The 229928-nt window shown below is 73.5% G+C and carries 190 protein-coding genes, 1 tRNA gene and 14 pseudogenes (1 of these 205 cut by a window edge); 82 read left to right on the top strand and 123 right to left on the bottom strand.

The annotated features are described in order from the left end of the window. Nucleotides 1-910 carry the 3' portion of a serine/threonine-protein kinase gene (locus E4N63_RS27260; protein ID WP_125624157.1) on the top strand. Its footprint begins 437 nt before the window's first position, so the window shows 910 of its 1347 coding nt (coding positions 438-1347); its start codon lies beyond the left edge, outside the window; its stop codon occupies nt 908-910. Between the two features lie 289 nt (nt 911-1199). Here the strand turns inward: E4N63_RS27260 and E4N63_RS27255 are convergent, their stop codons facing one another. The 9 genes and pseudogenes from E4N63_RS27255 to E4N63_RS27215 all read right to left on the bottom strand — a co-directional run bounded on the left by E4N63_RS27255 (nt 1200) and on the right by E4N63_RS27215 (nt 13969). Further along, nucleotides 1200-2018: an RNA methyltransferase gene (locus E4N63_RS27255; protein WP_230241903.1), complete on the bottom strand. Its 819-nt coding sequence runs from the start codon at nt 2016-2018 to the stop codon at nt 1200-1202. Between the two features lie 108 nt (nt 2019-2126). Next, nucleotides 2127-3404, bottom strand: a complete 1278-nt coding sequence (cobA, locus tag E4N63_RS27250; protein WP_228429694.1) for a uroporphyrinogen-III C-methyltransferase — start codon at nt 3402-3404, stop codon at nt 2127-2129. Nucleotides 3405-4015: 611 nt separating this feature from the next. Beyond that, nucleotides 4016-5752 (bottom strand): annotated as a pseudogene (gene cobT, locus E4N63_RS31305) (nicotinate-nucleotide--dimethylbenzimidazole phosphoribosyltransferase); the annotation flags it as partial. 1432 nt (nt 5753-7184) lie between these two features. Then, the gene (locus E4N63_RS27240; protein ID WP_230241902.1) at nt 7185-8750 is read right to left on the bottom strand and encodes a hypothetical protein; all 1566 of its coding nucleotides are present in this window, start codon (nt 8748-8750) and stop codon (nt 7185-7187) included. 257 nt (nt 8751-9007) lie between these two features. Next, a complete protein-coding gene (gene cbiE, locus E4N63_RS27235) occupies nt 9008-10237 on the bottom strand; it encodes a precorrin-6y C5,15-methyltransferase (decarboxylating) subunit CbiE (protein WP_125624154.1) in 1230 nt (409 codons plus the stop codon). 137 nt (nt 10238-10374) lie between these two features. Continuing rightward, a pseudogene (locus tag E4N63_RS27230) lies at nt 10375-11009 on the bottom strand (GNAT family N-acetyltransferase). A 172-nt stretch (nt 11010-11181) separates the two neighbouring features. Further along, nucleotides 11182-12057: a MetQ/NlpA family ABC transporter substrate-binding protein gene (locus E4N63_RS27225; protein WP_228429695.1), complete on the bottom strand. Its 876-nt coding sequence runs from the start codon at nt 12055-12057 to the stop codon at nt 11182-11184. A 131-nt stretch (nt 12058-12188) separates the two neighbouring features. After that, entirely contained in the window at nt 12189-12896 is a 708-nt protein-coding gene (locus E4N63_RS27220) for a methionine ABC transporter permease (protein ID WP_125624153.1), read from the bottom strand. After that, nucleotides 12893-13969, bottom strand: a complete 1077-nt coding sequence (locus E4N63_RS27215) for a methionine ABC transporter ATP-binding protein (RefSeq protein WP_230241901.1) — start codon at nt 13967-13969, stop codon at nt 12893-12895. The genes E4N63_RS27220 and E4N63_RS27215 overlap by 4 nt, the downstream gene beginning before the upstream one ends. Nucleotides 13970-14610: 641 nt before the next feature. On the opposite strand from E4N63_RS27215, the gene E4N63_RS27210 reads away from it, so the two are divergent. Continuing rightward, entirely contained in the window at nt 14611-14982 is a 372-nt protein-coding gene (locus E4N63_RS27210) for a hypothetical protein (protein WP_125624151.1), read from the top strand. Next, complete coding sequence (locus E4N63_RS27205; protein ID WP_374112841.1) at nt 14975-15475, top strand: hypothetical protein; 501 nt, start codon at nt 14975-14977, stop codon at nt 15473-15475. The genes E4N63_RS27210 and E4N63_RS27205 overlap by 8 nt, the downstream gene beginning before the upstream one ends. Before the next feature lie 143 nt (nt 15476-15618). On the opposite strand, the gene E4N63_RS27200 is transcribed toward E4N63_RS27205, so the two are convergent. From E4N63_RS27200 to E4N63_RS27190, 3 genes are all read right to left on the bottom strand, one after another. Continuing rightward, nucleotides 15619-16146 carry a GNAT family N-acetyltransferase gene (locus E4N63_RS27200; RefSeq protein WP_308188789.1) on the bottom strand — a complete coding sequence of 176 codons (528 nt, stop codon included), beginning with the start codon at nt 16144-16146 and terminating at the stop codon, nt 15619-15621. Between the two features lie 89 nt (nt 16147-16235). Then, nucleotides 16236-16790: an RNA polymerase sigma factor gene (locus E4N63_RS27195; RefSeq protein ID WP_230241899.1), complete on the bottom strand. Its 555-nt coding sequence runs from the start codon at nt 16788-16790 to the stop codon at nt 16236-16238. 163 nt (nt 16791-16953) lie between these two features. Continuing rightward, nucleotides 16954-18132, bottom strand: a complete 1179-nt coding sequence (locus E4N63_RS27190) for a glycerophosphodiester phosphodiesterase (RefSeq protein ID WP_125624148.1) — start codon at nt 18130-18132, stop codon at nt 16954-16956. 248 nt (nt 18133-18380) lie between these two features. Here E4N63_RS27190 and E4N63_RS27185 point away from each other — a divergent pair, with 248 nt between their 5' ends. Continuing rightward, nucleotides 18381-19049 (top strand): 1-acyl-sn-glycerol-3-phosphate acyltransferase, encoded by a 669-nt coding sequence (locus E4N63_RS27185; protein WP_043468547.1) that lies wholly within the window; start codon nt 18381-18383, stop codon nt 19047-19049. Between the two features lie 575 nt (nt 19050-19624). Next, nucleotides 19625-20044 carry a hypothetical protein gene (locus E4N63_RS27180; protein WP_230241897.1) on the top strand — a complete coding sequence of 140 codons (420 nt, stop codon included), beginning with the start codon at nt 19625-19627 and terminating at the stop codon, nt 20042-20044. Between the two features lie 73 nt (nt 20045-20117). On the opposite strand, the gene argH is transcribed toward E4N63_RS27180, so the two are convergent. The 3 genes from argH to E4N63_RS27165 all read right to left on the bottom strand — a co-directional run bounded on the left by argH (nt 20118) and on the right by E4N63_RS27165 (nt 23458). Next, complete coding sequence (gene argH / locus E4N63_RS27175) at nt 20118-21605, bottom strand: argininosuccinate lyase (RefSeq protein WP_125624146.1); 1488 nt, start codon at nt 21603-21605, stop codon at nt 20118-20120. Between the two features lie 166 nt (nt 21606-21771). After that, nucleotides 21772-22968 carry an argininosuccinate synthase gene (locus tag E4N63_RS27170; protein ID WP_125624145.1) on the bottom strand — a complete coding sequence of 399 codons (1197 nt, stop codon included), beginning with the start codon at nt 22966-22968 and terminating at the stop codon, nt 21772-21774. A 118-nt stretch (nt 22969-23086) separates the two neighbouring features. After that, complete coding sequence (locus E4N63_RS27165; RefSeq protein ID WP_125624144.1) at nt 23087-23458, bottom strand: DUF488 domain-containing protein; 372 nt, start codon at nt 23456-23458, stop codon at nt 23087-23089. 534 nt (nt 23459-23992) lie between these two features. Here E4N63_RS27165 and E4N63_RS27160 point away from each other — a divergent pair. The 3 genes from E4N63_RS27160 to E4N63_RS27150 all read left to right on the top strand — a co-directional run bounded on the left by E4N63_RS27160 (nt 23993) and on the right by E4N63_RS27150 (nt 26764). Beyond that, entirely contained in the window at nt 23993-25393 is a 1401-nt protein-coding gene (locus E4N63_RS27160; RefSeq protein ID WP_374112895.1) for a ferric reductase-like transmembrane domain-containing protein, read from the top strand. A gap of 203 nt (nt 25394-25596) precedes the next feature. Beyond that, complete coding sequence (locus tag E4N63_RS31300; RefSeq protein ID WP_230241896.1) at nt 25597-26001, top strand: FMN-binding protein; 405 nt, start codon at nt 25597-25599, stop codon at nt 25999-26001. A 31-nt stretch (nt 26002-26032) separates the two neighbouring features. Next, nucleotides 26033-26764: an FAD:protein FMN transferase gene (locus tag E4N63_RS27150; RefSeq protein WP_125624484.1), complete on the top strand. Its 732-nt coding sequence runs from the start codon at nt 26033-26035 to the stop codon at nt 26762-26764. 107 nt (nt 26765-26871) lie between these two features. On the opposite strand, the gene E4N63_RS27145 is transcribed toward E4N63_RS27150, so the two are convergent. From E4N63_RS27145 to E4N63_RS27135, 3 genes are read right to left on the bottom strand one after another with little or no spacing between them, the layout of a single operon-like run. Continuing rightward, entirely contained in the window at nt 26872-27201 is a 330-nt protein-coding gene (locus tag E4N63_RS27145) for a PIN domain-containing protein (RefSeq protein ID WP_221772638.1), read from the bottom strand. Then, a complete protein-coding gene (locus E4N63_RS27140; protein WP_228429696.1) occupies nt 27198-27344 on the bottom strand; it encodes a hypothetical protein in 147 nt (48 codons plus the stop codon). Before E4N63_RS27140 ends, E4N63_RS27145 begins: the two co-directional genes overlap by 4 nt. A gap of 9 nt (nt 27345-27353) precedes the next feature. Then, complete coding sequence (locus E4N63_RS27135; protein WP_230241895.1) at nt 27354-27551, bottom strand: hypothetical protein; 198 nt, start codon at nt 27549-27551, stop codon at nt 27354-27356. A gap of 326 nt (nt 27552-27877) precedes the next feature. On the opposite strand from E4N63_RS27135, the gene E4N63_RS27130 reads away from it, so the two are divergent. Next, nucleotides 27878-28099, top strand: a complete 222-nt coding sequence (locus E4N63_RS27130) for a DUF397 domain-containing protein (RefSeq protein ID WP_125624481.1) — start codon at nt 27878-27880, stop codon at nt 28097-28099. Nucleotides 28100-28163: 64 nt separating this feature from the next. Here E4N63_RS27130 and E4N63_RS27125 read toward each other — a convergent pair whose 3' ends face one another. From E4N63_RS27125 to argC, 5 genes are all read right to left on the bottom strand, one after another. Then, a complete protein-coding gene (locus E4N63_RS27125) occupies nt 28164-28700 on the bottom strand; it encodes an arginine repressor (RefSeq protein ID WP_125624480.1) in 537 nt (178 codons plus the stop codon). A 5-nt stretch (nt 28701-28705) separates the two neighbouring features. Then, nucleotides 28706-29920: an acetylornithine transaminase gene (locus E4N63_RS27120; RefSeq protein WP_125624479.1), complete on the bottom strand. Its 1215-nt coding sequence runs from the start codon at nt 29918-29920 to the stop codon at nt 28706-28708. Then, complete coding sequence (gene argB, locus E4N63_RS27115; RefSeq protein WP_043468528.1) at nt 29917-30822, bottom strand: acetylglutamate kinase; 906 nt, start codon at nt 30820-30822, stop codon at nt 29917-29919. The genes E4N63_RS27120 and argB overlap by 4 nt, the downstream gene beginning before the upstream one ends. Then, on the bottom strand, nt 30819-31979 hold the full coding sequence (gene argJ / locus E4N63_RS27110) for a bifunctional glutamate N-acetyltransferase/amino-acid acetyltransferase ArgJ (protein WP_125624478.1): 1161 nt from the start codon (nt 31977-31979) through the stop codon (nt 30819-30821). Before argJ ends, argB begins: the two co-directional genes overlap by 4 nt. 97 nt (nt 31980-32076) lie before the next feature. Then, complete coding sequence (gene argC, locus E4N63_RS27105) at nt 32077-33105, bottom strand: N-acetyl-gamma-glutamyl-phosphate reductase (RefSeq protein WP_125624477.1); 1029 nt, start codon at nt 33103-33105, stop codon at nt 32077-32079. Nucleotides 33106-33292: 187 nt separating this feature from the next. Here argC and E4N63_RS27100 point away from each other — a divergent pair, with 187 nt between their 5' ends. Then, nucleotides 33293-33832 carry a winged helix-turn-helix domain-containing protein gene (locus E4N63_RS27100; protein WP_230241894.1) on the top strand — a complete coding sequence of 180 codons (540 nt, stop codon included), beginning with the start codon at nt 33293-33295 and terminating at the stop codon, nt 33830-33832. Next, a pseudogene (locus tag E4N63_RS27095) lies at nt 33829-34355 on the top strand (transposase). Before E4N63_RS27100 ends, E4N63_RS27095 begins: the two are co-directional and overlap by 4 nt. Nucleotides 34356-34947: 592 nt before the next feature. On the opposite strand, the gene E4N63_RS27090 reads toward E4N63_RS27095, so the two are convergent. Next, a complete protein-coding gene (locus tag E4N63_RS27090) occupies nt 34948-35511 on the bottom strand; it encodes a DinB family protein (RefSeq protein WP_125624476.1) in 564 nt (187 codons plus the stop codon). A 527-nt stretch (nt 35512-36038) separates the two neighbouring features. Between E4N63_RS27090 and E4N63_RS27085 the strand changes: the two genes are divergently transcribed. After that, entirely contained in the window at nt 36039-37229 is a 1191-nt protein-coding gene (locus tag E4N63_RS27085) for an NAD(P)/FAD-dependent oxidoreductase (protein ID WP_230241893.1), read from the top strand. A 10-nt stretch (nt 37230-37239) separates the two neighbouring features. Then, nucleotides 37240-38184: a sigma-70 family RNA polymerase sigma factor gene (locus E4N63_RS27080; RefSeq protein ID WP_230241892.1), complete on the top strand. Its 945-nt coding sequence runs from the start codon at nt 37240-37242 to the stop codon at nt 38182-38184. 234 nt (nt 38185-38418) lie between these two features. On the opposite strand, the gene E4N63_RS27075 is transcribed toward E4N63_RS27080, so the two are convergent. Continuing rightward, a complete protein-coding gene (locus E4N63_RS27075; protein WP_230241890.1) occupies nt 38419-39330 on the bottom strand; it encodes an alpha/beta fold hydrolase in 912 nt (303 codons plus the stop codon). Nucleotides 39331-39413: 83 nt separating this feature from the next. Here E4N63_RS27075 and E4N63_RS27070 point away from each other — a divergent pair, with 83 nt between their 5' ends. After that, nucleotides 39414-40115 (top strand): TetR/AcrR family transcriptional regulator, encoded by a 702-nt coding sequence (locus tag E4N63_RS27070; protein WP_230241889.1) that lies wholly within the window; start codon nt 39414-39416, stop codon nt 40113-40115. 233 nt (nt 40116-40348) lie between these two features. On the opposite strand, the gene E4N63_RS27065 is transcribed toward E4N63_RS27070, so the two are convergent. Further along, nucleotides 40349-40762, bottom strand: coding sequence for a DUF5997 family protein (locus E4N63_RS27065; protein WP_230241888.1), 414 nt, complete (start codon nt 40760-40762; stop codon nt 40349-40351). A gap of 60 nt (nt 40763-40822) precedes the next feature. On the opposite strand from E4N63_RS27065, the gene E4N63_RS27060 reads away from it, so the two are divergent. The 3 genes from E4N63_RS27060 (at nt 40823) to E4N63_RS27050 (ending at nt 43466) form a co-directional block, all read left to right on the top strand. Then, nucleotides 40823-41620, top strand: a complete 798-nt coding sequence (locus E4N63_RS27060) for a LysR substrate-binding domain-containing protein (protein WP_230241887.1) — start codon at nt 40823-40825, stop codon at nt 41618-41620. Between the two features lie 166 nt (nt 41621-41786). Then, the gene (locus tag E4N63_RS27055) at nt 41787-42143 is read left to right on the top strand and encodes a YciI family protein (protein ID WP_230241886.1); all 357 of its coding nucleotides are present in this window, start codon (nt 41787-41789) and stop codon (nt 42141-42143) included. A gap of 63 nt (nt 42144-42206) precedes the next feature. Continuing rightward, nucleotides 42207-43466 (top strand): RNA polymerase sigma factor, encoded by a 1260-nt coding sequence (locus E4N63_RS27050; protein WP_230241885.1) that lies wholly within the window; start codon nt 42207-42209, stop codon nt 43464-43466. Between the two features lie 36 nt (nt 43467-43502). Here E4N63_RS27050 and lepB read toward each other — a convergent pair whose 3' ends face one another. The 3 genes from lepB to E4N63_RS27035 form a co-directional block, all read right to left on the bottom strand. Next, entirely contained in the window at nt 43503-44168 is a 666-nt protein-coding gene (gene lepB, locus E4N63_RS27045; protein WP_230241884.1) for a signal peptidase I, read from the bottom strand. Nucleotides 44169-44384: 216 nt separating this feature from the next. Further along, complete coding sequence (locus E4N63_RS27040) at nt 44385-46694, bottom strand: SpoIIE family protein phosphatase (RefSeq protein WP_230241881.1); 2310 nt, start codon at nt 46692-46694, stop codon at nt 44385-44387. 240 nt (nt 46695-46934) lie between these two features. Beyond that, nucleotides 46935-48428 carry a PLP-dependent aminotransferase family protein gene (locus E4N63_RS27035; protein ID WP_125624466.1) on the bottom strand — a complete coding sequence of 498 codons (1494 nt, stop codon included), beginning with the start codon at nt 48426-48428 and terminating at the stop codon, nt 46935-46937. A gap of 140 nt (nt 48429-48568) precedes the next feature. Between E4N63_RS27035 and E4N63_RS27030 the strand changes: the two genes are divergently transcribed. Further along, nucleotides 48569-49504: a DMT family transporter gene (locus tag E4N63_RS27030; RefSeq protein ID WP_230241879.1), complete on the top strand. Its 936-nt coding sequence runs from the start codon at nt 48569-48571 to the stop codon at nt 49502-49504. A 238-nt stretch (nt 49505-49742) separates the two neighbouring features. Next, entirely contained in the window at nt 49743-49946 is a 204-nt protein-coding gene (locus E4N63_RS27025) for a DUF1918 domain-containing protein (RefSeq protein WP_019706995.1), read from the top strand. A gap of 184 nt (nt 49947-50130) precedes the next feature. On the opposite strand, the gene E4N63_RS27020 is transcribed toward E4N63_RS27025, so the two are convergent. Then, nucleotides 50131-51378: a glycoside hydrolase family 10 protein gene (locus E4N63_RS27020; RefSeq protein WP_230241876.1), complete on the bottom strand. Its 1248-nt coding sequence runs from the start codon at nt 51376-51378 to the stop codon at nt 50131-50133. 185 nt (nt 51379-51563) lie between these two features. Between E4N63_RS27020 and E4N63_RS27015 the strand changes: the two genes are divergently transcribed. Further along, nucleotides 51564-52424 (top strand): 3-hydroxybutyryl-CoA dehydrogenase, encoded by an 861-nt coding sequence (locus tag E4N63_RS27015; RefSeq protein WP_230241874.1) that lies wholly within the window; start codon nt 51564-51566, stop codon nt 52422-52424. A 456-nt stretch (nt 52425-52880) separates the two neighbouring features. On the opposite strand, the gene E4N63_RS27010 is transcribed toward E4N63_RS27015, so the two are convergent. The 11 genes from E4N63_RS27010 to infC all read right to left on the bottom strand — a co-directional run bounded on the left by E4N63_RS27010 (nt 52881) and on the right by infC (nt 64624). After that, complete coding sequence (locus E4N63_RS27010; protein WP_019708831.1) at nt 52881-53420, bottom strand: NUDIX hydrolase; 540 nt, start codon at nt 53418-53420, stop codon at nt 52881-52883. Nucleotides 53421-53478: 58 nt separating this feature from the next. Further along, nucleotides 53479-54819, bottom strand: a complete 1341-nt coding sequence (locus E4N63_RS27005) for a transcriptional regulator (protein ID WP_230241872.1) — start codon at nt 54817-54819, stop codon at nt 53479-53481. Between the two features lie 232 nt (nt 54820-55051). Then, nucleotides 55052-55462: a PP2C family protein-serine/threonine phosphatase gene (locus E4N63_RS27000; RefSeq protein ID WP_308188752.1), complete on the bottom strand. Its 411-nt coding sequence runs from the start codon at nt 55460-55462 to the stop codon at nt 55052-55054. A gap of 104 nt (nt 55463-55566) precedes the next feature. Next, the gene (locus tag E4N63_RS26995; protein WP_374112840.1) at nt 55567-56532 is read right to left on the bottom strand and encodes a PP2C family protein-serine/threonine phosphatase; all 966 of its coding nucleotides are present in this window, start codon (nt 56530-56532) and stop codon (nt 55567-55569) included. Between the two features lie 637 nt (nt 56533-57169). After that, nucleotides 57170-59698 carry a phenylalanine--tRNA ligase subunit beta gene (pheT, locus tag E4N63_RS26990; protein ID WP_230241870.1) on the bottom strand — a complete coding sequence of 843 codons (2529 nt, stop codon included), beginning with the start codon at nt 59696-59698 and terminating at the stop codon, nt 57170-57172. Beyond that, on the bottom strand, nt 59698-60822 hold the full coding sequence (pheS, locus tag E4N63_RS26985) for a phenylalanine--tRNA ligase subunit alpha (protein ID WP_230241869.1): 1125 nt from the start codon (nt 60820-60822) through the stop codon (nt 59698-59700). Before pheS ends, pheT begins: the two co-directional genes overlap by 1 nt. Before the next feature lie 126 nt (nt 60823-60948). Continuing rightward, nucleotides 60949-62049, bottom strand: coding sequence for an ATP-binding protein (locus tag E4N63_RS26980; protein ID WP_125625973.1), 1101 nt, complete (start codon nt 62047-62049; stop codon nt 60949-60951). Nucleotides 62050-62115: 66 nt separating this feature from the next. Next, nucleotides 62116-62955 (bottom strand): RNA methyltransferase, encoded by an 840-nt coding sequence (locus tag E4N63_RS26975; protein ID WP_230242676.1) that lies wholly within the window; start codon nt 62953-62955, stop codon nt 62116-62118. 185 nt (nt 62956-63140) lie between these two features. Further along, a complete protein-coding gene (gene rplT / locus E4N63_RS26970) occupies nt 63141-63527 on the bottom strand; it encodes a 50S ribosomal protein L20 (protein ID WP_071267962.1) in 387 nt (128 codons plus the stop codon). A 116-nt stretch (nt 63528-63643) separates the two neighbouring features. After that, entirely contained in the window at nt 63644-63838 is a 195-nt protein-coding gene (rpmI, locus tag E4N63_RS26965) for a 50S ribosomal protein L35 (protein WP_019708837.1), read from the bottom strand. 150 nt (nt 63839-63988) lie between these two features. Continuing rightward, the gene (gene infC, locus E4N63_RS26960; protein WP_095757635.1) at nt 63989-64624 is read right to left on the bottom strand and encodes a translation initiation factor IF-3; all 636 of its coding nucleotides are present in this window, start codon (nt 64622-64624) and stop codon (nt 63989-63991) included. Nucleotides 64625-64986: 362 nt separating this feature from the next. On the opposite strand from infC, the gene E4N63_RS26955 reads away from it, so the two are divergent. Then, nucleotides 64987-65373 (top strand): DUF1844 domain-containing protein, encoded by a 387-nt coding sequence (locus tag E4N63_RS26955; protein ID WP_019708839.1) that lies wholly within the window; start codon nt 64987-64989, stop codon nt 65371-65373. Nucleotides 65374-65457: 84 nt separating this feature from the next. Here the strand turns inward: E4N63_RS26955 and E4N63_RS26950 are convergent, their stop codons facing one another. From E4N63_RS26950 to E4N63_RS26935, 4 genes and pseudogenes are all read right to left on the bottom strand, one after another. Beyond that, entirely contained in the window at nt 65458-66195 is a 738-nt protein-coding gene (locus E4N63_RS26950) for an aquaporin (protein WP_125625972.1), read from the bottom strand. Between the two features lie 57 nt (nt 66196-66252). After that, nucleotides 66253-66991, bottom strand: a pseudogene (locus tag E4N63_RS26945) (SseB family protein). 64 nt (nt 66992-67055) lie between these two features. Next, nucleotides 67056-68246 carry a type VII secretion-associated serine protease mycosin gene (gene mycP / locus E4N63_RS26940; protein WP_230242675.1) on the bottom strand — a complete coding sequence of 397 codons (1191 nt, stop codon included), beginning with the start codon at nt 68244-68246 and terminating at the stop codon, nt 67056-67058. A gap of 164 nt (nt 68247-68410) precedes the next feature. After that, nucleotides 68411-69436 carry a hypothetical protein gene (locus E4N63_RS26935; RefSeq protein ID WP_230241868.1) on the bottom strand — a complete coding sequence of 342 codons (1026 nt, stop codon included), beginning with the start codon at nt 69434-69436 and terminating at the stop codon, nt 68411-68413. A gap of 417 nt (nt 69437-69853) precedes the next feature. Between E4N63_RS26935 and E4N63_RS26930 the strand changes: the two genes are divergently transcribed. Beyond that, on the top strand, nt 69854-71059 hold the full coding sequence (locus E4N63_RS26930) for an amino acid deaminase/aldolase (RefSeq protein ID WP_230241867.1): 1206 nt from the start codon (nt 69854-69856) through the stop codon (nt 71057-71059). Nucleotides 71060-71098: 39 nt separating this feature from the next. Here E4N63_RS26930 and E4N63_RS30815 read toward each other — a convergent pair whose 3' ends face one another. The 5 genes and pseudogenes from E4N63_RS30815 to E4N63_RS26910 form a co-directional block, all read right to left on the bottom strand. Further along, a complete protein-coding gene (locus E4N63_RS30815) occupies nt 71099-71635 on the bottom strand; it encodes a hypothetical protein (protein ID WP_268271661.1) in 537 nt (178 codons plus the stop codon). A 409-nt stretch (nt 71636-72044) separates the two neighbouring features. Then, a pseudogene (locus E4N63_RS30810) lies at nt 72045-72122 on the bottom strand (DUF2510 domain-containing protein); the annotation flags it as partial. Between the two features lie 97 nt (nt 72123-72219). Beyond that, on the bottom strand, nt 72220-73002 hold the full coding sequence (locus E4N63_RS26920; protein WP_125624566.1) for a 3-oxoacyl-ACP reductase: 783 nt from the start codon (nt 73000-73002) through the stop codon (nt 72220-72222). Nucleotides 73003-73097: 95 nt separating this feature from the next. Further along, nucleotides 73098-74459, bottom strand: coding sequence for an aldehyde dehydrogenase (locus E4N63_RS26915; RefSeq protein WP_230241866.1), 1362 nt, complete (start codon nt 74457-74459; stop codon nt 73098-73100). 139 nt (nt 74460-74598) lie between these two features. Continuing rightward, nucleotides 74599-75966: a glutamine synthetase family protein gene (locus E4N63_RS26910; RefSeq protein WP_125624564.1), complete on the bottom strand. Its 1368-nt coding sequence runs from the start codon at nt 75964-75966 to the stop codon at nt 74599-74601. Nucleotides 75967-76098: 132 nt separating this feature from the next. On the opposite strand from E4N63_RS26910, the gene E4N63_RS26905 reads away from it, so the two are divergent. The 4 genes from E4N63_RS26905 to E4N63_RS26890 all read left to right on the top strand — a co-directional run bounded on the left by E4N63_RS26905 (nt 76099) and on the right by E4N63_RS26890 (nt 80802). Continuing rightward, nucleotides 76099-76866, top strand: a complete 768-nt coding sequence (locus E4N63_RS26905; protein ID WP_125624563.1) for a FadR/GntR family transcriptional regulator — start codon at nt 76099-76101, stop codon at nt 76864-76866. Nucleotides 76867-77180: 314 nt separating this feature from the next. After that, the gene (eat, locus tag E4N63_RS26900) at nt 77181-78680 is read left to right on the top strand and encodes an ethanolamine permease (protein WP_125624562.1); all 1500 of its coding nucleotides are present in this window, start codon (nt 77181-77183) and stop codon (nt 78678-78680) included. A 196-nt stretch (nt 78681-78876) separates the two neighbouring features. Further along, complete coding sequence (locus E4N63_RS26895; RefSeq protein WP_228429699.1) at nt 78877-79587, top strand: gamma-glutamyl-gamma-aminobutyrate hydrolase family protein; 711 nt, start codon at nt 78877-78879, stop codon at nt 79585-79587. A gap of 309 nt (nt 79588-79896) precedes the next feature. After that, nucleotides 79897-80802 (top strand): 5'-3' exonuclease, encoded by a 906-nt coding sequence (locus tag E4N63_RS26890; RefSeq protein WP_125624568.1) that lies wholly within the window; start codon nt 79897-79899, stop codon nt 80800-80802. 69 nt (nt 80803-80871) lie between these two features. On the opposite strand, the gene E4N63_RS26885 is transcribed toward E4N63_RS26890, so the two are convergent. The 16 genes from E4N63_RS26885 to arc all read right to left on the bottom strand — a co-directional run bounded on the left by E4N63_RS26885 (nt 80872) and on the right by arc (nt 97906). Continuing rightward, the gene (locus E4N63_RS26885) at nt 80872-83691 is read right to left on the bottom strand and encodes an RNA helicase (protein WP_125624561.1); all 2820 of its coding nucleotides are present in this window, start codon (nt 83689-83691) and stop codon (nt 80872-80874) included. Between the two features lie 80 nt (nt 83692-83771). Beyond that, nucleotides 83772-84662 (bottom strand): diacylglycerol kinase, encoded by an 891-nt coding sequence (locus E4N63_RS26880; protein WP_125624560.1) that lies wholly within the window; start codon nt 84660-84662, stop codon nt 83772-83774. A gap of 99 nt (nt 84663-84761) precedes the next feature. Then, the gene (gene tatC / locus E4N63_RS26875) at nt 84762-85724 is read right to left on the bottom strand and encodes a twin-arginine translocase subunit TatC (RefSeq protein WP_125624559.1); all 963 of its coding nucleotides are present in this window, start codon (nt 85722-85724) and stop codon (nt 84762-84764) included. Between the two features lie 62 nt (nt 85725-85786). Further along, nucleotides 85787-86086, bottom strand: coding sequence for a Sec-independent protein translocase subunit TatA (gene tatA, locus E4N63_RS26870; protein WP_019708848.1), 300 nt, complete (start codon nt 86084-86086; stop codon nt 85787-85789). A gap of 271 nt (nt 86087-86357) precedes the next feature. Next, the gene (locus tag E4N63_RS26865) at nt 86358-86552 is read right to left on the bottom strand and encodes a hypothetical protein (RefSeq protein ID WP_230241865.1); all 195 of its coding nucleotides are present in this window, start codon (nt 86550-86552) and stop codon (nt 86358-86360) included. Nucleotides 86553-86595: 43 nt separating this feature from the next. After that, a complete protein-coding gene (locus E4N63_RS26860; RefSeq protein ID WP_125624557.1) occupies nt 86596-86853 on the bottom strand; it encodes a hypothetical protein in 258 nt (85 codons plus the stop codon). Beyond that, nucleotides 86850-87812, bottom strand: a complete 963-nt coding sequence (locus E4N63_RS26855) for a YafY family protein (protein ID WP_043463413.1) — start codon at nt 87810-87812, stop codon at nt 86850-86852. Before E4N63_RS26855 ends, E4N63_RS26860 begins: the two co-directional genes overlap by 4 nt. 36 nt (nt 87813-87848) lie before the next feature. Next, nucleotides 87849-88802 carry a YafY family protein gene (locus E4N63_RS26850; protein WP_230241864.1) on the bottom strand — a complete coding sequence of 318 codons (954 nt, stop codon included), beginning with the start codon at nt 88800-88802 and terminating at the stop codon, nt 87849-87851. Between the two features lie 126 nt (nt 88803-88928). Further along, nucleotides 88929-89303: an FKBP-type peptidyl-prolyl cis-trans isomerase gene (locus tag E4N63_RS26845; protein ID WP_019708851.1), complete on the bottom strand. Its 375-nt coding sequence runs from the start codon at nt 89301-89303 to the stop codon at nt 88929-88931. Between the two features lie 64 nt (nt 89304-89367). Further along, on the bottom strand, nt 89368-90273 hold the full coding sequence (locus E4N63_RS26840) for an FKBP-type peptidyl-prolyl cis-trans isomerase (RefSeq protein WP_230241863.1): 906 nt from the start codon (nt 90271-90273) through the stop codon (nt 89368-89370). A gap of 124 nt (nt 90274-90397) precedes the next feature. Beyond that, nucleotides 90398-91759 carry a Pup--protein ligase gene (gene pafA / locus E4N63_RS26835; RefSeq protein WP_019708853.1) on the bottom strand — a complete coding sequence of 454 codons (1362 nt, stop codon included), beginning with the start codon at nt 91757-91759 and terminating at the stop codon, nt 90398-90400. Nucleotides 91760-92031: 272 nt separating this feature from the next. Continuing rightward, on the bottom strand, nt 92032-92796 hold the full coding sequence (gene prcA / locus E4N63_RS26830; RefSeq protein WP_125623898.1) for a proteasome subunit alpha: 765 nt from the start codon (nt 92794-92796) through the stop codon (nt 92032-92034). A 57-nt stretch (nt 92797-92853) separates the two neighbouring features. Further along, a complete protein-coding gene (gene prcB / locus E4N63_RS26825) occupies nt 92854-93699 on the bottom strand; it encodes a proteasome subunit beta (RefSeq protein ID WP_230241861.1) in 846 nt (281 codons plus the stop codon). Between the two features lie 348 nt (nt 93700-94047). Further along, nucleotides 94048-94266 carry a ubiquitin-like protein Pup gene (locus E4N63_RS26820; protein ID WP_019708856.1) on the bottom strand — a complete coding sequence of 73 codons (219 nt, stop codon included), beginning with the start codon at nt 94264-94266 and terminating at the stop codon, nt 94048-94050. A gap of 146 nt (nt 94267-94412) precedes the next feature. Next, on the bottom strand, nt 94413-95924 hold the full coding sequence (dop, locus tag E4N63_RS26815; RefSeq protein ID WP_374112839.1) for a depupylase/deamidase Dop: 1512 nt from the start codon (nt 95922-95924) through the stop codon (nt 94413-94415). Between the two features lie 215 nt (nt 95925-96139). After that, a complete protein-coding gene (arc, locus tag E4N63_RS26810) occupies nt 96140-97906 on the bottom strand; it encodes a proteasome ATPase (RefSeq protein ID WP_019708858.1) in 1767 nt (588 codons plus the stop codon). A gap of 241 nt (nt 97907-98147) precedes the next feature. On the opposite strand from arc, the gene E4N63_RS26805 reads away from it, so the two are divergent. Next, complete coding sequence (locus E4N63_RS26805) at nt 98148-98471, top strand: ferredoxin (protein WP_125623900.1); 324 nt, start codon at nt 98148-98150, stop codon at nt 98469-98471. Between the two features lie 4 nt (nt 98472-98475). Here E4N63_RS26805 and E4N63_RS26800 read toward each other — a convergent pair whose 3' ends face one another. The 3 genes from E4N63_RS26800 to E4N63_RS26790 all read right to left on the bottom strand — a co-directional run bounded on the left by E4N63_RS26800 (nt 98476) and on the right by E4N63_RS26790 (nt 101526). Further along, a complete protein-coding gene (locus E4N63_RS26800; protein WP_228429700.1) occupies nt 98476-99018 on the bottom strand; it encodes a hypothetical protein in 543 nt (180 codons plus the stop codon). Between the two features lie 196 nt (nt 99019-99214). After that, the gene (locus tag E4N63_RS26795; RefSeq protein ID WP_230241860.1) at nt 99215-100198 is read right to left on the bottom strand and encodes a tRNA (adenine-N1)-methyltransferase; all 984 of its coding nucleotides are present in this window, start codon (nt 100196-100198) and stop codon (nt 99215-99217) included. Between the two features lie 92 nt (nt 100199-100290). Continuing rightward, nucleotides 100291-101526, bottom strand: coding sequence for a site-2 protease family protein (locus E4N63_RS26790; RefSeq protein ID WP_228429701.1), 1236 nt, complete (start codon nt 101524-101526; stop codon nt 100291-100293). A gap of 125 nt (nt 101527-101651) precedes the next feature. Between E4N63_RS26790 and E4N63_RS26785 the strand changes: the two genes are divergently transcribed. Continuing rightward, nucleotides 101652-102668, top strand: coding sequence for a RecB family exonuclease (locus E4N63_RS26785; RefSeq protein WP_374112838.1), 1017 nt, complete (start codon nt 101652-101654; stop codon nt 102666-102668). A 15-nt stretch (nt 102669-102683) separates the two neighbouring features. Next, the gene (locus E4N63_RS26780) at nt 102684-103355 is read left to right on the top strand and encodes a response regulator transcription factor (protein ID WP_019708863.1); all 672 of its coding nucleotides are present in this window, start codon (nt 102684-102686) and stop codon (nt 103353-103355) included. 82 nt (nt 103356-103437) lie between these two features. Here the strand turns inward: E4N63_RS26780 and E4N63_RS26775 are convergent, their stop codons facing one another. From E4N63_RS26775 to metH, 4 genes are all read right to left on the bottom strand, one after another. Next, the gene (locus E4N63_RS26775; protein ID WP_374112837.1) at nt 103438-105021 is read right to left on the bottom strand and encodes an ABC transporter substrate-binding protein; all 1584 of its coding nucleotides are present in this window, start codon (nt 105019-105021) and stop codon (nt 103438-103440) included. A gap of 64 nt (nt 105022-105085) precedes the next feature. Beyond that, on the bottom strand, nt 105086-106684 hold the full coding sequence (locus tag E4N63_RS26770; protein WP_125623904.1) for an ABC transporter substrate-binding protein: 1599 nt from the start codon (nt 106682-106684) through the stop codon (nt 105086-105088). Between the two features lie 443 nt (nt 106685-107127). Next, nucleotides 107128-107832 (bottom strand): HAD family phosphatase, encoded by a 705-nt coding sequence (locus E4N63_RS26765; RefSeq protein ID WP_019708866.1) that lies wholly within the window; start codon nt 107830-107832, stop codon nt 107128-107130. A gap of 231 nt (nt 107833-108063) precedes the next feature. Further along, entirely contained in the window at nt 108064-111573 is a 3510-nt protein-coding gene (gene metH, locus E4N63_RS26760) for a methionine synthase (protein WP_230241859.1), read from the bottom strand. Nucleotides 111574-111809: 236 nt separating this feature from the next. Here metH and E4N63_RS26755 point away from each other — a divergent pair, with 236 nt between their 5' ends. From E4N63_RS26755 to E4N63_RS26730, 6 genes are all read left to right on the top strand, one after another. Continuing rightward, nucleotides 111810-112574 carry an IclR family transcriptional regulator gene (locus E4N63_RS26755; protein WP_125623906.1) on the top strand — a complete coding sequence of 255 codons (765 nt, stop codon included), beginning with the start codon at nt 111810-111812 and terminating at the stop codon, nt 112572-112574. A 246-nt stretch (nt 112575-112820) separates the two neighbouring features. After that, nucleotides 112821-113612: an MIP/aquaporin family protein gene (locus E4N63_RS26750; protein ID WP_125623907.1), complete on the top strand. Its 792-nt coding sequence runs from the start codon at nt 112821-112823 to the stop codon at nt 113610-113612. A gap of 119 nt (nt 113613-113731) precedes the next feature. Continuing rightward, nucleotides 113732-115267, top strand: a complete 1536-nt coding sequence (glpK, locus tag E4N63_RS26745) for a glycerol kinase GlpK (RefSeq protein ID WP_125623908.1) — start codon at nt 113732-113734, stop codon at nt 115265-115267. Between the two features lie 5 nt (nt 115268-115272). After that, a complete protein-coding gene (locus E4N63_RS26740) occupies nt 115273-116892 on the top strand; it encodes a glycerol-3-phosphate dehydrogenase/oxidase (RefSeq protein WP_125623909.1) in 1620 nt (539 codons plus the stop codon). Nucleotides 116893-117087: 195 nt separating this feature from the next. Continuing rightward, nucleotides 117088-117576: a LysM peptidoglycan-binding domain-containing protein gene (locus tag E4N63_RS26735; protein WP_125623910.1), complete on the top strand. Its 489-nt coding sequence runs from the start codon at nt 117088-117090 to the stop codon at nt 117574-117576. A gap of 224 nt (nt 117577-117800) precedes the next feature. Further along, the gene (locus E4N63_RS26730; RefSeq protein WP_230241858.1) at nt 117801-119081 is read left to right on the top strand and encodes a PAC2 family protein; all 1281 of its coding nucleotides are present in this window, start codon (nt 117801-117803) and stop codon (nt 119079-119081) included. 82 nt (nt 119082-119163) lie between these two features. Here the strand turns inward: E4N63_RS26730 and mshC are convergent, their stop codons facing one another. The 4 genes from mshC to E4N63_RS26710 all read right to left on the bottom strand — a co-directional run bounded on the left by mshC (nt 119164) and on the right by E4N63_RS26710 (nt 122846). Next, nucleotides 119164-120393, bottom strand: coding sequence for a cysteine--1-D-myo-inosityl 2-amino-2-deoxy-alpha-D-glucopyranoside ligase (gene mshC, locus E4N63_RS26725; protein ID WP_125623912.1), 1230 nt, complete (start codon nt 120391-120393; stop codon nt 119164-119166). 191 nt (nt 120394-120584) lie between these two features. Next, nucleotides 120585-121457, bottom strand: a complete 873-nt coding sequence (locus E4N63_RS26720) for an SCO1664 family protein (protein ID WP_125623913.1) — start codon at nt 121455-121457, stop codon at nt 120585-120587. Beyond that, nucleotides 121421-122011 (bottom strand): DUF3090 domain-containing protein, encoded by a 591-nt coding sequence (locus tag E4N63_RS26715; protein WP_043463501.1) that lies wholly within the window; start codon nt 122009-122011, stop codon nt 121421-121423. Before E4N63_RS26715 ends, E4N63_RS26720 begins: the two co-directional genes overlap by 37 nt. A 130-nt stretch (nt 122012-122141) precedes the next feature. Then, a complete protein-coding gene (locus E4N63_RS26710; protein ID WP_125623914.1) occupies nt 122142-122846 on the bottom strand; it encodes a histidine phosphatase family protein in 705 nt (234 codons plus the stop codon). 147 nt (nt 122847-122993) lie between these two features. Between E4N63_RS26710 and corA the strand changes: the two genes are divergently transcribed. Then, a complete protein-coding gene (gene corA / locus E4N63_RS26705) occupies nt 122994-123974 on the top strand; it encodes a magnesium/cobalt transporter CorA (RefSeq protein ID WP_125627007.1) in 981 nt (326 codons plus the stop codon). A gap of 142 nt (nt 123975-124116) precedes the next feature. Beyond that, on the top strand, nt 124117-124731 hold the full coding sequence (locus E4N63_RS26700) for a hypothetical protein (RefSeq protein ID WP_043463365.1): 615 nt from the start codon (nt 124117-124119) through the stop codon (nt 124729-124731). Between the two features lie 132 nt (nt 124732-124863). Here E4N63_RS26700 and E4N63_RS26695 read toward each other — a convergent pair whose 3' ends face one another. Further along, nucleotides 124864-126015: a nitronate monooxygenase gene (locus tag E4N63_RS26695; RefSeq protein ID WP_230241857.1), complete on the bottom strand. Its 1152-nt coding sequence runs from the start codon at nt 126013-126015 to the stop codon at nt 124864-124866. A gap of 552 nt (nt 126016-126567) precedes the next feature. Next, nucleotides 126568-127617, bottom strand: a complete 1050-nt coding sequence (locus E4N63_RS26690; RefSeq protein WP_230241856.1) for an LLM class F420-dependent oxidoreductase — start codon at nt 127615-127617, stop codon at nt 126568-126570. 150 nt (nt 127618-127767) lie between these two features. On the opposite strand from E4N63_RS26690, the gene E4N63_RS26685 reads away from it, so the two are divergent. Then, nucleotides 127768-128748 carry an aldo/keto reductase gene (locus E4N63_RS26685; RefSeq protein WP_230241855.1) on the top strand — a complete coding sequence of 327 codons (981 nt, stop codon included), beginning with the start codon at nt 127768-127770 and terminating at the stop codon, nt 128746-128748. A gap of 367 nt (nt 128749-129115) precedes the next feature. Continuing rightward, a complete protein-coding gene (locus tag E4N63_RS26680; RefSeq protein WP_230242671.1) occupies nt 129116-130921 on the top strand; it encodes a helix-hairpin-helix domain-containing protein in 1806 nt (601 codons plus the stop codon). A 51-nt stretch (nt 130922-130972) separates the two neighbouring features. Here E4N63_RS26680 and E4N63_RS26675 read toward each other — a convergent pair whose 3' ends face one another. Continuing rightward, the gene (locus E4N63_RS26675; protein ID WP_043463357.1) at nt 130973-131683 is read right to left on the bottom strand and encodes a hypothetical protein; all 711 of its coding nucleotides are present in this window, start codon (nt 131681-131683) and stop codon (nt 130973-130975) included. A 47-nt stretch (nt 131684-131730) separates the two neighbouring features. Between E4N63_RS26675 and E4N63_RS26670 the strand changes: the two genes are divergently transcribed. Next, nucleotides 131731-131919 (top strand): DUF5703 family protein, encoded by a 189-nt coding sequence (locus tag E4N63_RS26670; RefSeq protein ID WP_039821231.1) that lies wholly within the window; start codon nt 131731-131733, stop codon nt 131917-131919. 114 nt (nt 131920-132033) lie between these two features. Here E4N63_RS26670 and E4N63_RS26665 read toward each other — a convergent pair whose 3' ends face one another. The 3 genes from E4N63_RS26665 to E4N63_RS26655 all read right to left on the bottom strand — a co-directional run bounded on the left by E4N63_RS26665 (nt 132034) and on the right by E4N63_RS26655 (nt 134683). Continuing rightward, a complete protein-coding gene (locus E4N63_RS26665) occupies nt 132034-132816 on the bottom strand; it encodes a chaplin (RefSeq protein ID WP_230241854.1) in 783 nt (260 codons plus the stop codon). Between the two features lie 140 nt (nt 132817-132956). Continuing rightward, nucleotides 132957-133187, bottom strand: a complete 231-nt coding sequence (locus E4N63_RS26660) for a chaplin (RefSeq protein WP_125622730.1) — start codon at nt 133185-133187, stop codon at nt 132957-132959. 158 nt (nt 133188-133345) lie between these two features. Beyond that, nucleotides 133346-134683 carry a M20/M25/M40 family metallo-hydrolase gene (locus E4N63_RS26655; protein WP_125622729.1) on the bottom strand — a complete coding sequence of 446 codons (1338 nt, stop codon included), beginning with the start codon at nt 134681-134683 and terminating at the stop codon, nt 133346-133348. A 240-nt stretch (nt 134684-134923) separates the two neighbouring features. On the opposite strand from E4N63_RS26655, the gene E4N63_RS26650 reads away from it, so the two are divergent. After that, nucleotides 134924-135008 (top strand) — tRNA-Leu (locus E4N63_RS26650). Nucleotides 135009-135170: 162 nt separating this feature from the next. Here E4N63_RS26650 and E4N63_RS26645 read toward each other — a convergent pair. Continuing rightward, a pseudogene (locus E4N63_RS26645) lies at nt 135171-136085 on the bottom strand (PHB depolymerase family esterase); the annotation flags it as partial. A gap of 54 nt (nt 136086-136139) precedes the next feature. Next, nucleotides 136140-136499, bottom strand: a pseudogene (locus tag E4N63_RS26640) (xylosidase); the annotation flags it as partial. A 695-nt stretch (nt 136500-137194) separates the two neighbouring features. On the opposite strand from E4N63_RS26640, the gene E4N63_RS26635 reads away from it, so the two are divergent. After that, a complete protein-coding gene (locus E4N63_RS26635; RefSeq protein WP_267134051.1) occupies nt 137195-138814 on the top strand; it encodes a ricin-type beta-trefoil lectin domain protein in 1620 nt (539 codons plus the stop codon). Between the two features lie 180 nt (nt 138815-138994). Here the strand turns inward: E4N63_RS26635 and E4N63_RS26630 are convergent. The 3 genes and pseudogenes from E4N63_RS26630 to E4N63_RS26620 all read right to left on the bottom strand — a co-directional run. After that, nucleotides 138995-139314 (bottom strand): annotated as a pseudogene (locus E4N63_RS26630) (DNA helicase UvrD); the annotation flags it as partial. 116 nt (nt 139315-139430) lie between these two features. Continuing rightward, nucleotides 139431-139928 carry a DUF4357 domain-containing protein gene (locus E4N63_RS26625; RefSeq protein WP_125622727.1) on the bottom strand — a complete coding sequence of 166 codons (498 nt, stop codon included), beginning with the start codon at nt 139926-139928 and terminating at the stop codon, nt 139431-139433. Nucleotides 139929-140174: 246 nt separating this feature from the next. Next, nucleotides 140175-140897 carry a hypothetical protein gene (locus E4N63_RS26620; RefSeq protein WP_230241853.1) on the bottom strand — a complete coding sequence of 241 codons (723 nt, stop codon included), beginning with the start codon at nt 140895-140897 and terminating at the stop codon, nt 140175-140177. 421 nt (nt 140898-141318) lie between these two features. On the opposite strand from E4N63_RS26620, the gene E4N63_RS26615 reads away from it, so the two are divergent. After that, complete coding sequence (locus tag E4N63_RS26615) at nt 141319-142278, top strand: ethyl tert-butyl ether degradation protein EthD (protein WP_125622725.1); 960 nt, start codon at nt 141319-141321, stop codon at nt 142276-142278. 214 nt (nt 142279-142492) lie between these two features. Here the strand turns inward: E4N63_RS26615 and E4N63_RS26610 are convergent, their stop codons facing one another. Continuing rightward, the gene (locus tag E4N63_RS26610; RefSeq protein ID WP_125622724.1) at nt 142493-143002 is read right to left on the bottom strand and encodes a hypothetical protein; all 510 of its coding nucleotides are present in this window, start codon (nt 143000-143002) and stop codon (nt 142493-142495) included. A 459-nt stretch (nt 143003-143461) separates the two neighbouring features. Between E4N63_RS26610 and E4N63_RS26605 the strand changes: the two genes are divergently transcribed. Then, a complete protein-coding gene (locus E4N63_RS26605) occupies nt 143462-143842 on the top strand; it encodes a hypothetical protein (RefSeq protein ID WP_230241852.1) in 381 nt (126 codons plus the stop codon). Between the two features lie 78 nt (nt 143843-143920). Next, on the top strand, nt 143921-144844 hold the full coding sequence (locus E4N63_RS26600) for a hypothetical protein (protein ID WP_230241851.1): 924 nt from the start codon (nt 143921-143923) through the stop codon (nt 144842-144844). A gap of 66 nt (nt 144845-144910) precedes the next feature. Here E4N63_RS26600 and E4N63_RS26595 read toward each other — a convergent pair whose 3' ends face one another. After that, entirely contained in the window at nt 144911-145495 is a 585-nt protein-coding gene (locus tag E4N63_RS26595) for an SMI1/KNR4 family protein (protein ID WP_228429704.1), read from the bottom strand. An 812-nt stretch (nt 145496-146307) separates the two neighbouring features. Here E4N63_RS26595 and E4N63_RS26590 point away from each other — a divergent pair. The 3 genes from E4N63_RS26590 to E4N63_RS26580 are packed head-to-tail and all read left to right on the top strand — an operon-like array spanning nt 146308 to nt 149786. Further along, the gene (locus E4N63_RS26590) at nt 146308-148545 is read left to right on the top strand and encodes a glycoside hydrolase domain-containing protein (protein ID WP_230241850.1); all 2238 of its coding nucleotides are present in this window, start codon (nt 146308-146310) and stop codon (nt 148543-148545) included. A 10-nt stretch (nt 148546-148555) separates the two neighbouring features. Continuing rightward, entirely contained in the window at nt 148556-149203 is a 648-nt protein-coding gene (locus tag E4N63_RS26585; protein WP_230241849.1) for a hypothetical protein, read from the top strand. Next, nucleotides 149094-149786: a hypothetical protein gene (locus tag E4N63_RS26580; RefSeq protein ID WP_230242670.1), complete on the top strand. Its 693-nt coding sequence runs from the start codon at nt 149094-149096 to the stop codon at nt 149784-149786. The genes E4N63_RS26585 and E4N63_RS26580 overlap by 110 nt, the downstream gene beginning before the upstream one ends. A gap of 311 nt (nt 149787-150097) precedes the next feature. On the opposite strand, the gene E4N63_RS26575 is transcribed toward E4N63_RS26580, so the two are convergent. After that, nucleotides 150098-151063: a glycoside hydrolase family 6 protein gene (locus E4N63_RS26575; RefSeq protein WP_230241848.1), complete on the bottom strand. Its 966-nt coding sequence runs from the start codon at nt 151061-151063 to the stop codon at nt 150098-150100. Nucleotides 151064-151481: 418 nt separating this feature from the next. On the opposite strand from E4N63_RS26575, the gene E4N63_RS26570 reads away from it, so the two are divergent. After that, a complete protein-coding gene (locus E4N63_RS26570) occupies nt 151482-152495 on the top strand; it encodes a LacI family DNA-binding transcriptional regulator (RefSeq protein ID WP_230241846.1) in 1014 nt (337 codons plus the stop codon). Nucleotides 152496-152969: 474 nt separating this feature from the next. On the opposite strand, the gene E4N63_RS26565 is transcribed toward E4N63_RS26570, so the two are convergent. Beyond that, nucleotides 152970-154466, bottom strand: coding sequence for a helix-turn-helix domain-containing protein (locus E4N63_RS26565; RefSeq protein ID WP_374112836.1), 1497 nt, complete (start codon nt 154464-154466; stop codon nt 152970-152972). A gap of 219 nt (nt 154467-154685) precedes the next feature. Next, entirely contained in the window at nt 154686-155801 is a 1116-nt protein-coding gene (locus E4N63_RS26560; RefSeq protein ID WP_125622716.1) for a saccharopine dehydrogenase NADP-binding domain-containing protein, read from the bottom strand. Between the two features lie 124 nt (nt 155802-155925). On the opposite strand from E4N63_RS26560, the gene E4N63_RS26555 reads away from it, so the two are divergent. Next, complete coding sequence (locus E4N63_RS26555) at nt 155926-156492, top strand: TetR/AcrR family transcriptional regulator (protein ID WP_125622715.1); 567 nt, start codon at nt 155926-155928, stop codon at nt 156490-156492. 133 nt (nt 156493-156625) lie between these two features. On the opposite strand, the gene E4N63_RS26550 is transcribed toward E4N63_RS26555, so the two are convergent. Beyond that, nucleotides 156626-156748, bottom strand: a complete 123-nt coding sequence (locus E4N63_RS26550; protein WP_308188751.1) for a hypothetical protein — start codon at nt 156746-156748, stop codon at nt 156626-156628. Nucleotides 156749-156895: 147 nt separating this feature from the next. Then, the gene (locus E4N63_RS26545; RefSeq protein ID WP_125622714.1) at nt 156896-157504 is read right to left on the bottom strand and encodes a TetR/AcrR family transcriptional regulator; all 609 of its coding nucleotides are present in this window, start codon (nt 157502-157504) and stop codon (nt 156896-156898) included. A 67-nt stretch (nt 157505-157571) separates the two neighbouring features. Here E4N63_RS26545 and E4N63_RS26540 point away from each other — a divergent pair, with 67 nt between their 5' ends. Next, nucleotides 157572-158504: a DMT family transporter gene (locus E4N63_RS26540; RefSeq protein WP_125622713.1), complete on the top strand. Its 933-nt coding sequence runs from the start codon at nt 157572-157574 to the stop codon at nt 158502-158504. Between the two features lie 35 nt (nt 158505-158539). Here E4N63_RS26540 and E4N63_RS26535 read toward each other — a convergent pair whose 3' ends face one another. Beyond that, nucleotides 158540-158680, bottom strand: coding sequence for a hypothetical protein (locus E4N63_RS26535; protein ID WP_185831111.1), 141 nt, complete (start codon nt 158678-158680; stop codon nt 158540-158542). A gap of 9 nt (nt 158681-158689) precedes the next feature. On the opposite strand from E4N63_RS26535, the gene E4N63_RS26530 reads away from it, so the two are divergent. Then, nucleotides 158690-158929, top strand: coding sequence for a hypothetical protein (locus E4N63_RS26530; RefSeq protein WP_230241844.1), 240 nt, complete (start codon nt 158690-158692; stop codon nt 158927-158929). Nucleotides 158930-159093: 164 nt separating this feature from the next. Here E4N63_RS26530 and E4N63_RS26525 read toward each other — a convergent pair whose 3' ends face one another. Beyond that, a complete protein-coding gene (locus tag E4N63_RS26525) occupies nt 159094-159732 on the bottom strand; it encodes a DUF4232 domain-containing protein (protein ID WP_228429706.1) in 639 nt (212 codons plus the stop codon). 265 nt (nt 159733-159997) lie between these two features. Here E4N63_RS26525 and E4N63_RS26520 point away from each other — a divergent pair, with 265 nt between their 5' ends. Continuing rightward, on the top strand, nt 159998-161050 hold the full coding sequence (locus E4N63_RS26520) for a glucose 1-dehydrogenase (protein WP_125622711.1): 1053 nt from the start codon (nt 159998-160000) through the stop codon (nt 161048-161050). A 115-nt stretch (nt 161051-161165) separates the two neighbouring features. Here the strand turns inward: E4N63_RS26520 and E4N63_RS26515 are convergent, their stop codons facing one another. After that, nucleotides 161166-161600, bottom strand: coding sequence for an Rrf2 family transcriptional regulator (locus tag E4N63_RS26515; protein ID WP_125622710.1), 435 nt, complete (start codon nt 161598-161600; stop codon nt 161166-161168). Between the two features lie 129 nt (nt 161601-161729). Between E4N63_RS26515 and E4N63_RS26510 the strand changes: the two genes are divergently transcribed. Continuing rightward, nucleotides 161730-162479 carry an SDR family NAD(P)-dependent oxidoreductase gene (locus E4N63_RS26510; protein ID WP_230241843.1) on the top strand — a complete coding sequence of 250 codons (750 nt, stop codon included), beginning with the start codon at nt 161730-161732 and terminating at the stop codon, nt 162477-162479. Between the two features lie 209 nt (nt 162480-162688). Here the strand turns inward: E4N63_RS26510 and E4N63_RS26505 are convergent, their stop codons facing one another. From E4N63_RS26505 to E4N63_RS26495, 3 genes are all read right to left on the bottom strand, one after another. Continuing rightward, entirely contained in the window at nt 162689-163021 is a 333-nt protein-coding gene (locus E4N63_RS26505; protein WP_308188749.1) for a hypothetical protein, read from the bottom strand. Nucleotides 163022-163217: 196 nt separating this feature from the next. Beyond that, on the bottom strand, nt 163218-163931 hold the full coding sequence (locus tag E4N63_RS26500; protein WP_125622708.1) for a VOC family protein: 714 nt from the start codon (nt 163929-163931) through the stop codon (nt 163218-163220). Nucleotides 163932-164241: 310 nt separating this feature from the next. Then, nucleotides 164242-164454 (bottom strand): hypothetical protein, encoded by a 213-nt coding sequence (locus E4N63_RS26495; RefSeq protein WP_125622707.1) that lies wholly within the window; start codon nt 164452-164454, stop codon nt 164242-164244. 364 nt (nt 164455-164818) lie between these two features. Here E4N63_RS26495 and E4N63_RS26490 point away from each other — a divergent pair, with 364 nt between their 5' ends. The 5 genes from E4N63_RS26490 to E4N63_RS26470 all read left to right on the top strand — a co-directional run bounded on the left by E4N63_RS26490 (nt 164819) and on the right by E4N63_RS26470 (nt 171214). Continuing rightward, nucleotides 164819-165559: an alpha/beta hydrolase gene (locus E4N63_RS26490; protein WP_230241842.1), complete on the top strand. Its 741-nt coding sequence runs from the start codon at nt 164819-164821 to the stop codon at nt 165557-165559. Nucleotides 165560-166064: 505 nt separating this feature from the next. Continuing rightward, entirely contained in the window at nt 166065-166364 is a 300-nt protein-coding gene (locus tag E4N63_RS26485) for a hypothetical protein (protein WP_125622704.1), read from the top strand. Nucleotides 166365-166400: 36 nt separating this feature from the next. Further along, nucleotides 166401-166892, top strand: a complete 492-nt coding sequence (locus E4N63_RS31615; protein ID WP_374112894.1) for a helix-turn-helix domain-containing protein — start codon at nt 166401-166403, stop codon at nt 166890-166892. A gap of 471 nt (nt 166893-167363) precedes the next feature. After that, nucleotides 167364-169301 carry a glycosyltransferase family 2 protein gene (locus tag E4N63_RS26475; protein WP_230241841.1) on the top strand — a complete coding sequence of 646 codons (1938 nt, stop codon included), beginning with the start codon at nt 167364-167366 and terminating at the stop codon, nt 169299-169301. Further along, a complete protein-coding gene (locus E4N63_RS26470; RefSeq protein ID WP_230241839.1) occupies nt 169289-171214 on the top strand; it encodes a kelch motif-containing protein in 1926 nt (641 codons plus the stop codon). The genes E4N63_RS26475 and E4N63_RS26470 overlap by 13 nt, the downstream gene beginning before the upstream one ends. 73 nt (nt 171215-171287) lie before the next feature. Here E4N63_RS26470 and E4N63_RS26465 read toward each other — a convergent pair whose 3' ends face one another. From E4N63_RS26465 to E4N63_RS26455, 3 genes are all read right to left on the bottom strand, one after another. Continuing rightward, nucleotides 171288-173120, bottom strand: coding sequence for a long-chain fatty acid--CoA ligase (locus tag E4N63_RS26465; RefSeq protein WP_230241838.1), 1833 nt, complete (start codon nt 173118-173120; stop codon nt 171288-171290). Nucleotides 173121-173301: 181 nt separating this feature from the next. Continuing rightward, on the bottom strand, nt 173302-174870 hold the full coding sequence (locus E4N63_RS26460; protein ID WP_125622700.1) for an APC family permease: 1569 nt from the start codon (nt 174868-174870) through the stop codon (nt 173302-173304). Nucleotides 174871-174938: 68 nt separating this feature from the next. Beyond that, nucleotides 174939-175907, bottom strand: a complete 969-nt coding sequence (locus E4N63_RS26455; RefSeq protein ID WP_125622699.1) for a hypothetical protein — start codon at nt 175905-175907, stop codon at nt 174939-174941. Nucleotides 175908-176261: 354 nt separating this feature from the next. Between E4N63_RS26455 and E4N63_RS26450 the strand changes: the two genes are divergently transcribed. The 4 genes from E4N63_RS26450 (at nt 176262) to E4N63_RS26435 (ending at nt 179344) form a co-directional block, all read left to right on the top strand. After that, nucleotides 176262-176678, top strand: a complete 417-nt coding sequence (locus E4N63_RS26450; protein WP_230241837.1) for a YidH family protein — start codon at nt 176262-176264, stop codon at nt 176676-176678. Next, nucleotides 176678-176992 (top strand): DUF202 domain-containing protein, encoded by a 315-nt coding sequence (locus tag E4N63_RS26445; RefSeq protein WP_125622697.1) that lies wholly within the window; start codon nt 176678-176680, stop codon nt 176990-176992. Before E4N63_RS26450 ends, E4N63_RS26445 begins: the two co-directional genes overlap by 1 nt. 110 nt (nt 176993-177102) lie before the next feature. After that, nucleotides 177103-178125 (top strand): phosphotransferase family protein, encoded by a 1023-nt coding sequence (locus E4N63_RS26440; RefSeq protein ID WP_125622696.1) that lies wholly within the window; start codon nt 177103-177105, stop codon nt 178123-178125. A 4-nt stretch (nt 178126-178129) separates the two neighbouring features. After that, entirely contained in the window at nt 178130-179344 is a 1215-nt protein-coding gene (locus E4N63_RS26435; protein WP_125622695.1) for an acyl-CoA dehydrogenase family protein, read from the top strand. A 144-nt stretch (nt 179345-179488) separates the two neighbouring features. Here E4N63_RS26435 and E4N63_RS26430 read toward each other — a convergent pair whose 3' ends face one another. Together E4N63_RS26430 and E4N63_RS26425 are read right to left on the bottom strand one after the other, a co-directional pair. Continuing rightward, entirely contained in the window at nt 179489-180082 is a 594-nt protein-coding gene (locus E4N63_RS26430; protein ID WP_043463313.1) for a TetR/AcrR family transcriptional regulator, read from the bottom strand. Nucleotides 180083-180172: 90 nt separating this feature from the next. Next, a complete protein-coding gene (locus tag E4N63_RS26425; protein ID WP_230241836.1) occupies nt 180173-181828 on the bottom strand; it encodes an AMP-binding protein in 1656 nt (551 codons plus the stop codon). 255 nt (nt 181829-182083) lie between these two features. Between E4N63_RS26425 and E4N63_RS26420 the strand changes: the two genes are divergently transcribed. Continuing rightward, on the top strand, nt 182084-183367 hold the full coding sequence (locus E4N63_RS26420; protein WP_125622693.1) for an exo-beta-N-acetylmuramidase NamZ domain-containing protein: 1284 nt from the start codon (nt 182084-182086) through the stop codon (nt 183365-183367). 118 nt (nt 183368-183485) lie between these two features. Here the strand turns inward: E4N63_RS26420 and E4N63_RS26415 are convergent. After that, nucleotides 183486-186334, bottom strand: a pseudogene (locus tag E4N63_RS26415) (penicillin acylase family protein). Between the two features lie 251 nt (nt 186335-186585). Between E4N63_RS26415 and E4N63_RS26410 the strand changes: the two are divergent. Then, nucleotides 186586-187203: a hypothetical protein gene (locus E4N63_RS26410; protein WP_125625693.1), complete on the top strand. Its 618-nt coding sequence runs from the start codon at nt 186586-186588 to the stop codon at nt 187201-187203. A gap of 54 nt (nt 187204-187257) precedes the next feature. Here E4N63_RS26410 and soxR read toward each other — a convergent pair whose 3' ends face one another. Then, nucleotides 187258-187731 (bottom strand): redox-sensitive transcriptional activator SoxR, encoded by a 474-nt coding sequence (soxR, locus tag E4N63_RS26405; RefSeq protein WP_125625692.1) that lies wholly within the window; start codon nt 187729-187731, stop codon nt 187258-187260. 210 nt (nt 187732-187941) lie between these two features. Here soxR and E4N63_RS26400 point away from each other — a divergent pair, with 210 nt between their 5' ends. Continuing rightward, entirely contained in the window at nt 187942-188403 is a 462-nt protein-coding gene (locus E4N63_RS26400; RefSeq protein WP_039821249.1) for a MaoC family dehydratase, read from the top strand. Between the two features lie 63 nt (nt 188404-188466). Here E4N63_RS26400 and E4N63_RS26395 read toward each other — a convergent pair whose 3' ends face one another. Together E4N63_RS26395 and E4N63_RS26390 are read right to left on the bottom strand one after the other, a co-directional pair. Then, complete coding sequence (locus E4N63_RS26395) at nt 188467-189090, bottom strand: TetR/AcrR family transcriptional regulator (protein ID WP_125625691.1); 624 nt, start codon at nt 189088-189090, stop codon at nt 188467-188469. A gap of 128 nt (nt 189091-189218) precedes the next feature. Next, nucleotides 189219-190367, bottom strand: a complete 1149-nt coding sequence (locus E4N63_RS26390) for an acyl-CoA dehydrogenase family protein (RefSeq protein WP_125625690.1) — start codon at nt 190365-190367, stop codon at nt 189219-189221. 64 nt (nt 190368-190431) lie between these two features. Between E4N63_RS26390 and E4N63_RS26385 the strand changes: the two genes are divergently transcribed. From E4N63_RS26385 to E4N63_RS26375, 3 genes are all read left to right on the top strand, one after another. Further along, nucleotides 190432-191112 (top strand): TetR/AcrR family transcriptional regulator, encoded by a 681-nt coding sequence (locus tag E4N63_RS26385; RefSeq protein WP_125625689.1) that lies wholly within the window; start codon nt 190432-190434, stop codon nt 191110-191112. Nucleotides 191113-191322: 210 nt separating this feature from the next. Beyond that, complete coding sequence (locus tag E4N63_RS26380) at nt 191323-193479, top strand: SpoIIE family protein phosphatase (protein ID WP_308188748.1); 2157 nt, start codon at nt 191323-191325, stop codon at nt 193477-193479. Between the two features lie 86 nt (nt 193480-193565). Further along, the gene (locus E4N63_RS26375; RefSeq protein WP_230241835.1) at nt 193566-194993 is read left to right on the top strand and encodes an MBL fold metallo-hydrolase; all 1428 of its coding nucleotides are present in this window, start codon (nt 193566-193568) and stop codon (nt 194991-194993) included. Between the two features lie 90 nt (nt 194994-195083). Here the strand turns inward: E4N63_RS26375 and E4N63_RS26370 are convergent, their stop codons facing one another. After that, nucleotides 195084-195362 (bottom strand): metal-sensitive transcriptional regulator, encoded by a 279-nt coding sequence (locus tag E4N63_RS26370; protein ID WP_019706584.1) that lies wholly within the window; start codon nt 195360-195362, stop codon nt 195084-195086. A gap of 191 nt (nt 195363-195553) precedes the next feature. Between E4N63_RS26370 and E4N63_RS26365 the strand changes: the two genes are divergently transcribed. After that, nucleotides 195554-196297: a VIT family protein gene (locus E4N63_RS26365; RefSeq protein ID WP_125625686.1), complete on the top strand. Its 744-nt coding sequence runs from the start codon at nt 195554-195556 to the stop codon at nt 196295-196297. A gap of 47 nt (nt 196298-196344) precedes the next feature. On the opposite strand, the gene E4N63_RS26360 is transcribed toward E4N63_RS26365, so the two are convergent. The 5 genes and pseudogenes from E4N63_RS26360 to E4N63_RS26345 form a co-directional block, all read right to left on the bottom strand. Further along, on the bottom strand, nt 196345-197202 hold the full coding sequence (locus tag E4N63_RS26360; protein ID WP_308188788.1) for an enoyl-CoA hydratase/isomerase family protein: 858 nt from the start codon (nt 197200-197202) through the stop codon (nt 196345-196347). Then, nucleotides 197121-197309: pseudogene (locus E4N63_RS31610) on the bottom strand (transposase); the annotation flags it as partial. The pseudogene E4N63_RS31610 and the gene E4N63_RS26360, both read right to left, overlap by 82 nt. A 103-nt stretch (nt 197310-197412) precedes the next feature. Beyond that, nucleotides 197413-198492 carry a Zn-dependent alcohol dehydrogenase gene (locus E4N63_RS26355; protein ID WP_125625684.1) on the bottom strand — a complete coding sequence of 360 codons (1080 nt, stop codon included), beginning with the start codon at nt 198490-198492 and terminating at the stop codon, nt 197413-197415. 164 nt (nt 198493-198656) lie between these two features. Further along, entirely contained in the window at nt 198657-200075 is a 1419-nt protein-coding gene (locus E4N63_RS26350; RefSeq protein ID WP_230241833.1) for an aldehyde dehydrogenase family protein, read from the bottom strand. A 221-nt stretch (nt 200076-200296) separates the two neighbouring features. Next, nucleotides 200297-202511: pseudogene (locus E4N63_RS26345) on the bottom strand (molybdopterin oxidoreductase family protein). A gap of 112 nt (nt 202512-202623) precedes the next feature. Here E4N63_RS26345 and hmgA point away from each other — a divergent pair. The 4 genes and pseudogenes from hmgA (at nt 202624) to E4N63_RS26325 (ending at nt 208249) form a co-directional block, all read left to right on the top strand. After that, nucleotides 202624-204190 (top strand): annotated as a pseudogene (gene hmgA, locus E4N63_RS26340) (homogentisate 1,2-dioxygenase). 261 nt (nt 204191-204451) lie between these two features. Then, nucleotides 204452-205198, top strand: a complete 747-nt coding sequence (locus E4N63_RS26335) for a GntR family transcriptional regulator (RefSeq protein WP_125626948.1) — start codon at nt 204452-204454, stop codon at nt 205196-205198. Between the two features lie 474 nt (nt 205199-205672). Next, nucleotides 205673-206907: pseudogene (locus E4N63_RS26330) on the top strand (type ISP restriction/modification enzyme). Nucleotides 206908-207040: 133 nt separating this feature from the next. Further along, entirely contained in the window at nt 207041-208249 is a 1209-nt protein-coding gene (locus tag E4N63_RS26325) for a CaiB/BaiF CoA-transferase family protein (RefSeq protein ID WP_230242668.1), read from the top strand. Nucleotides 208250-208314: 65 nt separating this feature from the next. Here E4N63_RS26325 and E4N63_RS26320 read toward each other — a convergent pair whose 3' ends face one another. Both E4N63_RS26320 and E4N63_RS26315 read right to left on the bottom strand, forming a co-directional pair. After that, nucleotides 208315-208587, bottom strand: coding sequence for a hypothetical protein (locus tag E4N63_RS26320; protein ID WP_039819469.1), 273 nt, complete (start codon nt 208585-208587; stop codon nt 208315-208317). 348 nt (nt 208588-208935) lie between these two features. Next, the gene (locus tag E4N63_RS26315; RefSeq protein WP_125625912.1) at nt 208936-209739 is read right to left on the bottom strand and encodes an SGNH/GDSL hydrolase family protein; all 804 of its coding nucleotides are present in this window, start codon (nt 209737-209739) and stop codon (nt 208936-208938) included. Nucleotides 209740-210092: 353 nt separating this feature from the next. Between E4N63_RS26315 and E4N63_RS26310 the strand changes: the two genes are divergently transcribed. The 6 genes and pseudogenes from E4N63_RS26310 to E4N63_RS31605 all read left to right on the top strand — a co-directional run bounded on the left by E4N63_RS26310 (nt 210093) and on the right by E4N63_RS31605 (nt 217285). Further along, on the top strand, nt 210093-210491 hold the full coding sequence (locus tag E4N63_RS26310) for a hypothetical protein (protein WP_043463290.1): 399 nt from the start codon (nt 210093-210095) through the stop codon (nt 210489-210491). Between the two features lies 1 nt (nt 210492). Then, nucleotides 210493-211611, top strand: coding sequence for a GNAT family N-acetyltransferase (locus E4N63_RS26305; protein ID WP_019708946.1), 1119 nt, complete (start codon nt 210493-210495; stop codon nt 211609-211611). Between the two features lie 378 nt (nt 211612-211989). Beyond that, nucleotides 211990-212850 carry a glycosyltransferase family 2 protein gene (locus E4N63_RS26300; RefSeq protein ID WP_125625910.1) on the top strand — a complete coding sequence of 287 codons (861 nt, stop codon included), beginning with the start codon at nt 211990-211992 and terminating at the stop codon, nt 212848-212850. A 62-nt stretch (nt 212851-212912) separates the two neighbouring features. Continuing rightward, a pseudogene (locus tag E4N63_RS26295) lies at nt 212913-213818 on the top strand (glycosyltransferase family 2 protein); the annotation flags it as partial. A 247-nt stretch (nt 213819-214065) separates the two neighbouring features. Beyond that, nucleotides 214066-214839 (top strand): polysaccharide deacetylase family protein, encoded by a 774-nt coding sequence (locus E4N63_RS26290; protein ID WP_230242667.1) that lies wholly within the window; start codon nt 214066-214068, stop codon nt 214837-214839. 139 nt (nt 214840-214978) lie between these two features. Next, nucleotides 214979-217285 carry a hypothetical protein gene (locus E4N63_RS31605; RefSeq protein ID WP_374112893.1) on the top strand — a complete coding sequence of 769 codons (2307 nt, stop codon included), beginning with the start codon at nt 214979-214981 and terminating at the stop codon, nt 217283-217285. 1957 nt (nt 217286-219242) lie between these two features. Here E4N63_RS31605 and E4N63_RS26275 read toward each other — a convergent pair. The 4 genes from E4N63_RS26275 to E4N63_RS26260 all read right to left on the bottom strand — a co-directional run bounded on the left by E4N63_RS26275 (nt 219243) and on the right by E4N63_RS26260 (nt 224321). Next, nucleotides 219243-220574, bottom strand: coding sequence for a xylan 1,4-beta-xylosidase (locus tag E4N63_RS26275; protein ID WP_374112835.1), 1332 nt, complete (start codon nt 220572-220574; stop codon nt 219243-219245). A gap of 211 nt (nt 220575-220785) precedes the next feature. Further along, nucleotides 220786-221163, bottom strand: coding sequence for a GntR family transcriptional regulator (locus E4N63_RS26270; RefSeq protein ID WP_125626095.1), 378 nt, complete (start codon nt 221161-221163; stop codon nt 220786-220788). Between the two features lie 160 nt (nt 221164-221323). After that, complete coding sequence (locus E4N63_RS26265; protein WP_230241831.1) at nt 221324-222475, bottom strand: methyltransferase domain-containing protein; 1152 nt, start codon at nt 222473-222475, stop codon at nt 221324-221326. A 73-nt stretch (nt 222476-222548) separates the two neighbouring features. Beyond that, complete coding sequence (locus tag E4N63_RS26260; protein ID WP_230241830.1) at nt 222549-224321, bottom strand: acetyl-CoA carboxylase carboxyltransferase subunit alpha/beta; 1773 nt, start codon at nt 224319-224321, stop codon at nt 222549-222551. A gap of 184 nt (nt 224322-224505) precedes the next feature. Between E4N63_RS26260 and E4N63_RS26255 the strand changes: the two genes are divergently transcribed. Then, the gene (locus tag E4N63_RS26255; RefSeq protein ID WP_125626098.1) at nt 224506-225426 is read left to right on the top strand and encodes a Rieske 2Fe-2S domain-containing protein; all 921 of its coding nucleotides are present in this window, start codon (nt 224506-224508) and stop codon (nt 225424-225426) included. A 241-nt stretch (nt 225427-225667) separates the two neighbouring features. On the opposite strand, the gene E4N63_RS26250 is transcribed toward E4N63_RS26255, so the two are convergent. Then, complete coding sequence (locus E4N63_RS26250) at nt 225668-228349, bottom strand: hypothetical protein (RefSeq protein WP_230241829.1); 2682 nt, start codon at nt 228347-228349, stop codon at nt 225668-225670. 471 nt (nt 228350-228820) lie between these two features. Between E4N63_RS26250 and E4N63_RS26245 the strand changes: the two genes are divergently transcribed. Further along, the gene (locus E4N63_RS26245) at nt 228821-229873 is read left to right on the top strand and encodes a lytic polysaccharide monooxygenase (RefSeq protein WP_125626100.1); all 1053 of its coding nucleotides are present in this window, start codon (nt 228821-228823) and stop codon (nt 229871-229873) included. The last annotated feature ends 55 nt before the right edge of the window (nt 229874-229928 follow it).

The raw sequence follows: 229928 nt of genomic DNA, 5'->3' as shown, positions 1-229928 counted from the left end.
GCTCTCCCCCAAGGGCCCGCGGATCATCGACTTCGGCATCGCCTGGGCGACCGGCGCCAGCACCCTGACCCATGTCGGCACGGCGGTCGGCTCCCCGGGCTTCCTGGCGCCGGAACAGGTGCGCGGCGCGGCGGTCACGCCCGCGACGGACGTCTTCGCGCTGGGCGCCACGCTCGCCTACTGCGCGACCGCCGACTCGCCCTTCGGGCAGGGCAGTTCCGAGGTCATGCTCTACCGGGTGGTGCACGAGGAACCGCAGCTGCACGGGGTGCACGACGCGCTCGCACCGCTGATCCGGGCCTGCCTGGCCAAGGACCCCAAGGAGCGGCCGACGACCCTTCAGCTCTCCATGCGGCTGAAGGAGATCGCGGTACGGGAGACGCACGGGCCGCTTCCGGACGCGCGGCTGGCGCCCTCCCGGCTCCCGGCCGACCGCTCCGGCGGGCGGCACGGCGAGCACCCCGGCGCCGATCGGGCACAGCAGCGCACGGAACGTGGACCGGCGGGCACGGCTCCGGGTCCTTCCCGGACCCGCGGGCCGGCCCCGGCTCCGTCGCGCGGCGGTTCGCGCTCGGGGGTGCGTCCGGCGGGCAAACGCGTGCCGGGTGAGCGGCCCCCCTCGTCCCGCGCGGGGCGCGGTACGGGCACGCGCCCCCCGTCCCGGACGAACGGCACGGGGCGCCGGCCCGCGCCCGGCCCGGACCGGCGGCTGCTGCGTCAGCGGCTGGTGGTGTTCGTGACGGTGACGGTGCTGGTCGCGCTGGGGATCGCCGCGGCACAGGGCTGCGAGGGCCCCGCCCGGGGGCTGACGGGCCCGTCGGAGCCGTTCGGCGCGGACCGGGTCACGGACGGTGCCGGCCGCGGCCCGGACGCGGGTCCGGCCCCGGCCGGCGCGGACCGGAGGGGCTGAGCCGGCCCAGGCCGCCGAGCGGACGTCCGGGCGGTCCGGGTCCGCCGCGTCCCGAGACCGGCCGAGGTGCGAGCGGCTGAACGGGCGCCGTCCGCCGCCCCGTTGGGACGCCCGCCTCCTCGCGGACCGGCGCGCCCGTGGCGGCTGGACGCTCGTGGCGGCGGGGCGGCGGGAACGTCTCCGGCCGGCTCGGGGTCCGTGCCGGCCCCCGCCACGCCGCGGTGGCGGACCGGAAGCCCGGCGGTCCGCCCGCCGGGATGCGCACCCAGGTCCGCCGGTGGGACCCGGGTCAGCCGGTGGGCCGGCCCGAGGCCACCGCGTAGAACGCCACGGCCGCGGCGGCGCCCACGTTGAGCGAGTCCACCCCGTGTGCCATCGGGATGCGCACCCAGGTCCCGGCGGCCGCGAGCGCCTGCCGGGACAGTCCGGTGCCCTCCGCTCCGAGCATCAGCGCGACCCTCTCCAGTCGGTGAGGCGCCGCCTCGTCGAGCGTCACGGCCTTCTCGTCGGGGGTCAGGGCGAGCAGCTCGAATCCGGCGGCGCGCACCGCGTCCAGCCCGCGCGGCCAGGCGTCCAGCCGGGCGTAGGGGACGGAGAAGACGGCGCCCATGGAGACCTTCACCGAGCGCCGGTAGAGCGGATCGGCGCAGTCCGGGGAGAGCAGCACGGCGTCCATGCCGAGGGCCGCCGCGCTGCGGAAGACCGCCCCGATGTTGGTGTGGTCGTTGACGGCCTCCATGACGGCGACCCGGCGGGCGTCCGCCAGCAGTTCCCCCGCCGTGGGCAGGGGTGTGCGGTGCAGGGAGGCGAGGGCGCCCCGGTGCACGTGATAGCCCGTGACGTGCTCGGCGAGGCCCGGGTCGACGACGTACACCGGGGCGTTCAGGGTGGCGAGGAGGTCACGCATCGCCTCGGCCCACTTGGCGGAGAGGAGCAGGGAGCGCAGCGGGTAGCCGGCGGAGAGCGCCCGCCGGATCACCTTCTCGCCCTCCGCGATGAACAGGCCCTCGGCCGGCTCCCTGCGGCGGCGCAGTTCGACGTCGGTGAGGTCCGTGTAGTCGCGCAGCCGGGGGTCGCCGGGGTCGTCGACCGTGATGAGTTCAGCCACTGGGTGTTACTGCCTTGTCCGGTGTTCTCGCCGAGGGCCCGTCCGGGGCGGAGGGCCGGGGTGCGGTGCGGGAGCGGGGAAGGGGTGCGGGGAAGAGGTGCGGGGCTGTCATCCCCCGCCGGTCCGCCGCCCGACCGTCACGACCTCGCCGATGACGATCACCGCGGGCGGCCGTACGCCCTCGTCGGCGACGCGCCGCGCCACCGTGGCCAGGGTCGCGTCCACCCGGCGCTGGGCGGCGGTGGTGCCCTCCTGGACGACGGCGACCGGAGTCTCCGGGGCACGGCCGTGCGCGACCAGCGCCTCGGAGATCGGGCCGATCTTGTCGACGGCCATGAGCAGCACCAGCGTGCCCTGCAGCCGTGCCAGCGCCGCCCAGTCCACCAGCGAGCGCGGGTCGTCGGGGGCGACGTGCCCGCTGACCACGGTGAACTCATGGGCCACACCGCGGTGCGTGACGGGGATGCCGGCCGCCGCGGGCACGCTGATGGAGCTGGAGATGCCGGGAACGACCGTGCAGGGGATGCCCGCCTCGGCGAGCGCCTCGGCCTCCTCCATGCCCCGCCCGAAGACGTACGGGTCGCCGCCCTTGAGGCGGACCACCGCCTTGCCCGCCTTGGCATGCTCGATCAGCGCGTTGTTGATGGCCTCCTGGGCCATGAACCGGCCGTACGGGATCTTCGCCGCGTCGATCACCTCGACGTGCGGCGGGAGTTCGTCCAGGAGGTCGCGGGGACCGAGCCGGTCGGCGATGACCACGTCCGCCTCGGCGAGCAGCCTGCGTCCGCGCACGGTGATCAGGTCCGGGTCGCCGGGGCCGCCGCCGACCAGGGCGACGCCGGGGGTGCGGGCGCGGTGGCGGGGCGCGGCGAGGGTGCCGTCCCGCAGGCCCTCGACGATGGCGTCGCGCACGGCGGCGGAGCGGCGCGGGTCCTGGCCGGTGAGCACGGCGACGGTCACGCCCTCGCTGCGGCCGGTGGCGGGGGTCCAGGCGGTGGCGGCCCCGGCGTCGTCGCTCCGTACGCACCAGACGCGGCTGGTCTCGGCCTCGGCGGAGGCGGCGGCGTTGGCCTCGGGGTCGTCGGTGGAGATGAGCGCGTACCAGGCCCCGTCGAGGTCGCCCGGCCGGTAGCGGCGGCGTTCCCAGCGGACCTCGCCCGCCGTGGCCATGGCCTCCACGGACGGGGTGGCGGACGGCGAGATCAGCAGCACGTCCGCGCCGGCGGCGACCAGTCCGGGCAGCCGGCGCTGGGCGACCTGTCCCCCGCCGAGCACGACCACCCGGCGGCCGGCGAGGCGCAGGCCGACGGGGTAGGCGGTGGCCGGTGCGGGTTCCGGCGTGCGGGCGTGCACGGGCTCCGGCCGGGCGTCGTCGTTTCGGGTCATGGCGGTACGGCTCCTCGGGGCGGCAGGGGGCTGCGGGCCGCTACTGCGCTGGAGCGGCGGGCGGGTGGTGCGGTGCGCCGGCCGTACGTCCGGCGGCCGGCACGCCGGGCTCCAGCCTAGAGTGCGGCGGGTTACCGGGCTGTTTCGCGGCTCACTCCGGGCCTGGTGGGACGGGGTGATGTGGGAGGGGACGGGAGTACGGGCGCCGGGGGCGCGGTTCGGGGTGCGGGTGCTGCGCGGTCGGGCGCGTCGGGCTCCTTCGGGTTCGGCGGTCCGGGCATTCGGGGGTCGGGCGGTTCGGGGGTTCAGGCCGGGCGGCTCGGTCCGGCCGTTCGGTTCGGGGTTTGTGGCCCGGTCCCGGCCGAGCCGTTCCGGTCCGGGCGATTCCCTGCCGGGATGTTCGGGTCCGAGCGGTTCCGATCCGAGCGGCCCCCCAACCGTCCGTACCGGGCCGTTCCGGGCCGGGGCCCGGCCGAGGCGCTCCGGCTCGGGCGGCGCGAGCCGGTACCCGGTCCGGGCTGGGGCCCATGCCTCTCCGGCCCCGGCCCCGGGTACGGCAGCGGTGCCGTACCCGGGTCGCTTCCCGAGCCGCCCCCGCCCCGGTGCCGGGGCTAGGACTTCTCCGTGACGCCGGCCGAGTCGAACGTGGCGACCTCGTGCATCGCGCGGGCCGCGCTCTGCACCACCGGCAGGGCCAGCAGGGCACCCGTGCCCTCGCCGAGCCGCAGATCGAGGTCGACCAGCGGCCGCAGTCCCAGCTTCGTGAGGGCCGCCATGTGGCCGGGTTCGGCGCTGCGGTGCCCCGCGATGCAGGCGGCGAGCGCCTCGGGGGCGATCGCCCGGGCCACCAGCGCGGCCGCCCCGGCGCTGACCCCGTCCAGGATCACCGGGGTGCGCAGCGAGGCGCCGCCGAGGATCAGGCCCACCAGCGCGGCGTGCTCCAGGCCGCCGACCGCGGCGAGCACGCCGATCGGGTCCTCCGGGTCCGGCCGGTGCAGCTCCAGTCCGCGCCGTACGACGTCCACCTTGCGGGCGTGCGTCTCGTCGCTGATGCCGGTGCCGCGGCCGGTGACCTCGGCCGGGTCCTTCTCCGTGAAGACGGAGATCAGCGCGGCGGAGACGGTGGTGTTGGCGATACCCATCTCACCGGTGAGGAGCGCCTTGTTGCCCGCGGCGACCAGGTCCCGGGCGGTCTCGATGCCCACCTCGACCGCGCGCAGCACCTCCTCGCGCTCCAGCGCGGGTCCGGCGGTGAAGTCCCCGGTGCCCGCCCGGATCTTGCGCGGAAGCAGACCGGGCGTGCTCGGCAGGTCGCCGGCCACCCCGACGTCGACCACGCAGACCTCGGCACCGATCTGGCGGGCGAAGGCGTTGCACACCGCTCCCCCGCCGAGGAAGTTGGCGACCATCTGGGCCGTCACCTCCTGCGGCCACGGAGTGACGCCCTGGGCATGGACGCCGTGGTCCCCGGCGAAGATCGCCACGACGGCGGGCTCCGGGATCGGCGGCGGGCACTTCCGGGAGAGCCCGCTGAGCTGGGCCGAGATGATCTCCAGCATGCCGAGGGCGCCGGCGGGCTTCGTCATCCGCTTCTGCCGTTCCCACGCCTCGCCGAGCGCCTTGGCGTCCAGCGGGCGGATGCCCTGCAGGGTCTCCGCCAGCAGGTCGTGCGGCTCCTCACCGGGCAGGGCGCGGCGGCCGTACGTCTCCTCGTGCACCACCCAGGACAGCGGGCGCCGCTTGGACCAGCCCGCCTGCGCCAGCTCGGGCTCGGCCGGGAACTCGTCGACGTAGCCGACGCAGAGGTACGCGACGACCTCCAGGTGCTCGGGCAGGCCGAGGACCCGGACCATCTCCCGCTCGTCGAAGAAGCTCACCCAGCCGACGCCGAGTCCCTCGGCACGCGCGGCGAGCCAGAGGTTCTCGACGGCGAGCGCGGAGGAGTACGGGGCCATCTGCGGCTGGGTGTGCCGGCCGAGGGTGTGGCGGCCGCCGCGGGTCGGGTCGGCGGTGACCACGATGTTGACGGGGGTGTCGAGGATCGCCTCGATCTTGAGTTCCTTGAACTGCTTCGCCCGGGCCTTGGGCAGCGACTTGGCGTACGCCTCGCGCTGGCGGACGGCCAGTTCGTGCATGGCCCGGCGGGTCTCGGCGGAGCGGATGACCACGAAGTCCCAGGGCTGGGAGTGGCCGACGCTGGGCGCGTGATGCGCCGCCTCCAGGACCCGCAGCAGCACGTCGTGCGGTACGGGGTCCTTGCGGAAGCCGTTGCGGATGTCGCGGCGTTCCCGCATGACGCGGAGGACGGCTTCGCGTTCGGCCTCGCCGAAGCCGGGGGCCCGCGGGCCGGAGGGCGGCACGAACTCGTCGGACCGGTCCGCCTCTCCGGGCTGATCCGGCCGGTCCGGCCGGTCCGCGCCGGTGCCCTGCTCGGGGCTCGCCGGCCGCGCGGTCTCCGGTGCGGAGGCGGGGCCCCGGATCGCGGGGCGGAGCGGGCCGAGAGGAGCCGGTCCGCGAGGGCGATACCGGGGTCGGGTGCGGGTCGGCGTCGGGAATGGGAGTGACTCCGGTGGTGGATGCGGCGGCGGGCGCCGGAACGGTGTCGGGGGCGGGTCGGAACCGGTGGCGGAGCCGGGGCCCGCGGGGCGGTCTCCCTCGGCGGCAGCGGCCGCCCGGCAACGGCCGGCCCGGAGCCGGAGCGCTCGGAGGCGGGGGGTCCGTAACGAGCGTGCCCCTCCCGGCGCGGGGTCCGTGGAGGCGTCGGCGGCGGGCCCGGCCGGGGTGTTTTCCGGTTCGGGAGCGGGCTGTTCGACGACGGTCGGCTGCTCCGGGGCAGCGGGTCCGGCCGCCTCCGGCTCGGCAGCGCTCGGCTCCGCCTCCTCGGGAACGGTCTCCGGCGCCCCCGGTCCGGCGGGTCCGGCCTCGTTGCCGGCCGCCACGCCGGGTTCCTCCGGCCGGACTCCGGAAGCATCCGCTCCGGTCGTCTCCGGCTGGGCGGCGCCCGGCTCGGCGGCTTCCGGCTCGGCGGCTACGGGCTGAGCGGCTTCCGGCTCGGCGCTCTCCGTCCCGGGGACGGGCGCACCGGTCTCGGGCCCGGGTGCAGCCGTGTCCGGCTCGACCGCCTGAGCGGCCGTACCGGCATCCGCTCCGGTGCCGGGCCCCGTCTCGGCTGCCGTGTCCGGTCCGGCAACGGCGTCCGGTCCGGCCTCCTCGCCGGGGGCGGCGGCTCCGTCGGCTCCCGGCTGGACGGGGGTCTCGCTCGCAGCCGGTACGGAGCCGGTGTCAGCGGACGTGGAGCCGGCGTCGAGGACGGCCGCCTCGGGCGTCCCGGAGTCGGCGGGTGCCTGCTGTGCGACCGGCGCTTCCCGCGCGGCTGCGTCGACCAGCGCTTCCACCGGGGTGGTTGAGGGCTCGGCCGCCGTCGTCGCGGACTCTGCGGCGTCGCCCGCGCTCTCCGGCGCTCCCGGCTCCGCTTCCGGTGCGGCGGCCGGTGCGGTCTCCCGGCCTTCCGGAGCCTGCTCCGTCTCCGGGAGGACCGGGGCCGTCTCCGCGGCTCCGGCCTGCGGTCCGGGCACGGAACCCGGCTCGGCGGTCGCGGGGCGGGCTGCCCGGCGCCGTCGGCCCGTTCCCGCGGCGACCTTCGCGGGCCGCTCTTCCTCCCCGGCCCCGGCCTCTTCGGCACCGGGCTGGGCGGCGACGGCCACGGCGACCGCCACGGGGGCGTCCGGTCCGGCCGGTGTTCCCCGGGAGTCCGCAACCGCGGCGTCCGGTGATACGCCGTCACCGGCGGGTCCGGCGGGGGTGCTCTCCGCGTCGGCCGGTGCGGCTGCGGCTGCCGGGTCCTGCGGGGAGGCGGGAGCCGCACGGCGCCGGCCGCGCCGGCTCCTGCCCGCGGCGTGCTCCGGTGCCTCGTCGGCGGAGGGCGTGGAAGCGGGGACGCGGCGGGCGCCGGGCCCGGGCTGCCGGCCGCCGTGTCGGGGACCCCTCTGCCGCGGGCTCGGGAACCCCGGTGGTCTCCGTGGGCTCAAGGTCCGTTGCCGTGGTCTCGTCCGGCAGCGCGCCGACGGGCGCGGCGAGATCGGCGGCGGCCGGGGCAGGAGAGGACTCCTCCGGCTCGGCGGCGGAGGCGGCCGGCTCGGCGGCGGACGGGTCCTCGCCGGGTGCGGTGGGTGAGGCGGGTGCGGCGGCCGGGCCCACGCCGTCGGCCGGACCGGCCTCTCCGGCTGCGGTCACCGGGCCGGTCCCCGGGTCCCCCTCCGTCTCCGTCTCGGCGACGACGGCGGCAGGCTCCTGTCCACCCTCCGCGCCGGGCTCCTCCGGTACCGGCCGCGGCGTCTGTCCGGGGACGGGAACGGCCTGTGCGGCCCCGGGCGGCGGCGGGGCGGCAGCTCCCGCGGCACCGGCGCCGGTATCCGTGCCGTCATCGGCGGTGCCGGTCTCCTCGGGCGCGGCCGTCGCCTGCCCGGGAACGGCCGCCGCCGGGACGGGCGTTCGCGCGGCGTCCGTCGCGGCCGGCTGCCCGGACCAGGGACCGTTCTGCGCCGGGATCTCGCCGAGCTGCGGGCCCGGGAGCGTGGCGGACGGCTGCTGCGCGTACGCCGGGATGGGCACCGGCGGCTGCTGCTGGGGCACCTGGGTCCGCGCCGGGGCGGGCGCCATCCCGGGAAACTGCCGGGCGGGGGCGCCCGCAGGGCCGCGGTCGGCGAGCGAGCGGACGACACCGCCGGTCGTACCGCCCGGCTCGGGCACCGGCGGGCCCGGGCGGAGCGGCCGCCGGGCGGGAGTGTGCTGGGGCGCGGGAGCGGCCGGTCCGGACCGGGGTTGTCCGGTGAACTGCTGTTCGGCGGCGGGGCGCGGAATGTACGGCTGCTGGTCGTGCGGCTGCCGCTGCTCGTACGGCTGCTGCTCGTAGGACTGCTGCGGCTCGTAGGACTGCGGTTCGTAGGACGTCTGCTGCGGCTCGTACGGCGCCGGCGCGGATGCGTACGGGGAGGCCGGCCCGGTCCCCGGCTGCGGCAGCGGCCCCGTCAGGGGGTCGGGCAGCGGATCGGTCAGCGGGTCGTACGCGGGCTGCTCGCTCCAGGCGCCCTGGGTGCCGGGCATCAGCAGCAGGTCGTCGTCCCCGGCGGGGGCCGCCGGCTCCGCGGGGCCGTGGTAGGCGTACCCGGCGCCCGGGGCGCCGTGCCGCAGCGAGGGGTCATGGTGGAGCGAGGGGTCCTGCTGGAGCGCGTCCTGAGGGAGCGAGGGGTCGCCCGCGGGGACGGCGGGAGTCACGTGCTGCGGTGCCTCCTGCTGCCCGCCGTTCTCCGGCAGCCCCTCGTCCGGGATCCGGCCGGTGTCAGTCATGCGTACCCCTCGCCCATCGATAGTGCTCCATCGACCCGCCCGCCCGGCGCGCCCGACCGCGACGCGAAGGCCGCTCATGGAATGGAACGAGCGTCCGCGCCGGTCGGTACGTCACACGTCCCCCGAGCTCCGTACCGAGCGCTCGAAACGCACGGTGCGTTCCGGGTATTGACGAACGAAGTGCCGAACGCCGCTGCGTCACAACAGTCCGCCAGCCTACCTGGCGCGGACGTCCCGCACGGCACGGGTGGACAAGCTCAGAGCGGACGGCCGATCCTGTGCCCGCACAGGAAAAAGCCCACGTCACGCTGGCGTTCGGCCCATCCCGTGTCCTGCGACGTGTCCAACTCCACAGTCTGGATCAAGGCGCATTCGACGCCGTATCCGCCGTCGGTGAGAGCCCGGCCGACGGCCTCCGCGCCGTCCCGGGTCCTGGCGTGCGTGACGATGCGCTCGGGCCGCCGGGCGGCGCACGCCGCGACGACCGGGGCTCCCCCGCCGCCAATGCGGATGGTGTCCGGTTCGGGCAGATCCTCCAGGATGTGCGGCGCCGTGCCGTGCACCGTCTGGATCTGCACTCCGTAGCGGCGGGCGTTGTCGCCGGCCACGACCAGGGCCCCGGGATCCCGGTCGACGGCGATGACGGCGGCGCCGAGCCGGGCCGCCTCGACCGCCGCCGCGCCGCTGCCGCAGCCGATGTCCCAGACGAGGTCGCCCACGCGCGGCCCCAGCCGGGCGAGTTGGGTGGCCCGGAGCTGCGCGGTCTCCGCCTCGGAGAGGACGCCTCCGTAGCTCTGGGCGGGCAGCGCCCAGCCGCGCGGCCCGGTGGCCAGGGCGGTGTCGCCGCCGGCCAGCCAGGCGGCCTGCTGGGTGACCGGGGAGGCGAAACCGCCGATGGACAGGACGACGTTCGGGTCGCGCCAGGTGTGGTCGGCGACCTTGTCCGAGGTGAGGACGGTGACCCGCTCCCGGTCGGTGCCGAGTTCCTCGCAGATGACGAAGGTGCGGTGCACCGGGCCCAGCAGCAGGGCGAGTTCGGCCGGTCCGGCGCCGGGTGCCGTGAGGACGGCGACCTTGCTGTGGGCCCGGCAGACGTTGACGGCCCGGCGCAGATCGCGGCTGTGGGCGGTGACGATCCGCGCGTCGTCCCACGCCATGCCCGCACGGGCGAAGGCGGCGGCGACGGACGAGACGGCGGGCACCACCTCGACCTCCAGCCCGTGTTCGGGGGCGCGGAGGGTGCGGACGACGCCGAAGAAACCGGGGTCGCCGTCGGCGAGCACGACGGCGGTGCCGCGGTGGCCGACGATGCGGCGGGCGGCGAGATCGAGGCTGCCGAGCCTGATCCGCTCGGCGGCGGGCGGCACTTCGGGCAGGTCCAGATGGTGGGGCGCGCCGGCGACGAGGGTGGCGGCTCCGAGGGCGGAGCGGGCGGCGGCGGTCAGCGGCGAGCCGTCCCATCCGATCACCGTGACCCGGTCGGCCATCGTCGTCAGTCTCCTGGGAAAGTCGCGCACGAAAGCCCGCGGGGTGGGCGGGCACCGTGAGGGTACCCGGTGGGCCCGGGGCACCGCGCGCAGGGGCCGCCGGTTCCGGCCGCGGGCGCGGGGCGCCGCCGGGCGCGTCAGTTCCAGTCGGCGTAGGCGGCGCGGTCCCCCTTCGCCGTCTCCTCGTCGAGGTCGTCCAGATCCTCGGGGAGCAGGCTCCAGACGATCAGGTCGGTGCGGATGTCCGCCCAGCCGCCGTCCTCGGTGCGGGTGCGGGCTATCCAGGCGTTCCGCAGCACGCCCTCGCTGATGCAGCCGGTCTTCTGCGCGACCTGCTGGGAGGCGGTGTTGTCGGCGGCGGTGCGCAGTTCGAGCCGTTCGAAGCCCTGGTGACGGAAGAGCCACTGGGCGACGGCGCGCACCGCCTCGCTGGCGTAGCCCTCGCCGCGGGCCCAGGGGGCGGTGACGTAGCCGATCTCGGTGGAGCGGCAGCGCCAGTTGGTGTTCCGCAGGTGGACGGAGCCGACCAGCCGCTGGGTGAGGAACTCGGCGACGGCGAAGACGATGCCGCGGCCCTCGGTGCGCTCGGCGGGGGCGGCGCGGCCGGCCCAGTCGCGGGCGTCGTCCAGGGTGTACGGGTGGGGGCGGAGGTCCAGGCCGTGACGAGTTCGTCGTTCATCATGTCCGCGAGGGCGGGCACGTCACCCTCCTCGAACGGGCGCAGCACCAGGCGGTCGGTGCTGATCGTGATGTCCGGGAAAGTGGGGGTCATGGGCCGCTCCGGGTCCGGGGTCTGCTGGACAGCCCAGCATGCAGCATCGGCGCGGGAGGGCGCAGCGCCGGGTGGGCGGACGGGACGGCCGCGGGCCCCGCGCGGTGGCGGGGCCCGCGGCCCGGGGGCCGGTTCCGGGGCGGGCCGGAGCGCGGCCCGGGGTGCTGCCGGGTCAGGAGGCGACGGCTCCGAAGGCGGGCAGGACGGAGCCCTCGAACCGCTTCTCGATGAACGCCTCGACCTCGTCGGAGTTGAGGAGCCGGGCGAGCTTCTCGACCCGCGGGTCGTCCTCGTTGCCCTTCTTCACGGCGAGGAAGTTGGCGTACGGGTTGCCCTCGGCCTTCTCCAGGACGAGGGCGTCCTTCGCGGGCTTGAGCCCGGCGCCGATGGCGTAGTTGCCGTTGATCACGGCGGCGTCGACGTCACCGAGCCGGGTGGGGATCTGGGCGGCCTCCAGCTCCTTGAACTCCAGGCCCTTGTCGTCCGCGACGTCGCCGAGGGTGGCGTCGCTGCCGGTGCCCTTCGTGAGTTCGATGGCGCCGTGGTCGGCGAGGAGCTTGAGGGCGCGGCCCTCGTTGGTGGCGTCGTCCGGGAGGGCGACGGTGTGGCCGGGCTTCAGGTCCCCGATGCCGCCGAGCTTCTCGGAGTAGAGGCCCAGCGGTTCGATCTCGACGTTGACGACGGGCACGATGTGGGTGCCCTTCTGCTCGTTGAAGTCGTCGAGGTACGGCTTGTGCTGGAAGAAGTTGGCGTCGACCTCGCCGCTCTCGGTGGCGGTGTTGGGGAGGACGTAGTCGTCGAACTCCTGGATCTCCAGGTCGAGTCCGGCGTCGTCGGCCAGGTTCTTCTTGACGTAGGCGAGGATGTCGCCGTGCGGGGTGGGCGTGGCGGCGACGGTGAGCGGAGCGTCCGCGGCGGAGTCGCCGCCGGAGCCGGCGTCGGAGGGGGCCGAGCAGGCGCCGAGGGTCAGGGTGAGGGCGGCGGCAGCGGCAGCCGTCGCGGCCTTGAGAGTGGTGGGCTTGCGAAGGGATTCCAGCGGGGTACGCACGAAGAGTGCCTTTCTTGCGGGTGGTTCCGCCCGGCAAAGGGTCCGGGCTCCGGGTCCGGCTCCGCCCGGTGTGGAGCGGGCGGGCCGGAGGTTTCGGTGGGCGCGCGAGGCGGCCCGGGGTGGCGGCGGGGTCAGCGCGCGGCACGGAGCCGGCGTTTCCGCACCGGGCCGGTCCCGGAACGGCCGCGCCGGGCCAGGGCGCGCACCACGAGATCGCCGGCCAGCTGCACGGCGCTGACGAGGACGATCAGCAGCACCACGGTGATGAGCATGAGGTCGGTCTCGAACCGCTGGTAGCCGTAGGTCTTGGCGAGGTTGCCGAGCCCGCCGCCGCCGACCGCGCCGGCCATGGCCGAGTAGCCGATGAGGGCGATCACGGTGGTGGTGAGGCCCGCGACGAGGGACGGCAGGGCCTGCGGCAGCAGCGCCTTGCGGACCACCGTCCAGGTGGAGCCGCCCATCGCCTGCACGGCCTCGACGAGTCCGTCGTCGACCTCGCGGACGGCCGTCTCCACCAGCCGGGCGAAGAACGGGACGGCGCTGACGGCCAGCGGGACGACGGCCGCCGTGGGGCCGATGGAGGTGCCGACCACCAGGGTGCTGAACGGGATCAGCGCGATCATGAGGATGAAGAAGGGCAGCGAGCGGCCGACGTTGACGACGGCGCCGGTCACCTTGTTGACGGGACCGTTGCGCAGCAGGCCCCCCTCGCCCGTCAGCACCAGCAGCACGCCCAGCGGCAGTCCGCCGAGGACCGCGTAGACCGTGGACCAGCCCACCATGTAGAGGGTGTCGAGCGTGGCGGCGGACAGCAGCGGCTGCATCTCGGACCAGGTCACCGGGCACCTCCGCGAACCAGCGGCCCGGCGGCGGTCCCGCTGGTGCCCTCGGCCTCCGGGGCGCCGGGGGCGCGTACGATCTCGATGCCCAGGCCCTGCTCGCGCAGATATCCGATCGGCACGACGTTCTCCTCGAAGGGGCCGGGCAGTTCGATGCGCATCCGGCCGACCTGGCGGCCCGCGACGGTGTCCATCGCGGCGCCCAGGACGGCGATGTCGACGTTGTACGTCCGTGCGAGCCGGGAGATGACCGGCTCGGTCGCGGTCTCACCGTGGAAGGTGACGTCCACGACGGTCCGGTTCTCGCCGGACGCCTGGCCGGCCACCGGGAAGAGCTCCCGGGCCAGTTCGGAGCCGGGGGTCGCGAGCAGTTCCGGCACGGTGCCGGACTCCGTGACCCGGCCCTCGCGCATCAGGGCGGCGGAGTCGCAGACGGCCTTGACGACCTCCATCTCGTGGGTGATGAGGAGGATCGTCAGCCCGAGCTGCCGGTTGAGGTCGCGCAGCAGCTGGAGCACGGAGCGGGTCGTCCCCGGGTCGAGCGCGGAGGTCGCCTCGTCGGAGAGGAGCACCTTGGGGTCGCCGGCCAGGGCGCGGGCGATGCCGACGCGCTGCTTCTGGCCGCCGGAGAGCTGCGCCGGGTAGGAGCGCGCCTTGTCGGCGAGGCCGACCAGGTCGAGCAGTTCCAGGGCCCTGCGCTCGCGTTCGCGGCGGGTGAGGCCGAGGATTTCCAGCGGCAGTTCGACGTTGGCCCGGACGGTGCGCGAGGAGAGCAGGTTGAAGTGCTGGAACACCATGCCGATCCGGGTCCGGGCCCGGCGCAGCTCCGCGCCGGCGCGGGGGCCGCGCCCGGCGAGCGCGGTGAGGTCCCGGCCGTCGACGGTGACCGTGCCGGAGGTGGGCCGCTCCAGCAGGTTGACGCAGCGGATGAGGGTGGACTTGCCGGCGCCGCTCCGGCCGAGGACGCCGTACACCTCCCCCTCGCGGACGTGCAGGCCGACACCGTCCAGGGCGGTGGTCTCCCGGCCGTCCCGGGAGCGGTAGACCTTGGTCAGGTCCTGGGTGGTGATCACAGGGATATCCGTCACTTTCGAGCGCGCGGCGCACGGGGGCGCCGGCACGGGACATACGGGTACGGGGCGGGCCGCGGCCACGGGAGAGGCGCGGCCCGGCTGCGTCACAACGCCGCGGCGTCCGGGCACGGCCGGACGGTGCGGTCATGGCGCGGGGCGTCGCGGCACGGTGCGCCCGGCGGGACGGGGCGGCACGGCCGCGGGGGCTCGCTTCGGGGCGCGAGGAGCGGGAGAGGGGCCCTCAGGGGCGACACATTCGACACATGCGGCGAGCACCGGGCGTCTGGATCGCCTCGGTCGCGGTGATGCGGCTGCTCGTCGTGGTCATGCGCCCCAGTTAAACAGACCCCGGCAGCGAACGATCACAACATTCCACATGATGGACAACAGCGATCGGATGCCGGACACCGGGCAGATCGGCCGTACCGGCGGAAACCCCCGGTCCGCCGGGCATCGTCCGGGGCCGGGCCGTCCGCGTGGCGCCGCCGGCTGTGACCGGCACCACGCCGTACGGCCGGGCCCGGGGATGGGCGCGGGGGCGGGCGCGGCGGCCCGGAGCGGGCGCACTAAAGTCGTTCCATGCCTCTCCCTCCGCCCGGTCGCCCGCAGAGCGGCCCGCACCACCGCCGGAGGCGGTACCGGTGATCACCGCACTGACGCTCGCGGTCTCCGCGGCCGCTCTCGCGCTCGCCGCCTGGTGCGGTTTCGCGGCCTACCGCGACCAGCCCACCAAGGACTGGCACTTCATCGGGATGGCCGTGGTGAGCGTGCTCGCGCTGGCCCAGCTGGCGGTCGGCATCGTCCGGCTGGCGGGCGGCGACCGGCCGGAGGGCGGCACCGGGATCTTCCTCGCGTATCTGCTGGGCGCGGCCGCGGCCGTGCCCGCCGCCGGTTTCCTGTCCCTGGCCGAGCGGACCCGCTGGGGCTCGGTGACGGTGGCGGCCGGAGCGGTGGTGCTGGCCGTGCTGGAAGTACGGCTCCACGACATCTGGGGAGGCGGTCCCGGTGCCTGAACGGACCCCCGACACCACGGCCCCCGGCACCGCGAACCCGGACACGGCGGCCGCGGGCACCGCGGGCCGGCCCGCCGCCGCCCCGGAGGCTCCGTCCGGGGACCGCCTGCGGCTCGGCAGCGGTCCGGGCCGGCTGCTCGTCCTGCTCTACGGTGTCTTCACCGTCGGCGCCGCCTCGCGCTCCATCGCGCAGATGCTGATGAAGTTCGACGAGGCCCCGCTCGCGTACGTCCTCTCGGCTGCCGCGGCCTGTGTGTACGCCGTCATCCTCTTCTCGCTCGTACGGGGCGGCGAAGGCGCCCGGCGCCTCGGGCAGGTCTGCTGCGGACTCGAACTGACGGGCGTTCTGGCCGTGGGCACCTGGACCCTGGTGGACCCCTCGGCCTTCCCCGACGCCACCGTCTGGTCCGACTACGGGATGGGCTATCTCTTCCTGCCGCTGGTGCTGCCCGTGGCGGCGCTGTTCTGGCTGCGCGGCGCCCGCCGCACCTGACGACTCACGACGCGGCCGGGCCCGTGTCCGGACGCGGACAGCGGGGCGCGGGGAACCCGGGCCCGGGCAGCCGGACATGCGGCGGGCCGGCCGCCACGGCGTGTGCCGTGCCGGCCGGCCCGGGATGGAACCGCGTGCGCGGATCAGGCGCTGGCGACCAGACTGCCGACCTCGGCGCCCTTCTCCAGGGTCACCAGGCTCAGCCCGCGCGAGATCCGCTCGGTGCCGACCGGCGCGTAGCCGCAGCGCCGGTAGAGCCGCAGATTGCCCTCGCTGCGGTGGCCCGTGAGAAGGCGGTAGCGCTTGGCCTCCGACTCCTCGGCGAGCCGTGTCTCGATCGCGGCGAGCAGCCGCCCGCCGAGACCGTGCCGCTGCATCCGCGGATGGACGATGAGTTTGGCGATGCCGGCGGTGCCGTCGGCGTCCACCGTCCCGCGCACGGATCCGACGACCTCCGTGCCGAGCCGGGCCACGAGCACGAGGCTCCGGCCCAGCTCGGCACGGAGGTCGTCCAGGGACTGGGTCAGCGGTTCGATGCCGTAGTCGCCGTACAGCTCCGCCTCGCGCTGGTAGCAGAGGTACTGGAGTTTGAGGATCTGTTCGGCGTCCTCATCGGCCGCCGCAGAGATGGTCACGCTCATGCCCATACGCGCACGCCTCCCCTTTCGAATCGCCCGGGCGCGGTCGAGGGTGGGGCGCCCGGGCCGGATGCCCTGACCGGAGCGGCAAACGGATTCGCCGCCTCCATGGCTCCGGTCGGCTAACGCTCCCTTCCCCGAAGTCCGGGAGCCGCAACCTCCGCCGTGAGCATTCTGCGCAGACATCCCAGGCACCGGGAACGAATCGGCCCAAGACTTCCCTGTGAGATTCCCAACGCGCCTGCGATTTCCCGGTACGTCGGGTCGTAGGCGGACAGCATCGCAGCCAGCAGACCGGGGCACCGGCCGGGCAGCCGGCGCACCGCGCTCCACAGTTCGCGCCGCTCCTCGGCCGCCAGCACCCGCTCCTCCACACCGGACGGGCCGGCCGCCCGGACCCGGCCGGCGGCGACCAACTCCCCGCCGTCCACCGGGGCGTACGGCACCTCCCGGCGGGCCCGGAGCCGGGCCCCGCGCCCCTCGCTGCGGACGGCGGCCCGCAGCCACTCCGCCGCCGCCCGCTCCGGCATCGGACCGCTGTCCCGGCGGTGTTCCAGCAGGCGCAGCCAGACGCCCTGTTCGAGGTCGGCGGCCTCCACGGCGGTGCCGTGGGCCTCCGCCGCCGCCTCGGCGGCGAGCAGCGGGCGCAGCCGGAGGAGCAGGTCACTCGGTGTCATGCCGTCCGGGACACCCGGGGGATGCAGGAGGGTTTCGCCTGCTCCCCGAACTCACCCGTCCGTGTCGCCGGACCGGCCGCCCCTGACGCGAGCCCTTGACTCGCCCCCTTGGCCTGGGCCCTTGACCCGGCCCCGGACCGGTGGCGCGGCCGGCGCCCGGGGCTCAGTCCCGCAGGAAGTCCTCCCGCGCGAGGAGGGCCGTGTCCGGATTGTCGGTGAAGATCCCGTCGATGCCGGTGGCGAAGTAGGCACGGTACGCGCCGAAGGCGTCCCCGTACGCGGCCGGGTCGGTGCCGCGGCGGAAGTCGGCGGGCAGGAAGGTGTTCTCGTTCCGCATCGTGTACGGGTGCAGGACCAGCCCGGCGCGGTGCGCGTCCTCGACGAGTGTGGTGGGGGTGGTCAGCCTCCCGGCGGCGTCCTTCGGGATCACCAGGTCGAGGAGGGGGCCGATGCCCTGCGCGAAGCCGGCGATCCACGCCAGCCCCTCGGGGGTGACCAGATCGGCCACGGTCCGCGGGTCACCGGCCTCCCGGAAGTCCCAGGGGCGGTCGTCGGCGGTCCACAGCAGCACCACGCGCGGCGTGGAGACCAGCCGGCTCATCCGCTCCATGCTGGTCGGCTCGAAGGACTGCAGGAAGACCGGCGAGTTCTTCCGGTGCCGCCCGTACCGGCGCAGCAGCTTCGCCAGCCGCTCCTCCAGCCCGAGGCCGATCCCCCGGAAGTAGCTGGGGTGCTTGGTCTCGACGTGCAGCCACACCGGGCGGCCCCGGCGGCGGCCCTCGCGGTCGGCCCAGCGGAGCACCTCCTCGAAGGAGGGGATCTCCCAGCGGCCGTCGTAGAGGGTGTTGTGCGGGCGGACCGCCGGGATGCGCTCCGTCGCGCGCAGGGTCTTGAGTTCGGCCAGGGTGAAGTCCTCGGTGAACCAGCCGGTGATCTCCGTGCCGTCGACGGTCTTGGTGGTCTTCCGGCCGGCGAACTCGGGGTGCTCGGCGACGTCCGTGGTCCCGGTGATGTCGTTCTCGTGGCGGCAGACCAGATGGCCGTCGCGGGTGGGCACCAGATCCTGCTCGATGACGTCCGCGCCCATGTCGAGGGCGAACTGATAGGCACCGAGCGTGTGTTCGGGCCGGTAGCCGCTGGCGCCGCGGTGGGCGACCACGGCGGGCACCGGCAGCCCCCGGTACGGGCTCCGGCCGTCCTTGCCGGCGGCCGCCGCCGTGCCCGCCGCGGCCGCCGTGCCCGCCGCGCCCAGGACGGCCGCGCCCGCGCCGAGGGCCGCGGCCCCCAGCAGTACGCGGCGGCCCGGCCCGTGCTCCTGCGCCTGCGCCTGCGCCTGCTCCATGAGATCCCCTGTTTCTTGTAGTGAACCTGCCCGACAACCGGGGGTGATCGTAGGCGGCTATACCTGTCCCGGGGGAGAGCACAAGCCGAACACCGGGCGAACACACTCGGGCTCGCGGCGTCCGCGAGCCGGACGGATGTGCGTCTCCGGCGATCTCGCGAGTACCGTACTCACCTGCAGACTCCCGCGATGCGGAAACATCGCGCGCGCTGTCTCGGCCGACGACCAGGACCAGACCGGAGGGCCCGTTGTCCCGTATTGCGCTCAAGGCTTTTCTCGGATTGCTCGTGCGCGTCCTGTTCCGCCCGCGGGTCGAGGGGGCGGAGAACGTCCCCGCGACCGGGCCGGTCATCCTCGCCGGGAACCACGTCACCTTCATCGACTCGCTCTTCCTCGCGCTCGTCATGAAGCGCCAGGTCTTCTTCATCGGCAAGGACGAGTACGTCACCGGCAAGGGGATCAAGGGCCGGCTGATGGCCTGGTTCTTCGGGATGTCCGGCATGATCCCCGTCGACCGCGACGGCGGGCACGGCGGCGTCGCCGCGCTGATGACCGGCCGCCGCCTGCTGGAGGAGGGCAAGGCCTTCGGCATCTACCCGGAGGGCACCCGCTCCCCCGACGGCCGGCTGTACCGGGGCCGGACCGGCGTCTCCCGGCTCACGCTGATGACGGGCGCGCCGGTGGTCCCGTTCGCCATGATCGGCACCGACAAGGTCCAGCCGGGCGGCAAGGGCATGCCCCGGATCGCCCCGGTGACCGTCCGCTTCGGCACTCCGCTGGACTTCTCCCGGTACGAGGGGATGGACCGCGACCGCTATGTGCTGCGGGCGGTGACCGACGAGGTGATGAGCGAGGTCATGCGGCTCTCCGGCCAGGAGTACGTGGACATGTACGCCACCAAGGCGAAGGCGGCCTGAAGGGCACGTCGTCCCGCGTTCCCTGCCCACACGGCGGACGGCGCCCCGGGCTCCGGGCCGCCGGCAGGCAATGGCCGCCGCACGCGGCAGTGGGGCCGGCGGCGCCGCCCCGGGTGCCGGTGGTGAACGTGCCCACCGGGGTCGGGCGTCGCCGGATCGGAGCAGCCGGGAGAGCGTCGCGGCCGGTGGGTGACTAGCGTCCGTCCCGTACGCCGGTCCGCTCCCCCGGTTCTCCGCCCACCGACCGGGCGCCCACGGCCCGGCCGAGAGGATGTCCCGATGCGCCTCGCCGCCCTCGTCACCGCGCTGACCGCCGTCACGGCGCTCGGTCCGCCCGCCGCGCACCCGCCGCCGCCCAGGAGCCGAGCACACCGGCGCACTCCGCGGCCCGCGCCGCCGTCCTGCCGGGGACCGTCCGGTGGCTGCCGGCCTCCGACGGCTCCTTCCGCGAGCGCTACCGCGAGGACGGCTCCCCGGCCGCCCGGAGGCTCGCCGCCCGCACCCTGCGGGCCGTCGGGTCCGGGGCGATCGCCACGCACCTTCCGCAGGGCGCGCACATCCCCGAGGTCCCGCCGATGACGGTCTGGCGGGCCCGCGACGACGGCTCGCGCGTCGCGCGCGTCGCCTACACGGGGACGGCCGTGCCGCCCAGCGGCATCGCCGTCCACTACGACGCGGCGGGCCGCCTCACCCGCACCGTCGAGCACGTTTTCGAGGAGCGCGGGGAGACCCAGGGCCGGGTCGCGGTGTGGCGCGACGGGCGGCGGGTGCTGGACGCCTTCGTGGAGCACACACCCCAACCCTCCTCCCGGTCCGAGCGGTTCACGGACTGCACGGCGGAGCGGGACGTCCCCGGCTGGGTCGTCCACGCACTCACCACGAGCGGAGACCCGGAGGCGGTGGGGACCGGCGACGCCGGGGCGCCCGGCGGTTTCCGGGTGCCCTTCGCGGACACGCTGCTCCTCTGCTCCCGGCAGGCCGACCGGAGCCGCTGAGGGACGGCGGGGACGGAACGCCCGCCGGCCGCGCGGGTCCGTTGCCGCACGGCCGCGGGGGCAGTCCTGCGGCTCACCCCTCCTTGGAGCTCGCCTCGGCCATGGCCTCGGCCGTCGCCTTGGCCGTCGCCCACTGCTGCTGTACGGCGAGGTCGGCCCTGACCCCGGCGAGCTGGACGGCCACCGCCTCCGGTGCCGTACCGCCGCGGCCGTTGCGGGCGGCCAGCGCGCCCGGCACATTGAGGACGCTCCGCACCTCGGGGGTGAGGTGCGGGGAGATCTTGGCGAACTGCTCGTCCGTCAGCCGGTCCAGCTCGATGCCGGTCCGCTCGCACTCCTGGACGCATTCGCCCGCCACCTCGTGCGCCACCCGGAACGGCACGCCCCGCTTGACCAGCCACTCGGCGATGTCGGTGGCGAGCGAGAAACCGGCCGGGGCCAGCTCCTCCATCCGCTCCCGGTTGACGGTGAGGGTCGCCATCATGCCGGTGAAGGCGGGGAGCAGGACCTCCAGGGTGTCGCAGGAGTCGAAGACCGGCTCCTTGTCCTCCTGGAGGTCGCGGTTGTAGGCGAGCGGCAGCGCCTTGAGGGTGGCGAGCAGCCCGGTGAGGTTGCCGATGAGCCGGCCCGACTTTCCGCGCGCCAGCTCGGCGATGTCCGGGTTCTTCTTCTGCGGCATGATCGACGAACCGGTGGAGAAGGCGTCGTGCAGGGTCACGAAGGAGAACTCCTTCGTGTTCCAGATGATGACCTCCTCCGCGATCCGGGAGAGGTCGATGCCGATCATCGCCGTGATGAAGGCGAACTCGGCGACGAAGTCGCGGGAGGCCGTGCCGTCGATGGAGTTGGCCGAGGAGCCGTGCTCGAAGCCCAGGTCGGCGGCGACCGCCTCCGGGTCCAGGCCCAGGGAGGATCCGGCCAGCGCCCCCGATCCGTACGGCGAGACCGCCGTGCGGTCGTCCCACTGCCGCAGCCGCTCCGCGTCCCGGGAGAGCGCCTGGACGTGGGCGAGGACGTGGTGCGCGAAGAGGACGGGCTGGGCGTGCTGGAGGTGGGTGCGGCCGGGCATGGCCACCTCCGGGTGCGCCTCGGCCAGTCCGACGAGGGCCTCCTGGAGTTCGGCGAGCAGGCCCCCGATGATGCGGGCGTGGTCCCGCAGGTACATCCGGAAGAGCGTCGCGATCTGGTCGTTGCGGGACCGGCCGGCCCGCAGCTTGCCGCCCAGCTCGGGGCCGAGCCGCTCCAGCAGGCCGCGTTCCAGGGCGGTGTGGACGTCCTCGTCGGCGACGGTGCCGGTGAACGAGCCGTCGGCGACGTCCGCCTCCAGCCGGTCCAGCCCTTCCAGCATCCGGGCCAGCTCGTCGTCGGTGAGCAGCCCGGCCGAGCGCAGCACGCGGGCGTGGGCGCGGGAGCCCGCGATGTCGTACGGGGCGAGCCGCCAGTCGAAGTGGACGGACGCCGACAGCTGGGCCAGGGCCTCCGCCGGTCCGGAGGCGAAGCGGCCGCCCCACAGCCGGACGTCGCCGCCGTCCGGGGTCGGGTGCTGCTGGCCGTTGGTCATCGGTGCTCCTCGTGCGCGTGACGCTGTGTGCCGGTGGTTCCGGTCATGCCGTTCGCCCCGGTCATGCCGGTGATACGGGCCGCCTCCGCGACCCGGGGTGGGCGCGGAGGCGGTGGTGTCCTGCTGTGCGTACGGTACGGGACCGTACCGGTCCGCGGGGGGCCGCTTACTGCGCGAGGTCCCGCTTGGCGGCGATCTTGGAGCTCATCCCGAAGAGCTCGATGAAGCCCTTGGAGAGCGACTGGTCGAAGGTGTCGCCGGTGTCGTAGGTGGCGAGGTTGAAGTCGTAGAGCGAGGACTCCGAGCGCCGGCCGGTGACGACGGCCCGGCCGCCGTGCAGGGTCATCCGGATGTCACCGGAGACGTGCTCGTTGGCCTCGTTGACGAAGCCGTCCAGGGCGCGCTTGAGCGGGGAGAACCACAGGCCGTCGTAGACCAGCTCGCTCCAGCGCTGCTCGACCTGCCGCTTGTAGCGGGCCAGTTCGCGCTCGACGGTGACGTTCTCCAGCTCCTGGTGGGCCGTGATCAGCGCGATGGCGCCCGGGGCCTCGTAGATCTCCCGGGACTTGATGCCCACGAGCCGGTCCTCGACCATGTCGATCCGGCCGACGCCCTGGGCCCCGGCGCGCTCGTTGAGCTGCTGGACGGCCTGGAGGACGGTGACGGGCTTGCCGTCGATGGCGACCGGGACGCCCTGCTTGAAGGTGATGATCACCTCGTCGGCCTCGCGCGGGTCGGCCGGGTTGGAGGTGTACTCGTAGACGTCCTCGATCGGCCCGTTCCAGATGTCCTCCAGGAAGCCGGTCTCGACGGCCCGCCCGAAAACGTTCTGGTCGATGGAGTACGGCGACTTCTTGGTGGTGGCGATCGGGAGGTTCTTGTCCTCGCAGAAGGCGATGGCCTTGTCCCGGGTCATGGCGTAGTCACGGACCGGGGCGATGCAGGTGAGCTCGGGGGCGAGGGAGGAGATGCCGGCCTCGAAGCGGACCTGGTCGTTGCCCTTGCCGGTGCAGCCGTGGGCGACGATGCCGGCGCCGTGCTTCCTCGCGGCCGCGACCAGGTGCTTGACGATGGTGGGCCGGGAGAGGGCGGAGACCAGCGGGTAGCGGTCCATGTAGAGGGCGTTGGCCTTGATCGCCGGGAGGCAGTACTCGTCGGCGAACTCCTCCTTGGCGTCCGCGACCTCCGCCTCGACGGCGCCGCACGCCAGCGCACGCTTGCGGATGACGTCCAGGTCCTCACCGCCCTGGCCGACGTCCACGGCGACGGCGATGACCTCGGCGCCCGTCTCCTCGGCGATCCAGCCGATGGCGACGGAGGTGTCAAGGCCGCCCGAGTAGGCGAGTACGACGCGCTCGGTCACGGGATTCTCCTTACGATGCATGCGCTGACAGGCATAAGTATGCACTGCGCCGTATGTTTCGTCAACGCGTCCCGGGGGGATGGCCCGGCACCGCCCCGGGCGGCCGCCGCGGGGCCGGTCAGCGGCCCGCCGCCAGCACCCGCTCCAGCACGCGTGCGGCGCTCCGCCCGACGTCCTTCGTGGCGGTCAGCAGGGTCAGCCCGCCGTCGCCGCCCGCCAGTCCGCGCAGCCGGTCCAGGACCTCCCGGCGCTCCGGCTCGGCGAGCTCCGCCCGGTAGCGCTCCGCGAACTCCTCGAAGCGCTCCGGATCGTGCCCGTACCAGCGGCGCAGCTCGCTCGACGGGGCGACCTCCTTGCACCACTCGTCCAGCCCGGCCGCCTCCTTGGCGAGCCCGCGCGGCCAGAGCCGGTCCACCAGCACGCGCGCGCCGTCGTCCGGCTCCCGGTCCTCGTACACACGCCGCACCCGCACACCCCGCCTGTCCGCCATACCGCCTCCTGCCGTGTCCGCGCCCCGCGCCCGTCCGGCCGCCACAGTGACCGTCCATGTCCGTGCCGGGCGCTCGAGGGCATTCTCCGCGGACCGGCGGGCCCGCGCTCCCGGGCCGCCACCGGCCTGATCGCGCCGCCGCTCCCGGGCCTGTCCGCTCTGCCGGGGAGCGAAGTGTGCCGATGCAGGGCACCCGGCCGGAAGAGGCCTGGATCTTCCTCGGCAGCGAACCGCCGGAAGAAGCACGGAGCGCTGCGCCGGGCCGAGCACCGGTATCGGCCGCAGCGCCTCCGGCCGGGGCACCTCCGCTCCGTACCGGCCGCCGGAGGGGTGCGGGGCCGGATCGCCTCCCCGAATGACCCGTGCGCTGAGCATCCGGGGGATTTTCTCCGTACCTGTGGGAGAAGGCCGGGGGCTACTGCCGGTAGCCGGGCGCAGCGGGGAGGCAGGACCGTGAGCATCACCACTGAGACATCGACGAGGCAGCCGACGGCACCACCGTCGGCGACCGGTACGCCGGCGGCTCAGACGAAGATCCAGACGATCGCGGACGTCGGACGCGCCGCACGGCGGCGGGCCGAGGTCCGGATGCGGCCGCGCAGTTCCGGCGCCCTGCCCGTGCTGGGCGCGCTGTGGGCGGGCGCCCTCGCCGTGCTGGGCCTGTGGTGGTACAACACCCCGGTCGTCTCGGCGACCACCGACTGGGTCACCGGCGCCGGGCGGATCACCGGGCTGCTGGCCGGCTACTCCACGGCCGTGGTGGTGCTGCTCATGGCCCGGGTGCCGGTCCTGGAGCGGCGGATCGGCTCCGACCGGGTGGCCCGCTGGCACGCGATGGCGGGCCGCTACACGATCAGCCTGATCGTGGCGCACACCGCGCTGATCGTGTGGGGCTACGCGGAGCAGGCCGGCACCGGCCTGGCCGCCCAGTTCCTCACCGTCGTCCTCGACTTCCCCGACATGATCGAGGCTGCCATCGGCACCGTGCTGCTGGTGGTGATCGGCCTCATCTCGGCCGGCGCCGCGCGGCGGAAGCTGCCGTACGAGCTCTGGTACTACCTGCATCTGCTCACCTACGCCGCCGTGTTCCTCGCCTTCTGGCACCAGCTCTCCACCGGCACCGAGTTCCTCGCCGTCCCGGCGGCGCAGACGGCCTGGTACGCGCTGTACGGCACGGTGACCGCGCTCATGGTCTGGTACCGGATCATCACCCCGGTCCGGCTCAACCTGCGCCACCGGCTGCGGGTGGAGTCGGTGGTGGAGGAGGGCGCGGGCGTCACCTCCGTCATCATGTCGGGGCGGGACCTGGACGGGATGAACGCCGAGGCGGGGCAGTTCTTCCGCTGGCGGTTCCTCGCCCCGGGGCTCCGCTGGACCTCCAACCCGTACTCCCTGTCGGCGACGCCGCGCGACGACCGGCTGCGCATCACCGTCAAGGCGGCGGGCGGCCACAGCGCCGCCCTGGCCGCGCTCCCCGCCGGCACCCGGGTCTGGGCCGAGGGCCCGTACGGCGCGCTCACCGCCGCCCGCCGGCAGCGGCCCCGCGGCGAGGAGGGGCGGCGCGGCACCAAGGTGCTGCTGATCGCGGGCGGGGCCGGGATCACCCCGATGCGGGCGCTGTTCGAGACGATCCCCGCCGCGCCCGGGGACCTGACGCTGCTGTACCGGGCCCGCCGCAAGGAGGACCTGGTGCTCTGGGACGAACTGCGCGTCATCGCCGCGCGGCGGCAGGCGAAGCTGTTCTCCGCCGTCAACGAACCCGACGGCACCCGGCCGCAGATCACCGCGGAGGGTATGGCCCGCGTCCTCCCCGACATCGCCAAGCACGACGTCTACCTGTGCGGACCTCCCGGCCTCGCCGAGGAGTTCCAGGCCATCCTGCGCGAGGCCGGGGTCCCGGCCCGCCGCATCCACCACGAGTCCTTCGAGCTGTGAGCCACAGCGAGAGCGAGCCGGAGCAGAACCCATGAGGAAGCACCCGATACGCCGCGTCGTCCTGGGCAGCGCCGCCACCGTCTCCGGTGTCGTCCTGCTCCTGGCCCTCAAGATGCCGTACGCGCCGTGGGAGGCCGAGCGGACCTCCGCCGCGCAGCCGCCGGCCGCCGGAGCGCCGGCAGCGCCCGGAACGGGCGGAGCGGGTGCGCCCTCCCCGGCGCGCCGGCCGGGGATCCGGCGGGCGGCGCCCCGGCGGGCGGGGGCGAGGCCGCGGCCCCGGCGACAGCCAGGGCGGAGGCGGGGACGAGGGCGGGGCACCGGCCCAGGACGCGCCCCGTACCGTCACCGGCGACCTGGTCAAGACCGAGTACGGGCCCGTCCAGGCCCGGATCACCCTCACCGGCGGGAAGATCACCGCGGCCGACGCCGCCCAGGCCCCGTCCGGCAACCCGCAGACGGAGTCGATCACCGCCCGGGCCGTGCCGGAGCTCGGCAAGAAGGCCGTGCAGGCGCAGAGCGCGGAGATCGACGCCGTCTCCGGCGCCACCTTCACCAGCGAGGGCTACAAGAAGTCCCTGCAGAGCGCCCTGGACCGGGCCGGTGGCTGAACCTCCCCGGTTCCGCCGGGTCGAGGAGGCCATGGGCACGGTCTTCTCCCTCGACGTCCGGGGCCCGCGGGCGCACGAGGCCGGGCCCGCGGTCGAGGACGCGGTGGCCTGGCTGCACCGGGTGGACGAGCTGTTCTCCCCCTACCGGGAGGAGAGCGAACTCAGCCGGCTGGCGCGCGGCGAACTGTCGGCCGGTGACTGCGATCCGCTGATCGCGGAGGTCCTGCTGCTCTGCGAGGGCGCGGAGGAGATGAGCGACGGCTGGTTCAGCACCCGGTACGCCGGCGGGCTCGACCCGACCGGGCTGGTCAAGGGCTGGGCGGTGGAGAAGGCCTCGCAGCGGCTGGCCGAGGCCGGGGCCGCCGACAGCTGCGTGAACGGCGGCGGCGACATCCAGCTGTGCGGCCGCGCCGGCCCCGGTCGGCCCTGGCGCACCGGGATCAGCGACCCGCTGCGCCCGGGCCGGCTCGCCGCCGTCGTGGAGGGCGAGGGCCGGCTGGCCGTGGCCACCAGCGGCACGGCCGAACGCGGCTGCCACGTCCTGGACCCGCGCACGGGCTCCCCGCCCCGGCACGGCCTGGTCTCGGTCACGGTGCTGGCGGAGGGCCTGACCGCGGCGGACGCCTGGGCGACGGCGGCCTTCGCGCGGGGCCGCTCGGCACGGGACTGGCTGGAGGCGCTGGAGGACGTGGAGGCGTTCGCGGTGACGGCGGACGGCGGCACATGGAGCACGACGGGCTTCGCGAAGTTCACGGCCGGCTGACCGGCACGGCTTCGACGGACCGTCCCCGCCGCCACCGCACCCGCCGACGGCCGGCCGAACAGTCTCGCGGGACACCCGCATCCGCGCCCATCATGCTGACGCCGCGGTCAACCAGAGCCGTCGGACACCGGGCATCCCGACGGGAACAGGCTCCGCCGGCGGGAGCCCGGGCCGGGCTGTCCCTCGCCAAGGATGCGCAGGTCGTGCTTGTCCCTGAAGTACTCGTAGTCCTTGAGGTTCAACGTCGCGAGCGGCAGGTCATGAGTGAGGCAGCAGGCGGCGATCCACATGTCGTTGACCGGCTGTGGTCTCCCCGCCTTCCTGCCGGCGGCGGAGAGCTTGCCCCAGGTCGCGGCCACGGCTTCGTCACCGGGCACAACGGGGACGCCGGAGAGCCAGTCGGCGAGTTCTTGGCGTCGGAGGTTGCCCCCAGTCACGGATCTCGCTCCATTGGGTCAGCTCGCCGCAGGTCACGAGTGATCAGCGGCTTGCGGCCGATGAGCCGGGTGGCCGGCGGTCCGGTGAGCTTGCCCTTGTGGGTGAGGGAAGCGACGTCGGTGTCGAGAATGACAGGTTGCACGTCGGCGGCTCAGGCGATGTCGCGCCGACGCTCGGCATAGGTGGAGGCCAGGAACTCCTCCAGCTCCTCGTCGGACTCGAAGGTGTCCGCCTCCGAGTCCTCCAGGCCGGTGATCGGCTGCGTGTTCTTCGCGGCCAGCAGTTCCTCGACCGACAGTCGCGGTCGGACCGGCGGATAGATCGGACGCTCGGTTTCCGCTGCGCTCATGGTGTGGACCTCCCCGCTGACGCCGCTCACTGCCTGCCACGCATCATGATGCGGGCGCTTCCCTCCGCCGGGGCCTCCTCTCGCGTTCCCCCCACACCGTGACGGCCGGCCGTCACGGCCTGTCGGGCATCCACGAGCGGAAGGATCACGCGAGCGCGGAAACGGGCGCGGGCCGGGGCGTTCTGGTGGGGCCGGGACGCGGGTAGCCTCCAAGGGACAGTGAGCGCGAGGGGTCCGCGCGGGCGGACCTTGCGACCGGGTCCGGCCGTGGGCCGTGTCACCGCGCGGATTCCCGCCACGGCCAGGGAAGCGGGCACCACACGCCTATGAGCACGTACGTCCCCGATGCCTCGGCTCTGCCCCTGCGCTGGACCGTCTCCTCCTACAGCGGCGGGAAGGACAACTGCGTCGAAGTCGCCCGGTTCGAGCGGGGAACCGTGGCCGTGCGGGACTCCGAGGACCCCTCCGGGCCCGCCCTGCTGCTGCGGGCCGACGAATGGACCGCGTTCATCGCCGACATCCGGGCGGGCGAGTTCGACCTGCTGTGACGGCCCCCGGGCGCCAACACCCGACACCCCGGCGCTCGGAAACGCGTTGAGAACGGCAAGCGGGCTAGCGCGCCCGCTGGGCCAGCCGCAGGAGGTGGTCCGCGAGGGCCTGGCCGCCCGCCGGGTCGCGGCTGATCAGCAGCAGGGTGTCGTCGCCCGCGATGGTGCCGAGGATGTCGTGGACCTCGGCCTGGTCGATGGCCGAGGCCAGGAACTGCGCCGCGCCCGGCGGGGTGCGCAGCACGACCAGGTTCGCCGAGGCCTCGGCGGAGATGAGGAGTTCACCGGCCAGCCGGGCCATCCGCTGCTCCTTCACCGACTCCCCCAGCGGTGCCTGCGGGGTGCGGAAGCCGCCCTCCGACGGCACCGCGTAGATCAGCTCACCGCCCGCGCTGCGGATCTTCACCGCGCCCAGTTCGTCGAGGTCGCGGGAGAGCGTCGCCTGGGTGACGCTCAGCCCGTCGTCGGCGAGGAGCCGGGCGAGCTGGCTCTGGGAGCGCACCGCCTGGCGGTTGAGGATGTCGACGATCCGCCGGTGGCGGGCCGTGCGGGTCTGCGGTACGGCCGGCCCGCCGTGCTCGGTGCCCTGCGCCTGGCTCATGGTGGTCAGTCTCCGGATCGTCGGTCTTCCCCGTCGCCCGCGGCCTCGTCCAGGACCGCCGGCAGGGCTCCGAGCAGCGCGTCCACCTCGTCGTCGCCGATGATCAGCGGGGGGACGAGCCGGACGACGCCGGGGGCGACGGCGTTCACCAGGAGCCCGGCCTCCTGAGCCGCCTGCTGGACGCGGGCGGCCACGGGTTCGGTGAGCACGATACCCAGCAGCAGCCCGGCACCGCGCACGTGTGCGACCAGGGGGTGGCCCAGGCCCTCGATCCCGTCGCGCAGCCGCTCCCCCGTGCGCTTGACCCGGCCCAGGATGTCCTCGGCGGCGATGGTGTCGAGGACGGCGAGCGCGGCGGCGCAGCAGACGGGGTTGCCGCCGAAGGTCGAGCCGTGGTGGCCGGGCGCCAGCAGCTCCGCGGCCTCGCCGAAGGCGACGGTGGCGCCGATGGGCAGCCCGCCGCCGAGCCCCTTGGCGAGGGTGACGACATCCGGCTCGACGCCCTGTGCCTGGTGCTCGAACCAGTGGCCGGTGCGGCCGATGCCCGTCTGCACCTCGTCGATCACGAGCAGGGTGCCGGTGGCCCGGGTGATCTCCCGTGCCGCGGCCAGGTATCCGGCGGGCGGTACGACGGCGCCGTTCTCGCCCTGGACCGGTTCGAGGATCACGAGGGCGGTGTCGGTGGTGACGGCGGCCCGCAGCGCGTCCGCGTCCCCGTACGGCACATGCGTCACCTCGCCGGGCAGCGGCAGGAAGGGGTCGCGTTTGCCGGGCTGCCCGGTGAGGGCGAGGGCGCCCAGGGTGCGGCCGTGGAAGCCGCCCTCGGTGGCGACCATGTGGCGGCGGCCGGTGCGCCGCCCGATCTTGAACGCGGCCTCGACGGCTTCCGCGCCGGAGTTGGAGAAGTAGACCTTGCCGGGGCGGCCGAGGAGCTGGAGGAGCCGTTCGGCGAGTTCGACGGGCGGCTCGGCGACGAAGAGGTTGGAGACGTGGCCGAGGGTGGCGATCTGGCCGGAGACGGCCCGGACGACGGCGGGGTGGGCGTGGCCGAGGGCGTTGACGGCGATGCCGCTGACGAAGTCGAGGTACCCGCGGCCGTCGGCGTCCCGGACGCGGGCGCCCTCGCCGCTCACCAGCGGCAGGCGGGGGGTGCCGTAGTTGTCCATCAGCGCCTGCTGCCAGCGCTGCGTGAGCTCCTGGTTGCCGTTCGCGTGGCTCATGCCGTCTCCCCCTGCGCGTCGGGCACGACCATCGTGCCGATGCCTTCGTCCGTGAAGATCTCCAGCAGGATCGAGTGCTGCACGCGGCCGTCGATGACGCGCGCGGTGTTGACGCCGTTGCGCACGGCGTGCAAGCAGCCCTCCATCTTGGGGACCATGCCGCTGGCCAGGTCGGGCAGCAGCTTCTCCAGCTCGGTGGCGGTGAGCCGGCTGATCACCTCGTCGCTGTCGGGCCAGTCCTCGTAGAGGCCCTCGACGTCGGTGAGCACCATCAGCGTCTCGGCGCCGAGCGCGGCGGCGAGCGCGGCGGCGGCGGTGTCGGCGTTGACGTTGTAGACGTGCTGGTCGTCGGCGCTGCGGGCGATGGAGGAGACGACGGGGATGCGCCCGTCGTCCAGCAGCGCCCGGACGGCTCCCACCTCGACGCCGGTGATGTCGCCGACCCGGCCGATGTCCACGCTCTCGCCGTCGATCTCGGCGTAGCGCTTGACGGCGGTCATGGTGTGGGCGTCCTCGCCGGTCATGCCGACGGCGAGCGGGCCGTGCCGGTTGAGCAGCCCGACCAGGTCGCGCTGCACCTGGCCGGCGAGGACCATCCGGACGACGTCCATCGCCTCGGGGGTGGTGACGCGCAGCCCGGCCTTGAACTCGGAGACCAGGCCGAGCTTGTCCAGGTGCGCGGTGATCTGCGGGCCGCCGCCGTGCACGACGACCGGCTTGAGGCCGGCGTGCCGGAGGAAGACCACGTCCTGGGCGAAGGCGGCCTTGAGCTCCTCGTCGACCATGGCGTTGCCACCGAACTTGATGACGACGGTCTTGCCGTGGTGGCGGGTCAGCCAGGGCAGCGCCTCGATGAGGATCTGCGCCTTGGGGAGGGCGGTGTGCTTCCGCGTGGTGCTCATGAGGAATAGGCGCTGTTCTCGTGGACGTACTCGGCGGTCAGGTCGTTGCTCCAGATGACGGCCGACTCGTGGCCGGCGGCCAGGTCGGCGGTGATCCGGACCTCGCGGTAGCGCATGTCGACCAGCTCGCGGTCCTCACCCACGGAACCGTTCTTGCAGACCCACACGCCGTTGATGGCGACGTTCAGCCGGTCCGGTTCGAAGACGGCGGAGGTGGTGCCGATCGCGGAGAGCACCCGGCCCCAGTTGGGGTCCTCGCCGTGCAGGGCGCACTTGAGGAGGTTGTTCCGGGCGATGGAGCGGCCGACCTCGACGGCGTCGTCCTCACTCGCGGCGTTCACGATCTCGATGCGGATGTCCTTGGACGCGCCCTCGGCGTCGCCGATGAGCTGCCGGGCGAGGTCGTCGCAGACGGCGCGGACGGCCTCGGCGAACTCCTCGTAGCCGGGCGCCACCCCGGAGGCGCCGGAGGCCAGCAGCAGCACGGTGTCGTTGGTGGACATGCAGCCGTCGGAGTCGATCCGGTCGAAGGTGGTGCGGGTGGCGGCGCGCAGGGCCTTGTCGAGCTCGGGCTGCGCCACGTCGGCGTCGGTGGTGAGGACGACGAGCATGGTGGCGAGGCCGGGGGCGAGCATGCCCGCGCCCTTGGCCATGCCGCCGACGGTCCAGCCGGCCGGGCTCTCCACGACAGCGGTCTTGTGCACCGAGTCGGTGGTCTTGATGGCGAGGGCGGCCTTCTCGCCGCCGTGCGCGGAGAGCTGGGCGACGGCCGTGCCGATGCCCGGCAGCAGCTTGTCCATCGGCAGGCGGATGCCGATGAGGCCGGTGGAGCAGACGGCCACCTCGCCGGGGCTGAACTCCTCGCCCAGCGCCTCGGCGGTCTTCTCGGCCGTCGTGTGGGTGTCCTGGAAGCCGAGCGGGCCGGTGCAGGCGTTGGCGCCGCCGGAGTTGAGGATCACGGCGGAGACCTGGCCGCCCTTGACGACCTGCTCCGACCAGATGACGGGTGCGGCCTTGACGCGGTTGGAGGTGAAGACCCCCGCGGCGGCCAGGCGCGGCCCGCGGTTGACGACCAGCGCCAGGTCCGGGTCCCCGCTGTCCTTGATGCCGGCGGCGATCCCCGCCGCCGTGAAGCCCTTGGCTGCCGTCACGCTCACTGCGTCTCCGTCTCTTCCGTGGTCGTGTCCCCGCCGGCCGCTGCCGCCGTCACCGTCGCCGCTCCCGCCGTCACGGCCGCCGCCGTGTGCGGGCCGTTCACGGGGCGATCCCGACCGCGGACAGGCCCGTCTCCTCGGGGAGGCCGAGGGCGATGTTCATGCTCTGTACCGCGCCGCCGGCGGTGCCCTTGGTGAGGTTGTCGACGGCGGCGATGACGAGGACGCGGCCGGCGTCCTCGTCCAGGGCCGTCTGGAGCTGGACGGCGTTGGAGCCGAGGACGGCGGCCGTGGAGGGCCAGCGCCCCTCGGGAAGCAGATGGCAGAAGGGCTCACCGGCGGTGGCCTTCTCGTACGTCTCGCGCAGCGCGTCCGCCGTGACGCCGGGCCTCGCCTTCGCCGTGCAGGTGGCGAGGATGCCGCGCGGCATGGGGGCGAGGGTCGGCGTGAAGGAGACCGTGACCGGCTCCCCCGCCGCGGCGGAGAGGTTCTGGACGATCTCCGGGGTGTGCCGGTGCACGCCGCCGACGCCGTACGGGCTCATCGAGCCCATGACCTCGCTGCCGAGCAGATGCGGCTTGAGCGCCTTGCCGCCGCCGGAGGTGCCGCTCGCGGCGACGATCACGGCCTCGGGCTCGACGAGCCCGGCGGCGTGGGCCGGGGCGAGGGCGAGCGACACGGCCGTCGGATAGCAGCCGGGGACGGCGATCCGCCGGGCGCCGCGCAGCGCGTCGCGGGCGCCGGGGAGCTCGGGGAGGCCGTAGGGCCAGGTGCCGGCGTGCGGGGTGCCGTAGAACCTCTCCCAGGCGGCGGCCTCCCGCAGCCGGAAGTCGGCGCCGCAGTCGATGACGAGCACCTCCTCGCCCAGCTCTTCGGCGACGGCGGCGGACTGCCCGTGCGGCAGGGCGAGGAACACCACGTCGTGCCCGGTGAGGACCTCGGTGGTGGTCGGTTCCAGCACCCGGTCGGCGAGTGGCAGCAGATGCGGCTGGAGCTCGCCGAGCCGCCGGCCCGCACTGGAGTTCGCGGTGAGGGCGCCGATCTCCACCCCGGGGTGCCCGAGCAGCAGGCGCAGCACTTCACCGCCCGCGTACCCGCTCGCTCCCGCCACTGCCACACGCGTCGCCATGTCACTCCTCCGCTAGACAGCATGACTATACGAAGGGTCGCAGTTTTATGCAAGAAGGGGTGCGGTGATCGCCCAGGCGGGCCGTGTGACCGGGAATTTTGGTTGGCGGACAGAGAAGGTTACTGACCTTCAAAGCGTGGTGTCGGTAGGAGCTGACGGTTCATGATCCCTGCGGTATGCCGGTTGTATGAGGTATGCGCAAGGCGGTGGGCTGACCGATGAGCGGCGGGCCTTCCGCGAAGAGCTGAGGATGGAGGCGGCCGAGCGGTTCGTCCAGGGCGAGGAGAACACGGCCATCGCTCACGACCTGCGGGTGAGCGTCCGGTCGGTGCAACGTTGGCGAAAGGCCTGGTCCCAGGGCGGGCCGAGAGCCCTGGCCTCGAAAGGGCCGGCCTCGCTGCCGCTGCTGAGCGACGAACTGTTCGCCGTGCTGGAGCGTGAGCTCGACAAGGGGCCGGTGGCGCACGGCTGGCCGGATCAGACCTGGACCCTGTCACGGATCAAGACCCTCATCGGGCGCCGGTTCCACAAGAGCTACACGGTGCAGGGAGTGGCCGCGTTGCTCAAGCGGCATGGCTGGAGCTGCCAGGTCCCGGCTCGCCGGGCGGTGGAGCGCGACGAGGCGGCGGTGGCCGGCTGGGTGAAGGAGACCTGGCCGAGCGTGGAAGGACCGTGGCGGCGCTCGGGGCCTGGCTCGTCTTCGAGGACGAAACCGGCTTCTCGATGACGCCGCCGACCACGCGTACCTGGGCCCGCCGCGGCCGCACGCCCGTGGTGCGGGTGCGGGGCCGCTCCCGCCGCCGGTTATCGGTCGCCGCCCTGGCCTGCCACAAACCCGGCGAGTCCGCCCGGCTGATCTACCGGCCCTGCCCCGACGCCCGGCCCGACGGCCGCAAAAGCTTCTCCTGGAAGGACTACGCGACCTGATCCAGGCCGCCCACCAGCAGCTCGGCGGCCCCATCGTCCTGGTGTGGGACAACCTCAACACCCACCTCACCGCAGGAATGCGCCGCTACATCGCCGACCGCGACTGGCTCACCGTCTACCAACTCCCTCCCTACGCACCGGACCTCAACCCGGTCGAGGGCCTGTGGTCGGTACTGCGACGTACCACCACGGCCAACCGCGCGTTCGCCGACCCGCACGACCTGGTCACCGCCGTCCGGCGAGGCTGACGCCAACTTCAGTACCGCCACGACGTCCTTGACGGCTGCCTCACCGGAACCGGCCTCCAGCGCGATCCACCATGACGACACCACGCATTCAAGGCCATTAGGCGTTCCCAGTCGTGGAGCAAAATTCCATACAGGAGTAGCCGTAAGTCGGGTCGATCCTTTTGAGTTCCACATGGCGCTTGAAGGCATCGCCGGTGAGATCTGCTCGACGTCATCTCCAGTCGGCTATCGTCGGCGCCGAGAAGCCCTGAAAGGTTGGGCACTTGATCAGGTTGCCTGGGAGAACATCATCAAGCAGTTGACGCCGGCCCCAGCTAGCCGGCATCCACCAGCGTTCGACGATCGCAAGCGGCAAGTAGCCTCCGTCTTCGTCTGGGTTCAAGTGACCCAAGGCGAACACGTCTTCGCTCCGAGGCCGATTGAGGCCGCTCAGACGCCGGACGTCCAGCGCAAGTGGGGGCTCACGCGCAACACAACGTGGTGCCATCTGACCCGCCCCGATGCCGCCCTCACTACGCCGACCTGCGCAAGGTCCTCACCGAGTGCTCATGCCAGCTGGCCCGGAGCATCGACGACGGGGAGTCGCTCCCACAACAGTGAAGCTCGCAGCCACGGACGTCACGGAGTCCACGTAGGTTTCCGAAGCTCGATCGCCGGTTACGGAAAATCATATTCGGCGCGGTACGGCTCCGTCCTGCCAGCGGTAGAGGTCGCGCAGCAGGGAAATCTCGGCGCCGTGATGGATCAGCTCCCTGTTGACGTGCAGCACCCTGTTCTCCATGGGAAACCGCTCGGGACCCACCGTGGGCGGATTCTCCAGGTCAGCGTCCGAGAGCTCGCGGACCCCCGCGTTCCATCTCCCGTACATCTCATCGAGCTGTTTTAGCGCCTCGCCAGCGGTCCCCGCGTAGGCGAATGTCGCGGAGTCGACGTCCTGGCCGCCGAAGTGCCATCCGACCCGATAGCCCAGGCAGTCGACGATGATGTGCGCCAGCCGCCAGGCAATCGTGGTCACCGGCGCCGGCACCGGGCCAGGGGACGCGGAGTCCATCGTCCATTCCCCCGAACCTTCCGACATCGGTGCGGCCGACGTGCCACGTGGGCGGATGCTCCAGCAGCCACGCACCGGCTCCCAGAAGTACTCCTCATCGGTAAGACCGTCCAGCCGCGGCCGCAAGTTTTTGTGCCAGTACCAGTCCAGCTGCTCCGCGAGCCGCTCGCTTCTTGTCATGTCCGCACACTACATACAACGGAGACCCGCCCGAGATCAGCATGAGTATCCCGAGCAAGCGCCACGCCAGAGCCTCCGACCTGCATGTTCGAAGAGGGCGAAGACTCAGCGAAAAGGTCACGTTCGATCGGGGCTTCGGGGCCGCCCGCCACCCTCACACACAGTGAGCACCCATGGTCGTGATCCGCCAACAAAAATTCTCCAAGCTCGTCTGACCTGCATGGATCGGGCCAAGATCCGCCAAATAGAATTCTCGGTCACACGGCCGATCCGGCCGTCCGGCGCTCGAGTGGGCGCCCTTGGGTGTCGGAGTCGGCCCCGTGTGGCGCCGACGCCCACCGAGAACCGGCGGTCCCGGTCCGCGGCCGGCCATCGCCCCGCTTCCGGCCGCCCAGAGCAGGCCCGGGCCTCCGCCGGAGAGCCGGCCCGCTCACCCCGGATCAGTGACCCACGTCACATCCGCTCCTTGTCGGCAATCGGGGCGCCGCCTCGTTCAGGAGGCACGCGAACGAGACAGGAGCATCCCCATGAAGCACCGCATCGTCGTACTCGGCGCCGGATATGCCGGGGCCTTCGCCGCCGGAAACCTGGCCCGCCGGCTCTCCCCCGCCGACACCGAGATCACCGTCGTCAACGCCGTGCCCGACTTCGTTGAGCGGATGCGGCTCCACCAGCTCGCGGCCGGCCGGGATCTCGCGTTCCGCAAGCTCGCCGACGTGTTCGCGGGCACCGGGGTGCGGCTGCGCCTGGCGCGCGTCACCGGCGTCGACCCCGGGCGCAGGACCGTCGCCGTGACCGGCGAGGACGGCGACGGCGAACTCGCGTACGACACGCTGCTCTACGCGCTCGGCAGCTCCGCGGCCCACCACGGTGTCCCCGGCGTGGCCGAGTACGCCTTCGACGTATCCGGCCGGCCCTCGGCGCTGCGTCTGCGCGAGCGTCTGGCCGGCCTGGCCGAGGGCGGCACCGTGCTGGTCGTCGGCGAGGGGCTGACCGGCATCGAGACCGCCACCGAGGTCGCCGAGTCCCGGCCCGGCCTCTCGGTCGCGCTCGCCGCCCGCGGCGAGCCGGGCGCCTGGCTCTCCCCGAAGGCCCGCCGCCACCTGCGCCGCGCCTTCGACCGGCTCGGCATCACCGTCCACGAGCACACCCGCGTCGAAGCCGTCGAGCCGGGACGGGCGATCGCCGCCGACGGTACGTCCGTCCCGGCCGACGTGACCGTGTGGTCGGCCGGGTTCGCCGTGCACCCCATCGCGGCCGCCGCCGGCCTGGAGACCACCGGGACCGGCCGGATCGTCGTCGACCGCACCATGCGCTCGGTCTCGCACCCGGACGTCTACGCCGCCGGCGACTGCGCCTACGCGATCGGCGACAACGGCCGGCCCCTGCCGATGTCCTGCGCCACGGCCGGCCTCACCAACATGCAGGCGACGGCCGCGATCGTCGCGCGCCTGACGGGCGGCGAGGTCCCGGCCACCGGGCTGAAGTACCACGGCAACCACATCAGCCTCGGGCGGCGGGACGCGATCTTCCAGGTGGTGGACGGGGACGCCCGGGCGAAGTCCTGGTACCTCGGCGGCAGGGCCGCCGCGCGGCTCAAGGCGGGCGTGCTCACGGGGGCCGGCTGGGGCATCGCCCACCCGACCTTCGGCATGCCGAAGCGCAGGCGCCGTCTGGCCACCGCGCCCGACCGGGCCGGTGTGAGTGCCGCCGCCTAGGTTGTTCCCCATGGACAGCGCGGCCGTCGAGCGGTTCGAGGCCGGCCGGGACCGGCTGGCCTCGCTCGCGTACCGTCTGCTCGGCTCGGCCGCCGACGCCGAGGACGCCGTGCAGGACACGTTCCTGCGCTGGCAGGCCGCGGACCGCGAACGGATCGAGGTGCCGGAGGCGTGGCTGACCAAGGTCCTCACCAACCTCTGCCTCGACCGGCTCCGCTCGGCACAGGCCCGCCACGAGCGGGCGGCCGGTGCCAAGCTGCCCGAGCCGCTCCTGGAGGGCGACCCGATGCTCGGCCCGGCCGACACCTTCGAACAGCGCGAATCGGTGTCCCTGGCCGTCCTGGCCCTCCTGGAGCGCCTCTCGCCGGTCGAGCGGGCCGTCTACGTCCTGCGTGAGGCCTTCTCGTACCGCCATGCCGAGATCGCCGGGATCCTCGGCATCACCGAGTCCGCGAGCCAGCAGCATGCCCACCGGGCCCGGGGCCGGGTCGCCGCCGGGCGCCGCCGCGGCCGCGGCCGCGAGGCCGATCCCGCGTCCGCGCGCCGCGTCGTCGAGGAGTTCCTCGCCGCCGCCACCTCGGGGCGCACCGAACGGCTGGTGGCGCTGCTCACCGACGACGTGACGGCGGTCTCGGACGGCGCCGGGCTGGGCCGGAGGCTGTTGCGCTACGAGACGCGCGAGCGGGTCGCCTCCTTCGTGCGGGCCGGTTTCAAGCCCACGCCGGCGAAGCGGCGGCTGGCCGGCGGCTCGCCCGCGATGCATATCGCGGTGGTCAACGGCTCCCCGGCCGTCCTCGCCGTGGTCGGCGACCGGGTCGTGGGCGCCGTAGCGTTCGAGGTCGGCGACGGCAGGGTCGCGTCCCTGCACGGCATCGCCGCAGCGGACCGGCTCACGCGCCTCAACGAGGCCTGGCGGCGGCGCGAACCCGGCGCGCCGGTCATCAGCGCGTGGTGACCCGGGGGGCCACCGGAATCCGGTGACCCGAGCCATAGCGAGGACGGCACTCTCCGCCGGAGCGGTGAAGACCGATGGCCGGGCCGTCGGGATTGCGCACACCCCACCCGCGTTTCCGGACATCTCCCTCATGGGGCGCTCCACGGCCGACAGACAGAAGATGTCGGGCAGGCTGCTTCTGCCCGGCTCGGGGGCGTGGCCGATCCCGTGAAGCGGCTTACCTTCCTTGCCGGTTCACCCGGCGGTGTCGGCGAGGCTGCGGATCTCGGTGGCGACGCGCTCCCACGCGAACCGGGGAAGCTCATGGCCGACTCCGGGCAGGAGGACCAGGCGTGAGCCGGGGATCCGGGAGGCGGTCGCCTTTCCCGCGCGGGGCTTGATGAGCGGGTCGTCCTCCCCGTGGAGCACGAGGGCGGGCCGGGTGATGGCGTCGATCCGCCCGCCGTGCCACTGCGCGCCGATCTGGCGGCCCTGCGCCTGCTGGTCCTGCACGCCGCCGTCGGTGTTGCGTTCGGCGTTCTCGCGGACCGCCGGCTCGTCGAAGGGGCGACTGGGAGACGCGAGGAGGCGGGAGACCGCGACGCCGGCCTCGATGTTCCCCGCGGGGGTGTCGGGAAAGCTCAGGCGGGCGAACTTCGCCAGGGTGCGGAGCCGGATGTACCGCAGGGTCCGCAGACCCGCGGCGTCTCCGGGGACGGCGGCCATGGAGGTGAGGGTCCGGACCCGGCCCGGGTGCCGCAGGGCGACGCGCTGGGCGACGGCGCCACCGAGCGAGACCCCCAGCAGGTGTGCCGACGGCCAGCCGAGTGCGTCCATGACCGCGGCGGCGTCGTCCGCCATGTCCTCGGCCGTGTACGCCTCTCCCCTCTTCCCGAACAGCGCGGAGACGGGGCCGCGGGCGGCGCTGGGCGGCAGGCGGGTCGACTCCCCGCCGTCGCGCTGGTCGTAACGGGCGATCGCGAAACCGTGCGCCGCGAGCGTCCGGCACAGGCCGTCCGGGAACCAGCGGCGGTTCACGCCCAGCCCCGTGACCAGCAGAAGCGGCTCACCACCGGTCCGCTCGGCCCATCGGTCGAAAGCAAGCCGGACCGCGCCGTTCCGGGCCCATTGGACCGGGCTCCACGGGCCGTCCGAGGGCGAGGACATGAGAACCTCCCATAACTGCGATTGGTGTTCGCAATTTACTGTAGAGGACGCACCCCGGCGACGGACGAGGAAGGGCGGACGAGGTGGCGCAGGAACAGGTGACCGTCTGGGCACGGCCCGAACGCGGCACCCGCGGCCCCGCGGCCGTGCACAGCCGCGCGGAACTGGCCGCCGCGGCGGTCGCGCTGGCGGACCGGGACGGTCTGGCGGCGGCCTCCATGCGCGGGGTGGCCAGGGCGCTGGGCACGGGCCAGGCGTCCCTGTACCGCTACATCTCCGGCCGCGACGACCTGCTCGACCTGATGACGGACGCGGTGGCGGGAGAGGTCCGCCTGGACATCCCGCTGAGCGGGGACCCCGTCGAGGACCTGGTCGCCCTCGCGTCCCGGACCAAGGCGGTCCATCTGCGGCACCCCTGGCTCTCCGACATTCCCCCGGAACCTCTGCGGCTGGGCCCCCGGGGCCTGGACCACCTCGAATACGCGCTGAGCGCGCTGGCGTCCGCACCGCTGCCCGGACGGGTCAAGATGGAGATCATCGGCCTGATGAACGCCCTGGTCGCCCAGTTCGCCCGGACCGAACTCCAGGAAAGCCGCGGGCGCCCGGGCCGCCGGGAGGCGCAGACGGCCTATCTGAGCGGAGCCGCCGCCCGGGGGGCGCATCCGCGGATCGCGGCCGCTCTGGCCCACGGAGCAGGAGCCGGCCCCGCACAGCTCCCGGCGGAGCTGTTCGAGGGGATGATGCGCCGGGTCCTCGACGGGCTCCTCGCGTCCGGCCCGTCCTGATCGGCGCTCCACCCGGCGCGGGACGGCCCCGGGCACGGGCCGGGACGGGCCGGCTGTGAGAGGTGCCGGTGCCGGGAGGGCCGCCGTCCGGAGCTTCGGACGGCCGGCCGACGGTCCGGCGATTCCGCTGTGCCGCGGGGGTGGCCGAGGTCACCGGGGCTCGCGGCTCCCGCGCCGGACCGGGCGGGCGTCGGAGGCCGCCCGGGGCGTCCGGTGGCGTGTGGCGGCGGGGGTCAGGAACGGGACCGGCCGGGCTCGGCGTCCCGCGCCGCGTTCTTCTCCCTGAGGTCCCTGAGGCGCGCCGCTTCCTTCCGCACCTCGGCCTGCGTGGCGCGTTCCTGCCGCAGCCACCCGGGTTCGTCCCGCTTCAGCGCCTCGATCTGCTCCGTGGTCAGTGCTTCCGTGACGCCGCCGCGGGCGAGACCCGAGATGGACACGCCCAGCTTCGCGGCGACCACCGGCCGGGGGTGCGGGCCGTCGCGCCGCAGGTCCCGCAGCCACTCCGGCGGGTCGGCCTGCAGCGCGTTCAGTTCACCGCGCGTGACGACGCCCTCCTGGAACTCGGCGGGGGTGGCCTGGAGGTACACACCCAGCTTCTTCGCCGCGGTCGCGGGCTTCATGGTCTGGGTGTTCGGGTGCGACGTCATGGTGCCCAGGGTAACGAGCGCGGGCGATGCCCCCGACCACGACCCGGTAGCCTGGCCCGCGTGACAGGCTCGGAGGACTCCCCCGCGTTCCGGCTCGCGTACGTCCCGGGCGTGACACCGGCCAAGTGGGTGCGGATCTGGCAGGAGCGGCTGCCCGCGGTCCCGCTGAGCCTTCTCCCGGTGACCGCCGCCGAAGCGGCCTGCGTCCTGCGGGACGGCGGCGCCGACGCCGGTTTCCTGCGGCTGCCGGCCGACCGGACGGACCTCAGCGCGATCCCCCTCTACACCGAGACGACCGTGGTGGTCGTTCCCAAGGACCATGTCGTGACGGCCGCCGACGAGGTGACCGCCGGGGATCTCGCCGACGAGATCGTGCTGCATCCCCTCGACGACACCCTCGTCTGGGAGACCCTCCCGGGCCGGCCCGCGAAGGAGCGCCCCGCCACCACGGCGGACGCCGTCGAACTGGTGGCCGCGGGCGTGGGCGTCCTCGTCGTCCCGCAGTCCCTGGCCCGTCTCCACCACCGCAGGGACCTCACCTACCGGCCGGTCTCCGACGCCCCCCAGTCGCGCGTCGCGCTGTCGTGGCGGGAGGACGCCACCACGGACCTGGTGGAGCACTTCATCGGGATCGTCCGCGGCCGGACCGTCAACAGCACCCGGGGCCGCCCGGCACCGGCACAGCAGAAGGACGAGCGCGCCGGCGACAAACGCGGAACGCGGCGGACGCCCGCGGCCGGGAAGCCGACGGGGAAGCCGACCCGGAAGCCGACCGGGAAAACGGCGGGGAAGAACCCGCGGGGCGGCTCCGGCGGCGCCAGGGGCGGCAAGCGCGGCCGGCCCCGCCGCCGCTCGTAGCCCCGGCGGGACATCCCGCCGCCGTCCGCCGCCGGGCCGGCCCCCTTCGGAACGGAACACCTCCGCGAAAAAAGATCCGGCGAGGTGTCGATCCGGCCGTCTCCCGTTCGACGTCAGGATGAGAGGCGGGGAGAGGCCCCGTCCTTCCGAGCGAGGAGCAGCCGCCGTGCCGCGTTTCCTGACACTGATCCGCATCGACGAGAAGAACGCCCCCGCCGAGGGCCCCAGCCCCGAGCTGCAGGAGCGCATGGGCGCCCTGTTCGAGGAGATCACCAAGGCCGGGGTCATGCTCGACACGGCCGGGCTCGCCCCGACCTCCGAGGGCACCCGGGTCACCTGGGCCGGCGGGAAGATCAGCTGCACCGACGGGCCGTTCACCGAGAGCAAGGAGGTCATCGGCGGCTACTCCATCATCCAGGCCAAGGACAAGGCCGAGGCCCTGGAATGGGCGAAGCGGTTCCTGCGGACCCACGAGGAGTACTGGACCATCACCGCCGAGGTCCGCGAGATCGCCGAGGGCTGACCGCCCCGCGGTGATCCGGCGCCGCTTGCCCCCGCCTCCCCGCGGCTGTTCTGATGGGTCGCTGTGACGGCAGGGAGCACGGCCGAGACGGTCGAAGCGGTGTTCAGGATCGAGTCCCCGCGGATCACCGCCGGTGTCGCCCGCATCGTGCGGGACGTGGGCATCGCCGAGGAACTCGCGCAGGACGCGCTGGTCGCCGCGCTGGAGCAGTGGCCGGAGTCGGGCGTCCCGGAGAAGCCGGGCGCCTGGCTCATGGCCACCGCCCGGCACCGCGCGATCGACCTGGTGCGCCGCCGGGAGACCTACGCGCGCAAGCTCGCGGAGGTCGGGCGGACCCTGGAGGACGTGCCCCCGCCCGGCCCGGAGGACCTCGGCGACCCGGACGACATCGACGACGACCTGCTGCGCCTGATCTTCACCGCCTGCCATCCCGTGCTGTCCCGGGAGGCCCGGGCCGCCCTGACGCTGCGCCTGCTGGGCGGCCTGACCACGGATGAGATCGCCCGCGCCTTCCTGGTCTCCGAACCGGCGGTCGCCCAGCGCGTGGTCCGCGCCAAACGCACGCTCGCCAGGGCCGGCGTCCCCTTCGAGGTCCCCGGCGGGGCCGACCGGGAGGCCCGCCTCTCGTCGGTGCTGGAGGTCATCTACCTGGTCTTCAACGAGGGGTACGCGGCGACGGCCGGTGACGACCTGTGCCGTCCCGCGCTGTGCGAGGACGCGCTCCGCCTCGCCCGCGTCCTGGCGAACCTGATGCCCGGGGAACCCGAGGTGCACGGCCTGCTGGCGCTGCTGGAGTTCCAGGCCTCCCGCATCGCGGCCCGTACGGGGCCGGGCGGCGAGCCGGTGCTGCTCGCCGACCAGGACCGGTCGCGGTGGAACCGGATGCTGATCCTCCGCGGCGCCGAGGCCCTGCTCCGGGCGGGCCGCGGACCGTACTCCGTCCAGGCCGCGATCGCCGCCTGCCACGCACGGGCGGTCCGCTACGAGGACACCGACTGGGCGACGATCGCCGCACTGTACGGGCGGCTGCTGGAGCTGACCCCCTCCCCGGTGGTCGAGCTGAACCGGGCCGTCGCCGTGGCGATGGCGGAGGGCCCGGAGGCCGGGCTGCGCCTCGTCGACGCCCTGGCGGCCGAACCGGTCCTCCGGGGCTACCACCTGCTGCCGAGCGTCCGCGGGGATCTGCTGGCCCGCCTGGGCCGGGACGAGGAGGCGCGCGCGGAGTTCCGGCGCGCGGCCTCGCTCACCCGCAACGCCCGGGAGCGTGAGCTGCTCCTGGCACGGACCGCGCGCTCCCCCTCCGGCCCCGCGCGGGACGGCTGAACCGCCGCCGGCGCCTGCGGGCCGGGCGTCCGGCGCTCACCGGGCCGGCGGCACCATCCTGGCGCGGCGCCGCACGATCCACGCGGCCATCCCGAGGACGAGCCCGGCGGACGTCATCAGCGCCCCGAGCACCGCGACGCCGGCCGGCCACAGCAGCGCGGACGGGCCGTCGTCGAGGACCCGGCCGCGCACCGTGCTCGCCGCCACCGTGCCCGACCGCTCGGAGAGATGGAAGCGGGAGTCCGCCGAATTGGCCCGGTAGTCGCCGAGGACGAACAGCCGGCCCTCGGGGACCTTCACGTCGTAGGTCCGGTCCGGCACTCCGACCGGGTCGTCGCCCAGGACGTACGGTTCGGCGAGCGGCTCGCCGTTCACCGAGACCGTGTCCCCCTCGCAGCAGGACACCCGGTCGCCGCCGGTGCCGATGACCCGCTGCATCGTCAGCTGCCCGCCGGGGAACCACCGCTTCTCCTCGAAGAGGACGACATCGCCGGCGCGCACCCCGGAGCCGTCGGTGCGCTCCGCCACGATCAGGTCGCCGCGGCGGTGGGTCGGGGCCATGTGGTCGCTGGGCATGGTGGTGGTGATGTAGTCGGCGCGGAGCCAGGCCACACCCGCCACCAAGGTGCCGAGACCGGCCACGATCAGGGCCAGGGCGGCGATGGCCAGTTTCCGGCCGGGTCTTCCTTCCGCGTCGCGCACAGTGCCGTTCTCCGTCGTGTCGTCGTGCCGTCGTGTGCCGTCATGGGTACTGCCGTGTTTCTGCTGACGTGTGCAGGTGGTGCCGTGCAGACGTGCCGTGTGCGGATGAGACTAGGCACCGGCCCCGGCGGGCCGCACGGCGGGTCCGGTGCCCGCGCGGCCACCGCCCCGCCCACGCCGGCGTGCTGTCGCCGCCCCGCCCGCCCGCCGGGCGGGTCAGTCCGTGCGGCGGACCAGGAGGACGGCGATGTCGTCCTGGGCCGTGCGGCCCGCCGCCGGGGCCGCTATCCGGTCGGCCAGCACGTCCAGGTCCGTCCGGTCCCGCGCTCCGGACGGAGCACCCCGCACCGGGCCGTGCCGCGCGAGCCCCCCGTCCCGCGCGGCCCGGGCCTCCGGTCCGGCCCACTCGCCGTCCGGGCCCCGGTCGCTCTCGGGGCCGCCGCCGCTCTCCGGGCCGGCGTCGGCGGCCCAGCGGGAGAGGGAGCGCACCAGTTCGGCCACCCCCTCGTCATAGCTGTGCTCCCGGCTCTCCACGAGGCCGTCGGTGTAGAGCAGCAGGGTCGCGCCCCGCGGCAGCTCGGCGGTCACCACCGGGTACTCGTCGTCGAGCTGGCAGGCCAGCGGCAGACCGCCGGGGCCGGCGAGCTCCCGTACGGTGCCGTCGGCCTCCAGCAGCAGGGGGTAGGGGTGCCCGGCGCGTGCCATCCGCAGGGCGCCGGTGGCCGGGTCCAGTTCCACGATGCAGCAGGTGGCGAAGAGTTCGGTGTCCAGTCCGCAGAGCATGCGGTTGCCGCAGGCCATCAGGTCGGCCGGGCCGTGGCCGTCGTCGGCGTAGGCGAGCAGCGCCGTGCGGAGCTGGCCCATCACGGCGGCGGCCTGCGCGCTGTGCCCCTGGACGTCGCCGATCATCAGCCCGACCTTGCCGCCGGGGAGCCGGACGACGTCGTACCAGTCGCCGCCGACGTCCAGCCCCTCGGAGCCGGGCTGGTAGCGGACGGCGACCTCCACGCCCGGCAGCCTGGGGAGGCTGCGGGGCAGCATGACCCGCTGGAGTTCCGTCATCGCCTGCCGGCGCTGGTCGAAGAGGCGGGCGCGGGCCAGGGACTGCGCCAGGATGCCGGCGATGGCGGTGGTCACGATCTGGTCGTCCGGTGTGAAGACCCGGGGGTCGGCGTAGGAGAGGATGCAGGTACCGACCGTGCCGTCGGCGGTGGTGAGCGGCAGCAGCGCCCAGGCGTGGTGCCGGACCGCGGGGCGGAAGCTCTCGTCCGGGAAGGCCGCCAGGAACTCCTCCCGGGACTCGAAGAAGAGCGGGCTGCCGGCGCGCAGGGCGGCGGACATGGGGCTGTCGGCCTGTCCCATGCTGCTCTCCTCCAGCCGCCGCAGGACCTCCTCGGGGTAGCCCGCGGCACCGGCCAGCACCACGTCGCCGTCCTGGACGAGATGAATGGCCAGCGCCTTCGCGTCGAGGGCGGGCAGCACCGTGCCGGTCATGGTGTCCACGACGTCCTGGGTGGAGAGCGCCGCGCCGAAAGCCGCGGTCAGATTGAGGACGAACTCCCGCCGGGCATGGCGGCGTTCCTCGTGCTCGCGCTCCTCGGTGCGGTCCTGGGCGACCCCGACCATGCCCTGCGGGTTGCCCTCCGCGTCCCTGACGACGCTCGCCTTGGCGTCGATCCAGCGGACCACCCCGTCCGGCCGGATGATCCGGTAGAGGGCCGAGTAGAAGCCGGTCCGCATGCTGGTGCGGGCCGCCGCGTGGACGGCGGCCCGGTCCTCGGGGTGGATGTGGGCGTAGAAGGTGTCGATCCGCTCGTCGAAGGTGTCGGACTCCACACCGAACAGCCGGCAGGTCCGCTCGTCCCAGACCAGCCGGCCGGAGGCGAAGTCCCAGTCGAAGGCGCCGATGTCCGCGCTGGCCATGGCCAGTTCGAGGCGCGCGGCCCGGGTGCGGCTCTCCACCAGCCGCACGGCCTGGTCGAGGCGGGGGACGCCCGCCGTGAGCACCTTGGTCTCCCGGGAGAGGAGGTACTCCAGCCGCTGGGCGGCGACCGCGGCGATCAGGCTGAGGGTGCGCTCCTCGCTCTCGGAGAGGGGTTCGCGGCGGTCCAGCTGGAGGGAGAGGACGGCCAGGCAGCGGTCCTCCAGCATGAGCGGCACCGAGGCATAGGCGCTGGGGCTCGGGAAGCGGGCGGCATCGCTGCCCAGCCCGCTGTACTCGCGGGTGGGCCGCCACACCAGGCGGCGCTCCCGGGCGGCCTCCGCGGCCGGCAGATCGGCATCGGCGTCCACGGAGCCGTAGCGCTCCACGATGTACTCGCCGTAGCCGGTGGTGGTGGCCAGCCGCAGCCGGCCGTCGTCCTGCCGGATGTAGACGGCGCCGGCCCGCGAGCCGACGGCCGCGAGGGCGGCCTCCTTGGCCAGGGTGAGCAGGCCGGACGCGCTGGTGCGGCTCAGCAGGCTGATCACCACACCGGCCCAGGAGGGATCGACCGGTGAGGGCACCAGTTCCGGCTCCACGGTCACACGCGCCCCCTTGCCTTCCGTCGCACCCCGGTCCCACGGTCCATGGTCCGCCACAATGGCCGGAATCGCATCAAGGATGTCCCCGGTTTTCGCGGCGGGTCGCCGACGGGCCTCCGGCACCCGCCGCTCCGGCGCCACGGCGGCCGCCGGAGCGCACCCGGGCGGGGTGCCGGGCCCGGGCCCGCTCGCGAGACGGGGGCGCCTCCTCCGCGGGACGGCGACCGGCCGGCGGGGCGGCCGTCAGCCGGAGAACGCGGCCGCCGCATCGACGCCGCCCGCCGCCCGCGCGCTGCCGAAGGCCGCCCGCAGCCGCCGGGCCCCCTCGGCGATCTCCCCGGTGCCCGCCACCGCGGCGTACGCGATCCGGAGGTGTGCCGCGGGCGGCTCGGCCGCGAAGTAGGGCCGCCCCGGGGCCACGGCGACACCGGCCCGGAACGCCTCCGCGGCCACCGTCTCGTCGTCCAGTCCCTGCTCCAGCCGCAGCCACAGATGGCCGCCGCCCGAGGGCAGCAGCACCGGCCGGGCCTCCGGGAGTTCCCGCGCCAGCGCGGTGGCCAGCGCCTCCCGCCGGCCCCGGAGTGCGGCCCCGACGCCGCGGAGGTGGCGGCGCCAGGCGGGCGAGCCGACGAGTTCCAGCGCCGTCTCCTGGAGCGGGCGCGGCACGAAGAAGCTGTCGACGACCTGGATGGCGCGCAGCCGCCGCATCACCGGCCCCCGGGCCGCGAGGGCGGCGACCCGCAGGCTCGGCGAGGTGATCTTGGTGAGGGAGCGGATGTGGACGACGACGCCGTCCGGGTCGTCGGCGGCCAGCGGCGGTGGCAGCGGCCCGGCGTCCTCGTGGGCGAGACCGCGGGCGTAGTCGTCCTCGACGACGAACGCCCCGGCCTCCCGGGCCGCCCGCAGCACCCCGGCCCGGCGGTCGGGGGCGAGCACCGCGCCGGTCGGGTTCTGGAAGAGCGGCTGGCAGACGAAGACCCGGGCGCCGGTGGCCCGGAAGGCGTCGGCGAGCAGTCCCGTCCGGACGCCCCCGGTGTCGACCGGTACCGGGACGGGCCGCAGCCCGGCGGCCCGGGCGACCGCCAGGAGCCCCGGGTACGTGGGCGACTCCACCAGGACCGCGGCGCCGGGCGGCGCGAGCGCCCGGAGCGCGGTGGTGAGCGCGCTCTGCCCGCCCGCGGCGATCAGCACGTCGGACGGCGTGAGCGCACCGCCGGGCCCGCCGATCTCCCGGGCGAACCACTCGCGCAGCTCGGGCAGGCCCTCCATCGGCGGCCGCCCCCAAGCGCCGGGGCGCCGGCCGGCGCGGGATACGGCGGCGGCGAGCGCGCGTTCGGGCTGGAGCGAGGGGTGCGGATAGCCGCCGTTGAACTCGATGACGCCGGACGGGGGAGCGGCCAGGGTGGCCAGCAGCCCGGAGGCGTCCACCGCCCGGGGCAGCGGCTCTCCGGGGGCGCTGCCGGCCGGTTCGGCGCTCAGGGCCACCTCCTGCCAGGAGGTGTCGGCGGGACGCGACGCGGCCGCGGCCGGCCGGGCCCGGAAGGCGCCGGCGCCGGGACGGGTGACGACCAGCCCTTCGGCGACGAGCGCGGACAGGGCCCGCGAGACGGTCACCGGACTCACCCGGTACCGCTCGACGAGAGCCCGGCTCGACGGCAGCTTCTCCCCGGGGGAGTAGCACCTGACTTCGGAGCGGAGCGTTTCCGCCAGTTCGCCGACACTGCTACGCTCATGCATGAGAGACAACGATAGCGCTACCGAGCCGCCGGGGATAGCGCTCCGGGACGGCCGCCCCGCCGGGCCGCCCTCCGGACCGGTCTCCGGACCCGCGCCCGGGCACTCCCCGCCCGTACCACCCCCGCGCCTCCGGCCGGTCCGTGCGCGACTCCCCCGCCGTCGGCACCGCCCTCGCCGTCCTCGGTGTCGCCGCCTTCTCCCTCACCTTCCCGGGCACCGTCTGGGCCCTGGAGGGGTTCGGCCCGTGGACGGTCACCGCCGCCCGCGGCGTGCTCGCCGGACTGATCGCGGGCGGCTGCCTCGCGGCCCTGCGCGTACCGGCGCCGGAGCGCCGCCACTGGCCCGGCCTGCTGACCGTCGCCGCCGGTGTCGTCCTCGGCTTCCCCCTGCTCTCCGCACTCGCCCTGCGTACGTCGACGGCCTCGCACGCCGCCGTGGTCGTCGGGCTGCTGCCGCTCACCACCGCGGTGATCGCGGCCGTGCGGACCCGCAGCCGGCACTCCCGGCTGTTCTGGGCCGCCGCTCTCGCCGGGGCGGCGGCCGTCTGTCTCTTCGCCCTCACCCGCGGCGGCGGCGCGCTCGGCACGGGCGACGCCTACCTCGCCGCCGGGCTGCTGGTCTGCGCCGCGGGCTACACGGAGGGCGGACGGCTCGCCCGGGTGATGCCCGGCTGGCAGGTGACGGCCTGGGCGCTGGTCGCCTGCCTTCCGCTGACGGTGCCGTGGCTGGCGGTCGCGTCGGCACGGGAGCCGGCGGTCCTCACCGGACACGCCGTGGCCGGACTCCTCTGGCTGGGGGTCGGCTCACAGTTCCTGGGACTGGTCGTCTGGTACCGGGGCATGGGCGTCATCGGCATCGCCCGGGCCGGCCAGTTCCAGCTCGCCCAGCCGCTGCTGACGCTGGTCTGGGCGGTGCTGCTGCTCGGCGAGGAACTCGACCCCGCGGCGCCGCTCACCGCGGCCGCCGTCCTCGTCTGCATCGCCGTCACCCAGCGGGCGGACGGGCCGCCCGCGGCCCCGTCCGCGCGGAAGCCGCACGCCGCGAGCCGCCGCGGGGCGGCCGGCGGCTCCGGTTGAGGCCCGTCCGGCCACTCCTTCCGCCCGGGCCCTCCGGCTCGGCGGCAGCCCGCCCGGCCCGCCCGTTCCGCGCTCCCGCATCCCGGGACGTCATCGAACAGCAACCCGAGAGGCCGCTGGAGGGGCCGGCCCGGCAGCGCAGGACCGTGCAGGGGCCATCGGACCCGTCCGGTCCTAGACTCGGAGGGAACCGCGGAAATCGCGATGCCATCGCCCTCGCGAACAGGGAGGACCGCAGATGGAAGCCAAAGTGGGCGACACGCTGGTGATGCACGGCAGAAGCGTCGGCCAGCACGACCGGACCGCACAGATCGTGGAAGTCCTGGGGACACACGGCGAACCTCCGTACCGCGTGCGGTTCGACGACGGGCGCGAGGCGCTGATGTCGCCCGGCCCGGACAGCGTCGTACAGCACGAACGGCGCGGCACCGAACCGGCCTAGACGGCAACCGCGCCGCGCCGGCGCGGCCCAGGCGTGACAGTGCCCCGGTACGCGGACGGCTCCCCGCCGGCCCGCGTACCGGGGCCCGGCCGTGCGCGGGGCCGGACCGCGGGGAAAGACGGAACGGCCGAACGGACGCTCAGGCGGGCGGACGGACGGGCGGACGGACGGCTGAGCGCGCGGCTCAGCGCCACAGCGGCTCCGCCGCCGGGTAATGGTCGTCGACGACCCGGTTCATCGCACCGATGCGGTCGGCCCCGACCTCCCGCGCCGAGAAGAACACATGCCCCCGCACCTCCGGGACGTCCCGGGCGAAGGCCAGATGCCGGGAGAGCTCCGCCGGGTCCTGCCAGGCCGCCGGCTGCGCCGGGTCCCCGGCCTTGTAGAGCGCCTCGCCGATGTGGAGCCCGACGCCCGTCCCCCGGACCGTCCCGGCCCACCACCGCACCAGCGTGGCGTAGTCGGCCGCGTCGAAGCCCATGTGCCAGTACACCTGCGGGACGACGTGGTCGATCCAGCGCCTGCGGACCCACGCGCGGGTGTCGGCGTACAGGTCGTCGTAGGTCTGCACCCCGGCGTTCGTGTCGGAACCGGCCGGGTCCGAGGACCGGTTGCGCCAGACCCCGAACGGGCTGATGCCGAACCGCGTCTCCGGCCTGAGCCGCCTGATCCGGGCCGCCGTCTCCCGCACCAGCCGGTCGGTGTTGTCCCGCCGCCAGGCCGCCCGGCCGGGGAAGCCGCCGCCGTGCGCCGCGTAGGCCGCGTCGTCGTCGAAGTGCTCCCCGGCCACCGGATACGGGTAGAAGTAGTCGTCCCAGTGCACGGCGTCGACCGGGTAGCGGCGCACCGCGTCGAGCATCGCGTCCTGTACGAAGCGCCGCACCTCCGGCAGTCCCGGGTTGTAGTAGAGCTTGCCGCCGTAACGCACCACCCACCCCGGGTTCCGGCGGGCGGGATGGCGCTCCGCCAGCCGCCCAGGATCGGCGTGGTTGGCGATCCGGTACGGGTTGAACCAGGCGTGCAGCGCCAGCCCCCGGCGGTGGGCCTCGCGGACCGCGAAGCCCAGCGGATCCCAGCCCGGGTCCCTGCCCTGGACGCCGGTGAGGTACTCGGACCACGGCTCGTACCGGGACGGCCACAGCGCGTCGGCGGTCGGCCGGACCTGCAGGACGACGGTGTTGAGCCGCCGCCGCACGGCCAGGTCCAGCACCGCGGCCAGCTCGGCCCGCTGCTCGGCCGCGGGCAGGCCCGGACGGGACGGCCAGTCCCGGTTCGCCACCGAGGCCACCCACATCCCCGCGTCTCCGGCACCGCCCGGCCCCGCTTCCCCGGCGCCCTCCACGCGCCACCGGGCCTCCGTGCCCAGGGCGTCACCCGACACCAGCAAGGGCAGGCTGCCCGCGGCCACGGCGGCGAACCGCCGCCGGCTCATCCGATCCCCGCTCCGCATCGCTCCACACCCTCTCCGGCTTCGCCCCCGTGTCAGCACGGCGCCCGTGGCCAGCATTCCGCCCCGGCGACCGCGCCACACCGGAGCGGCGGGTAACGTCTGAGCCGGGCCCGCCGCCGGAGACCCCGGAGGCCGCCCGTCCGAGGAAGATCAGCGAAAGGCACGATGTGACCGACATCGAACGCGTCGGAGTGGTGGGCTGCGGACAGATGGGCGCCGGGATCGCGGAGGTCTGCGCCCGGGCCGGCCTCGGCGTCATGGTCGCCGAGACCACCGGCGAGGCCCTGGAGCTGGGCCGCACCCGGCTCACCTCCTCCCTGGACCGGGCCGTCGGCCGCGGCAAGATCACCAAGGAGGAGCGGGACGCCACCCTGGACCGGCTGAGCTTCACCACCGACCTCGGCGAGTTCGCCGACCGCGACCTCGTCGTCGAGGCCGTCGTGGAGAACGAGCAGGTCAAAACCGAGATCTTCCAGGTGCTCGACCAGGTCGTGACCCGGCCGGACGCGATACTCGCCTCGAACACCTCCTCCATCCCCCTGGTCCGGCTGGCCGTCGCCACCTCCCGCCCCGACCAGGTCATCGGCGTCCACTTCTTCAACCCCGCCCCGGTACAGCGCCTCGTCGAGCTGATCCCCGCGCTGACCACCAGCGACGAGACGATCAAGCGCGCCGAGGAGGTCGTCACCGCCGTCCTCGGCAAGCACGCCATCCACGCCCAGGACCGCTCCGGCTTCGTCGTCAACGCCCTGCTGATCCCGTATCTGCTCTCCGCGATCCGGATGTTCGAATCGGGCATCGCCAGCCGCGAGGACATCGACAACGGCATGGAAATGGGCTGCGCCCACCCGATGGGCCCGCTGAAACTGGCCGACCTCATCGGCCTGGACACCGTCGCCTCGGTCGCGTACTCGATGTACGAGGAGTACAAGGAACCCCTGTACGCCGCTCCCCCGCTGCTCCAGCGCATGGTCGACGCCGGCCGCCTGGGCCGCAAGACGGGCTCGGGGTTCTACCCGTACGCGTGAGCGGAGACGCGTGAACGGACAGACGTGACGGAGACGGACCGGGCGGCACCGGTACGGAGAGCGACGGCCGGGCCGCGCGCCGCGCACACGGCTCAACCCGCTCCGGACGGCCCGCCGCCCCGTTCGCCAGGACGGACGAGCGGGGCGGCGGCGGGACGCGGGAACAGGGGGGAAGCCCCGCGTCCCGGTAACCGGGGTGGCTCCGGACCACCTCCGACTCCATCACGGCGCACGGCCCCGGGGGGAGCGTGTGCGCGGGCGCGATGAGGGTGCGCACTTCACACGGGGTGTGCGCCGCCCGCATCACCGTTCACACCTGTCCCCTCCGGCACAACGGGCCCCGGCCCGCCCGGCCGTCGCGCGTCCCACCCACAGCTCCCGCGCACAGCCCGTCCGCCTCGCCACCCGGACCGCCTCGTCGCCCGGACCCGCGGCCGCCCCGGGGCACCGCGGAGCCTACGGCCGCCCCCCGCAGCGGAGGTGATGGAGCATCAGCAGCGCCGCCGCCATGTTCGCCGCCGGCACCTCACCCCGCGCCACCATGTCGGGCACCAGCTTCAGCGGCACCCACTCCCTCCGGTCGGACTCGTAGGCGTCCGCCGGCTGCCCGATGTACTCGGCCTCGTCCGTCCAGTAGATGTGGTGCCGCGCGTCCGTCAGCCCGTTGGACGGCTCCACGGACAGCAGATGCCGGAGCCGGCCGGGCCGCCAGCCGGTCTCCTCCTCCATCTCCCGCGCCGCGGCGAACGCGCAGTCCTCGCTCTCCTCGACCACCCCGGCCGCCAGCTCCCAGCCGTACGTCCCGGTGATGAACCGGTGCCGCCACAGCAGCAGCACCTCGTTCGCCTCATTGACGACCGTGGCGGCCGCCACCGGGCGGAGCCGGATCAGATAGTGGTCGAGACGGCGCCCGTCGGGGAGTTCGACATCGGCGAGGTTCACCCGGAACCAGCGATTCTCGTACACGGTGCGTTCGCCGGTGTTCTTCCATCGCACGAATCCGCCACCTTCCGCCCCCGTCCAGCCGACACAGCGGGCCCGTCGTCCGGGGCCCTCAGAGCGGTACGCGCAGAGTCCGGTCGATGAGTTCGGCGGCCTCGGCGCTCGCGGCACACCTGCTCGCCACGAGGTCTTCCCGTACGGCGCGGAGCCGGTCCCGGAGCCGCCGCGACTCCATGCCCCGTACCCGCTCGGTCATCTCCACCGCCGTGGCCACGGCCTGATCGGCGTCGCCCCGGCAGAGCTCGATCTGGGTGAACAGCGCCAGCCGGTGCACCCGCCCCCGGTCGTGCGCCGGGCTGTCCACCGCCGCCACCGCGTGCTCGTGCGCCGCCCCGAGATCCCCCAGACTCAGCAACGCCTCCGCCACCTGCACATTCACCAGCCCCGGCTGCACATAGCCGGTCTCGGCCGGTTCCTGACCGCGCCGGATGCTCTCCGCCTCCCGCTCCGCCCGCCCGATGCAGGCCAGCGCCGACCGCCCGTCCCCCAGCTTCGCGTACGCCTTCGCCTGCATCGCGTACAGATCGGCGGAGAGCGCCGGGGTGATGTGCGGCCCGGCCGCGCGCAACGCCGTCTCGGCGAACGCCACCGCCTGCCGGAACTCCCCCATGTGCAGACATTGGTTGACCAGCAGCGCGATCGTGTAGGCGCCCAGCCCCCGGTCACCGCTGGCCTTGGCCAGCCGCAGCGCCTGGTGGAAGTAGCGCTGCGCCAACCCGTACGCGTCCGAGTCGTACGCGCAGATGCCCGCGACGGCCACCAGCCCGCCGACCGCCCGGTGCAGCAGCCGCCCGGTGGCATCGGTGTAACTGCCGCGCAGCAGCGGCGCCGTCTCGGCGTTGAGGAAGCCCACGATCCGCGACCTCGTCGCCACCCCGCCCGTCTTCCGGTACATCTGCTCGTAGTGGGCACGGGCCGTGCGCAGCATCTCGATGTCCGGGAGGCCGACGCGCACCTGCCCGCGGCGCGAGACATCCGCGTCCTCGGGCGGGTTCTCCCACTCCCAGACGGGCATCACGGCCGGGGTCCCGGTGACCGCGGGGGCGCCGACCACATACGGGCGCTGCTGCTCGTCGGACCGCCACAGGGCCGTGGCCCGGTCGACGAATCCGGCGAGCGGCGTGCCGTGCGGGGCGTGGCCCGAACCCGGCGGGCCGAGCCCGATGTCGTCGAGGGTGAGCGCACGCCGCACCCGCTCGCCGAGCACCTCGCAGATGATGTCCGGAACCTGGCCCCGCGGGCGCTGGCCCTTCAGCCAGCGGGCGACGGCGGTGTGTTCGTAGCGCAGGGTCAGGCCCCGGGCCCGACCGGCCTCGTTGACGTGCGCGGCCAGCCCGGCGTGCGAGATGCCCGCCTCGTCGAGGACGGCGTCGAGCAGGGTGTTGGGCTCCATCTGCCCTCCCGGTGCGCTCGGGATCAACAGCGTAATGGAGTGGCGACGGAGCGGGGTGGGAACCGGCCACAGCCGGTGCCGGCGGGGGCTGCCGGCCGATTCCCGTGATGCGGCGGTGAGCCCTGATTCCGGTGGGCCCGGACGGCATCACGGAGCGGCGGCCGGAGGTGACGGGCCGGCAGCCCGACGGATTCCCGGCCGGGGCTCGCGGCCGGCCGGTGCCCGGCGCCGGTCAGCCCGCCGCGGCCGGCGGGGCGACGGCTCCGCCGGTGCTCTCCGGCGCGGTCCGGCCGGACGGAACGCGGGCCACGCCGCGACGTATCGCGAGCAGCGCCACATCGTCCGCCAGCCGGCCGCCGGTGTGCCGCAGCAGCGCCGCCTGCACCCGGTCGACCAGCTCCTCCGGTGTGCGGACCGCACCGGAGGACACGGCGGTTTCCAGGGTGCGCGCCAGCGGGAAGAAGCGCCGGGCGGCGTCGCGGGCGTCCTCCGCCCCGTCGGTGTGCAGCAGGAGCAGCTCTCCCGGGCGGAGCGGGGGCAGCCGTTCCTCCGGCAGCCGGTCGGGCAGGGGGAAGGCGCCGAGCGGCGGCAGGGGGCCGGCATCGCTCAGCGGCTGGACGGGGGACCCGCCCGGCGGGGGCACGGTGCCTTCTTCGCACTCCCCCGCGGGTGCCGGGTTTTCGGCTTTCCCCGTGGGTGCCGGATTGGGGGCTTCCTTCGGATCGAGAGAGCCCAAGGGCTTGTTACTCACCTTGTTACTGACCCCCGCTCCACCTGGTTCACGGCAGCAGGGGCCCGTGCGCGCCCCGGGTCCGGCCGGTGCGCCCGCCGCACCCGGGAGCCCTCCCCGTCCACCGTCTCCGCCCCGCCGTGCCCGCCGCCGTACCCGTCGGTCCGCAGCCGGTACGGCCAGGGGTGGCCGCAGTTGAGCACCGACAGCTCCTCGTCCGGGCGCAGCTCCAGCAGCAGGACGGTGACGAACTCCTCGGCGGCACCGTCCGGCCCGTGCGGGTCCCGGCTCCCCTCCCCCGGCCCCTCGCGCAGATGCCGGCCGAGCGCGCGGTCCAGCCGGCGCAGCACTCCGGCCAGATCCGGTTCGGCGTGCGCGGCCTCGCGGAAGCAGCCGAGGACGGCGGCGACGGTGCCGATCGCCGCCAGGCCGTGCCCGCGGACGTCACCCACGACGATCCGCACCCCGTACGGGGTGACCAGTGCCTCGTACAGATCACCGCCGACGGAGGCGCCACGGGTCGCGGAGAGATGCCGCACCGCGGTGGTGAACCCCCCGACCGCGGCGGGCAGCGGGCGGAGCAGCACCTGCTGGGCGGCGACGGCGACCGCGCGGGTGCGTTCCAGCTCCCGCAGCAGCCGCCGGCCGCGTCCCGTCGAGAGGCAGGCGGCCACGAGCGCCGTGACGAGGGCACAGGAGACGCCGAGGTGAAGGCCCGTCGCCCGTCCGCCGTCCAGGAAGCCGAGGAGGGCGAGGACGAGGAGCGCACCGCCCCCGCTGACGAGGACGCAGCACCGGCGCCCGCTGCCCGCGCAGGCGAGGGCGGGCGCCGCCGCGAGCAGTGGTGTCAGGTCCGGTCCGGCCGGGCGCAGCAGTTCCCACCCCGCGACGGACAGCACCCACAGACCGGGCAGGGTGATGAGGGCCGCGCGCAGGGCTCGGGTGCGGCGGCCGGGGACGTGCGTGGTCCGGTGAGTGTTCATGCCGGCGGGTTCCCCTCGTGGTCCGTCCGCCGGCCCGGCCGGTCGGAGCCGCCGGGCGGCGGGATGCGCCGTGACCGGGTCTCTCCTGCGGGCGCCCCCGGGTGGTCTCCCGGCGGACGGGCTCCGGTTGCTGCTCTGCGGTGCCCACGGCGGAACGCGTCGAGTCTTTCGACTCGGGGAGGCGATGCGAACCCTGTTGTGCCGACTTCACCCGATCGGGCGAACTGTTCGGTTCCCGTACGCGAACGAGTAACGGAACGCTCCGGCTCGGCGGACCGACCGCCGACCGATCCCTTAGCACTCGTTTGACCAGTCGTTCTCCGGCGGCCCGGACGGCTCTCACCGGCCGTCGGCCTACGCCACCGAGCCGCTTCCGCAGCGGCTTGTGTGCTGGGGCAACGAGTGAGAAAGCACAGCGGCTTGACGCTCACCACGCCGGAGCACGCGCCTGGGCGCGCGCCCGGTGGGCCCGCCCGCCCCGGCGCCCCGGCCCACTCCGGCCCCTCCGGCCCGCTCCGGTCCACTCGGGCCGGAGAGCGGCGACGGGACCGGGAGCGGACTCCGGAACGGGCGAGGGGGCGCCCCGGAGCCATGAGCTCCGGAACGCCCCCTCGCCGTCAGCGCTGGGACCGCGCGGTCAGGCGCCGCGCAGCACCGCCCCCGTGCGGTCCGCCGCGGCCGCCACCGCCGCGTCGCGCGCCGCGGAGATCTCCTCGGCGGTCAGCGTGCGGTCCGGGGCACGGAAGCGCAGCGTGTACGCGAGGGACTTGCGGCCCTCGCCGAGCTGCTCGCCGGTGAACACGTCGAACAGCCGCAGGGACTCCAGGAGTTCCCCGGCGCCAGCACGCAGTGCGGCACCGACGTCGGCCGCGGCCACCGAGCCGTCCACGACCAGGGCGACGTCCTGCGTGGCGACGGGGAAGGCCGAGATCCGGGGTGCCCGGAGCGGGCCGGCGCCGGCCCGCTCCAGCAGATCGAGGTCGATCTCCATGGCGCAGGTGCGCTCGGGCAGCCCGAGGGCCTTGACGGCCCGGGGGTGCAGTTCGCCGGCGTGCCCGACGACCCGCTCCTCGCCGTCGACCGAGGCGAGCAGCGCCGCGCAGCGGCCGGGGTGCCAGGGGGCGTGCCGGTCCTGGCGGACCGTCAGCTCGACCCGGGCCTCGCGGGCGACCGTGCGGCCGGCCTCGACGGCGTCGGCCCAGTTCGCCGCGGACCCCTTGCCCCACCAGCCGCCGAGCCGGCGGGCGCCGGAGAGGACGACCGCGGCGCGGCGCGGCTGGTCCGGGAGCGCGGCGGCGAGACCGGCGAGCTCCTCCTCGGTGGGCCGGCGGTCGACGGGCGGCCGCAGGGCGGGCTGTTCCGCGCCGGTCGGCCGGAAGACCAGGCCGGTCTCGAAGAGCGCCAGATCGTGCTCGCCGCGCCCGTCGTTGCGGCGCAGCGCGGCCAGCAGACCGGGCAGCAGAGTGGTGCGCAGCGCGGGCTCGGTGTCGGCGAGCGGGTTGGCCAGCCGCACCACGGCGCGGCGCGGGTCGTCCGCGTCCAGGCCGAGCTGGTCGAAGACGCTCTCCCCGAGGAACGGGTAGTTGAGCGCCTCGGTGAAGCCGGCGCCGGCGAGGGCCCGGCCCACCCGGCGGTGCAGCCGCTGCCGCTCGGTCAGGCCCCGGCCGGCGGGCGGCCTGGGCAGGGTGGAGGGCAGATTGGCGTAACCCTCCAGCCGGATGACCTCCTCGGCGAGGTCATTGGGGTCGGTGAGGTCGGGCCGCCAGCTGGGCGCGGTGACGGTGAGTTCGTCCTGCCCGTAGACATCGCAGCCGATCTCCTGGAGGCGGCGGACGACGGTCTCGCGGCCGTAGGCGACACCCGCGACGCGGTCGGGGTGATCCGCGGCGATCCTGACGGTGTGCGGACCGGAGGGGGTGACGACCTCGGTGACCCCGGCCTCGGCGGAGCCGCCGGCGAGCAGCACCAGCAGGTCGACGGCGCGCTGGGCGGCGGCCGAGGCGGCCTCGGGGTCGACGCCGCGCTCGAAGCGCCGGGAGGCCTCGGAGGACAGCTTGTGGCGGCGGGCGGTCCGGGCGACCGTCACCGGGTCGAAGTGGGCGGCCTCGATGACGACCTCGGTGGTGCCGCCGGTCACCGCGCCGGTCTCCGGGTCGGCCTCCGCGTCACCGATCTCGGTGTCGGCGCCGCCCATGACGCCGGCGAGCCCGATGGGGCCGCGGCGGTCGGTGATGACCAGGTCCTCGGGGTCGAGGACACGCTGGACGCCGTCGAGGGTGGTGAGCTTCTCGCCGGGCTCGGCGCGGCGCACGCCCACGGGCCCGTCGAGCCGGGCGCGGTCATAGGCGTGCAGCGGCTGGCCGAGTTCGAGCATCACGTAGTTGGTGATGTCCACGGCCAGGGAGATGGGACGCATCCCGGCCTTCTGCAGCCGGCGCCGGAGCCAGACCGGTGAGTGCGCCTCGGGGTCGAGGCCGGTGACCGTCCGGGCGGTGAAGCGGTCGCAGGCGCGCGGGTCGGCGACCTCGACGGGGTGACCGTGCTCGTTGGGCGCGGGTACGTCGAGCAGGGCCGGGTCGCGCAGCGGGACGCCGTAGGCGGTGGCCGTCTCGCGGGCGATGCCCCGCATCGACAGGCAGTAGCCGCGGTCGGGCGTGACGGCGATGTCCAGCACCTCGTCGACCAGTTCGAGCAGCTCGATGGCGTCGGTGCCCGGCTCGTGCCCCGGCGGGAGGACGATGATGCCCTCGTGGTCGTCGGACATGCCCAGCTCGGCGGCCGAGCAGATCATGCCCTCGGAGACCTTGCCGTAGGTCTTCCGCGCCGAGATGGCGAAGTCGCCCGGGAGCACGGCGCCGGGCAGCACCACGACGACCTTGTCGCCGACGGCGAAGTTCCGCGCGCCGCAGACGATGTTCTGCGGCTCGCCGGTGCCGTTGGCGGCGCCGACGTTCACCTGGCAGTAGCGGATGGGCTTCCGGAACCCGGTGAGCTCCTCGATGGCCAGCACCTCGCCGACCACCAGCGGGCCCTTGAGGCCGGTGCCGAGCTGTTCGACGGTCTCGACCTCCAGGCCGGCGTCGATGAGCCTGGCCTGGACGTCACGACCGGTCTGGCCGGCGGGGAGGTCGACATACTCCCGCAGCCAGCTGAGCGGGACCCGCATCAGATCTCCATCCCGAAGGGCCGGGTGAAGCGCACGTCACCCTCGACCATGTCTCGCATGTCCTCGACGTTGTGGCGGAACATCAGCATCCGTTCGATGCCGAACCCGAAGGCGAATCCGCTGTACTTCTCCGGGTCGACGCCGCAGGCGGTCAGCACCCGCGGGTTGACCATGCCGCAGCCGCCCAGCTCGATCCAGCCCTCGCTGCCGCAGGTGCGGCAGGGGCGGTCCGGGTTGCCGACGGACTCGCCGCGGCAGACGTAGCACTCCATGTCCATCTCGGCGGAGGGCTCGGTGAACGGGAAGTAGTTCGGCCGCAGCCGGGTCGTCATGCCCTCGCCGAAGAGGGACTGGACCATGTGGTCCAGGGTCCCCTTGAGGTCCGCCATGGTCAGGCCCTCGTCCACGGCGAGCAGCTCGACCTGGTGGAAGACCGGGGTGTGGGTGGCGTCCAGCTCGTCGGTGCGGTAAACGCGGCCGGGACAGATCACGTAGACCGGCGGCTCGCGGTCGAGCATCGAGCGGATCTGCACCGGGGAGGTGTGGGTGCGCAGCACGACGCCGGACTCGTCGCGGCCCCGGGCGGCGGACTCCACGAAGAAGGTGTCCTGCATGGTGCGGGCCGGGTGGTCCGGGGCGATGTTGAGGGCGTCGAAGTTCAGCCACTCCGACTCGACCTCGGGGCCCTCGGCGACCTCGTAGCCCATGGCCACGAAGATGTCCTCGATGCGCTCCATGAGCGTGGTCAGCGGGTGCCGGGCACCGGCCGGTTCGCGGTCGTAGGGCAGGGTGACGTCCACCGCCTCCTCGACCAGCACGCGCTCGTCGCGCTCGGCCTCCAGCTCCTCCTGGCGGGCCTTGAGCGCGCGGTTCACCTCGCCGCGGGCGCCACCGACGCGCTTGCCGGCGTCGGCCTTGGCGTGCGGCGGGAGGGCGCCGATCTCGCGGTTGGCGAGGGCGAGCGGCGAGCGGTCCCCGGCGTGGGCCACCTTCGCCTCGTGCAGGGCCGCGAGATCCCCGGCGGCGGCGATGGCGGCGAGCGCCTCGTCCCGCATCCGGGCGATCTGTTCCGGTTTCAGTGCCTCGACCTCGACAGGGTCGTACGACTTATTGGGTGCCGACATCTCTTCCCGTGTTTCCGATTGGCTGGCTGCGCGGCCCGTGCTCGGTGGCTTGCCGGCTGCCGGAGCAGCCCTGGGTGCCACCGCCCGAGTCTACGGGGCGCGGAGGACGGGGAAGCCCGCGGCCGCTCAGGCCAGGAAGGACGGAACGGCGACGGGCAGGGTAAATCGGAAGCGGGCGCCGCCGCCGGGGGCGCGGCCGACCTCGATCGTCCCGCCGTGGGCCTCCACGATCCCCTTGACGATGTACAGGCCCAGGCCGGTGCCGCCGCGCTTGCTGCCCCGCCAGAAGCGGGTGAAGACGCGGCTCATCGACTCCTCCGGGATCCCGGGGCCCTCATCGCTCACGGTGACGGACGTTCCCTCGTTCGGCGGGCCGGCGGCCGACACCTCGATGGTGACGGTTCCCTCGCCGTGGCGCACGGCATTTTCCAGCAGATTGCCGAGGACCTGGTCCACCTTGTCCGGATCCGCCCAGAGCGCCGGCAGCGGCCCCGCGACGCGGACGGCGAAACGGTCCTCCGGCTCCCCCGCGCCGACGTGCGCCGCGACATGGCGGCGGACGGCGGCGGCCATGTCCACCGGCTGCCGGTGTATCTCCAGCCGGCCGGAGTCGATCCGGGAGATGTCGAGCAGTTCCGCGATGAGCCGGGTGACGCGGTCGGCGTCGGCGTCGACCGTCTCCAGCATCAGCCGCTTCTGGTCGTCCGTGAACCGTTCCCACTTGGCGAGGAGGGTGGCGGTGAAGCCCTTGACGGAGGTGAGCGGCGACCGCAGCTCATGGGCGACGGTGGCGATCAGCTCGGCGTGGCTCCGCTCGGTGCGGCGCCGGGCCTCGGTGCCGCGCAGGGAGATCACGAGCCGGTGCACCGGGCCCAGCCGGCGGCGGCGTATGTAGCGGGCGGAGACCAGCACCTCGCGGCCGCCCGGGAGTAAGAGGTTCCGCTCGGGCTGGCCCACCCGGGTGGCCAGCCCGCCGTACGGGTCGGTGCACGCCCACCAGCGGCGGCCCTCCAGATCCTCCAGCGGCAGCGCCCGCTCCAGCGGCAGGCCCAGCACCTGGGAGGGCCGGAGCCCGGTGATCCTCTCGGCCGCGGCGTTGAAGCAGATGACGCCGCCGTTCTCGTCGGCGACGGCCAGGCCGTCGGGCAGGTCGTCCGGGTCGAGGCCGAGGGCGGTCAGCCCGGGTGTCCAGTCGGCCGCCGAGACCGGCGGCCCGGTGTCCGGCACCGGCCGCCCCGAAGTCCTGACGTCCCTCACCGCACCCCCTGAAGTCGGCCCCGGGCCGCAACCCTACTAGCTGAAAGTGACGGAGCGGCACCCTCCGGAAGCACGCTGCGCACGGGCCGAGGCATAGAGACATACGGCCGCGGCGGTCGCGAGGTTCAGACTCTCGGCCTTTCCGTGGACCGGAACCCGTACCACCGCGTCGGCGAGGGCGCGGGTCTCCTCGGGCAGGCCCCAGGCCTCGTTGCCGAAGATCCACGCGGTGGGGCCGCCCATGGTGCCGGCGTCCAGCTCGCCGTCGAGGTCCCGTTCCCCCGCGCCGTCGGCCGCCAGGACGCGCAGCCCAGCGTCCCGCAGCCCGCTCACCACCCGCTCGACCGGCACGCCGACGGCGACGGGGAGGTGGAAGACGCTGCCGACCGAGGCCCGTACCGCCTTGGGGTTGTAGAGGTCGACGGAGGCGTCGGTGAGGACGACGGCGTCGGCGCCCGCGGCGTCCGCGCAGCGCAGCACGGTGCCGGCGTTGCCGGGGTCGCGGACGTTCGCCAGCACGGCGACCAGCCGGGGCCGGGCGGCCGCGATCTCCTCGAAGGGCGAGTCCAGGAAGCGGCAGACCCCGACCAGCCCCTGCGGCGTGACGGTCTGCGAGAGATCCGCCAGCACCTCGGCGGAGGCCGTGTGGATCCGGGCACCGGAACCGCGGGCGGCGGCGACGAGGTCCGGGTACCGCTCGGCGGCCTCGGCGGTGGTGAACAGCTCGGTCAGGGTGGGTTCGCCGCCGGTGCGGTGCGCCACGGCCTCCCGTACGGCCTGCGGGCCCTCGGCGATGAACCGGCGCTCCTTGCTCCGGAAGTTCCGCCGGGCCAGCCTGCGGGCGGCGGCGACGCGGGGGGAGCGCGGGGAGATCAGCTCGGGGTGCCCATGGGCGGCGGCTCGCTTCGTTCTCGGTGCGGTCGGTGCGTGCGGTGGGTGCGGTGCCCGGCGGTCGTGCGGTGCCCGGCGGACGGGCCCGGCCGGGGCCGTCCGCCGCAAAACAGCGGACCCGCAGGCAGGGCCTGCGGGTCCGCTGAAGCCTCTCGGCCGGCGCCTGCGGATCAGGCAGCGGCCTTCGGGGCGTTGACGTCGCTCGGCAGCGCCTTCTGGGCCACCTCGACCAGCGCGGCGAAGGCGTTGGCGTCGTTCACCGCGAGCTCGGCCAGGATCTTGCGGTCCACCTCGATGTTGGCGGCCTTCAGACCCTGGATGAAGCGGTTGTAGGTGATGCCGTTGGCGCGGGCCGCGGCGTTGATCCGCTGGATCCACAGCTGCCGGAAGTCGCCCTTGCGCTTCTTGCGGTCGTTGTAGTTGTAGACCAGGGAGTGGGTGACCTGCTCCTTGGCCTTGCGGTACAGGCGGGACCGCTGGCCCCGGTAGCCGCTGGCCTGCTCGAGGATCGCCCGGCGCTTCTTGTGGGCGTTGACTGCCCGCTTGACGCGTGCCACTTGTTTAACTCCTTGTACGGGGCCGCGGGACGGTCACGCGGCCCGGATCGACGGGTCCCGGTTCTGCGGCGCACCGCCCCGGTCCGCGTCCCTGGGGACGCCCGGGGCGGTCTGCGTCACTTGCCGAGAAGCTTCTTGATCTTCTTGGCGTCGGCCGGGGCCATCTCGGTCTTGCCGGCAAGACGGCGCGTCAGGGTGGACGGCTTGTGCTCGAGAAGGTGGCGGCGACCGGCGCGCTGACGCATCACCTTGCCGGAGCCGGTGAGCTTGAAGCGCTTGCGTGCACCACTGTGCGTCTTGTTCTTCGGCATGTCGCCGTTCTCTCCTCGTAGGTGGCGCCTCCCCGGTCCGGAGGACCGGCCTGCGGAAGCGTCAGTTGGTTCGGTTGGTGTCCGGGACGGCCGTCCCGGACGGGGTTCCCGCGCGGGCCCACCGGGCCCGCGGCCGCGGGTGTCCCGGGGTCACGACGCCTCGGCGGGCTCCTCGGCGGGCTGCTGCTCGCCGGCGGCCTCCGCCTTGCGGGCCGCCTTCAGCTCGCGGGCTTCGGCCATCGCCTCGGTCTTCTTCTTGTGCGGACCGAGAACCATGATCATGTTCCGGCCGTCCTGCTTGGGATTGGACTCGACGAAGCCCAGGTCCTGGACGTCCTCCGCGAGCCGCTGGAGCAGCCGGAAGCCCAGCTCGGGGCGGGACTGCTCGCGCCCGCGGAACATGATCGTGATCTTGACCTTGTCGCCCTGCTTGAGGAACCGGACGACGTGACCCTTTTTGGTGTCGTAGTCGTGCGGATCGATCTTCGGCCGGAGCTTCATCTCCTTGATGACCGTGTGCGCCTGGTTCTTGCGCGCCTCACGGGCCTTCATGGCCGACTCGTACTTGAACTTCCCGTAGTCCATGAGCTTGCACACGGGGGGACGGGCGTTCGCCGCCACCTCGACAAGGTCGAGGTCGTACTCCTGTGCGAGCTCCAGTGCCTTGGCAAGCGGCACGATGCCGACCTGCTCGCCACTGGGACCGACGAGCCGTACCTCGGGGACTCGGATCCGGTCGTTGATGCGGGGCTCGGCGCTGATGGGGCCTCCTCGGTTAGCACCCACGCGACCGTCTGGCGGACAGCCGCGTAACGTCTGATCTGACGACCACCGCGCGGCACGCAAAAACGCCCCGGACGGGACACAGGCGGAGCTCCGCGGAAACCGGGAGCACCGTCACGGTTCACCGTGGGGCGCATCGGCGGTGCCACCCGGCCGCGACCGCGAGCCGAAGGGCACTGCCTGACCGGTGACCCGCCGGCCGCGAAGCCGGTCAGGTGGGAGAACGGAGCCTCCACTTGTGGGTCGGTCACATGAGTGTCCGACCGGTCGTGCATCCAATATACCAGCGCCCGGGCCGCCCGTCGCACCGGCTCCGGCGGGCTCTAGGCTGAGGGCGTCCCCACCACCGAAAGTGAAGCCGAGCCATGAGTGACGTTCCTCCGCAGCAGCCCGCCTCCCCCGGACCCGGCGAGCCCGGCCCCGACTTCGACAGCATGACCCGGGACATCGCGGAGGTCCCCGCCGTCGAGGTGATCACGACGGTGGCGGTGCACCTGATGAGCGCCGCGGCGGTCAACCTCGGCCTGGCCGAGGAGGGCCCGGAGCACAAGGACCTGGACGAGGCCCGGAAGCTGATCACCGCGCTGGCCGGGCTGGTCACGGCCGGCGCCACCGAGGTCGGCTCGTACCACGCCTCACCGCTGCGGGACGGGCTCAAGTCGCTCCAGCTCGCCTTCCGGGAGGCCTCCGTGGTGCCGGACGAGCCGGGCCAGGGGCCGGGCGAGAAGTTCACCGGGCCCGTCCTCGGGTGAGGCCGGGGGCCGGGGGCGCCCGGCAGGCCGTCCGGCCGGCGGCGTCCCGGCCGGACGCAGCGCGGGCACCGGGGCCCGGGCCGGTCACCGCCGGCCGCCCCCCGCGTCCGCGGCCGCGGCCTCGTCGGCGATCTGCCGCGGCTCCCCGGCCGGGTGCGTCACCCCGTGCACGACCGCGGCCAGCGCCCCGCCGGCCAGCGGCGCCAGGATGAAGAGCCAGAGCTGCGCCAGGGCGTCCGGACCGGCGAAGATCGCGGGGCCGATGGACCGGGCCGGGTTCACCGACGTACCGGTGAGCGGGATGCCGACCAGATGGACCGCGGCCAGCGCCAGGCCCATCGCCAGGCCGTCGAAGCCCACCACCGCGACCCGGTGGGTGACGTCCAGGATCACGTAGACCAGCAGGAAGGTCAGGACGGTCTCGGCGACCAGCGCGCCGAAGGTGTTGACGCCGACCGGGGAGCGGTAGCCGTAGCCGTTGCTGCCGAAGGCGCCGCTCGTCTCCAGGCCAGGTACCTGTTTGGCCAGGATGAACAGCAGCAGCGCTCCGGTGATGCCGCCCAGCACCTGCGCCACCCAGTACTCGACGGCCGCGCGCGGGGAGAGACGCCCGGCCATGAGCATGCCGAGGGTGACCGCCGGGTTGATGTGGCAGCCGGAGACCGGGCCCAGCGCGTAGGCCAGGGCCAGAAGAGTGAAGCCGAAGGTCAGGGCGATGCCGACGGTGCCGATGTACTCGGCGCCGAGCACCGCCGAACCCACCGCGACGAACACCAGCAGCAGCGTGCCCAGGAACTCGGACACGGCTTTGCGCACATCCATGACGCCCTCCTCACAGAGATCATGACGACTCTCCGCATTGTGGGGCGTTTCCGGACGCTACGCCTCCCGGGTGAAGAGCGGCTCCCCCGGCAGCGGGGTGCCCTCCGGGAGCGGCGCCAGGTCCAGCCCGCGCACCAGCCGGGCCCGCAGCACCTCGTCGGCGGCGAGCGCGCCCGCCACCCGCCGGGTGGCCTCGCGGGCGTCCGCCTCCGGGGCGAGGACGAGCGCGAGGGTCCCGTCGGTCTCCCGCGCCGGGACGAGCCGGGCCCGCACGACGTCCGGCTCGGCGGCCAGCACCGCGCGCAGCGCGTCCCGGACGGCCGGGTCCGCGAACGGGTCGGCGCTCTCCCGGCCCTCGGCCAGCGCCAGCAGTGCCGGGCCGGTGAGCTCGTACGGCACCGGGCCGGCCAGGTCCAGGACCACGGTGTCGGCCTGCTCGTGGGCGGCGGCCCGCAGCGCCTGGTGGAACGGTACGGCGACCGGCCGGGCCTCCGGGTCCCAGCGGGCCAGCGCCTCGGTGGAGGTGAAGGCGGCAGGGCGCGGCGGCCGCCGGGGCCCGGAGGGTGGGCACGGCCATGTCGCTGGTCTTCTCCCGGCGCAGGCCGTCCGCGCCGGTCTCGGTCTCGCCGAGCACGGCGACGACCGGCACCAGCAGCCGGGTACCGGGCAGCGCGGACAGCACCGCGGGTTCGGCCGCGCGGTCGCCGGCGTAGGCGGTGAGGGCGGCGGCGAGCCGGGGGTCGGCGGAGCCGTCGTCGTCGGAGAAGGGGGATTCCGGGATGTTCTTGAGGACCACGGGTCGAGGGTATCGGCCGGGCCGGCGGCCCCCGGCCCGGGTCCGCCGCCCCGCGGGGCCCTGCTCAGCGCAGGGGGAAGAGGAGGTCCGGGTCGCGGTTGCGGCGGCCGGCGTGCCAGAGCACGCCCGCGGTGGCGAGGAGGGCGCCGCCCGCCACGGCGGCGGACGTGGCCGGCAGGGCACCGCCGCCGTCGCCGTCCCCGTCTCCGGCCGGGCCCGCGCCGAAGTAGCGCTTCTGGTACGGGACGGGGCTCGGCTTCTGCGGGCGCGGGGTGAGGTCGCCGCCGGCCCGGATCGCCGCGGCCGGGTCGACCATGCCCCGCCCCAGGGCGTCGTCGCGGCCGCCGGGGGGCGAGTCCCGGGCGGTGTCCTCCAGCAGCTTCTTGACCTGCGCGGGGCTCAGCCCGGGGTGGGCCGAGCGGACCAGGGCCGCCGAGCCGGAGACGAACGCGGCGGCGGCGCTGGTGCCCCAGCCCTCGTAGTAGCGGCGGTCCGGGTCGGCTATGACGACGTCCACGCCGGGGGCGCAGACGGTGGCGTACCAGCGGCGGGTGGAGAAGGGCGCACGGGCGCCGAAGCGGTCGACGGCGGTCACGGCGATGACGCCGGGATAGGCCGCGGGGTAGGAGACCCGGTCGCCGTCCTCGCCGCCGTTGCCGGCGGAGGCGACCACCACGGCGCCCTTGGCGAGGGCGTACTGCACGGCGGAGTCCTCGCCCGGCTCGGGGTGCGCGGACTCGCTGTCGTCGCCGAGGGACAGGTTGATCACGTCGGCGCCCTGGTCCGCGGCCCAGCGGATGCCCTCGGCGAGCGCGCCGCCGCGGTTGCCGCGGGCCCGCTTACGGGCCGGGTCGCTGTCCTCCAGGATGACCCGGACCGGGAGGATCTTGGCGCGCGGGGCGACGCCGAGCACCCCGTCGCCGTTGCCGGGGCCGTGTCCGTGGCCCGCGATGATCCCGGCCATGGCGGTGCCGTGCCGGGCCCAGGCACGGTCGCCGGGCCGCGCCCCGAAGCCGATGAAGTCCTTGCCCTGCAGCACCTGGCCGGTCAGGTCCGGGTGGTCGCCGTCGACGCCGGTGTCGAGGACGGCGACGGTGACGCCCTCCCCCTGGGTGGTCCGCCAGGCCTGCTCGGTGCGGAGCGCGTCCAGGGCCCACTCCTGGTCGCGTATGGCGTCGGCGTGGGCCGGGGACGGGCCCGAGACCGCGGCGGTGGCCGCGAGGGCGAGGAGGAGCGCGGCGGCGGCCCGGCGCACCCGGCCGGCCGGCCGGCGGGCGGCGGGCCCGCGCCGGGGCCGGCCGGCGCCGCGGGCGGCCGGTCCCGCGGTCTCCCGCCACCGCGCCCGGCCCCGCGCGGACGGAGCGGCGGGCGGCGCCGGGAGGTCCTGCGGGCGATCGTGCGGGGTGCGGCGGTCCGGCGTCATCCGCGCTCCTCTTCCGTGGCGGCGTCGCGGAAGCCGCGTTCCACGCGATCCGCGACGCCCCGGGCGTCGTGGCCGAGTCCGGCCTGGGCGGGGGCGGCGGTCGCGCCGTCGGCGGTGGCCTCCTCGGCGGAGAGCCGGTCGCTCACCGTCCGGCCGTCGGCGAAGCCGGAGACGGCGTAGACCACGGCCGGGAGGTCCGGCAGCACGCGGACGGTCCAGGAGGCGCGCTGCGCGTCGCCGAAGTCCTCGGCCGGGGTGTCCGGCGCGGCGTACGGACGCGGGATCAGATCGGCGCGGTCGCCCAGGTTCTCCCGTTCGAAGCGGTCGTGGAGCGCCTTCATGGCGGCCCGGTCGGTGCGGGTGACGACCAGTCCGACGGTGGTGACGCTGCTGCTCGTCGCGTCCACGTAGGTGGCGCGCAGCAGGCGTTCGCAGCCGGCCGGGGAGAGGACCTTCGCCAGCAGCGGGTCGAAGGCCGCGGCGCAGTCGCCGTCCGGGGCGACGGCGATCCGGACCCAGGTGCGGTCGGTGCCGCCGGGGCCCGCGCCGTCGCCGGAGAGCGAGCGGGGGAAGATGTCGTCGACGGGGACGCTGTGCCAGAGGTCGCGCGCCCGGGTGAACTCGCTGCCCTCGGCGGTCTGTTCGCCGGTGCCGCCGGTCAGCCAGCTTCCCGCGGCGGCCCCGCCGAGCAGGCCGAGGCCGAGGACGAGGCAGCCGGCGATGCCGGCGGTGCGCACCGGCGGCCGTATCCGCGCCAGCCGTTCGACCACCGCCCGGGGCGTGAGGCGGCGGAGCCGCTGCCGGAGCGGGAGGCGGGGCAGTTCGCGGCCGCGCCCGTCGCGCCCGTCCTGCCGGCCGCCGTCCCAGTTCTCCCAGTCCTCCCAGGCGAAGCGGGGGCGGGGCGCGCCGCCGGCCGGGGCCGTCCGGTCCGTCCCGGTGGTGCCGCCGTGCCAGGGCCCGGGGTGCCGGGGCGAACCAGCTCTCCTCCGGTGCGGGCGGCGGCTGTTGGGGCTGCGGGGCACGCCCGGGCGGGGCGGGGCGCCGGCCGGGCGCGGGGTGCCGGGGGCGCGGCGGCGTCCCCGGCTGCGGAGCGGGGCGTCCGCGGGTCTCGGCGGGCGGCGGGCGGATGCGGGGGCGGGCCGGGCCAGGGCGGCGGGCTGCCGGGCGGCGGGGGCGGGAAGTCCTCGGACCGGCGGGCGGACGCGCGTGGGGCCTCGGCGCTCATCCGCCCCCCTTCGGTTCGTGCTCGCCCGGGCCGCTGGTCACCTTGCGGGGCAGGCCTTTTCATGGTCGGTCATGCCACCGGCAACCGGAAGGCCGTGGCATGGGCGTCACTCTACGACGCGGAACCACCGGCGCGGCAACCGAATCGGCTGCTTGGCCGGTTTGCCCGAGCCGTCCCCCTACCCAGCGGTAATGCCGTCTGGCAGGGTGACCGCATGGCCGCCCCGCACCGAGACAGGACCCGCTACGACCGGGCCACCGACCGTTTCGACGCCCCTCTGGCGATCGTCGACCTGGCGGCTTTCGACGCCAATGCCGCCGATCTCGTCCGCCGCGCCGGGGGCAAACCGCTCCGGGTGGCGTCCAAGTCGGTGCGCTGCCGGACCCTGCTGGACCGGGTGCTGGCACTGGACGGTTTCCGCGGGGTGATGTCCTTCACCCTGGCCGAGTCGCTGTGGCTGGCCCGGTCCGGGGTGGCGGACGTGCTGCTGGCGTACCCGTCGGCGGACCGGGCCCGGTTCGCCGAACTGACGGCCGACCCCAAGCTCGCGGGGGCGGTGACCGTCATGGTGGACGACACCCGCCAGCTCGATCTGATCGACGCGGCCCGGGGTGGGGACGGCCGCCAGGAGGTCCGGGTCTGCCTGGAACTGGACACCTCGCTGTGGCTGCTGGGCGGGCGGGTCCGCATCGGTCCGCGCCGCTCGCCGCTGCACGCGCCGGAGCGGCTGGCGGAGCTGGCCCGCGCGGTCGCCCGCCGTCCCGGCTTCCGGCTGGTGGGGCTGATGGCGTACGAGGGGCATGTGGCCGGGGTGGGTGACGCGGTCGCGGGCCGGCCGCTGCGCTCCCGGGCGGTGCGGCTGATGCAGGCGGCGGCGCGGCGGGAGCTCGCGGCCCGGCGGGCGGAGGCGGTGCGCGCGGTACGGGACGTGGCGCCGGAGCTGGAGTTCGTCAACGGCGGCGGCACGGGCAGCGTGCAGCACACGGCGGCCGAGGACGCGGTGACGGAGATCGCCGCGGGCTCGGGCCTGTTCATGCCGCGGCTGTTCGACGACTACACCTCGTTCCGGGGCCGTCCGGCGGCGCTCTTCGCGCTGCCCGTCGTCCGCCGCCCGGGGCCCGGGGTCGCGACCGTGCTGGGCGGCGGCTATCCGGCGTCCGGCGCGGCGGGGCGGGACCGGCTGCCCGTACCGCACCTCCCGGAGGGGCTGCGCTACGAGCCGCTGGAGGGCGCCGGGGAGGTGCAGACGCCGCTGCTGGGCCGGGCGGCGGACGAGCTGGCGATCGGGGACAAGGTGTGGTTCCGGCACGCCAAGGCCGGTGAACTGTGCGAACGGTTCGCGGAGTTGCTGCTGGTCGAGGACGACCGGGTGGTCGCCTCGGTGCCGACCTACCGGGGCGAGGGGCAGACCTTCCTCTGACCGTTGCCGCCGGGCCCGCGGGCGGGCCCGGCGCCCGGCTCAGACCTCGCGTCCGGCCGTCCCCCCGGGCCCGGTCAGCGGTTCGACGCCCGCGGTGATCGCGTCCATCTCCGAGAGGTCCGGCGCCTTCTCACTGGCGTCGAAGCCGAAGCGGATGACCACGAACTTCTCCGGGTCCAGCGGCGAGGGGAAGGCGACCGACTGCACATAGCCGCCCGCGCCCTCGGCCGTGGAGAGCTTCCAGCGCACCAGATGCCCCTGCTCGCCGGCGACCGTGACGGGCTCGGACCTGACCTCCTTGCGCGAGGTGATGCCGCCGTAGGCGTCACTGCCGCTGCTGGGGCTCTTGCCGTAGGAGGCCTCGGCGTTCTTCGCGATGTCCTCCTCGGCGACGCCCTTGGCCGTGGTGGCCTTGTGGCCCTCCGCCGCCTGGGAGTTGACCCCGCCGCGGACGCACTTGAGCTTCTTGTCGCCGGGGCAGGGGTACGGGCCCGTGGTGAGGCCCGCCCCGTTGGTGCCGCTGCGGCCCTCCCAGCCCTCGGGCACCGGGAGGTAGATGCCGTTGAGGGCGTCCATGGCGCGGTCGCCGGACTCGGGCGGGAGTCCCCCGCCGCCGTCCGGGGAGTCGTCCGGGGAGGCCTCCGGGCTGCCGTCGCCGCCGTCCGGCAGGGACGGGGAGGGTCGTGGGGACGGGCTGGGCGGAGAGGCCCGGCCCGGGCGAGGACGCCGTACCGGAGTCCTCGCCGTCCAGCAGGACGATGCCGCCGGCGATGGCCGCGACCAGCACCACCGCCGCGGTGACCAGCACGGCGACTCTCGTGCCGCGCGAGGCGCCGGGGGACGTTTGCCGGTCCCGGATGTCGTACGGAGGCAGGTCCTGCGGCTCGGGCGGGCCGAAGCCGGCCATGCCGCCGAAGCCGCCCGGCGCGGTCGCCGCGGCCGGGGCGGCGGCCTGTGCCTGCCGGGTGTGGTCGGTCCAGCCGGAACCGTCCCACCAGCGTTCCAGGGCCGGGCCGCCGCCCGTGTGTCCGGGGTCCGGGTACCAGCCGGGGGGTGTCGTCATGCTCACGCGATCAGCCTACGGCGGACGGTTACGGTTCGTACACCAGTCCTCGCAGCCGGCGTCCCCCGTACCGCCGTGCTCGTACCGCCCTGCCCCGCTAGAGCGGGGTGACGTACGCGCCCGCGAGACCGCCGTCGACCAGGAACTCCGCCGCGTTGACGAAGGAGGAGTCGTCGCTGGCGAGGAAGGCGACGGCGGCGGCGATCTCCTCCGGCTCGGCGAAGCGGCCCACGGGGATGTGCACCAGCCGGCGCGCGGCCCGCTCCGGGTCCTTGGCGAACAGCTCCTTCAGCAGGGGCGTGTTGACCGGCCCGGGGCACAGGGCGTTGACGCGGATGCCCTCGCGGGCGAACTGCACGCCCAGCTCGCGGGACATCGCGAGCACGCCGCCCTTGGAGGCGGTGTAGCTGATCTGGGAGGTGGCGGCGCCCATCCTGGCGACGAAGGACGCCGTGTTGATCACCGAGCCCTTCCGCTGCCGCCGCATGTACGGGATGGCGTACTTGCAGCAGAGGTAGACGGAGGTGAGGTTGACCTCCTGGACGCGTTTCCAGGCGTCGAGGCCGGTGGTGAGGATCGAGTCGTCGTCGGGGGGCGAGATCCCGGCGTTGTTGAAGGCCACGTCGACCGAGCCGTACGTCTCGTACGCCGTCCGGAACAGCGCCTCGACCTGGCTCTCGTCGGTGACGTCCACGGCGGCGAACAGCCCGCCGGTCTCCTCGGCGGCGGCCTTGCCGGCCCGCTCGTCGACGTCCGCGCAGACGACGTTGGCGCCCTCGGAGGCGAGCCGGCGGGCGGCGGCGAGGCCGATGCCGCTGCCCGCTCCGGTGACGACGGCGGTGCGCCCGGGGAGGCGGCGGCACAGGGGCTGATCGGTCACGGCGGTTCTCCTCGCTGGTCGGTGCCGGGGGTCGGGCTGCAGGTGGCGGGGCCGCACTCCCGGGCGACGGGGTGCGGGCGTGCCCTCGGGCGTCCTCAGTCCTCGGTGCTGATGAACACGTTCTTGGTCTCGGTGAAGGCGGCCAGCGCCCCCGGGCCCAGCTCCCGCCCGATCCCGGACTCCTTGTAGCCGCCGAACGGGGTCGAATAGCGCACACTGCTGTGCGAGTTGACGGAGAGGTTGCCGGCCGCCACCGCGCGGGAGACCCGCAGGGCCCGTCCGGTGTCCCGGGTCCAGATCGAGCCGGACAGCCCGTAGCGGGTGGCGTTGGCCAGCCGTACCGCCTCCGCCTCGTCCTCGAAGCGCTGGACGACGGCGACGGGCCCGAACACCTCCTCGACGGCGGCGCTGCCCGCCCCGGCGGCCTCCAGGACGGTCGCGGGGTACCAGAAGCCCCTGCCCGCGGGGGCCGTGCCCCGGATGACGGCGGGCGCGTCCTCGGGGACGTGGGACCGTACGCGCTCCCGCTGTGCGGCCGAGATCAGCGGGCCCATGAGGGTGGCGGGGTCGGCCGGGTCGCCCGCCGTGAAGGCGTGCACGGCGGGTTCGAGCAGTTCCATGAACCGGTCGTAGGCGGAGGCCTGCACCAGGATGCGGCTGCGGGCGCAGCAGTCCTGGCCGGTGTTGTCGAGGAAGGAGCCGGGGGCGGTGGCCGCGGCCCGTTCGAGGTCGGCGTCGGCGAAGACGATGTTGGGGCTCTTGCCGCCCAGTTCGAGCGTCACGCGCTTCACGTGCGCCGCGCACTTCGCCATGACGGACTTCCCGACGGCGGTGGAGCCGGTGAAGACGACCTTGGCGACGTCCGGGTGCTCGACGAGGGCGTTGCCCGCCACGGGTCCGGTGCCGGGCAGCACCTGGAAGAGCCCTTCGGGCAGTCCGGCCTCGAGTGCCAGTTCGGCCAGGCGCAGCGCGGTCAGCGGAGTGGTCTCCGCGGGCTTGAGGAGGACGGCGTTGCCCGCCGCCAGGGCGGGGGCGGTGCCCCAGGCGGCGATGGGCATCGGGAAGTTCCACGGGGCGATGACGGCGACGACGCCCAGCGGCTCCGGGAAGGTGAGGTTCACCCCGCCCGCGACCGGGATCTGGCTGCCGGTGAGGCGCTCCACTCCCCCGGCGGCGTAGTCGAGCAGGTCCCGCACGTTGCCCGCCTCCCAGCGGGCGTTGCCGAGGGGGTGCCCGGCCTCGGTCACCTCCAGCCGCGCCAGCTCCTCCAGCCGCCCGTCGACGGCGGCGGCGAAGCGGCGCAGCAGCCGGGCCCGGTCGGCGGGCGCAAGGGCGGCCCAGGCGCGCTGGGCCGCGGCGGCCCGGGTCACGGCGGTGGCGACGTCCTCGGCGGTGGCCGCCGGGACGGTCGCGACGGTCTCCTCGGTCGCGGGGTTGATCACGCGAAGCTGGTGCACGGCTGTCCGCTCTCCCCGGGGCCCGGTCGCCCCTGTCGTGCTGTGCTGGTGTGGTGTGCCGGCGTGTGCCGTCCTCGCCCGCCGCGGTCTCCGGCGTCCATGGTGGCCGGTGCCGGGCCGCGGGCGGGTCCGGCGCGCGTCACATCCGCTCGAAGGAGCGGTAGCGCTCCCAGTCGGTGACCGCGCTGTCGTAGGCCCGCTGCTCGACGCGCGCCATGGTGAGGTAGTGCTCGACCACCTCGTCGCCGAAGGCGGCGCGGGCGAGCGGGCTGGCCTCCCAGAGGTCGGCCGCCTCGCGGAGCGTGGTGGGGACGTGCTCGGCGTCGCCCGCGTAGGCGTTGCCGGTGCAGGGCTCACCCGGCTCCAGCTCGTTCTCGATGCCGTACAGCCCGGCGGCGACCATGCCGGCGACGGCGAGATACGGGTTGACGTCCCCGCCGGGCAGCCGGTTCTCCAGCCGGTGGGATCGGCCGTGGCCGATGACGCGCAGCGCGCAGGTGCGGTTGTCCGGCCCCCAGGCGACGGCGGTGGGCGCGAAGGAGCCGGGGCGGAAGCGCTTGTAGGAGTTGATGTTGGGGGCGTGGAGGAGGGTGAAGTCCCGCAGCGCGGCGAGCTGTCCGGCGAGGAAGTGCCGCATCGTCGCGGACATGCCGTACGGGCCGGAGTCGTCGGCGAGGACGGGGCGGCCGGCGCCGTCGCGCAGCGAGAGATGGATGTGGCAGGAGTTGCCCTCGCGTTCGTCGTACTTGGCCATGAAGGTGAGGGCCACGCCCTCCTGGGCGGCGATCTCCTTGGCCCCCGTCTTGTAGACGGAGTGCTGGTCGCAGGTGGTGAGGGCGTCGTCGTAGCGGAAGGCGATCTCGTGCTGGCCGAGGTTGCACTCGCCCTTGGCGGACTCGACGACCAGGCCCGCGGCGGCCATCTCGTTGCGGATGCGGCGCAGCAGCGGTTCGACGCGGCCGGTGCCGAGGACGGAGTAGTCCACGTTGTACTGGTTGGCGGGGGTCAGCCCGCGGTAGCCGCTGTCCCAGGCCTCCTCGTAGGAGTTCCTGAACACCATGAACTCCAGCTCGGTGCCCACCTGGGCGGTCCAGCCGCGCTCGGCGAGCCGGTCCAGCTGGCGGCGGAGCACCTGGCGCGGCGAGGCGGCGACGGGGGTGCCGTCGTGCCAGGAGAGATCGGCGGTGAGCAGGGCGGTGCCCGGGTTCCACGGGGTACGGCGCAGGGTGGAGGTGTCGGCGGTCATGCGGAAGTCGCCGTAGCCGCGCTCCCAGGAGGCCATGGCGTAGCCGTCGACGGTGTTGAGGTCGACGTCCACGGCGAGGAGGTAGTTGCACCCCTCGGAGCCGTGCTCCAGGACCTCGTCGAGGAAGAACGGGGCGGCGAACCGCTTCCCCTGGAGTCTGCCCTGCATGTCGGTGAAGGCGAGGACGACGGTGTCGATCTCGCCGCTGCCGGCGAGCCGTCGCAGTTCCTCGACGGAGAGCGGGGGCGTGCGTCCTGCCACGGTGTGTCCTCCTGGGGTCCGGAGCCGGTCCGGGGCGCGCGGGCGGAGCGGGCAGGAGGTCTCCCGCCGTGTCGCCGCGGTACCGGAGGCCATAAGGTAGCCGCTGAGACCATTGGCTGGGAAGAGGTGGCCATGAGCGGGGACGGCGCGCCGGGCGCGGAGCCCGGTGATGTGGAGCCCGGGAGCGCGGACCGGCTGGCGCCGGTGCTGCGCCCGGTCCGGGCGGGCAACGGCTTCGAGGAGGCGCTGGAGCAGATCCTCCAGGTGCTGCGGCTGGGTCTGGTGCCGCGGGGCGGGCGGCTGCCGTCCGAGCGGGAGCTGGCGGGGCGGCTGGGCATCAGCCGGGTGACGCTCCGCGAGGTCCTGAAGGTGCTCGCCGACCAGGGGCTCGTCGAGAGCCGCCGCGGCCGCTACGGCGGAACGTTCGTCCTGCCGGGCCCCGGAGCGGCCGGCGGCGCGGAGGCCGGACTGCGGCGGCGGATCGCGGAGGTGGACGTCGAGGACGCGCTCCGGTTCCGTGAGGTGCTGGAGGTCGGGGCGGCCGGCCTGTGCGCGGAGGACGGCCTCACCGGCCGCCCGGCGGACCGGCTGCGCGCCGCGCTGGCCGCCACCCGCGACGCGACACCGTCGGACTACCGGCGGCTGGACACCCTGCTCCACCTGACGCTGGCGGAGCTCAGCGGCTCCCCCACCCTGGCCGCCCAGTACGCCGCCGTCCGGGCCTCCCTGAACGACCTGCTGGACCGCATCCCGCTGCTCGTGCGGAACCTGGAGCACTCGCAGCGGCAGCACACGGCACTGGTGGAGGCCGTCCTGGAGGGTGACGCGGACGGCGCCCGCGAGGTGATGCGCGAGCACTGCGCGGGCACGGCGTCGCTGCTGCGGGGGTTCCTGGCCTGAGCCGGCCGGGGACGGCGCCGCGGTCCGGGCCGGAACGGGCGTCCGGCGCGCGGCATCCGGGCCCGGCGCGGGCCCGTCCGCACGGCCGGCGCGCCTCCGAACAGCCGGCCGGATCCGGACAGCCGGTCCGTCCCCCGCGGGGCCGGCCCCGTCCCCGTAACGGCATGGGGCACGCCGGGCGGGGAAGACATGGCCCGTCACGGAGCGCGGGACCCTCAGGTGTTTACCGGCGGTTAACGCACGCCTCTTGCGCACGGCCGCCCCTCGGGGCAATGGTATGGCGCTAAACCATTGCCCCCAGGCAGGAGCGGCTCATGGCCGACGGCATCGACTCGCGCCCCGCAACCCCGACCACCGCACCGCCGGGCGGCGGCTCCCCCGGCCCCGGCGCGCAGGGACACCACCCGCACCACGGCTACCTGGAGCGGCGCTCGCTGCGCCAGGGCAGCGCCGGCTGGCTGCTGCTGACCGGCCTCGGCGTCGCGTACGTCGTCTCCGGCGACTTCTCCGGCTGGAACTTCGGCCTCGCCGAGGGCGGCTTCGGCGGACTCGCCGTCGCCACCGTCCTCATGGGCCTGATGTACACCTGCATGGTCTTCGCCCTGGCCGAACTGGCCGCCATCCTGCCCACCGCGGGCGGCGGCTACGGCTTCGCCCGGCGCGCCCTCGGCACCTGGGGCGGCTTCCTCACCGGCACCGCGATCCTCATCGAGTACGTCCTCGCCCCGGCGGCGATCTCCATCTTCATCGGCGACTACGTGGAATCCCTCGGCCTGTTCGGCCTGGAGTCCGGCTGGCCGCTGCAACTCGCCTGTTTCGTGGTCTTCGTCGGCATCCATCTGTGGGGCGTCGGCGAGGCCCTGCGGTTCAGCTTCGTCGTCACCGGGATCGCCGTGGCCGCTCTGCTGATCTTCGCCGTCGGCGCGTTCACCGAGTTCGACGCCTCCGGTCTCAACGACATCCCGGCCGACCCGGACGCCTTCGGCTCCAGCTCCTGGCTGCCGTTCGGGCTGCTGGGCATCTGGGCCGCCTTCCCGTTCGGCATGTGGTTCTTCCTCGGGGTGGAGGGCGTGCCGCTGGCCGCCGAGGAGACCCGCGACCCGGCCCGCACCCTGCCGAGGGCCATGGCCCTGTCCATGGGGATCCTCCTGCTGCTCGCGCTGATCACCTTCCTCGCCGCCACCGGCGCGCGAGGCTCCGCCGCGATCCAGGACGCCGGCAACCCGCTGGTCGCCGCCCTGCAGGGGGACGGCGACCCGACACCGCTCAGCCGCTTCGTCAACTACGCGGGACTGGCCGGCCTGGTCGCCTCCTTCTTCTCCCTCGTCTACGCGGGCTCCCGGCAGCTCTTCGCCCTCTCCCGGGCCGGCTACCTCCCCCGCTTCCTCTCCCTCACCAGCCGCCGCAAGGCCCCCTGGCTCGGCCTGCTCGTGCCGGGCGCGATCGGCTTCTCCCTGGCCGCGGCGACGGGCGACGGCGCCCGGATGCTCAACGTCGCCGTCCTCGGCGCCACCATCTCCTACGCCCTGATGTCGCTCTCGCACATCGTGCTGCGCCGCCGCGAGCCGGACCTGCCGCGGCCGTACCGCACGCCGGGCGGCGCGGCCACCTCCGCGGTGGCGTTCGTCCTGGCCTGTTCGGCGCTGGTCGCGACCTTCCTGGTGGACCAGGACGCCGCGCTCATCACCCTCGGGGTGTACGCGGTCGCCGTGGCCTACTTTGCCTTCTACAGCCGCCACCGGCTCGTCGCCGCCGCGCCGGAGGAGGAGTTCGCCGCGCTGGCCGCCGCGGAGGCCGAACTGGAACGCGACTGACGGCGGCCGCCCGGCCGCAACAGCCGCAAGCGCGCCGGGACGCAGACGGAGACAGACACAGGAGCAGAAGCGGACCGAACCGGCGGCGGGAACGGAGACGGGGACGGTACGGCCCGGCGCGGGACCCGTACACCGCACCCGGCCCCGGACCCGCGAGCCGGAAACCCGGACCGTGACCGACGGGAGGAGCCCGACCGTGCCCGAGCCCAGGCCGCTGATCGGCGTGAGCACCTATCTCGAAGCCGTGGCGCGCTGGGGCGTCTGGGAGCAGAGCGCGGCCCTGCTCCCGTCCGGCTACCACCGGCTCGTCCAGCGCGCGGGCGGCCTCGCCGCGATGCTGCCGCCGGACGAGCCGGCCGCGGCCGCCGCCGTGACCGCCCGGCTCGACGCCCTCGTCGTCGCGGGGGGCCCGGATGTGGAACCCGTGCGGTACGGGGCCGCCCCGCACCCCATGACCGGGCCGCCCGCCCGCGAACGGGACGCCTGGGAGAGCGCCCTGCTGGAGGCCGCGCTGGAGGCCGGCACGCCGGTGCTCGGCATCTGCCGGGGCATGCAGCTGCTCAACGTGGTGCTGGGCGGCAGCCTGGTCCAGCACCTGCCCGAGACCGCCGGGTCCGGCTGCGCACACGGCGGGCCGCCCGGGGTCTTCGGGTCTCATGTGGTGAAGCCGGTGCCGGGGACCGTGCTGGCGCGGGCCCTGCCGGAGGCGGTCGCCGTGCCCAGCTACCACCACCAGGCGGTGGACCGGCTCGGCCGCGGGCTGGTCCCGAGCGCGTACGCCGAGGACGGCACCGTGGAGGCGGTCGAACTCCCGGACGCGCCGGGGCTGGTGCTCGGCGTGCAGTGGCACCCGGAGGCCGGTGACGATCCGCGCGTGATGGAGACCCTGGTCCGGGCCGCCCGCTGAAGGGGCCCGCGCGCCCGGCACCCCGTCCGGCCGCACCCCCGTGGACGGCCGGACGGGCCGGGCCGCGCCGGCCCGCCTCCGGCATTCTGGCCCGCGGGCGGCGGCGGACCCAACCGGATTTCCGCGCCCCGGGCCCCGGAGGACCGGGCCGCCGGGCTCCGGACCGCCCCCACCGGACCGAACGGGGAACCGCGCGCCGCGGCCGGAGGCGGACCTTTCCCGGGGGACCCGGGGCCCGCCCGCGCCGCCCGGCGCCGGCCGGCGCTGTCGGTCCCCTGGGGCATCATCGGGTGCGTGACCCGACGCCTGATGCTTCTCGACACCGCCAGCCTCTACTTCCGCGCCTACTTCGGGGTGCCCGATTCGGTGAAGGCCCCCGACGGCAGCCCCGTCAACGCGGTGCGCGGACTGCTGGACTTCATCGCCCGGCTCGTCCACGACCACCACCCGGACGACCTCGTGGCCTGCATGGACGCCGACTGGCGGCCCGCGTGGCGGGTCGAGCTGATCCCCACCTACAAGGCGCACCGGGTCGCCGAGGAGAAGCCCGGCGGCCCGGACACCGAGGAGGTGCCCGACACCCTCTCCCCGCAGGTGCCGGTGATCGAGGAGGTGCTGGACGCCCTCGGCATCGCCCGCGTCGGCGTTCCCCGTTACGAGGCGGACGACGTGATCGGCACCCTCACGGCCCGCGCCCGGGGCCCGGTGGACATCGTCACCGGGGACCGCGATCTCTACCAGCTCGTGGACGACGCCCGCGGGGTGCGGGTGCTCTACCCCGTCAAGGGCGTCGGCACCCTGCAACTCGTCGACGAGGCCGTCCTCCGCGAGAAGTACGGGGTGGACGGCGCCGGTTACGCCGAGCTGGCGCTGCTGCGGGGCGATCCCAGCGACGGCCTGCCGGGCGTCCCCGGCATCGGGGAGAAAACCGCCGCCAAGCTGCTCGCCGCCCACGGCGATCTCGCCGGGATCATGGCCGCCGTCGGCGACCCGGCGTCGGACATCAGCCCCGCACAGCGCAGACGGCTGGACGAGGCCCGGGAGTATCTGGCGGTGGCGCCCACGGTCGTACGGGTCGCCTCCGACGTGCCGCTGCCCGAGTTCGACCCGGCGCTCCCCGGCACGCCCCGCGACCCGGCCGCGCTCGGCCGTCTCGCGGAACGCTGGGGCCTGGGCGGCTCCCTCCAGCGGCTGCTCACCGCTCTGGAGAGCTGAGGCGGGTCCCGCCGCGCGGGCGGCCGCGGGGCCGCGGCCCTCCCGCGCCGTCGGCCCGCCTCAGCCTCCTCAGCCCACCGAGGAGTAGGCCACCACCCCGCGGAGCATCCCGTCCACCGCGCGCCGGGCGTTGCGGCGGATCGGGGTGCCGTCCGGCGCGGCCTCCGCGATCTGTCCCAGGACGTCGATGACCTGCTTGCACCAGCGGACGAAGTCACCGGCGGGCATCTCCACCTCGCGCAGCACCTCGTCCAGCCCGTGCCCGGACGCCCAGCGGTGGGCGGACCAGGCGAAGCCCAGATCCGGCTCCCGCTGTCCGACGCCCTCGGTCTGGTTGATCCGGTGCTCCTCCTCCAGCGCGTCCAGCCGCCCCCAGATGCGTACCATCTCGCCCAGCGCCTGCTGGGCGGCGCCGGTGGGCAGCTTGGGCGGCAGGGCGTCGTCGGCGGAGCGGGCCTCGTAGACCAGCGCCGAGGCGCAGGCCGCCAGTTCGGCCGGTTTGAGGTCGTTCCAGACCCCCGCGCGCAGGCACTCGGAGGCCAGCAGGTCCAGCTCGCCGTAGAGCCGGGCCAGCCGCCGGCCGTCCTCCGTCACCTCGTCGCCCCGGAGGTAGCCGAGGTCCGACAGCAGGGCGTAGACCCGGTCGAAGGTGCGGGCGATGGTGTTGGTCCGGCCCTCGATACGGCGCTCCAGCTGCCGGGTGTCCCGGCGCAGCCGGTGGTAGCGCTCGGCCCAGCGGGCGTGGTCCTCCCGGTCCGAGCAGCCGTGGCAGGGGTGGGCGCGGATCTCGGTGCGCAGCCGGGCGATCTCGGCGTCGTCGGCCGCCGGGGCGCGGCCCCTGCGGTGCCGCTCCGGGGTGATGTGCCCGGCGCGGGTGCGCAGCGCGGACGCCAGGTCCCGGCGGGAGTGCGGGGAGCGGGCGTTGAAGGACTTGGGGATGCGCATCCGGTCCAGCGCCTCGACGGGCACCGGGAAGTCGATCGACGCGAGCCGCTTGACCTGCCGCTCGGCGGTGAGCACCAGCGGGCGGGGCCCGTCGTGGTGGTCGAAACCGCGGTGGCCGTTGGAACGCCCGGCGGGCAGGCCCGGGTCGAGGACCAGTGCCAGCCCGGCGTACTTGCCCGTCGGCACATGGATGACGTCACCCGGCCGGAGCTTCTCCAGGGCGGCCGCGGCCGCCACCCGGCGCTGCGCCGCGCCCTGCTTGGCGAGTTCGGTCTCGCGCTCCTTGAGGTCGCGGCGGAGGCGGGCGTACTCCTCGAAGTCGCCGAGGTGGCAGGTCATGGAGGCGCGGTAGCCCTCCAGGCCCTCCTCGTTCTTCTGCACCTGGCGGGAGATGCCGACGACCGAACGGTCCGCCTGGAACTGCGCGAAGGAGGTCTCCAGCAGTTCCCGGGAGCGGTGCCGCCCGAACTGGGAGACCAGGTTGACCGCCATGTTGTACGAGGGCTTGAAGGAGGAGCGGAGCGGATAGGTACGGGTGCCGGCCAGCCCGGCCAGCGCCTCCGGGTCCATGGCACGCTGCCAGAGCACCACCGCGTGGCCCTCGACGTCGATGCCGCGGCGCCCGGCCCGGCCGGTGAGCTGGGTGTACTCGCCCGGCGTGATGTCCGCGTGCTGCTGGCCGTTCCACTTGACCAGCTTCTCCAGCACCACCGAGCGGGCGGGCATGTTGATGCCCAGGGCCAGCGTCTCGGTGGCGAAGACGGCCTTCACCAGGCCCCGGACGAACAGTTCCTCCACGACCTCCTTGAAGGTGGGCAGCATGCCGGCGTGGTGTGCGGCGATGCCCCGCTCCAGGCCCTCCAGCCACTCGAAGTAGCCGAGGACGTGCAGATCCTCGTCGGGGATGGTGGCGGTGCGCCGCTCGACGATCTCCCGGACCCGGCGGCGGGCGGGCTCGTCGTTGAGCCGCAGGCCGGCGGCCAGGCACTGCTGGACGGCGGCCTCGCAGCCGGCGCGGCTGAAGATGAACGTGATGGCGGGCAGCAGGCCCTCGGCGTCGAGCCGGTCGATGACCTCGACCCGGCTGGGCGTCCAGATCCGGCTGCGCTGGCGGCGTTCGCGCTCGCGGTCGGCCTCGCGGAGGACGCGGCCGCGCCGGCGGTCGCGGGGGCCGGTGGGGCGGCTGTTCTCCATCCGGGCGAGCCGGACCAGATCGGGGTTGACCTCGCGGCGCCCGGCGCCGTCCCGCCCGCTTTTCTCCTCGAAGAGGTCGTACATCCGCCGGCCGGCCAGGACGTGCTGCCAGAGCGGGACGGGGCGGTGCTCGGAGACGATCACCTCGGTGTCCCCGCGCACGGTGTCCAGCCAGTCGCCGAACTCCTCGGCGTTGGAGACCGTCGCGGAGAGGGAGACGAGGGTGACGGACTCGGGGAGGTGGATGATGACCTCCTCCCAGACCGCGCCGCGGAAGCGGTCGGAGAGGTAGTGCACCTCGTCCATGACGACATAGCCGAGGCCCGTCAGGGACTGCGAGCCGGCGTAGAGCATGTTGCGCAGCACCTCGGTGGTCATGACGATCACCGGGGCCTCGCTGTTGACGCTGTTGTCGCCGGTCAGCAGGCCGACCTTGTCGGCGCCGTAGCGCTTCACGAGGTCGTTGTACTTCTGGTTGGAGAGCGCCTTGATGGGCGTGGTGTAGAAGCATTTGCGGCCCTGGTCGAGGGCCAGGTGGACGGCGAACTCGCCGACGATGGTCTTGCCGGAGCCGGTGGGCGCGGCGACCAGGACGCCCTTGCCCGCCTCCAGGGCCCGGCAGGCGTCGATCTGGAACGGGTCCAGGTCGAAGTCGTACATCGCGCGGAACGGGAAGAGCGCGGTGGCCTGCTCGGCGGCGCGGCTCCGGGCGGCGGCGTAGCGCTCGGCTGGGGACATGTCGTCGGTCATCGTATTCACGAGCCTACCGGCCGCCCCGGACATCCCAGCGATCTTTTGCGGGAGGCCGGGCCGGAGCCGGGTCCGCCCGGTCAGGGGACGAGCAGCCGCACCGCCTCCGGCACGGTGGCGGCGGTCAGCGGCAGCGGACCGAGCGGTTCCCCGTCGGCGTAGCCGGTGACCCCGGGCGCCTCCAGGGTGACGCTCCGCGCACGCAGGGCGGTCACGGCCGGATGGGAGAGATGGCTGCCCCGGTAGACGCGGGGGAAGACCCGCAGCAGCGTGGTGCGGCTGCAGGGGCCGACGACCGTGATGTCGAAGAGCCCGTCGTCGGTCCGGGCCCCGGGGCAGATCCGCATGCCGCCGCCGTAGGAGGGGGCGTTGCCGACCGCGACGAGGGTCGCCTCGATCTCCCGCGCGGGCCCGCCGTCGAGACTGATCCGGTACGGGACGGTGCGCAGCGCGGCCAGTTCGGCGAGGAGCGCCAGGTCGTAGCGGAAGCGCCCGACGGGGCCGCGGAGCCGGTTGCCCCGGTCGTTGACGCGGGAGTCGAGGCCGGAGGCGAGCACGGTGCCGAACCAGCGGTCCCCGGCCCGGCCGAGGTCCGTGGGGCGCCCCCCGTGCTCCTTGAGCGCGGTGGCGGCCACCACGGCGGCGGCGGCCGGCTGCCGGACCGGCAGGCCGTGGGCGCGGGCGTAGTCGTTCCCGGAGCCGGCGGCGACGACGCCCAGCGGCACGTCGGTTCCGGCGACGGCCCGCAGGGCGAGGGAGACCATGCCGTCCCCGCCGACGGCGATCAGGGCGCCGGTGCCGGCGGCGACGGCCGCGCGGGCGCGGTCCAGCGCATCGGCGGCGTCGGTGCCGAGCACGGTCCGCACGGAGAAGCCGGCGTCCCGCAGGGCGGACGCCGCGGGGCGGGCGGCGCGCGCACCGCGGCCGCGCCCCGCGGTGGGGTTGACGAACAGGGTGATCTCGCTGGTCACGCCGGGACTGTATCCGGTCGGCCGCACCGCCGTAACCGCTGGTACGGAAGCAGTTCCTCCCGCGGGCCGGCCCGCCGCTCCGGAGCCCCGCGAAGGGCACTACGTGGCGTCGTCGTAACCGTTCACCCGGGGGTTGTTCTCCTCGCGGGCCTGCTGCGGCAGCGCGGCCCGGCCGGAGCCGACCGGCTCGATCTCGTCGATGGCCTCAGGGGTCAGGTCGAGCTGGGAGGCCTCGTCGTCGCTCAGCTCCGCGTCCGGGTTCCTGCGGCGGCGCCGACGGTCGTTGGCGAGCGCGATGCCGACCGCCAGGAAGTACAGCAGGACGATCGGTGCGGCGAGCGCCAGCATGGTCAGCGGGTCACCGGTGGGGGTGGCGAACGCGGCGAAGACCGTGATGCTCATGACCATCCACCGCCACCAGCCGGCCATGCGGCGGCCCGAGATGACTCCGCCGAAGTTCAGCATGACCAGCAGCAGGGGCAGCTCGAAGGCGAGCCCGAAGACGACCACGAGCCGGGTGACGATGTCGAGGTAGTCGTCCAGGCGGACGAGGTTGCTGAGTCCCAGGCCGTCCGGGGTCAGCCCGATGAGGGCCGCGGCGCTCGTGGGAAGGATCAGATATGCGAAGTAGCCGCCCCCGACGAACAGCGGAAGGCCCACGCCCGCGAACATGAGGGCGTATTTCTGTTCGCTCTTGTGGAGGCCCGGCGCGAGGAACGCCCACAGCTGATAGAGCCAGACCGGGCATGCCGCCACCACGCCGGTCATGAGCCCCACCTTGATCATGATGGTGAACGGCCCGAGGAGGCCGTCAACCGTCAGCTGGGCGCAGTTGTCGCCCTTCTCGGCGAGATCGGTGAAACTCGCCGTACAGCCCACGGATTCCCGGATCGGGGCCGTCAGCCAGTCGGCGATCTCCTCGTAGAACCAGAACGCGGCAACAGTGACCACGAGGATCGCCAGCACGGCTTTGAGCAGACGGTCGCGGAGCTCACGCAGATGCTCCGCGAGCGGCATCCGCCCCTCTGGGTCCTTCTCCCGCTTGCGGGAAGACTTCAGCAACCCCACGTTCCTCATCTTGTGCGGCGGCCTCGGCCGCCGGGAGTGGCTCTACGACGACGGTGTCAGCTCTGCTGGGAGGCGTGGCCCGGCTCGGACACCGGACGGGCGCTGCTCACATCACCGGGGGCGGCCTGGATGGTGCGCGGCGCGGGAGGAGCCGTCTGCCCGGACTCGGGGGCGGCGGGCTCCTGCCCGCCGGCCGGGGTCTCGCCGTCCTTCTTCATCGCCTTGGCCTCGCTCTTGAGGATGCGGGCCGACTTGCCGAGCGAACGGGCCATGTCGGGAAGCTTCTTGGCGCCGAACAGCAGCAGGATGACAAGGATGATCAGTACGATCTCAAGAGGCTTCAGGTTGGCGAACATGTGCGTGTACCTACTCCCCGAGGCGGCGTCTGGTGGGGTCTTGCCGGGGGAATCGGGGACGCCCGACCTCCCGCGCACAGCATCGTAACGCGCAAGGGTGAACGGCGGGCAATCCCTCCGCGCACTCCCGGTTGCGGCCCCGCCTCTGCCTAGAGACCGCACATGCCAGCGTACCTCCCCCGCCGCCCGGGGAAAGAGGGCCGGGAAACCGGGGGACGAACCTGCCGGGGCCGGGCCGCCGCGGCCGGGGACACGCCTGCCCGGGCCGCGCTCAGCCGCCGCCCGGCCGGGCCGCCGGCGGGGTCGCGGCGCGCTCCAGGTCCTCGGCCGCGCGTTCGATGCGCTGCGAGGCCTCCGCCACCTGCCGGGACAGCCGGCGCACCTCGGTGAAGACGCGGGCGGCCAGGACGCCGAGGACGGCGATCCCGCAGAAGGCGAGGGCGACGGCGGTCATGGGCCAGAACATGGAGGGGAGCCTAGCCGAGCGGGACCGTGCGGCGCCGGGCCGGTCAGACGGTGGAGTGCAGCCGCAGCGTGCGGACGCCGCCGCCGGTCAGCAGTTCCACGATCCGCTCCCCCGCCGGCTTGCGCACCGCCGCCCCGCAGTCGGGGCAGGTGAAGGAGTAGAAGGTCGTCCGGTCGCTGGCGCCGATGGCCAGCCGTATGGCCTCGGAGGCCAGCTCGAACCGGCCCCGGCAGTCCGGGCACGCGGCCTTGTAGAGCACCGCGGTGGTCACCGTCTCCATCCCCGTCCTCCGTCTCGTCATCCGCCGTAGGCCGCCAGGGCCCGTCCCGCCGCCAGCCGGGCGCTCTCGGCCAGGTCAGCGGGCGAGACGATGCGGCCGTCACCGCCCAGCCGGAGCGCGAGCCGGCGCAGGCTCGCGGGGTCGGGGGTGCGCAGGGTGATCCGCAGCCCGCCGTCGTCGAGTTCCTCGGCGCTGTCGTGCGGGTAGTACTCGGCGACCCAGCGCCCGCCGGGGCCGACCTCGACGACGACCTCCGGGTCCTCGGCGGACGGCTGGACCAGCCCCTCGGAGAGATCGCGGAGTTCGAGCTGCGGCGGGTCCGCGGGCTCGTCCAGCAGCCGGATCTCGGCGACCCGGTCGAGGCGGAAGGTGCGCCGGGCCTCGGAGGTCCGGCACCACGCCTCCATATAGGTGTGGCCGACGGCGAACAGCCGGATCGGGTCGACCTCGCGTTCGGTGAGCTCGTCGCGGGCGGGCGAGTAGTAGCGCAGCCACAGCCGGCGCCGCTCGGAGATGGCGCGGTCGACGTCGGCGAAGACCCCGCCCTCGGACTCGAAGGTGACCGACAGCCGGGAGCTGGCCCCCGCGGCCTCGCCGGCCGCCGCCTCCAGTTTGGCGGTGGCGCGCAGCAGGGCCTGCCGGTCGCTCTCCCGCAGACCGGGGAGGGTGGCGACGGCGCGGGCGGCCACCAGCAGGGCGGTGGCCTCGTCGGCGGCCAGCCGCAGCGGAGCGCCGGAGCTGCTGCCGGCGGCGTCCGGGTTGCGCCACCAGATGCGGTCGCCGTCGGTGTCGATGTCGAGCAGGTCGCCGCCGCGGAAGCTGGTGCCGCACATCGGCAGGACGTTGAGGTCGGCGATGAGCTCGTCCTCGGTGATGCCGAACGCACGGGCGACGTCGCTGACGCGGGCGCCGGGGCGTTCGCGCAGATAGGTCACCAGGGAGAGCATCCGGCGGGTCTGGTCAATCGCGTTGGTGGCCATCGGCGGTCTCGTCGTCCCTCGTTCTCTCGGCGTCTCTCAGCCCTTGGCCACGGCGCGCAGCCGTTCGACCACATCGGTCCGCAGCTCGGCCGGTTCCAGGACGACCACATCGGGCCCGAACTCCACCAGCCAGGCGTCCAGTCCGTGCCCGTACGGGATCTCCAGCTCGTCCCAGCCCTCCCCCACTTCCCGGACCGAGAGGGCCCGCGACCGCAGCGGATAGCCGGCGCCGGTCCGCAGCCGGATCCGGGCCGTGCTGGTGGCGACCTCTCCGGCCCAGCGCTCCACCGTCTCGCGGACGGTGACGTGGTCGGGCACCGCGGCGGTGAAGGCACCGGCGCGCGACTTGACCCGGCCGGTGATCCGGGAGAGCCGGAAGACCCGCTCGGCGCCCCGGTCCCGGTCCCAGCCGGCGAGATACCAGTGGCCGCGGCAGCACTCCAGGGTCCAGGGCTCGACATGCCGGGTCTCGGGGCGCGCGGCGGTGGCCTTGCGGTAGTCGAAGACCACCGGGCGGCGGTCGCGACAGGCCAGCATCAGCGGTTCGAAGGCCGGCTCCTGGGCCGGGATCCGCGGTTCCAGCGCGCTCTGGCCGGTGTAGGCGTCCTCGGCGAGCGGCATCCCGGCCGCGCGCAGCTTCTGCAGCGCACCGCTGGCGGCGCCCGCCAGCCGGGCCTGCTGCCACACCTTGGCGGCCAGGCCCAGGGCGGCGGCCTCGGAGGCGTCGAGGGTGACGGGCGGCAGCCGGTTGCTGTCGCGGTGCGCACGGTAGCCGATGTCGCCGTCGAAGCCCTCGACCGTCTCGATGACCAGGCCGAGCTCGCGCAGATCGTCCTTGTCCCGCTCGAACATACGGTTGAAGGCCTCGTCCGTGGCGGCCTCGATGTACGCCTCGATGGAGGCCCGGAGCTCGCGCTTGCTGAGCGGACGCCGGGTGCCCAGCAGGCACAGCGCCAGGTTCATCAGCCGCTCGGCCTTGGCAATGGCCATCGACGCCCTTTCTCGTTGTGCTCCCCGACCGATGACCGTACCGCTCCGGAGGTCACCGGCAAAAGCGAGGGCCCATGCCTTGACGGCACGGGCCCTCGGGGATACGGCCTGGCAGCGGCCGGTGTGTCAGACCGCCACGAGATCGCAGACGAAGATCAGCGTCTCGCCCGGCTTGATGCGGCCGCCCCCGGCGCCGCGGTCGCCGTACGCGAGGTGCGCCGGGATGGTCAGCTGGCGGCGGCCGCCGACCTTCATGCCCTGCACGCCCTGGTCCCAGCCGCTGATGACCTGGCCCACGCCGAGCTGGAACTGCAGCGGCGTGCCGCGGTTCCAGCTCGCGTCGAACTCCTCACCGGTGCTGAAGGCGACACCCACGTAATGGACGGAGACGGTGTCCCCGGCCTTGGCGACGGGGCCGTCACCCTCCCAGATGTCCTTGATCTCCAGGTCGGCCGGCGGCTCGCCGCCCGGGAAGTCGATCTCGGGCTTCTCGATGCTCACTGAAGTTGCTCCTAGAAAGAATTTCTGTCGGCGAAACCGTAACAGCCCGGCGGAGAGGCCGTGATCACGCGATGCCGAGGATGTCCACGACGAAGACCAGGTCGGACTTGATCTGCTTCTGCTGCTCCTTGGTCAGCTCGTCCTGCGGGACGACGAGCATGACCCTGCTCCCGGCCTTCTGGCCCTTGAGACCCTCGCTCCAGCCGGGCATCTGGGCGATCGGGACGTCCTGCGGAGTGCCCTGGGCCCAGGTGTCGCCACCGGGCTTGCCGTCCTTCCACAGGGTCAGACCGTAGTGGACGTTCAGGGTGTCCTTCGCGCCCACTTCCTTGCCGGTGCCCTCGATGATCGTCTTGGTGACGACCTTCCCGGGCGCGTCCTTCCCCTTGGGGATGGTCACCTTCGGCGCCTTGTCGTCGGTCTCGGTGCCGACCTTCGGCAGCTCCGCGTCGGTCTGCGGGACTGCCTTGCCCTCGGGCCGGGTCGGCATGACCTTCTTGAGGTCCACCACGAAGACGAGGGTGGAGTTGGCGGGGATCTTCGCCTGCTCCTGCTTTCCGTACCCCTTGTCCGGCGGAATGACGAGCTCGACGCGGCTGCCGAGCTTCTGCCCGACCAGGCCCTCGTCCCAGCCCTTGATGACCTTGCCGGTGCCGATCTGGAAGGTGCTCGGCTCGCCGCGGTCGTAGCTGTTGTCGAAGACCTCGCCCTCCCACGTCTGTCCCAGGTAGTGGGCGTTCAGGGCCTCGCCCTTCTTCACCTCCGCCCCCTTGCCATCCTTGAGGACCTTGACCTTCAGGCCCTTGGGCGGGTCGCCCTCACCCTTGGCGACCTTCGGCTTCTTGCCGTCCTCGCCGGAGACTGCGGGGACGGCACCGGACTTGCCGTTGGACTTCGGGTCGTCGTCGCCGCAGGCCGCGACGGAGACGAGCAGCAGGGGAACAGCCAGCAGGGCTGCGATTCGGCGCACTGTGAATTCCTTGGGGGGGCTGCGGTGGGAACGGAACGGATGGTGCCACTCTAACCACGGGCGGCACGGCGGCGGAGAGGTCCGGATGAGCCGGACCTCTCCGCCGCCGTGCCGCCGGCCGCCGTCACATTCCGGCGATCAGCTTCTCCACCCGGTCGTCCACGGACCGGAACGGGTCCTTGCAGAGGACCGTGCGCTGCGCCTGGTCGTTGAGCTTGAGATGCACCCAGTCCACCGTGAAGTCACGGCGCTGTTCCTGGGCGCGGCGGATGAAGTCGCCGCGGAGCCGGGCCCGGGTGGTCTGCGGCGGCACCGACTTGCCCTCGAAGATCTTGAGGTCGTTGCAGACCCGGGCGGCCTGGCCGCGCCGCTCCAGCAGGTAGTAGAGCCCGCGGCGGCGGTGGATGTCGTGGTAGGCGAGATCTATCTGGGCGACCCGCGGGTGGGACATGGTGATGTTGTTCTTGGCCCGGTAGCGGTCCAGGAGCTTGTACTTCATCACCCAGTCGATCTCGGTGCCGACGCGGTCGAGGTCCTCGTCCCGGATGGCCTCCAGGGTCCGGCCCCACAGCTCCAGCACGCGCTCGACGGTGCCGGTGCGGATGCCCCGGCGCTCGCAGAAGTCGACGGCCTTCTCGTAGTACTCCTGCTGTATCTCCAGGGCGGACGCCTCCCGCCCGCTGGCGAGCCGCACCTTGCGGCGGCCGGTCATGTCGTGGCTGACCTCGCGGATCGCCCGGATCGGGTTCTCCAGGGTGAGATCGCGCATGACGGTGCCCGCCTCGATCATGCGCAGCACGAGGTCGGTGGCGCCGACCTTGAGCAGCATGGTCGTCTCGGACATGTTGGAGTCGCCGACGATCACATGGAGCCGGCGGTAGCGCTCGGCGTCGGCGTGCGGCTCGTCGCGGGTGTTGATGATCGGCCGGGACCGGGTGGTCGCCGAGCTGACGCCCTCCCAGATGTGCTCGGCACGCTGGCTGACGCAGTAGACGGCACCGCGCGGGGTCTGCAGCACCTTGCCGGCGCCGCAGATCATCTGCCGGGTGACGAGGAACGGGATCAGGATGTCCGCGAGCCGGGAGAACTCCCCGTGCCGGGCCACGAGGTAGTTCTCGTGGCAGCCGTAGGAGTTTCCCGCCGAATCGGTGTTGTTCTTGAAGAGATAGACGTCGCCCGCGATGCCCTCCTCGTGCAGGCGGCGCTCGGCGTCGACGAGCAGTCCCTCGAGAATGCGCTCGCCCGCCTTGTCGTGCGTGACCAGTTCGATCACGTTGTCGCACTCGGGTGTCGCGTATTCCGGGTGCGAACCCACGTCCAGGTAGAGGCGGGCACCGTTGCGCAGAAAGACATTGCTGCTCCGGCCCCAGGAAACGACACGGCGGAAGAGGTAGCGCGCCACTTCGTCAGGAGACAGCCGGCGCTGTCCCCTGAACGTGCACGTGACGCCGTACTCGTTCTCCAGCCCGAAAATGCGGCGGTCCATGCCTGAACATTACGCCTTGCGGCCCGCTCTGAAACCGGGTTCGGCAGCACCGTTCCGATCATTTTCCCGATCACTTTCCGCCATCGGCGCGTGATCGCACCCCCACGCGAGCTGCGAGGACGCCGCGGGCGCCGGGCGGCACGGGGATCCGTCCCGCCCGGCGGGCGCCCGGAGCCGGGGCTCGGCGGGGCCGGGGGCTCGGCGGCGGACACGGCCGTGCCCCGGCGGGACCGAGGGTCCCGCCGGGGCACGGAGGGCGCCACGGGGCGCGGTCACTCCCCGTCGTCGCCGGACTCCGGCTCATCGGCGGCATCCGCGTCACCGGCGGACGCGCCGCCGCCCGGCTCCAGGAGACGGGAGAGCCCGCGGCCCTCGACGCGGCGGAACTTCCGCTTCTGCGGGCGGGTGCGGTCGAGGACCGCGACCTCCAGCCGCTCGGCGGGGATCTCCCGCTCGCCGCCGTTGGTGTCCCGCGAGAGTGCCTGGACGGCCAGCTTGAGCGCCTCGGGGAGGGTCATGCCGTCCCGGTGCCGCTGGTCCAGGAAGGTGCTGATCTGCTCGGAGTTGCCACCGACCGCGACGGAGCCGTGCTCGTCCACGATCGAGCCGTCGTGCGGCAGCCGGTAGATCTGGTCGCCCTCGGGGGTCTCCCCCACTTCGGCGACCACCAGTTCGACCTCGTACGGCTTCTCACCGGCGCTGGAGAAGATGGTGCCGAGGGTCTGGGCGTAGACGTTGGCGAGCCCGCGGGCCGTCACATCGGCCCGGTCGTAGGTGTATCCCCGCAGGTCGGCGTAGCGCACACCGCCGATGCGGAGGTTCTCGTACTCGTTGTACTTGCCCGCCGCCGCGAAGGCGATCCGGTCGTAGATCTCGCTGAACTTGTGCAGCGCGCGGGACGGATTCTCGCCGACGAACACGATGCCGTCGGTGTACTGCAGGACGACGAGGCTGCGGCCGCGCGCGATGCCCTTGCGGGCGTACTCGGCGCGGTCGGCCATGGCCTGCTGGGGTGAGACATAGAACGGTGTCGACACCGGCTATCCGTCCCTTTCTGTCCGTGTCGGTGACAAGTGCATTCCGGTCCTCCGGCCTCAGAGGAGCGCGGCCCGCGGGCCGTCCGGCTCCTCGAGCCGGCGCTCGTGGACCGCGCGCGAGATCTCGGAGGACTCGTCCTCCGGGAGCCGCCGGAAGCCCTCGTCGGTGATGACCGTGACAACGGGGTAGATGCGGCGGGCCATGTCCGGTCCGCCGGTCGCCGAGTCGTCGTCCGCGGCGTCGTAGAGAGCCTGTACGACCAGAGTGAGGGCCTGGCGTTCGGTCAGGTCCTCACGGTAGAGCTTCTTGAGGGCGCCGCGGGCGAAGACGGAGCCCGAGCCGGTGGCGGCGTATCCGCGCTCCTCGGAGCGGCCGCCCGTGATGTCGTAGCTGAAGATCCGGCCCTTCTCGCGGTCGGTGTCCCAGCCGGCGAAGAGCGGGATGATGGCCAGACCCTGCAGGGCCATGCCGAGGTTGCCGCGGATCATCGTGGAGAGCCGGTTGGCCTTGCCCTCCAGGGAGAGCTGCGCGCCCTCGACCTTCTCGAAGTGTTCCAGCTCCAGCTGGAAGAGCTTGACCATCTCGACCGCGAGCCCGGCCGTGCCCGCGATGCCGACGGCGCTGTACTCGTCGGCGGGGAAGACCTTCTCGATGTCGCGCTGGGCGATGATGTTGCCCATCGTGGCCCGCCGGTCACCGGCGAGCACCACGCCGCCGGGGAACGACGCCGCGACGATCGTCGTGCCGTGCGGGGCCTCGATCGCGCCCTGCACCGGGGGCAGCGGCCGGCGGCCGGGGAGCAGCTCCGGCTCGTGCTCGGCGAGAAAGTCCATGAAGGAGGAGGACCCCGGGGTCAGGAAGGCAGCCGGCAGACGCCCGGGCTTGCGAGGGTTGGCTTCCACACGTTTCCTTCCACAGATGCGGCGGCCCGGCACATCGCCTCGGGCCGGTCCCTGAACTTCCCTGTGCCGGGCGTCGTTCGGTGAAAACCCGGCACGTCCCGGACCTTACCCGTCTCCCGGCCGTGATCCACATGTTCCGCGGGAGAAGCGGATCCCGGGGAGCGGCGTCCGGTGCGGCGCCGCTCCCCGGGAACGCCCGCGGTCGTCCGCCGCGGCGGACGGAGGAGCCCGCCGGCCGCCCCGGAGGCCCTCCGGCCCTCTGGGACGCGGGGGCACGCGCCGTACGCCGCGGTGCCCGTGCGCACCGGAGGCGCCACGCGGCGTGGCGCCTCCGGTGCCGGGTGCGGCCTACTCGCCGCCCTTCTGCACGAAGCTGCGCACGAAGTCCTCGGCGTTCTCCTCCAGGACGTCGTCGATCTCGTCCAGGACGGAGTCCACGTCGTCGGACAGCTTCTCCTGGCGCTCCTTGAGATCCTCCGAGGCCTCCGCCTCCTGCGTGGTCTCCTCGGTCTCCTGTGTGGAACGCGTGGCCTTCTGCTGGCCGCCGCCGGTGTCCTTCGTCGCCATATCCCTCACCCCGCTCGGTTCGACCCAGCTTGATTGGAACGGTCAAGATCAGACCCTACAAGGCGGGTCCGACATCGGCTCTCTGCTGTCCCGCACTTCTCCTGAGAGCCGGGTGTCATACCCATGGTTCCCTGGCCGGGGCCGTTTCAGCCGCCGGAGAGCACCCGGACCAGATCTTCCGCGGTGCGGCACCGGTCCAGGAGTTCCTTGACGTGGTCCCGGGTGCCCCGCAGGGGCTCCAGGGTGGGTACCCGCTGAAGCGAGTCCCGACCCGGCAGATCGAAAATCACCGAATCCCAGGAGGCCGCGGCCACGTCGTCCGCGTACTGCTCCAGACAGCGGCCACGGAAGTAGGCCCGGGTGTCCTCGGGCGGCTGTGCGACGGCCCGCTCGACCTCGTTCTCGTCCAGCAGCCGCTTCATCCTGCCGCGTGCGGCCAGCCGGTTGTACAGGCCCTTGTCGGGCCGCACGTCGGCGTACTGCAGATCGACGAGGTGGAGCCGGGGGGCGTCCCAGTCCAGGCTGTCACGGCGCCGGTAGCCCTCCAGCAGCTCCCGCTTGGCCACCCAGTCCAGCTCCCCGGCCAGGCTCATCGGATCGCGCTCCAGGCGGTTCAGGACGTCCTCCCAGCGGGTGAGCACGTCCCGGGTCTGCTCGTCCGCGTCGGAGCCGTAGCGGTCCTCCACGTACTTGCTGGCCAGTTCGTAGTACTCCATCTGGAGCTGGAGGGCGGTGAGCGTCCGGCCGCTGCGGAGGGTGATCGCCTTGCGCAGCGAGGTGTCGTGGGAGACCTGGTGGAGCGTGCGGACGGGCTGGTCGACGGCGAGGTCCACGGCGATGAAGCCGTCCTCGATCATGGACAGCACCAGGGAGGTGGTGCCGAGCTTGAGATAGGTGGAGAGTTCGGAGAGGTTGGCGTCGCCGATGATCACATGGAGCCGGCGGTACTTCTCGGCGTCCGCGTGCGGCTCGTCGCGGGTGTTGATGATCGGCCGTTTGAGGGTCGTCTCCAGTCCGACCTCGACCTCGAAGTAATCGGCGCGCTGGCTCAGCTGGAAGCCGTGCTCGTGGCCGTCCTGCCCGATGCCGACCCGGCCGGCGCCGGTGACGACCTGCCGGGAGACGAAGAAGGGCGTCAGATGCCGCACGATGTCCGAGAACGGGGTCTCCCGCTTCATCAGGTAGTTCTCGTGCGTGCCGTAGGAGGCGCCCTTGTTGTCGGTGTTGTTCTTGTAGAGGTGGATCGGCTGGGCGCCGGGGAGCTGGGCCGCGCGCTCTGCGGCGGCCGCCATGATCCGCTCCCCCGCCTTGTCCCAGAGCACCGCGTCGCGCGGGTTGGTGATCTCCGGGGAGCTGTACTCGGGGTGCGCGTGGTCGACGTAGAGCCGGGCGCCGTTGGTCAGGATGACGTTGGCCAGGCCGATGTCCTCGTCGGTGAGCTGGCTCGAGTCCGCCGTCTCGCGGGCGAGGTCGAAGCCGCGGGCGTCCCGCAGCGGGTTCTCCTCCTCGAAGTCCCAGCGGGCGCGGCGCGCCCGGTGCATCGCCGCCGCGTAGGCGTTGACGATCTGGGACGAGGTGAGCATGGCATTGGCGTTCGGGTGCCCCGGAACGGAGATCCCGTACTCCGTCTCGATGCCCATTACTCGCCGTACGGTCATGCGGCCCTCCTTGCCCGGCACCGCCCCCGGACGGGGTCGGCGCTCAAGTACCGCTGCCTCTCCGATGCGCGTGCGGTGCCCGTCCCCGCACCGCGCGGCTCGGCGGTACCGAAAGCCTAGAACGCCGTGAGGGTGGTGGGGAGATCATTTCATTCATTGCCGGAACGCACTCGGCTGCGGATGCCCGCCGGGGGCATCCGCAGCCGGGGCGTGGTTTACAGGTACTGACCGGTGTTCGCGACGGTGTCGATGGAACGGCCGGTGTCGGCGCCCTGCTTTCCGGTGACGAGGGTGCGGATGAAGACGATCCGCTCGCCCTTCTTGCCGGAGATGCGGGCCCAGTCGTCGGGGTTGGTGGTGTTGGGAAGGTCCTCGTTCTCCTTGAACTCGTCGACGCAGGCGGCGAGCAGGTGGGAGACCCGGAGGCCCTTCTGGTTGTGGTCGAGGAAGGCTTTGATCGCCATCTTCTTGGCCCGGTCCACGATGTTCTGGATCATGGCGCCGGAGTTGAAGTCCTTGAAGTACAGGACCTCCTTGTCACCGTTGGCGTAGGTGACCTCCAGGAAGCGGTTCTCCTCCGACTCGGCGTACATCTGCTCGACGACGGACTGGATCATGCCGTCGACGGCCGCGGCCGGGGAGCCGCCGTGCTCGGCGACGTCGTCCGAGTGGAGCGGGAGCGACGGCTTGAGGTACTTCCGGAAGATGTCCTTCGCGGCCTCCGCGTCCGGGCGCTCGATCTTGATCTTCACATCGAGGCGGCCGGGGCGCAGGATCGCGGGGTCGATCATGTCCTCGCGGTTGGAGGCGCCGATGACGATGACGTTCTCCAGGCCCTCCACACCGTCGATCTCGGCGAGCAGCTGGGGGACGATGGTGTTCTCAACGTCCGAGCTGACGCCGGAGCCCCGGGTGCGGAAGAGGGATTCCATCTCGTCGAAGAAGACGATGACGGGGGTGCCCTCGCTCGCCTTCTCACGGGCCCGCTGGAAGACCAGGCGGATGTGCCGCTCGGTCTCGCCGACGTACTTGTTGAGCAGCTCGGGGCCCTTGATGTTCAGGAAGTAGCTCTTGCCGGCGGGCCGGCCGGTGACCTCGGCGACCTTCTTGGCGAGGGAGTTGGCCACGGCCTTGGCGATGAGCGTCTTGCCGCAGCCGGGCGGGCCGTAGAGCAGGACGCCCTTGGGCGGCCGCAGCTCGTGCTCTTTGAAAAGGTCGGGGTGGAGGTACGGGAGCTCGACCGCGTCCCGGATCAGCTCGATCTGGTTGCCCAGGCCGCCGATCCGGTCGTAGTCGATGTCCGGGACCTCTTCGAGGACGAGCTCCTCGACCTCGCTCTTGGGCACGACCTCGTAGACGTAGCCGGAGCGGGGTTCGAGCAGCAGCGCGTCGCCGGCGCGGATGGTGATGCCCATCAGCGGCTCGGCGAGCCGGACCACTCGCTCCTCGTCGGTGTGGCCGATCACCAGGGCGCGTTCGCCGTCCTCGAGGATCTCCTTGAGGGTGACGATGTCCCCGGCGCGCTCGAACTCCATGGCCTCGACCACGTTGAGCGCCTCGTTGAGCATGACCTCCTGGCCGCGCTGGAGCTCGTCGAGTTCGATGCTCGGGCTGACGTTGACCCGGAGTTTCCTGCCTCCGGTGAAGATGTCGGCCGTGCCGTCCTCGTTCGCGTGCAGGAAGACCCCGAAGCCGGCCGGCGGCTGGGCGAGCCGGTCGACCTCCTCCTTGAGGGCCACGATCTGGTCGCGGGCTTCACGGAGCGTGCCCGCCAGCCGCTCGTTCTGGGCGGACACCCCGGCCAGATTGGTCTGCAACTCGACGATCCGCTCTTCGAGAATCCTCGTGTGGCGCGGAGAGTCGGCGAGCTTGCGGCGCAGGACGGCGATCTCCTGCTCGAGATAGGCAACCTGGCCGGCGGGGTCCTCGGACCCTCGCCCCGGCCGGAAGCCGCGGTTGATGTCGTCGTCGTGGGCTGCCACGGTCCTCACCTCCTCCAAGGGGAGCTGGACGCTTCCTGACCCTACCTGGGCCGGTGCAGGTTGAAACCCCTAGATCACAAAGACGGTAGGGGCGTGTCCGATCTTCACCCTTGCGTACTCCCTCACGCCAGGGAATACCCACCCAACAGCATCCGGAAGCAGCCGGTTGTATCGTCGGGACGGTCAACACCCGTCAGAGCTGGCTTCAATTGATTCACCGACGCAGGGAACGGCAGACAAGATGAGCGTGCAGGAAGAGACGGCCGCCGAGACCGCGGCGGACACGGCTCAGCCGGAGCTGGAGGTCTGGATCGACCAGGATCTGTGCACCGGCGACGGCATCTGCGCCCAGTACGCGCCCGAGGTCTTCGAACTCGACATCGACGGACTCGCTTATGTGAAGGACGCCGGCGACGAGCTGCTCACGGAGGCCGGCGCCACCACGCGCGTGCCGCTTCCACTCCTCCGCGAAGTGGTCGATTCCGCCAAGGAATGCCCGGGCGACTGTATTCACGTACGGCGGATTTCGGACAAGGTTGAGTTGTACGGCCCTGACGCTGAGTGACCGGTCACACACTTCCGGGAACGGGCAGGGCGGTCAGCCGGAACTTCCCGTCGCGCCAGTGCCAGGCGACCTTCCGCTCCAGATCCGGACAGCAGCGGGGGACGTCGGAGGCGGAGTAGCCGAGCAGGGTCGCGGAGATCTCTCCGCCACCGACCGCGAAGTCGGTGATGTTCATCTTCTCCGCCGGGTCCACGAGGGTCTCCAGGACCCGGGGAGCCCCGCCGCCGGAGCCGGACCCGAGGACGTACACGCCGTGCGGGGGCGTGCCCATGCCGGCGGCGCAGCGGACGACCGCGGCGGTCTCCGGGCGGCCGTCGCCGTCGAGATCGGCGGAGCCCTCGTCGACCACCTCGGTCTCCCCGCCGCCGCACTCCAGGGGATAGTCGGCGGCCTTCGCGTCGGGGGCGGCCGCGGGCTCGCCGGCGGCGGACTCACCCGCCGCCTGCCGGGCGGCGACCGGCGGGGTGGCGGTGGCGTCCGGCGGCTGGACGAGGGCGGCGGCCCCCAGGACGGCGGCGAGGGCCGTGGCCGTGGTGAGCCAGTGCACCGGCCGGGTCCGGGTGTGCGGAAGCTCCGCGGTGGGCTTCGAGGACGGGGGCGCTGACGGCTGAGGGCATGCCGGGGCCTGCACGCGCTTGTGTCTCCTGGAATCCGGAGCGGATGGGGATGGCCTGCATCGTGCCATATCTCACACCGGCCGGGAACGGCAGGGCCACAGCACGCCGTTAAGCGTGGCCAAAGGTTTACCCAAAACTCCGCCGCCCGGTCTTCCCGGTGGGAAGCGGGCGGCGGAGGGTGTCGTCGGGCGGGGGTGGGGCGTCAGCCGCGGCGGCGCCGCCACTGGACGAGCCCGGGCCGGTGTAGTCCTCGCCGTACGCGCCCTTGGCGGGGCGGCGGCGGCGCAGCGGGGGCTCCACGCCGTCCGCGAGGCGGCGGGCGGTGAGCAGGAAGCCGGTGTGGCCGATCATGCGGTGGTCGGGACGGACCGCGAGACCCTCCACGTGCCAGGTGCGGACCATGGTCTCCCAGGCGGTCGGCTCGTTGAAGGTGCCGTGCTCCCGGATCGCCTCGACGGTGCGGGCGAGCTGGGTGGTGGTGGCCACGTAACCGCAGAGGATGCCGCCGGGGACCAGGGCCTTGGAGACGGCGTCCAGGCACTCCCAGGGGGCGAGCATGTCGAGGATGACCCGGTCGACCTCGGTGTCGGAGAGGTTGTCCTGGAGGTCGCCGACCGTGAGCTGCCAGGCCGGGTGCTCGCCGCCGAAGTAGCGGCGGACGTTCTCGGCGGCGATCTCGGCGAAGTCCGCGCGGCGCTCATAGGAGTGGAGCATGCCCTGGTCGCCGATGGCCCGCAGCAGGAAGGTGCTGAGGGAGCCGGAGCCGACCCCGGCCTCGACGACGCGGGCGCCGGGGAAGATGTCGGCCATCGCCAGGATCTGCCCCGCGTCCTTGGGGTAGACCACGGCGGCTCCGCGGGGCATGGACAGGACGTAGTCGGGGAGCAGCGGGCGCAGCGCGAGGTACGCGACGTTCCCGGTGGTACGGACAACACTGCCCTCGGGAGCGCCGATCAGCTCGTCGTGCGGGAAGGCACCCTTGTGGGTGTGGAAGCTCTTCCCGGCTTCGAGCGTGAACGTGTAGTGGCGTCCCTTGGGGTCGGTGAGCTGGACCTGGTCCCCGACCTTGAAGGGCCCGCGGCGGCGGGCGGCACCGGTCGGTTCGGACATGTGACCAGCCTACCGGTCGGCACGGGGCCGTCCTGCCACGGTGGTGCGGCGGGCATCGGCCCCCGCGCCGGCGGCCGCGGGGGCCGGGCGGGTCAGGGGTTGCGGGCCATCGCCGAGACGAAGGCGCGTTCGACGTCGGCGGTGGAGAGGACGCCGTAGACCTCGCCGGTCTCCTCGACGACCAGGTACTCGGTGGCGGGCGTGGCCCGCAGGGTCTCCAGGAGGTCCTCCCCGGCGAGGTCCGCCGAGACCCGCAGGCCGGGCTTGAGGTCCTGGGCGAGGCCGCCGACGGCGATCCAGGGACGGCGGTGCTCGGGCACCCCGGCGATCGCGGCCTCGCGGACGAGGGCCGTGGGCTCGCCCTGGCCGTCGACCACCACGAGGGCCCGGGCCCCCGCCTCGTTCGCGCGGCGCAGCGCCTCGGAGAGCGGGGTGTCGGCCGTGACGGGGACCGCGCGCCGGGTGAGGTTGCGGGCCCGGAGCTCGGGGAGGCGCTCGCGGAGCCGGGCCATGCGCAGGCTGTTGCCGGCGCCGGTCCAGATGATCGCCGCGAGGATGGCCGCGAGCAGCGCGTCGGTGATGGTGTCGACCCCGCCGATGTCCTCCGGGGGGTTGCCGAGGCTGCCGGAGTGGGTGAGCAGCGGCAGGCCGACCAGGACGGCGACCGCGAGGGCCCGGCCGGTCCAGGCGGCGGCGACGGTGCCGGTCATCGGCCTGCCGGTGACCCGCCAGACGACGGCGCGGAGCATCCGGCCGCCGTCCAGGGGGAGTCCGGGCAGCAGGTTGAAGACGGCGACGATCAGATTCGAGATCATCAGGCCGGCCAGCAGCACGCCGGGGACGGTGCCGGGCTCGACGGCGTACATGCCGAGGTAGAAGACCCCGGCGAGGGCGAGGGAGAGCAGCGGGCCGACGAAGGCGAGCACGAACTCCCGGCCCGGGGTCTCGGACTCCTTCTCGATCTCCGACACCCCGCCGAAGAACTGCAGCTGGATGCGGCGGACCGGCAGCTTGTAGTGGAGCGCGACGACGGTGTGCGCCAGCTCGTGGACGAGCACGGACCCGTAGAAGGCGACCGCGAAGAAGAGCGAGACCAGGTAGCGGAGGCTGCCGAGTTCGGGCAGCACCCGTTCGAGCTGCTCGCCGAAGACCCAGGTGATCAGGGCGGCCACCAGGAACCAGCTGGGGGCGACGTAGACGGGCACCCCGAACGGGCGGCCCATGAGGATGCCGCCACCCGTTCCGCGCGGCCGCTTCGGCTCGCCGTCGCCGCCCGCCGCTCCCCCGCCGCCGGACTGCGGCTTCCCGCTCTCGCCGCTCTCGTCCACGGTGTCCCTTCGTCGCTCGTTCCCCCGCGCCGCGGTCGTCCGGTTCCGCGAACGGGCGGCCCGAGGAGGTCTGCCGTCGATGGTATGCGGACCGGTGTCGGTCCCGGGCCGTAGGGTCGTACGCCATGGACACCAGCACCGAGCACACCGGCGCCGGACGGGGCGGCCGGAGGACCGGCCGCGGGCCCGGCGCGGCGGCCGCGCCGCCGGCGTCGCTGTCGCCGTCGCGCGCAGCCGACTTCATGACCTGCCCGCTGCTCTACCGCTTCCGGGTGATCGACAGGCTGCCGGAGAAGCCGAGTGAGGCGGCCGCCCGCGGGACGCTGGTCCACGCGGTGCTGGAGCGGCTGTTCGACGCCCCCGCGGCGGAGCGGACGGCGCCGCGGGCCCGGGCACTGGTGCCCGGCGAGTGGGAGCGGCTGCTGACGGCGCGGCCGGAGCTGGCCGGGCTCTTCGCGGAGGACGGCGACAGGGAGGACGGCGAGGCGGAGGACGGCGGCGCGGACGGCGCTCCGGGTGGCGAGGGGGACGGCGGGGCCGCGGCCCCCGCGCGGCTGGCCGGGTGGCTCGCCGAGGCGGAGCGGCTGGTGGAGCGGTGGTTCACGCTGGAGGACCCGGCCCGGCTGGAACCGGCGGAGCGGGAGCTGTTCGTGGAGACCACGCTGGACTCCGGGCTCCGGCTGCGCGGCATCATCGACCGGGTGGACGTCGCGCCGAGTGGTGAGGTGCGGATCGTCGACTACAAGACGGGGAAGGCCCCGCGCCCGGAGTACGCGGCGGGACCGCTGTTCCAGATGAAGTTCTACGCGCTGGTCCTCTGGCGGCTGAGGGGCACGGTGCCGCGCCGGCTGCAGCTGGTCTACCTCGGCAGCGGGGACGTCCTGACGTACGACCCGGCCGAGGAGGACCTGCGGGCCACCGAGCGGAAGCTGCTGGCCCTGTGGGACGCCATCCGCCGGGCGACGGACTCCGGGGACTGGCGGCCCCGGCGGAACCGGCTGTGCGACTGGTGCGATCACCGGGCGGTGTGCCCGGAGTTCGGCGGTACGCCCCCGCCCTACCCGCTGCTGCCCGTGGCGGTCCCGTCCGGGGAACCGGGCGGCCCTCGGGTACCGGGCCAGGGCAGAATGGGCGGCGTCTAACGAAGGAGTCCTGCTGTGGCCATCCGTGTCCTCCTGGTCGACGACCAGCCGCTGTTGCGCACCGGTTTCCGGATGATCCTGGAGGCGGAACAGGACATCGCCGTGGTCGGCGAGGCCGGTGACGGGCTGCAGGCCCTGGACCAGGTCCGGGCCCTGCAGCCCGATGTGGTGCTGATGGACATCCGGATGCCCCGGATGGACGGGGTCGAGGCCACCCGGCAGATCACCGGCCCGGGGCGGGACGGGCCGGCGAAGGTGCTGGTCCTGACCACGTTCGACCTCGACGAGTACGTGGTCGAGGCGCTCCGCGCCGGGGCGAGCGGCTTCCTCCTCAAGGACGCCCCCGCCCAGGAGCTGGTGCAGGCGATCCGGGTCGTCGCCTCGGGCGAGGCCATGCTGGCGCCGAGCATCACCCGCCGCCTGCTCGACAAGTACGCGGCGAAGCTGCCCTCGGGCGAGGAGCCGGTGCCCGACACGCTGCACACCCTGACCGACCGCGAGGTCGAGGTGCTGAAGCTGGTCGCGAAGGGGCTCTCCAACGCGGAGATCGCGGCCGATCTGTTCGTCAGCGAGACCACGGTCAAGACCCATGTGGGGCATGTGCTGACGAAGCTCGGTCTGCGGGACCGGGTGCAGGCGGCGGTCTACGCCTACGAGAGCGGACTGGTGCGGCCCGGCGCCGGGTGAGCGGCTCGCGCGGAGAGGGGCCGGCCCGGGTTCGGGCCGGCCCCTCTCGCGTCGGGCCGGGTGGTGCGGCGGGACGCCGCGGTCAGTCCTGGATCTTGCTGATCTCCCAGAAGCGGAAGACGGTCGAGGCGTCCAGCGACCACTCCAGGCCGGCGACGTCCCGGTGCGCCACGGCGTACTGCTTGCCCTGCCAGAGCGGCAGCACCGGCAGTTCCTCGGCGACGATGTCCTGCAGTTCGCCGAAGTTCGCGGCGGTCGCGGCCCGGTTGGCCTCCGCGGCGGTGCTCGGGATGAGCTGCTTCACGATGCGCTTGGACTCGTAGTTGTTGGAGAGGACGTTGCCCTCGCCGAAGAACGGCGCGGTGAAGTTGTCCGGGTCCGGGTAGTCGGGCACCCAGCCCTTGACGTAGATGCCGTAGTCGCCGTTCTTGATGCCCTCCTCGTACTCCTCCAGTTCGACGCTCTTCACATCGGCGTCGAACAGCCCGCTGGCGTTGAGCTGCTGGGCGAGCTTCTGGAATCCGGGGACGGTGCCGGGGCCGTAGCGGGTGGGGGTGGCCCAGAGCGTGACCTTGAGCCGGCCGGTGATGCCCTCCCCGCGGAGGGCCTCCTCGGCCTTGTCCCGCTGCGGACGGTCGCCGTAGACGTCGAAGAAGGCCGTGTTGTGGCTGGTGATGCCCGCCGGGACGATCGAGTACAGCGGCTTGGCGGTGTACTTGTAGACGTCGCGGACCAGGGCGCTCCGGTCGACGAGATAGGCGATGGCCTTGCGCACGCCCTCCTTGCCGATGACCGGGTCGTCGACGTTGAAGACCAGGTGCTGGACCTCGGCGCTGGTGCCCTCGATGACCTCCAGGCCGTTCTTCTCGTCGGTCGTGGCGGTCTCCAGCTCGTTGATGTCCTTGATGGAGAGACCACGGTAGGCGAGGTCGACCTCGCCCTCCTGCAGGGCGCTCTTCAGGGCGGCCTGGTCGCCGTTGAAGAGTTTCATCGTCATGCCGGAGTTCTTGACCTTGGCGGGGCCCTTGTAGTCCGGGTTGACGGAGAACTTCGCCTCGCTCTCGGGCGTGTAGGAGTCGAGCTTGTAGACACCCGAGCCGATGGCCTTGCCGTCGGTGCGGAGCTTGTCCATCTCGTACTCGCGGTGGTCCACGATCGAGCCGGCGCCGGAGGCGATCTTCATGGGGAAGGTGGCGTCGGGGAACTTGAGCTTGAAGACGACGGTCTTCTCGTCCGGGGTCTCGACCTTGTCGATCGACGTCAGCATGACGGCCGGGCCGTTCTCGTCGTTGATCTTCAGCGTCCGGCGGAAGGAGAACGCAACGTCCTCGGAGGTCAGGCTGTTGCCGTTGCTGAACGTCAGCCCGTCCTTGAGCTCGCAGCGGTAGACCTTGCTGGCTCCGTCGTCGAAGCCGCAGCGCTCGGCCGCCTCGGGCTGCGGTGTCGTACCGCCCCGGGGGAAGCTCATCAGGGACTGGAAGACGTTGTTGAACAGCAGCCAGGAGCCGGGGTCGTAGCCGGAGGCCGGGTCGGTCGCCGCGATCTCGTCCGTCATTCCCATGACGATCGGCTCGCCCGTACCGGCCGAGTCGGCGTCCCCCCCGCCGCAACCGGCCAGCAGTCCCATCGCGATGGGGACCGCGAGCAGGTGATGACGTATCCTCACGCGCACATTCCTCACACTCTTCTCGATCGGCACCGGCCCCCGTCGGTGCCACGACTGGTCAGGTTCAGCCGACCGTGCGGCCGAGTTCCCACAGCTGCAGGACCGACGACGAGTTCAGCGCCCACTCCACACCGGTGACGGTGTTCCGGGCGGCGACGTACTGCTTGCCCTGCCACAGCGGCAGCAGCGGCACGTCCTCGGCGACGATGTCCTGGATCTCCTCGAAACTCTTGGTGGCGCCGGTCCGTTCGGCCTGCTGCCGGGTCTCCGGAATCAGCTGGCTGTGGATCTCCTTGTTGTCGTACGGGCTGTTGAGGAAGTTGTCCTCGGAGAAGAACGGAGCCGTGAAGTTGTCGGGGTCGGGGAAGTCCGGGAACCAGCCCATGCCGTAGACGGCGTACTCGCCCTCCGTCTGGCTGGGGCGGAACGTCTTCCACGGGACGCCCTTGATCGTTACGTCGAAGAGACCCGTTCTGTTCAGCTGCTTCTGCAGGCTCTCGAACTCCATGGCCGTGGCCGGGCCGTAGTGGTCCGTGGTGTAGGTCAGCTCCAGCTTCACCGGGGTCTCGACACCGGCGGAGGCCAGGGTCCTGCGGGCGGCGTCGGCGTCGGGCTCCCCGTACCGGTTGAAGAAGGAGTTGAGGTGCGCGTCGACGCTGCTCGGGATCATGGAGTAGAGCGGCTGGGCGCTGCGCGCGTACACGTCGCGGGCGAGTTCCTGGCGGTCGACGATCTGCGCGACCGCCCGCCGTACGGCCTTCCGGCCGGCCACCGGGTGCTCGGTGTCGAAGACGAGGTAGCGGATCTCCTGGCCGGGCATCTCGACCAGCTCGATGTCCTTGTCCTCGCCCTTCGCCAGCCGGGCGATCTGCTCGGGTGACATGCTGCGGGTCATCAGGTCGATCTCGCCGGCCTTGAGGGCCTTCTCCATGGCCGTGGAGTCCCGGAGGATCCGCAGCTCGACCTTGTCGTTCCGGAGTTCGACCTGGCCCTGGTAGTTCCGGTTCCTAGTGAAGACGAGGGACTGGACGGAGCCGTCCTTCTCCTTCGTCTCCAGGGTGTAGGGGCCGGAGCCGGACACCTCGAAGCCGTCGCGGAGCGCGTCCCGCTTGTAGCTCTGGGAGTCCACGATCGCGGCGGCGGGGGTGGCGAGCTTGTACGGGAAGGTCGCGTCCGGCTTCTTGAGGTGGAAGACGACCTCCAGGTCCCCGAGGGTCTCGATCCGGTCGATGTTCGAGATCAGCGAGACCGGGCCGTTGGGGTCCTCGATCCCCAGGGTCCGCTCGACCGAGAACTTCACGTCCTCGGCGGTGAGGAGGTTGTCGTTGGAGAACTTCAGGCCCTCGCGCAGGGTGCAGCGGTACTGCTCGTTGCGCCGGTCGGAGAAGCCGCATTTGGTGGCCGCCTCGGGGACCGGCTCACTGCCGGAGCGGGGCAGGGCCATCAGCGTCTGGAAGGTGTTGCGCAGGACGTTCCAGGAGGCCATTTCATAGGCCAGCGCGGGGTCGAAGGGCGCCGGGTTGTCCTTGGTGAGGACGAACTGCTCCGTGGTGCCGACGACGATCGCGCCGTCCGCCGCGGATCCCCCCGTGGCACCGCAAGCGGCCAGGACCGGCACCAGCAAGCCGATGGCGGCCGGCGGTGCCAGAGTCTTGCGATTCATCGTCGGGGTTCTCCTGCATTGCGATCCGTCCCGGGGACCATACCGACCTCGGCACGCTGGTCACAGGGGCTGTGGTGAAGTTCTGGCGAAACATTAGTCGGCGCTGCCAGGGATGCTGGAACGGGGCGAAGTTGACGCTCCATAACACGCTGATAACAGCCGCGCCCCGTCCACTATCCGGACGCCGGAATGATTGCCGCGTTAACTCACCTATGGGGACAGAAGGGTGCGCATCCGGGCCGCCACGGACTCGGGAGAGCACTCCTACCCAGCCTTGTCGACCGGCACGGGCGTGAGAAAGGTCACGTCATGGATTTCCGGCGGGATCACCGCGGGATCACGGCCGGATCACCGGGAATTCCCCCTGCGCATTCGTTACGGAAAATGACCGGACAGGCGCCGACGGTCGTGTTCTTTCCGCCACCATACGCACCGTGTGCGGTTCAGTGCATTCCCGTGATCAATCCGTGCAGAAAGGGAAGGTCGACTTCTTCGAGAGAGCTGACGACGGGGCGCCGCGGGGCCGGTTCGATGGGAACCACCGAGGGCACGGCCACCACCGGGCAGCCCGCCGCCTCCGCCGACGCCACGCCGGTCGGGGTGTCCTCGATCACCGCGCAGCGCGCGGGGTCGGCTCCCAGCTTGGCGGCCGCCATCAGATACGGGTCCGGGTGCGGCTTCGTCCGCTCCAGCTCGTCCCCGGCCAGGGTGAGGTCGAAGTGCCCGGCCCCGACCGACTCCAGGACCCGGTCGATGACGCGCCGGTGCGAGGCGGAGACCAGCGCGGTCGGCACCCGGTGCGCGGCCAGCTCGGCCAGCAGCCGGGCGGCTCCGGGCATCAGCGGTACCCCGCGGCCCATCATCTCCTCGAAGCGGTCGTTGAGGAGCACGGAGAGCTCGGGGACGGTGATGTCGGCGCCGGTGACCTCGATGAGGTAGCCGGCGCTGCGGCTCATGGGGCCGCCGACCACGACCTCGCGGTGGTGGTCGTGGAGGATGTGGCCGAGTTCGGCGAAGACCTCCACCTCGGCGTCCCACCAGAAGCCCTCGGTCTCGACGAGTGTGCCGTCCATGTCGAGCAGCACGGCCTGCAGGGTGGTGGTTCCCTCGGCCGTCCGGGTGCCGAGCGCGGGGATGCTGCTGGTCATCCTTGCCCCTCTCGTGAAAGGTCGCCGGCCGTGTCCGGCCTCGGAGGCCAAAGAGGGCCGGCCGCGGCCCCGGGTGGGGGTGCGACCGGCCGTGCCGGACCGACCAGTGTACGACGGGCCGCTACCGAGCGTCGCGGCGAGGCGGCCGTGCGCCACTCCGGGTCACCCGCCGCCCCTACCCGCCCGGGCGGCGCGGGGCGGGTACGGGCGGCGGACGGGAGGGGCTCCGCCCTACCGGGCGTTGAAGTACTTGGCCTCGGGGTGGTGGATGACGATGGCGTCGGTGGACTGCTCGGGGTGGAGCTGGAACTCCTCCGAGAGCTCGACGCCGATCCGCGAGGGCTCCAGCAGTCCGGCGATCTTCGCCCGGTCCTCCAGGTCGGGGCAGGCCCCGTAGCCCAGGGAGAAGCGGGCACCGCGGTACTTGAGCGCGAACATGTCCTCCATGGCCGCCGGGTCCTCCCCGGCGAAGCCGAGTTCGGCGCGGACGCGGGCGTGCCAGTACTCCGCCAGGGCCTCCGCCAGCTGGACGGAGAGGCCGTGGAGTTCCAGGTAGTCGCGGTAGGCGTCGGCGGCGAAGAGCTTGGCCGTCTCCTCGCCGATCCGGGAGCCGACGGTGACGACCTGCAGGCCGACCACATCGGTCTCGCCCGACTCCTCCGGCCGGAAGAAGTCCGCCAGGCAGAGCCGGCGGCCGCGGCGCTGGCGGGGGAAGGTGAAGCGGGTCCGCTCGGCGCCGTCCTCCCCCAGGATGATCAGGTCGTCGCCCTTGGAGACGCAGGGGAAGTAGCCGTAGACGACGGCGGCCTCCAGGAGGTTCTCCGTCTGGAGCCGGTCGAGCCAGCCGCGCAGCCGGGGGCGGCCCTCGCTCTCCACCAGTTCCTCGTAGGTGGGGCCGTCGCCGGTGCGGGACTGCTTGAGCCCCCACTGCCCCTTGAAGAGCGCGCCCTCGTCCAGCCAGGAGGCGTACTCCTTGAGCTGGATGCCCTTGACGACCCGGGTGCCGCGGAACGGCGGGGTGGGCACGGGGTTGTCGGTGGCGACGTCGGAGCGGACGCCCTCCGCCGGCTCCGGCTCGGCGATCTCCAGGTCGCGCCGCGGGACCCGGCGCTGCCGCAGTTCGGGGAGGGCGGCGCCGGGGACACCGCGCTTGACGGCGATCAGGGCGTCCATCAGCCGCAGGCCCTCGAAGGCGTCCCGGGCGTAGCGGACCTCGCCCTGGTAGATCTCGTGGAGGTCCTGCTCGACGTAGGCGCGGGTGAGGGCGGCGCCGCCGAGGATGACGGGGTAGTCGGCGGCCAGCTTGCGCTGGTTGAGCTCCTCCAGGTTCTCCTTCATGATCACGGTGGACTTGACCAGGAGGCCGGACATGCCGATGACGTCGGCCCGGTGTTCCTGCGCGGCCTCCAGGATCGCGGAGACCGGCTGCTTGATGCCGAGGTTGACGACGGTGTAGCCGTTGTTGGAGAGGATGATGTCGACCAGGTTCTTGCCGATGTCGTGGACGTCGCCGCGGACGGTGGCCAGCACGATGGTGCCCTTGCCCTCCTCGCCCTCGGCCTTCTCCATGTGCGGCTCCAGATGGGCCACGGCCGTCTTCATGACCTCGGCGGACTGCAGCACGAACGGCAGCTGCATCTGTCCGGAGCCGAACAGCTCGCCGACGACCTTCATGCCGGCCAGCAGGGTGTCGTTGACGATCTCCAGGGCGGGGCGCTCGCGCAGGGCCTCGTCGAGGTCGGCCTCCAGGCCGTTGCGCTCGCCGTCGATGATGCGGCGCTGCAGGCGCTCGTCCAGCGGCAGGGCGGCCAGCTCCTCGGCCCGGCCCGCCTTCATCGACTTGCTGTCCACGCCCTCGAACAGCTCCAGGAACCGCTGCAGGGGGTCGTAGCCCTCGCGGCGCCGGTCGTAGATCAGATCGAGGGCGACCTCGCGCTGTTCCTCCTCCAGCCGGGCGATCGGCACGATCTTGGAGGCGTGGACGATGGCGGAGTCGAGCCCGGCCTTGACGCACTCGTCCAGGAAGACGCTGTTGAGCACCGCGCGGGCGGCCGGGTTGAGCCCGAAGGAGATGTTCGACAGGCCCAGGGTGGTCTGGACGTCCGGGTGGCGGCGCTTGAGCTCGCGGATCGCCTCGATGGTGGCCAGGCCGTCCTTGCGGGACTCCTCCTGGCCGGTGGCGATGGTGAAGGTGAGGCAGTCGATGAGGATGTCGCTCTTGTGCACGCCCCAGGTGCCGGTGAGGTCGGCGATCAGGCGCTCGGCGACGGCGACCTTGTGCTCGGGGGTGCGGGCCTGGCCCTCCTCGTCGATGGTCAGGGCGATCAGCGCCGCGCCGTGCTCCACCGCGAGCTGGGTGATCTTCGCGAAGCGCGACTCCGGCCCGTCGCCGTCCTCGTAGTTGACGGAGTTGATGACGGCGCGGCCGCCTAGCTTCTCCAGCCCGGCCCGGATGACGGCGGGTTCGGTGGAGTCCAGCACCAGCGGCAGGGTGGAGGCGGTGGCGAAGCGGCCGGCGATCTCCTCCATGTCGGCGACGCCGTCACGGCCGACGTAGTCCACGCAGACGTCCAGCAGGTGGGCGCCCTCGCGGATCTGCTCGCGGGCCATCTCCACGCAGTCGTCCCAGCGGCCGTCCAGCATGGCCTCGCGGAACTTCTTGGAGCCGTTGGCGTTGGTGCGCTCCCCGATCGCCAGGTACGCCGTGTCCTGCCGGAACGGCACGCTCTGGTAGAGCGAGGCCGCGCCCGGCTCGGGACGCGGCTCCCGCGCGGCGGGGGTCAGGTCCCGGACGCGTTCGACGACCTGGCGCAGATGCTCGGGGGTGGTGCCGCAGCAGCCGCCGACCAGGGACAGCCCGTACTCGCGGACGAAGGTCTCCTGCGCGTCGGCCAGTTCGGCCGGGGTGAGGGGGTAGTGGGCGCCGTCCTTGCCCAGCACGGGCAGCCCGGCGTTGGGCATACAGGACAGCGGGACCCGCGCGTGGCGGGCCAGATGGCGCAGGTGTTCGCTCATCTCGGCGGGGCCGGTGGCGCAGTTCAGGCCGATCATGTCGATGCCGAGCGGCTCCAGGGCGGTGAGCGCCGCGCCGATCTCGGAGCCCAGCAGCATCGTGCCGGTGGTCTCCACCGTCACGGACACGATCACCGGGAGGTCTGTGCCCGTCTCCCGGAGCGCGCGCCGGGCGCCGAGCACGGCGGCCTTGGTCTGCAGCAGATCCTGGGTGGTCTCCACCAGGAGCGCGTCGGCGCCGCCGGCGATCATGCCCTCGGCGTTCTGCTGGTAGGCGTCGCGCAGCACGCCGTAGCGCACGTGGCCGAGGGTGGGGAGCTTGGTGCCCGGGCCCATCGAGCCCAGGACCCAGCGCGGGCGGCCGTCCCCGGCGGTGAAGGCGTCGGCCGACTCGCGCGCGATCCGCACCCCGGCCTCGGAGAGCTCGAAGATCCGGTCGGCGATGTCGTACTCGGCGAGCGCGGCGTGGTTGGCGCCGAAGGTGTTGGTCTCCACGCAGTCCACCCCCACCGCGAAGTACGCGTCGTGGACCGAGCGCACGATGTCGGGGCGGGTGACGTTCAGGATCTCGTTGCAGCCCTCCAGCTGCTCGAAGTCCTCCAGGGTCGGCTCCTGCGCCTGGAGCATCGTCCCCATCGCCCCATCCGCCACGACCACCCGGGTGGCCAGTGCCTCCCTCAGCGCGGAGACGCGGTCGGTGCTGCTGGTCGATGGCTGGATCGAGCCCATGGAAAACTCCCTGAGGTGCGACGGCTGTCGGCTTTGCGCCCTTCATGCGGAGAGCGCACCCGGTCAGCGTAGCCGTCATGGTGCCCGGGGTCCGGGGCGTTCCACTGGGCGGACTATGTTCCGGCCACGGGCAGCCGCCGGGGATTCCGCCGGGTGGTTCCCGGTGCGGTACCCCCGGGTCGGCATAGGCCGATACTGTTCAGCATTGCCGAATCCGCAACGATGGAGGTTGCCCGATGGCTCGGACCATCCAGTCCCTGGAGCGGGCCGCGGCGATGCTGCGGCTCCTGGCGGGCGGCGAGCGCCGGCTCGGCCTGTCCGAGGTGGCCGCCGCGCTGGGACTGGCCAAGGGCACCGCGCACGGCATCCTCCGCACGCTCCAGCAGGAGGGCTTCGTCGAGCAGGACCCGGCCTCGGGCCGCTACCAGCTCGGCGCCGAGATGCTGCGGCTGGGCCAGAGCTATCTGGACGTCAACGAGCTGCGGGCGCGGGCCCTGGTGTGGACCGACGACCTGGCGCGGTCCAGCGGGGAGAGCGTCCACCTGGGGGTGCTCCACCAGAGCGGCGTGCTGATCGTGCATCACGTCTTCCGGCCGGACGACAGCCGGCAGGTCCTGGAGGTCGGCGCCATGCAGCCGCTGCACAGCACGGCGCTGGGCAAGGTGCTGGCGGCCTACGACCCGGTGGCGCACGCCGAGGCCGTGGAGGGCGGTCGGGAGGCCTTCACGGGCCGCACGGTGACCGGGGCGGAGGAGTTCGAGGCCGTCCTCGACCTGACCCGGGCCCGGGGCTGGGCCTCCGACATCGAGGAGACCTGGGCCGGAGTGGCCTCCGTGGCCGCGCCCATCCACAACCGGCGGCGGATGCCCGTCGGAGCGGTGGGCGTCACCGGAGCGGTGGAGCGGGTCTGCGACGGTGCGGAGCTGCAATCGCGGCTGGTCGCGGCGGTGCGGGATTGCGCCCGGGCGGTTTCCCGGGATCTCGGCGCCGGGCGATTCTGAACACCCTCTGTCACCCTTGCTCTACGCACGGGTCGGATCGGCGGCTTTTTCGCCCGCGGGCTCTTGACGTGCTGGGACCCGTGAAGAAAACTGCCGTTCTCCGGTCGGCATTGTCGAACGCCTAACGACAATATTGATCACGGTGCCGCCAGCCGCCGACCGGTGACCGCCCTCATCGAGGGCACGGGCCACGGGTGGGACCCCGGGCCCGTCCTGCCCCCTGGACGAAGGACAAAGGAGTCGCGGGTGTCCAGCTCCGACATCTTCATCGGCGAGACCATCGGGACCGCCGTACTCATCCTCATGGGCGGCGGCGTCGTGGCCGCCGTCACCCTCAAGCGCTCGAAGGCCCTCAACGCCGGCTGGATCGCCATCGCCCTCGGGTGGGGCTTCGCGGTCCTCACCGGCGCCTACATCGCGGTCGGCGTATCCGGCGCGCACATCAATCCGGCGGTCACCCTCGGCCTGGCCATCCAGGGCACCACCGAGTGGTCGGACGTGCCGCTCTACTTCGCCTCGCAGATGCTGGGCGCGATGATCGGCGCCGCCCTGGTCTGGCTGACCTACTACGGCCACTTCCGTGACCACCTGACCGACCCGCAGGTCCTGGCCGAGGCCCGGACCGGCCCGGAGGGGCTCGTCGAGCAGGACAACGCCCCGGCCGCCGGACCCGTGCTCGGCATCTTCTGCACCGGCCCGGAGATCCGCAACGCCGTGCAGAACCTGATGACCGAGACCATCGCCACCACCGTGCTCGTCCTCTCCGTCCTCACCCTGGGCCTGACCGAGGGTCTGGGCGTGTCGGGCACCGGCGTGCTGATCGTCGCCCTCGTCGTGGCCGGTATCGGCTTCTCGCTCGGCGGTCCGACCGGTTACGCCATCAACCCGGCACGCGACCTCGGTCCCCGGATCGTGCACGCGCTGCTGCCGCTGCCGAACAAGGGCGGCTCCGACTGGGGCTACGCCTGGGTACCGGTGGTCGGCCCACTGCTCGGCGGCGCCCTCGCCGGCGGGATCTACCAGCTCGCCTTCGCCTGATCCCCTGACCCCCGTCCGCACCACGAGCGCCGTACGCACCCCACGCACCGGAGCATTGCGCCACCCCCGTCCCGTACGTCCCGCACGCCCCTCCCGCCATCGGACTCCAGGAGCACACCGTGACCGACGCGCACACCGCCGGCCCCTTCATCGCCGCCATCGACCAGGGCACCACCTCCAGCCGCTGCATCGTCTTCGACACCGACGGACGGATCGTCGCGGTCGACCAGAAGGAGCACGAGCAGATCTTCCCCAAGCCGGGCTGGGTGGAACACGACGCCGCCGAGATCTGGACGAACGTCCGGCAGGTCGTCGACGGCGCCGTCGAGAAGGCCGGGATCACCGCCGCCGACGTCACGGCGATCGGCATCACCAACCAGCGAGAGACCACTCTTCTGTGGGACAAGGCCACCGGTGAGCCGGTGCACAACGCCATCGTCTGGCAGGACACCCGGACCGACGCGCTCTGCCGCGAGCTCGGCCGCAACGTCGGCAAGGACCGGTTCCGCCGCGACACCGGCCTGCCGCTGGCCTCCTACTTCGCCGGACCGAAGATCCGCTGGCTGCTCGACAACGTCGACGGCCTGCGCGAGCGCGCCGAGGCCGGCGAGATCCTCTTCGGCACCATGGACTCCTGGGTCATCTGGAACCTCACCGGCGGCCCGGACGGCGGCGTCCACGTCACCGACGTCACCAACGCCTCCCGCACCATGCTGATGAACCTCCACACCCTTCAGTGGGACCCGAAGATCCTGCACTCGATGGGCGTGCCCGCCGCCGTGCTGCCGGAGATCCGCTCCTCCGCGGAGGTGTACGGCGAGGCGAGCAGCGGCGCGCTCGCCGGGGTGCCCGTGGCCTCGGCCCTCGGCGACCAGCAGGCGGCGCTGTTCGGCCAGACCTGCTTCGAGAAGGGCGAGGCCAAGTCCACCTACGGCACCGGAACGTTCCTGCTGATGAACACCGCCGGGGAGCCCGTCAACTCGTACCACGGGCTGGTCACCACGGTCGGCTACCGCATCGGCGACCAGGCGCCCGTGTACGCGCTGGAGGGCTCGATCGCCATCACCGGCGCGCTCGTCCAGTGGATGCGCGACCAGATGGGGCTGATCAACAGCGCCGCGGAGATCGAGACCCTCGCCAGCTCCGTCGAGGACAACGGCGGCGCCTACTTCGTCCCGGCCTTCTCCGGGCTCTTCGCGCCGTACTGGCGCGACGACGCCCGCGGCGTGATCGCCGGCCTCACCCGCTACGTCACCAAGGCCCACATCGCCCGCGCCGTCCTGGAGGCCACCGCCTGGCAGACCCGGGAGATCACCGACGCCATGCGCAAGGACTCCGGTACCGAGCTGGCCTCCCTCAAGGTCGACGGCGGCATGACCTCGAACAACCTGCTGATGCAGACCCTCGCCGATGTCCTGGACGCCCCCGTGGTGCGCCCGCTCGTCGCCGAGACCACCTGCCTCGGCGCCGCCTACGCGGCCGGACTCGCCGTCGGCTACTGGCCGGACACCGACGCGCTGCGCGCCAACTGGCGCCGCGCCGCCGAGTGGACGCCCCGGATGGACGCGGCGGACCGGGACCGCGAGTACAAGAACTGGCTCAAGGCCGTGGAACGGACCATGGGCTGGCTCGAGAACGACGAACAGGAGCACTGAGTCCGATGACGATCCCGATCCCGCAGAGCCCTCCGGCCACCGGAGACTCCCCGGCCGCGGCCCCGCGGCCCGGCGGCCGCGCCGAGACCCGCGACCGGCTCTCCCGGGGAACCTACGACCTGCTGGTGATCGGCGGCGGCATCCTGGGCACCTCGGTCGCCTGGCACGCCTCGCAGTCGGGTCTGCGGGTGGCGATGGTGGACGCCGGCGACTTCGCCGGCGCCACCTCCTCCGCCTCCTCCAAGCTCGTCCACGGCGGTCTGCGCTACCTGCAGACCGGCGCGGTCAAGCTGGTGGCGGAGAACCACCACGAACGGCGAGTGCTGGCCCGGGACGTGGCCCCGCACCTGGTCAACCCGCTCACCTTCCACCTGCCGGTCTACAAGGGCGGTCCGCACGGCGCGGCCAAGCTCGGCGCGGGCGTCTTCGCCTACTCCGCGCTCTCGGCCTTCGGCGACGGCGTGGGCCGGGTCATATCCCCGGCCCGCGCGGCCGCCGCCAACCCGGCGCTGCGCACCGAGAACCTCAAGGCCGTGGCCGTCTACGGCGACCACCAGATGAACGACTCCCGGGTCGCCGTGATGACCGTACGGGCGGCCGCCGGATCCGGTGCCGCGGTCCTCAACCACGCGGAGGTGACCGGGCTGCGCTTCACCCGCGGCCGGGTCACCGGCGCCGAGCTGCGGGACCGGCTGGACGGCACCGAGTTCGGCGTCGACGCCCGTCTCGTCCTCAACGCCACCGGTCCCTGGATCGACCGGCTGCGGCGGATGGAGGACAAGAACTCCGCCCCCAGCATCCGGCTCTCCAAGGGCGCGCATCTGGTGCTGCGGCGGAAGGCGCCGTGGCGGGCCGCCATGGCCACGCCGATCGACAAGTACCGCATCACGTTCGCCCTCCCCTGGGAGGACCAGCTGCTGCTCGGCACCACCGACGAGCCGTACGAGGGCGACCCGGCGGACGTCCGGGCCACCGAGACCGACATCGCCCAGATCCTGGACGAGGCCGCCCACTCGGTGCGCGACGAGCACCTCTCCCCCGATCTGCTGACCTACGCCTTCGCCGGCCTGCGGGTGCTGCCCGGCGGCCCCGGCGGCGTGGAGCAGGCCAAGCGGGAGACGGTGGTGACCGAGGGCCGGGGCGGCATGCTGTCCGTCGCGGGCGGCAAGTGGACGACATACCGCCACATCGGCCGGGTGGTCATGCGGAAGCTGGCCTCGCTGCCGGACGGGGCGCTCGCCGAGGACATGGAGCCGCTGTCGCAGCTGCCGCGCCGGGTGCCGCTGCCGGGGATCGCCAATCCGAACGCGGTGGCGCACCGGCTGCTGGTCAGCCGGGAGCCCGGCTCCCGGATGGACCCGCTGACGGCACGCCAGCTGGCCACCCACTACGGCTCGCTGGCGCTCGACATCGCCCGGCTCGCCGACGAGGACCCGGCGCTCGGCGAGCGCATCCACCCGGACGGGCCGGAGATCTGGGCCCAGGTCGTCTACGCCCGCGACCACGAGTGGGCCGAGACGGCCGACGACGTGCTGCGCCGCCGGACCACCCTCACGGTCCGCGGTCTGGACACCCCGGAGGTCCGCGCCCGGGTGGAGGAGATCCTGGCCGCCCGCGCGGGCTGAGCGGGCCGTGACCGGAGGGAGGCGGCCGCACGGCGCGGGCCTCCCACCGCCTCCCTCCGCCACCCCGTCCGGCTCCCCGGGGGCCCGCGGCGTTCGCCACTCGAACAGCAGTGGCACGGACGGCGTTTGACCGTCCGTGGGTTCGGTACTCCAGGGGTGAAGGGCCATCACCACAACAGAGGGGGGCGTTCGACGATGACGAACCGCATCGACCAGCCGCGGGAGTGGGACCTGGTCGGCGACCCCGTCCTCATCGCGGGAGTCGGCACCGGGTTCGAGGCGAATCTCAGCTACCGGGTCGGCGAGGGCCACGACGAGGTGACCGGGTACTTCACGGTCGGCGGCGGAACCGGCGAGCACGGGCAGTTCCAGGTGCAGGCCGACGTCAGCAAGGCGGCCTTCACCCTGGACCGGCTGTACGTCCAGGTCTTCGAGGTCAGCGCCGCGGACGGCGAGGAGATCAACCTGGTGACCGTCCCCGTGATCTACGGCCCGCGGATCGTGCCCGGCTACATCGGCTACCGCGAGCACACCGTGGTGCGGGGCGAGACCCTGTCGGCCATCGCCCGGGCCCACTACGGCGAAGCCCGCCTCTTCCCGCGCATCGTACGGGCCAACCCACAGCTCACCGACCCGGACGTGATCGTCCCCGGGCAGCTGCTGCGGATCCCCATCGGCGCGTGAACGCCCTCCCGCCGGGCAGGTTCTCCCCGTGCGGAGCGGACGCCGCACCCCGGCGCGGCCGGGGTGCGGCGTCCGTCCGGCCCGGGACGCGGACGGATTCCGTGTCCCCCGCCTTGGCCTGCCGACGGCCGCGCCGGAAGCCGTAGGCTGGGTGCCGCACGTGACGGAACAGCAGCCGGGGTGCCGGGGGAAGCGCCCCCGGCCGCGGCGGAAGGAGGCGCTGGGTGATCGAGCTCGAGGGGGTTCCCGAGCTGATCGACCCGGTCATGGTGGCCGCGTTCGAAGGCTGGAACGACGCGGGCGACGCCGCTTCCGCCGCGGTCGTCCACCTCGACCGGGAGTGGAAGGGCGAGGTCTTCGCGGCGCTCGACGCGGAGGACTACTACGACTTCCAGGTCAACCGTCCGACCGTCTTCCTCGAAGACGGGGTCCGCAAGATCACATGGCCCACCACCCGGCTCTCCGTGGTCCGGGTCGGCGGAGAGAAACCGCGCGATCTGGTGCTGGTCCGCGGTATCGAGCCGAGCATGCGCTGGCGCTCGTTCTGCAACGAACTCCTCGGCTTCGCGCACGAGCTGGGCGTCGAGATGATCGTGATCCTGGGCGCGCTGCTCGGCGACACCCCGCACACCCGTCCGGTTCCGGTCAGCGGCGTCACCTCCGACCCCCAGCTGGCCCGCACCATGGACCTGGAGGAGACGCGCTACGAGGGCCCCACGGGCATTGTCGGCGTCCTCCAGGAGGCGTGCACGCACGCGGGGGTGCCGGCGGTCAGCCTGTGGGCGGCCGTGCCGCACTACGTGTCCCAGCCGCCCAACCCCAAGGCGACGCTCGCCCTCCTCAACCGGCTGGAGGACCTGATCGGGCTGCGCGTTCCCACCGGGGAACTGGTGGAGGACGCGCGGGCCTGGCAGCTCGGCGTGGACCAGCTGGCGGCCGAGGACAGCGAGGTCGCCGAGTATGTGCAGACGCTGGAGGAGGCCCGGGACACCGCCGAGCTGCCGGAGGCGTCCGGTGAGGCGATCGCGCGGGAGTTCGAACGCTATCTGCGGCGGCGGGACGGCAGGCCGGGCACCGCGCCGGGCGGCCACGCCACCGAGACCGGCTCCACGCCGGAGGGGCGGGACAGCGGCGCGTATCTGCGGGACCCCTCGGCGGGAACCGGGCGCCCGGCGAAGCCCGTCACGCCGGAGGACACGGCCGGTGACGCGTCCGGCCACCCGGCGGACGGGGAGAGCACGGAAGAGGGCCGCGGCACCGCGGAGGGCGGGCCCGGCCGGGGTGCCGCGGGGAAGGACGAGGCCGGGGAGGACGGAACCGGTGGCCGCGGGAAGACCGGGAACGGCCGCGGCGGCCGGAGCCGCCCACGCGGCCGCGGACGCGCGGGCCGGGAGCGCACGGACCGGGAGAGGGACGGGGACGCGGACGGCGGCCCGTCCGGCGCCGGCTCCGGGAACTCCGGCAGCGGCGACACCGAGGACGGCCCGGGCCCCGAGGACGAGTAGCGGCGGGCCCGCCGAAAAACGGGGCGCTCCCGGTGCCGGGGGCGCCCCGTTCCTCATGAGCGGGATGAGCGGGCGGCCGGGTTCAGAGGGCCACGCCCAGCAGCGCGTCCACGGCGCGGGACACCAGTCCGGGCGCCGACTCGTCCGTACCGCCGGTGGCCTCCTGGCCGGCGGCCCAGCGGTCCACCGCGGCGAGGGCCGCCGGGGCGTCCAGGTCGTCCGCCAGCGCCGCGCGGATCTCCTCGACGAGGGCGCCGGCCGGTGCCCCGTCCGGCCGGGAGACGGCCGCGCGCCAGCGGTTCAGCCGGGCCGTGGCCTCGGCCAGGTCTCCGTCGGTCCACTCCCAGTCGGAGCGGTAGTGGTGGGCGAGCAGGGCCAGCCGGATCGCCGCCGGGTCCACGCCCTCGCGGCGCAGCGCGGAGACGAACACCAGATTGCCCTTGGACTTGGACATCTTCTCGCCGTGCAGGGCGACCATCCCGGCGTGGACGTACGCCTTGGCGAAGGGGCGCTCGCCGGTGAGCGCGTGGGCGTGCGAGGCGCCCATCTCGTGGTGCGGGAAGGCCAGGTCGGAGCCGCCGCCCTGGACGTCGAAGCCCATGCCGAGGTGGTCCAGGGCGATGGCCACGCACTCGATGTGCCAGCCGGGCCGGCCGGGGCCGAGGCTCCCGCCGTCCCAGCTGGGCTCGCCCTCCCGCGCGGCCATCCAGAGCATGGGGTCGATCGGGTCCTTCTTGCCGGGGCGGTCCGGGTCGCCGCCGCGCTCGGCGGAGAGCAGCCGCATCGTCTCCGCGTCGAGCCCGGCGACCTCGCCGAAGTCCGGGTCGGCCTGGACCGAGAAGTAGACGTCCCCCTCCAGCTCGTAGGCGGCACCGTTCTCCAGGAGCCGCTCGACCAGCGGCAGGATGCCGGGTATGGCCTCGACGGCGCCGATGTAGTGGCGCGGCGGCAGCATCCGCAGGGCGGTCATGTCCTCGCGGAAGAGGGCGGTCTCGCGCCGGGCGAGCTCGGTCCAGTCGTCACCGTTGGCGACGGCCCGCTCCAGCAGCGGATCGTCGACATCGGTGACGTTCTGGACGTAGTGGACCTGCCGCTTGGTGTCGAGCCATACGCGCTGGACGAGGTCGAACGCGGTGTAGGTCGCCGCATGACCCAGGTGGGTCGCGTCGTACGGGGTGATGCCGCAGACGTAGATGCGGGCTACGGGACCGGGGTCGAGGGTGATCGTCCCCCCGGTCGCGGTGTCGTGGATCCGGAGGTCGCGGCCACGGCCGGGCAGGGCGGGGACCTCGGAAGCGGGCCAGGCATACATGTCATGAGCGTAACCGGATGCACTGTCCGGATACGAACCGGCTGCCGCACCTGGCCGGATCGGCCGTCTTGCGCGCGGGCCGGCGGGATGCCCTCCCGTACGGCCTGCCGTCACGACGCGCCGGGACGACGGTTCGGCGGCCCGGCCCGGCGGCCCCTCCCGGCACATCGGCCCGGCGGACCGGCCGGGGCTCAGATCGGCGGCCAGGGGATCGCCGGCCAGTCGCCGCCGGGTTCCGGGTGGCGCCCCGTGCGGAGCAGCCGGGCCACCCGCGTCCGGACGGCGTCCGTCTCGGCGGGGGTGATCAGCTCGGCGAGCCGGCCGGCCAGCGGGCCGCCGGGGGCCAGCTCCTCCGCCAGCCGCTCCAGCACCCCGACCGCCTCCGCGGGCAGCGGCTCCCCGGCCCACCCCCACAGCAGGGTGCGGAGTTTGTCCTCCGCGTTGAACGTCACGCCGTGGTCGATGGCGTGGAGCCGGCCGCCCGCGTCGGGCAGCAGATGGCCGCCCTTGCGGTCGGCGTTGTTGACGACCGCGTCGAACACGGCGAGCCGGCGCAGCCGGGGGTCGTCGGCGTGGACGAGCAGGGCGGTGCGCCCCTCCCCCACGTCCGCGAAGCCGACCGCCCGCCAGCCGGGCCCGGGCTCCTCGGCCTCGACCAGGGCCAGCAGCGCGGTCTCCGGGTCCGCCTCGATCCACAGCTGGCACATGCCCTCGCCGTAGGGACCGTCCCGCAGCACGGTCGGCGGCACGAGATCCCAGCCGGTGGCCCGGGAGACCTCGTAGGCGGCCGTCTCGCGGCGGGCGAGGCTGCCGTCGGGGAAGTCCCAGAGCGGGCGCTCACCGGCGACGGGCTTGTAGACGCAGGCCGCGCGCCGCCCGTCGAGTTCGGCGGTGCAGCGCAGCACGGTGTTCGAAGCGCCGCCGACCCGGCCGTCCACGGTCAGTTCGCCGCGCGACAGCAGAGCGAGGGCGCCGGGCGGGCCGCCGGCGGGCGCCCCGTCCGCCGGGCCGGCCGTCTCCGCGGAGGTCACAGGCCCCGGCGGTATCCGTTCTGGCGCGGACATACGTGTCCCTCCGGGTCGAGCGGCAGGCTGCACAGGGGGCAGGGCGGCCGGCCGGCGTTGACCACGTCCATCGCGCGCTTGGCGAACGCGCGGGCCATGCTGCCGGTGAGGCGCACCCGCAGCACGGGCGGGCCGTTCTCCTCGTCCTGCAGAAGCTTCTCCTCGGCCTCGGCCAGATCCTCGTCGGACCCGGCCTCCAGTTCGACGAGGGCCTGCGCCTCCACGATCATGCACTCGTCCTCGCCGTCCCAGGCCAGCGCCATGGTGCCGACGCGGAACTCCTCCTCCACCGGCGTTTCGAGCGGCTCGGTGTCGGCCTCCTCGGCGGGGGCGACGGCGGGTACGGGGGCGTTGCCCCCGGTGCGGCGCACCACCTCGTCCAGCAGTTCGTCTATGCGTTCGGCGAGTGCCTCGACCTGGGTCTTCTCCAGAGCGACGCTCGTGGTCCGGCTGCCCGCGCTTGCCTGGAGGAAGAAGGTCCGGCGCCCAGGCAGTCCGACCGTACCGGCGACGAACCGGTCCGGCTGGTCGTAGAGGAACACCTGACGGGGCACGTCCTGCTCCATGTCTGCTCGGTGGTCTCGGGATGTCGGCGGTGCCCGGCCGCGGCCGCAGCCGCGGGTGCCGGGCGGTCGCGCGGAGGGCCGCCCGCCCGCGGGCTGTCCACCCTACTGTGGTCGGCGATCACGGTGCGCCCGCACCGCCTCCGACCGCGGCGTCCCCCGCCGCGGTGCTGTCCGGGCCGGCGGAGGCGGGTGCCAGGCCGGCCAGGTCACCGGTGTCGCCGAGCCGCAGCAGGAAGGGGCGGAGCGGGGTGTAGCGGACGGCGGTGACGGAGCCGGGCTCGGCCGCGAGCCGCTGGAAGTGGTCGAGGTGCAGGCCGACGGCGTCGGCCACGACGGACTTGATGACGTCGCCGTGCGAGCACATGACGTAGACGGCGTCGGGGCCGTGTTCCGCCTCGATCCGGGCGTTCCAGTCCCGGACCGCGTCAACGGCGCGCGCCTGCATGGCCCGTACGGATTCCCCCTCCTCGCCGGGGAACTCGGCCGCGGAGGGGTGCCGCTGCACGGTGGTCCACAGCGGCTCCTCGGCGAGTTCGGCCAGCTTCCGGCCGGACCAGTCGCCGTAGTGGCACTCGCCGATCCGCTCGTCGGCGTGGAGCGGCAGGCCGGGCCGGGCGTCCAGCAGCGGGCGCAGCGTCTCCCGGCAGCGCTGCAGCGGGCTGGTGACGGCGGCGGCCAGCGGGAGCCCCGCGAGCCGGGCCGGCAGCGCGGCGGCCTGGGCGGCGCCGCGCTCGTCGAGTCCGACGCCCGGGGTCCATCCGGCGAGGATCCCGGCGGTGTTGGCGGTGGACCGGCCGTGCCGGACGAGAAGCAGCGTGGGCATGGCGCCAGCCTAGGGCGTGCGGCCGGTGGCGGGCGGGGGCCTCCGGTGCCCGGGGCGGGCGGGTACCGCCCGGACGGCCCGGCTCGCGTCCTCCGCCCCCCGGCGGTCGCGCGCGCATGACTCCCGCAGACGGGGAATACGCAACGAGTGATCGTGGACTGTGCCATCTACCAGGACGGACGCCGTGTCGAGGGCGCGCCGGACGTCACCGTTGCCCTCCGGGAGGCACGCACCGAGCGCCACGCCTTCCTCTGGCTGGGGCTGCACGAGCCGACCCCGGAGGAGTTCGACAAGGTCAGCCGGGAGTTCGGGCTGCACCCGCTGGCGGTCGAGGACGCGCTCAAGGCCCACCAGCGGCCGAAGCTGGAGGTGTACGACGACTCGCTGTTCCTGGTGCTGAAACCGGTGGTCTACGACGCCCCGGGGGACACCGTCGCCACCGAGGAGCTGATGATCTTCCTCGGCGACTCCTTCGTGGTGACGGTGCGGCACGGCGAGGGCAGCCCGCTGGCCTCGGTGCGCCACCGGCTGGAACGGGAGCCCGAGGTGCTGCGGCAGGGGCCGACGGCGGTGCTGTACGCGATCAGTGACGCGGTCGTGGACCACTACATCGACGTGGCCGGCGAACTCCAGATCGACCTGGAGGAGCTGGAGACGGAGGTGTTCGCGCCGGAGGCCGTGGACAGGAACACCGCGGCGCGGATCTACACCTTCAAGCGGCAGATCGTCGAGTTCCGGCGGGCCACCGTCCCGCTCACCGATCCGATGACGCAGCTCACCCATGCCGCGCTGCCGTTCGTCGACGACTCAGCCCGGCCGTTCTTCCGTGACGTCGGCGACCACCTGACCCGGGCCAACGAGAGCGTCGAAGGTCTGGACCGGCTGCTGTCGGACGTCCTCGCGGCCCATCTCGCGCAGACCGGGGTGCGGCAGAACGACGACATGCGGAAGATCTCGGCGTGGGCGGCGATGGCCGCCATCCCGACGATGGTCGCGGGCATCTACGGGATGAACTTCGAGCACATGCCGGAACTGGAGAGCACCTGGGGCTATCCGGTGGTGCTGGTGCTGATGGGTCTCGCGATCGCCGGTCTCTTCCGGGCGTTCAAACGGCAGGGCTGGCTCTGAGCCCGGATGCCCGGCGACCGCCGGGCGGAGCAGGGGTGTCCGTCCCGGTGGTGGCCCTCCCCCGCTGATCGTTTCTCCCCGGCCGGTCCGCCCGCTGTCCGCCACCCTCGGTAGGGTGACAGCGGACCGGAGGGGGTAGTGGGTGAGTCTGTTCGGCAGAGCGGCGCGCGGCGGTCTCGCGCGGCCGCGCCTCGGTCCCGCCGGCTCGGACTGGTCGCCGTACGAGCGGTTCGACGAGGCGGCGCGGGCGTATTTCCTCCACGCCGACGTGGCGCTGGAGGCGGTCGGCGGTGTGCTGGGCCGGCGCCGGGTCCGCGGTTTCACACTCGAACGCGTCGTGGATCTCACGGAGTCGGGCGCCTCGGTCTGGCAGGAGGCCGCGATCTGCGACGGCCGGCGGCTGATCCTCTGGCACAGCGAGGACGTCGCCGACGACCAGGCGCCGGGCGGCACCGTCCTCGACTCCTCGGTCCAGGTGCTGCCGCTGGAGTCGATCCGGCATGTGGGGATGCGGACGATGGTCGGCCGGGACGCGGCGGGCCGGCGGGTGGACCGCGGGGTGCATCTGGTGCTGGCCACGTCCACGCCGCACGAGCTGAACCCGGTGCCGGGCGGCGACCCGGAGGCGCCGATCGCCTCGGCCCGGTTCCGCCCCGAGGCGTTCCGGTTCAGCAAGTCGCTGGAGGACGGCGGCCCGGGGCAGATAGCGCGGCTGATCTCCTTCGGCCGGCTGCTGGGGCGCCTGGTCCCGCGCTGAGCCGCGGGGGGCCCGGGTCCCGCGCCGGCCCGGCTCCCGCGCCGGGCCGCCCCGGGCAGCACCTCCTGTCCGGCCGCCCCGTGCGGCCGTCCCGGCCCGTCGTGCCGCCGCCCGCAGGTGCGGGGCGGGTGCTCAGAGCGCCTTCGTCCCGGCGGTCCGCGCCGGGGCCGCCCCGGCGGCCTCGTCCAGGCCCTCCGACAGCCACCGCACCACCGACTCGGCGCTGTACGGCTCGCCGCCGGGAGCGATGCGCGGGAGGAAGTCCAGATCCTGGCCGATGGTGACGACCGGCGGTTCCACCCGGCCCTTCGGACGGCGCTGGCCCAGCCCGATGGCGGCCGTCAGCCCGTTGCACAGGCACTGCCGCCCCTCCGTGCCGGCCCGGTCGCCGCCCTTGCGCTCGTAGGCCACCAGGGGTTCCGCCGGGCAGCGGTAGCCGAGGGCGCCGTCCGCCGCCCGGTAGGGGGTGCGCAGATAGCCGAGGTCGCAGACCCGGGGGCGGGCGGCGGCCACGGCCGGATCGGCGAGCGTTCCCGGCAGGCCGGCGACCTTGAACGGGAAGGACGTCGGGGACGCCGCCGGGTCGTTCCGCACGGTCAGCCGGGTGCCCAGCCGGCGCTCGACCAGTTGCCGCCGCAGCCCCGGTTCGAGCCCCGACTCCTCGCAGAGCGCGAAGACGCTGCCGACCTGCACGCCGGCCGCGCCGGCGGCCCGTGCCCGCGCCACCTGCTCCGGTCCGCACGCGCCGCCGGCGATCCAGAACGGCAGGCCGAGGGCGGCCATCCTGGCGAAGTCGGGGGTGTCGCGCGGTCCGTAGACCGGGTCGCCGTCCTCGTCCAGCCGCAGCGGTCCGCGGGGCGGGGCACTGTGGCCGCCCGCGGTGTGGCCCTCGACCACGAAGCCGTCCGGCCGGGTCCGTTCGGAGCGGTGGAGGTACGCGGCGAGGGCCGGCAGCGAGACGATGGCGAGCACATCGGGGCGGCGCAGCCCGCCCACCGCGGCTCCGGCCAGCTCCGCCGCGGGGTCGAACGGGACCGGCAGCGGCTCGGTGTCCCCCTCCACCGTCACGTCGGTGGTGACGGGCTCCAGCCGGGACAGCCGGGTGGCCAGGCCGGGGATGTGCGCGGGGATCCCGGCGCCGACCAGGACGTAGTCCACACCGGCCAGGATCGCGCCGAACAGGGCGGGCGCGGTGGCGAGTTGGACCTTCTCCAGGTAGTTGACGCCCACGGGCCCGCGGTGGCCCTCCTTGGCGAGCCACACCTCGCAGAAGTTGGCGACCACGGTCAGCGCGCGGGCGGGGCAGCCGGGGTCGGCGGTCAGCGGGGCGTGGTGAGGAAGCGCCCGCCCTCCCCGACGCCCCCTCGACGAAGTACCGCTCCAGTACGGCCCCGGCGGTGCCGGGCACGGGGTAGGCGGCCAGCGCCCGGCGCAGGTGCCCTCCGGGGTCACCGCTCTGCAGGGTGCGGATCAGTACGGTGTCCAGCGCGGTGCCCGAGACGACTCCGAGCTGCCCGGTGCGCGCGACGGCGCGGGCCAGCCGCCACCCGGACACCCCCACCCCCATCCCGCCTTGGATCAACCAGGGACGGCCGGACGTCGCGATGTGCACGGTTCCTCCAGGGGTCGCCGGGGCCGGGGCCCTCGGCCTCCGCCACCGGAAACCTACGCTAGCGTAAGTACGGTCGCGTCCCCTTGGGACCTTCGGTCCCCTTACCGGCCGCCCTCCGGGTGCGTCGCTCCGGTCCCGCCCCGGGCGGGGCCCGTCCCCCGGCGGGCCTCCGTCTCCCGGGGCACAATCCCGTCACCGCGGCTACGGGCCGGAGCGCCGCCGGGTCAGGCCAGGCCCGCCCGCTCCAGGGCCTCGACGCCGGCGCGCAGGGCGGCGATCCGCTCGTCGAGGGTGAAGCCCGCCGGGGTGAGCGACAGGGTGGTGACCCCGGCCGCGGCGTAGGCCTGCATGCGGTCCGCGACGCGCTCGACGGGGCCGAGCAGCGAGGTCGAGTCGATGAGCTCGCGCGGGACGGCCGCGGCGGCGCCCTGCTTGTCGCCGGCCAGGTACTTCTCCTGGATCTCGGCGGCCTCCTTCTCGTACCCCATGCGCCGGGCGAGCTTGTTGTAGAAGTTCTGCCTGGCGCTGCCCATGCCTCCGACGTAGAGCGCCGTGTAGGGGCGGAAGATGTCCGCCAGCGCGTCCACGTCGTCGCCGAGCGCCATCGGGACGGTGGGCACCAGGTCGAAGCCGTCCAGGGTCCTGCCGGCCTTCTCACGGCCCGCGCGGAGCGCGCCCAGGGTCGTCTCCTCCGCGTGCTCCGGCGCGAAGAAGAGCACCAGGGCGCCGTCGGCGATCTCGCCGGTCTGTTCCAGGTTCTTCGGGCCGATCGCCGCTATGTACAGCGGCACCTCCTCGCGCACCGGGTGCACGGTGAGCTTGAGCGCCTTGCCGGGGCCGCCGGGGAGCGGCAGCGTCCAGTGCTCGCCCTCGTGGGTCAGCCGTTCGCGGGACATCGCCTTGCGGACGATCTCGACGTACTCGCGGGTGCGGGCCAGCGGCTTGTCGAACTTCACGCCGTACCAGCCCTCGGAGACCTGCGGGCCGGAGACGCCCAGGCCGAGGCGGAAGCGGCCGCCGGAGAGGGAGTCCAGGGTGGCGGCCGTCATCGCCGTCATGGCGGGGGTGCGCGCCGGTATCTGGAGGATCGCGGAGCCGATGTCGATCCGTTCGGTCTGCGCCGCGACCCAGGCCAGCACCGTGGGGGCGTCGGAACCGTAGGCCTCCGCCGCCCAGCAGACGGAGTAGCCGAGCCGGTCGGCCTCGCGGGCGACCGCGAGGTTGTCGGCGTCCATACCGGCGCCCCAGTAGCCGAGGTTGATCCCGAGCCGCATATCGCTCCCTTTACTGGTCGGTAACGTCTCTCCGGCGGACTGTAGCGCGCGGGCACCGCCGTCCGGCAGTGCCGGAGCGGGCCCGCGGCCGTCCCGGGGGTATGACTCGCGTCACCGCGGCCCGGCCGGCGGCCAGTACTCTCTCCGGCCATGGAGCAGAGGCATCTCGGCCGAACCGGCCTGCGGGTATCGCGGATCGGGCTCGGCACCCTCACCTGGGGTCGTGACACCGGCGAGCACGACGCCGCCGAGCAGCTCAAGGCGTTCTGGGACGCCGGCGGGACCCTGGTCGACACGGCCGACGTCTACGCCGACGGCGCGGCGGAGTATCTCCTCGGCCAGTTCCTGGCGGACCTCGTCCCGCGCCGCGATCTCGTCATCGCGACCAAGGCCGGCAGCGTCCCCGATCCGGAACGGCGCTTCGACGGCTCGCGCGGCCATCTGCTGGCCGCCCTCGACGCCTCCCTGGAGCGGCTCGGCACCGACCACGTCGACCTGTGGCAGATCCACGCCTTCGATCCGGCGACCCCGCTGGAGGAGACGCTGCAGGCCCTGGACATCGCGGTGACCAGCGGACGCGCCCGGTACGTGGGCGTCTCCAACTACAGCGGCTGGCAGCTCGCCAAGGCGGCGACCTGGCAGCTCGGCGTTCCCGGCCGCACCCGGCTGGCCAGCACGCAGATGGAGTACTCCCTGGTGCAGCGCGGCGTCGAACGGGAGGTGCTGCCCGCCGCCCGGGACCTCGGGGTGGGGCTGCTGCCCTCGTCGCCGCTGGGCCGCGGCGTGCTCACCGGCAAGTACCGGCACACCACACCGGCCGACTCGCGCGGCGCCTCGGCCCACATGTCCGGCTTCGTCGCGCCGTATCTCGACGAGTCGGCGGGGCGCATCGTGGACGCGGTCGCCATCGCGGCCGACGGCCTGGCCACCACCCCGCTGCACGTCGCCCTCGCCTGGGTCCGTGACCAGCCCGGTGTGGTGGCCCCGGTCGTCGGCGCCCGGACGGCACAGCAGCTCACGACGGCGCTGTCAGTGGAAGCGCTTAGTCTTCCCGACGAGATCTGCCGCGCGCTCGACGACGTGTCGGCGCCCCTGCACCGCTATCCCGACCAGGACTGGAGCACGCTGTGACCACGGACCGCCCCGCCGGCGAGACCGCTGCCGCCGCCCCGGCACCGGAGGAGGCCCCGCCTCCCCGGCACACCGGCACCGGCACCGCCCGCCGGGGAGGGCACCGCCCAGCGGTCGCCGTCGGCCGAGGCGCTGGCCGCCGCCGTGCGGGCCGTGGAGAGCGGGGGCCCGCCTCCGCCTTCTTCAGCGAACCCCGTCCCGCCGCCCGGCCTCCTGCCCCGCGGCGCAGCCCGGCCCTGCGGCCCGGCCCGGCCCCGCCTCGCGGTCCGGCGGCTCCGGGCCCGTACCGCCGCCCGAGAGCGGCGGAGGCGGGCCCGTGCCCGGCGCCCGGCCGCCCTCGGCGGAGCGGGCGGCCCGGAGCGCGACGGTGCGTGAGGTGCTGGCTGCGGGCGGGGCCCCGGAGACGCTGGCGGAGCCGGTGGCGGATCTGCTCGGAGAGCGGGCCGCGGACGTCCTCCGCGAGGACCCCTGGCAGCTGCTCGCCGTGCCGGGCGTCCAGCCGGAGCAGGCGGACGGTTTCGCGCGCGCCCTGCTCGGACCGGAGGCCGGGCCGGGGGACGAGCGCCGGGCCCAGGCGCTGACCGTCTGGCTCCTGGAGCGGGCCGCGCTCCGGGGGCACACGGCCCTGGAGCCCCCGGCGCTGAGCGAGGCTCTGGCCCGGCAGGCGGTGCCCGACCCCGAGGCGGCGCTGCGCGAGGCGATCGCGGGCGGCGCGGTGCTCGTCTTCCAGGACGCCCTCGACGCCCCCGGCCCGGCAGCCGCGCCGGAGGGCGAGGAGGCGGAGCAGCCGGTCCGGGTGCTGCTGGGGCTCGACCGCTACGCCCTGGCCGAGGAGAGCCTCGCGGACGGCCTGGGCCGGATCGCGGGCGGCTTCGCCCCGGACGGCACCCCCGGCTCCGGTCCGGACGCCGCCGCCTGGGAGGCGGCCGCGGCGGCCGCGCCGTCACCGTCCGCCGCCGAGCTGATCCGGGCGGCGGCCGGCCACGGACTGGTGGCGCACACGGGCGGGGAGACGGCGCGCGCCGAGCCGCTGGCCCTGGTCGCGGCCGCGCGCGCCCTGGGCCTGCGCGCCTGGGCCGCCGTGCACAGCCCGGCGGGATCCCGGCGGGCCGCCGCTCTGCTCGGCGCGTCCGCCGCCCCGGATGTGACGGAGAAGCCGGAGGGGCCAGAGGGGCCGGACGGCGCAGCCGGGGGCGCGGAGGCGGACGGAGCCGTGGTGACGGTCGCCGGGCTGCTCGCGGGCGGTGAGGGCCCGGGGCGGGATCCGGAGGGAGCGCTGGAGCTGGATCTGCTCGTCGTCCTCGACGCGCCGCAGCTCGATGTGGAGACGGCCGCGATGCTCACCGAGTCCCTGCCGGACGGCGCCCGGCTGGTGCTCAGCGGTGACCCGGGCGTGCTCTGGTCGGCCGGTCCGGGCAAGGTGTTCGCGGATCTGCTGTCCTCCGGCTTCTGCCCCCGCGTCACCTCCCGCACCCCGGACCCGGGTCCGGTCGGCGAGCTGGTGTCGGCGATCGGCGTCGGCGAGCTGCCCTCGGTGGAGGCACCCGGCAAGGAGGTGGTGATCGTGCCGGTCCGGGACGCCGGGGAGGCCGTGCACCGCACCGTGCAACTGGTCGCCGACTCCGTACCGCGCGCGATCGGGGTGCCTCCGGAGCAGACCCAGGTCATCACGCCCGGCCACGACGGAGCGGCCGGCACCCGCGCGCTGAACGCGGCCCTCAAGGAGCGGCTCAACCCGGGACCGGGGCGGTTCGGCGGCTTCGACCCGGGCGACCGGGTGGTGTACACCCCGGCTCCGGGCCGGGCCCTGACCGGCACCGTGGTCTCGGCCGACGCCGAGGGCCTGCGGCTGGAGGGGGACGGCGGCCGGATGACGGTGCCGCGCGAACGGGTCGCGGCCGGGGCCGTGCGGCACGGCTGGGCCCTCACCGCGCACCAGGCGGCCGGAACCACCTGGCCCGCGGCCGTGGTGGTCCTGCCCGGGGACGCCGCGCGGGCGCTGACCCGGGCCTGGGTCTACACGGCCTTCGGGCGGGCCGAGCGCCATCTGTCGGTGGTGCACGGCGTGGAGCAGGCGCTGCCCCGAGCGGTGGCCGAGGTGCCGGTGACGGAGCGCACCACCCGGCTGCGGACCCTGCTGCGCGCTCTCACCCCACCGCCCGCCCAGGGCTGAGACCGCTCACCGGCCGGGGCGCCACGGCGAGCGGCCCGGCCGGGCGACGGCTCAGCGCCTGGTGTCGGGGGTGTCCGGGGCGAGGATCTCCAGACCGTCGGGCAGTGCCTCCTCGGCCTCGTCCTCCTCGTCCTCCTCCTCGTCGAAGACGGAGCTGACGTCGAAGCGGCACAGGACGCGCTGCGGGTCCACGTCGTCGAAGGGGGCGTTCAGCCACTCCCCCGGCTCGGCGGGCTCGTCGGCGGCTGTCACCCAGAGGGTGGAGTCGCCCTCCTCGAGTCCGAACTCCTTGTGCCGGGAGGCGATCTCGTCGGGTTCGAACTCCCCGAACAGCACGCCGAGGGCGGTGTGCACACTGCTGCCCACTCCGGCGATCTCGGCGCGCGCCCCGTTCACGGCGGGCTCCGCGTCCGGGTCCAGCTCGACGATCCGCTCGGCCTGGGCGAAGAGCCGGCGGGACTCGGCGACGGAGTAGTCGCGCCGGATCAGCACGCTGAGAGCGCTGGGGTTCTCCGGGCCCGTGTAGGCGGGCAGCGAGCCGTCCCCGGGGATCTCGAACGGGGTGACCTCGTCGTACGCCTCGTACAGCAGTTCGTCGTATTCCTCGGCTGCCGCGGCCAGCTCGTTGAACGCGGCGAAGACGGCCGGGTCGTCCTCACCCGACCGGCGCTCGACCGCGTCGAGGTGTCGGTCCAGCGCGGCTTTGACCGCCTCGGCGGCGGCGCGTACCTCGGAAGCGGATGGCTGGGCAGCATCAGACATAGTGCAGACGCTATCCGTACATGGGCCTTGCCCGCACAATAGATGCGATGCCGGAATATGAATTTCGTGACGTGTATGTGCCGCGCGGGGTCTCCCGCCACGCGGCGACCCGCCTGCTGACCGACCACGCCGAGTACGGGCACTGGGAACTGGACCGACTTCTGCTCATGCGCGACGGCAGCCGCAGGGTGCGGCTGCGCCGCCGGATCATCCGTCAGGTCCGCGCCACCTGGTAGACCCGGCCCCCGCGCACACGCGGGGAGCGGGCCCCGAAACGGGACCCGCTCCCCGGTTGTGCGGTCATGGGTGTGCCCGGCCCGCGGCGGGCCGGGCACACGGACGCGTCGGTCTCAGGCCTTGACCCGGGACCGCCGGTAGAGCAGCGCGCCACCGATGAGAAGCCCCGCGCTGAGCGGCAGGGTGACCGCCAGCGAGTCGCTGCCCGTTTCGGCGAGGGTCTCGATGCCCTCCGGCTGGTCGACCAGGGTGGTCTCCTCGTCGGCCGGCGTCTCGCCACCGCCTTCGGCGGTCTCCGGGCCGTCCGACCCGCCCGGCTCCTCCCCGAACGGGTCTTCCCCGCCCGGGTCTCCCGGCTCACCCGGGTTTCCCGGGTTTCCCGGGTTTCCCGGATCACCCGGATCACCCGGCTCCTCGCCGCCCGGCTCACCGGGGCTGCCCGGGCTGCCCGGGCTGCCCGGAATCCCCGGGCTGCCCGGGGTTCCCGAGCCCGAGTCCGCGGTGCAGTCGTTGTCCCGGACGCTGTCTCCCACGCCGATGACGCTCACACCGGTGCCGCAGGCGTTCACCGGGGCGTTGACCGGGACCTGGACCGAGTTGCCGGAGGCGATGCCCCCGGAGTCACTGGTGGCGCCCTGGGCCTGCGGACCGTTGCCCGAGCCGCCGCAGTCGTTGCCCGTGGCGGGGTTCAGCAGGCCGACGACACTGGCGGTGGTACCGCAGATGTTGACGGGCGCGTTGACCGGCGCCTGGACGGAGTTGCCGGAGAGGACCCCCGGCGAGTTCGCGGCGCCTCCCTCGGCGCTCGAGTCAGCGCAGGCGTAGCCGGCGGTGGCGGCGAGTACGCCGCCCGCGGCCGCTGCGGTGATCAGGCTCTTCCTCGCGACATGTCGCATGGATGTGTTTCCTCTGTCTCTGCCATTCGAAAAGCGCGCGGGCTTGTCTCCCGCCCGCCGGAAAACGGACGGCCCCGGAGTGCATGGTGTGCGCTCCGGGGCTGCCCGGCGCTCGCACCCTTCCGGGCCGTCGTTCAGCGTCAGGGTGAGCAGGAGTTGCCGAAGGCGGGGTTCAGCACGCCGACCACGGAGACCGCCGTGCCGCACACGTTCACCGGCACGTTCACCGGGGCCTGGACCGCGTTGCCGGAAGCGATACCCGGGGAGTCCGTGGCGGAGCCCAGGGCACCGGAGTCGGCGGCAGCCACACCCGCACCGGCGAGCATGAGTCCGCCGGCGGCAGCGGCGACGGCCACGACCTTCTTGATCATCTGTTCCTCCTAGTTGGCAGTGCGAACCCGACCTCGGATCGCACTCCCTGTAACGAGGAAGGAGTAAAGGGGGAACGAGCCGCCGCGGCGCTTCACTCTTTCCGGCGAGACCCGCACACCGCGTTGATTTTCCGGCGTGCGGCCGGAGTTCAGCGGCGTCAGCAGCGGTCGAGGAACCGGTCGAGCACCCGGACACCGAAGGTGAGGCCGTCCACCGGCACCCGCTCGTCGACGCCGTGGAACATGCCGGCGAAGTCCAGCTCCGGCGGGAGCTTCAGCGGCGCGAAGCCGAAGCAGCGGATGCCGAGGTCGTCGAAGGACTTGGCGTCCGTGCCGCCGGACAGGCAGTACGGCACGGCGTGCGCGATCGGGTCCTCGGCCTTCAGCGCGTAGCGCATGGCGTCGACCAGGGAGCCGTCGAAGCCGGTCTCCAGGGCCTTGTCGGTGTGCACGTCCTCGCGCTTCACCCGCGGGCCGAGGACGCGGTCGAGATCGGCGAGGAACTCCTCCTCGTAGCCGGGGAGGAAGCGCCCGTCGACGTGCGCGGTGGCCTGCCCGGGGATCACGTTCACCTTGTAGCCGGCCCCGAGCATGGTGGGGGCCGCCGTATTGCGGAGCGTCGCGCCGATGATCTTGGCGATGCCGCCGAGCTTGGCCAGGGTCTCGTCCATGTCCTCCGGGTCGAGCGGGGTGCCCAGCGCGTCGGACAGCTCGTCGAGGAAGGACCGCACGGTCTTGGTGACCCGCACCGGGAACCGGTGCCGGCCGAGCCGGCCGACCGCCTCGCAGAGCTCGGTGATGGCGTTGTCCGTGTTGGTCATCGAGCCGTGGCCGGCGGTGCCGTCCACCGTGAGGCGCATCCAGTGCATGCCCTTCTGCGCGGTCTCCACCAGGTAGAGCCGGAGGTTCTCGTTGACCGTGAAGGAGAAGCCGCCGACCTCCCCGATGGCCTCCGTGACACCCTCGAAGAGGTCCGGGTGGCGGTCGACGAGATGCCGCGCCCCGTACACGCCGCCGGCCTCCTCGTCGGCGAGGAACGCCAGCACGATGTCGCGCGGCGGCTTCCGTCCGCTGCGCAGCCGGTCGCGGACGACGGCGAGCGTCATCGCGTCCATGTCCTTCATGTCGACGGCGCCGCGGCCCCAGACACAGCCGTCGGCGATCTCACCGGAGAACGGGTGGTGCGTCCAGTCCTCCGGGTTGGCCGGGACGACGTCGGTGTGGCCGTGGATGAGCAGCGCGGGCCGGGAGGGGTCCTCGCCCTCGATCCGCGCCACGGTCGAGGCGCGGCCGGGGTGCGACTCGAAGATCCGCGGTTCCAGGCCGACTTCGGCGAGTTTCTCCGCGACGTACTCGGCGGCGGCGCGCTCGCCCGGCCCGGAGTGGTCCCCGTAGTTGCTGGTGTCGATCCGGATCAGGTCCCGGCAGAGATCCACGACCTCGTCCTCGCCGGTGACCTTGCCGGTGGTCGCCGCGGCGGAATGCGACTCGCTCACGCTGGCCTGCCTTTCTGAGTGCGTCCCGGCCGGCCGGGTCACGGCCGTCGCCGGGCGGGATTCCCCACCATCCTCCCGCGCCCCGGCGCTCTCCCCAAGGTCCCCGCCGGAGGGCCGCCGCTCCCGTACCGTCCGGGCGGGCGGCCGGGAGCGGTTGACCGGGTGGCTGATCGACCGCTCCCGGATGTTTGCTATGGTTTTCCCGTCGCCACAGGCCACGGCCACGGCGGCGGACACCTCGTCCGGGTGGCGGAATGGCAGACGCGCTAGCTTGAGGTGCTAGTGCCCTTTATCGGGCGTGGGGGTTCAAGTCCCCCCTCGGACACCGAAGTCGGGAAACAGCCCGTGCGGGCGGCGCAAGCCGCACCGCACGGGCTTTCCGCTGTCCGGGGCCGGACCGGAGCGGCCCCGGCGGCGCACCGGCCGCGGCGGATGTCCGCAGCGGACCGGCACGCGCCGGGCGCCCATCCGCGGCCTACCGGCCGCCGGTGGACGCGGTGGACTGGAACTGGGTGAAGAACTTCCACACCTCTCCCGACGTCCAGGTCTGCCAGCCCTGCCCGGTGGACCCGTCCAGGGGCGCCGGGGTGTGGCCTCCGTCGAACGCGGCCCAGACGACGGGATATCCGTCCCGGCAGCCGGAGTAGGCGGTGACGGTGTGGGTCCGGCTGCCGTTCGGCGGCTCGGGCGGGTTCTGCTGGGCGCAGCCGTTGTTCCGGACGAAGGTGTCGCGCAGCGACCGTCCCAGGGAGATGGGCAGCACGTTGTCACTGCCGCCGTGCAGCCCCATGTACGCGACGGGTTCGGTGCCGCCGTTGCATCCGCTGAGGTTGGCGCCGGCGAAGACGGCGACGGCCCGGAGGACCGAGGCCCGGGTGCAGGCGAGGGCGTACGTCATCGCGCCGCCGTAGCTGAAGCCCGTGGAGAACCGCTGTGTCTCGTCGACGCACAGGGCCGCCTCGACCTGCTGGCGAACGGCGTCGAAGAGGGCCACGTCCTGGCCACCGGAGTTGGCCCAGCCGTTGTTGAGGCCCTGCGGCGCGACGAAGATCGTGGGGCTGCCCGTGCTCTCCGACAGCCTTCTGAGTCCGTAGTAGGACCAGTTGTAGCCGTCGGATCCGCCGGAGTCGACGTCCTGGGCGGTGCCGCCCAGCCAGTGGAACCCGAAGACGAGCCGGTGGGGACGGTTGTTGTCGTAGTTGGCCGGGATCCTGAGGATGTATTGGCGGTTCTGGCCGCCGCTCGAAATCGTGTGCGTACCGCTGCCCAGCGTCGGAGCCTTGCCGCAGCCGGCGGTCCCGGTGGCGGTAAGGGGGCCGGAGGGCGCCGCCGTGGCGCCGCCTGTCTCGCTGCTCACCGCGGTGGCGGTGGGGACCATGACGAGAAGTGCCGCGAGCGTCATGGACACCAAGAGGGAGCCGCGTCTCATCGTTCCTTCCTTTCCTTGGGGGCTGTTTCAGGGAGTGGACAGCGCGAACCGCGGGACGCGGACCGAGCCGCCGAGTGCCTGGGTGGCGTGGTTGAAGATCGCGAACCGGTGGCCCATGAAGAACTGCCGGCTGGTGCCCATGGTGAAAGCGGGTCCCGGGCGGACGAAGGTGACGCCGTCGGTGCTGCAGGAGAAGGTTCCGGGGCGGGGTGCGCCGGGGCGGATGCCGGCGCTCGCGCGCAACCGGATCCGGCCGCCGGAGAGATCGGCGCGCGCCGCCTCCGTGCCGGTGCCGGCGGTGTTCCCGTTGACGTCCATGGTCAGCCCGTTGACCATCACCACCCGCGACCTGCCGCCGTCGCGTTGGACGCCGATCCACGCGGAGGCGCCGCCGGAGGCCGTGGTCAGCGCCTTGCGCCGGCTGGAATCGTGATCTGACCAGGACATGTCTCGCCCCTCTGTGGCGACGCGGTCGGGTGAGCGCGGGTGGATCGGCTGCCGCCGCGGGTGCGGGCTGGTGCCCGCTTCCGGCGGTGCAGGCTGTGCGGCTCCTCGCCGGGGCTCATCCCGCGTTCACCAAGCGTTCCGGTCTTCCTCGCAGTGGCGTGGGGGGAGCCTCAGCGGTACTCACATGCGGGCGGTGCGGAATGCGGGGGCTGCGATGCCGGCCGCGGGGCGCGCGACCGGTGACGTCGATGAATGTTCGATATTTCGACCATCAATCGACTAGTCGGACGTCATGCATGTTAGGAGACGCACGGCGTTCGTCAACACCCCTGCGGCATCCGGGACTTGGGCACCGTCCACCGGGCACCCGCGGACCCGGCCGGAAAAACGCGGCCCTCGCGCGACCCCGCCCCCTTTCCGGATGGCGCCCCCAGCAGGCCGGGGGCGCCGGGAAGGCCCCTCCTTGCGCACCGGGGGTCTTGACACCGCCCGAAGCCCCCCTACCATCCATGAATGTCTGACACTTCGAATGTCGTTCGACATATCGAACGCTCTGTGTGTCCCCGCACCACCCGTGCCGTGCCCTGTCCCTCTTGCGAAAGGAACGGACGGTGCTCCTACGATCACGCAGACGGCTGCTCGGCCTCTGTGCGGCCGCCGCGTTGACGGTCACCGCATGTGTCACGGCCCCGGCACCGACGGCCCGGGCCGCGCCGGGAAGTCCCGCGGTCACCCCGCCGATGGGCTGGAACAGCTGGAACAGCTTCGGGTGCGGGATCACCGAGGCACAGGTCCGTCAGGCCGCCGACGCGATGGTGTCCTCGGGCATGCGGGACGCCGGCTACCGGTACGTGGTGGTCGACGACTGCTGGTTCGACCCGCAGCGCGACGCCGCGGGCAACCTGCGGGCCAATCCGTCCACGTTCCCGAGCGGGATGAAGGCGCTCGGCGACTACATCCACGACAAGGGCCTGAAGTTCGGCATCTACCAGGCCCCGAACGAGCGGACCTGCGCGCAGGGCGTGGGCACCTACCCGGGATCGACGGGCAGCAAGGGACACGAGAGCCAGGACGCCGCCACGTTCGCCTCATGGGGAGTGGACTACCTCAAGTACGACTGGTGCTCCTCCAGCGGCACCCGGGACGAACAGGTCGCGCGGTTCACTCTCATGCGCGACGCTCTGCGCGCGACCGGACGCCCCATCGTCTACAGCATCAACCCCAACAGCTTCCACGCCATCACGGGGGACAAGTACAACTGGGGCGAGGTCGCCGACCTGTGGCGGACGACCGAGGATCTGCTCGACATCTGGCAGAACGGCAACACCAACAGCTACCCGATGGGCGTCGGCAACGTCCTGGACGTCACCGCACCCCTGGCCGCCCAGGCGGGCCCCGGCCACTGGAACGATCCCGACATGCTCGTCGTCGGCCGCCCCGGCTTGTCCCTGACCGAGTCCCGCTCCCATTTCGCCCTGTGGGCGCTGATGGCCGCCCCGCTCATGGCGGGCAACGACATCCGCACCATGTCCGCCGACGTGAGCGCGATCCTGCGCAACCCCCGTCTGCTGGCGGTGAACCAGGACCCACTGGGCGCGGGTGGCCGCAGAGTGCGCGACGACGGCGACACCGAGGTGTTCGCCAAGGCCCTGTCCGACGGATCGGTCGCCGTGGGCCTGTTCAACCGGGGGAACGGCGCCACGACCGTCACCACCACGGCCGCGGAAGCCGGTCTGTCCGGCGGGTCGTTCACCCTCACCGACCTGTGGACCGGCGGCACGTCGAGCACGTCCGGCCAGATCTCGGCGAGCGTTCCCGCGCACGGCGTGGCCGTGTACCGGGTGACCGGCGGCAGCCCGCTCGCCGCCACCACCTCCCGGCTGCGCACCGCCGGATCCGACCGCTGCCTCGACGTGGACGACGCCTCCACCGCGGCCGGGGCGACGGTGCTGATCTGGGACTGCCACACGGCCGCGAACCAGCTCTGGACGACCTGGGCCGGCGGCGAGATCCGGGTCTTCGGCGACAAGTGCCTGGACGCCTACGAGCAGGGCACCGCAGGCGGCACTCGCGTCGTCACCTGGCCCTGCAACGGGCAGGACAACCAGAAGTGGACCCTCGGCCCCGACGGATCCATCCGCAATGTCCACGCCGGGCTGTGCCTGGACACCGACCAGGCCGGCACGGCCAACGGGACTCCGCTCGTCCTGTGGACCTGCGACGGCCGGGCCGGCCAGCGGTGGACCCGCGTGTGAGCATCCGGCGGGCGCCGGGCCCGCCCGTCCGGCCACGGGCGGCCGTGTGTTCAGGCTGTGCGGCAGAAACGGACTCGGCGGGCCGCTCCGCGTCACGCTCAGGGCCTCGCGGGCCCGGGTGCGGGCGACGAAGAGAAGGCAGCGTTCGCGGAGCAGGTCGGCGTCGTGCTGCAGCGGGTCCGCCTCGCGGGCGCTGTACAGGCGTTTGGCCCCCAGGTGTAGGCGTCGTCGTGCGGGAGGACGTTGACGAGCAGGAACACATCGCTGCCGTAGTCGGGGGCGAGGACGGCACCCCGCCAGAAGTCCGTGATGCGGATGGTGCGCATGCGGCGGTCACGGGCGTTCTCGACGGACTCCGGGTGCAGCCCCTTGTCCGCGTTCAGTTCGGCGGCGCTGAGCACCTGGAATTTCGCCATGGCCTTGCGCACTCCGGCCCGGACCGGCTTCTCCAGCGTGTCGTAGCCGTCCCAGAAGCTCTGGGCGAAGGCGAGCCGGGGCATGGGGGTCTTCCTCTCTGCCGGTCGGTGTCTCATCGTCACCGCTTCGTCATCGCCGCGGTGGGGCCGCGGCCGGCCGTGCGGCGATCTCGCGGACGGACGCCAGGAGCCCGGCGGGTTCACGGTCGAGGTCGAAGCTGTGCTGGTACACGCCGTCGCACCAGGTTGTGCCCCGAGACGTTGGAGCCGCGCACCAGCCATGCCTTGCGCGGGGCGCGCCAGGCGGTGGACAGGTAGTCGGCCGGCGGGTACCCCTCGTCGGTCCGCCAGGACTCCGGGCCGGAGGCGTCGTAGCCGTACACCAGCGCGGCGGCCGAGGAGGAGTTGCATGCGATGTCCCGGGCCGTCACCCAGCGCGGCGGTGGATGCGGAAAGCGCGGACCGGCGGGGGCGTCGGCGAGCCCGCCGTCCGCGCGCAGCTCCGCGCGGAGGCGGCGGGCGTGGTCGCCGAGACCGGGCGACGCCTCGGCGGCCACCGCCGAACCCTCCCGCAGCAGGAACTTGTTCGTGCCGTTCCAGCCGAACTCGGTGAGCAGATACCCGCGCGCCTCACCACCGCCCCTGGGAAGCCTGATGCGGAACTCGGGCGCGGCGGGGAGGCGTTCGGGCTGCGGCATGCGTGACCTTCCGGGTGAGCGAGGTCGACGCGAACACCGAACACCTTACGTGTTGACACAGTCAAGCAACCTCCTGCTCCTACCGGACAACCGCTCTTGCCCGTCAGCCGCCGGGGGTGGCGGGCGAGGGCCGCCTCCGCCGAGCCGAGCCGTCTTCCCTGAGCCGTACCGGCGGTACGGCCGCACCGTCCGGACGGCGGCGATCCGCGCCGCGGGCCGGGCCGGCCACCCGCCCGGCCCGCTTCCTCAGCCGGTCCGGGGCGGTCCGGTCTCCGGCGTCGGCGGTGGAGCGCCTTCGCTCGATGCCTCCGCGGCGCGCTTCTCGACGAAGTAGGCGCCGAAGGTGCCCGCCAGGGCGGCGACGACCACCACCGAGTACACCGCCAGCAGGACCTGCAGGACCCTGCCGTAGGCACTCACCGTGCGGACGGGCTCGCCGCTGATCGTCATCAGCGCGGTCGCGTGCAGCGTGGCGGCGTAGGAGCCGTGGGCGCCGTCGAACTCCCACAGCAGCTCACTGGCCGCGACGACGACGATCAGCGACACCATGGACAGCCACACCGCCCGGTCGCCGAGGATCCGCCCGGCCGAGCGGGAGGACCGCAGGGTGGAGGAGAGCACTCTGCCGGTGCGCAGCAGCCGCAACGACTTCAGCAGGCGCAGCACCCGCAGGAACGGCAGCACCAGGAAGATGATCTGCCACCCGTTCCTGCGCAGAAAGCGGCCGCGGTGGCGGGCGAGCGCGAGCCGGGCCGCGAACTCGGCGGCGAAGGCCCCCCACAGCAGCCACCCGGCCACGGCGAGGGCGGTGGCCGCCCCGCTCCCCGGTTCCGCCATGCGCTCGCCGACGACGACCAGCAGGAACAGCAGCCCCAGGCCGCTCATCACCGGGGTGAGGCGCTCCAGCAGGTCGTGCGCCAGCACATCACGGGAGCCGGCATCCCACCGTTCCGGACGGCGCCGTACCACGCTGAGCCACCTCCGCTGCGAACCCGCCCCGCGCGGCGCGACGGGACCCACCACTTCACCACTTCACCACGACACCGGAACACCTGCCGGACCTCAACCCCGGGACCTCCGGAGTGCCCCATCGGGGCTCCCCCGGCCGGGTCATCCCATGGGCTCCTTCCCCGGAAAGCCGCGGGCACCTGCCGCCCATGCGGCCGTCGGCCAAGTCGCGCGGACCGGGACAGGCCATCTGCCCATCCACCAGCAGAGGACATGCCGCGATGTCCGCGCGGAAGACGTGAGCCGCCCTGCGAGTCCTGGAGACGGCGTGGGAATGCTTACCGTCGATTGAAGAACGGTCATGTCATCGGCGCGGGCTCCGCGGCCGGAGCGGTGCGGCGGCGAGAGAGAACGAACCGGGCGAGGCAGGGCAGGGACCACGATGGAGAACAGGCGATCGGGTGATGTGGCGGACGCGGACGGCCTCGTCGAGAACGCCGCCGAGATCGCCCTGACGGCGTTCTGCTGGTGGCGCACCGATCTCCCGCAGGACGTGTGCGAGGACTACTGGCGCGATGTGCACGGGATCATGTTCGCCCGCGCTCCGGGCCTGTGGCAGTACCGGCAGCTTCGGCTCGCCGCCAACCGTCCCGATCTCTGGCCGGCGGTCCCGGGCGTCTCCTTCGACGCGCCGGACGGAGCACAGCCTCAGGGCATGCCGCACGGACTCTTCCTTTCCGAGGCCGATCTGGCCGCGTTCGGCAGTCATCCGCTCGCGAGGGAGACCATCCCCCACGACGCCCGCACCTTCATCAGCCGCATCGGCGCCCAGCTCTCGCCTCCCGGCGGCGGCCGCACGCTCGTCGACCGCCTCAACGCCCCCGCCCCGCAGGGGGCTCCCCCGGTGCCGACCTTCGTGCTCTGCTTCGTCCCACGAGCGGGAGCCGCGCCGGCCGAGGCGTTCCACCGCCACCTGACGGAGCATGTGGCGCGCCCCTGGAGCGGGCATCCGGACGTCCTGCGTCTGCGTGTCGAGCCGCTGCCCCCGTACGACCGTTCGGCCATGAGCTCGCCCGGCGTGCCGCACCAGTGGCCGGCGGACGAGACCTATCTCGGCTGGATCGAGCTGGCGGTGCGCGACGAGGGCGTCGCCGGCGATCTCCTGAGGGGCGCGGTCGCCGATGAACTCGCCGAACACGTCACGGCCGTCCACTCGTACCCGGTCCGCGAGATCTACACGATCATCGCCGCGGGGCGGCCGACCGAGGTCGGCCTGCGCGGCTGTCCGGCGGTGCGGACGATCACCGCCGCGGGCGCCGACGATCAGCGCGGTGAGGCGATCCTGCACCTGCTGTACGGCGATGCCGTGCGCGGGCTCGACCAGCCCGGGTGGCGGAGGTGAGGTGGGCGCCGGAGCTCTGACATGCGGACTTCAAGGCACGGAACAGCCGGGGCGGCCCGGGGATCGTCTGCCGCGAACGCCACTCGCCGCACCGGCGGTCACCTGCTCACGGTCGGGGGGTCAGGGGCTCCTCTTCCGGCCGTCCGGCCCTCCGCGCGGCCCCGGCGTCGTCGCGCCCGCCCGGGGCCGGGCGGGCGTGAAGCGTGTCAGCCCGTCAGAGTTCCCGGAGGTAGTACATGGTGCGGAAGCCGCCACTGGTCGAACAGCTCAGCGTGTTCTGCGTGTTGGTGTACGTGAAGCCCTGCGGAACTGTGCAGGCCCAAAGCCCCGTCCGGGGGGCGCGCAGGTAGTACATGGTGCGGAAGCCGCCACTGGTCGAGCAGCTCAGCGTGTTCTGCGTGTTGCTGTAGGTGTAGCCGGGCATGGTGGTGCACGCCCACAGGCCGTCCGCAGGGGGCTGCACGTAGTACATGGTGCGGAAGCCGCCACTGGTCGAACAGCTCAGCGTGTTCTGCGTGTTGGTGTACGTATAGCCGGGCGGGATCGTGCAGGACCAGTACCCGGCGGCGGCAGAGTTCTCGGCCGGGGCCGCGGTCCCGGCCGCCGCCGGAGCCGGGGCGGCGGGCGGCGCGGCGGACGCCGTACTCGGGGCCAGGGCGGCGCCCAGCATGACGACGGCGGAGCCGACGCCGAGCAGCAGGGAGCGGAGTCTCGATCGCAGCATGGAACAGCACTCCTGGTTGGTCGTCCGGCGGACAGAACCAACGGGTGGGGGGCCGGCCGGAGTCCGTCCTGTGCTCTGGCCGCCGCAACGCGATGGGATGCTCGCAGGCGCACCGTCCACCGGCAAGTGCCCCTCCCCCGCCACCGTCGAAGATCGGCCGGTCGCGAAGTGGACACCGGCCTGCGCCGTTGCCCCGAACACCGGCATCGGCCGCTCCCCGGCGCCTTGTCCTGTGGCCGAAAGACCGCGCCGCGCCGTCTCCTACCTCAGTCTCGCCCCCCGATCCGCTGACCCGCCGGGCACGGACCGACCGGCCAACCGGCGTCGCGGGGCCGCCCTCGGACCGGCGTCCTGAATTGATCCCCCGCGGCGGATAATGCGTTGAAGCCGTGTCGGCCCGTGGTTAGAGTGCAGCGGTCGTACGATTTGGCATGGACTGCTCAAACACACCCCGGGGGCGTGCCCGAGGTCAGCCTGGACAACTTCAACGGCGGCGACGGCTCCAAGGACATCGCCTACGACGCCATCGCCTTCGTACCCGGGGACTACGACGGTCTGAACGACATCGTCTTCCCCGAAGCGGACCCGAACGCGCCCGACGTCGACTTCGTGGCCGCTCAGGATGCCGAGGAAGTGCCCGCGGGAGCCGCTTCGAAGTCGTCGGCGGCCGCCGCGCAGGAGAGCCCGGAGTGCGCGACCGGTCGCGACGGGATCCGGTGGTGCGGCTCCTATGTGCCGCTGGACGAGAAGAAGGCCGCGTCCCCGAAGAGGGAGGGGCGTGCCTCGGCGGCCGCGGGCCCCGTCGGCTGGTGCGCCAACGTCAACGGCGCGGCCATGTAGAGCAGGACGCAGGGGTGTCTGCGCGGCCTGCTTCCGCTGACGGCGACCCGAGACGGCGTCCCCGTCGGCAACGCGACCATGAAGGTCGTCCAGGAGATCAACCTCGACCCCGAGTCGAACGAGTTCACCACGTGGACCCAATTGTCTCTGGTCAGCATGACGGGGCTCACCTCCACCACGCTGACGTCGTTCGCGGAGGACTGCTGGCCGACGGGCGACTGCACCGAAAGCACCGGGCCCTGGACCGGCAGCACGACGTGGACCCCCGGTGACACGCACGTCGCCACCCGGACCAACACCTACACCTGGAAGAAGACCACCGGGGGCGAATCGAAACTGGACTTCACGTGGAACACCGCTTGGTCCACACCGAGCGCCGGTGTACAGGCCGTCCCGAAGTGGACCAACAACGCCTTCGACATCCGCTGCGACAACAAGGTGGGCGGCAACACCGGATGCGTATTCCCGCGCTACACGCCGACGCTTCAGCTGAACACCGGGAAGTACCCGGCCGCTGCCGCGTACTACTGGGTGCTCATGGAGAAGCTGGCCTCCCACCCCGGCAGCGAGCGGCGCAACAAGCCACTGCACCGCCTGGCGGACGATGCGAAGGCCAAGGAGAACCGGGGCAAGATGTGCAGGCTCGCGGTCGCGGAATGGAACCCGCATCCGGACGCGGACGGCACCAGTTGCGACGAGTACCCGTTCGCCAAATCCCGTGAGAGCGGCGGGATGACACTGTCCTCGGGCAAGTACTGCGCACAGTTCTACGCGGACAAGCAGTCCAATGGGAGCTGGATGCTGAAGCTCGACAACAACTACCCGTATCCGACATGGAACGAGATCTGCGGCCGCGCCGCGGTCCCGGCCAAGCAGAACACGGATGCCGGTGGCGACCTCGGACGGTTCACCTCCGAGATCCGCCTGCTCGACCATGACCCGTACGTCGTTCAGACCGGTTTCGAATACTGCGACATCAAGTCGGTCTGCGACATCAGCTGACAGCTGCACCGCCAACGAGACGTCCCGCCGGATCACGGTGATCCGGCGGGACGTCTCGCTACGGGGTCAGCCCGTGACCCATTCCAGCATGCGCCCTTCATGGACCGACGGACGGCACCGCGCGGCCGGCAACCGCAGCGATCCCTCCACCGCCTCGCACAGATCGGTCAGCATCGGAGCCATGGACGGCCAGAGAGCCACGTACTCCGGGTCGCCGAACGAGATCTCGCCGACCTCTCCATAGTGGCCCGTACGGTGGTCGACGAACAGCAGATCACCCGTGAGGTCCTGGGCGAACGGAACCCACTGGGTGTGCGCGATGCGCCCGACCACTTCCTTTCCGTAACCTTCCTCGGCCGCTTCGTTCGCCATCGAGGAGAGGTTCTGATGCCATTCCAGGATTCCCTCGGTATCCAGCAGGCTGTACCCGAGGAGAAAGGCGCCGGGCTCCGTGCTGGATCTGCGGGGTGTGACACCGTTGTGTTCCGAGAGAAGCGCCTTCACATCACCGTGGAGCGGGAAGCCGATTCCGCTCTCCAGAGAGGATATGTCGGCGTCTGACGCCCCTGGGCGGAGCGCGGAATAATCGCCCGGGGCGTTCCGCCGAAGCCACTCCTCGAATCGGCGCCACAGTTCCTGCATGTTGTACATCCCGTCCATGGTGGTTCCCGCGCGGGAAAGCCGAGCTGCCGGTTACCTCCGGCACCGTAGCAATCCGGTCGGCCGACGGTGGATCGGGTTGCTCGACCGTGGCCAACAGCCCGCCGGCACGGCCGCGCCGCCCGCCCGGCGCACCGGGCACGGTACCGTCCCGGCACCGCGCGTGCCGCCACCCGGTGCCGGTGCACCCGAGTGCGAGGCGACTGTGCGGGGCCGCCTTCCGGGAACCGGCCCGCCCCCGGCTCATGAGAGGCGGCTCGGCGGGGATAGGCGCCATAACCCCCGGGAGCATTCTCGAGGCGGAGCCCGGCACGGCAGCGGCTCGACGAGCGGTGCGCGAACGGCGAACTGACCACCGAGAAGTACCGCGAGCGCGTCAGGGAGCTGGGAGATACAGCTGGTCGAACGGGACGCCGCCCCGGTGTCCTCCCCCACATGGCTGAATGTGGTCAACGTCCCGGCCCGGCAGCAGGTGACGGTGCGTGTGGCCTTCGACGACTTCGGCGGGCGGAGCGAACCGGCCATTCGCGGGCGGACAGGAATCCTCCGTTCCGTCTCCTCCTTGCGCCATCCGCGTGATCCACACAGGGAGTCGACGGCTTCCTCGCCATTCCGGCCCACGGAGAGATTAGGACATCCGTTCGCGTCATACCTCGGCGAAGATCCGGACCGGCCTACAGTGATCAGGTTCCTGAGGGCTGAGGGAAGGGCCCGGCAAGGCCGCCGCCCCGGACGCAGTCCGCATCCCCACGCTTTCCCTTGCCTCCCCTTCCTTCTTCCTTCCCCCGCCGAGAGGGCACTCCATGGCCGACGAGATGGTGCGTCAAGCCCAGGTCTTCATCAACCGCACGTACGGCAGCCGCATCGGCATGACCGTCGAGGAGAACGGGCGGACCGGCTGGAACACGATGTACGCCTTAACCCGCGCGCTCCAGTACGAGCTGGGCATCACCAATCTGTCGAACAGCTTCGGCCCCGCCACTCTGGCGGCCATCGCCGAGAAGTACGGCAAGATCGACGCGTCCAACGTGCCGTCCGCGGACTTCTGCCGGATCCTCCAGTCCGCCCTGTACTGCAAGGGCTATGACGGCGGCGGTATCGACGGCACCTACAGCGCACGCGTCCAGCAGTCCGTCGCCGAGCTCAACGCCAATATGGGGCTGAGCTCGGTCTACCCGGGCAGCGCTCTGTGGCCGAAGGTCGTCAAGGGCCTGTTCAACATGGACGCGTATGTCACCGTCAACGGCGGCTCGGACGCGGTCCGTTCAGTGCAGCAGTGGCTCAACGGCCAGTACGTGCTGCGCAAGGACTTCTACGTCATCCCCTGCGACGGCCACCACTCGCGCGATGTCGCCAAGTCGACGCTCTTCGCCGTCCAGTACGAGATCGGGATGGCGGACGGGGTCGCCAACGGCGTCTTCGGCCCCGGCACCCGGTCCGGGCTCAAGTCGCACACCCTGTCGGTCGGCAGCTCCGGCAACTGGGCACGGCTCTTCACCGGCGCGATGATCCTCAACCAGCGGCCGGTCGCCTTCGGCAACTTCACCAGCGAGGTCGCCACCGCCGTCCGGAGCTTCCAGTCCTTCGCGAAGCTCCCGGTCACCGGCAAGGGCGACTTCTCCACCTGGGCCTCCCTCCTCGTCTCCTACGGTGACCAGAGCCGCAGCGGCGAGGCCTGTGACGGCGTCACCAAGATCACTGACGCCCGCGCGGCCACCCTCAAGGCGGCCGGTGTGAAGTACATCGGCCGCTACCTCACCAACCCCAGCGCCACGTCTCTCCCCGAGAAGGCCATCCAGCCCGGTGAACTGGCCACCATCGCCGCGAACGGCCTGCGCTGCTTCCCGATCTACCAGACGTACGGCCGGGACGCCGACGGCTTCACCTACGCCGCCGGACGGGCCGCCGGACAGGCCGCGGCCAACGCCGCGTTCGACCACGGCTTCAAGCCCGGCACCCGCATCTTCTTCGCCGTCGACTTCGACGCGCTCGACCACGAGGTGACATCGAACGTCCTGCCGCACTTCAGGGGCATCGTGGACGCGCTGGCAGCCGACGGCGGACGGTTCGAGGTCGGGGTGTACGGGCCGCGCAACGTCTGCACCCGGGTCGGCGAGGCCGGGCACTCCACCGCCTCGTTCGTCTCCGACATGTCCTCCGGCTTCTCCGGGAACTTCGGCTACCCGCTGCCCGCCGACTGGGCGTACGACCAGATCGTCACCCGTACCGTCGGCTCCGGCACCGGCGCCATCGAGATCGACGTCAACATCGCCTCCGGCCGCGACACCGGCCAGGGCTCCTTCAACGCGCCCCGGCCGCCGCGCCCCGACGCCGCCTTCGACGGGTCTTTCCTCAAGGCACTGCACGAGGACCTGAGCCGCTACATGCGCAGCATCGGCTTCGAGGACGACGGTGGCACCGGTCCCGACGCCCGTCTCTTCACCCACACCCAGTGCTTCGAGACGATCATGTCGCACGACGCGCAGACCACCCAGCTGTCCCGTGCGTACAACATGCGCAAGGCGCTGATCCAGACCTCCGCGTACTGGGAGATGCGGCACTACGACCTGATCGACCAGGGTGTGGACCACCAGGTCGCCTCGTACCACCTCAACGGCATCGGCATCGTCAGGGACTCCTCCACCGGCATCGGGCAGATCAGCGGCGAGGTTGGGATCCGCGCCTGGAACCACGGCATCGACAAGGGCTTCGTCACCGGCACCCGCTCCGACCCGGCCAAGGACGCCGACATCTGGGCCATGTGGCAGAAAGTCAACAAGGACAACGCCTTCTCCATGCGGACCGTGCCGCTGATCCATCTGTGGGGTGTCGCCGGCAAGCCCGGCGGCAAGAACCCGCCGGCCGGCGAGACCACCCTGCGCGCCATGAGCCTGGACTACACCGAGGGCGAGATCTTCGAGATCATCCGCCGCTACCAGGGCTGGGGCAACCAGGCCGAGCGCGACGCCGGCAAGCGAATGGGGCTCTACCACATCTTCGAGAAGTACAACAGCCTTGTCCGGCAGCTCGCCGGTACGTGAAGTGGTCGCCATGACCACCACGTATCCCGCCGCCCTGCCCCTGCTGCTCGGTATCGTCGCCGCCGCCGTGACCGCCCTCGGTCTCGTCGGATACGGCTTCCCGGCGATTGGCCGGGGGGCCGTGGCGCGCGGTGGCGCCGCGCTCTCCGGAGCCCTCGCCGCCCTCGCCTACGCCTGGGGCCTGGTGTCGCTCTTCCTCGACGAGAGCGGCACCGCCCAGGCCTGCCAGGACGCGAGCCCCTCGCTGTACGGGCAGGTGGGCGACTACAGCGTGTCCTACCTGCCACCCGCCCTCAACTGCCGTCTGTCGTCCGGCGGTTCCTATGAGGCGGCCGTCCCCGGCTTCCTCACACCCGTGATGACGGTCTGCACGGTGATCGCGGTGACCCTTGCCCTCATCGCCGTCGCCGAACACCACCGCACGGCCCGGCCCCGGCCCGAGCACCCCGCCACCCCGAGAAGAGGAACACATGAGCGCCACCCCGGCCTCCCCGCTGTCCCGCAGAGGTCTCCTGCTGCGTGCCGCCGCCGTCGCCGCCGCCACGGCGGTGCTCCCGCACTCGCAGGCGCTGGCCTCCCCGGCGTACGCCGCCGAGCCGCGGGACTACGCCTTCCCCAAGGCCGTCCGCGAGGGCGTCGCACGGGCCGAGGCCCGTAACGAGCGGCTCCTCACCGGGACCCGCTCGGCCAACGGGTGGGACATGGAGACCGCCGCCGACCGGGGCGGATCCATCGCCACCCGACCCGTGCCCGGCACCCCGGTGACGGACCTCCAGGTCCGTCTCGGCGCTCCCGAGACCGTTCTGGTCCATCTCGTCCGCCGCTTCCACTACGAGATCGCCGGGCTCCAGCCGGGCGAGGCCGTCGGCTGGACCGCCCCGAAGGGGCTCCGGGGGCCCGCCCGGAACCTGGCCTCCGGCACCGCCGTCCGCGTCCGGCCCGGCCACTACCCGCCCGGTACCAAGGGCGGCTACTTCCCCCTCGAACTCGCGGTGCTCCGCGACATCCTCGCCGAACTCGACGGCGTGGTCCGCTGGGGCGGTGACGACCGCGCAGTCGACGAGGCCCTCTTCTACCTCGCCGCCGGCCCCGGCGACGCCCGCCTGACAGCCGTCGCCGAACGCCTCCGCGCCCGTGAGACGACCGCCGGCGGGGGCGTCGGCACCCTTGTGGACGTCCACGACAAGCGCCGCCGCTCAGCCGCCGAGGCCCTCGCCCGCCGCCAGCGGAACGCGGCCTGACGCAGTTCCGCGCGCGGCCCTTTCACACCCGTCACTGTCACCCGTCGCTGTCACAGGGACCACTCGATGACGCCATCCACTACGGACGCGGAGCGCCCGGCGAAGGGAAGCTCCGGATCGTTCCGCGTGCCGGGCGGGGCGGCGGCGAGAGCACCCCTGGCGCCTGGCCCCCGGCGCCTGTGTCGGGCGGACGTGGCGCCGGTGGGCACGGCCCGGAGACCGGTGTCGTCGTGGAGACGGTGCCCGTGGCCCGGCCGCGAGGCGGGATCGGCCGGGCCACGGGGGCACGGGTGCCCTGGAGCCGGCCGGGGTCAGTAGCCGTGGATCATCTTATAGGCCACCTCGGGGAGGAACTGGCCGGCCGAGGAGCCGCCTCCGACGCCGCAGTTACCGTCGGACTCACCCGGCGCCTTGATCCACAACAGCATCTCGGCGCCCCCGCCCAGCTGGGTGGGCGTGCCGATGCGGCGGCCCGAGGGGTTGCACCACTCGCCGTTGGAGCCGTTGCCGTTGCGGCTGGTGTCCACGACGAACGGCTTGGTGTAGCCGTAGCGGGCGCTCAGTTCACGGTTGACGGCGTTGCCGTAGGCGGTGTTCTCGCCCGTGGTGAAGTAGTTGGAGACGTTCAGCGAGAAGCCGTGGGCCTGTGGGAGGCCGGCCTCGTGCAGCCGGCGGGCCATGGTCACCGCATCGGTCCAGCCCGGGTTGCCGGCGTCCATGTAGACCCAGGTGTTGGGGGCCTGGCGGCTGAACTCGGAGAGGGCGCCGCTGAGCATGGCCTCGCGCTCGTCGATCTGCGCCTGGTTCATGCAGCCGTAGTCACCGAGGGAGTCCGGTTCCAGGATGACGACGGCCGGACGGTCCCCGACACCGCCGGCGAACTGGGATATCCAGTTCGCGTAATCGGACGGCGAGGAGGCTCCGCCCGCGGAGTGCCCGCCGCAGTAGTCGCGGTTGTAGACGTTGTAGGCGACGAGGATGGGCAGCTTGTCCCGGCTGTCCGCGGCGCCCGCGTACTCTCCGGTGGCGGGGCCGATGGCGCCGCTCCAGGAGCCGAACCAGCGTGCCATCGGGGTATTGGCTATCGCGGAGTCGATCTCGGCGGCCCGGCCGTCGCCGGGGTTGGCGGCGACCCACTGCTTGGCGCTGGAGTCGGGGTTCACATAGAACCCGTTGGTCATGGTGGTCGGGTCGGCCGCGTGGGCGGACGGGGCGAGGGTGAGCGCGAGCGGCAGGGTTAACAGCGCTGCCGCCAGGGTGCGGAGTCTGCGGCGCATGTCTGTACCTCGGTTTCGTGGGGGATGCGCCGCCCGCTCTCGTCCCGAGCGTGCGACGCGCTGAAGGAGGTGCGGTGGTGCGACGGCCCCGCACGGCGACGGGCTTTCCGCGCCGACCGGCGGGGACGACCTGCGCGAGATGCGACGTCGAGACTGGAAGCGCTTCCAACCAGGAGCGCTTTCAACGCCGAACCCCGGCATGTGACCGGTATCGTTGTGCCGCTCTGTTTCCCCTGTCAAGGGGTTCTGCTCCGCAGATCGGTGATGCGGCCGAAGGCGAAGGAGACACGACTGGAAGCGGTCCCAGTTTTTGCCCCTCGGGGCCTCCTCCCCCGGGCCGGCTCCCATCCGCGAGACGGGGGCGTCCGCATGCGCGAGGATGGGACGCCGTCGGGTCGACAGCGAGGGGATCGAGTTCATGGCAGAGGATGCGCCGCGTCGGCGACCGACGCTTGACGAGGTGGCCGGACTTGCCGGCGTGTCCCGTTCCGTGGCCTCGCGGGCTCTCAACAACGCCCCGCACGTCAGCCGGGCCAAACGCGAGGCGGTCGAACGGGCCGTCCGGCAGCTCGGTTACGTGCCCAACCCGACCGCCCGGGCGCTGGCCACCCGGCAGACAGGAGCGGCCGCCCTGGTCGTCTCGGGAGAGGATCCCTCGATCTTCGCCGATCCGTTCTACGCCCAGGTGATCGTCGGGGCGTCGGCCGCTCTGGAGGAGGCCGACCTGCATCTGATGCTGTGTCTGGCCGCCTCCGACCGGGGCCGCAAGCGGGTGGAGGAACTCTTCCGGTCCAAGGTCGCCGACGGCGTGATGCTGATGGCGCTGCGCGAGGACGATCCGCTGGCCCGGATGGCGGAGGAGGCGGCGGTGCCCGTCGTGTTCGGCGGCCGGCCGGTCGGTGCGGTGCCCCGCTGGTATGTGGACGTCGACAACACCGGCGGGGCGCGCGAGGCGGCCGAATACCTGGTCTCGCTCGGCCGGACGCGTGTGGCCGCGCTCTGCGGGCGGATGGACACCGAGGCCGGACGTGCCCGGTACCGCGGGTACCGGGACGCCATGCTGGCGGCCGGTCTCGATCCGTTCCCGCCGCGGGAGGGGGATTTCACCGAGAGCAGCGGGGCCGCCGCCATGGCCGCGCTGCTGGCGGAACACCCTGACGTGGACGGGGTGTTCGCCGCCAACGACAACATGGGGGTGGGAGCGCTGCGCACGTTGCGCGGGGCCGGCCGGAGGGTCCCCGACGACGTCGCCGTGGTCGGCTTCGACGACCTGGCCCCCGCCCGGGCCTCCGATCCGCCCCTCACCACCGTGCATCAGCCCATACAGGCTCTCGGGCGGGAGATGGCGCGCATGGTCGCCGCCCTGGTCAACGGGCAGGCCCCCACCCCGCTGATCCTGCCCACCCGGCTCGTCGTCCGCGCCAGCGCCTGACGGCCGGGCAGCCGCCGGGGCGGGGTGCCGCCGCTGTCGGGTTCACGCCCGGTGGTGAACCTCTGGCGCCGGACAGCACGAACCGGAAGGTGTCCGCGTGACGTCTGGCAGCGTGACGTCTGGCAGCGTGACGTCTGGCAGCGTGACGTCTGGCCGCGTCACCCCGTCGCCGTGCGGCGGTCCCGCCCGGCGGGCAGCACGGCCCGCCCGAAACGAACGGGATCGGCACGGTCCGTGGCCCCGCTCCCACCTCGATGTGCTCGCCCACGTCCTCCGGGTTCCCCACGACACAGGCCTCTCACGGACTCGGATCGGTGAGCGTCCAGGGCGGGCCGTCACGCTGTTCCCCGTGGCGACGGCCCGCCCTCCCCGTTCCCCTGGCCGGTGTCCTACCGGGCAGGGTGAGACAGACCTTAGGAAGCACTGCGGACGGCGGGCAATGCGCACGGTGCGCAGCCGCGGGGCCGCGGCTGTTCACGGTGCACGGTCTGCGATGCGGAACGCATGGACCAGGTCGTGGATGCCGGGGCCCGGGGTCAGAAGGCCGCGCTGCAGGAGCTGTTCGGCGGTGCGCAGGTGGGCGCGGACGGTGGTGCGGCTGATGCCGAGGTCCCGGGCCGTCCGCTGGGCATCGGCGCCGGCCTCGACCCAGGCGCGCAGCGTCCGGTGCACGGCCCGGTCCGTGCCGGACAGCAGGGGCTGGAGGAAGGCCTGGGCCCAGGTGACGGCCGCTTCGGTGGACAGCAGACCGTCCACCGAGGGCGTTGGCGGCGGCTCGGCCACGGGGTCGCCGTCGGGTGACGGGAGATCGTTGATCGCCAGGGCCAGGGCGAGTTCGGCGCGGCTGCGGGGGTCCTGCAGGTCGAGGCCGAGGGCGTCTTGAACACGTCCCAGATGGGCGGTGACGGTGTTGCGGCTGACGTCGAGCAGCCGCGCCACACCGGAGCGGGGGAAGTGCAGAGCGAGGCTGGTGATGTCGAGGGTGAGCCGGGGAGCCGCCCTGATCGGCTCCAGGAAGGCGCGGGCCCAGGCGAGGGCTTGCGGACGGGGGAGCAGCCCGGCCAGCGGCGGCCGGCCGTGGTAGTCGGCCACCCGTTCGGGTGTGTGACAGGCGACGGCCAGGGCGTGGTGGGCTTGGTCGTAGGCCCGAGCGGTGTCCGGCAGGGGCACGGCGGCGCTGATACCCAGCGCGTAGTGCGGGTTGTCCCGCACCAGCGCCCGCAGGGGCGCGGCCGGGCTGCCGCTGCCGTCCGCACCGCCGGCGTCGTCGTCCGGGGGCAGGAGGCAGATGAGGTGGTCGTCGTAGACGGGGCACCGCACCATCAGGCCGCGGCCGTGATAGCCGGACGCGTCCTCGTGGGCGTCGATGATCCTGCCCCGGTCCGCGGGCGGGCAGCGCAGCAGGTGAACGCGCAGACGTTCGGCGTCCAGCAGCGGCGGGACGGCACCGGCCGTCATCCGGCGGGCCAGCGTCGGCTCCCCGGTCATCAGGGCGGCGAGAATCGCCAGGCGCAGCCGTGCTGCCGCCCGCTGATAGCGGAGGGCGAGGCCGTCGGCCCGCCGGGCGCGTCGCACCACCTCGATCACGGCGCCGACATGGGACGTCAGCGCCAGCGCCTCCCGCGTGAGCGGCAGCGGGCCGGCCACCACCAGCACCGGACGCGGCCCGTCCCGTCCCAGCGCTTCGCACCGCACATGGAACGCGCCCACCTGCGAGGCCGCGGCGGCCAGTTGTCCGCCGGACAACCGCGTCAGCACCGGCCGGAGACTGTCGAGGATGGCCGGCGGAAACCGGGCCGTGGACGCCTCCACCGTGCCTCCGCGGTCCACCAGGGCGATCTCCGCGCCGAGTTGCCGCCCCAACCAGTCGATCAGCGTCTGCGGACCGGGATCGAGATCGGCGTCCTGGCGGGCACGAGAACTCAGCTGACGCAGCAACTCATCGAGTACCTGGGGTGTCGACACGGCCATCCTCCGCCGGCTCGTCGGCCGCATGGTCCGGGCCGGCCGGCGCGCACCCCCGGAACCCGGAGTACCGGCGGACTTCCGCACGGTACTCGTTGAGCGCCTGGCCGGCCTGCCTGCCATGCGACATCCGATCCTACGGGGAAACCTCACCCCCGGGCGCCTCCCGGAATCCTGCACGAGACGCCGGCCCGGCAGCCGCGGCACGGCGGGCACCGGTGGTCCTCAGTCCAGTACGAAGGTGCCGCCCGCAGTCGTCGCCAGGTCGGCCCCGAGGGCGGCGGCCGGCGTCCAGGCACCGGGCCTTCCGACGCCGCGGGCCAGCAGTTCGGTGACGGCGGCGGTGACGCCGGCCGTGTAGTCCATACCGTCGCCGGCTCGGAGCCATCCTTCGCGCCGGGTGCCGTCCTCCCACTCGACGACGGCGTGCCCCCAGGAGTGGGTGCGCGGACGGGGCGCGGCCTTGATCCGTACCCGGGCGAGCCGGCCGGCGGCGAGACGCCGCAGCGCCGGAACGGACAGCAGGCGGCCCAGCGACGGGAGCAGGGCACGGGCCGGCGGAGCGGCCGGCACGAGAGCGGACGTGGCGGTGACGAACGGTGCTCCGCTCGCCGCGTGCGCCGCGGTGAGCTCGCCGGACGCGAAACCCGCCGACTTCGCGGACTCCCCGTCCGGAAAGGTGAGTTGCTGCGGGCCGGCGCCGAGGCGCGACGTCACCGGCCGCCCGTTCTCGTATCGCCGTCCGCCGGCGGCGAGTGCGTCGACCATGCTCGCCGCAAGGGCGGCACCGAGCACACCCCCCTCGATGGCCACCGAGGCCACGGAGTCGACTCGCACCCGGCGCGGCGCGGGTCGCCCTTCGCAGAGCTTCGCCACCACCGCCTCCGTCGCCAGCACACCGAATCCGGCGCCGGTGACCAGGGTGCTGCCCGCCCGCACCGCTTCGTCGTGCAGGGCGAGCAGCCGGTCCACGGCGACCACGTCGTTGGCCTGGTCGACGTAGTGGCCGCCGGGCATGCAGGCGCGGGCGATCGCCGGTGCCGTGGCGGCGAAGGCGCCCATCGTGTTCACCACCACCCGCGGGCGCTCCCGGACAATCTTCTCCGCGATCCGCTCGGCCGAGCCGGCGACGACGACCTTCGCGTCCCCGGGCAGACCGGCTTCGGCCGCGGCGGCGATCATCCGCTCCCGGCGGCGCCCGACCGGCACGACCGTCAGCCCCCGCGCGGCCAGTCGCGCGGTCACGCCCCGGCCCACACGGCCGGTCGCCCCGACGACCCACACCTCGCCACTCGTCCTGCTCTCGTCTGTCGTCCCGCCGGTTCCGCTGGTCTCGGTCATGCGAACCTCACCCTGCCTGCTCCGGGTCGCACCGGGGGCGGGCACCCCCAGTGATGACACAGTGTGCCGTGAGCACAGGCTAGCACTGACAACACAGTGAGACATCACCTGTTAGAGTCCTCCCATGGCGAGGTGGGATCCGGGTGCCGAACAGCGCCTGAAACGGGCGGCTCTGGAGCTGTACATGGAGCGCGGCTACGACAACGTGACGGTGACCCACATCGCCGAGCGGGCCGGACTCACCCGGCGCTCCTACTTCCGCTACTTCCCGGACAAGCGCGAGGTCCTGTTCGCCGGCGCGGAGCACCTGCCCCCGGCGCTGGCGGAGGCCGTCCTGGCGGCAGACCCGGACGCGGCTCCGCTCACCGCCGCCCTCGACGCGCTGGCGCGCGTCGGCGCCCGGCTCGTCGAGCACGTGGACGGCGTGGCGGAGCGCCGGGCGGTGATCGACGCCAGCCCGGAGTTGCAGGAGCGCGAACGGACCAAGACGGCCGCTATCGCCGAGGCGATCCGCGATGCCCTGGTGCGGCGTCAGGTGGACACCGGGACGGCCGAGCTGGTCGCACAGATCGCCACGGTGGCCGGCAACAACGCCTTCCGGCGCTGGATCGAGGCCGGGGGACATGCGAGCTTCGGCAGTTGCCTGGACGCGGCGGCCGACGACCTGCGAGCCGTCCTCGCCGGGACGTGAGTGGGGCGGCCCCGTCGGCCGGTGGGTCCCACGAGGCCCGCGTCCCGGGATGCCTCATCGCGCCGGACATCCCAGCAGGTCAGCGCGGAGGCGTACCAGGGTCTTCGGCACGCTCCGTCAGATCCTGTGGCGTTCACCAGGAGCGGAGCTCGTTGACGGCGAGAAGCCGGGCGAGCCGGGCCCCGCGCCGCGTGGACGACAGAAGCTGCGTGAACGTACAGGTGAGCGAGCCGACGTGCGGTAGCGCATGGTTCATGACGCCGGGCTGGACGCCGGGCACCCGCGAAGGCGAGTCCGGATCCCCGTACACCGCCGCGCGCGTACGGTCACTCGGGGTGGACAGTGCGGACCGTGCGCCATTCCCCTCTTTCCGGCTCGCAGAAGCGAACTCCCAGGTGTCGCCTCACCGCTTCGCTGCGGCGTCCCCGATGGCGGCAAGGAGAGCTTGCGCCTGTTCGCGGCCATGGCTGACGGGGTCCGCGAAGATGTTCAGGCCGTGGGCGACGAGCGCTCCTTCGTGAAGCAGCATGAGTGTCCGGCCCAGATGGCCGGCCCCGTCCGGGGTGATGTCTCCGGCGAGGTCGGTGAACAGGGCGAGCATCCACTGCTTCTGCCCGGTGATGATCGGGTGGGCCGGGTGGCGTGGATCGCTGATCTCGGCGTGAGCGTTGACCATGCCGCACCCCTTGGAACTGTTCTTCGCCGACCACGCGCGTGAGGCATCGAAGACGGCCAGGACGCGCGCTGCCGGCACCGGCTGTGCGGCGTCGAGGCACTGGGCGAGGAAGGCCCGCCAGCGTTCATCACGGTCAGCGAGGTACTCCACGACGATCTGCTCTTTGGAACCGAACCGGTCGTAGAGGGTCTTCTTCGTCACCCCGGCCTCGGCGGCGATCAGGTCCACCCCGACGGCATGGATGCCGCGCTCGTAGAACAGCCTCGCGGCGGCCTCCAGGACGCGCCGTGCGGCAGGCGTCATCGTGATCCGTCGCGGCCTCTCGGCAGTGCCCATACCTCAAGAGTATACCGATCTGTATAGTGAGCATGGGTATACCGATCTGTTTAGTGGAGGGGGAGGCGTGAACTTCCTGCTCTCGATCGCCTTCGTGATTTGCTGGAGTTCCGGGTTCATCGGAGCCAAGCTCGGCGCGGGCAGTGCGTCTGCGGTCACGATCCTGATGTGGCGGTTCCTGCCGCTGGCCGTCATCCTGATCGTCATCGCCACCGTCTCCAGAACGTCGTGGCGGGACCACACGGTGCGGGATGTGGCACGGCAGGCCATGATCGGCGTGCTGTCTCAGAGTGGCTATCTCCTCACCGTCTACTACGCGATCCAGCTCGGGGTCTCCAGCGGCACCACAGCCCTGATCGACGGCGTCCAGCCCCTCGTCGCCGGAGCACTCGCCGGACCGTTGTTGCGTCAATACGTCTCGCGCGAGCAGTGGCTCGGCCTGTGCCTGGGGGTGAGCGGCGTCGCCATCGTCACCATGGCGGATGCCGCGGCCGGCACCGGTGCGGCCTGGTGGGCCTATCTCATCCCCTTCCTCGGCATGTTCTCGCTGGTAGCGGCCACGTTCCTCGAAAGCCGTTCCCGCGTGCGGGTCGCGCCCGCGGTGTCGCTGACCGTCCACTGCGCCACCAGCGCCGTCGTCTTCACGGCACTCGCCGTGAGCGCCGGAGCCGCAAAGCCACCCGCTGAGCTCTCGTTCTGGGCAGCGATCACCTGGCTCGTAGCCCTGTCGACCTTCGGCGGATACGGGCTGTACTGGCTCATCCTGAGGCGCTCTGGAGTCACCAAGGTCAACACACTCATGTTCCTCATGGCCCCGGTCACGGCAGTCTGGGGAGCCCTCATGTTCGGCGAACCATTCGGTCCGCAGACCGCTCTCGGCCTGGCCGTCGGCCTCGCAGCAGTCGTCATCGTCCATCGCGGTGACACCTCGTCCACCAGGGTGTGCGCGCGGGATACGGACACGGGCGAGCCCGCGAGGCCGGCGAAGTACGGCGCCTGATACCTCTGCCTCGTTACAGAGGAGGAGTTTCCTCTTCATCTGCGGCACCGGCCGCCAGGTATCAGGAACCAGTGCGGGAACGGGCGGGCGAGGTTGGCGTGCGCGGTGGGCTTGTCCGCGAGTTCGTGCTCCAGCCGGCCGGGGATGCGTTCAAGATCTTCGTTGCGCTCGTCCAAGATGCCGGTGTGGACGAGGAGTTGGCGGATGTAGCGCTGGTCCCGGCTGGGCGGGAGCTCATCCAGCAGGTCGTGGCGCCGGCGGACGCTCCCTCCCCGTTCCCCGCCATCCAGTGGATCAAGGAAAGCCCCAACACCAAGCTCCTCGCCCAGCTCGCGGCCGAAGGCCACCCGCTCACCACCGCGCTGTGCCTGCCCCCGGGTACACGGCGCGGGGAGGTCTCGAACGCACGTAACCACGGCGGGTGACAGCGGGTCAGTCACCGCTCTCGCCGGAACGGCCCGGGGCCACTGCGGTGAGCACCCGGGGCCACCGCGACGACCGAGGCCGGCCCGGTCAGCATGCCGTACAGCGGGGGTCCGGGACGCGCCGGGCCGGAGGCGATCAGTGTGCCGGTGCCTGCCGGGCAGCTTCAGGGACCGGTGCCCGGCCGGACGGCGGACACCTCGAAGACGCCTCCGCACACGGTGAATCCGCGGGCGTCGGCGCGCAGCGCCCAGGTCGACCCGGGCGGATAGGCCTGGACACGGTCCGCGGGCTCCCGGCAGGGCTGGTCCGACACCCCTTTGTTGACGGTGTGCAGTGCCGCGTACGCGCTGTCACCGGGCGCCAGCACGACGGCCGGATACGTCTCTCCCTGCCGCTCCGCCGGTGCCCCGATGCGGTGTCCCGTGCCGTCGAGGAGCGTCACGCCCGGAAAACCGCGGAGCGTGCAAGCCTCGGAACCGGTGTTGGTGAACACCAGTGGCGCATACAGGTTGCCGGCGCCCGGGGAGACACGCCCCAGTGAGAGACCGAGGTCGCCGCGCGTGCAGCGTGGTGTCCCGGCGTGGGTGGTGCCGGACACGGACGGTTCGGCCGAGGTGCCGGCCGGGGACGGCCCGGTGGCGGGCCGCGAGTCGGAGGCGGCTGCCGTCGGATGCGCGGACCCGGTGCCCGACGGCGATGGTGCGGAGTCGTTGCCGCAGGCCGTGGCCATGGCGAGCACGCTCAGCACGACGGCACCGAGTGGAGCGGGGCGGAAGCGGCGGGTGACGCCGGGACGGTACACGGGAGCTCCTTCCGATCGACGGTCGGCGGCCGGCGGGACGTGCCACGGCCGGGCCGTGAGCGACCGCCAACGGCCTGTGTGTGCCGCACTGAGTGCCCGCTCGCAGCCGGCTGTCACAGGTTCCCCTCGGGCTCATCCCGGAATTTCGCGCTTCCTTCCCACCCGGTGCCGCCGGCTCCGGCGCGCTGCGGGGAGAGGTGTACCGGCCGCGTTCCGCGGTACCCGTCCGGGAAGCCGTACACCGGCGTTGGAGAGGAAGAGCAGCGTGCGCGCACTGACGGTCCGGCCGGGTCACAGCGGTTCGCTCGAGGTGCGGGAGGTGGAGGAGCCGAAGCCGGCGCCGGGTGAACTCCTGGTCCGCGGCATCGCCGTGGGGGTGTGCGGCACGGACCGCGAGATCGCCGCCGGCGAGTACGGCCGGGCGCCCGCGGGCCGGGACCGGCTGGTGCTGGGCCACGAATCACTGGGCCGCGTCGAGGAGGCACCGGACGGCAGCGCTTTCGCCGCCGGCGACCTGGTCGCGGGTGTGGTGCGGCGCCCGGACCCGGAACCGTGCGGCGCTTGTGCGCACGGCGAGTTCGACATGTGCCGCAACGGGCGCTACCGGGAACGCGGTATCAAGGAACTGGACGGCTACGGCGCCGGACTGTGGTGTGTGGAGGACGACTACGCCGTCGCGGTCGACGCGAATCTGGGTCTTGCGGGCGTCCTGCTGGAACCGGCCGGTGTCGTCGCCAAGGCCTGGGAGCAGATCGAGCGCGTGGGGGCCAGGGCCTGGTTCGAGCCCCGGCGTGTCCTGGTGACCGGCGCCGGCCCGATCGGTCTGCTGGCCGCCCTGCTCGGACAGCAGCGCGGGCTGGAGGTCCACGTCCTCGACCGGGTGACGGACGGACCGAAGCCCGGGCTGGTCCGCGATCTGGGGGCCACCTACCACAGCGGCGCGGTGGACGACGTGCTGTCGGCCGTGCGTCCGGACATCGTCGTGGAGGCCACCGGCGCCGGACAGGTGGTGTTCGCCGCCATGCGCGGCACCGCGCCCTACGGCGTGGTCTGTCTCACGGGTGTGTCACCCGCCGGACGCCGGCTGACCGTTGACGCCGGCACGGTGAACCGCGAGATCGTGCTGGAGAACGATGTCGTGGTGGGCTCCGTCAATGCCAATGGCCGGCACTTCCGGCAGGCCGCCGACGCCCTCGCACGGGCCGACGCGGCATGGCTGCACCGGCTCCTCACCCGCCGACTGCCGCTCGACCGGGCGGCCGAGGCCTTGGAGCAGCGTCCGGACGACGTCAAGGTGGTGCTCACGCTGGAGGAGTGACGCCACCGGCCGGGTAGGGAATGGACCACAATCGCCCGCCAGGACAACAAAGACCCCCGCCCGGCCCACCGGCCGATCTGCGCGTCCAGGGTGATGTCAGGGCGTAACGGGGAGGCTAGCGAGGTGCCGCGAGTACGTCCCGGAGTACGTTCTCGAGCGTGACGCTGGCCAGCTCGCGTCTCAGGGTCTCCTCGATGCCCTCGTAGATGCCCTGCATCGCCGGCTGGATGCCGTGACCCACCACGCATTCCTGGTCCGGGGTGGTGCGGTGCATTGCGAACAGCGGGCCGGGTTCCACTGCCTCGTACACGTCGAGCAGGGTCATCGACTCCAGCTCGCGCGCCAGCGACCAGCCCGCGCCCACGCCCCGCCGGGACTCCACGAGCCCGGCCCTGCGCAGCTCGCCGAGCAGCCGCCTGATCACCACGGGGTTGGTGTTCGCGCTGGTCGCGATCTGCTCGGAGGTGGCGACCTCATGGCCCTGGCGCTGGTAGAGACCGATCCAGGCCAGCGCGTGGGCGGCGATGGTCAACCTGCTGTTGGCACTCATGAACCCCTCCTCCCGGCCGCAACGCTTCATGTTACGACAGGCGGCAGTCGTAACAGTAAAGGTTGCAACAGGCTGTCGTAACAACTAATGTTGCGACAGCCGGAAGGGTCAATCAACGAGGTGAGAAGAATGAGCAAGCCACTCATGGGCAAGGTCGCCCTGGTCACCGGGGGGTCGCGCGGACTGGGAGCCGCGACCGTACGACTGCTGGCCGAGCAGGGCGCCGACGTCGCCTTCACCTACGTCAGCTCCGAGAAGCAGGCGCAGTCCGTCGTCGACGAGGTGCACGGCAAGGGAGCCAAGGCCGTCGCCTTCCGGTCCGACCAGGCGGACACGAGCCGGGCGCCGGCGCTGATCGACGACGTGGTGGCGCACTTCGGCGGCCTGGACATCCTCGTCAACAACGCGGCGATCTCCGTGGCCGGCACGGTGGACGACCCGGACGCCGACACCGCCGCCCTGGACCGGATGCACGCCACCAACTACCTCGGCGTGATCGCCGTCATCCGGGCCGCCTCCCGAGTGCTGCGCACGGGCGGCCGCATCATCACGGTGAGTTCCGGACTGGGCTCCCGGGTCGGCGCCCCGGGCCTTGCCGACTACTCGGCGACCAAGTCCGGGGTCGAGAGGTACACCATGGGCGTCGCACGGGACCTCGGGCCCCGGAACATCACGGCCAACGTCGTGGAGGCCGGACTGATGGAGGGCGGCATGCAACCGCCGGACCCCGAGACCCTCAATGCCCTGGTCAGCTCGCTGTCCCTGCAACGCATGGGGCACCCCGACGAAATCGCCGCGGCGATCGCCTTCCTGGCGAGCCCCGCCGCTTCGTACGTCACGGGCGCGGTGCTGGACGCCCACGGCGGCTACAACGCCTGAACCCGAACCTCTGCGCGCTCCGAAGGACATCGCGCCTTCGGGGCGCGCACCCCCGGCGACCCGCGACACGGCGTACGACTCGAAGGCTGTGGGCGGTGAACTGCGACGAGACTTGATGAACGGGATCCGCCGAAGCGGTCCTTGGGGTGGCCCCGGCCCGACCGGGTACGACGAATCGCCCCTGGCTGCTGCCGGGCAGGGCGGCGCGGTCAGCGTTTGACGCGGCTGCGGATGGCCAGGACGGCCAGGCCGAGGAGGACGGGTTCGGCGAGGCGGGAGGCCATCTCGGTGTAGGTGCCGGCGGTGGTGAGGTCCTGGCCGGAGGAGCGGAAGACCACCGAGTTGATCACCACGCGCAGCCCTTTCTCGAACCGCTCGGTGGTGACCCGCTCCGGCCAGGCGCCGGTGGGGTTGACCGGGTCCGGGGTGTCGGTGGTCCAGGTGACCTCCTGCCCCACGGCGACCTGGCGGCCGGTGGTGGTCGGCTTCGGGTCGTCCACCGGCAGGCCCCACAGCAGCAGCGCGAGCAGCGTGACGGTCATGGCGCCCAGCAGCCAGGCCAGGGCGCGGCCGGCGCGCAGGCCGTACCACGGGACAGCGGAGTCCGGGAACCGAGTGGTTCCTCATGGGCGGTCCGCCGGGACTTGAGCTGCGCCTTCCATGAACCAGCGGCAGGTCCACCCCTCTTCCGCACCCCCGCAGCACCAACCGCCCATCGCGGCCGGTCCGGTTCCGGCTTCAGCGGTACGCGAGCACGCGGAACGCGTTGCCATCCGGGTCGGCCAGCAACACCGCGCCGTCCTCGCCGGGGGCGTGGTCGAGGCGCTTCGCCCCGAGGGAGAGCAGCCGTTCGACCTCCGCCTGCTGATCTCCGTCCGGCGCGAGGTCGAGGTGCAGGTCCTTGCCGGGGTCCGGCATGCGGGGCGGGCCGCCCCACGTGATCTTCGTGCCGCCGTCCGGCGACTGGACGGCGGTCTCCTCGTCCTGGTCCCAGACCAGCGGCCAGCCCAGCGCCTCGCTCCAGAAGTAGCCCACGGCCTGCGAACCGTCGCAGGCGAGCGCCCCGATGACGCCACAGCCGGCGAGGAACTTGTTGCCCGGCTCCAGGACACAGAACTCGTTGCCCTCGGGGTCGGCCAGCACCACATGGGGGACCTCCGCTCCCTGGCCGACGTCGGCGTGGTGCGCGCCCAGGTCGAGCGCCCTGGCCACGGTCTCCCGCTGGTCCTCCGGGGAAGAACTGGTCAGGTCGAAGTGCAGCCGGTTCTCGGCGGTCTTCCGCGCCGGGGAGGGACGGAAGCCGAGGCGGTAGCCGGCGTCGTTCCCGGACAGCACGGCGACGCCGTCGTAGGAATCGTCGGATCTCTCCAGGCCCAGGAGGCCGGACCAGAAGCGGGCCAGGCGTTCGGGCTGGTGCGCGTCGAAGGAGATTGCGAAGAGTCGGCTGCTCATTGCGCCACGCGTCCTCGTCCGTTGGGTGCCGGCTGCCGGCGGGGCGCCAAGTCAGCCCTCCGCGCGAGGATATGGGTGGGCCGGTCCCGACGGCAGCCGGTTTTCCGCGCCCCGGCGGGAAGTCGCTGACGAGCGTCTCCACCCGCCCTCGACCCCGGCCCCGGCCCCGGGCGATTGCCCACCCGTAGTCCGACCTCAACCTTCTCCGAGCCGGAGCCATACCCGGTCCGGCCCTGCCGGGTGAACGTATCGCGCCCGATCCCCACAGCGTCACCACCCGGTAAACGCTGCGGGTTCTTGAACCACAGGCTCAGGTCCGCAGTGACGTGATGCCGTAGTGGGCGAACTCGCGGTCTCCGAGGCGTGCGATCGCTTCCTTGAGGACGCCGGTGGCGAGGTCGATGGTGAAGCGGCTTTCCACGTCCTCGTCGGGCGCCCAGCAACTCATGGGGAACGCCCGCATCGGCCGGACCGTCGCGGTCACCGTCGTCCCGTCCGTACCCGGAGGGATGGCTTTGTTCACGAGAACCGACAGCACCTGTGAACGAGTTGAGAGGCGTCGGCGGTGCGTCGGGGGTTCGATGCTCATGAGAAACGACAGGGCTGGTGCACCCCGCCGTCGCAGAGCCGCCACTCGGGACATCGCGACGACACCTCGAGTAGCTCTGCGTCGTGTCTCCGTGGGGTCCGGCAACGAAGGCTCCGAAAAAAACCACTTGCTGGACGAGGGGCGACCACTGCTACATTTCCGGAGGCCGTGCGAGAGATCGAGGAGGTGGTACCCGTGAACGCAGTATCGACATGGGTGCTCCCCTCCGGGGTCACGGTCGGGCGATAGACAGGTCGTCCGGGAGCGCCGTTCCAGTGCACTCCCGAAAGGCACGACCATGCACGTCACTTCAGAGCAACACCTCGACAACGGCGTCCTGGAACGCGCATTCACCCTCGGCGAGATCCCCGGCATCCTGTGGACACCCGCATCGGCATCCGCATCCGCACCGGCGCCGCTGATCCTGCTCGGTCACCCTCCCCTCGGGCTGCGCAAGATGTACCCCCGACTGGTGGCCCGGGCCCGGCACTCCGCGGCGGAGGGCTTCGCCACGGCCACCATTGAGCTCCCCGGAAGCGGCGACCGGCCCCGTTGGCCCGCCGCCGAGCAGGCCCGCGCCGACCTGCGCCGGGCGATGGAGGCCGGCGAGCCGGTCAGCGACGAGATCGTCGACGCCCTCATCCTCCCGCTGGTCGACAAGGCGGTCCCGGAGTGGCAGGCCGCCCTGGACGCCCTCCTGTCGCTGCCCGAGATCGGCGGCCCGGTCGGGTACTCGGGGGGAGTGATCTCCATCGGTATCCGGCTGGCGGTGGTCGAGCCGCGCATCGTGGCCGCCGGTCTCTTCGCCGGGAGTTTCGTGCCTCGCGCCATGTTCGAGGAGGCCCGGCAGGTCACCATTCCGCTGCATGTCCTGCTGCAGTGGGACGACGAAGGGAACGACCGGCAGGCGGCCCTGGACCTGTTCGACGCCTTCGGCTCCAAGGAGAAGTCCCTGCACGCCAACATGGGCGGGCACACTGGCGTCCCACAGTTCGCGGGGGACGTCGCGGCCCAGTTCTTCACCCGGCATCTGAGGTGAGGCCGGGACGTCGAACCGGCAGCAGACGGTAGCTGATGTCGGCCGGCATGCCGTTCATCGAGGACAGGTACCGGCCCTCCGCAGCTCTCTCCACCGTGGGCCCCTGCTGGACTCCCGGCAGGGGCCTGTGCTGCCTGAAGTCTGAACTTTTCGATTTCTGCAGAGCTTCGGGGCGCTGCCCGAACTCGTGCACAGGCGCTGTCGGTTCCTCCAGATCCCCTTGCCGTCCACCACAGCGCCCACCCCGACGGCAAGCTCGCCAATGGCCATGCAGACGCCGAGGACCAACGCCCGTGAAGTCCGTGCGCAGTGCGGCCAGCCGGGCGGAGTCGTGGACGGCGGGTCGGGCGTCGCAGACGTCATAGCCGGAGGATGACCGGGCCCGGACGGGCAGTTGCTCGCACTGCGCACGGCACGAGCGGAACACGGCACCGCCGCTCACCTGCCACACTGGCCCCGTGCGCGTCGCGGCATGCGGCGCCGAGGGGGAAGGAAATGATCCAGCGTGCCCCAATGGATGGTGCTGGCCATACCGGTCGAAGGCGTCGCCGAGGCAGACCGTGACGCGCGGACCGTGGCGGAATTCCAAGGCAGCACGGAAGAGGCGGAAGCAGCTCTCCTGCAGACGGCCAGCGCCTACGAGCACAGCTTCCGGAAGGTCCGCCGCCGACAGGTCTTCCGGTGCTCCAACCGGTCGTACTTCGTTCGCATCCAGGGACGTCTGACGACGTACGGCTTCCTCGTCCAGCTTGCCGAACTCGTCCACGACTCCGCCGTGGAGCCCGTGACTCAGCCGTTCACGTGATGGCCCGCCGCAACAGAGGCTGAGCCGGAGCCCGAGATCCGACAGCGGCGACCGCTGCCATGGGAACCGGGGACGGACGCGCGCGGAAGCGTCGGCGTACGGCCGGATCCGGCCGGGGACTGGGAGCGGGCACCGCATCCCTCGGACCGCCTGCGGACGTTCGGCGCGTTCGTTCAGGCGCTGCACGAGCACGCGGGGCTCAGCCGAGCGGAGCTCGGCGTCCGGGTGCATTTTTCCAAGCACACTGTCGAGTCGGTGGAGTTGGCGCGCCGCATGCCGGACCCGAGGTTCATGCTTCAGGTGGTGCCGCAGGAGGCTGGGCTGCACGCGTGCCAGGACGGGCCGGCGCGGATCTTGCAGACGCCTGCGGGAACGGCCATGGGCTTCGGCTTCTGCGCCGGTCTTCGCCGCGGAACTCCTCGCCGCGGACCTCGCGGCCGCCTTCTTGCCACCCGCACGCGCAGTCCTGCGCACGCACCCCGCGCCCCGCACCGTGCCCCCTTCGGGCGAGCGCTTCCGGCTTCCTGACAGTCCGGTCCCTCCCGGTTTTCTGACGGCCCGATCCCTCCCGGCGGCGGGCAGCGGAGGACCGCACACGGCAGGCCCCGCCCCGTGCGGGGCCGTGGTCCAGCACCGGCGACTGCCACCCGTACGGCCTTCGCTCTCCCGGATGCCACGGGCTTGCGCCCGACCCCCCGTTCCCCGGGTTCGGCACGCGCAGCGGGGCCGTCTCCCGCGGCCATCCGTGCGGGTCCCACGCCCCGCGCCGCACCCTGTCCGCCGTGGAATTCCGGGGATTCACGAGACCGTGGCCGCGGCTGCCCGGGCCCGCCCCGGCGCCCTCCAGGGTCATTATCATGGCGCGCCGAACATCACATTTCCGCAGGAATCCGGCAGGTGATTGTTACCTTCTCATCTCGGTCGATGACATGAAAATTCTAGGCCGTCCGGGTCATCGCCCCTCGTTTTCCTTCCAGTCAGTCCCACGGGAGTGCCCCGATGGCGTCACCGAATTCCGTAACCCAGAAGGCCGGGGAGCGGCCCGCCCCCGATTCCCCTCCGGCCTACGATTACGAGCGGTACAGCAGACTCGCGGGACCGCTCCACGACCCGGAAGAGGAAGAAAAGCCGTACCGGGTGGCGTACCGCAGCCTGCTGGCGCAGGAACCGCACCGGATCCGCGCCACCCTGCTGCTCTGCGCCGCCCCCCTCGTCTCCGCGCTGCTGCTGTTCTGGCTGCTCCAGCCGGCACACTGGGTGCACCGGCCGTACGTGTCCGGCTGGGAATCCGCCGCGGACACCACGATGCTCGTCTCGATCGGTCTCATCGAGTTCTTCCGGCTGTGCACGGTCTTCTCGAACGCCCACGCGACGCTCGTCGCCCGCGATCCCGTGCCCGTCACCCCCGAGCCCGGTACCCGGGTCGCCTTCCTGACCTCGTTCGTGCCCGGCAAGGAACCGATCGAGATGGTCACCAGGACCCTGGAGGCCGCCGTCCGCATCCGGCACCGCGGCACCGTGCACGTCTGGCTCCTCGACGAGGGCGACGACCCGGCGGCCAAGGCCGTCTGCGCCCGCCTCGGCGTCCGCCACTTCACCCGCAAGGGCGTCGAGAAGTGGAACCGGTCCACCGGCCCGCACCGCGCCCGGACCAAGCACGGCAACTACAACGCCTGGCTGGACGCCCACGGCGGCGACTACGACTTCTTCGCCTCCGTCGACACCGACCACGTACCGCTGCCGAACTACCTGGAGCGCATGCTCGGTTTCTTCCGCGATCCGGACGTCGCCTTCGTCATCGGCCCCCAGGTGTACGGGAATTACGACACCGCCGTCACCAAGGCCGCGGAAAGCCAGCAATTCCTCTTCCACGCGCTCATCCAGCGGGCCGGTAACGCCTATGGCTCCCCCATGTTCGTCGGCACCTCCAACGCCGTCCGCATCAAGGCCATCCAGGGAATCGGCGGCCTCTACGACTCCATCACCGAGGACATGGCGACCGGTTTCGAACTCCACCGGGCCAGGAATCCCGAGACCGGGCGGAAATGGCGCTCCGTCTACACCCCCGACGTACTCGCCGTCGGTGAGGGACCGGCCGCCTGGACGGATTTCTTCACCCAGCAGCTCCGCTGGTCGCGGGGCACGTACGAGACCATCCTCAAGCAGTTCTGGAAGGCCCCGTTCTCCCTTCCGCCGGGCCGGCTGCTCAATTACACGCTGATGGTCGTCTACTACCCGATGACGGCGCTCAACTGGCTGCTCGCCGCTCTGAGCTGCCTGCTCTTCCTCGTCGTCGGCGCGTCCGGGCTGCACGTCCCCGCGGAGATCTGGCTGATGCTGTACAGCGACGCGGCGGCCCTGCAGATCGGGCTCTACATCTGGAACCGGCGGCACAACGTCTCCCCGCACGAACCGGAGGGGTCCGGCGGACTCGCCGGCATGGCGATGTCCGCCCTCTCCGCGCCCATCTACGCCAAGTCGCTGGTCGACGCCGTGCTGCGCCGCAAGAGCTCCTTCGTGGTGACGCCCAAGGGCGACTCGGCCAGCCCCGACCGGCTCGCCACCTTCCGGATCCATCTCTTCTGGGCCGCGGTCTTCGGCGGCTCGGTCGTGGCCGCCCTCTTCCTCGGCCATCTGCACGCCGCCATAACGGCCTGGGCCCTGCTCGCCCTCGCCCTGTGCCTCGCCCCCGTGCTCGTCTGGGCGGCCGGCGGGCGGCGGAGGCGGAGCACGGTCGCCGCGGTCCCCGCCGTCCCCGCGGCCCGGGCGGACTCCTCCGCCGGGCCGGCGGGCGGACTCCGCCCGCCGCGACCCGGCCCGCTCCCCGCCACCGTCCCCGCCGCGTCGACGGCCTCGCCCGCGGCCGCGTCCGCGCCGACGGCCGCGTCCCCGAAGCGTGACACCCCCGCAGAGAAGGACCCGCTGTGCGCCATCTGATCAGCCCCCGCTTCCGCACCACGGCCCTCGGCGCGGCCGCTTTCCTCGCCCTGGCCGGGCTCAACGCCCCCGCGGCCATCAGCTACGCCGAGCGGACCTACCACGCCTACAAGATCGAACAGCCGGAGTACAAGGCGCGGTACGGCCACTGGGACCTGCTCGGCGTCCCGGAGAAGTACCGGGTCAACGCCATCCACGCGGCCCTGCTGCACACCGGCAAGGTGCTGCTGATCGCCGGGTCCGGCAACAACGAGAAGATGTTCCGGGCGGGCACCTTCAAGACGCTGCTGTGGGACCCGGAGAAGAACACCTTCCGGCTGATCCCCACCCCCGAGGACCTGTTCTGCTCGGGCCACGCCCAGCTCCCCAGCGGGAAGCTGCTGGTGGCCGGCGGCACCGCCCGCTACGAGGTGCTGGAGGGCAAGGTCGAACGCGCGGGCGGCGGGATGCTGGTCAAGAACGAGGACCCGGACCGGCCGCACCACTTCCCCCGCGGCACCGTCTTCCGTTCCCCGGACGGAAAGCAGTACCGCACCACCCGGGCGTTCGAGCTCCCCGCCGCCGAGAAGAAGAAGCGCAAGGGCGGCAAGGTCACCGTCACGGCGAGCGAGGAGCGGGTCTTCGTCGAGGCCGTGCGGAAGGGCCGGAGCCAGGTCACCCGGCGCCCCGCCCAGTACTCCGTCGACGGGCTGAAGGGCGCGGACCGGCGGAACGTCTACGGTCTCGCGCAGTCGCTCACCCTGGACAAGCAGGACTACCACGGCCTGGACGTCGCCTACGAGTTCGACCCCGTGGCCGAGCGGTACCTGCCGGTCGACCCGATGGCGGAGGCCCGCTGGTACCCCACGCTGACCACCCTCAAGGACGGCCGGGTCCTCGCCGTCTCCGGTCTGGACGAGATCGGCCAGGTCGTCCCCGGCAAGAACGAGGTCTTCGACCCGGAGACCCGGACCTGGTCACCCGCGCCGGAACGTTACTTCCCCACCTATCCGGCGCTCTTCCTGACCCGCGGCGGAGACCTGTTCTACTCGGGCTCCAACGCCGGCTACGGGCCCGCCGACAAGGGCCGCGCGCCCGGGCTGTGGAACGTGGAGAAGAACACCTTCCGCCCGGTGCCCGGCCTCTCCGACCAGGACCAGCTGGAGACCTCGGCCTCGGTGCTGCTGCCGCCCGCCCAGGAGCAGAAGGTGATGGTGCTCGGCGGCGGGGGCGTCGGCGAGTCGCCGAAGTCCACCGCGCGCACCGCCGTCGCGGACCTGGCGCGGAAGGACCCCCGCTTCACCCCGGGGCCCGACCTGCCGCAGGGCACCCGCTATCTCTCCAGCGTGCTGCTGCCGGACGACACCGTCTTCACCACCGGCGGCTCGGAGGACTACCGCGGCAAGGGCGAGAGCGACATCCACAAGGCGCAGTTCTACCTGCCGGAGAAGAACGCGTTCCGGCCCGCCGCGTCCCCGGTGGTGGGCCGCAACTACCACTCCGAGGCCCTGCTGCTGCCCGACGGGCGGGTGGCCACCTTCGGCTCCGACCCGCTCTACGCCGACCCGGAGAACAACCAGCCGGGCACTTTCGAGCAGCGCGTCGAGATCTTCTCCCCGCCCTATCTGCACCGGGGCGAGCGGCCGCGGATCACCGGCGGGCCGGCCGAGGCCGAGCGCGGCGACACGGCCGTCTTCACCGTCGAGTCCGCCCGGCGCGCGGCGCGGGCCCGGCTGATGCGGCCGAGCGCCGTCACCCACACCACGGATGTCGAGCAGCGCTCCGTCGAGCTGGGCCTGGAGCGGCGGAGCGGCGGGCGGCTGGCGCTGACGGTGCCGGAGGATCCGACGCTGGTGCCGCGCGGCTGGTACATGCTGTTCGTGACGGACTCCGCGGGCGTGCCCTCGAAGGCCCACTGGGTGCACATCCGCTGACGGACCGCCCGGCCGCCGTTCCCCTCCGCCGGCGGCCGGGCCCGCCGGACCGAAGGGGCCTGGCCTCCCCCGCTCACCGGGAGTACAGCTCGGCGATCTCGGCCGCGTACGCCTTGACGATGGCGCCCCGGCGGAGCTTCAGGGAGGGGGTCAGCAGGCCGCCCCGGACGCTGAAGTCGTGCGGCAGAACGCGGAAGGCGCGGATGGACTCGCTGCGGGAGACGGCGGTGTTGGCACGGGAGACCGCGCGCTGGATCTCCTCCTGCAGCTCGGCGTGGCGCACCACCACCCGCAGGTCCAGGGGCTGCTGGAAGCGGAGCCGCTGCCAATGGCCCACGGCCTCCGGGTCCAGGGTGATCAGGGCCGCGATGAACGGCCGGTTGTCGCCGACCACCAGGCAGCGCGAGATCAGCGGGTGCGCGCGGAGCCGTTCCTCCAGGATGAGCGGGGAGACGCTCTTGCCGCCGCTGGTGACGATGATGTCCTTCTTGCGCCCGGTGAGGTGGAGATAGCCGTCCTCGTCGAGGTGGCCGATGTCGCCGGTGGCCAGCCAGCCCTCGCGCAGCACCTCCTCGGTGCCCTCACGGTCGTCGAGGTATCCGGCGAAGACGTTGTCCCCGCGCACCCAGATCTCGCCGTCCTCCGCGATGTGCACGGCGCATCCGGGCAGCGGGCGGCCGACGGTGCCGAACTTGGGGCGGCCGATCGGGTGACCGGTGACGGCGGCGGCCGTCTCGGTGAGGCCGTAGCCGTCGTAGATGGTGACACCGGCTCCCGCGAAAACCAGGCCGAGCTCCCGGGAGAGCGGTGATCCGCCGGAGACGGCGTGCCGCACCCGGCCCCCGAGCACCGCGCGCAGCCGGGCGTAGACAGTGCGGTCGTGCAGGGCGTGCTGGACCCGCAGCGCGGGCCCCGGTCCGGCACCGCGGAGCAGGGAGCGCCGTTCGACGGCCTCGGCGTAGCGCATGGCGACGTCCACGGCGTGGTCGAACGCCTCCAGTTTCTGGGCCCGTTCGGCCTGCCGGCGGGCGGTGCGGTAGATCCGTTCGAAGACGTACGGCACGGCGAAGAGGAAGGTGGGCCGGAACGAGGCGAGGGCGGGGAGGAGTTCTTCGGAGGACGGGTCCGGCTGGTGGCCGAGGCGGACGCCGTGGCGCTGGCAGGCCACCTGCACCATCAGGCCGTAGACGTGGGAGAGCGGGAGGAAGGCGAGGACGGCGGGCTGTTCGCCCGGTTCGGCGAGGAGTTCGCGCCAGCCCTCGATGAGGGTGTCGCACTCGAAGGCCAGGTTGGCGTGGGTGATCACGCAGCCCCGGGGGCGGCCGGTGGTGCCGGAGGTGTAGGTGATGGTGGCCGCCGAGCCGGGGCTGACCCCGGCGCGCATCCGGTGCACCAGGGCGTCGGGGATGCCGCGGCCCAGGGCGGACAGCTCCTGGACGCAACCCTCGTCGAGCTGCCAGATGCGGCGCAGCTGGGGGAGGTCGTCGCAGATGGCGCCGACGGTCATCGCCTCGTCGGCGTGTTCGACGACGACGGCGGAGGCGCGGGTGTCGGAGAGGATCCAGTGCACCTGCTCGGCGGAGGAGGTGGGGTAGACGGGGACGAGCTGGGCGCCGATGGACCACAGGGCGTAGGAGAAGAGGGTCCATTCGTAGCGGGTGCGGGACATCACGGCGATGCGGTCGCCGGGCCGGACGCCGTCCGCGATCAGCCCCTTGGCCAGGGCCGTCACGTCGCTGCGGAAGCCGAGGGCCGTCACGGGGAGCCAGCGGATGCCGCCGGGGCCGTCCTCGCGCCGGGAGAACTGCACCCGGTCCGGGGCCCTTTCGGCGATCTCGTACACGGAATCCGCGAGACCTCCCGTACGGAGCTTCTGCACCAGGGGCGGAAGGCTGAGTTCGCGCACCGCGTCACCTCTCTCGAACCCGTACCCGCCGCGGCGGGGCCGTCGGCGAGCGCAAGTTACCGTTCGGAATCCTCAACTGCCTAGGGGTGGCCCGGTGTTCAGCACTCGAAAGAGTGATGATCGGACGGTACGGCCCGGGTCCGGGGACCCGGGCCGTACCGTCCCGTGCCGTCGTGGGGGGTCAGCCGCGCGGTGCCGCGGTGCCGGCCGGGGGCGCGGGGTCCGCGGAGTCCGCCTGCGCGGCCGCCGTCCGTTCGAGCTGGAACGCCTGGTTCCCCAGCCCGATCCGGCGGTGCACCTCGGGCCGCACGGAGCGCAGCACCAGTCCGTAGACGAGGCCGCCGGCCACGGCGAACCCGATGATGCCGGGCAGGACCCAGCGCAGCACCGAGCCGGGCTCGGCGCCCAGCAGCACGTCGAAGTCCTTCACCGTGTAGACGATGATCGTGAGCATCGCGGCGCAGGCGATGCCGGAGCAGAGAAGCCGCCAGGCCTGGGCGCGGGCGGCGCCGCGGCGGACGAAGAAGGCGATGACGGCCGCGGAGGCGGTGGCCATCAGGACGATGACGCCGAGCGCGCCGACGTTGCCCATCCAGGTGAAGAGGTTGAGCACCGGGGCGGTCGGATCGCCGTGCGGCTTGTCGTCGGTGAGGGCGAAGACGGTGATCACGGCGAAGGAGACGGCGCTCTGCAGCAGCGATCCGGTGCCGGGCGCCCCGCTGGTGCGGGTGGTGCGGCCGAGGGCGGCGGGCAGCAGGCCCTCGCGGCCCATGGCGAAGGCGTAGCGGGCGACGACGTTGTGGAAGCTGAGCATGGCCGCGAACATGCCGGTGACGAAGAAGACGTGCATGACGTCGGTGAAGGTGGAGCCGAGCCGGCCCTCGGTCAGGTGGAAGAGCAGTCCGGCGCTCTGCTCCTGGGCGTCCTGGACGATCCGGGCGGGGCCGGAGGCGATGTTGAGGGCCCAGGAGCTGAGGGCCAGGAAGAGGGCGGCGAAGCCGACGGCGAGGAACATGGCGCGGGCGACGACGACCTGCGGGCGCCGGGTCTCCTCGGCGTAGACGGGAGCCTGTTCGAAGCCGACGAAGGAGGCGAAGGCGAAGCAGAGCGCGGTGCCGAGGCCGGCCCCGGCGAGGGTGCCGGGGTCGAACGCCGTCAGGGAGAGGCCCTGGGGGCCGGGGTCGCCGATGGCCGCGACGTCGAAGATGACGACCATGCAGACTTCGATGACGAGCAGCACGCCGAGCACCTTGGCGCTGAGGTCGATCTTGAGCCAGCCGAGCACGCCGACGATGAGCGCGGCGGCGAGGGCGGGGATCCACCAGGCGACGGTGAGGCCGAGGTAGGTGTCGGCGAGCCCGCTGACCTCGAAGCCGAAGATGCCGTAGATGCCGACCTGCATGGCGCTGTAGGCGACGAGGGCCACGACGGAGGCGCCGGCCCCGGCCGTGCCGCCGAGGCCGCGGGCGATGTACGCGTAGAAGGCGCCGGCGTTGTGCACATGGCGGCTCATCTCGGCGTAGCCGACGCTGAAGAGCAGCAGGACCACGCCGAGGAGGACGAAGATCAGCGGCTGTCCGACGATGCCCATCACCGCGTATGTGGTGGGCATGACACCCGCGACCACGAGGAGGGGCGCGCTGGCCGCGAGGACGGAGAGCAGCAGGCCGCCCAGGCCGATGCGGTCCGCGCGGAGCGCCCGTTCCTGGCCCTTGTACGTGCTGATGGCGGAGTCGTTGTCCGTCAGCATGGTCACCTTCCCGCTGGTTGAGGTCTGTCGGCTGGTTAAGAGGTGGTGCCGGGCGCGCGGAGGGCCGGTCACCGGATGTCCGTCCCGCCGGTGGCGGCGGCGTGGGCCGCGCGGTAGGTCTTCCGGGGGTCCCGGTCGGGGTAGGACCAGGGCTCCTTGGTGACATGGCGTCCGATGCGGTGGAAGAGGGCGGCGGCCTCCCAGGGCCGGCCCTCGTGGTACTTGGCGTGCGCCAGGAAGTTGAGGTCCACCAGGCGGCGCGGGTGCTCCTCGTAGCCCCACTCCAGCCACCAGTCGAAGGCCGCCTTCATCACCTGGCGGGCGCGGCGGCTCTTCCAGTGCCCGGAGCGGGTGGGGTCGCGCGGCTCGATGCCGGCGTGGGCGAGGACCCGGTAGCGCTCGGTGTGCGCGATGACCGGCAGGGCGCACAGCGGCGAGTCGGCGGGGGCCTGTTCGGCGGCCCAGGCCGCGAAGTCGTAGACCTCGTGGAAGGGATCGTCCCGGTCGCCCTGCTGGTGTTCGGCCAGACAGGCCGTCATGAGGTGGTGCGCGTGGTGGTGTTCGCGGTGGCGGCCGCGCACCTGGTCGAAGATCTGCAGCCGCTCCTCGTCGGTGCCGGTGTGCCGGGCGAGGATCAGCAGGGCCAGCCAGGGGGACGGGTCGGCGGGATACATCCGGGCGGCGGCCCGGCAGACCTCGCGGGCGGCGGCCGGGTCCTCCTTGCCGCGCAGCGCGCGGAAGACCTTGGCGCAGGCGGACAGGGCGGCGGCGTCCACGCTGTCGGGCTCGGCCAGCCGCCACTCCTCGGCCCAGGCGGCGCTGTTGGGCTCCATGCCGAGGACGACCAGCCGGTGGCCGCGGCGGTCCCAGTCCCGGCCGGTCCTGGCCAGCAGGGCGCGGCTCTCGCCCCAGCGGCCCTGCACGAGCGCGTCGCGGACCCCGGCGAGCTCCGTGTCGTCGAGGGCCGGGTCGAAGGCGAAGCCGTCCTTGTTGCGGGATCTGCCCAGCGGGGGCGGTGGCGGCGGTGGAGGGGTCATCCGTGAGCTTCTTCCTCCACGGCAACACGCCACTTCCCGCCCGGTATGGGGCACTTGTCCGTGCATTTGGCGGACCCGCCGGCGGCGTGATCTCCGCTACACCGGCCGATGATCACAGACAGCAAACCGTTAGTCACCACTCCGCGTCAAGGCGTCCCCGGAGGACCGTTTCCTCACCGGATGGTTGTTTACATCTTGTTGATAATCGGGCCCGCCCGGCAGCCGCCCCCCGCAGTGTATGACCGCAGACCGGGGGCCCGTTCCGGGGGGAGAGCGGATTCCGTCCCCGGGGGCGGCCGCGCTCCCCCTTCACCCCTCGAAGGATTTCCCCGGCCCCTCTGATTGGATGGGGTCATGGCCGGAACTCCGTTCGGAAAAGCGCGTGCGGCGGCCGCCGGAGTGCGGCTGTGGTTCTCCCCCGCCCGGATCCGCTCCCAGGGCGAGACCCCCGACTACCGCTTCTCCCTCGCCAACGAGCGGACCTTCCTCGCCTGGCTGCGCACCGCCCTGGCCCTGGTGGGCGGCGGCTTCGCGGTCGCGCAGTTCCTGCCGGACCTGCACCGCTCGGTACGGGCCGCCGTCGCCGTCGTCCTGCTCGTGGGCGGGGCGCTGGTGGCCGCGCGGGCGGTGAACCACTGGGTGCGGGTGGAACTGGCGATGCGGCGCGGCGAGGACCTGCCGTCCACGCGCTTCCCCGCCTTCCTCGCGGCCGGGGTGATCCTGATCTCCGCGGTGATGGTCACCACCGTGGCCGTCGGCTGGGCGGGCTGATGACGCAGACGGCCCCGCGCGACCCGGCGGCGCAGCCCGAGCGCACCGGTTTCGCCTGGCGGCGTTCGACGCTGGCGGGCACGGTGGCCGCGATCCTGGCCGTACGGCTGGCCCTGCACGGCGACACCGGGGCCGTCGCCGCCGTGGCGGTGGCCCTGACGGCCGCGGCCTGGCTCGTGCTGCTGACCGCCGCCCACCGCAGGATCCGCGCGCTGGACCGGGCGCGGCCCGGGGCCGTGTCCGTACGATCGGTCACGCTGGCGGCGGGCTGCGTCGTCGCCATGGCGGCGTGCGGGACCCTCCTGGTCCTGTGACACGGCGCCGCACCGGCGCCCGGCCCGGTTGTCAAGTGCCGCCCGGGTCTGGACGTCATACCGACTGGTCGGCATGATTAGTGGGACGTCCCTTCCCCCAAGGAGCAGTGATGAGCAAGGACCACCCGCCCGGCCTCGATCTGGACCGCCTCCGCGGCCATCTCGACCGCGAACGCCCCGGGCTGGTGCGGGGGCCGCTGACCGCCCGGCTGATCGAGGGCGGCCGGTCGAACCTCACCTACGCGGTCACCGACGGCACCTCCCGCTGGGTGGTCCGCCGGCCGCCGCTGGGCCATGTGCTCGCCACCGCCCACGACATGAGCCGCGAGCACCGGGTGATCAGCGCCCTGCACCCGACGGCCGTACCGGTACCCGGAACCGTACTGCTCTGCGAGGACGAGTCCGTCATCGGCTCCGCCTTCTACGTCATGGAGTTCGTGGAGGGCACTCCCTACCGCAAGTCCGAGGAACTGGTCCCGCTGGGGCCGGAGCGCACCCGCGGGGTGGTGCTCGGACTCGTCGACACCCTGGTCGCGCTGCACGCCGTCGAGCCGGAGGCGGTGGGCCTCGGCGACTTCGGGCGGCCGGAGGGCTTCCTCGACCGCCAGCTGCGCCGCTGGGGCAAGCAGCTCGACGCCTCCCGCAACCGCGAGCTCGCCGGGATCGACGAGCTCCACGCCTCCCTGGGCAAGGCGCTGCCCGGCTCCCCCGCGCCCACCGTCGTCCACGGCGACTACCGGCTGGACAACGTCCTCGTCGGCCCCGACGACTCCGTGCGGGCCGTCCTCGACTGGGAGATGTCCACCCTCGGCGACCCGCTCACCGACCTGGGGCTGCTGGTGATGTACAGCGGTCAGCGCGCCCTGCCCGGGATGCCGATCAGCACCACCGCCGACGCCCCCGGCCACCCCGCCCCGGCCGAGCTGATCGAGCGCTACGCCGCCGGCTCCGGCCGCGACGTCTCACGGATCGCCTGGTACACCGCGTTCGCCTACTTCAAGCTCGCGGTGATCCTCGAAGGCATCCACTACCGCTACACCCTCGGCCAGACCGTCGGCTCGGGCTTCGACCGCATCGGCGCCCTCGTCCCGGTCTTCATCGACAACGGCCTCACCACCCTGCAGGAAGGCTGAGCTCATGGATTTCGCATTCGACGCCCGTACCGAGGAACTCCGCGCGAAACTCCTCGCGTTCATGGACGAGCACGTCTACCCGGCGGAGCGGACCGCCGAGGAGCAGCGGGCTGAACTGGACTCGCGGTGGGGCACCCCGCCGGTGGTCGAGGAGCTCAAGGCCGAGGCCCGCCGGCAGGGGCTGTGGAACCTCTTCCTGCCCGACGAGGAGTACGGCGCCGGGCTGACGAACCTCCAGTACGCCCCGCTGGCCGAGATCACCGGCCGCAGCCCGCAGCTGGCGCCCACCGCCCTCAACTGCGCGGCCCCGGACACCGGCAACATGGAGCTCCTCGCCGAGTTCGCCACGGAGGCGCAGCGCAAGGAGTGGCTGGAGCCGCTGCTCGCCGGCGAGATCCGCTCCGCGTTCGCGATGACCGAGCCGGAGGTGGCCTCCTCCGACGCCACCAACATCGAGACCCGGATCGAGCGGGACGGCGACGAGTACGTCGTCACCGGCCGCAAGTGGTACATCTCCGGGGCGATGAACCCGGACTGCAAGATCTTCATCGTGATGGGCAAGACCGACCCCGAGGGCGCGGACATCCGCCGCCAGCAGTCCATGGTGCTCGTCCCCCGCGACACCCCGGGCGTCGAGGTCCGCCGGGCCATGAAGGTCTACGGCTACGAGGACGACCACCACGGCGGCCACGCCGAGATCGTCTTCGACCGGGTCCGCGTCCCGGTGACGAACCTCGTGGGCGAGGAGGGCGGCGGTTTCGCCATCGCCCAGGCCCGGCTGGGCCCCGGCCGGATCCACCACTGCATGCGGCTGATCGGCATGGCCGAGCGGGGCATCGAGCTGATGTGCCGGCGCGCGGTGTCCCGTACGGCCTTCGGCAAGCCGCTGGCCGAACAGGGCGTCGTCCAGGGCTGGATCGCCGACGCCCGGGTGGCCGTCGAACAGCTGCGGCTGCTGGTCCTCAAGACGGCCTGGCTGATGGACACGGTCGGCAACCGGGGGGCGCACACCGAGATCCAGGCCATCAAGATCGCCACACCGCGCACCGTGGTGGCCCTGCTGGACCGGGCGGTGCAGCTGCACGGCGCCGCCGGCGTCAGCCAGGACACCCCGCTGGCGGAGCTGTGGGCCGCGGCCCGGACCATCCAGCTCGCCGACGGGCCGGACGAGGTGCACCAGCGCTCGCTGGCGCGCCGGGAGATCAAGCAGTACCGCTGACGGCGGACGGCGGGCGCGGGGAACCGCGCGGCAGACCGGGGCGGGCCCGGACCGGAGATCCGGTCCGGGCCCGCCCCGGTTCCCGCCGCGTCCGCCGTCCCGCCGGCTGGTGCCGCGACGGGGCGAAGGTTGCCTGGTGCGGCACTAGGGCCGCAGGGCGCGCAGCAGCAGGTCGGCGAGGTGGTCGGCCACCTCCTGCTGGGTGAGCGGTCCCTCCGGCCGGTACCAGGTGGCCAGATGGTGCACCGAGCCGAAGTGGTAGTCGACGACCAGGTCGGCCGGGGTCGCGGTGGAGAAGACGCCGGTGCGCTGCCCCTCCTCGATCAGGGCGCGGAAGCGCTCGTGGTAGCGCCGCCGCTCGGCCCGCACCTGCTTGTTCTTCTCCGGGCTCAGCTGGTGCATCGAGCGGAAGAAGATCGTCGCGTCGTCGAGGTGTTCGAGGGTCGTGACGACGACGTCGGCCGCCGCGCCCCGCAGCCGCTCCTCGACCGGGGCGTCGGACTCCGCGAAGGCGTCGAGCCGCTCCTGCTGCAGGCGGAGCACCCGGCCGTAGATCTCGTGCAGCAGATCGTCCTTGGAACCGAAGTAGTGGTAGAGGGCGCCCTTGGTCACCCCCGCGGCCTCCACGATCTCCTGGACGGACGTCCGGTCGTAGCCCCGGTCCGCGAAAAGGCGGGTGGCGGCGGCCAGCAGCCGCTGCGGAACCGGTGCTCCGCTGCCCTCCGTCGTTCTGGCCATCACCGCCACCTTGCCTCTCTGCTCTCCGTGTCGTGCCGCGGCGCCGTGCCGCGCCGTCCTGTCACGCCGCCCTGCCGTTGCCCGCGCCGGTCAGGCCCGGACGCGCAGTTCCCGTCGCAGGATCTTCCCACTGGCCGTCTTCGGCAGCTCCGGCAGGATCTCGACTTCCCGCGGGTACTTGTACGCGGCGAGCCGCTCCCGGCAGTACGCGACCAGCTCGGCGGGCTCGGCGCGAGCGCCGGGCCGCAGGCTGGCGTACGCCTTCACCGACTCGCCCCGGTACGGGTCCGGGACGCCCACCACGGCCGCCTCGCGGACCGCCGGATGACTGTAGAGGACATCCTCCACCTCGCGCGGCCAGACCTTGAACCCCGAGGCGTTGATCATGTCCTTCTTGCGGTCGACGACGTACAGCCAGCCGTCGGGGTCCATGAAGCCGATGTCGCCGGTGCGCAGTTCACCCCCGGGCAGCGCGGCCTCGGTGTCCTCCGGCCGGTTCCAGTATCCGGGCACGACCTGCGGCCCGCGCACCACGATCTCCCCCGGCTCGCCGAAGGGCACCTCCCGGCCGTCCTCGTCCAGGATCCGCACCAGGGTGTCGGCGCCGGGCACGCCGACCGCGAGCGTGCCGGAGACGGGATCGACCGGCGCCTCCCGGTGCGGCGGGACGCTCGCGCAGGGCGCGGTGCACTCGGTCAGGCCGTAGCCGTTCCGGATGTACGGGCCGAAGTCGGCGCGGAACTTCTCCACCAGGGCGGGCGGCAGCGGCGCCCCGCCGGAGGCGATCATGGCGAAGGAACTGAAGTGGTCGCGGGTGCAGGAGGGGTGCGCGGCCAGTGCCATGAAGGCGGTGGACGGGCCGACGGTGAAGGCGGGACGGTGCTCGGCGAAGGCGTCGAGGACGACCCCGGCCTCGAAGCGGTACGCGAGGGCGAGGGTGCCCGCGCCGGCGACGCAGGTGGCGAGCTGGACGACCATGCCGGTGATGTGGAAGAGCGGGGCCAGCCCGAAGATCCGGACCCCGTCGCCGAGTCCGGCGCCGGCGCGCATCCGCTCGGCGTTGTGGGCGATGTTGCCGTGGGTGTTCATGGCGCCCTTGGGGGCGCCGCTGGTGCCGGAGGTGTAGCTGATGAGCGCGGTCTCGCCGGCCCCCGGCTCCCGGTCCGCAGGCGGCCGGCCGCCGCTCCGCGCGGCCCGGAGCAGGTCGGTGGCGTCCTCGGCGCGGGGCGCGCGGCGCCCGGGCAGCACCCGGGTGTCGTTCCGGGTCTGCAGGTCCCGCTCCTCGGCGGTGTACGCCAGGCGCACCGGGGAGTCGGAGGCGGTCCGGCGCAGGAAGGCCTCCCAGGCGTGGCCGGAGCAGACCAGGGCGGTCACGCCCGCGTCGGTGAGGACGTGCGCGACCTCCCGTTCCTTGTACATCGGGTTGACGGGGACGACGATGCCGCCCGCCTTCCACGCCCCCAGCAGCGCGATCACGAAGTGGGGGGTGTTCTGCAGGACCAGCGCCAGCCGGTCGCCCCGCCGGAAGTCCCGTGCGGCGAGGTGCGCGGCGAAGCCGTCGGAGAGCTCGTCGAGCTCGCGGTAGTCCAGCCGGGCGTCGAAGTAGGCCAGGGCCGGGTGGTCCGGGGCCCGGCGCACCGCGTCGCGGAAGGCGTGGAGTGTGGTCTCCGGCGGATCGACGGGGGCCCGCTGGGCCTCGCTGAGCAGTTTGAGCCAGGGCCGGGCGGCGTAGATCGACTCGGGCATCGGGCGTCCCCTCCGGTTTCGGCTGCGGCCTGTCCGTACCGCGGCCCGCGGCCGGTGCCGGTGGCGCGGGCGGCGTCCGCACCGCACACTAACCGGTCGGTATGTCACGGGGGAAGAGTGGCGGGAGCGGCCCGACGGCGGCCGCCGGGGTCGTTCCCGCGCGGGGCTCCGGCGGGTTAGCGTGCGGGTGCACAGCGCAATCGCCGGGGCCGGCGCCGCCGCGCCCCGGTCCGACGCCGAGCCCGGAGGTGCTGGATGTCCCTGTCCCGGAGAAATCTGCTGGCGGTCACGGGAGCCGTCGGCGCGGTGGCCGCCACCGCCGCGCCCGCGGCCGGCGTCGAGGCGGCGGGCGGCCGGTCCGGGCGCCATGGCGGGCCCCGGGTCCGTACCGGCTTCGACCGGCTCGCGGCGGCGGGCTACGCGCCGCTGGAGGGACGGAAGGCCGGGGTGGTCACCAATCCCACCGGGGTGACGGCCGGGGTGCGCCATCTGGTGGACGTCATGCACGCAGACGAGCGGGTGAACCTGACGGCCGTCTTCGGCCCCGAGCACGGCTTCCGCGGCACGGCCCAGGCGGGCGGCTCCGAGGGCCGGTACGAGGACCCGGCGACGGGCCTGCCGGTCTACGACACCTACCTCAAGAGCGGGCAGGCGCTGGCGGACATCTTCACCGCCTCCGGCGTGGACACGGTCGTCTTCGACATCCAGGACGCCGGCTCCCGCTTCTACACCTACATCTGGACGATGTACGACTGCATGGTCGCCGCCGTCCTCGCGGGCAAGCGCTTCATGGTGCTGGACCGGCCGAACCCCGTCACCGGGCGGGGCGCGTACGGGCCGGTGCTGGAGAAGGAGTTCGCCACCTTCGTGGGCCGGGAGCCGATCGCGCAGGCGCACGGCATGACGGTCGGCGAGCTGGCGCTGCTGTTCAACGCCGAGTTCGTGCCGGAGGCGGCAGGGCGGGCGGTGGAGCTGGACGTGGTCCGGATGTCGGGCTGGCGGCGCGGCGACTTCTTCGACGAGACCGGGCTGCCCTGGGTGCCCCCGAGCCCGAACATGCCGACACCCGGGACGGCCCTGGTCTACTCCGGCACCTGCCTCTTCGAGGGCACCAACCTCTCGGAGGGACGCGGCACCACCCGGCCGTTCGAACTGCTGGGCGCCGAGGGGATCGACCGCCGCTGGGCGGAGGCGGCGAACGGGCTGGAGCTGCCCGGGGTGCGCTTCCGGGAGGCGTACTTCCAGCCGGTCTTCTCCAAGTTCCAGGGCCGCACGGTCGGCGGGGTGCAGCTGCACGTCCACGACCGGGAGGCGTTCGACCCGGTCCGCACCGGGATCGGGCTGCTGGTCACCGCGAAGCGGGTGTGGGACGGCTTCACCTGGCGCTCCGACCACTGGATCGACAAGCTGACCGGCAGCACCTGGGTCCGTACGGCGATCGACCGGGGGGCGGACACCGACGAGGTGGTGGCGGGCTGGCGGGCGGACCTGGCGGCGTTCCGCCGGGTGCGCGCGGAGCATCTGCTGTACCGGCGGTGAACGGCATGCACGCGTCGGAGAGTTGACGGGCCCCGGGCCCCCGGGCCGCGCACACCGCCGGGCGGCGGCCGGTAAGTGCCGGCCGCCGCCCGGGGTGGTCGCCTCGGAACGTGACGTCTCAGCGGTGCCGGGGGAACTCCACCACCTGCTGGTAGGTCGGGCGGTTCTGCCAGTGGACGATCGGGTGCGTGATCCCGCCGACCGGCCGGTGGATGATCGCGTCCGAACACCACTGGTCGCCCGGCTCGCAGTCCTCGTCGCCCGGGTAGACCTCGGTGGCCGGGGTGGCGGCCGCCCGGGTGAGCGTCGTCAGCAGGACCTCCCGGCAGGTGGAGAGGTCCCCGCCGCCGCAGAACTCCTCCTCCAGACCGCCCGCGACCGGCTCGCCGAGGACGGCCCGGAGGTCCTTGTCGACATAGCTCCACCAGCCGGCGAGGAAGGCCGAGCCCGCGTGCCCGCCCGTCGCGCCGTGGCTCGCCGACGGCGACTCGTCCAGCGGCAGCTTGGCGCGGAAGGCCTCGTAGAGGGCGTCGCCGAGGCCGGGGGCGAACTGGGCCTCGACGAGCAGCGGCCACCAGGCGTCCATGGTGCGGATGGCCTCCGCGTGGGCGTAGGTCCGCGAGCCCGCCTTCGTCTCCTTGCGCTGGGCGCCGCCGGCCGCCCAGGACTCCAGCCGCTGGACGGCCTCGGCCGCCGCCGGGTCACTGACGGCACCGCCGCGCAGGACCTTGAGCAGTACGGGCAGGACGGCCTCGCCGCGCAGGTCGGTGACCCCGGCCTCGGCCATGACGCGGGTGAGGGAGGCGCGGGTGACCCCGCCCTGCTCCGTCAGCCGCTTCACCCGGGTGTCGAGCAGGTCGCCGCGGTGGACGGAGCCGTCGCCGAAGCCGGCCGAGGTGTAGTCCCGCGCCTGCTTGTTGTTCCAGGAGATGTAGTAGTCCTGGTTCACCGACTGCGGGTGCTCGGCGGCCGGGGTGTACGCGGCGGTGTTGGGCCCGGCGTCGAACTCCCGCCACTCGTACGCCTCTTCGGCCTTCACCGGCAGTGAGGCGTCGACGCCCTCGGCCCGGACCGGGTTGCTGCCGCTGTTGAAGTAGGCGGTGTCGCGGGAGTCGGCGTAGAACCAGTTGAAGGTGTAGTTGACGTGCTCGGCCGCGCGCTGGAAGGACTTCGCGTCCGTGACGTAGCCGGGGTCGTTGAACATCTGGAAGCCGATGATCGACTCGGCCTCGTGTCGGTAGGTGGAGCGCAGCGAGGTGAAGGCGACCGGCTTGCCGTCCACCGTGGCGCGGTGGGTGACGATGCCGTAGTCGGTGCGGAACACCTGCATCCGGTAGGAGCCCCTGGCCGTGGAGTCGGCGAGGGAGGGCTTCCAGGCGTTGCGCTTCTCCAGCTTCTCCATCGGCTCGCAGGCGCCGCCGTTGCGGTAGTGCGAGGAGTCCTTGGTGGGGGCGGAGCCGTCGGGCTCGCACAGTTCGACGGCGTAGGTGTCGGTGATGTCCTGCCCGGCGGAGGTGGCGCTCCAGGCGTAGTCCTGGCCGCGGCCGAGCTGGACGTACATCCCGACGCCGGCGAAGGACGCGCCGCGGGCGCTGATGCCCGGGCCCTGGAGTTCCTGGAGCATCAGCAGCTGGGGCGCGAAGTAGCCGGTCTGCGGGCCGAAGACGGCGACGGGGTTGCCGCTCGCGGTGTGGGCGCCGGACACCATCAGGGCGTTGGACATGCCGTGCGGCTTCGCGAACAGGTCGGCGGGGAGCACCCCGTCGTCGTGGAGGTTCCGCAGCTTCCGCAGGTGCGGGGGCGCCGCGACCGGGTTCTCGGCGTCCTTCACGGCCGTGCCCTCGCGGTCGTACACCAGCGGCTCGGCGGTCACCGATCCGGGGTCGGGCAGGGCGGCGCCGCGGGGGTTCTCCGGCTTGCCGGCGTAGGGGAAGGACTCACCGTCGTGCAGGGTGAGGACGGCCTCGGGGTCGTTGCGCTGCCGGAACGCCTCCCAGACGGCGGTGCCCTTCTCGGTGCCGTACTTCTCCTGCGCGGCGAGCAGCGCGATCGCGGACTGCACCTCACCGCCACCACCGCCGCCGAAGAGGGCGCCGACGACGGAGGCGAGCGCCACCATGTCGGTCAGCTCGAACTTCTCGATGGTGCCGATGTTGGTGATGGCGTCGACATGCCCGGTGAGGACGTACTCGCCGGGGAAGTAGCGGCCCTTCTTGGCCTTCTCGATGTAGGCGTTGATGCCGTCGAGGTAGGCCCGGGAGTCGGCCATGGCCTGCGCGCCGCGCTCGCCGGAGGCGGCGATCCGGTCGATCTGCGCCTGCAGGTCGGCCTCGGTGTACGGGGCCTGCGGCCAGAACTGCTGCTCCAGGCCCTGGTTTCCGGCGGCTCCGCCCGCGAACGGGGTGAGCTCGCCGCGGCCTATGTGGCGGAAGAGGTCCATCAGCCAGAGCCGGTCCTGGGCGGCGGCGTATCCGGCGCCGAACTCGGTGCCCTCGCGGGTGGTGCCCTGGATGTGCGGGACGCCGGTCTTCTTGTCGCGGGTGATCGTCACGTCCTCGCGGGGCCGGGTGACGGACTCGACCTGGTCCTCGGGAACGCCGAAGGAGGCGTCGTTGAAGAACTCGGCGAGGGAGGCGTCGGTGAGGGAGGGGTGGCCGGCGACCAGGTCGGTGTACGGGCCGAGCTGGTCGGAGCTGTGCGCGGGGCGGGTACCGAGGGTGCGGTGGGCGAGGATGCCGGCGAGGGTGGCGTTGCCGTTGGCGCCGGGCGGGAGGATGTCGGAGCACTGGTCCGCGCAGTAGTCGTCCGCGGAGGCGGCCGTGGCGGTGGTGGTGGCGGCGTGGAGGCGGCGGCGGGCGGGGGCGGGGAGAGCAGTCCCGCGCCGAGGGCGAGCAGCGCGGTCATGAGAAGAGCCCCGCGCGGACGCGGGACTCTGCGGCTGAGGGAACGCGGACGGCACCGGCGCATTCCTGCTCCTTCCAGAAGGGGGGTGCGCCGGACGTTACCGCTGGGTACAGGAGCACGGAAGGGAGCTGACGTCAGATTTTCCGATGGTCCATCAGCGGTATCCGCTATCCGGTACCTGACGGTGCGCCGGCCGGGACGCAAGAGCGCGCAACCGGACAGTTTGCGCTCAACTCCCCGGAGCGGGAGCCATTTCGGGTCGCGGTACGTCCATTCCACATCGCCGAAGCACGAGCGACGGAGGTGGGAGACGAATGGCAGGATTCAGAAGTCTCGCCGAACAGGTGCGTGACCCCCGGCTGACCCCCGAGCAGCGCCGCACCGCGCTGCGCCGGTGCCTGGAGAAATTCGCCCCGTACGGGCACCGGGCGACCTGGCACCATCTGTGCGGCCGGGTCGGCATCGGCACCGAGGACCGGCGGCCCGGACCGGACCGGCTGGTCGCGGCCCTGGCGGAGCTGGAGGAGGCCCGCCGGGTCTGGCTGGCGTACGACGTGGCGTTCGGTGTCCGCCGCAAGCAGGAGAAGCGGCTCGGCATACGGCAGCCGAGCGCCCTGGACGACTGGCACCGGTGCACCTGGGGCGGCTGCGGAGTGGCCTGGTGCGACGATCCCCTGGTCCATCCGACGGCACCGCTGGCCGACGTGCTGCGGCGCATCATCACGGCGCTGGAGTCGGAACCCGGCTCTCTCTGCCCGGTCTGCGACTCGCCCCGTATCGCCTGGCGCGGCGGCCTGGACCACGTCCCCAGCTCCGGCCCGGTCTGCACGGACTGCGGCATCGTCGTGCCGGAACCGGTGTTGACCGAGCAGGCCCTGGCCGCCTCCCGCCGGTCGCGGCGGCCGGCCCTGGCCTCCGCCACCACCCCCTGAGACAACCGGGACACGGGATTCCCCGGCTCCGCCGCGCGGCGCACGCCACAGCGTTCAGCCGCCGCGCGCCCGCCCGCGCTCGGACAGCAGCGCCGATCCGCTGCCGTGACCGCCGCGCATGTCATCGGGGTTGGAGAGCACACAGGTCTCCAGGGAGAGGCAGCCACAGCCGATGCAGTCGGTCAGATGGTCGCGGAGCCGTGCGAGCTGCGCGATGCGCTGGTCCAGCTCGGAGCGCCAGGCCTCGGAGAGCCGTGCCCAGTCCTCGCGGGTCGGCGTACGCTCGTCGGGCAGCTCGGCGAGTGCGTCACGGATGGTGGCGAGGGGGATGCCGACCCGCTGGGCGGCCCGCACGAAGGCCACCCGGCGCAGCGCGTCACGGCTGTAGCGGCGCTGGTTGCCCGTCGTGCGGCGGCTGCTGATCAGCCCCTTGGCCTCGTAGAAGCGCAGGGCGGAGACCGCGGCGCCGCTGCGCGCGGAGAGCTGGCCCACGGTGAGTTCTTGGAGTCCTGCTGGAATCTGCGGCACGCCGCCCAAGGCTACGCGGCGGGACGGACGACCGCCCACCGGTCCGCCGGTCCCGCCCCGCCGGTCCCGGTCCGCACGCGGCGCCGCCCCGCTCGGGCCGCGTCCGGCCGGTGTGACCTCGCCCGTAGCCGCGGCCGGGCCGTTGACAGGGACCGCACCGGGCAGCATGCTGAGCAACCGCTTAGTATCTGTCTTTGGGAGGTCATGGAGATGGCGGAGCCCCGGGTGTTCGCGTCGCTCGACGAGCTGAAGTCCGCGGTCGGCGAGGAGCTGGGACACAGCGACTGGCTGGAAATCGACCAGAAGCGGATCGACCTCTTCGCCGAGGCGACCGGTGACCACCAGTGGATTCACGTCGACCCGGAGAAGGCCGCCGCCGGACCCTTCGGGACGACGATCGCCCACGGTTACCTGACGCTCTCGCTGCTGCCCGTCCTCGTCCCGCAGCTGATGCGGGTGGAGGGGGTGCGGATGGGCATCAACTACGGCACCAACAAGGTCCGTTTCCCCTCCCCCGTGCCCGTCGGCTCGCGGCTGCGGGCCACCGGGCGGATCGCCGGGGTGAGCGAGGTGGCCGGGGGCGTCCAGCTGACCGCCGCCGTCACCGTCGAGCGCGAGGGCGGCGACAAGCCGGTCTGCGTCGCGGAGAGCGTGAGCCGCTTCTACCTCTGAGCGCTCCCGAGGGCTCCCGGCGGTCTCCGGCTTTTCCCGGCGGCCGCCGGCCCTCGCGGGCCCTCAGGCCTCCGGGCGGGCCGCGCCGACCATGCGCAGGACGAGGTCCGCGTAGAGCTCGCCGACCTCCTCGGGTGTGCGGCGGCCCTCCGGGTTGAACCACCGGGCCACGTCGACGCAGAGCGACAGCACCGCGAGCGTCGTGCCGCTCACGTCCGGTACGTCGAAGTCGCCCGCCGTGACGCCGTCCTGGATGATCCGGCGCACCGCGCCGTCGGTCCTCCGGCGCACATCGAGCAGTTCGGCGTGGTGCTCCTCGCCCAGCGCGCCCAGCTCGTACTGGACGACGCGCGCGGTGGTGTGGCGCTCGGCCTGCCAGCGGGCGAAGGACCGCACCGCGTCGGCGAGCCGCTCGGCCGGGCTGCCCCCGCCGTCCGCCGCCCGCTCCAGCATGTCGAGGGCGAGCCGGTGGCCGACCCCGCTGATCTGGTAGAGCAGCTCTTCCTTCGTCTTGTAGTGGATGTAGAGCGCCGCCGGGCTCATGCCGGCGCGGGAGGCGATGTCCCGGGTGGTGGTGGCGTGGTAACCGCGCTCGGCGAAGGCCTCGACGGCGGCCGTCACCAGCCGCCTGGCGGCGTCGGGCGTCACATCCGCCCACTCCTCGGTCTGCTGCGCCTCGCTGCTCATCGCGCCCCGCTCTCCGGTGCCCGGCGGCCTCTCCACCGGCGGCGAACACCTTACAGGGTACTGAGCAAGCGCTTAGGAGACCGGGCGGCGGGTGGACGCGGACCGGGGGACCGCCGGCCCGCGTCCGGTCAGAAGGCGGAGACTCCGGTGAGGGAGCGGCCGATCAGCAGTTTGTGGATCTGGCTGGTGCCCTCGTAGAGGGTCATCACCCGCGCGTCCCGGACCAGCTTGCCCACCGGGTACTCGTCGATGTAACCGTAACCACCGAAGACCTGGAGGGCGTTGTTGGCGCACCGCACCGCGGCCTCGCTCGCGTAGAGCTTGGCCACCGAGGACTCGGTGGCGAACGGCAGTCCGCGTTCGATCAGGTCGGCGACCCGCCAGGTCAGCAGGCGGGCGGCGTCGAGGTCCACGGCGATGTCGGAGATCAGCTCCTGCACGAGCTGGTGGTGCGCGATCGGCCTGCCGAACTGCTCGCGCTCGCCCGCGTACCGCACGGCGGCGTCGAGGGCCGCCTGGGCGATGCCCACGCAGCCGGCGGCCACCGACATCCGGCCCTTGGCCAGCGCGGACATGGCGACGGAGAAACCCTTGCCCTCCGGGCCGAGCAGGGCCGAGGCCGGCACCCGCACGCCGGTGAGCGTCAGCTCGGCCGTGGCCTGGCCGCGCAGCCCGAGCTTCCCGTGGATCTCCCGGCGCTCCAGGCCGGGGGTGTCCGCGGGGACGAGGAAGGCGCTGACGCCCTGGTGGCCGGGGCCGCCGGTGCGGGCGAAGAGCAGGACCACATCGGCCACGGTGCCGTTGGTGATGAACATCTTGGAGCCGTTGATCACATAGCCGTCCCCCTCGCGCACCGCCCGGGTGGTGAGCGCCGCGGCGTCCGAGCCGGTGCCGGGCTCGGTGAGGCCGAAGCAGCCCAGCGCCTCGCCGGAGCACAGCCGCGGCAGCCACGCGCGCTTCTGCTCCTCGCTGCCCCAGGCGGCGATGGACTTGGCGACGAGGCCGAGGGAGACGGAGAGGATGCCGCGCACCGCGGAGTCGCCGCGCCCCAGCTCCTCGGTGACCAGGACGTAGGCGAGGTGGTCACCGCCGGAGCCGCCGTACTCCTCCGGGATGGTGAGCCCGAGGAAGCCCAGCCGCCCGAGCTTCTCCGGCACGGAGGGGTCCACCCGCTCGGCGCGGTCCCAGGCGGCGGCGTGCGGGGCGATCTCCCGCTCGACGAAGTCCCGGGCGAGCTGCCGTACGGCCGCCTGCTCCTCGGAGAGTTCCAGATCCACGGCCGCACTCCTCAAGACGATTTAACTAACGCTGCTAGTTTTAGCCGTCTCTACTATGTGGCGCATGGCCCGCCCCCGCAAGCCCCTGCTGAGCAGAGAGCGCATCGTCACAGCCGCGCTCGCGCTGATCGACGAGGACGGGCTGGCGGCACTCTCCACCCGCCGGCTCGCGGCGGAGCTGGGGGTCAGCGGCCCGTCGCTCTACAACCACTTCGCGGTCAAGGACGAGATCCTGGACGCGGTGGCGGACACCGTCGTCGCCCAGGTGGACCTGTCGATGTTCGGCGGCGGCGAGGACTGGCGCACGGCGCTGCTGCGCTGGGGCCGCTCCTACCGTGCGGCGCTGGCCGCCCACCCCAACATCGTCCCGTTCCTCGCCCAGGGCCCGGGGCGCCGCCCGGCGGGCCTGAAGATGGCCGACGCGGTCTTCGGCGCCATGGTCGAGGCCGGCTGGCCGCCCGCCCACGCCACCCGGATCGGCGCCCTGATGCGCTACTTCGTCGCCGGCTCGGCCCTCGGCTCCTTCGCCCGCGGCTTCGTCGGCGACGCCACCGCCTACGACCCGGCGGACTATCCGCACCTCCAGCAGGCCCACCGGCTCGCCGAGCACCAGCAGCAGGTCGACGAGGGCGCGTTCGAGACGGGACTGCGGGCCCTGGTCGACGGGCTCGCGCTGCAGTACGAGGAGCTGGCCGCCGGCCGGCCCGCGGGTGCCGGAGCGGGCGGCCCGCAGGCGGCCGGCTGACGGTGCCGCACCGCCGCCCCGTTCCCCGCACTCCCGCCCCGGCCCCGCCGCCCGCCGTACACATGCCGCCTCCCCGCCCCGGCGTACGATCCGGATATGAGCGATTCCCGGCATTCCGGACCTTCCGCCCTCCCGACCTCCGCCCGCCGGGCCTCGCCGCGGACACCGGAGGACACCGTCCCGCCCCGCGGGTGAGACGGGAGCCAGGACGTGCCGGTCCAGCGACCATCGGCCCCGCCGCCGTCAGCCGTCCGTTCCAGCCCGGAAAGACGCCGGCTGGACCGGCTGCTGACCAGTGCCGTCCACGAGACCGACGCGTACGGCGGCGCGCTGTACCTGCCCCTGCCCGGGGAGGACGCGCTGCGCCTGGACGTGCTGATGGGCGTACCACTGGACTTCATCGCCCCGTGGGTGCGGGTCCCGCTGAGCGCCCCCACCCCGGGGGGCGACGCCATGCGCGGGGCCTGCCTGGTCTGGATCAGCGGGACCGGTGAACTGACCCGCCGCTATCCGCAGTCGGCCCTGATCCTGCCGTACGACTTCCGGCTCGCGGCCGTGCCCCTGCTCTCCGGCGGCGTCTGCTACGGCACGGTCCTGCTCTTCTGGCCCGCCTCGCACGACGAGCGCCTGCCCGGCGAGGAGCGGGAGCGGATCGAGGAGCTCGCCGCCGAGATGGCCGGGGTGCTGCGCGGAGCCGCGGAGGCGGGCAAGCCGCTGCGCCCGCTGGCCGCGACCCGCGTGCTGCCCGAGCCCGGCGGCGTCGCCGCACCGGGCGGCCGCTCCGTCCCCGTGGCCGTGGCCGACTTCCTCGAACGCATCCCCGAGGGGTCCTGCGCCCTCGGGCTCGACGCGCGCATCACCTACATCAGCCGCCGGGGGGCCGAGCTCGTGGGCCGCGAGGTGGAGGAACTGATGGGGTCGCTGCCCTGGGAGGCCCTGCCCTGGCTCGACGACCCGGTGTACGAGGACCGCTACCGCGCCGCCGTCATCAGCCGGCAGGCCACCTCCTTCACCGCCCTGCGCCCTCCGGACCAGTGGCTGGCCTTCCAGCTCTTCCCCGACGCGACCGGGATCAGCGTGCTGATCTCCCCGGCCGAGGTGGAGGAGCATCCGGAGCAGCCCGGGGCGGCGGGCTCCCGCCCCGGTGAGCCGACCCGTGTCGGCTCCATCTACCAGCTGATGCATCTGGCGGGCGCGCTGACCAAGGCCACCGGTGTGCGGCAGGTCATGGAACTGGGGGCGGACCACCTGATGCCCGCCTTCGGAGCCGCCGGACTGGCCCTCATGGTCGCCGAGGGCGGCCGGATGCACCAGGCCGGCCACCGCGGCTTCCCCGACGCGACGCTGGACCACTTCGACAGGATGCCGGTCTCCGGGCACGCCCCCGTGGCACGCGCCCTCGCCCAGGGCACGCCCGTCTTCCTCGCCTCACCGGAGGAACGGGTCCGTCTCTTCCCCGGGAGCCCTCCACCGGATCAGCTCATGCACGCCTGGGCCTTCCTGCCGCTGATCGCCTCCGGCCGCCCGGTCGGCACCTGCGTCCTGGGATACGAGGAGCCGCACCCCTTCCCCCCGGAGGAGCGGGCCGCGCTCACCTCGGTGAGCGGCCTGCTCGCCCAGGCCCTCGACCGCGCCCAGCTGTACGAGGCCAAGCTCCGGCTCGCCCAGGGCCTGCAGCAGAGCCTGCTGCCTCAGAGTCTGCCCCCGATGGCCGGCCGCCTGGACATCGCGGCCCGCTACGCCTCCGCCACCCACGGCATGGACATCGGCGGCGACTTCTACGACCTCATCCGCCTCGACCCCGTCACGGCCGGCGCGTTCATCGGGGATGTCCAGGGCCACAACGTCACGGCCGCCGCGCTGATGGGGCAGGTGCGGACCGCCGTCCACGCCCACGCGAGCGTCGGGTCCCCGCCGGACGAGGTGCTGACCCGCGCCAACCGGCTGGTGACCGACCTGGACCCGGGCCTCTTCACCAGCTGCCTCTACGCCCATCTCGACCTGTCCCGGCACCGTGCCCTGCTGGCCAGCGCCGGGCATCCGCCGCCGCTGCTGCACATCCCGGGGCGCGGCACCGAGATCCTGCAGGTGCCGCCGGGGCTGCTGCTGGGCATCGACTCGGGGGCGCGGTACGAGGTCGCCGAGGTCGCGGTACCGGCCGGCAGCCTGCTCGTGCTGTACACCGACGGTCTCGTGGAGCGGCCCGGGGAGGACATCGGGCTGTCCATCTCCGCCCTGGCCGACCGCGTCTCCGCGCTGGCCGACCTCGAACGGCTGGACGACATCGCGGACGCCCTGGTCCAGCCGGCCGAAGCCGGGGCCCAGCGCGCCGACGACGTGGCGCTGCTGCTGCTGCGGCCCTGCTGAGCGGTGCCGGGGCGCCGCGGCCCGGCCGGCGGCTGGAACGCCTGCCGCCGGGTACGCGTGCGGGCGCACCCGAAAAGGAGGCATCCGTGTACTTCGTGGACATCGTGGAGACCGAGGGGCTGGGCAACCGCGGCTATCTGGCCGGCGGGCCCCGGACCGCCGTGGCGGTGGACCCGCCGCGCGACATCGACCGGGTCGTGGCCGCGGCGGCAGGGCGCGGCGTGCGGATCGGCGCCGTGGTGGAGACCCATGTGCACAACGACTACGTGAGCGGCGGGCGGGAGCTGGCACGGATCACCGGCGCCCGTCATGTGGTGCCCGCCGCCGCGCGCCTACCGTTCGCGCACACGCCCGTCCACGACGGCGACACCCTGCCGGTGGACGAGGGCCTGGCGCTGCGCGCCCTCGCGACCCCCGGCCACACCCCGCACCACTTCGCGTACCTGCTGACCGATGAAGGCCGCGAGGTCGCCGCCTTCACCGGCGGCTCGCTGCTCATCGGCAGCGTCGGGCGGCCGGATCTGGTGGAGCCGCGGCTGACCGAGGAACTGGCGCGCGCCCAGCACGCCTCGGCGCGGCGGCTGGCGCGGGAACTCGCGGACGAGGTGCCGGTGCTCCCCACCCACGGCTTCGGCAGCTTCTGCTCCTCCTCCCCGCAGACGGAGCAGGACAGCACCACCGTCGGCACCGAGCGGAAGAGCAACGACGTCCTCCTCAAGGACGTGGACGCGTTCGTGGCGGACCTGCTCGCCGGACTGGACGACATCCCCGCCTACTACGCGCACATCGGCCCGGTCAACGCCGGCGGGCCGCCCCCGGTGGACCTCTCCCCCGCCGCGGCCGCGGACGCCGGGGAGATCGCGCGGCGCCTGGCGGCCGGCGAGTGGGTGGTGGACCTGCGCAGCCGTACGGCCTTCGCCGAGGGGCATGTGGCGGGCTCGTACAACTTCGAGGCGGACGGGCAGCTCGCCACCTATCTGGCGTGGCTGATCCCCTGGGGCAAGCCGGTCACCCTGCTCGCCGAGAGCCCGGAGCAACTGGCGGACGCGCAGCGGGAGCTGGTCCGGGTCGGGATCGACCGGCCGGCCGCCGCGGCCACCGGCGACCCCCGCTGCTGGATCCGGGACGGCGAGCGGCTGCGGTCCTCCGGACGGGGCACCTTCGCGGGCCTGGCGGAGGAGGCTCACGGGAGCGGAGCGGGTGGCACAACCGGTCCGGCCGCCGGTGACGGGGTGGTGGTCCTGGATGTCCGCCGGGACTCCGAACGCGCCGCCGGCCATGTCGAGGGCTCGGTCCACATCCCGGTGCACGAACTGCACGGCCGGATCGGCGAGGTGCCGCCGGGCCGGGTGTGGGTGCACTGCGCGAGCGGGATGCGCGCGACGATCGCCGCCTCGATGCTGGACGCGGCCGGCCGCGAGGCGGTCGTGGTGGACGACGCCTTCGACGCCGCCGGGAAGGCCGGCCTGCGCGTCGTCCGTCCGGAAGAGGGCGACCGTCCGGAAGAGGGCTGACGGCGGGCACCACCGGCCGCGGACGGCGGCACCGTCCCCCGGCGGCCTGACGCGGGTCCGGCCGCCGGGGCTCCGCCCCGGGCCGGAACCTCAGGCCAGGGAGAGGAAGAGCTTCTCCAGGCGGAGCTTCATGGCATCGCGGTCGGCCGCGTCGACGTCGCCGTCGGCCATGCAGCTCTGCAGTCCGGTCGCGATGATCGCGAACCCGGCCCGGTCCAGCGCCTTGGACACGGCCGAGAGCTGCGTGATGACGTCCTCGCAGTCCCGGCCGTCCTCCAGCATCCGGATGATCCCGGACAGCTGGCCCTGGGCCCGCCGCAGCCGGTTCAGCACCGACTTCAGGTCCTCCGCTGCCATCTCCAGCTCCACGGCTTACTCCTTTCGATACCCCCTTGGGTATTCTACGCCATGGGCCGCGCTCCGCACCCGAACGGCCGGAGCCCGTCGCGCCGGAACCGGCACCGGCCGCCGGCGCGGGGCGCGGTCCTCATCCGCCGGGCCGGGACGGGCCCGGCGCGTCCCGGCCGCCGTGCCGCGGCAGCCCTCCGATACTGCGTTCCATGAGCGAACCACTCGGCGGGCGTCCCCCGGACGCGGACGAGCCGCGGCACGACGAGCCGCACCGGGCCGGCCTCGGGGTACGGCTCAACTGGCTGCGCGCCGCCGTGCTGGGCGCCAACGACGGAATCGTCTCCACGGCCGGTCTCGTGGTCGGCGTCGCGGGGGCCACCGACTCGGCGGACACCCTGCTCGTGGCGGGTCTCGCAGGGCTCTTCGCGGGCTCCCTGTCGATGGCCGTCGGGGAGTACGTCTCCGTGAGCACCCAGCGCGACTCCGAGCGCGCCACCCTGGCCACCGAGCGCCGGGAGCTGGCCGAGACGCCGGCGGCCGAACTCGCCGAACTCGCCGGCCTCTACGAGGCCAAGGGCCTCTCCCCCGGGCTCGCCCGCGAGGTAGCCGAGGAGCTCACCCGGCACGACGCCTTCGCCGCCCACGCCGAGGCGGAGCTGGGCCTGGACCCGGAGCAGCTCACCAACCCCTGGCACGCCGCCTGGGCCAGCCTCGCCGCCTTCTCGGTGGGCGCGCTGCTGCCGCTCATGGCGATCGTGCTGCCGCCGGCCGCCGTCCGGCTGTGGGTCACGGTCGGCACGGTGCTGCTCGCACTGGCCGCGACCGGCTGGTCCAGCGCGGCGCTGGGCGGGGCGCCACGGCGGATCGCGGTGCTGCGCAACGTCACCGGCGGCTTCACGGCGATGGCCGTCACCTACGCCATCGGGGCGCTCATGGGCACCGCGGTGGGGTGAGGCCGCAGGGGCGGTGCCGACGCCGGCCGGAGGTGTGTGCCGGCATGTCACTTCTGCTGGTGGGCGAGGTCGGCGGCGGTGAGGCCTTCGAGGGCCATGCCGAGCTGGGTGCCTTCGGCCATACGGCGGCTGATGCGCTGACGCAGGGTGACGGCGAGGTAGCGGGTGAGCAGCTGGGGCTTGGCGGCGAGTTCCTCGGCGAGGTGCTGGGCGCGTGGCAGGACCTCGTCCAGGGGCAGGACTTCGGCGACGGCGCCCCATCGTTCGGCCTGTTCGGCGGTGAAGGAGCCCTGGGTGAGGGTGAGATAGCGGGTGCGGTTGAGGCCCAGGGCCTCTTCCCAGGCGATCTGGATGCCGTCGCCGGGGACGATGCCGAAGGTCAGGTGGGGGAAATCGGTGAAGACGGTGGTGTCGGCGGCGATGACGATGTCCGACAGCAGGGCGTACTCGCTGTGGACGGAAGCGGGACCGTTGACCGCGGCGATGACGGGCATCTCCAGGTCGACCAGGCGCTGCATCACGCGGCGGCCCTCGCCGAGGGTGCGGTCCCAGTTGGCGGGCTTGGTGATGTCGCCGAGGCTGGCGCCGTCGATGTCGGTCATGAACCGGTCACCGGTGCCGGTCAGCACCAGGACGCGGTTGTCGCGGTCCTCGCCGATCTCGAACAGGGCGCGCGGGAAGTCGGTGTGCATCTCGCCGGTGAACGTGGCCGGACCGCCATATGACGATGAGCGCGCGCGACCGTGGAATTCACGCCGACCAGGTCGAGATCGACCTGTCCACAGGCCGCCGCCTCGGCGATCATCCCCTCCATCAGCGTCCGGAAGGTCCCGGCCGTCGCCCAACGCTGGAACGCGCCGTGGACGGTCGGCCAGGAGCCGTACTCCTGCGGCACGTCCCGCCACGGGCACCCAGCCCTGAACCGCCACATCACGGCGTTGAATTGCCGCCGCAGGTCAGGGGGATCGGGCCGCGCTCGCCCACTGGCAAGAACGGCTCGACCAACTCCCACTCGGCATCCGAGAGATCACCACGCGCCACCCTCGACAACTACCAGGCCCAGCCGACCCCCACCGGCGAATCCCAAAACCAATGATCCGAACCTGGAACAGGCCCTAGAACACCACCAGGGCCCGGCCGCCCCGCCCGGCCAGCATCGCCTCGAACGCCGCCGGCACCCCGTCGAGGCCGATCCGGTCGGTGACCATGCCGCTGAGGTCGAGGCTGCCCTCGCGGATGAGGCCCGCCAGCACCGGCAGGTCCCGGGCCGGGTCGCAGTTGCCGTAGACGCAGCCCGAGAGGGTGCGGCCGAAGTGGAAGATCTCCAGGGCGGAGAAGGACACCTGGTCGTCCTTGCGGCCGATGCCGACGACCGTGGTGCGGCCGCCGCGCCGGGTCGAGGACCAGGCCGTGCGGATCGTCTGCGCCCGGCCGACGCACTCGACGGCGACGTCCGAGCCGTGCCCGCCGGTGAGCTTCCGTATCCGCTTTGCCGTGTCGTCGGCGGCGACCAGGTAGTCGGTGGCTCCGGCCTTCCGGGCCAGCTCCTCCTTCTCCGGCGAGACGTCCACGGCGATGATCTGCCCGGCGCCGGCGATCCTGGCCGCCTGGATCACCGAGAGCCCGACGCCGCCGACGCCGAACACGGCGACCGACTCCCCCGCCCGCACGTGCGCCGCGTGGTGGACGGCTCCGTAGCCGGTGAGCACGGCGCAGCCGAGGAGGGCCGCGTCCGCCAGCGGGACACCCTCGGGCAGGGGCAGCACACAGCGTTCGGAGACGACGGTCTCCTCGGCGAAGACGGCGCTGTTGAGCCCGGGGTGGAGCGGGGTGCCGTCCGTCCGCCGGGCGTACGGCACCGCGGCGCCGGCCAGGGCGTTGGCGCAGAGCCAGGGCTCGCCGAGGCCGCAGTAGTGACAACTGCCGCAGGAAGGAGCCCAGTTGATGACCACCGCATCGCCGGGGGCGACGGCGGTGACCCCTTCGCCGACGGCGGTGACGGTGCCCGCGCCCTCGTGGCCGAGGACGGCCGGGACGGGCTGGCGCAGGGTTCCGTTGGAGAGGGACAGATCCGAGTGGCAGACCCCGGCCGCGGCGATCCTGATCCGCACCCGGCCGGGTCCGGGGTCGGGCAGTTCGATCTCCGTGATCTCCAGCGGTGCGTTGACGGCGGGCAGCACGACGGCGCGGGTCATGGCGGCTCTTCTCGCTCTTCTCGGTGTTCTCGGCTTCTCGGTCTTCGGGCTTCCCGGTGGCCGCCCGCCCCGTGCGGGGCGGGCGGCCACCGGCCGGTGCGGGCGGTGCGGTGACGGGCGCGGACGCGGTGCGGACGGCGCCGTGCGGACGGCGCCGCGCCGCGTCAGAACTGGAGCGACTTGGTCTGCAGGTACTCGGCCAGCCCGTGGCTGCCCAGTTCGCGGCCCACGCCCGACTGCTTGTAGCCGCCGAAGGGGGCGAGCGGGTTGAAGCGGCCGCCGTTGATGTCGACCTGCCCGGTCTCCAGGCGGCGGGCGAACGCGGCGGCCCGCTCGGCGTCGGCGGACCAGACGGCTCCGGCGAGGCCGTAGACGGTGCCGTTGGCGATGCGCACGGCCTCCTCCTCGTCCTCGTACTTCAGGATCGACAGCACGGGGCCGAAGATCTCCTCCTGCGCGATGGTCATCTCGGGGGTGACGTCGGCGAAGACGGTGGGCCGGATGAAGTAGCCGGTCTCCCGGCCCTCGGGCGCCCCCGGGCCGCCCGCGACCAGGCGGGCGCCCTCCTCCACACCGCGCTCGATGTAGCCGGTGACGCGGTCGCGCTGCCTGGCGCTGACGACGGGGCCGAGGCGGCTGGCGGGGTCGAGCGGGTCGCCGGGGACGTACTTGGCGGCGGCCGCGGCGGCCAGGGCGACGGCCTCCTCGTAGCGGGCGGCGTCCACGAGCATCCGGGTCCAGGCGCTGCACGTCTGGCCGGAGTTGGCGAAGACGTTGGCGACGCCGACGTTGACGGCGCGGGCCAGGTCGGCGTCCGGCAGGATGACGTTCGCGGACTTGCCGCCGAGCTCCAGGGCGGCCGGCTTGACGGCCGCGGCCGCCGTGGCGGCGATCCGCTTGCCGACGCCGGTGGAGCCGGTGAAGGACACCATGTCGACCCCGGGGTGTTCGGCCAGCGCCTGCCCGGCGACCGGGCCGAGGCCGGTGACGAGGTTGAACACGCCGGCGGGCAGCCCCGCCTCGTGCACGATCTCCGCGAAGAGCCGGGCCACGAGCGGGGTGTCCTCGGCGGGCTTGAGGACGACCGTGCAGCCGGCGGCGAACGCGGGGGCCGCCTTGGCGACGATCTGGTGCAGCGGGTAGTTCCACGGCGTGATCGCGCCGACGACTCCGACCGGCTCCGAGAGGACGGTGGAGTTGCCCACCTTCTCCTCGAAGGGGTGGGTGGCGGCGAGTTCCGCGTAGCTCGCCGCGACCGCGACCGGCACCGCGGCGTGCACGGCCTGGGAGAACTTCAGCGGGGAGCCGAGTTCGGCGGTGACGGTCTCCGCGATCTCGTCCCGGCGCGCGTCGAGCGCGGCGTGCAGCGCCTTGAGATGCGCGGCGCGCTCGGCGGGCGGGGTGGCGGCCCAGCCGGGGAGGGCCGCGCGGGCGGCCCGTACGGCCGCGTCCACGTCCTCCGCCGTACCGGCCGGGACGGTGCCGATGACCGACTCGTCGGCCGGGTTGACCACGGCGATCGCGTCCTGCCCGGCGGCCGGCCGCCAGTCGCCGTCGATGTACATCCCGTCGTGGGCCTTCATCGCCTTACCCTCCAGGACAGACTGCTCGGTATGTGATCCGGGGAACCAAACTAGCGCTGTTAGTTTTCCGGCGCCAGAACGGGCGGACGTGCCACGGCTCACGTCCCCCGGGACAGCCTCCCCGGAACGGCCGCCCGGGAACAGCCCCGCCCCGGCTCCGTACGGTCCCGTCCACCGGCCGGCACCGGCGGCCCGGGCGTACGCGGCCGGGGCGGGCCCGCTCAGCGCGCCGCCTCCACCCGCACCGGGAAACCGTTGAGCACCGCGGTGCCGGAGAGCGGGTCGAGGCGGCTGCCGTCCAGGAGCTGGTTGACGTTCACGCCGGGCGCCGCCGAGGCCACCGAGAGCCGGGTGCCCGGGCGGTCGTGGCCCCAGCCGTGCGGGATGCTGACCACCCCGGTGCGCACCGCGTCCGTCACCTCGACCGGGACCTCCAGCTCACCGCCCTCGCCCTTGACCCGGGCCGGGGCCCCGTCGGCCAGACCCAGCCGTTCGGCGTCCGCGGGGTGGATCTGGAGGGTGCAGCGGTTGCTGCCGCCGGTCAGGGCGGGCACGTTGTGCATCCAGCTGTTGTTCGAGCGGAGGTGGCGGCGGCCGACGAGCAGCAGCTCGCCGGAGGCCGTGTCCAGGGAGCGGCGCAGCCGCGGCATGTCGGCCGCGACGGGTTCCGGGCAGAGCTCGATCCGGCCGCTGCGGGTGCGCAGCAGTCCGGGGACGCGGGGCCGCAGCGGTCCGAGGTCGATGCCGTGCGGGTGTTCGAGGAGCTTGGCCAGGGAGAGGCCGTCCGGGCGGGCGCCGAAGCCGTCGCCGTACGGGCCGAGGCGCAGCATCAGGTCCAGCCGGCGTTCGGGCCCGGTGCGCCCGGTGAGCTCCGCCTCCAGCGCCGCCGGTTCGCGGCCGTGCACCGGCCCGTGCGGATCGGCGACGGCCTTGGCGAGCGCACCCCCGATGGCCGTGCGGTCCACCTCGGCCGGGTCCGCGCCGTGCAGGCCGGCGGCGATGAGCACGAGCCGGGCGAGGATCGTGGACTCGTCCGGCCGCCCGGGGGCCGGGGGCAGCGCTTCCCGGGTGTAGCGGACCTGGTTGCGCACGGCCAGCGCGTTGAAGGCGAAGTCGTAGTGCGGGGACCGGGAGGGCGGGCGGCGGCAGCACGACATGCGCGTGCCGGGAGGTCTCGTTGAGATACGGGTCGACGGATATGACGCAGTCGGCGCCGCCAGCGCCCGGTCCAGGCGCTCCCCGTCCGGTGCCGAGAGAACCGGGTTGGCCCCGACCAGGACGACGGCGCGGACCCGCCCCTCCCCGGGGTCTCGATCTCCTCGGCGAGGGCGGCGAGCGGCAGCCTTGGCCTCCGGGTGCCCGGAGACGCGGCTGCGCCAGCGGCCGAGGGCGGCCCTTGCCGGGGCGGGCGGGGCGTGGGGCGCGGGCCGTGGCGGAGAGCGGGAACAGGGCGCCGCCGGGCCGGTCGAGGTTGCCGGTGAGCGCGTTCAGCACATCGGCCAGCCAGTTGGTCAGGGTGCCGAACTCGACGGTGGAGCCGCCGACCCGGGCGTAGACGGCCGCGGTGGGCGCGGCGGCCAGTTCGCGGGCGGTGGCCCGGATCTCCTCGGCGGGCAGATCGCAGTGGGCGGCGACCGCCTCCGGGGTGAACTCCTCGGTGAGCGCGCGGACCTCGTCCACGCCCTCGACGTGCTCCGCGAGCCGGCCGAGGTCGGTGAGCCCTTCGGCGAAGAGCACCTGGACCAGGGCGGCGAGCAGTGCCGCGTCCGTTCCGGGCCGGGGCGCCAGATGACGGTCGGCGAGCGCGGCGGTGCGGGTGCGGCGCGGGTCGACGACGGTGAGGGTGCCGCCGCGCCGCCGCAGCGCCTTGAGCCGGCCGGGGAAGTCCGGGGCGGTGCACAGACTCCCGTTGGACTCCAGGGGGTTGGCGCCGATCAGCAGCAGATGGGCGGTGTGGTCGAGGTCCGGGACGGGGATGGCCGCGGCGTCGCCGAACATCAGCCCGCTGGAGACGTGCTTGGGCATCTGGTCGACGGTGCTCGCGGTGTAGACGTTGCGGGTGCGGAGCGCCCCGATCAGCAGCGGCGGGTAGAGCCCGCCCGCCATGGTGTGGACGTTGGGGTTGCCGAGGACGACGGCCACGGCGTCCGGGCCGTGGGTGTCGATCACCGGCCGCAGCAGGGCGGCGGCCTCGTCGAACGCCTCGTCCCAGCCGGTTTCCGCCAGGCTCCCCCCGCGGCGCACGAGGGGCCCGGCGAGGCGGTCCGGGTCGTTGTCGAGGCCGCCGAAGGCCGCGCCCTTGGGACAGACGAAGCCGGCGCTGAACACGTCGTCGCGGTCGCCGCGGGCGGCGGTGACCCGGTCGCCGTCAAGGGTGAGGACGAGGCCGCAAGTGGCCTCGCAGAGCGGGCAGATACGCGGAGCGGTGCGGCTCATCGGTTCCCTCCGTCGGGGATGGGGCGGCCGGCGGTGCCGGGATCGGGCGCGCCGCACGGGATCCGGGGCGCGGTTGCAGGAGCACCGCCGACCATACCGACCGGTACGCACGATGGCACCCGTCTTGCCGGCATCGGGCTCCGCGGACCCGCTCCGGGACCCCGGCCCGCCCGTGCGGCCGCGCCGGCACCACCCCGCGCGGCCCCGGCGCCCGCAGGCCCGGCCCGCCGGGCCCGGCGGGTCATTGACGCGCCCACACCACCATTCCTATGGTTCCGCACAGGAATCACGGGGATCACGGGAACCGCACAGCGGGACGACGGGAGCGGTCATGAGCGCGACGCACACGGAACAACGGGCCGGGGAGGTCCCGGCCGCAGAGCCGGCGGCACCGGCGTACTCCTCCGGATTCGGCAACGAGCACAGCTCGGAGGCGGTGCCCGGCGCGCTGCCCGTGGGCCGCAACTCCCCGCAGCGCGCCCCGCTCGGGCTCTACGCGGAGCAGCTGAGCGGCAGCGCCTTCACCGAGCCGCGCCACGACAACCGCCGCTCCTGGCTGTACCGCATCCGCCCCTCGGCGGCCCACCCGCCCTTCGCCCGGACGGACAACGGCGCTGCGCGGCGCCCCGTTCACCGAGACCGAGCCCGACCCCAACCGGCTGCGCTGGGACCCGCTCCCCGACCCGGCCCCGGGCACCGACTTCGTCGCCGGCCTGTGGACGCTCGGCGGCAACGGCGACATCCGGCAGCGCGCCGGCATGGCCGTCCACCTCTACGCCGCCAACGCCTCCATGACGGACCGGGTGTTCTCCGACTCCGACGGCGAACTGCTGATCGTCCCCGAACGCGGCGGCCTGCTGCTGCACACCGAGTTCGGCCGGCTGCGGGCCGAACCCGGCCAGGTGGCGCTGATCCCGCGCGGTGTCCGCTTCCGGGTGGAACTCACCGGCGGCACCGCGCGCGGCTACGTCTGCGAGAACTACGGACGCCCGTTCACCCTCCCCGAGCTGGGCCCGATCGGCGCCAACGGGCTCGCCAACCCGCGCGACTTCCTGGCGCCCGCCGCGGCGTTCGAGGACCGCGAGGAGCCGGTGGAGGTCGTCAACAAGTTCTGCGGCAACCTCTGGGCCGCGGTGTACGACCACTCGCCGCTCGACGTCGTCGCCTGGCACGGCACCCTGGCGCCCTACGTCTACGACCTGCGCCGCTTCAACGTCCTGGGCAGCATCAGCTACGACCACCCCGACCCGTCGATCTTCACCGTGCTGACCTCCCCGTCCGACACCCCGGGCCTGGCGGGCATCGACTTCGTGGTCTTCGCGCCGCGCTGGCTGGTCGGCGAGGACACCTTCCGGCCGCCGTACTTCCACCGCAACGTGATGAGCGAGTACATGGGGCTGATCGAGGGCGCCTACGACGCCAAGACCCCCGGGCCGGGCGGCTTCGTGCCCGGCGGCGGCTCGCTGCACAACATGATGTCCGCGCACGGACCCGACCGGGAGACCTTCGAGAAGGCGAGCGCGGCCGAGCTGACACCGCAGAAGGTGGACGACGGTCTCGCCTTCATGTTCGAGACCCGCTGGCCGGTGACGGCGACCGCGCAGGCACTCGGCGCCGGGCATCTGCAGAGCGGCTACGACCGGGTGTGGGACGGGATGGAGCGGCACTTCGGACGGTGAGACGGACGGCCCGTCCGGGACGACGTGCGGTGCCGGACGGGCCGGGGCGGGTCCGTGGCGCGGGGCTCCTCCGGCCGCCGCACCGCGGGTCCACCCGCACGGCGGCGCCCGCCCTCCGGTGTCCCCGGCGGCGCCGGGCACCGTAATCTCCTCCCGTCCCGGACCGCCGCACGTCCTCACGCCCCCGCCACAGCCCCCGCCCTCCTCCCCACAGCGGCCCCGCCGCCGGGCGGACCGCACACCACCGCCGGAGCCGCAGCCGTGACCGTCTTCTCGCCCGACTCCCTGGTCCTGAACCGCAAGCTGCCCCTGTGGTACCAGGTCTCGCAGTCGCTGCGCGCCTCGATACTGGGCCGCCATCCCGCCGAGCCGCTGCGGCTCCCCCCGGAGGACCGGCTCGCCGAGCACTACGGCGTCAGCGTGCTCACCATGCGGCAGGCGCTGAAGGAACTGGAGAACGAGGGGCTGATCAGCCGGCACCGCCGGCGGGGCACCTTCATCGAGCCCGCCGCCCGGCGCGGCGCGCCCGTACAACTGCTCGGCTCGGTGGACAGCATCGTCGCCCAGCAGTCCGGCGAGACCGCCACGGTGCTCGGCCACGGGCCCGTGCCCGTACCGGCGGAGGTGGCGGAGCACTTCCCGGATCTGGAGGAGGTCGTGGAGTTCCGCCGGCTGCGCCGCGACGAGAAGACCGGCGAGCCCACCAACTGGGCGGAGAACGCGGTGCGTCCGGAGATCGCGGAGCGGATCGACCCGGCGGATCTCGCGCGGCAGCCGATGACGAAGGTGCTCCGCGATGTGGCGGGCGTGCGGATCAGCCGGATCACGGACACCGTCGAGGCACGGCTCGCGGACCCCGCGACGGCGGAGCTGCTGGACGTACCGCTGCTCAGCCCGATCCTGTACTACACCGGTGTGGTCTACGACGAGAGCGGCCGCGCGGTGGACGTGGCCCGGATCCGCTACCGGGGCGACCGGTTCTCCTTCACCGTGACGGTGGACGCCTGAGCGGACGGTGTTCGCGCCTGTCCGGCCGAGCCGCGCGGCCCGCGGGCCGGCCCCCGCCGGGGTCTGGCGGGCGAGGGCGCGGGAGACGGCTTCCGGGCCGGGCCCCGGGCGCCCGGGACCCCGCGATGTCGGCGGCCGCGACTACGATGGCCGACCGGGCGGGCCCCTGCGGCTCCGGCGACGGCCCGGCAGCGGTTCCCGCGAGCCGCGCGGCGGCGGGCGGGCGCCGGCGCGGCCGGGTGCGGGCCTGAAGGCCCGCCCCCGGGGCAGGGCTTCCGCCGGGGAATCGGCGGGGCGACGGGAACCGTACGGGAGGGCGGCTGCGTGACGGCGCGACGGAACAGCACGGCCTCCCCGGCCGGCGGCCGCACCGGCCCGGCACGCCCGGGCGCCGCGGCGGCCGTGCCCGGCCCCGGCTCCTCCCCGGCTCCTCCCCGGCTCCTCCCCGGTGACGATCCGCTGCTCGCCGATCTCATGCCCTGGTCGGTCCCGCCCCTGCGCACCGGGCGCTCCTGGGTGCTCGCACCCGACCCCGGGACGCTCACGGCCCGCTGGGACCGGCTGCTGCGGAGTGCCGACCGGGCCGAGCGGGAGCGGCTGTTCCGGCCCTCCCGGGCGCGCGGCCTCCACACGGCCCTCCCCCAGCTGCCCGGCCACAGCGCCGGCACCGGCCCCTCGCGGAGGAGACCGGACCCTGCCCGGAGCCGGTGCGCGTTCTGCACGCGCCCTTCGACCGCCAGTGGCTCCTCCCGGACCAGCGGCTGCTGGACGCGGCCCGGCCGGAGCTGTGGCGGGTCGCCGACGAGCACCAGCTGTTCGCCGTCGAGCCGGGCCCCGCGCCCCGCTCGTCCGCCTCCGCCCGCGCCGGCGGCCCCGACGGCCCCGGCGGTCCGGAGGAGGAGGCGCTGCTTTTCTCCGCGCTGCTCCCCGAGGGCCGTTCCCCGGCGGGCCGGCCCGGCCGCATCCGGCCGCTGTTCCGCCGCCCCGGCGGCCGGGAGCCCAACCTCGCGCCGGGGCTGACGGAGCTGCTCACGGAGCGGCTCGGGATTCCGGTGGGCGCGGTGGACGTCCTGGCCTGGACGGCGGCCGCGGCCCGGCCCCGGGGCGAGGGCCGCTCGGTACCGCTGCCGCTCTCGGCCGGGGTCTGGCGGGACGGCGTCGCCCTGGGCCGCCGGGTCCTGTGGCTGCACACGTTCGGCGCACACTGCGGGGAGACACCGGACGCCCGCCCGAAGCTCCCGGGCGGCCGGCGCCCGTACGTCCGCGCCGCGCTCCCCGGTCCCCATGCCCTGCCCGCCGAACCCCTGTACGACCCGGAGGAGCGGGCGCTGCTGCTCGGGGACGGCCGGATCGCGCCGGTGCCGCCGGCCGCCTGGCGGTTCGAGACCTCGGGCGTCCCGGTGCTCGCCCAGTGGTACGAACGGCGCACGGTCCCGGCCGAACCGGGCACCCTGAGCGCCGTCCGCCCGGCGGACTGGTCGCCGTCCCTGACCTCCGAGCTGCTCGAACTGATCACCGTGCTGGCCCTGCTCGGCGAACTCCGCCCGGAGCGGCGCCGGCTGGCGGAGCGGCTGGCGTCGGTTCCGCGCCTCACCGCCGCGGAGCTGCGCCGCGGCGGCGTCCTGCCGCCGCCCGCGTCCACCCGCCGCCCCGCCTCCGTCCTGGACCGCCCGGAGGAGGGCCCGAACGGCCAGTTCGCCCTGCTGTAGCGGTTCCCCCCGCCGCGGGGGACGGTCCCGGCAGCGGCTGGTGAGCAAGATCACCTCCTCTGGCGCGGAGGGCGGGGCACAGGGTAGGACCGGGGGCATGGACAACGCCCCGGACCGCCCCGTGCCACCGACGATGCCGCCGCAGCCGCTGCCGCTGCCGCTGCCGCTGGAGGGCATCACCGTCGTCGCCGTCGAGCAGGCCGTCTCGGCGCCGTTCGCCACCCGGCAGCTGGCCGACCTCGGGGCCCGCGTCATCAAGGTGGAGCGGCCCGACGGCGGCGACTTCGCCCGCGGTTACGACACCGCGGCCCGCGGCCTGGCCTCTCACTTCGTCTGGGCCAACCGCGGCAAGGAGTCCCTGGCCCTCGATCTCAAGGACCCGCGCGGCCGCGAGCTGCTGGAGGAGCTGGTCCGGGACGCGGACGTCTTCGTGCAGAACCTGGCCCAGGGCGCCGCCGCCCGGCTGGGCCTGGACGCGGCGGCCCTGTGCGCACGCCACCCCCGGCTGGTCGCCGTGGACATCTCCGGCTACGGCCCGGACGGCCCGTACGCGCACAAGCGCGCCTACGACATGCTCGTCCAGTGCGAGGCGGGCCTGGTCTCCGTCACCGGCACACCGGAGCAGCCGGTCAAGGCGGGCATCCCGGCGGCCGACATCGCCGCCGCCATGTACGCCTTCTCGGGTGTGCTCGCGGCCCTGCTGCGGCGCGGCGCCACGGGACGGGGCGGACCGGTGGAGGTGTCGATGTTCGACGCGCTGGCCGAGTGGATGGGGCATCCGCTGCACCACGGGATGCACGGCGGACCGCCCCCGGCCCGTACCGGCCTCGCGCACGCGGTCATCGCGCCGTACGACGCCTACCCGACCGCGGGCGGCACGCCGGTGCTGCTGTCGGTCCAGAACGACCGGGAGTGGCGCCGGCTCGCCGAACAGGTACTGGGGCGGCCGGAGTTGGCGGAGGACCCGGCGTACGCCACCAATGTGGCGCGCACGGAGAACCGTGCCCGGACCGACGCGGTGGTCGCGGAGGCGCTCGCCGCGCTGACCGCGGAGGAGGCGGTGGCGCGGCTGGAGGGGGCGGGCATCGCCTGCGCCCGGCTCAACGGGGTGGCCGAGCTGGCCGGGCATCCGCAGCTGGCCGCCCGGGAGCGGTGGCGGGAGATGGGGTCACCGGTGGGCGCGCTGCGGACGCTGCTGCCACCGATCGGGCTGCCCGGCGGGGAGCCGCCGCGGCTGGGCCCGGTGCCGGCTCTCGGCGAGCACACCGACAGGCTGCTGGAAGCGCTCGGGCTGCCGGAGGAGCGGATCACGGCGCTGCGCCGGGAGGGCGTGATCCGCTGAGCCCCGGGCCGGGGTACGCGCCCGGGGCGGGGCCGGGACGCGGTACGGGCGGGGCCCGGGCGGGGCTAGCCGTGGTTGCCGAAGAGGGACCGCCTCAGCCGCCGCAGCGGCGCGAAGAGCGAGACCCGCGACACCCGCGCGCCCCGGCCGGACTTGGGCCGCCGCACATCGCGCGCGGTGAGTTCCCGCATCAGCAGGGTGGCCTCCTCCGTCTCCCGCTGCGGCACGGCGGGGCCGGCCAGCACGGCGAGATGGCGGTCGAGGCGCGAACTGTTCGCGCTGCTCCCGCAGTTGATGGCAGGCACTCGGGGCCTGCTCCGCATTGTTATCTGTTCCATGACACTCCCCACCCAAACGAGGGCACCCGGCCCGGGCAGGTTAACCCTACCGCCCCGGCACGTCACCCGCGCATCCGCGTATCCCTGACTCGGCTGCCCGGTAAGGCGGTTGACGTATCCGGATGGCTACCCGCCCTGCGGTGCGGCACTCCGCCGCGGCGTGTCCCGGACGGTGCGCGCCCGGCGTGTCGCGGCACGGCGGCGAGCGCGGCGGGCGCGCCGCGCTGCCGCCCGTCGCGCCGTTGCGCCCCCGATGCGCAGCGCTTCCCCGCCTGAACGGCGCGCACCGGTGGGGCCCTCTCGAGCAGGGCCCCACCGGCGGGAGCGGCCGGGTGCTCCGGCCGGCCGTCAGGCGAGCGAGCGGAGCACCGGGAGGTAGCCGCCCGACTGCCCGGCGGCGGTGGGGTGGTAGGAGTTGTTGATGGGCCAGGTCACGCTGTGGATCCAGGAGCTTCCCGAGCAGATCTCGTGCCCGGAGAAGGTGGGCCGCACATCGCCGAAGGCGTAGCCGTGGTCGGCGGCCCGCTTGGCGGTCACGTCGTTGAGGTTGTCGGACGCGGCGTTGAGCGCGGAGCGCTCGGTCTCGCTCAGCCCCGCGATGCAGGTGCCGTTGAGCTTGTAGAGACGCGGGTAGCCGAGCACGACGACATGGGCCGAGGGGGCCTTGGCCCTGATCGCGGAGTACACCTGGTCGAGCTTGCCGGGCAGGGTGTTGTTCATGTAGGCGCGCGCTTCCGCGACCCGGTCGAGGCAGGTGCTCTGGGAGCTGAGGACGCAGGTCGTCATCACATCGGCGAAGCCGGCGTCGTTGCCGCCGACGCTGATGCTGACCAGGCCGGTCGACGAGCTGAGCGGGCCGAGCTGGTTGTTCAGCACATCGCCGGTCCTGGCGCCCGAGCAGGCGGTGAAGTGGAACGAGGAGGGGTTGTTGGCGGCGGCCCACAGGGGTCCGAACGCCTTGCTGCTGCGCTTGCAGTCGCCGCTCGCACTGTCGTAGCTGCCGGCCCCGAGGCCGGAGGCGTACGAGTCGCCCAGCGCGACGTATCCGGTGGCGGCCTGTTCGGCGGAGTGGGCGGCGCCGGCTCCGGTCAGGGTCAGCGCGGCGGAGAGAAGGAGTGCGGAGAGGGTGGCCGCACGGCGGAAGAGTCTCACGGAACCTCCGGGGAGCAGGATCTCTGTGGGGAACGGGGCAACCGGTGGCACTGTTCTGTCGTGGCCATGCCAAGTCTTTTTGACAAGTGCATGTCAATCGAGACTGCGCAACCGGCCGTGGGGGCGAACCTGCGTGGCATGGCTATGACATCCCCCTGAAACACGCGGTCTACGCGCGTGCCGAGGGTGAAAGTTTGCCGACGGCCGCGGATGTGACGGTGTGACAGGATCAATCACGACTTTCCGGACAGCAGCCCCACCAGTCCCGCATGGACCGTTCCGCCTTGACGGGCTTGCGGCGGTTGCGCCACATTGAAGCCCGGCATCCGGCGCGTCGGGGGGCAAAGTCGCCAATGCAGACACTGAGTGACCGTCAACATTCCACGCGGGGAACCGTCTGGCCACTGCTGGCCGGGGCCGCCGCCGGGATCGGGGGGCTGGGGGCGGTCCTCGCCCTCACCGGCTCGGCCTCGCCGCTGCGCGCCCCGTTCACCCTCTTCTTCCTGCTCGCCGCGCCGGCCGCCGCCATCGCCGCCGTGCTGACCGGCCCCGACCCGCTGAGCCGCTGGGTGATCGCGGTGGCGGGGGCGATCGCGGTCGACGTCCTGGTCGCCCAGAGCATGCTGGCCCTGCGGCTGTGGTCGGCGCGCGGCGGGATCGCCGTGGTCGCCGGGCTCAGCGCCGTCCTGTTCCTGTACGCCACTCTGCGACGCCGCCGGGAGCACACCGCGGCGAGAAGCCGGATCCTCTGACGTGGACATCAGCGTCTGCCGCCCCGGCGAGCTGACGGCCGCCGACCGGGCGGCGTGGACGGCCTTCCAGGACCGGTCGCGCCCGCCGGCCGGACCGGGGCTCGCCAATCCTTTCCTCTCACCGGAGTTCGCACTCGCGGTGGGCCGCACCCGGCGCGACACCCGGATCGCCGTACTGCGCGAGGGCGGCGTCCCGGCCGCCTTCTTCCCCTTCCAGCGGACCGCCGCCGGGGTCGGCCGCGCGGTGGGCCTCGGGGTGTCGGACTGCCAGGGCGTCGTCCACCGTCCCGGATTCCGGTGGGACGCGCGGGAACTGCTGCGCGCCTGCGGGCTGGCGGTGTGGGAGTTCGACCATCTGGTCGAGGGCCAGGAGCCGTTCGCGGACGGCGTCAGCGCCTCCTTCCCCTCCCCGGTCATCGACGTGGGCCGGGGCTACGAGGCCTATCTCGAACGGCTGCGCGCCTCCTCCCCCGGCTTCCTCAAGTCCACCCTGGCGAAGGAGCGCAGACTCGGCCGCCGGGCCGGCGAGGTGACCTACGTCCACGACGAGCGGGATCCGGCCGTGCTGCGCACCCTGATGCGCTGGAAGTCCGCCCAGTACCGCAGGACCGGCCGGAGCGACCGGTTCGCCCAGCCCTGGATCACCGACCTCGTCCACCAGCTCTTCCACACCCGCAACGACGGCTTCCGGGGACAGCTCTCGGTGCTCTACGCGGGCGGCCGGCCGGTGGCCGCGCACTTCGGGCCGCGCACCGGGCGCGTTCTCAGCAGCTGGTTCCCGGCCTACGACCCGGAGTACGGGGCCTTCTCGCCCGGGCTGGTGCTCCATCTGCGGATGGCCGAGGGCTCGGCGGCCCAGGGACTGGAACTCATCGACCTCGGGCGGGGCGCGAAACGCTACAAGGACGAGCTGAAGACCCGGGAGATCACCGTCTCCGAGGGCTGGGTGACCCGGCCCCATCCGGTGGCCGCGGGCCACCGCGCCCGGCGCGCGCCCGTGCGGGCGCTCCGCAACACCGTGCTCGCGAGACCCGGGCTCTTCAAGCCGACCGACCGGATTCTCCGGGAGTTCGGCAGAATCCGGTCGCGCTCCCGGCGATCACATCCGCGTGATTCCTGACCGGAATTTCCCGGGTCCGCACGGGAGAACGATCAGAAAAATCAGAGAAGGGGGGAATTGCCCTGAGGGACTTGCCATGCGGTCCTTGAAGTTCATACGGTCTTATCGACCACCCGCATCGGTTCATCGGTGAACGGCCCGGGGAGGGGCTCAGGACCGCGATGACACCGGAGCGGGGCGCGGTTGGGGGGTGCCGTGTCCGGCGGCGCAGGAGTCTGCCGGGACACGGGCCGCGCACGGCGGTATCCATACAGCTCACGCATGCCCTGGGGACGGTCCGTGCCGTCCCGCGGCCTGCGGGAGAACCCCCCTTTCGAACCGGACACACCACCGGGCCCCCGCGGGGCGGGCGGCCCACCGGACGAGAGGGAACATCACATGAGCTCATTTCTGCACCCGGCGCGATCGGACGAGGACCCTTTAGGTCCGCCGTCACCGGCCGGCGGAAATCCCGACCACCACGAACGGCCGGCGGACCGGTACCGCCCGGTCTCCTGCCATTTCGCGATCACCCCACCGGTGAGCGTCGTCATTCCGGCGATGAACGAGGCCGGAAATCTCCCGTACGTATTCAAGACACTGCCGGGCTGGATTCACGAAGTGGTTCTGGTCGACGGCAATTCCACCGACGACACGGTCCGGGTGGCCCGTGAACTCCGGCCCGACATCAAGGTGATCCCGCAGCGGGGCAAGGGCAAGGGCGACGCCCTCATCACCGGTTTCGCCGCCTGCACCGGCGAGATCATCGTGATGGTCGACGCCGACGGCTCGGCGGACGGCACCGAGATCGCCAGTTACGTCTCCGCGCTCGTGGCCGGCGCCGACTTCGCCAAGGGCTCGCGGTTCGCCAACGGGGGCGGCACGGACGACATGACGGGCATCCGCAAGCTCGGCAACCGGGTGCTCACCGCGCTCGTCAACGCCAAGTTCGGCGCCCGCTACACCGATCTCTGCTACGGCTACAACGCCTTCTGGAAGCGCTGCCTGGACGAGATCCACCTCGACTGCGCGGGCTTCGAGGTGGAGACGCTGATGAACATCAGAGTCGTCAAGGCCGGACTCAGAGTCCAGGAGATCCCGAGCCACGAGTACCACCGCATCCACGGCGACAGCAATCTGCGCGCCGTACGGGACGGACTGCGGGTGCTCAAGGTGATCCTCCGCGAGCGGGCCTCCCGGCGCTCCCGTCCCCGTCCCGCCGTGATCGCCATGGAGACCGGCCGGGAGGAGGCCCGTTGAGGACCGAGGACCCCCGGGACGCCGGGGAACTCCGGGACACCGGGGAGCTCCGGGTCTCCGTGGTGATCTGCGTCTACACCGAGGACCGCTGGGAGGACATCCTGGCGGCCGTGGCCTCCGTACGCGGCCAGTCCCGGCCCGCGTACGAGACGCTGCTGGTCGTGGACCACAACCCGGAGCTGCTGCGGCGGCTCACCGAGCGGTACGCGGACACCGGGGAGGTGCGGGTGCTCGCCAACGCGGGCCCCCGCGGCCTCTCCGCCGGCCGCAACACCGGCATCGCCGTGGCCGGCGGCGACATCCTGGCCTTCCTCGACGACGACGCCGTCGCCGAACAGGACTGGCTGCGCCGGCTGACCGGCCCGTACGCCGATCCCGCCGTGCTGGCCGTCGGCGGCCGGACGCTCCCCGTGTGGGCGTCCGGCCGCCGGCCAGCCTGGTTCCCCGAGGAGTTCGACTGGGTGGTGGGCTGCTACTACCGCGGACTGCCGCCCGGCAGGGCGCGGGTGCGCAATGTCCTCGGCGGCAACGCCTCCTTCCGCCGCGAGGCGTTCGAACTGGCCGGCGGCTTCACCACCGGTATCGGGCGGGACGGCGACACGCGGCCGCTGGGCTGCGAGGAGACCGAGCTCTGCATCCGCCTCTCGGCGGCCCGGCCGGAGGCCGTGCTGCTCCTGGAGGACCGCGCGGTGATCCACCACAAGGTGCCCGCCGGCCGGGAGGAGTTCGGCTACTTCCGCCGCCGCGCCTACGCCGAGGGCCTCTCCAAGGCCCTGGTCACCCGGAGCGTGGGGAGCAGGGCCGGGCTGGAGACGGAGCGCCGCTACACCACCCGGGTGCTGCCCGCGGGGGTCGCGCGCGGGCTGCGGGACGCCCTGCTGGGCCGGCCCGGCGGAGCGGGCCGGGCGGGCGCCATCGCCGCCGGACTGGCCGCCGCCGCCTGCGGCTACGCGGTGGGCACCGTCCGGCGCGGCGCGCTGCTCCCCGGCCGGCGGGCGGACCGGCGGGGACGGAGCCGCGGGCGGCCGGGGCGGGTCCGGTGTCCGGCAGCGGCGGGCCGGGCCCCGCGCCGGGCACGGAGCGGACGGGACGGCCGCCGTCGGCACCGGCCCGGAGCCCGGCGGCGGTGCCGCGAACGGCACCCCCCTCGCCCGGGGACGGCGGCCGGGCGGTCCGGGCCGGTGTCCGGGGCCGCCCGGCCCGGTGCCGATCCTGATGTACCACGCCGTCGGGGAGACGCCCGCCCCCGCCGCGTACGGGCTGTCGGTCGCGCCCGAGGCGCTGCGGACGCAGCTGGAGCTGCTGGCGGAGCGGGGGTTCACCCCCGTCACCACCCGTGCCCTGGCCGCGGCCTGGCGGTCGGGCGGGCCGCTGCCGCCCAGACCCGTGCTCCTCACCTTCGACGACGGTTACGAGGGCGTGCACCGGTACGCCCTGCCCGCCCTGCGGAGCCACGGCTTCACCGCGACCGTCTTCGCCACCACCGGCTGGCTGCGCGGCCCGCACGAGACACCGGGCGCCCTCGACCTCATGCTCGACTGGGACCAGCTGCGCGAGCTGTCCGCAGCCGGGCTGGAGATCGGCGGGCACAGCCACACCCATCCGCAGCTGGACACCCTCACCGGGCCCTGGCTCCGCTCCGAACTGGCCCGCTGCCGGGACCTCCTCGCCGGGGAGCTGGGGCGGTGCCCGGTGTCGTTCGCCTATCCGTACGGCTACTCCAGCAGACAGGTGCGGGCCGCCGTACGTGCGGCGGGGTTCCGGCAGTCGCTCGCGGTGGGCAACGCGCTGGCCGAGCGGCGGCACGGCCCGTACGCCCTGCGGCGCGTCACCGTCCGCCGGAGCACCGGGATCGAGGAGTTCGAACGGCTGGTCGAGGGACGGGCGCTCGGCCGGGTCTTCGCCCGGGACCGGACCCTGACGAAGGGCTATGCCCTCGTCCGACGCTCACGGCAAGCTCTCCGGAAGGTGACCCGCGCCGGTGACTGACACGACCACCACCGTCCCGGCCGGGCAGCGCACCGGGGAGAGACCGGGCGCCCCCCGCGGGCCCCGGCCCCGCCGGCTGCGACGGCTGCTGCCCCGGCCGGCCGGCGGCAGCCCCCTGTTCCGCAACGCGTACGCGCTGATGGTGAACACCGGGATCTCCGCCGTCCTGGGGCTCGGCTTCTGGCTGGCCGCCGCCCGGTACTACACCGAGGAGGCGGTCGGCCAGGGCTCGGCGGCCATCGCCGCGATGAAACTCCTGGCCGGGCTGACCGCGCTGACACTCACCGGCGCGATGGCGCGCTTCATCCCGGTGGCGGGGCGCGCGACGGGACGGCTGGTGCTGCGCACCTACGCGGCGAGCTCCGTGCTGGTGGCCGTCGCGGCAGTGGTCTTCCTGCTGACCCTCGACCTGTGGGGGCCCTCGTACCGCTTTCTGCACGGTCCGCTGAACGGGCTGGGGTTCGTCGCCGCGGTCGTCCTGTGGTCCCTGCTGACCCTGCAGGACGGGGTGCTGACGGGGTTGCGGAGCGCCTTCTGGGTGCCGGTGGGCAACACCGCGTTCTCGGCGGTGAAGCTCGTCCTGCTGGTGCTGATCGCCGCCTCGGTGCCGACCGCGGGGGTGTTCGTCTCCTGGGTGGCCGCGATCGCCGTGTCCGTGGTGCCGCTGGCACTGCTGGTGTTCCGGCGGCTGGTGCCGCGTCACGAGGCGGCGGCCGGCCCGGAGACGCGGCCGCCGGGCCTGCGCGAGGTCGGCCGGTTCCTCGCCGGTGACTACACCGGCTCGCTCTTCGCGCTGGCCGTGGTCTATCTGGTGCCGGTGATCGTCGCCGCGCAGGTCGGCTCCGCGGACAACGCGTACTTCTACATCGCCACCACCATCGGCGGCACGGTCAATCTGCTCGCCCTGAACATGGGGGCCTCGCTCACCGTCGAGGGGGCGCACGACCCCGGGCGGCTGGCGGAGAACTGCCGGGCCGCACTGCTGCGGATGGCCCGGATCATGCTCCCGGTCGGGGTGCTCCTCTTCGCCGGAGCGCCCTTGATCCTGGGCATCTTCGGCGAGGGTTACGCACGGGAGGCGACACCGCTGCTGCGCCTCTTCGCGGTGGGCGCGGTCCTGCGCGTCGTGATCGAGGTGTACTTCGCGGTGCTGCGCGCCCAGTCGCGCACCAGTGGGCTGGCCGCGCTCCAGGGCACGCTGTGCGTCCTGGTGCTCGGGCTGACGCTGCTGCTGCTGCCGCGCATGGGCCTGACGGGCGCGGGGATCGCCGAGGTGGTCAGCCTCGCGCTGGTGGCGTCCGTCGCCGGGTGGAAACTCCTCCGGCTGCTGCGGACGGCAGGACGGGCGGAGTCCGGGGCAGGGGCGGGGAAGGGGCGGGGACGGCCGGGGTGCGGCCCGCGGAGTCCCGGGCGGCGGCGGGAGCCGGAGCAGCGGCAGCAGCCGGGGCGGAGGGTGCGGCCGCGCACCGGGGCAGCCGGGGCGGTGCTGGTCCGGGGCCGGGGCCGGGGTCGGCGGCGGAGTCGGCCGCGGGTCCGGGCTCGGGCAAGGCCCGACCCGGTGGCTCCGGCGGGGAGATGCTCTCCGGCCCGGTCCTGTGGCCGGAGGCCGGGTCCGCACCCGCGCCGCGCCACGCCGCCGCCGTACCGGAGGGCGGACGAGAGCACGCCACCGTCCGGCCGGACGCGGGAAGCGGGGCCGGTGCGCCCGGGGCCGCCCGGCGGACGAGCGGGCGGCCGCTCCACACACCTGCCTGGGCACGGCGTCTGGCGCTGGACGAGGACACCCTGCGACTGGGCCTCCGCGCCGATCTGGACCACCCGGAACGCCATCCCGTGCTCGACCCGTACCCCCCGCCGCCCGGCGGGCCCCGGCCGCGGACGGACGCCGGCCCCGCAGCGGACCCGGCCGTCACCGAGGCACCCGGCCGGACGCTCCCCGGAGGCGCACGACCACCGCTCGCGCTCCCGGGCGGCGCGGAAACCGACGCCCGCACGGGCACCGCCCCCGGTGCGGGCCGCACCGCCGGTACGGGCGGCGGGACGGGCGCCCCGGGGACCAGAAGCACGGAAGGACCACCGAAGCCGTCTTCCCGGCCGGACGGGACCGCCGCCCCCGGACCGGACCACGGCGGACCCGGCGGCGGGCCACGAGCCGCCTCCCGCGCCGGGACCCCGGCGTCCGGCAGCGGGCCCGCGGCGGCCCGGCGCCGCGGCTCGCCGGTTCTGCCCGCCCGGGCCGGGCACGCCGCCGGCTGGCTGCTGCTCGCGGCCGGACTCGCCCTGTACTGGCTGCCGTTGCGCGGCCTGGACGACGCCGGCCTCGACCGGATGGGCGGCCTCGGCCTCGTCTCCGTCCTGCCCGCGGCCACCCTCCTCGGCGCGGCCCTGCTGGTGGCCGCCTTCGCGGCCGCGCTGTGGCCGACCGCGCCCCGCCGTCCCCTGCTGACGGCCGTCCTGCTGCTGACCGTGGTGTCGCTGCACGCGCTGCCGGCCGTGCTGGAGGCCGAGCCGCGCTTCGCCACCGCCTGGCAGCATCTGGGGTTCATCGACCACATCGACCGCACCGGCACGGCCGTGCCCGATCTGGATGCCCGGTGGTCCTGGCCCGGTTTCTTCGCGGCGGTGGCGTTCACGGCCCGCGCCTGCGGGGTCACGGATCTGACCGAACTGCTGCGCTGGTGGCCCACGGTCATCCAACTGCTGTATCTCGCACCGCTGTTCCTGCTGCTCCGCGCGGTACGGGCCTCCTGGCGCGCGAAGTGGACGGCGGTCTGGCTGTTCGCGCTCTGCGGCTGGGTCGGCCAGGACTACTTCTCCCCGCAGGGCTTCACGTATCTGCTCTATCTGGCCTTCGCGGCCGTACTGCTGGTCTGGTTCCGGGAGCCGCGGGTGCTGCCGGGGAAGCGCCGGCCCGGCGAGGCGGAGCCGCCGGCCGCCGGGCGGGCCGACCGGGCCGTCCTGCTGCTGGTGCTGATCGGCCTGTTCGCGGCGGTGGTGCCCACGCACCAGCTGACGCCGTTCGTGATGCTGGGGGTGCTGACGGCCCTGGTGCTCGTTGGCCGTTCGTGGCTGCGCGGGCTGCCGCTGCTGTTCGCCGCCATGGTGGCCGTGTGGATCGGGTTCTTCGCGGAGCCGTACTGGTCCGGCCACTTCGACGAGCTGTTCGGCGGCGTCGGCGGCGTCGGCGGCAATGTGTCGTCGTCCGTCTCCGGCCGGATCGAGGGCGGCAGCGAGACGCACAAGCTGGTGCTCTACACGCGCGTGGCGCTCGCGGGCTCCGTCCTGGGGCTGGCCTGTCTCGGCTGGTGGCGCCGGCGCAGGGCGGGCTACGGCGAACGGTCGCTGCTCGTCCTGGCGTTCGTCCCGTTCCTCGGCTTCGGCATGCAGTCGTACGGCGGTGAGATGGCGCTGCGGGTCTTCCTGTTCGCGCTGCCGGGTGCCTGTGCGCTCGCCGCGCTGGCCGTCTTCCCCCGCGTGGGCAGCGGCCGCCGGGCGCCGGCCGTGCTCGCGGCGGCGCTGGCCGGACTGGTGTTCATGGGCGGCTTCCTCGTCGCGCGCTGGGGCAACGAACCGTTCGAACGGGTGCGCACCGGTGAGGTCGCCGCCATGGAGTACGTCTACGCGCACGACGAGCCGACCGTGCGGGTGCTGTGGATGAGCGACGACCCGGTCGAGAACGTCACCCCGGCGATGCCGTGGGGCGCCCGGGACATGGAGCGGGTCGGCTATCTGCCGACGCTCGCGCCGCGCGACGCCGCGCGGGTCGGCCCCGTGGTCGAGGCGCTGGAGAACGCGGGCCCGAACTCGTATCTGATGGTCGGCCGCGGCCAGTCCCTCTACCTCCACATGGACGCGGGCTACGCCCCGGACTGGGAACGGTCGCTGCTCCGCGCGCTGGACGGCCGGCCGGAGCTGCGCCGCGCGTTCTCCGACGACCACGCCGTGCTCTACGAGCTCCGCGAACAGCCACCGGGGGCCGTCCCGGAACCGGAGCCCGGACGGCCGGGGCCCCAGGTGACCTGGACGCCCTGGTCGGTGTACGGGGCGATCTCGGCGGGCGTCCTGATGCTGCTGCTGGCGGCGCGCGAACTGCTGCGGGTGACGGCGCCGCCGGGGGTCCGGGCGCTGGCCTGGCTGCAGGGGACGCTGTGGTTCGCGTTGCCGCTGATGGCGGTGACGCTGGCCTCCCTGGTGCACCGGTTCTGGACGATGTCCTGATCCGGGGCCGCCGGGGACCGGCCGCGCCCCGGCGGCCCCGTCCGGCCGCCCGCTCCGTACGGGTGCGGGCGGCCGGTCAACGAGGACGGGCGCGTCGGTCGGTCAACGGGCGTGGTGTACAGGGCCGTTCGGATGGACCGGTGCTCCGGGGCCCGCCGCCGTCCCGGCCGGCCCCACCGCTCCCGTCAGCGCTTCAGCCAGCGCACCCCGTACGCGCCGAGGTCGAACGAACGGCCGTCGACCTCCGCGGCGATCGGGCGGTTCCGGGTGTTCACGACGAGCACCGCGTCCTCATCGGCGAGCACCCGTACATACGGCCGGTCCCCGGCCGCGACCTCCACCTCCGTGAAGCGGCTGCCGGGCGGGAACTCGCGGGAGAAGCGGCTCAGCAGATCCATCATCGGCAGCGCGGACCCGCCGTCCCCGGCCGCCGTGCCGCGCCACAGGCAGCCGGCGCAGCTCGTGCTCCGCTTCTGCGGGTTCCAGTAGAAGCCGGTGGTCGCGCCGCCCCTGCTCATGGCGATCAGGGCGGCGGCGTGCACGGCGCGCCGGTGCGGTTCGCTCCAGCCGTCGCGCTCGTCGTTCTCGTCCCCCGGCTCGACGTACCACTCGGCCCACCACAACGGCAGCCCGGTCTCCTCGCGCACCCAGCGGCTGACGGCCGTGAACTTGCCGGTGGCGCGGAACTCGTCGGGTACGAGCGCGTCCTCGCGGGTGTAGCTGGAACCGTCGACCACGACGAAGTCGGCGCCCGCCTTGTTCTCGTTCCAGTACCGGACGGCGTCGAGGGCCCGCCGGTCGAGGCTGCCCCAGGGGCCCTTGACCTCCGAGGCGTTGGTGCTCTCGCCCGGCGGCTGGCTGTCCATGACGACATACGGCCCGCCGACGAGGTTCTCCTTGTTCGCCTTCTTCAGCTCGGCGTGGACGAGGTTGTAGAGGCGGGTGTAGGCCTCGGCGTCCCAGCGCTGCCGGTCGTCGTCGTAGAAGCCCTTGAGCTCGTTCCAGACGATGAAGTGCCGGACGTCCGGGTAGCGCCTGGCGACGACGCCCGACAGGCGGGCGAAGTCGTCGTAGTAGGCGGGGTCGGGCGCCTTCTCCAGCCACTCCCGGGACCAGTCGGTCTTGCCGCGCTCGCCGCCCTTCATCCAGTCCGGCGCGCAGCACAGGGTGATGACGGGGGTGCCGCCGGTGCGGCGGATCAGGTCGATCCGGCTGTCCAGTGCGGAGAAGTCGTAGCGGCCCGGCGCGGGCTCGGGGTTGTCGGCGCCCCAGCCCATGATGTGCTGGTTCTGCGGTATGGGCCGGGCGGAGAGCATCCGGTCCGCCCGGCTCCGGGCGGCCGCGCGGCCGTCGTCGGCGCTGTAGCGGGTGTGGGTGAAGCCCCAGCCCAGCTCCGGCGCGGGCTTGCCGCCGGGCATGCGCGGGGTGCCGTGCGGCCCCGGATCGCCGTTCCGGCCGTCGGGGGCGCCGTCGGGCGGGAAGCCGCACATCACCAGCAGCAGGCTGAGCACCGTCACGCCGATCGCGAGGAGCAGGGCGGTTCCCGGGCGCCGTCGCCGTGGATCCGATGCCCCTGCCCGCGCCCCTGCCCCGCCTCGCCCGCCGGCGCCGGCCCGCCCGTTCTCCTCTGACGTCTCATCACCCGTCAGCGTAGCGGGCAATTCACCCGGTACGGGGGCTTCCACGACAACCCGGAGGAGAGCGGACGACGGGCCGGGGCGCCCGGGGTCAATCCGCGCGGTAGGCGGCGCGCAGGGCCTCCTCGGCGGCGGCCAGGGCCTCCGCGCGGTTGAGACCCAGCCTGCGGACGCGCTGGGCGTACGCCTGTGCGGCGGCGGCCGCCTCGCGCTCGGCGCCTTCGCCCGCGGCGGCCACGAAGGTGCCGTTGCGGCCGCGGGTCTCGATCACCCCGTCCGTCTCCAGCGCGCGGTACGCCTTGGCCACCGTGTTGGGGGCGAGCCCCAGTTGGCCTGCGAGGGCCCGTACGGTCGGCAGCCGGTAGCCGGCCGGGAGCCGCCCCGAGCGGGCCTGGTCCGCGACCTGGGAGCGCAGCTGCTCATACGGTGCGTCGGCCGAGCCGGGGTCGACGGTGACCTTCAGACTCACAGGTGCTTCTCCCTCGTCGTGCGCCGGTCCGGGCCTCCATTGTGTGCCACCGGCACCGGCCGTGCGCGGCGCGGCCGGACCGCCACGGCAGCGGGCGGAGACACGGCAGCACGGCGGCTCGGCGCGGAACGCGGACGGGCGGGCCCCGGACGGGCCCGGGTCAGCCGGCCCGGCTCTCCGTGGCCGGGAGGCACACGGTGCGGTCGGGGGCCGCGGGGTCGTGCGCGACCCGGTCTTCCGGCATCTGCCAGTGGAGGACGAAGCGGTCACCGGCGCGGTAGGCCTCCAGACCGGCCCGGCAGTAGGCGACCATGTCGTCCGGCAGCCGGTCCAGCGGGCACCAGCGGAACTCCGAACACTTCTCCGGCTCCCGGTTGACGGGCTCACCGCCCGCCCCGTACGCCGCCTCGAAGAACCAGCCGATGCGCGGCGCGCCCCCGGGGCCGCGGTGCTGCATGACCAGGGCGGCGCGCAGGTCCTCCGGCGCGAGGTCCAGCCCGGTCTCCTCCCGGGCCTCGCGGATCACCGCCTCCCGCACGTCCTCCCCGTCCTCGGCGTGCCCGGACGGTACGCCGAGCAGGCCGTCGCCGTATCCGGTGCCGGCCCGCCGGGCGAGCAGCACCTCCGCACCGCGGCGGAGGACGAGGTGGACGTCGACGATCTCGGTGTGGCGGCGGGTCGGCGCCGGCCAGGCCACCAGGGCGTACCGCTCGTCATCGACCGGCCCGCCCCACAACGCCGGGTCGCCCGACAGCCGTTCGAACCGGGTCCGGTCCGCCAGCGGGGCGACGGCCGCCTCCAGGTCAGCGGCCGGCAGCCCGGCGGGCCCGGCCGTGCCCCACACCCCCTCGACCAGGACCAGCCGGCCGCCGGGACGGAGCAGTCCGGCCCAGTGCCGCAGCACGGCGGCGGGGTCGGGCATCAGCCAGAGCACATGGCGGGCCAGGATGACGTCGAAGCGGTGGGTGCCCACCGGTGGTGCCGCGGCGTCCCCGGTCAGCACCTCGGCGCCGGTGCCGGCGAGCTTGGCTCGGGCGTGCTCCGCCATGCGCGGGGAACTGTCGACGCCGGTCACCCGGTGCCCCTGCCCGGCGGCGAGCAGCGCCAGACTGCCGGTGCCGCAGCCGAGGTCAAGGACCTCTGACGGTTCGCCGGGCAGCCAGTCCGCCAGCCGCGCGGACCACGCCGCGCGGACGGCCGGGTCGCGCAGCCCGTGGTCGGGCTCCTCGTCGAACTCCGGTGCGGCGGCGTCCCAGTAGCCGGGGGACCGGGGGGACGGGGGTACGGAAGGCGCGGTGTTGTTCTCGGTCACACGGAGATCCTGGCAGCGGCCACTGACATGGGTCCTGACGGCAGGCCAGGCAGGTTCCGGTGGCCGGTCCGCGTCAGTGCGGCGGCAGGGGCCGGACTCCCAGCCTGCGGTGGCGGAGGCGGCGGGCGGCCAGCCGGGCCTCCGGGCGTTCGGCGCGGAGCAGGGCGAGTTCACGGCCGAGCACCTCACCGAGGTGGGTGAGGAAGCGGCCGGGGTCGTCGGCGGCGTCCGTCACGGCGTCCGGGCCGGAGCCGGAGCCCGGGCCCGGCTCGGACGGGCCGGGTTCGGCGACCACGCGGTCCACGATGCCGTGCGCCAGCAGATCGGCGGAGCGCACGCCCTGCTGGGCCGCCACCTCGTCGGCCCGCTCCGTCGTCCGGTGCAGAATCGCCGAGGCGCCCTCCGGGGGCAGTGGGGAGAGCCAGGCGTGCTCCGCGGCCAGCACCCGGTCGGCGGGCAGCAGCGCCAGCGCGCCGCCGCCCGCGCCCTGGCCGAGCAGCAGGCACAGCGTCGGCGCGGGCAGAGTGACCAGATCGGCCAGACTGCGGGCGATCTCGGCGGCCAGGCCGCCCTCCTCGGCCTCCCGGGAGAGCGCGGCACCGGCCGTGTCGACGACGGTCAGCAGCGGCAGCCCGAGTTCGGCGGCGATGCGCATACCGCGCCGGGCCTCACGCAGCCCGCCCGGCCCGAGCGGGGGCGCCGCGCCGTCGTGCCGGTCGTGGCCGAGGACGACGCACGGGGTGCCGCCGATACGGGCGAGCGCGAGCAGCAGCCCGGGGTCGTGCTCGCCGGCGCCGGTCCCGCTGAGGGGTGTGACCTGCCGGCCGGCCGCCTTGAGCAGGGCCCGCACCCCGGGGCGCCCGGGGCGCCGTGACCGCCGGATCGAGTCGGCGGTGGCGGAGACAGCGGTGGCGGGGACCTCGGGCCCCGCCCCGGCGGGGCTCTCCGTCACGGCGGAGGCCCGGGCGCCGTCGGCGGCCGCCGGGTCCCGCCGCGGTCCCCGTGCCGCCGCTCGTGCCCTACCGCCGGAGACCGTCGCGGCTCCGCCGTCCGGTACGCCCGCGGGCGATGGCGCCGCCGGTGCCCCCGGGCCGCCGTCCGCTCGTGCCGCCGGGCCCGCCGCCTCCGGTCCGGACAGAGGCGGCGGGACGGTGCCGGCGGTGTCGTCGCAGAGCACGTCCAGCGCGTCCGCGACCACCGCGGGCAGTCCGCGGGCGGGCAGCACCGCGTCGACCAGGCCGTGGGCCAGCAGGTTCTCCGCCGTCTGCACGCCCGGGGGGAACTCCTCGCCGTACAGGGCCTGGTGGACGCGCGGTCCGAGGAAGCCGATGAGCGCGCCCGGTTCGGCGGCGGTGAGGTGTCCGAGCGAACCCCAGGAGGCGAGGACCCCGCCGGTCGTCGGATGGCGCAGATACACCAGGTACGGCAGGCCGGCCGCCTTGTGCCCGGCGATGGCGGCGGTCACCTTGACCATCTGGACGAACGCGACCGTGCCCTCCTGCATCCGGGTGCCCCCGGAGGCGGGTGCGGCGAGCAGCGGCAGCCGTTCCGCCGTCGCCCGTTCCACCGCGCGGACCAGCCGCTCCCCCGCCGCCACCCCGATCGAGCCGGCCAGGAAGCGGAACTCGCAGGCGACCACGGCCACCCGGCGGCCCCGGATCCGGCCCTCACCGGTGATGACGGACTCGTCCAGGCCGGTGCGCTCGCGCGCCCGTTCGAGGTCGGCGCGGTAGCCGGGGTCGCGGGTGGTGACGGGGACGGGCTCGTCCCAGGTCCGCCAGCTGCCGCCGTCCAGTACGGCCTCGATCAGCTGGAGCACGGGCTCGCGGTCGCTCGGTCCGGTCATGGGAACACCCTGCCACGGGGCGCCTTCCACCGGTTCACCAGGCCGGACGCCCGTGGGAGGACCCGGGTCCCCCACGAGTTCGCCGGTACGGATGCGGGCGTGGCCCCGCCCGGAACGGCGGAGGGTGGGGCGGGGCGGCGGAAAGCGGGGCGTTTGAGGTGGGTTGCTCCGGGAACCGGGCGGTATGGCCATTTCACAGCGCAAGAGCAGCGCCGGCGTCACCGCCCGACGGGTGTTCCCGGACAGCGCCGGGCCCGGCCGCTTCCTGTCCGCCGTCGACCGGCTGGAGCGGACGGAAGAACTCGATCCCACCATCGACTGGCTGCGCGGGCGGATCCGCCGCCTGCCGCTCGGTCCCCTCCGCGACGCACTGCACGGCCGGTGGCTGGGACACCCGCTCCATCCGGTGCTGGTGCAGGTGCCGATCGGCGCCTGGCTGTCCGCGGCCGTGCTCGATCTGCTGCCCGGCGAGCGGCGCGAGGCCGACGCGCTGGTACTCCTCGGACTGTCCGGTGCCGGTCCCGCCGCGGTGGCCGGCTGGGTGGACTGGGCCGAACTGCAGAAACCGCAGATGCGGGTGGGGTTGCCGCACTCCGTCTCCAACGCGGTGGGCGTGCTGCTCTACGCCGGTTCGCTCGCCGCCCGCAGGTCGGGGCTGCGCGGTCTGGGACGCACGCTGGGCTTCGCCGGGCTCACGGTGGTCGGCATCGGCGGGGCGCTGGGCGGCCACATGGCGTACCGGCAGGCATCCGGCGCCAACCACGCCGAGGACGTGCCGCACCGGATGCCGCCCGGCTGGCACCCGGTGGGCGACATGGCGCAGCTCCCGGTGGAGCGGCCGGTGCGGCGCCGGGTCGGCGAGGTGGACGTGGTCGTCGTGCGGGAGCCGGGTGGCGACGTGCACGTCCTGGCCGACCGGTGCACGCATATGGGCGGTCCGCTGTCCGAGGGCGAGGTCGCCGACGGTTGCATCACCTGTCCCTGGCACGGCAGCGCCTTCCGGCTGTCCGACGGCTGGAACGTGCGCGGCCCGGCGACCGCGCCCGAGCATTCGTTCGAGACGCGGGTGGTCGGCGGCCGGCTGGAGATCCGGCTGAGCGACTAGGTCCGGGACGCCGTCCGGGCCTCCGTGGCGGCGGGTCCGGGGGTGGAGGAGGGACGCGGCCGTACGCCCCGCCGCGGGGGTGCGGCCGCGTTCTCCGTACCGGGGTGACGGGGGGACGGCTCCCGGCTCTCCGACTCCTGGCTCTCCGCACAGAGGTTTCCCGAACAGGCTTTCCCCGCAAGGGCGTGACGCGGCTCCACGGTTCCGCGGCCCTTCAGCCGTGCCGGCCGGGTCAGCGGTGTCAGTCGCGCGCCCGCGCGCACGCCGGGTCGTCGCCCTTCCGGACCGCGCCGCAGTGGAACACCTCCACCGGCGGAGTGGTCCGGTCGGAGATCTTCTCAACCCGCAGCAGCGAGATCCGCTTGTCGGTCGGCTCCCCCTTCCCCGTGGTGCCGTACACGGTGCTGCCCGTGGCCCCGTAGTACGGGTTGACGTAGTTCTGGTGCAGCACCTCGGCGTGGACCGCCGCCGGGTTGATCGCCTGCGGATCCCAGGGCTGCCCGGGTTCGCGGACCCGCGCCACCAGGGTCTCGACGGCCCGGAGCAGCATCCCGGCCGAGTCGTACGCGAGTCCGACCCGCTCGCCGACCCGGTCGTCGGCGTCCCCCCGGCCGAGGCAGCGCGGCGGGCTGAGCAGCCCCTCCTCCCTGACCGAGCGCAGAAAGCGGTCGGCCGCCTCGTCCCGCTGCCGGCGGACGCGGGTCTCCAGCGCCTCGCAGGTGGACAGCGCGGCCTTCGACACATAGGTGAGCGGGACGGTGCCCGGCGCGCCCTTCCGCAGCTCGGGGTTGGCCATGTAGCGGTTGACGGAGTCGTCGGCGACCAGGTGGCGCGGCGGGTTGTTGCCGCAGGACGTGCGGAGCGCCTGCAGGAAGCCGTTGAACTCCGACCACCGCCCGGCGAAGAACAGCATGCCCGGGTAGCCGCACTCCCGGCTCAGGTCGTCACCGCTGCCGAAGAACGACGGTTCCCCGTCCAGCAGTTCGCCGCCGAGGCTGTCCCGGAGATCGTCGAGGAGGGTGGAGACGTAGTAGTCCTCCTCCAGGGAGGAACGCTCCCCGTGGGTGTAGTACACGCGGACGTCCCGCACCCGCAGTACCCCGCGCGCGTACGCCGCGATCATCTCCGCCTGGTCGCGGTTGGGCGCGGCCATCTGGAGATAGAGCTTGGAGTTGCGGTCCATCCGGTCCCCGGAGAGGGTGGGGGCGATCGCGGGAAGTCCCGCCCGGTTGAGCCGTTTCAGGGCCTCGGCGGTGCTGCGGCGGCTCTCGACCAGGCCGATGACGCCGGCCACCGGGGCGTCGGACTCCTCACGCGCCAGGTTCGCGATCATGCTGACGGCCGCGTCGGCGTACCGCATCTGGAAACCGGCGTTGGCGACGACGACGCGCAGCAGCGGGGCACCGTAGTTGCTCGGCGGCTCCTGCACCCCCTGGTACTGGGCGACCGCGAGACCTTCCAGCTCCTCCCGCTCGGCCGCGTAGGCTTCCTCGTTCTGCTTGGTGGAGCGGCCGGTGAGCGTGCCGAGATAGACCAGCGTGACGTAGGGGCGGCGGCGGCCGCTGCGCTCCCAGATGTCCCGCGCCTCGCGGTTCTGCTCGAAGATCCGCTCCTGTACCCGGCGGAGGTTCTCCTGGCCGGGCTGGTCGTTGAACTTGAAGCTGCTGTCGTCGCTGTGGCCGACGCACTCCCCGCCCATGGCGCGGACGGAGACCTGCCCGGAGAACGGGACGTGCAGGCAGTCCGGCCCGCCCAGCCACCGGCCCGCCCAGACGGCGCCGGGCGCCAGCAGGGCCAGGCACACCCCGACGGCGAGGGTGCGGCGCGCGAACCAGGGCGGCGCCGGCGCCGTGATCCCGGACGGGCCGCCGGCCGGCTCGCCGTCACCCCGCGGCGGGGTCCGGACCAGCAGGAACCAGGCACGGTCCGCCCGGGCGTGGCGTCTGCGGTCCAGTTGCTCCTCCCACTTGCGCCACTCCTCCTCGGCCCCGCCGGGATCGAGGTCGGCGAGCCGGACGGTGGTGTGCGGGCCGCCGCCGGCGACCGGGGTGGGCCGCTCGGTCGCGTAGACGGCCAGCAGCGGGTCCCAGCGCCCGGTCTCGTCCCGGACGTCGTTGAGGAGGCCGAGCAGCACCTCGCCCGCGTCGCCGGACCGGCCGCCGAGGATCAGCGCCACCGGGTAGGCGGTGCGCCGCCAGCCGCGCACGCGCCAGGGCGGCCGGGCGTACGCCCGGCGCAGGTCCTCCAGGAAGGCGTGCACGAGCAGCCGGTTGAGCTGGTCGGGGTCCTCGCCGTGCCGCGCGCCGGCGGTGAGCCGCTCGGCGAGGGCCGGGAACGTGCCCGACTGCGCCGGGGCCAGGTAGTGCTGGCGCATGAACCAGCGGTACTGGCGGCCGACGCCCGGGATGCGCCCGGAGACGGCGATGCGGAACAGCGCCGCGGGCACCACCTTCCGTACGAACTGCCACACGAGGTGGTAGAGCGCTCCGAGCTGCCCGGCGGTCTCGTGTGCGGCGGCGGGCTCCTCCACGAGCCGCCGCCGCTGCCGCAGCCGGCGGACGAGTTCGCCGGGCACGGCGTCGGAGTCGAGTTCGGACACATCCTGTTCGAGCAGCCAGGTCAGCAGCCCGAAGTGACGGAACCACAGCCGGTCCCCGCCGAAGGTCTGGACGGACAGCGCCGCGCGCAGCCCGTTCAGCAGCGGCAGCACGGGAAGCGCGCCGTCCGGCCGTCCGGCCTCGGCCCAGGCGTGCGGGACGCGTCTCCGTGGGGGCGCGTCCAGCCGATCGCGCAGCACCCTCAGCGCGGCCGGACTGCCCCGTCCGCTCAGCCAGATGACCGGCAGCCTGCGGTCCCGGGGCCGCGGCCGCCGCACGAGGAAGGCGGCCAGCCGGAGCAGCCCCACCGTTCCCCGGGGCGCCACACCGCTCCCGCTCCGCCCGCCCGTCCTGCCGCTTCCGCCGGGATCCCGGCGGGCCGGGCTCTCCGTCTCCGGTTCCCACTCCCCGTCCACGCGCTCCACTCCCCCGTCACGCGACTCGTGAAGTCCACTTCTAGCAACAGCCGTCACCGCCGAGAAGGCAACGGTCCGAATTCCCCCGCGGAGGCGGCCACTTCACTTTGCGGGCCGGTGCTCCGGGGCGGCTGCCGGTCCGGCGGCGCTGCGCGGGCCGCCGCCTCCTTAACGACCGCTCAGCCGTTCCTTAACGGCGGCATAAGGATCGCTCCCGCCCCGTCCCGGCGGCGGATTCCGGTCTTCCGCGGGGCTAGCGTGCTGAGCGCCGGGGCGGGTTCCGGCCGCCGGTGCCGCACTTCGGGGGGCCGCACCGGAGTGCGCCTCCCCGCCCGGCCCCCATGCCGCGCCTGAGTTCCACCGTGTAAGGAGACCCCCACGATGACCGTACGTCGCAAGGCCGCCGGAACCGCTCTCATCGGTGTCGCGCCGCTGGCGCTGACCGTGCTCACCGCCGTCCCCGCGGCCGCGCACGGATCGATGACCGACCCGGTCAGCCGGGTGTCCGCCTGCTTCGCCGAGAACCCGGAGAGCCCGGACTCGGCGGCCTGCAAGGCGGCTGTCGCGGCCAGCGGCACCCAGGCGTTCTACGACTGGAACGAGGTCAACATCCCGAACGCCGCCGGGAAGCACAAGGACATCATCCCGGACGGCAAGCTGTGCAGCGCGGGACGGGACAAGTACAAGGGGCTCGACCTGCCGCGCGCGGACTGGCCGGCCACCGCCCTGTCCGCCGGGAAGCACACCTTCCACTACAAGGCCACCGCTCCGCACAAGGGTTCGTTCGAGCTGTACATCACCAAGGCGGGCTACGACCCGACGAAGCCGCTGAAGTGGTCGGACCTGGAGGCCGAGCCGTTCGCCGAGGTCACCGACCCGAGCCTGGTGAACGGGGAGTACGTGTTCGACGGCACGGTGCCGGCGCGCTCCGGCCGTCACCTCGTCTACAGCGTCTGGCAGCGCTCGGACAGCCCCGAGGCGTTCTACACCTGCTCGGACGTCACCTTCGGCGGCAGCGCCGCGAGCGGTGCCGGTGCGGGCGCGGACGGCGGTCCGGAGGCGGCCGCACCGGACGACGACCAGATCGAGGCCGCCGCCGGCAAGTCGACCGTCAGCCACGGCGGTCACGGCGGTGACGAACACCCGGCCGGAGACACGGACAAGCCCGTCACGCAGGCCGCGCCGGCGGACGGAGCGGACGCGGACGACACCGCGGCGGACGCGGACGGCACGGGCAACGCCCCGAAGGCGGACGGCGCGAGCGGCCCGGCCGCGGGCGCCGAGCGGGCGGGCGCGGGCACGGAGGAACTCGCGCAGACCGGTGGCGACAGCTCCACCACCCCGCTCGCCGTCGGCGGTTCGGCCGTCGTGGCGCTCGGTGCCGCCGTGCTCCTCGCCTCCGCCCGCCGCCGGGCGGTCCGCCGGCGTGGCTGAGCCGGACGCTCTGACGCTCCGGCGTCCGGGCACCCCGGCGTCCGGACGCCCCCTG

The sequence above is a fragment of the Streptomyces sp. MNU89 genome (assembly GCF_020982505.1).
GTDB lineage: Bacteria > Actinomycetota > Actinomycetes > Streptomycetales > Streptomycetaceae > Streptomyces > Streptomyces xinghaiensis.
Note: the sequence above shows the minus strand (reverse complement) of the source record. Positions and strands in the feature narration are given on the sequence as shown.

Excerpts from the sequence above, each read along its gene's own strand:
- cobA (WP_228429694.1), bottom strand. The coding sequence starts at position 3,404 with ATGACCCGAAACGACGACGCCCGGCCGGAGCCCGTGCACGCCCGCACG.
- E4N63_RS27240 (WP_230241902.1), bottom strand. The coding sequence starts at position 8,750 with ATGACTGACACCGGCCGGATCCCGGACGAGGGGCTGCCGGAGAACGGC.
- cbiE (WP_125624154.1), bottom strand. The coding sequence starts at position 10,237 with ATGGCCGACCGGGTCACGGTGATCGGATGGGACGGCTCGCCGCTGACC.
- E4N63_RS27195 (WP_230241899.1), bottom strand. The coding sequence starts at position 16,790 with ATGACACCGAGTGACCTGCTCCTCCGGCTGCGCCCGCTGCTCGCCGCC.
- E4N63_RS27190 (WP_125624148.1), bottom strand. The coding sequence starts at position 18,132 with ATGGAGCAGGCGCAGGCGCAGGCGCAGGAGCACGGGCCGGGCCGCCGC.
- E4N63_RS27180 (WP_230241897.1), top strand. The coding sequence starts at position 19,625 with ATGACGGTCTGGCGGGCCCGCGACGACGGCTCGCGCGTCGCGCGCGTC.
- argH (WP_125624146.1), bottom strand. The coding sequence starts at position 21,605 with ATGACCAACGGCCAGCAGCACCCGACCCCGGACGGCGGCGACGTCCGG.
- E4N63_RS27165 (WP_125624144.1), bottom strand. The coding sequence starts at position 23,458 with ATGGCGGACAGGCGGGGTGTGCGGGTGCGGCGTGTGTACGAGGACCGG.
- E4N63_RS27150 (WP_125624484.1), top strand. The coding sequence starts at position 26,033 with ATGGGCACGGTCTTCTCCCTCGACGTCCGGGGCCCGCGGGCGCACGAG.
- E4N63_RS27135 (WP_230241895.1), bottom strand. The coding sequence starts at position 27,551 with ATGAGCGCAGCGGAAACCGAGCGTCCGATCTATCCGCCGGTCCGACCG.
- E4N63_RS27130 (WP_125624481.1), top strand. The coding sequence starts at position 27,878 with ATGAGCACGTACGTCCCCGATGCCTCGGCTCTGCCCCTGCGCTGGACC.
- E4N63_RS27125 (WP_125624480.1), bottom strand. The coding sequence starts at position 28,700 with ATGAGCCAGGCGCAGGGCACCGAGCACGGCGGGCCGGCCGTACCGCAG.
- E4N63_RS27120 (WP_125624479.1), bottom strand. The coding sequence starts at position 29,920 with ATGAGCCACGCGAACGGCAACCAGGAGCTCACGCAGCGCTGGCAGCAG.
- argB (WP_043468528.1), bottom strand. The coding sequence starts at position 30,822 with ATGAGCACCACGCGGAAGCACACCGCCCTCCCCAAGGCGCAGATCCTC.
- argC (WP_125624477.1), bottom strand. The coding sequence starts at position 33,105 with ATGGCGACGCGTGTGGCAGTGGCGGGAGCGAGCGGGTACGCGGGCGGT.
- E4N63_RS27100 (WP_230241894.1), top strand. The coding sequence starts at position 33,293 with ATGAGGTATGCGCAAGGCGGTGGGCTGACCGATGAGCGGCGGGCCTTC.
- E4N63_RS27090 (WP_125624476.1), bottom strand. The coding sequence starts at position 35,511 with ATGACAAGAAGCGAGCGGCTCGCGGAGCAGCTGGACTGGTACTGGCAC.
- E4N63_RS27085 (WP_230241893.1), top strand. The coding sequence starts at position 36,039 with ATGAAGCACCGCATCGTCGTACTCGGCGCCGGATATGCCGGGGCCTTC.
- E4N63_RS27080 (WP_230241892.1), top strand. The coding sequence starts at position 37,240 with ATGGACAGCGCGGCCGTCGAGCGGTTCGAGGCCGGCCGGGACCGGCTG.
- E4N63_RS27075 (WP_230241890.1), bottom strand. The coding sequence starts at position 39,330 with ATGTCCTCGCCCTCGGACGGCCCGTGGAGCCCGGTCCAATGGGCCCGG.
- E4N63_RS27065 (WP_230241888.1), bottom strand. The coding sequence starts at position 40,762 with ATGACGTCGCACCCGAACACCCAGACCATGAAGCCCGCGACCGCGGCG.
- E4N63_RS27035 (WP_125624466.1), bottom strand. The coding sequence starts at position 48,428 with ATGCATGAGCGTAGCAGTGTCGGCGAACTGGCGGAAACGCTCCGCTCC.
- E4N63_RS27025 (WP_019706995.1), top strand. The coding sequence starts at position 49,743 with ATGGAAGCCAAAGTGGGCGACACGCTGGTGATGCACGGCAGAAGCGTC.
- E4N63_RS27020 (WP_230241876.1), bottom strand. The coding sequence starts at position 51,378 with ATGAGCCGGCGGCGGTTCGCCGCCGTGGCCGCGGGCAGCCTGCCCTTG.
- E4N63_RS27005 (WP_230241872.1), bottom strand. The coding sequence starts at position 54,819 with ATGGAGCCCAACACCCTGCTCGACGCCGTCCTCGACGAGGCGGGCATC.
- E4N63_RS26995 (WP_374112840.1), bottom strand. The coding sequence starts at position 56,532 with ATGAACACTCACCGGACCACGCACGTCCCCGGCCGCCGCACCCGAGCC.
- pheT (WP_230241870.1), bottom strand. The coding sequence starts at position 59,698 with ATGCGGGTCCCGCTCAGCTGGCTGCGGGAGTATGTCGACCTCCCCGCC.
- pheS (WP_230241869.1), bottom strand. The coding sequence starts at position 60,822 with ATGTCGGCACCCAATAAGTCGTACGACCCTGTCGAGGTCGAGGCACTG.
- rpmI (WP_019708837.1), bottom strand. The coding sequence starts at position 63,838 with ATGCCGAAGAACAAGACGCACAGTGGTGCACGCAAGCGCTTCAAGCTC.
- E4N63_RS26955 (WP_019708839.1), top strand. The coding sequence starts at position 64,987 with ATGAGTGACGTTCCTCCGCAGCAGCCCGCCTCCCCCGGACCCGGCGAG.
- E4N63_RS26950 (WP_125625972.1), bottom strand. The coding sequence starts at position 66,195 with ATGGATGTGCGCAAAGCCGTGTCCGAGTTCCTGGGCACGCTGCTGCTG.
- E4N63_RS26930 (WP_230241867.1), top strand. The coding sequence starts at position 69,854 with ATGGCCGCCCCGCACCGAGACAGGACCCGCTACGACCGGGCCACCGAC.
- E4N63_RS30815 (WP_268271661.1), bottom strand. The coding sequence starts at position 71,635 with ATGGACGCCCTCAACGGCATCTACCTCCCGGTGCCCGAGGGCTGGGAG.
- E4N63_RS26905 (WP_125624563.1), top strand. The coding sequence starts at position 76,099 with ATGAGCGGGGACGGCGCGCCGGGCGCGGAGCCCGGTGATGTGGAGCCC.
- eat (WP_125624562.1), top strand. The coding sequence starts at position 77,181 with ATGGCCGACGGCATCGACTCGCGCCCCGCAACCCCGACCACCGCACCG.
- E4N63_RS26890 (WP_125624568.1), top strand. The coding sequence starts at position 79,897 with ATGCTTCTCGACACCGCCAGCCTCTACTTCCGCGCCTACTTCGGGGTG.
- E4N63_RS26885 (WP_125624561.1), bottom strand. The coding sequence starts at position 83,691 with ATGACCGACGACATGTCCCCAGCCGAGCGCTACGCCGCCGCCCGGAGC.
- tatA (WP_019708848.1), bottom strand. The coding sequence starts at position 86,086 with ATGTTCGCCAACCTGAAGCCTCTTGAGATCGTACTGATCATCCTTGTC.
- E4N63_RS26865 (WP_230241865.1), bottom strand. The coding sequence starts at position 86,552 with ATGTTCTGGCCCATGACCGCCGTCGCCCTCGCCTTCTGCGGGATCGCC.
- E4N63_RS26860 (WP_125624557.1), bottom strand. The coding sequence starts at position 86,853 with ATGACGAGACGGAGGACGGGGATGGAGACGGTGACCACCGCGGTGCTC.
- E4N63_RS26855 (WP_043463413.1), bottom strand. The coding sequence starts at position 87,812 with ATGGCCACCAACGCGATTGACCAGACCCGCCGGATGCTCTCCCTGGTG.
- E4N63_RS26850 (WP_230241864.1), bottom strand. The coding sequence starts at position 88,802 with ATGGCCATTGCCAAGGCCGAGCGGCTGATGAACCTGGCGCTGTGCCTG.
- pafA (WP_019708853.1), bottom strand. The coding sequence starts at position 91,759 with ATGGACCGCCGCATTTTCGGGCTGGAGAACGAGTACGGCGTCACGTGC.
- E4N63_RS26820 (WP_019708856.1), bottom strand. The coding sequence starts at position 94,266 with ATGGCGACGAAGGACACCGGCGGCGGCCAGCAGAAGGCCACGCGTTCC.
- dop (WP_374112839.1), bottom strand. The coding sequence starts at position 95,924 with ATGACCGTACGGCGAGTAATGGGCATCGAGACGGAGTACGGGATCTCC.
- E4N63_RS26805 (WP_125623900.1), top strand. The coding sequence starts at position 98,148 with ATGAGCGTGCAGGAAGAGACGGCCGCCGAGACCGCGGCGGACACGGCT.
- E4N63_RS26795 (WP_230241860.1), bottom strand. The coding sequence starts at position 100,198 with ATGTCCGAACCGACCGGTGCCGCCCGCCGCCGCGGGCCCTTCAAGGTC.
- E4N63_RS26785 (WP_374112838.1), top strand. The coding sequence starts at position 101,652 with ATGGACACCAGCACCGAGCACACCGGCGCCGGACGGGGCGGCCGGAGG.
- E4N63_RS26770 (WP_125623904.1), bottom strand. The coding sequence starts at position 106,684 with ATGAATCGCAAGACTCTGGCACCGCCGGCCGCCATCGGCTTGCTGGTG.
- E4N63_RS26765 (WP_019708866.1), bottom strand. The coding sequence starts at position 107,832 with ATGACCAGCAGCATCCCCGCGCTCGGCACCCGGACGGCCGAGGGAACC.
- metH (WP_230241859.1), bottom strand. The coding sequence starts at position 111,573 with ATGGGCTCGATCCAGCCATCGACCAGCAGCACCGACCGCGTCTCCGCG.
- E4N63_RS26755 (WP_125623906.1), top strand. The coding sequence starts at position 111,810 with ATGGCTCGGACCATCCAGTCCCTGGAGCGGGCCGCGGCGATGCTGCGG.
- E4N63_RS26740 (WP_125623909.1), top strand. The coding sequence starts at position 115,273 with ATGACGATCCCGATCCCGCAGAGCCCTCCGGCCACCGGAGACTCCCCG.
- E4N63_RS26735 (WP_125623910.1), top strand. The coding sequence starts at position 117,088 with ATGACGAACCGCATCGACCAGCCGCGGGAGTGGGACCTGGTCGGCGAC.
- mshC (WP_125623912.1), bottom strand. The coding sequence starts at position 120,393 with ATGTATGCCTGGCCCGCTTCCGAGGTCCCCGCCCTGCCCGGCCGTGGC.
- E4N63_RS26720 (WP_125623913.1), bottom strand. The coding sequence starts at position 121,457 with ATGTCCGCGCCAGAACGGATACCGCCGGGGCCTGTGACCTCCGCGGAG.
- E4N63_RS26710 (WP_125623914.1), bottom strand. The coding sequence starts at position 122,846 with ATGCCCACGCTGCTTCTCGTCCGGCACGGCCGGTCCACCGCCAACACC.
- E4N63_RS26690 (WP_230241856.1), bottom strand. The coding sequence starts at position 127,617 with ATGCGGCTCGGGATCAACCTCGGCTACTGGGGCGCCGGTATGGACGCC.
- E4N63_RS26685 (WP_230241855.1), top strand. The coding sequence starts at position 127,768 with ATGGAGCAGAGGCATCTCGGCCGAACCGGCCTGCGGGTATCGCGGATC.
- E4N63_RS26675 (WP_043463357.1), bottom strand. The coding sequence starts at position 131,683 with ATGTCTGATGCTGCCCAGCCATCCGCTTCCGAGGTACGCGCCGCCGCC.
- E4N63_RS26670 (WP_039821231.1), top strand. The coding sequence starts at position 131,731 with ATGCCGGAATATGAATTTCGTGACGTGTATGTGCCGCGCGGGGTCTCC.
- E4N63_RS26665 (WP_230241854.1), bottom strand. The coding sequence starts at position 132,816 with ATGCGACATGTCGCGAGGAAGAGCCTGATCACCGCAGCGGCCGCGGGC.
- E4N63_RS26660 (WP_125622730.1), bottom strand. The coding sequence starts at position 133,187 with ATGATCAAGAAGGTCGTGGCCGTCGCCGCTGCCGCCGGCGGACTCATG.
- E4N63_RS26625 (WP_125622727.1), bottom strand. The coding sequence starts at position 139,928 with ATGCCGCAGCCCGAACGCCTCCCCGCCGCGCCCGAGTTCCGCATCAGG.
- E4N63_RS26615 (WP_125622725.1), top strand. The coding sequence starts at position 141,319 with ATGGAGAACAGGCGATCGGGTGATGTGGCGGACGCGGACGGCCTCGTC.
- E4N63_RS26610 (WP_125622724.1), bottom strand. The coding sequence starts at position 143,002 with ATGCTGCGATCGAGACTCCGCTCCCTGCTGCTCGGCGTCGGCTCCGCC.
- E4N63_RS26600 (WP_230241851.1), top strand. The coding sequence starts at position 143,921 with ATGAAGGTCGTCCAGGAGATCAACCTCGACCCCGAGTCGAACGAGTTC.
- E4N63_RS26595 (WP_228429704.1), bottom strand. The coding sequence starts at position 145,495 with ATGTACAACATGCAGGAACTGTGGCGCCGATTCGAGGAGTGGCTTCGG.
- E4N63_RS26590 (WP_230241850.1), top strand. The coding sequence starts at position 146,308 with ATGGCCGACGAGATGGTGCGTCAAGCCCAGGTCTTCATCAACCGCACG.
- E4N63_RS26585 (WP_230241849.1), top strand. The coding sequence starts at position 148,556 with ATGACCACCACGTATCCCGCCGCCCTGCCCCTGCTGCTCGGTATCGTC.
- E4N63_RS26575 (WP_230241848.1), bottom strand. The coding sequence starts at position 151,063 with ATGCGCCGCAGACTCCGCACCCTGGCGGCAGCGCTGTTAACCCTGCCG.
- E4N63_RS26570 (WP_230241846.1), top strand. The coding sequence starts at position 151,482 with ATGGCAGAGGATGCGCCGCGTCGGCGACCGACGCTTGACGAGGTGGCC.
- E4N63_RS26565 (WP_374112836.1), bottom strand. The coding sequence starts at position 154,466 with ATGGCCGTGTCGACACCCCAGGTACTCGATGAGTTGCTGCGTCAGCTG.
- E4N63_RS26560 (WP_125622716.1), bottom strand. The coding sequence starts at position 155,801 with ATGACCGAGACCAGCGGAACCGGCGGGACGACAGACGAGAGCAGGACG.
- E4N63_RS26555 (WP_125622715.1), top strand. The coding sequence starts at position 155,926 with ATGGCGAGGTGGGATCCGGGTGCCGAACAGCGCCTGAAACGGGCGGCT.
- E4N63_RS26550 (WP_308188751.1), bottom strand. The coding sequence starts at position 156,748 with ATGAACCATGCGCTACCGCACGTCGGCTCGCTCACCTGTACGTTCACG.
- E4N63_RS26545 (WP_125622714.1), bottom strand. The coding sequence starts at position 157,504 with ATGGGCACTGCCGAGAGGCCGCGACGGATCACGATGACGCCTGCCGCA.
- E4N63_RS26515 (WP_125622710.1), bottom strand. The coding sequence starts at position 161,600 with ATGAGTGCCAACAGCAGGTTGACCATCGCCGCCCACGCGCTGGCCTGG.
- E4N63_RS26510 (WP_230241843.1), top strand. The coding sequence starts at position 161,730 with ATGAGCAAGCCACTCATGGGCAAGGTCGCCCTGGTCACCGGGGGGTCG.
- E4N63_RS26505 (WP_308188749.1), bottom strand. The coding sequence starts at position 163,021 with ATGACCGTCACGCTGCTCGCGCTGCTGCTGTGGGGCCTGCCGGTGGAC.
- E4N63_RS26500 (WP_125622708.1), bottom strand. The coding sequence starts at position 163,931 with ATGAGCAGCCGACTCTTCGCAATCTCCTTCGACGCGCACCAGCCCGAA.
- E4N63_RS26490 (WP_230241842.1), top strand. The coding sequence starts at position 164,819 with ATGCACGTCACTTCAGAGCAACACCTCGACAACGGCGTCCTGGAACGC.
- E4N63_RS26475 (WP_230241841.1), top strand. The coding sequence starts at position 167,364 with ATGGCGTCACCGAATTCCGTAACCCAGAAGGCCGGGGAGCGGCCCGCC.
- E4N63_RS26460 (WP_125622700.1), bottom strand. The coding sequence starts at position 174,870 with ATGCTGACGGACAACGACTCCGCCATCAGCACGTACAAGGGCCAGGAA.
- E4N63_RS26455 (WP_125622699.1), bottom strand. The coding sequence starts at position 175,907 with ATGACCCCTCCACCGCCGCCACCGCCCCCGCTGGGCAGATCCCGCAAC.
- E4N63_RS26450 (WP_230241837.1), top strand. The coding sequence starts at position 176,262 with ATGGCCGGAACTCCGTTCGGAAAAGCGCGTGCGGCGGCCGCCGGAGTG.
- E4N63_RS26445 (WP_125622697.1), top strand. The coding sequence starts at position 176,678 with ATGACGCAGACGGCCCCGCGCGACCCGGCGGCGCAGCCCGAGCGCACC.
- E4N63_RS26440 (WP_125622696.1), top strand. The coding sequence starts at position 177,103 with ATGAGCAAGGACCACCCGCCCGGCCTCGATCTGGACCGCCTCCGCGGC.
- E4N63_RS26435 (WP_125622695.1), top strand. The coding sequence starts at position 178,130 with ATGGATTTCGCATTCGACGCCCGTACCGAGGAACTCCGCGCGAAACTC.
- E4N63_RS26430 (WP_043463313.1), bottom strand. The coding sequence starts at position 180,082 with ATGGCCAGAACGACGGAGGGCAGCGGAGCACCGGTTCCGCAGCGGCTG.
- E4N63_RS26425 (WP_230241836.1), bottom strand. The coding sequence starts at position 181,828 with ATGCCCGAGTCGATCTACGCCGCCCGGCCCTGGCTCAAACTGCTCAGC.
- E4N63_RS26420 (WP_125622693.1), top strand. The coding sequence starts at position 182,084 with ATGTCCCTGTCCCGGAGAAATCTGCTGGCGGTCACGGGAGCCGTCGGC.
- E4N63_RS26410 (WP_125625693.1), top strand. The coding sequence starts at position 186,586 with ATGGCAGGATTCAGAAGTCTCGCCGAACAGGTGCGTGACCCCCGGCTG.
- E4N63_RS26400 (WP_039821249.1), top strand. The coding sequence starts at position 187,942 with ATGGCGGAGCCCCGGGTGTTCGCGTCGCTCGACGAGCTGAAGTCCGCG.
- E4N63_RS26395 (WP_125625691.1), bottom strand. The coding sequence starts at position 189,090 with ATGAGCAGCGAGGCGCAGCAGACCGAGGAGTGGGCGGATGTGACGCCC.
- E4N63_RS26385 (WP_125625689.1), top strand. The coding sequence starts at position 190,432 with ATGGCCCGCCCCCGCAAGCCCCTGCTGAGCAGAGAGCGCATCGTCACA.
- E4N63_RS26365 (WP_125625686.1), top strand. The coding sequence starts at position 195,554 with ATGAGCGAACCACTCGGCGGGCGTCCCCCGGACGCGGACGAGCCGCGG.
- E4N63_RS26355 (WP_125625684.1), bottom strand. The coding sequence starts at position 198,492 with ATGACCCGCGCCGTCGTGCTGCCCGCCGTCAACGCACCGCTGGAGATC.
- E4N63_RS26350 (WP_230241833.1), bottom strand. The coding sequence starts at position 200,075 with ATGAAGGCCCACGACGGGATGTACATCGACGGCGACTGGCGGCCGGCC.
- E4N63_RS26325 (WP_230242668.1), top strand. The coding sequence starts at position 207,041 with ATGCCGCCGCAGCCGCTGCCGCTGCCGCTGCCGCTGGAGGGCATCACC.
- E4N63_RS26320 (WP_039819469.1), bottom strand. The coding sequence starts at position 208,587 with ATGGAACAGATAACAATGCGGAGCAGGCCCCGAGTGCCTGCCATCAAC.
- E4N63_RS26310 (WP_043463290.1), top strand. The coding sequence starts at position 210,093 with ATGCAGACACTGAGTGACCGTCAACATTCCACGCGGGGAACCGTCTGG.
- E4N63_RS26300 (WP_125625910.1), top strand. The coding sequence starts at position 211,990 with ATGAGCTCATTTCTGCACCCGGCGCGATCGGACGAGGACCCTTTAGGT.
- E4N63_RS26290 (WP_230242667.1), top strand. The coding sequence starts at position 214,066 with ATGTACCACGCCGTCGGGGAGACGCCCGCCCCCGCCGCGTACGGGCTG.
- E4N63_RS31605 (WP_374112893.1), top strand. The coding sequence starts at position 214,979 with ATGGTGAACACCGGGATCTCCGCCGTCCTGGGGCTCGGCTTCTGGCTG.
- E4N63_RS26260 (WP_230241830.1), bottom strand. The coding sequence starts at position 224,321 with ATGACCGGACCGAGCGACCGCGAGCCCGTGCTCCAGCTGATCGAGGCC.
- E4N63_RS26255 (WP_125626098.1), top strand. The coding sequence starts at position 224,506 with ATGGCCATTTCACAGCGCAAGAGCAGCGCCGGCGTCACCGCCCGACGG.
- E4N63_RS26245 (WP_125626100.1), top strand. The coding sequence starts at position 228,821 with ATGACCGTACGTCGCAAGGCCGCCGGAACCGCTCTCATCGGTGTCGCG.